The 230,686-nt window shown below is 54.5% G+C and carries 198 protein-coding genes and 4 tRNA genes (2 of these 202 cut by a window edge); 136 read left to right on the top strand and 66 right to left on the bottom strand.

Features of this window, described 5'->3' with window-relative positions; translation table 11 throughout:
- The 4 genes from B4A77_RS05185 to B4A77_RS05170 all read left to right on the top strand — a co-directional run.
- Window positions 1-1,012, top strand: the 3' portion of a protein-coding gene (locus B4A77_RS05185) for a hypothetical protein (RefSeq protein WP_290738891.1). 314 nt of this gene lie to the left of the window's left edge; only the last 1,012 of its 1,326 coding nucleotides appear in the window; the start codon falls outside the window, past its left edge; it ends in the stop codon at window positions 1,010-1,012.
- Between the two features lie 109 nt (window positions 1,013-1,121).
- Complete coding sequence (locus B4A77_RS05180; protein WP_290738888.1) at window positions 1,122-2,804, top strand: glutamine--tRNA ligase/YqeY domain fusion protein; 1,683 nt, start codon at window positions 1,122-1,124, stop codon at window positions 2,802-2,804.
- Between the two features lie 184 nt (window positions 2,805-2,988).
- Window positions 2,989-3,975, top strand: a complete 987-nt coding sequence (locus B4A77_RS05175) for a tetratricopeptide repeat protein (RefSeq protein WP_290738886.1) — start codon at window positions 2,989-2,991, stop codon at window positions 3,973-3,975.
- A 246-nt stretch (window positions 3,976-4,221) separates the two neighbouring features.
- Window positions 4,222-7,827: a fibro-slime domain-containing protein gene (locus B4A77_RS05170; protein ID WP_290738882.1), complete on the top strand. Its 3,606-nt coding sequence runs from the start codon at window positions 4,222-4,224 to the stop codon at window positions 7,825-7,827.
- Here B4A77_RS05170 and B4A77_RS05165 read toward each other — a convergent pair.
- Complete coding sequence (locus B4A77_RS05165; protein WP_290738879.1) at window positions 7,802-9,607, bottom strand: CotH kinase family protein; 1,806 nt, start codon at window positions 9,605-9,607, stop codon at window positions 7,802-7,804. The genes B4A77_RS05170 and B4A77_RS05165 overlap by 26 nt on opposite strands.
- 192 nt (window positions 9,608-9,799) lie before the next feature.
- On the opposite strand from B4A77_RS05165, the gene B4A77_RS05160 reads away from it, so the two are divergent.
- Window positions 9,800-10,915, top strand: coding sequence for a DUF3300 domain-containing protein (locus B4A77_RS05160; protein ID WP_173365811.1), 1,116 nt, complete (start codon window positions 9,800-9,802; stop codon window positions 10,913-10,915).
- On the opposite strand, the gene B4A77_RS05155 is transcribed toward B4A77_RS05160, so the two are convergent.
- Together B4A77_RS05155 and B4A77_RS05150 are read right to left on the bottom strand one after the other, a co-directional pair.
- Complete coding sequence (locus B4A77_RS05155) at window positions 10,912-12,138, bottom strand: TPM domain-containing protein (protein ID WP_290738876.1); 1,227 nt, start codon at window positions 12,136-12,138, stop codon at window positions 10,912-10,914. The genes B4A77_RS05160 and B4A77_RS05155 overlap by 4 nt on opposite strands.
- On the bottom strand, window positions 12,139-13,041 hold the full coding sequence (locus B4A77_RS05150; RefSeq protein WP_290738873.1) for a DUF6175 family protein: 903 nt from the start codon (window positions 13,039-13,041) through the stop codon (window positions 12,139-12,141).
- Between the two features lie 194 nt (window positions 13,042-13,235).
- Here B4A77_RS05150 and B4A77_RS05145 point away from each other — a divergent pair, with 194 nt between their 5' ends.
- The 14 genes from B4A77_RS05145 (at window position 13,236) to B4A77_RS05080 (ending at window position 26,304) form a co-directional block, all read left to right on the top strand.
- Window positions 13,236-13,874, top strand: coding sequence for an alpha/beta fold hydrolase (locus tag B4A77_RS05145; protein WP_290729134.1), 639 nt, complete (start codon window positions 13,236-13,238; stop codon window positions 13,872-13,874).
- Window positions 13,875-13,989: 115 nt separating this feature from the next.
- Complete coding sequence (locus B4A77_RS05140; RefSeq protein ID WP_290738870.1) at window positions 13,990-16,455, top strand: ATP-dependent helicase; 2,466 nt, start codon at window positions 13,990-13,992, stop codon at window positions 16,453-16,455.
- A 76-nt stretch (window positions 16,456-16,531) separates the two neighbouring features.
- Window positions 16,532-16,819, top strand: coding sequence for an Asp-tRNA(Asn)/Glu-tRNA(Gln) amidotransferase subunit GatC (gatC, locus tag B4A77_RS05135; RefSeq protein ID WP_173365816.1), 288 nt, complete (start codon window positions 16,532-16,534; stop codon window positions 16,817-16,819).
- Between the two features lie 19 nt (window positions 16,820-16,838).
- Window positions 16,839-17,543, top strand: a complete 705-nt coding sequence (locus B4A77_RS05130) for a 3-deoxy-manno-octulosonate cytidylyltransferase (RefSeq protein ID WP_290726956.1) — start codon at window positions 16,839-16,841, stop codon at window positions 17,541-17,543.
- Window positions 17,544-17,572: 29 nt separating this feature from the next.
- Window positions 17,573-18,037, top strand: a complete 465-nt coding sequence (locus B4A77_RS05125; protein WP_173381830.1) for a ComEA family DNA-binding protein — start codon at window positions 17,573-17,575, stop codon at window positions 18,035-18,037.
- Between the two features lie 37 nt (window positions 18,038-18,074).
- Window positions 18,075-18,992 (top strand): hypothetical protein, encoded by a 918-nt coding sequence (locus tag B4A77_RS05120; RefSeq protein ID WP_173365819.1) that lies wholly within the window; start codon window positions 18,075-18,077, stop codon window positions 18,990-18,992.
- Window positions 18,989-20,005 carry a hypothetical protein gene (locus B4A77_RS05115; RefSeq protein ID WP_173365820.1) on the top strand — a complete coding sequence of 339 codons (1,017 nt, stop codon included), beginning with the start codon at window positions 18,989-18,991 and terminating at the stop codon, window positions 20,003-20,005. Before B4A77_RS05120 ends, B4A77_RS05115 begins: the two co-directional genes overlap by 4 nt.
- Window position 20,006: 1 nt before the next feature.
- Window positions 20,007-20,555: a 16S rRNA (guanine(966)-N(2))-methyltransferase RsmD gene (gene rsmD, locus B4A77_RS05110; RefSeq protein WP_290738865.1), complete on the top strand. Its 549-nt coding sequence runs from the start codon at window positions 20,007-20,009 to the stop codon at window positions 20,553-20,555.
- A gap of 16 nt (window positions 20,556-20,571) precedes the next feature.
- Window positions 20,572-21,036: a pantetheine-phosphate adenylyltransferase gene (gene coaD / locus B4A77_RS05105; protein WP_290729140.1), complete on the top strand. Its 465-nt coding sequence runs from the start codon at window positions 20,572-20,574 to the stop codon at window positions 21,034-21,036.
- A gap of 48 nt (window positions 21,037-21,084) precedes the next feature.
- Window positions 21,085-21,951 (top strand): rhomboid family intramembrane serine protease, encoded by an 867-nt coding sequence (locus B4A77_RS05100; protein ID WP_290726952.1) that lies wholly within the window; start codon window positions 21,085-21,087, stop codon window positions 21,949-21,951.
- Between the two features lie 26 nt (window positions 21,952-21,977).
- On the top strand, window positions 21,978-22,940 hold the full coding sequence (locus tag B4A77_RS05095; protein WP_290738862.1) for an adenosine kinase: 963 nt from the start codon (window positions 21,978-21,980) through the stop codon (window positions 22,938-22,940).
- Between the two features lie 58 nt (window positions 22,941-22,998).
- Window positions 22,999-24,249, top strand: a complete 1,251-nt coding sequence (locus B4A77_RS05090; protein ID WP_290738859.1) for a hypothetical protein — start codon at window positions 22,999-23,001, stop codon at window positions 24,247-24,249.
- An 18-nt stretch (window positions 24,250-24,267) separates the two neighbouring features.
- A complete protein-coding gene (locus B4A77_RS05085) occupies window positions 24,268-24,699 on the top strand; it encodes a hypothetical protein (protein ID WP_290738856.1) in 432 nt (143 codons plus the stop codon).
- 9 nt (window positions 24,700-24,708) lie between these two features.
- Window positions 24,709-26,304 carry a choice-of-anchor I family protein gene (locus B4A77_RS05080; protein WP_290738853.1) on the top strand — a complete coding sequence of 532 codons (1,596 nt, stop codon included), beginning with the start codon at window positions 24,709-24,711 and terminating at the stop codon, window positions 26,302-26,304.
- A 165-nt stretch (window positions 26,305-26,469) separates the two neighbouring features.
- Here the strand turns inward: B4A77_RS05080 and B4A77_RS05075 are convergent, their stop codons facing one another.
- Both B4A77_RS05075 and B4A77_RS05070 read right to left on the bottom strand, forming a co-directional pair.
- Window positions 26,470-26,895 (bottom strand): ACT domain-containing protein, encoded by a 426-nt coding sequence (locus tag B4A77_RS05075; protein WP_290738850.1) that lies wholly within the window; start codon window positions 26,893-26,895, stop codon window positions 26,470-26,472.
- Between the two features lie 12 nt (window positions 26,896-26,907).
- Window positions 26,908-28,245 (bottom strand): phenylacetate--CoA ligase family protein, encoded by a 1,338-nt coding sequence (locus B4A77_RS05070; RefSeq protein WP_290738847.1) that lies wholly within the window; start codon window positions 28,243-28,245, stop codon window positions 26,908-26,910.
- A 358-nt stretch (window positions 28,246-28,603) separates the two neighbouring features.
- On the opposite strand from B4A77_RS05070, the gene B4A77_RS05065 reads away from it, so the two are divergent.
- Window positions 28,604-31,294 (top strand): BamA/OMP85 family outer membrane protein, encoded by a 2,691-nt coding sequence (locus B4A77_RS05065; protein ID WP_290729155.1) that lies wholly within the window; start codon window positions 28,604-28,606, stop codon window positions 31,292-31,294.
- Window positions 31,295-31,305: 11 nt separating this feature from the next.
- A complete protein-coding gene (locus tag B4A77_RS05060) occupies window positions 31,306-31,821 on the top strand; it encodes an OmpH family outer membrane protein (RefSeq protein ID WP_173365831.1) in 516 nt (171 codons plus the stop codon).
- Window positions 31,822-31,854: 33 nt separating this feature from the next.
- Here B4A77_RS05060 and B4A77_RS05055 read toward each other — a convergent pair whose 3' ends face one another.
- On the bottom strand, window positions 31,855-33,048 hold the full coding sequence (locus tag B4A77_RS05055) for a class I SAM-dependent rRNA methyltransferase (protein ID WP_173382228.1): 1,194 nt from the start codon (window positions 33,046-33,048) through the stop codon (window positions 31,855-31,857).
- Between the two features lie 50 nt (window positions 33,049-33,098).
- On the opposite strand from B4A77_RS05055, the gene B4A77_RS05050 reads away from it, so the two are divergent.
- Window positions 33,099-33,530 (top strand): VanZ family protein, encoded by a 432-nt coding sequence (locus B4A77_RS05050; RefSeq protein WP_173382227.1) that lies wholly within the window; start codon window positions 33,099-33,101, stop codon window positions 33,528-33,530.
- A 2-nt stretch (window positions 33,531-33,532) separates the two neighbouring features.
- On the opposite strand, the gene murB is transcribed toward B4A77_RS05050, so the two are convergent.
- Window positions 33,533-34,441 (bottom strand): UDP-N-acetylmuramate dehydrogenase, encoded by a 909-nt coding sequence (gene murB / locus B4A77_RS05045; protein WP_290738845.1) that lies wholly within the window; start codon window positions 34,439-34,441, stop codon window positions 33,533-33,535.
- 50 nt (window positions 34,442-34,491) lie between these two features.
- On the opposite strand from murB, the gene B4A77_RS05040 reads away from it, so the two are divergent.
- Window positions 34,492-35,616: a CHC2 zinc finger domain-containing protein gene (locus B4A77_RS05040; protein ID WP_173382225.1), complete on the top strand. Its 1,125-nt coding sequence runs from the start codon at window positions 34,492-34,494 to the stop codon at window positions 35,614-35,616.
- Window positions 35,617-35,623: 7 nt separating this feature from the next.
- On the top strand, window positions 35,624-36,343 hold the full coding sequence (gene mtgA / locus B4A77_RS05035) for a monofunctional biosynthetic peptidoglycan transglycosylase (RefSeq protein ID WP_290738843.1): 720 nt from the start codon (window positions 35,624-35,626) through the stop codon (window positions 36,341-36,343).
- On the opposite strand, the gene B4A77_RS05030 is transcribed toward mtgA, so the two are convergent.
- The 6 genes from B4A77_RS05030 to dnaX all read right to left on the bottom strand — a co-directional run bounded on the left by B4A77_RS05030 (window position 36,344) and on the right by dnaX (window position 45,587).
- Complete coding sequence (locus B4A77_RS05030) at window positions 36,344-37,573, bottom strand: GspE/PulE family protein (RefSeq protein WP_290726943.1); 1,230 nt, start codon at window positions 37,571-37,573, stop codon at window positions 36,344-36,346.
- Window positions 37,574-37,662: 89 nt separating this feature from the next.
- Entirely contained in the window at window positions 37,663-40,809 is a 3,147-nt protein-coding gene (locus B4A77_RS05025; protein ID WP_290726942.1) for an efflux RND transporter permease subunit, read from the bottom strand.
- A gap of 18 nt (window positions 40,810-40,827) precedes the next feature.
- Window positions 40,828-41,877, bottom strand: a complete 1,050-nt coding sequence (locus tag B4A77_RS05020; protein ID WP_290735521.1) for an efflux RND transporter periplasmic adaptor subunit — start codon at window positions 41,875-41,877, stop codon at window positions 40,828-40,830.
- 12 nt (window positions 41,878-41,889) lie between these two features.
- Complete coding sequence (locus B4A77_RS05015; protein ID WP_290726940.1) at window positions 41,890-43,308, bottom strand: TolC family protein; 1,419 nt, start codon at window positions 43,306-43,308, stop codon at window positions 41,890-41,892.
- Between the two features lie 206 nt (window positions 43,309-43,514).
- Window positions 43,515-43,817, bottom strand: coding sequence for a YbaB/EbfC family nucleoid-associated protein (locus tag B4A77_RS05010; RefSeq protein WP_290726939.1), 303 nt, complete (start codon window positions 43,815-43,817; stop codon window positions 43,515-43,517).
- A gap of 36 nt (window positions 43,818-43,853) precedes the next feature.
- Window positions 43,854-45,587, bottom strand: a complete 1,734-nt coding sequence (gene dnaX / locus B4A77_RS05005) for a DNA polymerase III subunit gamma/tau (RefSeq protein WP_173382220.1) — start codon at window positions 45,585-45,587, stop codon at window positions 43,854-43,856.
- Window positions 45,588-45,675: 88 nt separating this feature from the next.
- On the opposite strand from dnaX, the gene B4A77_RS05000 reads away from it, so the two are divergent.
- Complete coding sequence (locus B4A77_RS05000; RefSeq protein WP_173366678.1) at window positions 45,676-46,053, top strand: hypothetical protein; 378 nt, start codon at window positions 45,676-45,678, stop codon at window positions 46,051-46,053.
- A gap of 30 nt (window positions 46,054-46,083) precedes the next feature.
- Here the strand turns inward: B4A77_RS05000 and B4A77_RS04995 are convergent, their stop codons facing one another.
- Window positions 46,084-46,980, bottom strand: coding sequence for a hypothetical protein (locus B4A77_RS04995; protein ID WP_290738841.1), 897 nt, complete (start codon window positions 46,978-46,980; stop codon window positions 46,084-46,086).
- Between the two features lie 162 nt (window positions 46,981-47,142).
- Between B4A77_RS04995 and B4A77_RS04990 the strand changes: the two genes are divergently transcribed.
- Complete coding sequence (locus B4A77_RS04990) at window positions 47,143-47,664, top strand: hypothetical protein (protein ID WP_290738839.1); 522 nt, start codon at window positions 47,143-47,145, stop codon at window positions 47,662-47,664.
- Between the two features lie 80 nt (window positions 47,665-47,744).
- Here B4A77_RS04990 and B4A77_RS04985 read toward each other — a convergent pair whose 3' ends face one another.
- The 3 genes from B4A77_RS04985 to B4A77_RS04975 are packed head-to-tail and all read right to left on the bottom strand — an operon-like array spanning window position 47,745 to window position 50,611.
- A complete protein-coding gene (locus B4A77_RS04985; RefSeq protein ID WP_290729174.1) occupies window positions 47,745-48,533 on the bottom strand; it encodes an ion transporter in 789 nt (262 codons plus the stop codon).
- Entirely contained in the window at window positions 48,526-49,320 is a 795-nt protein-coding gene (locus B4A77_RS04980) for a hypothetical protein (RefSeq protein ID WP_290729176.1), read from the bottom strand. The genes B4A77_RS04985 and B4A77_RS04980 overlap by 8 nt, the downstream gene beginning before the upstream one ends.
- A gap of 19 nt (window positions 49,321-49,339) precedes the next feature.
- Entirely contained in the window at window positions 49,340-50,611 is a 1,272-nt protein-coding gene (locus B4A77_RS04975; RefSeq protein ID WP_290729179.1) for a hypothetical protein, read from the bottom strand.
- Between the two features lie 411 nt (window positions 50,612-51,022).
- Between B4A77_RS04975 and B4A77_RS04970 the strand changes: the two genes are divergently transcribed.
- From B4A77_RS04970 to B4A77_RS04960, 3 genes are all read left to right on the top strand, one after another.
- Window positions 51,023-51,286: a type II toxin-antitoxin system RelB/DinJ family antitoxin gene (locus B4A77_RS04970; RefSeq protein ID WP_290729182.1), complete on the top strand. Its 264-nt coding sequence runs from the start codon at window positions 51,023-51,025 to the stop codon at window positions 51,284-51,286.
- A gap of 164 nt (window positions 51,287-51,450) precedes the next feature.
- Window positions 51,451-51,660 carry a hypothetical protein gene (locus tag B4A77_RS04965; RefSeq protein WP_143153091.1) on the top strand — a complete coding sequence of 70 codons (210 nt, stop codon included), beginning with the start codon at window positions 51,451-51,453 and terminating at the stop codon, window positions 51,658-51,660.
- Window positions 51,647-52,024 (top strand): PIN domain-containing protein, encoded by a 378-nt coding sequence (locus tag B4A77_RS04960; RefSeq protein ID WP_173382213.1) that lies wholly within the window; start codon window positions 51,647-51,649, stop codon window positions 52,022-52,024. Before B4A77_RS04965 ends, B4A77_RS04960 begins: the two co-directional genes overlap by 14 nt.
- 181 nt (window positions 52,025-52,205) lie before the next feature.
- Here the strand turns inward: B4A77_RS04960 and B4A77_RS04955 are convergent, their stop codons facing one another.
- Window positions 52,206-54,953 carry a valine--tRNA ligase gene (locus tag B4A77_RS04955; protein WP_290738837.1) on the bottom strand — a complete coding sequence of 916 codons (2,748 nt, stop codon included), beginning with the start codon at window positions 54,951-54,953 and terminating at the stop codon, window positions 52,206-52,208.
- 395 nt (window positions 54,954-55,348) lie between these two features.
- Here B4A77_RS04955 and B4A77_RS04950 point away from each other — a divergent pair, with 395 nt between their 5' ends.
- Genes B4A77_RS04950 through B4A77_RS04935 form a run of 4 tightly spaced genes read left to right on the top strand, consistent with a single transcriptional unit; the run spans window position 55,349 to window position 59,521 of the window.
- Window positions 55,349-56,182, top strand: coding sequence for a TIGR02147 family protein (locus tag B4A77_RS04950; RefSeq protein ID WP_290726928.1), 834 nt, complete (start codon window positions 55,349-55,351; stop codon window positions 56,180-56,182).
- Complete coding sequence (locus B4A77_RS04945; protein WP_290738834.1) at window positions 56,175-56,963, top strand: hypothetical protein; 789 nt, start codon at window positions 56,175-56,177, stop codon at window positions 56,961-56,963. The genes B4A77_RS04950 and B4A77_RS04945 overlap by 8 nt, the downstream gene beginning before the upstream one ends.
- Before the next feature lie 15 nt (window positions 56,964-56,978).
- Window positions 56,979-58,091 carry a hypothetical protein gene (locus B4A77_RS04940; RefSeq protein WP_290729194.1) on the top strand — a complete coding sequence of 371 codons (1,113 nt, stop codon included), beginning with the start codon at window positions 56,979-56,981 and terminating at the stop codon, window positions 58,089-58,091.
- 32 nt (window positions 58,092-58,123) lie between these two features.
- Complete coding sequence (locus tag B4A77_RS04935) at window positions 58,124-59,521, top strand: hypothetical protein (RefSeq protein ID WP_290738833.1); 1,398 nt, start codon at window positions 58,124-58,126, stop codon at window positions 59,519-59,521.
- 15 nt (window positions 59,522-59,536) lie between these two features.
- Here the strand turns inward: B4A77_RS04935 and B4A77_RS04930 are convergent, their stop codons facing one another.
- Window positions 59,537-60,505 (bottom strand): nickel/cobalt transporter, encoded by a 969-nt coding sequence (locus B4A77_RS04930; protein WP_173366580.1) that lies wholly within the window; start codon window positions 60,503-60,505, stop codon window positions 59,537-59,539.
- 97 nt (window positions 60,506-60,602) lie between these two features.
- On the opposite strand from B4A77_RS04930, the gene B4A77_RS04925 reads away from it, so the two are divergent.
- Window positions 60,603-60,676 (top strand) — tRNA-Arg (locus B4A77_RS04925).
- A gap of 33 nt (window positions 60,677-60,709) precedes the next feature.
- Here B4A77_RS04925 and B4A77_RS04920 read toward each other — a convergent pair.
- Entirely contained in the window at window positions 60,710-61,255 is a 546-nt protein-coding gene (locus tag B4A77_RS04920; protein ID WP_173366579.1) for a TlpA family protein disulfide reductase, read from the bottom strand.
- A 242-nt stretch (window positions 61,256-61,497) separates the two neighbouring features.
- On the opposite strand from B4A77_RS04920, the gene nirJ2 reads away from it, so the two are divergent.
- From nirJ2 to B4A77_RS04875, 9 genes are all read left to right on the top strand, one after another.
- Window positions 61,498-62,487 (top strand): putative heme d1 biosynthesis radical SAM protein NirJ2, encoded by a 990-nt coding sequence (gene nirJ2 / locus B4A77_RS04915; RefSeq protein ID WP_290738830.1) that lies wholly within the window; start codon window positions 61,498-61,500, stop codon window positions 62,485-62,487.
- Complete coding sequence (gene tadA, locus B4A77_RS04910; RefSeq protein ID WP_290738828.1) at window positions 62,484-62,975, top strand: tRNA adenosine(34) deaminase TadA; 492 nt, start codon at window positions 62,484-62,486, stop codon at window positions 62,973-62,975. Before nirJ2 ends, tadA begins: the two co-directional genes overlap by 4 nt.
- A gap of 155 nt (window positions 62,976-63,130) precedes the next feature.
- On the top strand, window positions 63,131-63,832 hold the full coding sequence (locus B4A77_RS04905; RefSeq protein WP_290738826.1) for a hypothetical protein: 702 nt from the start codon (window positions 63,131-63,133) through the stop codon (window positions 63,830-63,832).
- Window positions 63,832-64,554 (top strand): hypothetical protein, encoded by a 723-nt coding sequence (locus B4A77_RS04900; RefSeq protein ID WP_173382571.1) that lies wholly within the window; start codon window positions 63,832-63,834, stop codon window positions 64,552-64,554. Before B4A77_RS04905 ends, B4A77_RS04900 begins: the two co-directional genes overlap by 1 nt.
- 114 nt (window positions 64,555-64,668) lie before the next feature.
- Window positions 64,669-65,472 carry a hypothetical protein gene (locus B4A77_RS04895; RefSeq protein WP_290738823.1) on the top strand — a complete coding sequence of 268 codons (804 nt, stop codon included), beginning with the start codon at window positions 64,669-64,671 and terminating at the stop codon, window positions 65,470-65,472.
- A gap of 14 nt (window positions 65,473-65,486) precedes the next feature.
- A complete protein-coding gene (locus tag B4A77_RS04890; RefSeq protein WP_290726909.1) occupies window positions 65,487-67,148 on the top strand; it encodes a fimbrial protein in 1,662 nt (553 codons plus the stop codon).
- 3 nt (window positions 67,149-67,151) lie between these two features.
- Window positions 67,152-67,790: an OmpA/MotB family protein gene (locus tag B4A77_RS04885; RefSeq protein ID WP_173365417.1), complete on the top strand. Its 639-nt coding sequence runs from the start codon at window positions 67,152-67,154 to the stop codon at window positions 67,788-67,790.
- Window positions 67,790-68,449 (top strand): hypothetical protein, encoded by a 660-nt coding sequence (locus tag B4A77_RS04880; RefSeq protein WP_290738821.1) that lies wholly within the window; start codon window positions 67,790-67,792, stop codon window positions 68,447-68,449. Before B4A77_RS04885 ends, B4A77_RS04880 begins: the two co-directional genes overlap by 1 nt.
- A 45-nt stretch (window positions 68,450-68,494) precedes the next feature.
- Window positions 68,495-68,908 (top strand): hypothetical protein, encoded by a 414-nt coding sequence (locus B4A77_RS04875; RefSeq protein WP_173382568.1) that lies wholly within the window; start codon window positions 68,495-68,497, stop codon window positions 68,906-68,908.
- A gap of 145 nt (window positions 68,909-69,053) precedes the next feature.
- Here the strand turns inward: B4A77_RS04875 and ilvN are convergent, their stop codons facing one another.
- Together ilvN and ilvB are read right to left on the bottom strand one after the other, a co-directional pair.
- Window positions 69,054-69,548, bottom strand: a complete 495-nt coding sequence (ilvN, locus tag B4A77_RS04870) for an acetolactate synthase small subunit (RefSeq protein ID WP_173365414.1) — start codon at window positions 69,546-69,548, stop codon at window positions 69,054-69,056.
- Between the two features lie 15 nt (window positions 69,549-69,563).
- Complete coding sequence (ilvB, locus tag B4A77_RS04865; protein WP_290726904.1) at window positions 69,564-71,282, bottom strand: biosynthetic-type acetolactate synthase large subunit; 1,719 nt, start codon at window positions 71,280-71,282, stop codon at window positions 69,564-69,566.
- A gap of 397 nt (window positions 71,283-71,679) precedes the next feature.
- On the opposite strand from ilvB, the gene radC reads away from it, so the two are divergent.
- From radC to B4A77_RS04835, 6 genes are all read left to right on the top strand, one after another.
- Window positions 71,680-72,345 carry a RadC family protein gene (gene radC / locus B4A77_RS04860; RefSeq protein ID WP_290738818.1) on the top strand — a complete coding sequence of 222 codons (666 nt, stop codon included), beginning with the start codon at window positions 71,680-71,682 and terminating at the stop codon, window positions 72,343-72,345.
- A gap of 159 nt (window positions 72,346-72,504) precedes the next feature.
- Window positions 72,505-75,585, top strand: coding sequence for an OmpA family protein (locus B4A77_RS04855; RefSeq protein ID WP_290738814.1), 3,081 nt, complete (start codon window positions 72,505-72,507; stop codon window positions 75,583-75,585).
- A gap of 64 nt (window positions 75,586-75,649) precedes the next feature.
- Window positions 75,650-75,901: a hypothetical protein gene (locus B4A77_RS04850; protein ID WP_173381982.1), complete on the top strand. Its 252-nt coding sequence runs from the start codon at window positions 75,650-75,652 to the stop codon at window positions 75,899-75,901.
- Window positions 75,902-75,936: 35 nt separating this feature from the next.
- Window positions 75,937-76,749 carry a thymidylate synthase gene (locus B4A77_RS04845; protein WP_173381981.1) on the top strand — a complete coding sequence of 271 codons (813 nt, stop codon included), beginning with the start codon at window positions 75,937-75,939 and terminating at the stop codon, window positions 76,747-76,749.
- Between the two features lie 15 nt (window positions 76,750-76,764).
- Window positions 76,765-77,250, top strand: a complete 486-nt coding sequence (locus B4A77_RS04840; RefSeq protein ID WP_173381980.1) for a dihydrofolate reductase — start codon at window positions 76,765-76,767, stop codon at window positions 77,248-77,250.
- Between the two features lies 1 nt (window position 77,251).
- Complete coding sequence (locus B4A77_RS04835) at window positions 77,252-78,958, top strand: histidine kinase N-terminal 7TM domain-containing diguanylate cyclase (protein WP_290738812.1); 1,707 nt, start codon at window positions 77,252-77,254, stop codon at window positions 78,956-78,958.
- Window positions 78,959-78,971: 13 nt separating this feature from the next.
- Here the strand turns inward: B4A77_RS04835 and B4A77_RS04830 are convergent, their stop codons facing one another.
- A complete protein-coding gene (locus B4A77_RS04830) occupies window positions 78,972-80,438 on the bottom strand; it encodes a leucyl aminopeptidase family protein (RefSeq protein WP_290726895.1) in 1,467 nt (488 codons plus the stop codon).
- Window positions 80,439-80,532: 94 nt separating this feature from the next.
- On the opposite strand from B4A77_RS04830, the gene B4A77_RS04825 reads away from it, so the two are divergent.
- From B4A77_RS04825 to B4A77_RS04810, 4 genes are read left to right on the top strand one after another with little or no spacing between them, the layout of a single operon-like run.
- Complete coding sequence (locus B4A77_RS04825; protein ID WP_290726893.1) at window positions 80,533-81,537, top strand: porin family protein; 1,005 nt, start codon at window positions 80,533-80,535, stop codon at window positions 81,535-81,537.
- A gap of 19 nt (window positions 81,538-81,556) precedes the next feature.
- Complete coding sequence (locus B4A77_RS04820) at window positions 81,557-82,570, top strand: calcium/sodium antiporter (protein ID WP_290738809.1); 1,014 nt, start codon at window positions 81,557-81,559, stop codon at window positions 82,568-82,570.
- 1 nt (window position 82,571) lies between these two features.
- Window positions 82,572-84,152, top strand: a complete 1,581-nt coding sequence (locus tag B4A77_RS04815) for an MBOAT family O-acyltransferase (protein WP_290738806.1) — start codon at window positions 82,572-82,574, stop codon at window positions 84,150-84,152.
- 8 nt (window positions 84,153-84,160) lie between these two features.
- The gene (locus B4A77_RS04810) at window positions 84,161-85,330 is read left to right on the top strand and encodes an alginate O-acetyltransferase AlgX-related protein (protein ID WP_290738803.1); all 1,170 of its coding nucleotides are present in this window, start codon (window positions 84,161-84,163) and stop codon (window positions 85,328-85,330) included.
- Here B4A77_RS04810 and B4A77_RS04805 read toward each other — a convergent pair.
- From B4A77_RS04805 to B4A77_RS04795, 3 genes are all read right to left on the bottom strand, one after another.
- Window positions 85,327-86,571, bottom strand: a complete 1,245-nt coding sequence (locus tag B4A77_RS04805; RefSeq protein ID WP_290738801.1) for a nucleoside recognition domain-containing protein — start codon at window positions 86,569-86,571, stop codon at window positions 85,327-85,329. The two genes, B4A77_RS04810 and B4A77_RS04805, sit on opposite strands and share 4 nt — an antisense overlap.
- Before the next feature lie 79 nt (window positions 86,572-86,650).
- A complete protein-coding gene (gene yfcE, locus B4A77_RS04800; RefSeq protein WP_290729235.1) occupies window positions 86,651-87,286 on the bottom strand; it encodes a phosphodiesterase in 636 nt (211 codons plus the stop codon).
- A gap of 18 nt (window positions 87,287-87,304) precedes the next feature.
- The gene (locus tag B4A77_RS04795; protein ID WP_290738797.1) at window positions 87,305-88,381 is read right to left on the bottom strand and encodes an RluA family pseudouridine synthase; all 1,077 of its coding nucleotides are present in this window, start codon (window positions 88,379-88,381) and stop codon (window positions 87,305-87,307) included.
- A gap of 33 nt (window positions 88,382-88,414) precedes the next feature.
- Between B4A77_RS04795 and B4A77_RS04790 the strand changes: the two genes are divergently transcribed.
- The 8 genes from B4A77_RS04790 to hisB all read left to right on the top strand — a co-directional run bounded on the left by B4A77_RS04790 (window position 88,415) and on the right by hisB (window position 97,383).
- The gene (locus tag B4A77_RS04790; RefSeq protein ID WP_290738794.1) at window positions 88,415-89,722 is read left to right on the top strand and encodes a deoxyguanosinetriphosphate triphosphohydrolase; all 1,308 of its coding nucleotides are present in this window, start codon (window positions 88,415-88,417) and stop codon (window positions 89,720-89,722) included.
- An 11-nt stretch (window positions 89,723-89,733) separates the two neighbouring features.
- Window positions 89,734-90,420: a pyrimidine 5'-nucleotidase gene (locus tag B4A77_RS04785; RefSeq protein ID WP_290738791.1), complete on the top strand. Its 687-nt coding sequence runs from the start codon at window positions 89,734-89,736 to the stop codon at window positions 90,418-90,420.
- A 21-nt stretch (window positions 90,421-90,441) separates the two neighbouring features.
- Window positions 90,442-91,560 (top strand): hypothetical protein, encoded by a 1,119-nt coding sequence (locus tag B4A77_RS04780; RefSeq protein ID WP_290738788.1) that lies wholly within the window; start codon window positions 90,442-90,444, stop codon window positions 91,558-91,560.
- Window positions 91,561-91,669: 109 nt separating this feature from the next.
- The gene (locus B4A77_RS04775; RefSeq protein ID WP_173365396.1) at window positions 91,670-92,485 is read left to right on the top strand and encodes a S41 family peptidase; all 816 of its coding nucleotides are present in this window, start codon (window positions 91,670-91,672) and stop codon (window positions 92,483-92,485) included.
- A 305-nt stretch (window positions 92,486-92,790) separates the two neighbouring features.
- The gene (locus tag B4A77_RS04770; RefSeq protein ID WP_290738785.1) at window positions 92,791-95,220 is read left to right on the top strand and encodes a putative LPS assembly protein LptD; all 2,430 of its coding nucleotides are present in this window, start codon (window positions 92,791-92,793) and stop codon (window positions 95,218-95,220) included.
- A 23-nt stretch (window positions 95,221-95,243) separates the two neighbouring features.
- The gene (locus B4A77_RS04765; RefSeq protein WP_173365395.1) at window positions 95,244-95,816 is read left to right on the top strand and encodes a Maf family protein; all 573 of its coding nucleotides are present in this window, start codon (window positions 95,244-95,246) and stop codon (window positions 95,814-95,816) included.
- Window positions 95,813-96,799, top strand: coding sequence for a helix-turn-helix domain-containing protein (locus B4A77_RS04760; protein ID WP_290738780.1), 987 nt, complete (start codon window positions 95,813-95,815; stop codon window positions 96,797-96,799). Before B4A77_RS04765 ends, B4A77_RS04760 begins: the two co-directional genes overlap by 4 nt.
- Window positions 96,799-97,383 carry an imidazoleglycerol-phosphate dehydratase HisB gene (gene hisB / locus B4A77_RS04755; RefSeq protein WP_290738776.1) on the top strand — a complete coding sequence of 195 codons (585 nt, stop codon included), beginning with the start codon at window positions 96,799-96,801 and terminating at the stop codon, window positions 97,381-97,383. Before B4A77_RS04760 ends, hisB begins: the two co-directional genes overlap by 1 nt.
- Before the next feature lie 50 nt (window positions 97,384-97,433).
- Here the strand turns inward: hisB and B4A77_RS04750 are convergent, their stop codons facing one another.
- Window positions 97,434-98,084 (bottom strand): hypothetical protein, encoded by a 651-nt coding sequence (locus B4A77_RS04750; protein ID WP_290726864.1) that lies wholly within the window; start codon window positions 98,082-98,084, stop codon window positions 97,434-97,436.
- A gap of 90 nt (window positions 98,085-98,174) precedes the next feature.
- On the opposite strand from B4A77_RS04750, the gene B4A77_RS04745 reads away from it, so the two are divergent.
- From B4A77_RS04745 to B4A77_RS04725, 5 genes are all read left to right on the top strand, one after another.
- Window positions 98,175-98,477, top strand: a complete 303-nt coding sequence (locus B4A77_RS04745) for a type B 50S ribosomal protein L31 (RefSeq protein WP_290726862.1) — start codon at window positions 98,175-98,177, stop codon at window positions 98,475-98,477.
- Between the two features lie 84 nt (window positions 98,478-98,561).
- The gene (locus tag B4A77_RS04740; protein WP_290729262.1) at window positions 98,562-99,461 is read left to right on the top strand and encodes a hypothetical protein; all 900 of its coding nucleotides are present in this window, start codon (window positions 98,562-98,564) and stop codon (window positions 99,459-99,461) included.
- A 536-nt stretch (window positions 99,462-99,997) separates the two neighbouring features.
- Window positions 99,998-100,963 carry an AgmX/PglI C-terminal domain-containing protein gene (locus B4A77_RS04735; protein WP_290735579.1) on the top strand — a complete coding sequence of 322 codons (966 nt, stop codon included), beginning with the start codon at window positions 99,998-100,000 and terminating at the stop codon, window positions 100,961-100,963.
- Window positions 100,964-101,110: 147 nt separating this feature from the next.
- Window positions 101,111-101,869, top strand: a complete 759-nt coding sequence (locus tag B4A77_RS04730) for a fibrobacter succinogenes major paralogous domain-containing protein (RefSeq protein ID WP_290735582.1) — start codon at window positions 101,111-101,113, stop codon at window positions 101,867-101,869.
- Window positions 101,870-101,982: 113 nt separating this feature from the next.
- Window positions 101,983-103,101: an aminopeptidase gene (locus B4A77_RS04725; RefSeq protein ID WP_290729271.1), complete on the top strand. Its 1,119-nt coding sequence runs from the start codon at window positions 101,983-101,985 to the stop codon at window positions 103,099-103,101.
- 142 nt (window positions 103,102-103,243) lie between these two features.
- On the opposite strand, the gene B4A77_RS04720 is transcribed toward B4A77_RS04725, so the two are convergent.
- The 3 genes from B4A77_RS04720 to B4A77_RS04710 are packed head-to-tail and all read right to left on the bottom strand — an operon-like array spanning window position 103,244 to window position 105,709.
- Window positions 103,244-104,266 carry an aspartate-semialdehyde dehydrogenase gene (locus B4A77_RS04720; protein WP_290738773.1) on the bottom strand — a complete coding sequence of 341 codons (1,023 nt, stop codon included), beginning with the start codon at window positions 104,264-104,266 and terminating at the stop codon, window positions 103,244-103,246.
- Between the two features lie 9 nt (window positions 104,267-104,275).
- Window positions 104,276-105,208 (bottom strand): hypothetical protein, encoded by a 933-nt coding sequence (locus tag B4A77_RS04715; protein ID WP_290738771.1) that lies wholly within the window; start codon window positions 105,206-105,208, stop codon window positions 104,276-104,278.
- Window positions 105,209-105,247: 39 nt separating this feature from the next.
- Entirely contained in the window at window positions 105,248-105,709 is a 462-nt protein-coding gene (locus B4A77_RS04710) for a single-stranded DNA-binding protein (protein WP_173365385.1), read from the bottom strand.
- 120 nt (window positions 105,710-105,829) lie between these two features.
- Here B4A77_RS04710 and B4A77_RS04705 point away from each other — a divergent pair, with 120 nt between their 5' ends.
- The 5 genes from B4A77_RS04705 to B4A77_RS04685 are packed head-to-tail and all read left to right on the top strand — an operon-like array spanning window position 105,830 to window position 111,448.
- Window positions 105,830-106,927: an exo-beta-N-acetylmuramidase NamZ family protein gene (locus tag B4A77_RS04705; protein WP_290738768.1), complete on the top strand. Its 1,098-nt coding sequence runs from the start codon at window positions 105,830-105,832 to the stop codon at window positions 106,925-106,927.
- 31 nt (window positions 106,928-106,958) lie between these two features.
- On the top strand, window positions 106,959-107,555 hold the full coding sequence (locus tag B4A77_RS04700) for a superoxide dismutase (protein WP_290731260.1): 597 nt from the start codon (window positions 106,959-106,961) through the stop codon (window positions 107,553-107,555).
- A 30-nt stretch (window positions 107,556-107,585) separates the two neighbouring features.
- Entirely contained in the window at window positions 107,586-109,304 is a 1,719-nt protein-coding gene (cimA, locus tag B4A77_RS04695; RefSeq protein ID WP_290738765.1) for a citramalate synthase, read from the top strand.
- 18 nt (window positions 109,305-109,322) lie between these two features.
- Complete coding sequence (gene nirJ1 / locus B4A77_RS04690) at window positions 109,323-110,492, top strand: putative heme d1 biosynthesis radical SAM protein NirJ1 (RefSeq protein WP_290738760.1); 1,170 nt, start codon at window positions 109,323-109,325, stop codon at window positions 110,490-110,492.
- A complete protein-coding gene (locus tag B4A77_RS04685; protein WP_290738757.1) occupies window positions 110,462-111,448 on the top strand; it encodes an Lrp/AsnC family transcriptional regulator in 987 nt (328 codons plus the stop codon). Before nirJ1 ends, B4A77_RS04685 begins: the two co-directional genes overlap by 31 nt.
- A gap of 21 nt (window positions 111,449-111,469) precedes the next feature.
- On the opposite strand, the gene B4A77_RS04680 is transcribed toward B4A77_RS04685, so the two are convergent.
- Entirely contained in the window at window positions 111,470-112,282 is an 813-nt protein-coding gene (locus tag B4A77_RS04680; RefSeq protein ID WP_290726838.1) for a hypothetical protein, read from the bottom strand.
- Window positions 112,283-112,318: 36 nt separating this feature from the next.
- Here B4A77_RS04680 and B4A77_RS04675 point away from each other — a divergent pair, with 36 nt between their 5' ends.
- From B4A77_RS04675 to cobA, 5 genes are all read left to right on the top strand, one after another.
- The gene (locus B4A77_RS04675) at window positions 112,319-113,590 is read left to right on the top strand and encodes a CotH kinase family protein (RefSeq protein WP_290738754.1); all 1,272 of its coding nucleotides are present in this window, start codon (window positions 112,319-112,321) and stop codon (window positions 113,588-113,590) included.
- Window positions 113,591-113,670: 80 nt separating this feature from the next.
- A complete protein-coding gene (locus B4A77_RS04670; protein WP_290738751.1) occupies window positions 113,671-114,330 on the top strand; it encodes a hypothetical protein in 660 nt (219 codons plus the stop codon).
- A gap of 93 nt (window positions 114,331-114,423) precedes the next feature.
- Entirely contained in the window at window positions 114,424-115,689 is a 1,266-nt protein-coding gene (gene hemA / locus B4A77_RS04665; protein WP_290738749.1) for a glutamyl-tRNA reductase, read from the top strand.
- Entirely contained in the window at window positions 115,682-116,746 is a 1,065-nt protein-coding gene (hemC, locus tag B4A77_RS04660; RefSeq protein ID WP_290738746.1) for a hydroxymethylbilane synthase, read from the top strand. Before hemA ends, hemC begins: the two co-directional genes overlap by 8 nt.
- Before the next feature lie 29 nt (window positions 116,747-116,775).
- On the top strand, window positions 116,776-118,329 hold the full coding sequence (gene cobA, locus B4A77_RS04655) for a uroporphyrinogen-III C-methyltransferase (protein WP_290738744.1): 1,554 nt from the start codon (window positions 116,776-116,778) through the stop codon (window positions 118,327-118,329).
- Window positions 118,330-118,407: 78 nt separating this feature from the next.
- On the opposite strand, the gene cysK is transcribed toward cobA, so the two are convergent.
- Both cysK and B4A77_RS04645 read right to left on the bottom strand, forming a co-directional pair.
- Entirely contained in the window at window positions 118,408-119,340 is a 933-nt protein-coding gene (cysK, locus tag B4A77_RS04650) for a cysteine synthase A (protein WP_072808735.1), read from the bottom strand.
- A 173-nt stretch (window positions 119,341-119,513) separates the two neighbouring features.
- Window positions 119,514-120,800 (bottom strand): O-acetylhomoserine aminocarboxypropyltransferase/cysteine synthase family protein, encoded by a 1,287-nt coding sequence (locus tag B4A77_RS04645; protein ID WP_290738741.1) that lies wholly within the window; start codon window positions 120,798-120,800, stop codon window positions 119,514-119,516.
- A gap of 459 nt (window positions 120,801-121,259) precedes the next feature.
- Between B4A77_RS04645 and B4A77_RS04640 the strand changes: the two genes are divergently transcribed.
- Both B4A77_RS04640 and B4A77_RS04635 read left to right on the top strand, forming a co-directional pair.
- Window positions 121,260-122,615 carry a putative DNA modification/repair radical SAM protein gene (locus B4A77_RS04640; protein ID WP_290738738.1) on the top strand — a complete coding sequence of 452 codons (1,356 nt, stop codon included), beginning with the start codon at window positions 121,260-121,262 and terminating at the stop codon, window positions 122,613-122,615.
- 4 nt (window positions 122,616-122,619) lie between these two features.
- Complete coding sequence (locus tag B4A77_RS04635; protein ID WP_290738735.1) at window positions 122,620-123,393, top strand: TIGR03915 family putative DNA repair protein; 774 nt, start codon at window positions 122,620-122,622, stop codon at window positions 123,391-123,393.
- Between the two features lie 77 nt (window positions 123,394-123,470).
- On the opposite strand, the gene B4A77_RS04630 is transcribed toward B4A77_RS04635, so the two are convergent.
- On the bottom strand, window positions 123,471-124,838 hold the full coding sequence (locus tag B4A77_RS04630; protein ID WP_290738732.1) for a hypothetical protein: 1,368 nt from the start codon (window positions 124,836-124,838) through the stop codon (window positions 123,471-123,473).
- A 170-nt stretch (window positions 124,839-125,008) separates the two neighbouring features.
- On the opposite strand from B4A77_RS04630, the gene B4A77_RS04625 reads away from it, so the two are divergent.
- The 4 genes from B4A77_RS04625 to B4A77_RS04610 are packed head-to-tail and all read left to right on the top strand — an operon-like array spanning window position 125,009 to window position 128,319.
- Window positions 125,009-126,055 carry a hypothetical protein gene (locus tag B4A77_RS04625; protein ID WP_290731285.1) on the top strand — a complete coding sequence of 349 codons (1,047 nt, stop codon included), beginning with the start codon at window positions 125,009-125,011 and terminating at the stop codon, window positions 126,053-126,055.
- Window positions 126,052-126,501: a type II toxin-antitoxin system VapC family toxin gene (locus B4A77_RS04620; RefSeq protein ID WP_173366640.1), complete on the top strand. Its 450-nt coding sequence runs from the start codon at window positions 126,052-126,054 to the stop codon at window positions 126,499-126,501. The genes B4A77_RS04625 and B4A77_RS04620 overlap by 4 nt, the downstream gene beginning before the upstream one ends.
- A 44-nt stretch (window positions 126,502-126,545) precedes the next feature.
- A complete protein-coding gene (gene gatB / locus B4A77_RS04615) occupies window positions 126,546-128,000 on the top strand; it encodes an Asp-tRNA(Asn)/Glu-tRNA(Gln) amidotransferase subunit GatB (RefSeq protein WP_290738729.1) in 1,455 nt (484 codons plus the stop codon).
- A 7-nt stretch (window positions 128,001-128,007) separates the two neighbouring features.
- A complete protein-coding gene (locus B4A77_RS04610; protein ID WP_290738726.1) occupies window positions 128,008-128,319 on the top strand; it encodes a hypothetical protein in 312 nt (103 codons plus the stop codon).
- Between the two features lie 2 nt (window positions 128,320-128,321).
- On the opposite strand, the gene B4A77_RS04605 is transcribed toward B4A77_RS04610, so the two are convergent.
- A complete protein-coding gene (locus B4A77_RS04605) occupies window positions 128,322-129,884 on the bottom strand; it encodes a hypothetical protein (protein WP_290738723.1) in 1,563 nt (520 codons plus the stop codon).
- A gap of 85 nt (window positions 129,885-129,969) precedes the next feature.
- On the bottom strand, window positions 129,970-131,169 hold the full coding sequence (locus tag B4A77_RS04600) for a glycoside hydrolase family 18 protein (RefSeq protein WP_290738720.1): 1,200 nt from the start codon (window positions 131,167-131,169) through the stop codon (window positions 129,970-129,972).
- A gap of 141 nt (window positions 131,170-131,310) precedes the next feature.
- Here B4A77_RS04600 and B4A77_RS04595 point away from each other — a divergent pair, with 141 nt between their 5' ends.
- The 8 genes from B4A77_RS04595 to B4A77_RS04560 all read left to right on the top strand — a co-directional run bounded on the left by B4A77_RS04595 (window position 131,311) and on the right by B4A77_RS04560 (window position 145,049).
- Window positions 131,311-134,319 carry a CotH kinase family protein gene (locus B4A77_RS04595; RefSeq protein ID WP_290738717.1) on the top strand — a complete coding sequence of 1,003 codons (3,009 nt, stop codon included), beginning with the start codon at window positions 131,311-131,313 and terminating at the stop codon, window positions 134,317-134,319.
- Between the two features lie 96 nt (window positions 134,320-134,415).
- Window positions 134,416-135,474 carry a hypothetical protein gene (locus B4A77_RS04590; protein ID WP_290735603.1) on the top strand — a complete coding sequence of 353 codons (1,059 nt, stop codon included), beginning with the start codon at window positions 134,416-134,418 and terminating at the stop codon, window positions 135,472-135,474.
- A 1-nt stretch (window position 135,475) separates the two neighbouring features.
- Window positions 135,476-136,024, top strand: a complete 549-nt coding sequence (locus tag B4A77_RS04585; protein WP_173365439.1) for a TlpA disulfide reductase family protein — start codon at window positions 135,476-135,478, stop codon at window positions 136,022-136,024.
- Window positions 136,025-136,058: 34 nt separating this feature from the next.
- Window positions 136,059-139,472 (top strand): MFS transporter, encoded by a 3,414-nt coding sequence (locus tag B4A77_RS04580; protein ID WP_290738714.1) that lies wholly within the window; start codon window positions 136,059-136,061, stop codon window positions 139,470-139,472.
- Between the two features lie 21 nt (window positions 139,473-139,493).
- Entirely contained in the window at window positions 139,494-142,073 is a 2,580-nt protein-coding gene (locus tag B4A77_RS04575; protein WP_290738711.1) for an NPCBM/NEW2 domain-containing protein, read from the top strand.
- Entirely contained in the window at window positions 142,070-143,164 is a 1,095-nt protein-coding gene (locus B4A77_RS04570) for a glycosyltransferase (protein ID WP_290738708.1), read from the top strand. Before B4A77_RS04575 ends, B4A77_RS04570 begins: the two co-directional genes overlap by 4 nt.
- 3 nt (window positions 143,165-143,167) lie before the next feature.
- Window positions 143,168-143,863, top strand: coding sequence for a hypothetical protein (locus tag B4A77_RS04565; protein WP_290738705.1), 696 nt, complete (start codon window positions 143,168-143,170; stop codon window positions 143,861-143,863).
- A gap of 4 nt (window positions 143,864-143,867) precedes the next feature.
- On the top strand, window positions 143,868-145,049 hold the full coding sequence (locus B4A77_RS04560; protein ID WP_173382138.1) for a mechanosensitive ion channel family protein: 1,182 nt from the start codon (window positions 143,868-143,870) through the stop codon (window positions 145,047-145,049).
- 15 nt (window positions 145,050-145,064) lie between these two features.
- Here B4A77_RS04560 and B4A77_RS04555 read toward each other — a convergent pair whose 3' ends face one another.
- Both B4A77_RS04555 and B4A77_RS04550 read right to left on the bottom strand, forming a co-directional pair.
- Entirely contained in the window at window positions 145,065-146,438 is a 1,374-nt protein-coding gene (locus B4A77_RS04555; protein WP_173365433.1) for a winged helix-turn-helix domain-containing protein, read from the bottom strand.
- Window positions 146,439-146,514: 76 nt separating this feature from the next.
- Window positions 146,515-147,519, bottom strand: coding sequence for a glycoside hydrolase family 16 protein (locus B4A77_RS04550; RefSeq protein WP_290731324.1), 1,005 nt, complete (start codon window positions 147,517-147,519; stop codon window positions 146,515-146,517).
- A gap of 458 nt (window positions 147,520-147,977) precedes the next feature.
- Here B4A77_RS04550 and B4A77_RS04545 point away from each other — a divergent pair, with 458 nt between their 5' ends.
- From B4A77_RS04545 to B4A77_RS04520, 6 genes are all read left to right on the top strand, one after another.
- Window positions 147,978-148,253 (top strand): chorismate mutase, encoded by a 276-nt coding sequence (locus B4A77_RS04545; RefSeq protein WP_255252354.1) that lies wholly within the window; start codon window positions 147,978-147,980, stop codon window positions 148,251-148,253.
- Window positions 148,250-149,446 (top strand): prephenate dehydrogenase/arogenate dehydrogenase family protein, encoded by a 1,197-nt coding sequence (locus B4A77_RS04540; RefSeq protein WP_290738699.1) that lies wholly within the window; start codon window positions 148,250-148,252, stop codon window positions 149,444-149,446. The genes B4A77_RS04545 and B4A77_RS04540 overlap by 4 nt, the downstream gene beginning before the upstream one ends.
- Window positions 149,446-150,819 (top strand): 3-phosphoshikimate 1-carboxyvinyltransferase, encoded by a 1,374-nt coding sequence (locus tag B4A77_RS04535; protein WP_290738696.1) that lies wholly within the window; start codon window positions 149,446-149,448, stop codon window positions 150,817-150,819. The genes B4A77_RS04540 and B4A77_RS04535 overlap by 1 nt, the downstream gene beginning before the upstream one ends.
- 10 nt (window positions 150,820-150,829) lie before the next feature.
- A complete protein-coding gene (locus tag B4A77_RS04530) occupies window positions 150,830-151,711 on the top strand; it encodes an NAD(+)/NADH kinase (protein WP_290738693.1) in 882 nt (293 codons plus the stop codon).
- Window positions 151,712-151,772: 61 nt separating this feature from the next.
- Entirely contained in the window at window positions 151,773-152,165 is a 393-nt protein-coding gene (locus tag B4A77_RS04525) for a hypothetical protein (RefSeq protein ID WP_290738690.1), read from the top strand.
- Window positions 152,166-152,175: 10 nt separating this feature from the next.
- On the top strand, window positions 152,176-152,601 hold the full coding sequence (locus tag B4A77_RS04520) for a hypothetical protein (RefSeq protein ID WP_173365427.1): 426 nt from the start codon (window positions 152,176-152,178) through the stop codon (window positions 152,599-152,601).
- Between the two features lie 120 nt (window positions 152,602-152,721).
- Here the strand turns inward: B4A77_RS04520 and B4A77_RS04515 are convergent, their stop codons facing one another.
- Both B4A77_RS04515 and B4A77_RS04510 read right to left on the bottom strand, forming a co-directional pair.
- Window positions 152,722-155,256 (bottom strand): DNA gyrase/topoisomerase IV subunit A, encoded by a 2,535-nt coding sequence (locus B4A77_RS04515; protein WP_290738688.1) that lies wholly within the window; start codon window positions 155,254-155,256, stop codon window positions 152,722-152,724.
- A gap of 21 nt (window positions 155,257-155,277) precedes the next feature.
- Entirely contained in the window at window positions 155,278-157,128 is a 1,851-nt protein-coding gene (locus B4A77_RS04510) for a DNA topoisomerase IV subunit B (protein ID WP_072811200.1), read from the bottom strand.
- A 183-nt stretch (window positions 157,129-157,311) separates the two neighbouring features.
- On the opposite strand from B4A77_RS04510, the gene B4A77_RS04505 reads away from it, so the two are divergent.
- Both B4A77_RS04505 and B4A77_RS04500 read left to right on the top strand, forming a co-directional pair.
- Window positions 157,312-158,718, top strand: a complete 1,407-nt coding sequence (locus B4A77_RS04505) for an FISUMP domain-containing protein (protein ID WP_290738685.1) — start codon at window positions 157,312-157,314, stop codon at window positions 158,716-158,718.
- A gap of 73 nt (window positions 158,719-158,791) precedes the next feature.
- On the top strand, window positions 158,792-159,631 hold the full coding sequence (locus B4A77_RS04500; RefSeq protein WP_290735633.1) for a fibrobacter succinogenes major paralogous domain-containing protein: 840 nt from the start codon (window positions 158,792-158,794) through the stop codon (window positions 159,629-159,631).
- Between the two features lie 53 nt (window positions 159,632-159,684).
- On the opposite strand, the gene pheT is transcribed toward B4A77_RS04500, so the two are convergent.
- The 3 genes from pheT to B4A77_RS04485 form a co-directional block, all read right to left on the bottom strand.
- On the bottom strand, window positions 159,685-162,120 hold the full coding sequence (pheT, locus tag B4A77_RS04495) for a phenylalanine--tRNA ligase subunit beta (RefSeq protein ID WP_290738682.1): 2,436 nt from the start codon (window positions 162,118-162,120) through the stop codon (window positions 159,685-159,687).
- 107 nt (window positions 162,121-162,227) lie between these two features.
- Entirely contained in the window at window positions 162,228-163,157 is a 930-nt protein-coding gene (locus B4A77_RS04490; RefSeq protein WP_290726720.1) for a LysR family transcriptional regulator, read from the bottom strand.
- A 71-nt stretch (window positions 163,158-163,228) separates the two neighbouring features.
- Complete coding sequence (locus B4A77_RS04485) at window positions 163,229-163,687, bottom strand: RrF2 family transcriptional regulator (RefSeq protein ID WP_173380736.1); 459 nt, start codon at window positions 163,685-163,687, stop codon at window positions 163,229-163,231.
- Between the two features lie 80 nt (window positions 163,688-163,767).
- On the opposite strand from B4A77_RS04485, the gene B4A77_RS04480 reads away from it, so the two are divergent.
- Window positions 163,768-164,502 carry an IMP cyclohydrolase gene (locus tag B4A77_RS04480; protein ID WP_290738679.1) on the top strand — a complete coding sequence of 245 codons (735 nt, stop codon included), beginning with the start codon at window positions 163,768-163,770 and terminating at the stop codon, window positions 164,500-164,502.
- Between the two features lies 1 nt (window position 164,503).
- On the opposite strand, the gene B4A77_RS04475 is transcribed toward B4A77_RS04480, so the two are convergent.
- The gene (locus B4A77_RS04475; protein ID WP_173380738.1) at window positions 164,504-165,061 is read right to left on the bottom strand and encodes a methylated-DNA--[protein]-cysteine S-methyltransferase; all 558 of its coding nucleotides are present in this window, start codon (window positions 165,059-165,061) and stop codon (window positions 164,504-164,506) included.
- 83 nt (window positions 165,062-165,144) lie between these two features.
- Here B4A77_RS04475 and B4A77_RS04470 point away from each other — a divergent pair, with 83 nt between their 5' ends.
- From B4A77_RS04470 to B4A77_RS04455, 4 genes are all read left to right on the top strand, one after another.
- Complete coding sequence (locus B4A77_RS04470) at window positions 165,145-167,754, top strand: FISUMP domain-containing protein (protein WP_290738676.1); 2,610 nt, start codon at window positions 165,145-165,147, stop codon at window positions 167,752-167,754.
- 84 nt (window positions 167,755-167,838) lie between these two features.
- Complete coding sequence (smc, locus tag B4A77_RS04465) at window positions 167,839-171,393, top strand: chromosome segregation protein SMC (RefSeq protein ID WP_173380740.1); 3,555 nt, start codon at window positions 167,839-167,841, stop codon at window positions 171,391-171,393.
- A gap of 1 nt (window position 171,394) precedes the next feature.
- The gene (locus B4A77_RS04460; protein WP_290738671.1) at window positions 171,395-172,306 is read left to right on the top strand and encodes a DMT family transporter; all 912 of its coding nucleotides are present in this window, start codon (window positions 171,395-171,397) and stop codon (window positions 172,304-172,306) included.
- Window positions 172,307-172,351: 45 nt separating this feature from the next.
- Entirely contained in the window at window positions 172,352-172,618 is a 267-nt protein-coding gene (locus tag B4A77_RS04455; protein ID WP_173380742.1) for a hypothetical protein, read from the top strand.
- A 71-nt stretch (window positions 172,619-172,689) separates the two neighbouring features.
- On the opposite strand, the gene B4A77_RS04450 is transcribed toward B4A77_RS04455, so the two are convergent.
- The 7 genes from B4A77_RS04450 to B4A77_RS04420 form a co-directional block, all read right to left on the bottom strand.
- A tRNA-Asp gene (locus B4A77_RS04450) sits at window positions 172,690-172,765 on the bottom strand.
- 23 nt (window positions 172,766-172,788) lie between these two features.
- Window positions 172,789-172,863 (bottom strand) — tRNA-Val (locus tag B4A77_RS04445).
- 6 nt (window positions 172,864-172,869) lie between these two features.
- Window positions 172,870-173,067 (bottom strand): hypothetical protein, encoded by a 198-nt coding sequence (locus B4A77_RS04440; protein WP_173380743.1) that lies wholly within the window; start codon window positions 173,065-173,067, stop codon window positions 172,870-172,872.
- Between the two features lie 111 nt (window positions 173,068-173,178).
- Window positions 173,179-173,715 carry a hypothetical protein gene (locus B4A77_RS04435; protein ID WP_290738668.1) on the bottom strand — a complete coding sequence of 179 codons (537 nt, stop codon included), beginning with the start codon at window positions 173,713-173,715 and terminating at the stop codon, window positions 173,179-173,181.
- A complete protein-coding gene (locus B4A77_RS04430; protein WP_290738665.1) occupies window positions 173,715-174,815 on the bottom strand; it encodes an outer membrane protein in 1,101 nt (366 codons plus the stop codon). The genes B4A77_RS04435 and B4A77_RS04430 overlap by 1 nt, the downstream gene beginning before the upstream one ends.
- 134 nt (window positions 174,816-174,949) lie before the next feature.
- The gene (locus B4A77_RS04425) at window positions 174,950-176,545 is read right to left on the bottom strand and encodes an ABC-F family ATP-binding cassette domain-containing protein (RefSeq protein WP_290738662.1); all 1,596 of its coding nucleotides are present in this window, start codon (window positions 176,543-176,545) and stop codon (window positions 174,950-174,952) included.
- A gap of 26 nt (window positions 176,546-176,571) precedes the next feature.
- A complete protein-coding gene (locus B4A77_RS04420) occupies window positions 176,572-181,005 on the bottom strand; it encodes an acyl-CoA dehydratase activase (protein WP_290738659.1) in 4,434 nt (1,477 codons plus the stop codon).
- 165 nt (window positions 181,006-181,170) lie between these two features.
- On the opposite strand from B4A77_RS04420, the gene B4A77_RS04415 reads away from it, so the two are divergent.
- A complete protein-coding gene (locus B4A77_RS04415; protein WP_290731379.1) occupies window positions 181,171-181,962 on the top strand; it encodes an outer membrane beta-barrel protein in 792 nt (263 codons plus the stop codon).
- Between the two features lie 87 nt (window positions 181,963-182,049).
- Complete coding sequence (ruvX, locus tag B4A77_RS04410; protein ID WP_173305466.1) at window positions 182,050-182,463, top strand: Holliday junction resolvase RuvX; 414 nt, start codon at window positions 182,050-182,052, stop codon at window positions 182,461-182,463.
- 14 nt (window positions 182,464-182,477) lie between these two features.
- Here the strand turns inward: ruvX and B4A77_RS04405 are convergent, their stop codons facing one another.
- A complete protein-coding gene (locus B4A77_RS04405) occupies window positions 182,478-182,804 on the bottom strand; it encodes a helix-turn-helix domain-containing protein (protein WP_173380749.1) in 327 nt (108 codons plus the stop codon).
- A 216-nt stretch (window positions 182,805-183,020) separates the two neighbouring features.
- On the opposite strand from B4A77_RS04405, the gene dapB reads away from it, so the two are divergent.
- From dapB to B4A77_RS04385, 4 genes are read left to right on the top strand one after another with little or no spacing between them, the layout of a single operon-like run.
- Window positions 183,021-183,851 carry a dihydrodipicolinate reductase gene (gene dapB / locus B4A77_RS04400; RefSeq protein WP_290738656.1) on the top strand — a complete coding sequence of 277 codons (831 nt, stop codon included), beginning with the start codon at window positions 183,021-183,023 and terminating at the stop codon, window positions 183,849-183,851.
- Entirely contained in the window at window positions 183,852-184,868 is a 1,017-nt protein-coding gene (locus tag B4A77_RS04395; RefSeq protein ID WP_290738653.1) for an ABC transporter permease subunit, read from the top strand.
- A 54-nt stretch (window positions 184,869-184,922) separates the two neighbouring features.
- The gene (locus tag B4A77_RS04390; RefSeq protein WP_290738651.1) at window positions 184,923-185,948 is read left to right on the top strand and encodes an aminoglycoside phosphotransferase family protein; all 1,026 of its coding nucleotides are present in this window, start codon (window positions 184,923-184,925) and stop codon (window positions 185,946-185,948) included.
- 19 nt (window positions 185,949-185,967) lie between these two features.
- Window positions 185,968-186,390, top strand: a complete 423-nt coding sequence (locus B4A77_RS04385) for a PTS sugar transporter subunit IIA (RefSeq protein WP_173380753.1) — start codon at window positions 185,968-185,970, stop codon at window positions 186,388-186,390.
- A gap of 13 nt (window positions 186,391-186,403) precedes the next feature.
- Here the strand turns inward: B4A77_RS04385 and B4A77_RS04380 are convergent, their stop codons facing one another.
- Genes B4A77_RS04380 through B4A77_RS04365 form a run of 4 tightly spaced genes read right to left on the bottom strand, consistent with a single transcriptional unit; the run spans window position 186,404 to window position 190,834 of the window.
- Window positions 186,404-187,828, bottom strand: coding sequence for a hypothetical protein (locus B4A77_RS04380; RefSeq protein WP_290738648.1), 1,425 nt, complete (start codon window positions 187,826-187,828; stop codon window positions 186,404-186,406).
- Window positions 187,822-188,775, bottom strand: a complete 954-nt coding sequence (locus B4A77_RS04375; protein WP_290738645.1) for a glycosyltransferase family 2 protein — start codon at window positions 188,773-188,775, stop codon at window positions 187,822-187,824. The genes B4A77_RS04380 and B4A77_RS04375 overlap by 7 nt, the downstream gene beginning before the upstream one ends.
- Entirely contained in the window at window positions 188,772-189,887 is a 1,116-nt protein-coding gene (locus tag B4A77_RS04370) for a glycosyltransferase family 4 protein (RefSeq protein WP_290738642.1), read from the bottom strand. The genes B4A77_RS04375 and B4A77_RS04370 overlap by 4 nt, the downstream gene beginning before the upstream one ends.
- Window positions 189,887-190,834 (bottom strand): glycosyltransferase, encoded by a 948-nt coding sequence (locus B4A77_RS04365; protein WP_290731395.1) that lies wholly within the window; start codon window positions 190,832-190,834, stop codon window positions 189,887-189,889. Before B4A77_RS04365 ends, B4A77_RS04370 begins: the two co-directional genes overlap by 1 nt.
- Window positions 190,835-190,913: 79 nt before the next feature.
- On the opposite strand from B4A77_RS04365, the gene B4A77_RS04360 reads away from it, so the two are divergent.
- Window positions 190,914-192,068 carry a glycosyltransferase gene (locus B4A77_RS04360; protein WP_290731398.1) on the top strand — a complete coding sequence of 385 codons (1,155 nt, stop codon included), beginning with the start codon at window positions 190,914-190,916 and terminating at the stop codon, window positions 192,066-192,068.
- On the opposite strand, the gene B4A77_RS04355 is transcribed toward B4A77_RS04360, so the two are convergent.
- Together B4A77_RS04355 and B4A77_RS04350 are read right to left on the bottom strand one after the other, a co-directional pair.
- Window positions 192,051-192,749, bottom strand: coding sequence for a hypothetical protein (locus B4A77_RS04355; protein WP_290731401.1), 699 nt, complete (start codon window positions 192,747-192,749; stop codon window positions 192,051-192,053). The two genes, B4A77_RS04360 and B4A77_RS04355, sit on opposite strands and share 18 nt — an antisense overlap.
- Window positions 192,750-192,760: 11 nt before the next feature.
- The gene (locus tag B4A77_RS04350) at window positions 192,761-193,774 is read right to left on the bottom strand and encodes a hypothetical protein (protein ID WP_290731404.1); all 1,014 of its coding nucleotides are present in this window, start codon (window positions 193,772-193,774) and stop codon (window positions 192,761-192,763) included.
- 80 nt (window positions 193,775-193,854) lie between these two features.
- On the opposite strand from B4A77_RS04350, the gene B4A77_RS04345 reads away from it, so the two are divergent.
- Window positions 193,855-193,927, top strand: a tRNA-Lys gene (locus tag B4A77_RS04345).
- Between the two features lie 138 nt (window positions 193,928-194,065).
- Here the strand turns inward: B4A77_RS04345 and guaA are convergent.
- Window positions 194,066-195,901, bottom strand: coding sequence for a glutamine-hydrolyzing GMP synthase (gene guaA, locus B4A77_RS04340; RefSeq protein ID WP_290738639.1), 1,836 nt, complete (start codon window positions 195,899-195,901; stop codon window positions 194,066-194,068).
- 39 nt (window positions 195,902-195,940) lie between these two features.
- Here guaA and purN point away from each other — a divergent pair, with 39 nt between their 5' ends.
- From purN to B4A77_RS04300, 8 genes are all read left to right on the top strand, one after another.
- Window positions 195,941-196,534, top strand: a complete 594-nt coding sequence (gene purN / locus B4A77_RS04335) for a phosphoribosylglycinamide formyltransferase (RefSeq protein WP_173366837.1) — start codon at window positions 195,941-195,943, stop codon at window positions 196,532-196,534.
- 17 nt (window positions 196,535-196,551) lie between these two features.
- Window positions 196,552-197,343, top strand: a complete 792-nt coding sequence (locus B4A77_RS04330; protein WP_290738635.1) for a ribonuclease HII — start codon at window positions 196,552-196,554, stop codon at window positions 197,341-197,343.
- A 108-nt stretch (window positions 197,344-197,451) separates the two neighbouring features.
- Window positions 197,452-198,144 (top strand): MotA/TolQ/ExbB proton channel family protein, encoded by a 693-nt coding sequence (locus B4A77_RS04325; RefSeq protein ID WP_144063796.1) that lies wholly within the window; start codon window positions 197,452-197,454, stop codon window positions 198,142-198,144.
- A gap of 9 nt (window positions 198,145-198,153) precedes the next feature.
- Window positions 198,154-198,561 carry an ExbD/TolR family protein gene (locus B4A77_RS04320; RefSeq protein WP_290738632.1) on the top strand — a complete coding sequence of 136 codons (408 nt, stop codon included), beginning with the start codon at window positions 198,154-198,156 and terminating at the stop codon, window positions 198,559-198,561.
- On the top strand, window positions 198,558-199,292 hold the full coding sequence (locus tag B4A77_RS04315) for an energy transducer TonB (RefSeq protein WP_290738627.1): 735 nt from the start codon (window positions 198,558-198,560) through the stop codon (window positions 199,290-199,292). Before B4A77_RS04320 ends, B4A77_RS04315 begins: the two co-directional genes overlap by 4 nt.
- A gap of 4 nt (window positions 199,293-199,296) precedes the next feature.
- Window positions 199,297-200,586: a translocation protein TolB gene (locus B4A77_RS04310; RefSeq protein ID WP_290728345.1), complete on the top strand. Its 1,290-nt coding sequence runs from the start codon at window positions 199,297-199,299 to the stop codon at window positions 200,584-200,586.
- Complete coding sequence (locus tag B4A77_RS04305) at window positions 200,583-201,179, top strand: OmpA family protein (RefSeq protein ID WP_173380764.1); 597 nt, start codon at window positions 200,583-200,585, stop codon at window positions 201,177-201,179. Before B4A77_RS04310 ends, B4A77_RS04305 begins: the two co-directional genes overlap by 4 nt.
- A 41-nt stretch (window positions 201,180-201,220) precedes the next feature.
- Complete coding sequence (locus B4A77_RS04300; protein WP_290738624.1) at window positions 201,221-202,177, top strand: tetratricopeptide repeat protein; 957 nt, start codon at window positions 201,221-201,223, stop codon at window positions 202,175-202,177.
- A 116-nt stretch (window positions 202,178-202,293) separates the two neighbouring features.
- On the opposite strand, the gene murA is transcribed toward B4A77_RS04300, so the two are convergent.
- Window positions 202,294-203,577, bottom strand: a complete 1,284-nt coding sequence (murA, locus tag B4A77_RS04295) for a UDP-N-acetylglucosamine 1-carboxyvinyltransferase (protein WP_173380766.1) — start codon at window positions 203,575-203,577, stop codon at window positions 202,294-202,296.
- Between the two features lie 2 nt (window positions 203,578-203,579).
- Window positions 203,580-204,395 (bottom strand): RDD family protein, encoded by an 816-nt coding sequence (locus B4A77_RS04290; RefSeq protein ID WP_173380767.1) that lies wholly within the window; start codon window positions 204,393-204,395, stop codon window positions 203,580-203,582.
- 61 nt (window positions 204,396-204,456) lie between these two features.
- Here B4A77_RS04290 and rapA point away from each other — a divergent pair, with 61 nt between their 5' ends.
- The 4 genes from rapA to B4A77_RS04270 are packed head-to-tail and all read left to right on the top strand — an operon-like array spanning window position 204,457 to window position 210,260.
- Complete coding sequence (rapA, locus tag B4A77_RS04285; protein WP_290738620.1) at window positions 204,457-207,417, top strand: RNA polymerase-associated protein RapA; 2,961 nt, start codon at window positions 204,457-204,459, stop codon at window positions 207,415-207,417.
- A gap of 18 nt (window positions 207,418-207,435) precedes the next feature.
- A complete protein-coding gene (gene proB, locus B4A77_RS04280) occupies window positions 207,436-208,575 on the top strand; it encodes a glutamate 5-kinase (RefSeq protein WP_290728337.1) in 1,140 nt (379 codons plus the stop codon).
- A 51-nt stretch (window positions 208,576-208,626) separates the two neighbouring features.
- The gene (locus B4A77_RS04275; RefSeq protein ID WP_290738617.1) at window positions 208,627-209,835 is read left to right on the top strand and encodes a hypothetical protein; all 1,209 of its coding nucleotides are present in this window, start codon (window positions 208,627-208,629) and stop codon (window positions 209,833-209,835) included.
- The gene (locus tag B4A77_RS04270) at window positions 209,835-210,260 is read left to right on the top strand and encodes a hypothetical protein (protein WP_173366370.1); all 426 of its coding nucleotides are present in this window, start codon (window positions 209,835-209,837) and stop codon (window positions 210,258-210,260) included. The genes B4A77_RS04275 and B4A77_RS04270 overlap by 1 nt, the downstream gene beginning before the upstream one ends.
- Before the next feature lie 161 nt (window positions 210,261-210,421).
- Here the strand turns inward: B4A77_RS04270 and gatA are convergent, their stop codons facing one another.
- Genes gatA through B4A77_RS04250 form a run of 4 tightly spaced genes read right to left on the bottom strand, consistent with a single transcriptional unit; the run spans window position 210,422 to window position 214,224 of the window.
- On the bottom strand, window positions 210,422-211,840 hold the full coding sequence (gatA, locus tag B4A77_RS04265; RefSeq protein WP_290738615.1) for an Asp-tRNA(Asn)/Glu-tRNA(Gln) amidotransferase subunit GatA: 1,419 nt from the start codon (window positions 211,838-211,840) through the stop codon (window positions 210,422-210,424).
- On the bottom strand, window positions 211,840-212,169 hold the full coding sequence (locus tag B4A77_RS04260) for a DUF4321 domain-containing protein (protein ID WP_173380772.1): 330 nt from the start codon (window positions 212,167-212,169) through the stop codon (window positions 211,840-211,842). Before B4A77_RS04260 ends, gatA begins: the two co-directional genes overlap by 1 nt.
- 35 nt (window positions 212,170-212,204) lie before the next feature.
- Window positions 212,205-212,882: a uracil-DNA glycosylase gene (ung, locus tag B4A77_RS04255; protein WP_290738613.1), complete on the bottom strand. Its 678-nt coding sequence runs from the start codon at window positions 212,880-212,882 to the stop codon at window positions 212,205-212,207.
- A gap of 4 nt (window positions 212,883-212,886) precedes the next feature.
- Window positions 212,887-214,224, bottom strand: a complete 1,338-nt coding sequence (locus tag B4A77_RS04250) for a class I SAM-dependent methyltransferase (protein ID WP_290738611.1) — start codon at window positions 214,222-214,224, stop codon at window positions 212,887-212,889.
- Window positions 214,225-214,302: 78 nt separating this feature from the next.
- Between B4A77_RS04250 and B4A77_RS04245 the strand changes: the two genes are divergently transcribed.
- The 5 genes from B4A77_RS04245 (at window position 214,303) to B4A77_RS04225 (ending at window position 220,489) form a co-directional block, all read left to right on the top strand.
- Window positions 214,303-215,784, top strand: a complete 1,482-nt coding sequence (locus B4A77_RS04245) for a glycosyl hydrolase 53 family protein (protein ID WP_290736276.1) — start codon at window positions 214,303-214,305, stop codon at window positions 215,782-215,784.
- A 130-nt stretch (window positions 215,785-215,914) separates the two neighbouring features.
- Window positions 215,915-217,357, top strand: a complete 1,443-nt coding sequence (gene purB / locus B4A77_RS04240; RefSeq protein ID WP_290736270.1) for an adenylosuccinate lyase — start codon at window positions 215,915-215,917, stop codon at window positions 217,355-217,357.
- Window positions 217,358-217,549: 192 nt separating this feature from the next.
- The gene (locus tag B4A77_RS04235) at window positions 217,550-218,140 is read left to right on the top strand and encodes a hypothetical protein (protein WP_290738608.1); all 591 of its coding nucleotides are present in this window, start codon (window positions 217,550-217,552) and stop codon (window positions 218,138-218,140) included.
- A gap of 9 nt (window positions 218,141-218,149) precedes the next feature.
- Window positions 218,150-219,301 (top strand): radical SAM/SPASM domain-containing protein, encoded by a 1,152-nt coding sequence (locus B4A77_RS04230; protein WP_290738605.1) that lies wholly within the window; start codon window positions 218,150-218,152, stop codon window positions 219,299-219,301.
- Window positions 219,302-219,373: 72 nt separating this feature from the next.
- Window positions 219,374-220,489 carry a CapA family protein gene (locus tag B4A77_RS04225; protein ID WP_290738602.1) on the top strand — a complete coding sequence of 372 codons (1,116 nt, stop codon included), beginning with the start codon at window positions 219,374-219,376 and terminating at the stop codon, window positions 220,487-220,489.
- Window positions 220,490-220,510: 21 nt separating this feature from the next.
- Here the strand turns inward: B4A77_RS04225 and B4A77_RS04220 are convergent, their stop codons facing one another.
- Window positions 220,511-221,359, bottom strand: a complete 849-nt coding sequence (locus B4A77_RS04220) for a M23 family metallopeptidase (protein WP_290738599.1) — start codon at window positions 221,357-221,359, stop codon at window positions 220,511-220,513.
- Between the two features lie 203 nt (window positions 221,360-221,562).
- Here B4A77_RS04220 and B4A77_RS04215 point away from each other — a divergent pair, with 203 nt between their 5' ends.
- From B4A77_RS04215 to B4A77_RS04180, 8 genes are all read left to right on the top strand, one after another.
- Window positions 221,563-223,866 carry an RHS repeat-associated core domain-containing protein gene (locus tag B4A77_RS04215; RefSeq protein ID WP_290738596.1) on the top strand — a complete coding sequence of 768 codons (2,304 nt, stop codon included), beginning with the start codon at window positions 221,563-221,565 and terminating at the stop codon, window positions 223,864-223,866.
- 37 nt (window positions 223,867-223,903) lie between these two features.
- Window positions 223,904-224,440: a hypothetical protein gene (locus tag B4A77_RS04210; RefSeq protein ID WP_290728312.1), complete on the top strand. Its 537-nt coding sequence runs from the start codon at window positions 223,904-223,906 to the stop codon at window positions 224,438-224,440.
- A gap of 104 nt (window positions 224,441-224,544) precedes the next feature.
- Entirely contained in the window at window positions 224,545-225,891 is a 1,347-nt protein-coding gene (locus tag B4A77_RS04205; RefSeq protein WP_290738592.1) for an RHS repeat-associated core domain-containing protein, read from the top strand.
- The gene (locus B4A77_RS04200; protein WP_290736256.1) at window positions 225,891-226,385 is read left to right on the top strand and encodes a hypothetical protein; all 495 of its coding nucleotides are present in this window, start codon (window positions 225,891-225,893) and stop codon (window positions 226,383-226,385) included. Before B4A77_RS04205 ends, B4A77_RS04200 begins: the two co-directional genes overlap by 1 nt.
- Before the next feature lie 110 nt (window positions 226,386-226,495).
- Entirely contained in the window at window positions 226,496-226,945 is a 450-nt protein-coding gene (locus B4A77_RS04195; protein ID WP_290736253.1) for a hypothetical protein, read from the top strand.
- A 230-nt stretch (window positions 226,946-227,175) separates the two neighbouring features.
- A complete protein-coding gene (locus tag B4A77_RS04190; protein ID WP_290738589.1) occupies window positions 227,176-228,519 on the top strand; it encodes a M23 family metallopeptidase in 1,344 nt (447 codons plus the stop codon).
- Between the two features lie 8 nt (window positions 228,520-228,527).
- Window positions 228,528-229,100 carry an FISUMP domain-containing protein gene (locus B4A77_RS04185; RefSeq protein ID WP_290738586.1) on the top strand — a complete coding sequence of 191 codons (573 nt, stop codon included), beginning with the start codon at window positions 228,528-228,530 and terminating at the stop codon, window positions 229,098-229,100.
- Window positions 229,101-229,103: 3 nt separating this feature from the next.
- Window positions 229,104-230,686, top strand: partial view of a hypothetical protein gene (locus tag B4A77_RS04180; protein ID WP_290738582.1) — the 5' portion only. It continues 37 nt past the right edge of the window; only the first 1,583 of its 1,620 coding nucleotides appear in the window; the start codon lies at window positions 229,104-229,106; its stop codon lies beyond the right edge, outside the window.

The raw sequence follows: 230,686 nt of genomic DNA, 5'->3' as shown, positions 1-230,686 counted from the left end.
ACCCACTGCTGAGTCCAACGGAACGGCAAAGGGCAATGGCACCATGCAGATCAAGCTGGACGGAGGCAAGGTCGTCATTGACGGTCTCCTGTTCAACCGCGGTAATTCCATCGCCTATAACGGTGACAAGGATCCGAACCGTGCAGGCAAGCCTGAAGGCGTGGAAAGCGGCATGATGCAGCCGATCGGGGCTGCCGGTGTCGGTGGTCCGGACCTGACCGGCCGCGTCCTCACGACCGAGACTTCCGAAATCTACCTCGACAACCCGACCGTCGACCTAGTCATCAAGAACTGCGCCTTCGTGAACGCTCCCAACTACGCTATCCGTGGCATGTTCAAGGGAACGGCTGAAATTTCGAACAACATATTCGTTGCGCTCCGTATGGCTGGCCTCGAACTCCGTGGCTCCAGCGCCAAGGAAAATGCCGTTGTCAAGTTCCATCACAACACCCTGCTCTTTGCATGGTCTCGTCTCAAGGACCAGGGCGACATGGGCTACGGATACCGCTACATGCCGGGTCTCAACGCCTACATCGACCACAACATTATCGGTTGCACCATCATGGCCGCCCTTGACCGTGGCCATGTCGATAGCGACAAGAAGAAGGAAGCTGCCCGTGTGACGACCGCGACCAACAACATCTTCTTCCTGAACAAGCAGGCCGACCTCATGATTCCGGGCGGCGGACAGTTCATGCGTATCTGGGCCAAGGACTTCGAGGATGTGGAACAGCTCGCCGAGGTCGAAGGCAACGTGACGCTCAAGGATCCGTCCGTGTTCAAGGGCAAGCTTGACGAAGCCTACCTGAACGGCTTCCTCAACGCAAGCTACAAGGAAAAGACCGATTACGATCCGAATTCTCCGGCGAACACCTTCCGTGCCGCGATGGGCATGAACATGGTCGGCAAGATGGAATCTTCCGCCACGATGTTCATGAACCGCTATCCGTTCGCCAAGGCGCTCGAACTGTTCGGTGCCGTGGAAGGCACTGGCGCCCAGATGCCGAAATAAGCCGTTTCTCAAAAAGCAGTTTGTTCAAGGCATTCCCGACCGCGGGAGTGCCTTTTTGTATTGCGTTTTTTTACTAAATTTTCCCCGTAATTTTTTAAAGGATACCACAATGGATATTCCCGAATCTTCGAATTTTGTACAGGACATCATCGTCAACGACCTCAAGACGGGCAAGCGCACCAAGGTGCACACCCGTTTCCCCCCTGAACCGAACGGCTACATCCACATCGGGCACGCCAAGTCCATCTGCCTGAACTTCGGTACGGCAAACAAGTACAAGGACTTCGGCGGCGTCACGAACCTCCGCTTCGACGACACGAACCCCACTAAAGAAGACGTGGAATACGTGGACTCCATCCGCGAAGACGTGAAGTGGCTCGGCTTTGAATGGAAGGGTGGCGAATACTTCGCAAGCGACTACTACGACCAGATTTACGCTTTTGCCGAAAAGCTCATTGAGATGGGCAAGGCTTATGTGGAAGACCTAACCCGCGACGAAATGCAGGAATACCGTGGCAACGATGCCGGTAAGCCGAGCCGTCCGAGCCCCTACCGCGACCGCAGCGTCGAAGAAAACATGAAGCTCTTCCGCGAAATGCGCGACGGCAAGTATGCCGACGGCGAAAAGTGCCTCCGTGCGAAGGTGGACCTCTCCAGCCCGAACATGAACATGCGTGACCCGGTCATCTACCGCATCAAGCATTGCACGCACCACCGCACTGGCGACAAGTGGTGCATCTACCCGATGTACGACTTTGCCCACCCGCTCAGCGACTGGATCGAGGGCATCACGCACTCCATCTGTACGCTGGAATTCGAGGCGCACCGCCCGCTGTACGACTGGTTCCTGATTGAGCTTGGCCTGGATAACCGCCCGCAGCAGATTGAATTTGCCCGCCTGAACCTGACCTACACCATGATGAGTAAGCGCAAGCTTTTGGAACTGGTGGAGACGAAGGCCGTGATGGGCTGGAACGACCCGCGTATGCCGACGGTCTGCGGTTACCGCCGCCGTGGCTTTACCCCGAGTTCCATCCGCGAGTTCTGCGACCGTATCGGCGTGTCGAAGGCCGATTCCATGGTCGACGTGAACCTGCTCTACTTCTGCATCCGCGAAGAACTGAACAAGACGGCGAACCGCGTGATGGCGGTCATCGACCCGGTGAAGCTCGTGATTGACAACTGGGAAGACGGCAAGGTGGAAATGATCAAGGTGGAAAACAACCCCAACGACCCCGCTGCCGGTACCCGCGAAGTCCCCTTCGGTAAGGAACTCTACATCGAGGCCGACGACTTCATGGAAGAACCGCCGAAGAAGTACTTCCGCCTCAAGCCGGATGGCGAAGTCCGCCTGAAGGGCGCTTACTTCGTGACCTGCAAGAGCGTCGAGAAGGATGCGAACGGCAGGGTGACGGTGATTCACTGCGAATACGACCCGCAGAGCCAGGGCGGCGAGACTCCAGATGGCCGCAAGGTCAAGGGCACCATCCATTGGGTTTCTGCGGCACACGCCGTGGATGCCGAAGTGCGCCTCATCAATAACCTGTTTACGCTGGAAGACCCGGCGCAGGTTCCCGAAGGCGAAGACTGGCACGACTACCTGAATCCGGATTCCATGGTCATCAAGCAGGCCAAGGTGGAACCGAGCCTCGTCGACGCCAAGCTGGAAGACCGCTTCCAGTTCATGCGTCAGGGCTATTTCTGCCTCGATAGCGAAGATTCCAAGCCGGGCCACCTGGTGTTCAACCGCACGGTGGATCTTAAGGATTCCTTTGCGAAGCAAGTGAAGTAATTCGCCGATAAACTTCGCAATACTGTGTCACGCGAACTCTCGCTGTATGTCAATACAGCTTCGATTCGCGTTCCTTGTCTTGCTCGTTTCTAGGCGAATTACAGTTTGATTGATTACAATGTTTTTAATAAATTAAAGGGTGGCTTTTGTGTCACCTTTATCATTTTTTATATATACTTACAGTATGAAATTCAAGACACTTCTCATTTTCTGCATGTCTGCCGCAGTCGCCTTTGCGGAAGACGACAACCCCCTGAAGCGCGCGATGGAGACGCTGAACTCCTCCAAGATTGCCTATTCCGTGAAGGAACTCAAGAAACCTTTCCCGGAACCGGATCGCAGCAACTTGCTGAACATGCCCGCCTACCGCAGGTTTGTGGATGGAGGTTACAAGGTGACCGCCTTCGAGTTCAAGGGTGACGTGAAGAAGGCTTTAGACAAGGCGGAGGATCTCTTTTCCAAGAAGGAATACGCGAAAGCCCGCGATGCTTACAAGCGCGTGCTGCTGCTTGACCCGAATGCGACCATCGTGATGGCCTACATCGCGCAGACCTTCGGTATAGAGCAGAACTGGGACATGGCTGAGTCCTGGTACAAGAAGGCGATTGAGGCGAACTACATCGATTACCTTGCGCATTGGCTACTTGCCGACGTTTACCGTAACAAGGGCGACCAGAAAAAGGCCCTCGAGGAGATTTCTATCGCGAAGGTGTTGAACCGCAACAACCCGCGGCTCGAATCCCTGCGTCAGAAAATCTATGCGGCCAACGGGCTCGATTCAAGCCACTGGGCGTTCAACCCGCAGGCACGTGTCCTCCAGACACCCGATGGTTCCGTGGTGGTGGAGGCCGATACCCTCTGGATGTATTACGCGTTTATCGAGGCCGCGTGGAAGTTCGAACCCGAGTACAAGAAGCGTGCCGAGGCTAACAAGGACATGGGCGAGGCGATGATCAAGGAATGCCTTGCCGGCCTGTTGCCGAAGATTGATGAACGGAAGGCGAATTCAAAGACGCTTGCACGTCTGGACAAGGCTCTTTCGGCAGGGAAGATCAATTCCTTCATCATGTACGAAATCATTCTCCCGGATAGGCCCTCGCTGGCTTACTACCTGGATAAAAAGCAGATAGAATCCCTCAAGGATTACGTCATCTGGTCGAATCAGAAGTAACAAATAAGGGGCGTCCATCGGACGTCCCTTTTGCTTTTAGCAAGATGTGGAGAATAAGGTGGCCTTGCGCCGCCTTTTTTTATTTGGTCGTTTCTGAAGGAAAATGAGAACATTTTGTAAAAAGTGAGAACATTCTTTATTAAATAATGGTAAAATTTTATTTAAAAACAATATATTTTATTGTAAAGGTATTATATTTGTTTCTAAAAATTGAGAACATTGTAGATGATCTCAGGGATGGATGTTATGGTGAATTGGGTTGAAGGGGCCAGGATGCTGGCCGTGGCTGCCGTCTTGGCGCTCGGAACGGCTCATGCCGAAAAGACGGTCGTTTTCTTTACGCCGTGGTCGAACACAAACGCGGTGCTGTTCGTGGGGGGCGATTCCGTAGCCACGATGACGCCTCTCGACAATTACTGCGGCTGGTTCAAGGCTACAGTGGATGCGCCCGCCGAGGGCTTCGGGGTCTACTTCAAGCAGACTGTCGGCCTCAACTACGTGGGTGCCGAGGGCATGGTCGCCGAGGAACCTACGGAATCAAGCGAGATATTGCTGGATTCCGTTGCCGCCCTCTCCGATACGGTCTGGGTGCAGGGGTACAAGGCCGATGTTCCCGCGCTGTTTTCCGGTTACCCCGGCGTGCTTGGCGACTGCCCGCTCAAGAAGATTCCCGTGACCGTCTACGACTGGCTGCACGGTACCGATGGCGATGGCGACGGAAGCGGAAAAAACGGTGACCCCGCAAACGGCGTCAGCGCGGACTTCGGTTCGGGCGGGTGCTCCGGCAAGGACAAGGCTGTTACGGGTATGGTCGAATACAGGCTCGGTGCGAACGGGGTCCCCGTGCGAGCGGACCCCTTCCCGGAAAAGTGCAAGATTACGGAGCATCTCGACAGCTGGTTCCTGCCCGAGGTTGTCGCCAAGGACAGTGCGGGCAACGAATACACGAACATGACCTGCCGCGACCTGTATGTATCTATGGACGACGAGGGTTTCTGGCTTGCGGAAGTTTCGAAGGACCAGATATCGAAAGGCAACGAGGCCAATTCGGACGGAATGTTCCTGCTGGACGATTTCGAGTTTCTCGACGATGCGAAGACGGTTCCGAACCCTTACTACGACCAGCTGAAGGGAACGAAAATAGGGAAGCACAACTTCGGGTATGCTGCAAAGATCCAGGCGACGTTCGAGTATGTCCCGGGCCAGTACTTCGACTTTTACGGCGACGACGATGTTTGGGTGTTTATCGACAATCGCCTTGCGGTGGATATCGGCGGGCAGCATGGCCAGGTGGCGGGTGCTGTAGATCTCGATACCATCGGGCAGAATACCGGCGACATGCTTGTTCCGGGAAAGACGTACGACTTCCATATCTTTTACGTGGAGCGCCATACCGGTTCGTCTAATTTCCGCATGCGCACTTCTATTGACCTGCAGGTCGAGGCGTCGCTGTTCCTGACTTCGGACAGGCGCGGCTCCGGAATGAGTTACGAGGTATGGCAGATCAACAAGAAGAGCAAACTTTCCTGCAATTTCGACGCGAATTCTGCCGAGCGCGATACGACCGGTGGCGCGTCGACCTTCAAGCTTACCGGCGGTAACCTCGCGGGGCCCGAGATACTCGGGGTCGGTACCCATTACGAGGGAATCAAGATTACGAGCGATTCCACGTTCTCGATAGATTCTGCAGCGATTGTTTCGAACTACGCGCTTGCTCCCGGGCACTACTTCCTGGAAATTACCCTGAAGGCTGACCCGAGCCAGGTGACGAAGGTGGAAATTACCGTGCCGTCCTATTCCGTGCCGAGCGTCGCGTTCGCGAAGGAAGACTGGACTGTCCTCGGTACGCAGGTCTCTGGCGATACGGCGCAGATCGGCCCCTGGGCGTATGCGACTTACCAGGTGAATATCACGTTCTTCGAGGAATGGGCCGTCGTCAACAATTACAACCGCAAGATAAACCTCTCGTTCTCGAATGCGGCGATAGATATCCTGGATGCGCCGGGCGGAAAGAAAATCAGTGCGGTGAACCTGGACGAGGATGGGCGTGCGACATTCTACGTGCATGCGAATGCTCCCGTGTCCGGTGCCGTGCTCACGGCGAAAGGCGCCGCGGCGGGCGTTTCGGTATGGACCGACCTGAAGTTTGCCGAACCTCCCGCACTGCGCGTGGAGAAGGCTATTGCGATGGACCGGAACGGGGACGGGCGTGCCGACAGCCTGTACGTTCACTTTGAGCGCGCAGTCAATGGCAAGAGCCGTCTGGATTCTATCCAGCTGACCTTCGGTGAAACGTTCGTGGCGACATCGAACTTCAAGATTGTGAACGAGACCGATATCGTGCTTACTGCCGAAGACCTTGGCGCGGAATGTACCGGGAAGGTTTGCGGTTTTGGTAGTAGGCAGTTTACCGGAGATGCGTCGGGAATCTATTCTGGAAGCCTGAACAACTGGTTTACCTACGAAAATGAGGGCGAGGTCAGCAACTTCTTTATCGAGAACGAGCAGGTTGCCGACGGAGTCGGGCCCATCGTGCTTTCGGCCTCGAAAAAGATAAGCAAGGACGGGAGCAGGCTTATAGACATTACCTTCAGCGAGGCGATTTCTGAAGAGTCCCGGCACCTGTTTACTGAGATTTTTGAATACACCTGCATGCGCTCGGGGATAAACGAGAAGCCCGAAAGGCCTCTGCAGCAGGGCGGAACGGGAGCGCGCATGACGCTCATCTATACCTCGGGCGGGAACGGGGCTGTACTGCCGACGGATGGTGACCTGGTGAGGTTTGCACCCAAGGGCGGTGCGCAGGACCTTGCCGGGAACGTACCGCACGGGGACAATCCGTGGGTGGTCATTACGGGCGACCAGGAACTCGGTGTAGAGAACCCGGGCGTAGTCTCGCTGGGAGAAGACCCTTATGGCATTGTCAGGAACGACACGGTTACGCAGGTGAAGCTTATTACGGATATAAGCCAGAGCGCCCAGCAGATAGCGGATTCGCTCGGCGTGCAGGGCTCGCTTGTCGATTTCGATATCGCGAAGATTATGGTTGAACAGACGAAGGATGCCGTCGAGAAGTTCGACGCCTTCGTGAAGTCGCGTGTCGGGAGCGAAACTGATTACGACACGACGATAGTCGGCATCAGCGAGCAGGAAGCCTTGACGCAGTTGTTCAACGACATTCGCGTGAACCTGGTGGATACCTCGTACGGTTTTAGCGAGCAGGCCATCAACGGGATTTTGGACGGTTCCATTACCGAGGACAACTACAGGTCCGTTGTCGGCGAGGGCGACCTGGAGCTCTTCGCGAAAATGGCGGAGGCGAATATCGAGGCGAGCCGCGATACGGTAATCACCATAGGGAATGTCCAGACCGTGACGCAGGCCGACCTCTTCGATGCCATCCGTAGCGGCAGGCTGGATGCGGAACTTGCAGAAGCAGGCGTTGCGCGTGAACTTGTCGATGCCGTAAAGGCGGGCGAGGTGACCGAATTCAATCTCGAGGAATACCGTAGCGGCGAAAGGACGATTGTATCTGACGATGCCGTGGAACTGCACTACCGCACGTTCTATTACAGTCAGTTCGGCGAGTACGTGGGCGGAACGTCCAATACGATAAGGTGCTCCGACAAGGGAGTGTACGGCGAAGAAGGCTGCCTCAAGAACAAGGGAAATATCTTCCTTGCATGGAACATGCGTTCCAATAGCGGCCGCCTGGTCGGGACTGGCGTCTACATCTCGCGCCTAGAAATAAAAATCGTCGTGAACGGTAAAAATACACTTCACCAAGTTCACGACAATTTCTGGGGCGTGCGCCGCGGTAAAAACTTTAGCGGCTTAGCATCTTCCCGTTGAGCGTTGCAATCCAGTGCTTGTCCTGAGCGCTTTCCGGAACCTTGAGGGTCGTGACACCCTTCTTGATTCTGGTCTTGAACAGCGTGACGCCGTTCAGGTCGACTAGCGCGAAGGTTCCGCCCAGGTCTGTCATGATTTCGATCTTGTCGCCGTTCACGTTGAAGAAGTTTGTCGGCGAGAGCCTGCTGAAATCGTCCAGGGCAACGGGCGGGGGCTCGACTTTGGATACGGTATCCTTCGCCCAGTCGGGAACGTGGATTACGGGCTCGGTGACGATGGGCTGCGCAGGTTCGGTAAATCCGAGCTGCTGGTCCATCCAGGCCATGCGTTCCTTCATCTTCTTGCGGAGGTGCTCGAACTCGCCGTCCCAGGTATCGGCATTGTAGCCGCCCATGGGCATGTTCATGCCCCACATGCCTTGCTGACCACCGCCCTGGTTGCAGTATTTCATCGGCTGCGGGTCACTGTCGCCCTGTCCACTGGATTGCCCGAGGTTCGGCCAGCGCTTGAAGTTCCTGTCGGCGGCCTTCGTCAGGTACGTCTTCATGGAGTCGAGATACACGTCCATGGTCTTGGTGTGCCATACGCCACTGCGGAGTTCCGCCCAGCGTTTTTTCAGTTCGCTCTGGTAATGGCTGTCTTTCCACATGCCCGTGAGCCAGTTGGGAATCTTGAGCCCGCTCATGCCGGTTTTCATGCTGCTCTCGATTTGCCAGCCGGTGGTGCCGGAACTTCCCATTCCGCCACCGCCCATGCCGCCACCGCCCCACATGTTCCAGTTGAAGCCGTTGTTGCCGCCGTTGTTGTTGCCGCCGTTTTCGGGCTGGCTTCCGTTGCTCATGGCGAGGTTAAAGTCCCAAGCCGGGCCAAGCGTCACCTTGCCGCCCTTGCTATCCTTGGGTTTGTGCAAGAAGAAGCTGCACCAGTAGGAGTCGGAGTTGTTGGTCACTTCTTCGTGCAGCACGTAGTCGAGTGCCGAAGTCATGTCCACGTAGTTTTCGTACCCGCTACCGTTCTTGCCGTTCTTGAACAGGTTCTCGAGATCTTCCAGGTACTTTTTCAGGTAGGCCTGTTGCTGTTGCTGGAGGTTCTCCTTTTTGGGATAGTGCATGATGACGTTCAGGCCGTCGGCGGTCTTGAAACCTTCCTTGTTGATGTCTTCGTTGCCCATGCCGCCGGTATTGGTGCCGGTCTTGTCGAATGCCCAGATGTAGCCGCCGGTCACGTCGTCGCCGCTGATGTCGGTTTCTTTGAGCTTGCTTACATTCACGCGATATTTGCCGCGCTTGATTTTTTCGATGAGCACGTACACACCGCGGTACACGCCGTTGATGTAGAGGTCAAAGTGCTTGGTACGGGGGCTGTAGTGGCCAGCCTGCCTAAACAGCCAGTGGGCGAGTGCGTTGCGCATCAGGCTTTTGTCCACGTAGGGGCCGTGGAAAACCCAGTCGTCGGCAGGGGGCAGCCCGAACATGCTCACGTCCATGCCTTCGCCCTTGTCGTCGCGGATTTCTACGCTGTAGCCGGGTTTGGGGAACTTGGCCGAGGATTGCCCGCGGACCTTGATGCCGATATTGTAGTGCGTGCCCTTGGCGCTGTCGGCTACGTTGTTCGTTGCCGCGTCCAGCACGCTCATCGTGGCGGGTATTTTTTCGGTGACGTTCTGGTCTAGACACTTGTTCTTGGTGTCGATGAATACGATGGGTAGATCGTAAGTCTGCGCGAAAGCGGCTGTCGCTATGCAGAAGAACAGTGCGGATGTGATTTTTTTTCTGGACATGGGTGACTCCTTAACCATACCACTAAAAAATAAATGTCGGAGATGTTTATATAATGTTAAATGTGTTTTACGTGTTGTTTTCGCTTACAACTTAATTTTTTGCTAAAAAACGATAATTTCATGTTTTTTTGCAACGCCACGATGGTTTCGAACATCAAAAAGTTGTAATTTGAAAAACAGAGGAGGTACTTTATGTTCCGTTTTTTGCGAAAGCAGCCGAAAACAATCCGAGGAATCCTGATCCTAGCATCGGCGCTGCTATTCCTGCCGTCCCAGGGACTGGCGCAGGAGTTTACGCCGTCGGAGCTGGATACGCTAGTTGCAAACATCGCTTTATACCCGGACCCGCTTCTGGTGCAGGTTCTTGCTGCATCCACATACGGAGACCAGATTGCCCCTGCGAATTCGTGGGCACAATCGCATCGTCACCTCTCGGGGAAGGATCTTTCAAACGCGATGGCATGGGCAAAACTGCCCTACGATGCTAGCGTGCAGGCCCTGATTCCCTTCCCGTCTGTTCTTGCCATGATGGCGAAGTATCCGGCCTGGACCGACCAGCTCGGTGATGCGGTCTTCATGCAAAAAGACGACGTGATGTCCGCTATCCAGCGTTTGCGCCGTTCGGCCGCGAAGTACGGACACTTGAAGAGTGATGACCGAGTAAAGGTCTCGAAAGGAGACAACATAACGATTCTGCCGGTCCGTACGGAGTATGTTTACGTGCCTGTGTATAATCCGCATTACGTATACTACCGCTATTATGATGGCTACACGCGCATCACGTATGCACCGGGCATCTGGATAGGTGGTTTTACCTACTGGGGATGGGGTTCTTGCTGGTTCGATTGGGGGCCGCGCGTCATCTACGTGCGCGATACCCGTTGGCACGCGCCCAGGCGTCATTACCATCACCATCGCCATTACGCGCCTCCTCCGCGCAAGCCGCACCATGTTGGCCCGAACCTTGGCGATGGCCACCGCAACCCGCCTCCGCCGCCTAGGCATTCGCAGCCGAAGCAGTTGCGCAAGGACCCGCCTCCTCCGCCTCCTTCTAGGACAAAGGCGGAACCCGCATCGGGCAATGTTCGCGTATACCCGCACAGGAGCCAGGAGGAAGAAGAACCTCGCAGGCTAGAAGACAGGCCCCGCTCCAGGGATGAACGCCGGGATGACCGCTCGTCGTTCGGAAGGGATGTGCCGTCTCAGTCGGGAACTTCTTATCCGCCTCCGCGTAGGTCCGATGACGACGACCGCCGCGGAGGAAGTGTTGGCCATGGTTCTGGCATCAAGCCGTTCAATCGTCGCTAGATTGCCTTCAGGATGGTCTTGATTGCATCGGCTGGGTCTTTTCCGCTTAGGCTAGGGAACAGGTCGAGAACCTGCTGATGCGTTTCGGGGTAAGTTCCTGTTTGTATAAAGAACATCCCATAGAGGATGAAGAGAATTTCTTCGAAGGTTTCCTTTTGGGAAACCTTTTTTGCAGGTCCTTTTTGCAACTGTTCAAGGATGTTGCGGAGCTTGTGTTCGCATTCAGACTTGAGCGCATCCTTGCGGGGTTCAAATCCGTCGAGAGGCTTGATTCCGCAGAGGGGGGCGTTCCTGTTTGCGATGTGCAGGTATTCAAGCGCATTGGTATCGAGCGTGCGAACGATTTCAGCGGGGCTGTAGAAGTGTCCGAACTCAATGTTGTCCCTGCGGGCGCGTTTGTCATGGACGTGAATTTTGGCAACTTCCTCGGAAGAGTTGTCCTTGAGGATAAAGTTCACCGTCCAGGGCTTTGCGAGCGCGTCGAAGCCTTCCGTAAGGCACTTGCCGGAGATGAAGGCCGAAATGAGGTTGTCTCCAAACGTGTCCTCGAAAATTTTTGGCCACTGTGAATTCTCGACCTCGCGGACGCTGAGCAGTTTTTTCATGTTGTCGAAGAATCCGAATCTACGCCCCTTGCTCCCGAATGCGATAAGCAGGCCGAAAACGGCCGCGATGAATATCCATCCGCGTATGGTTAAGCCTTCTTCGGAGGGTTGTTCCTGCATGTCGATGTCGAACTTTTTTCCGGTGCTGTCGCTGATGGCGAAAGTGAGCCACCCGGCAAGTGAAAGGATGCCGTCGCCGTAGTGTTCCATGCGAAAGGAGGGGACAAGGAGATCCTGTTCTGCCTTCCGGATGGAGACTCTGTCAAGAATTTCGCTTGCGGTTCCCTTGGTCACGACCAGTTTTCGTCTTTGCTTCTGGACGACAAAAATAAGGACCTCGCCCTTGACGCCTGTATCTGCTTGCCATTTGTCTGCAATATCTGAAGCGTATTGAGCGACATCCCTCTCTCCGGTGTCGTCTAGAAGGACCGCATCGATGCTGATGCCGGTTTCTTTTGCAACTTCATCCGAGAGACGGTCGAAAAATTCAAGCTGCTGGGCGGAAACCAGGCGGTTCTCGTCGTAAACGTGGCTCTTTTCGGGACGGGTGGGAAGCCCGAACGTAGCGGAATAAAAAACGAGAAAAAACGCAGAGAGTATTTTGGCGTGCGGAATCACCTATTCGACATCCATCAGGATGAATTTCCGGGTGACGTTCACTTTCTTGGTGTCCGCCTTTCCCTTGAGCATGTTGCGGATAAAACTATAGACGCTCTGCGAGTCGGGGAATTCTGCAGGATCGGCGTAGACGATCATGTCGATGGTCTTTGCCGTCATCACGTTCACGTTCACCCGCTTGAAGGTCTTTTTGAGCCCGGAGGCGATGTCGTCATGGAGGTCTTCGATCTGTTCTTCGTCGAAATCCCCTTTGAGGTTCATGACAATCTTGTATTGTGTCCCCTGGTTGATGTCCTGCTGCCAGTAGGCGAGAATCTTCTTTTCGAGCAGGGGCATGCCGCGTTTAGCCGCGTCATGGAGACAGGTCTTGATCGTCGTCTGGTCGGAAGCGCCGCAGTCGGGATCCTGAATGGTTTCGCTGCCGAGAAGCCTTGCCGTGGAGGATTCGTAGGCGTTCAGTTCCACGGTGATGGATTTCATTTTTGCATTTCCGGCGAACTTGATGTAGACATCGGCACCGAGGGAGAGGCTGGCGAGATACGACAGGTCTTCGTCCGTTTCTGCAATGTCGTTTTGCATCTGGACTAGGTTGTCGAGATCGGCTTGGCCCTCAAGGGATTTTACGTCGTATTTCTTCTTGGTGAGGTATTCGTTGATGGATTCCATCAAGGCACGGGCGAAGGGGTTGTTCTGCACGACCTGGAATTCGGGAATCCCGTTTCCGTTGTGGGCGGGAGTGACGAGGATGGTCGGTTGCGGCAGCTCTGCTGTTGCGTCTTGCTCGGGGGCCGCCTGTTCGACAATCTCGACCGATTGTACCTGGGGCTCGGTTTCGGGGGCGTCTCCTCCGGCGCAGGCCACGAGGATGAACGGAATTGAGAGCAGGATAGAGGTATATCGCATAAAAACCGCCTATTTAGATTTTTTTCTGTTATTTTTACAAAAAAAATCAGAGATTACTATTCCAAAATATAGTATCTCGAAAAAATGTTTGTTTTTTTCTTTAAAAATGTTTCCTTTTTTTGATTTGCATATATACATTTAGATTTGAAGATGTAAAGAGGTGTGCTTTTTGAATTTGTGTTTGGAGTATTGTTATGAAGGAAAAATGGATTTGGTTGCCGGACTGGGCTTCGGAACTGTCCCTCTGGGAAGATGATTTGACGGATGCCTGCGCATCTGCCTCCCATACCTTTGTGCCTTACGAGAAAATGTCTCAATCCCTCGAAGACGTCTATGAGATAGACGGGCTCTCGAAGGCCGACACGGTGGTTGGCTGGGGAATGGCTTGCCTCCTGCTCATGCTGGGTGCGTCGAAGCGCCCGAAAGGACAAAACTGGATTTTCCTTTCGCCCTACGCGGACTTTTGTGATGACGATGGCCCCTGGAATTCGGAAAACCTGCTGTTCAAGTCCCGCGAAATTTTCCAGACCCCGGATGTGGTTCTCGATGCCTTCAAGGAACAGTTTGGCGAGGAGTATAGCGAATGGCCCGACGAATGGGCCGATGCTGCGCGGAAAATGGACGCGGCAAGCCTCTCGGAGGGGTTAAAGTTCCTTGCTTCCCATCGGATTGAATGTCCGATTGCAAGTGGTGAAGGTATCCAGGTCCTCTATGGTCGCATGGACCAGGACGTGACGCCCTCCATGACGCTCAAGCTAAGGGAACTTTTGCCGGGCGCGACATTCAAGGAGCGGCCCAAGTCGGGCCATTGGCCTCCGATGATGCTATTCTAGTTTTCTGTTCGACCCCGGTCTTTTTTTTGCTTCGCTAAATACTATATTAGCGGAGCGTTTTTAGTGTTTTTAGCGGAGCTTTTTGCGGAGCTTCCTTAATTGTCTGGAGATTTTGATGGCGCGCATTGTTGACGAAGAAGTTTTGGACAGGGAGCTGAATCCGGAGCAGGCGGCTGCCGCAAAGAAGATCGATGGCCCGATGCTTATTCTGGCTGGTGCAGGTTCGGGAAAGACCCGCGCTATAACCTACAAGATTGCGCATCTTGTGTCACGCCACCATGTTGAGCCGGGTCGCGTTCTTGCGGTGACGTTCACGAACAAGGCTGCCCGCGAGATGACCGGGCGTATCCAGAAGCTGCTCGATTGCGATATGCGGTTCCCTTGGATGGGGACGTTCCATTCGGTTTGCCTTCGATTGCTGAAACGTTGCCTGAACATGGAAGCGGTGCTCAGGGCTTTTGGTGGAAAGTGGTATGATGCAAATTTTTCTATCTACGATGACGACGACCAGAAGCGCATCCTGAAGCAGATTCTCAAGGAAGACCTGGGGGACGAATGTGATGCCGCCGAAATCAAGCGTGTGCATGGTGCGATTTCGCGCTACAAGAATACGGTGCTCTATGTGGGCGGCTGTGCAGAACTGCAAACTCCGGATGTGGCGCTCTCACGGGCCGAATTCGCAGATGAGGAACGCTACGCCCGCTATTATGCCGAATACCAGAAACGTCTCCTGGAATCGAATGCGATGGATTTCGACGACCTGCTGTTCAATACGGTTCTCATGCTCCAGAGAGTTTCGAACCTGGCAGAACAGCTCCAGTCGCATTTTGATTTTGTGGTGGTGGACGAATACCAGGATACGAACGATGTGCAGTATGAACTCTTGAAGTTGCTGATTAATGACCAGCGTAACGTGACCGTGGTCGGCGATGACGACCAGAGCATTTACGGTTGGCGTGGCGCGAATATCAAGATTATCCGCAACTTCCACCGCGACTTTGCGCCGGTGACGATTGTGAAACTCGAACGCAACTACCGTTCCACGTCTAATATCGTGAAGGGAGCGGGTTCCGTAATTGCACATAACATTCGACCCGCCGAAATGGAGAAGAACGTGTTCTCGAAAGAAGAAGCGGGCGACCCTATCCGCGTGCGGCATTTGGTGGATGACCGTTCGGAAGCGCAGCAGATTGCGGAAAATATCAGTGTAGCGGGCGAGGCGAACTTTTCGAAGACGGCAATTTTCTACCGCACTAATGCTCAATCCCGCGTGATAGAAAAGGCTTTGAATGACTTGCGTATTCCCTCGGTTATTTTCGGGGGAACGCGCTTCTGGGATAGAAAGGAAATCAAGGATATACTGGCCTACTTGCGTCTCCTTGCAAACGAGAAGGACGATGCAGCCCACTTGCGCGTTATCAATACGCCGCCACGCGCCATTGGTAAGACCACGGTGGAAACGGTGCTGGAACGAGTCCGTAATGGCGATGGTACATTCTGGCAGGTGCTTGTTTCCGAGGCGAACGGAACGGGTCGTTCTGCTCCGAAACTCAAGGGCTTTACGGATCTGGTCCAGGGCTGGAAGAATCTTGTTGCGGCGGGAGAGACTCCGCTTCCGATTCTTGCGGAACACATCATCGCCGATACGGGATACAAGGAATTTTTACGCAAGGAAGATGAGCTTACGGCGGACGAACGCATTGCGAACATCGACGAAATGGTGAACGCCATCCGCGAATTTGACGAGGAACATCCCGATGCGACCCTGGATGCGTTCTTGCAGGACATCTCGCTATTGACGGATGCCGACAAGAAGGTGGATGATTCGAAGGGCGCCGTGACGCTCATGACCATCCACATGGCGAAGGGACTTGAATTCAATACGGTTCACATTGCCGGTTGTGACGAAGAAATCTTCCCGCTGGTGCGAGGTTCATCGTTTGCGACGGACAAGGAAATGCGCGAGCAGATGGAAGAGGAACGCCGCCTGTTCTACGTGGGCTGCACCCGCGCCGAAAAGAAACTTTATCTGTACCACGCCGAAAGACGCTTCTACCAGGGAACCGTCAGGCCGTTTTTGCCGTCGAGGTTCCTCAAGGAGCTTGATTCGTCGGTGGTCGAGTTTACGCCGTGTGTTGATACGCGCCCGGCATTCGGCTCTGAATTTGGCTATTCGCCAGCCGCACCACGCTACAACAAGGCGCCCGATTTTGCCCTGAAGGGAGGGCGTCCTTCGCCATCGGGCTCTTTCGGTTCCGGATCCCGAGGTGGGTTCAGTCGTCCGGGCTCGGTTCCTGCTTCTGTCCGTAAGAATGACCAGCGTATTGTCTACCGCAATCCAATCAAGGTGACTCCTGTTGCAAAACCGGCAGCTCCGAGCGGTCCGCGCGTTGTCTACGATGAGTATAGCGAGAATCCGTATCATCCGGGAGTCCGCGTGCGTCATTCCAAGTACGGGGTGGGCACGATAACCAAATGCTATGGCACGGGAGATAGCGCTCGTGTGGATGTCCGCTTCAACAGCGACAACGTGGTTCGGACCATCATTCTTAAGTATGCCGCACTCGAAATTATGGGTTAGGGCGTATTTTGCAAACGATTGTTGCTCTCCTCGGAAAAATAAATTGCTATTTTAGGAATGAAAATAAAGAGGTCCTATGCTTGAACGTGAAGAAGTTCTGAAATTGGCGAAGCTTTCGAGGCTCGAAGTCGCGGAAGGCGACATCGATTCTGTGAAGGCGCATCTGGATGGAATGCTCGACCACATGGAAGCCCTCAAGGCGCTCGACTTGTCCAATGTGGAACCGATGACTGCCGTCGAAAACGGCGCTACGATTCTCCGCGAGGATGTCCCTGTGCAGGGATTCTCCCTGGATCAGGCTTTTGCGAACGCTCCGGCGGTGGAGAACGACCATTTCGCCATTCCGAAGGTTATCGGCGGCTAGACTCTCGAATTAGACTTCCATGACCCCAGTCCATTGCATCGTGCCGGCGCGCATGGGTTCTTCCCGTTTTCCTGGAAAACCGCTTTTTAAGCTCTGTGGAACGGAAATGATCGTGAGGACGCTCAAACGGGCTGCCCTTGCGGAATGTTTTGACCGTATCGTCTGCGCTACGGATTCCGAACAGATTGCCGAGGTCGTGTCTGGGGCGGGGTTCGAGTTCGTCTTGACGGGGAAGGCCGCTACCGGTTCCGACCGCGTTGCCGAGGCCGCGAGCGCCTTGGACCTTGACCTGGTCGTGAATCTCCAGGGGGACGAACCCCTTGTAGAGCCTTCCGTACTTGAAGATGTGGCCTGTGAATTGGCGGCCCATCCGGATTTCTGGGTGACTGTTGCGTGTCCGCTGTCGCCTTCGGATGCCGAGGTCGCGACTGTCGTCAAGGTCAAGGTCGAAAACGGTTTCGCTGTAGATTTTACCCGCCACGTGGAGCCTTCCGAGGCGCCCCGATGGTTCCAGCACCAGGGGATATATGCGTATTCCCGTGCTTCGCGGGATGAGTTTTCCAGGCTTCCCCAAAGCGGGGTCGAGCTGGAGCGCTCGCTGGAACAGATGCGGATATTGGGGAAACGCCCGATCCGCATCGTGCAGAGTCCTTTCCCGTCCGTTTCGGTGGATGTGCCCGCCGATGCGGCTGCGGTGGAGGCTCTCATAAGAAGACATATGTAAATACGCTTTCAACAAGGTGAGGGGACCGGATGAACGCTGCAGAAAAGAAAATTCTGTATATAGCAATGGCATTTTTCGTGGTTGGGGTTGCTGTTAGGGTCTTGCCCTGGGAGCCGCCGTCTATCGAGACTGTGGAGATTTCGGAGCGGGTCCGCCCTGAAGAAACTCCTGTCCCATATTCCAAGGTGGAATATGGGGCGCCGCGTCCGTCCGAAGAGTCGGTGACTTTGGATAAAGTAACAAAAAAGGAGCCGTCGGAAGGTGCCCGTAAGGGGCGCCCGAAGAAGCAAACGGTGCATTTGCCCCTAAAAATCAACGCAGCGACGGAGGAGGAGCTTTGTGCCCTGAAAGGGGTGGGGCCCAAGCTTGCACAGCGGATTGTCGCCTTCCGGGAGGCCCACGGCCCCTTCAAAACCCCCGCAAGTCTCGAAAAAGTGCCCGGAATCGGGAAGAAAAAGTTGGAAGGTATACTCCAGGGGGTGATTTTTGATTAGTTTTAGGGTATTAAAATCTTCATAAGTCGTTGAGTATATGAGTGATACGAAACTGTACCTAGGTATTGAGGTTGGCGATGTTTCCTTGAAAGTCGCCCTCTTGGACTCCGCCGAAAAGCGGGTGCTCAAGACTGCGGTCCTCCAGACGGAGACGAGTCCGATTGATGACATCTTCACCTTCGAGACCGTCCTGCAGGGGTGGATGGAAGAAAACGAACTCGATGGCATCGAGTCGATTTCGGTGACCGTCCCGGCATTCCGGTCCATTGTCCGGCAGGTGTTTGTGCCGGCGGAGGCGGTTCCCAACTTGGATGACTACCTCCAGTGGTATCTCGGCCTCATTACCAATGCCGACAAGGGCGCCTATATCGTAGACTACAAGATCTTGAGCGGCGACGAGAACCTCGGAAAGACCGTTCTGCTGATTGCGGTCCGCCGTGAATGGGTGGATGCCCTGCGCAAGGGCTTCCGTAGCAAGAGCCTCGTGCCGAAGTCCATGGAAGTGGATGTGCTTTCGCTCATGAACCTTATGGACGTGGGGGATGGAATCAAGGACCTTGAATGCGTCATCAAGGCGGATTATGCCGGTGTCACCATGCTCTGGCTCAACAAGGACAACCTGCAGGCGCTCCGCTGCGTCTCGACTCTGTCTCTCGTGAATACTTCGACGGAACAGGCCTACGAGCTCCTTGCCAATGCCATCTGCGACCAGATGAAGGAAGCTCGCGAACAGAACACCATGCCCGAAATGAAGCAGGTGCATATTTGTGGCGAAATGGCTATGGATCCGCTTTTCGTGCAGAAACTGCGTGCTAAACTCACCGACGATTGCCAGCTTATTTTGATGGATTCGTTCTCGAAACTCAGGCTTCCTGTGGACGAGGTCGATTCTGCTGCCGTGCTCAACTGCGCGGGCGCCATCGGTACGGCGCTTAGCGTGATGGAGGGTGTATGATTCGTTTGAACCTTATTGAAGCTGCCGAACGTGCTTCGGTCGCGGACGAAACCGTAACTCCGGTCCACGTGACCGACGTTGCCGCCCAGGTAAAGACATCCAAGAAGAAAACTTTGGTTGGCCTGCTCGCCGCACTATTCGTGTTTGTGGCGTTCAGCTGCTTCTTGAGCGTATTTGGCGTTCCCAAGCCGTTGCAGGGGGTTCTGCCTGGACCGTATCTTTCGCTGATAGGCGCCGAGGACCCGAGCCGCACCGCGTTGACGCTCGCTTCCGGGCAGACGACCTCCGCCGGTGGTTCGCTCCAGGCCCAGGCCGCCGCTGCCGATGCCGCCATCAAGAAACGCGAATCACTGACGGTTCGCCAGGTGGTGGGCGAAATCAATCCGAAGGTGCTGTTCAACAACAAGCGTGATGACTACGCCTCGCTCCTCCCGATGGAAAAGGTGTCGTACCAGAGGTCGGCCATCAACCAGTTCTTCACTTTCCTTACTACGGCGACTCCCGATGATGTCGGTTTCTCCGACTGCGTGTTCCAGTCCCCGAACTACTTCTACGTTCGCGGTGTTTCGGTCAAGCCGACTTCGCAGCGCAGCTTCTTGGAAAGGGTCAAGTCCGTGAGCTCTGATTTCAGGACTCCGCCTCTGCCGGAAAACGCTCCCGCGACCGACATTACCGCGTTTGGTCAGTTCAACGTGAACAACGTGAACAAGGCGGCGGTGTCGAGGTTCGTGCCCATATCCGAGATGTCCGAAGAAATCAAGGCGCTCAAGTCCCTTGCTTCTTCGAACAAGGTGAACCTTTCCGGGCTCGACAAGCCTGTGGTCGAGGAATTCGGTGTCTACAAACGCTTCACTTACCAGGTGACGACTTCTGCAGACTTCCCGGAACTTCAGTCCCTGATGGCAGCCCTGGATGCGTCTCCGGTGCGCATTGGCGTGACCAAGGCAGAACTTAAGTTCGCGAAGAAATCCCTTGCTGCGGCATTCACGCTTGTGATGTTCGTGGCTCCGTAATATGCCCATCCGCATTACTGGTGGTCTGTTGCGGGGGAGGAATGTCCCCTCTCCCGATTCATCGAAAACAAGGCCCACGGGCTCCCGCACGAGGGAAGCCCTCTTCAATATATTGCAGGACGTTGAAGGTTTTCGGGTGCTCGACCTCTTTGCAGGAACGGGAATCATGGGAATCGAAGCTATTAGTCGTGGAGCCTCTAGCGTCGTCGCCGTTGAAATGGCTCATTCCCAGGCGAGGCTCGTGTATCAGGCCTACAAGGCTCTCTCGTTGGAATTGAAACTTACTTTGTTAGAAAAGAACGCGCTGACTCTTGAAAAAGAATTACTTTGTTCTGAATCTGGATTCGATTTGATTTATGCGGACCCGCCGTTCAAGAGCATGGACTATCCGGACCTGCGTCCTTTTTGGCAGTGGCTGAATCCGGGGGGAACGGCTGTGTTCGAAGCGCCGAGCCGGGACTTGCCGGCATGGGCCAAGGCCGCCGAAGAAGCGGGAACTGTGCAAATCCGCCGCTACGGCGAATCCTCCTTGGTGGTCTACAGGGGATAATTTCTATATTTGCGGCATGAAAAAAATCGCCGTATTCGCAGGGTCCTTCGATCCTTTCACTGTGGGGCACCTAGATGTTGTGAAGCGCGCCTCGGCGCTCTTTGATGAATTGTGGGTGCTCCTGGCGGTAAATGTTTCCAAGAAATACTTGTTGCCGGAATCGACTAGGGTCGAAATCGTCAAGACGGCGGTCAAGGACATTCCGAACGTGAAGGTGGATTGTTTTGACGGCTTGACTGTCGATTTCGCGAAACGCGTTGGCGCTAGGTTTCTGGTGCGCGGCATTCGCGGTGCAGGCGATATTGAATACGAGCAGACGGTTGCCTGGAATAACAAGATGCTTTATCCTGAATGCGAGACGGTTTTCTTGTCGAGCGCTCCCGAGCACCTGATGGTTTCCAGTACCGTGGTGCGCGAGCTCCTGAAGTGCGGAATCGTTCGCCACGTCCCCGAAGAAATTATCCCTCTGTTGAAGAAGTAAGTAGGAAAAACTATGCGTCCTTTTGCCTTTCTCCCTAAAGTTATAAGAGTGCTGCTGATTTCGAATGCGGTTGTCTTTTTGCTTGCTTTCGTGGTCGGTAGGCTGCTTGGCCTGCATCTGAACTTGCCGGGCCTTGGATATGGGAGCCTTGCCGAATACATTTCGTACTTCGGCGCTTTTTGGCCTTTTGCCCCGGAGCAGGCATGGCGTTTCGTGACGTACATGTTCGTGCATGTCGACTTCTGGCATTTCCTTTTTAACATGCTTATGCTCTGGATGTTCGGTTGCGACGTTGCCGATATGATGGGTTCTAAGCATTTCATGGGAATGTATTTCTTTTGCGGTATTTTTGCTGCCGTGTTCAGCATGGTCATGTACTGGTTCGGCATGACGAACGCCCCGATAATCGGTGCTTCGGGAGCTCTGATGGGGATTTTTGTTGCCTACTACAAGTTCTTCCCGAATCGCATGCTGTTGCTGTTCATGTTTTTCCCGATGCGCATAAAGTATGCCATGTGGTTCATGGTGGCAATCGATGTTTTTATGGCGGGATCGGGAGACCATGTAGCTCACCTTGCTCACTTGGGTGGCGTCGTGGGCGGATTCCTTTACATGCACTTGTTTGAACGGGGTTTTGGTGGTTTCGGCCATGCTTTTGAAAAAATGCGAGGCCCGAAATTCAAGGTGTATCCGGGAGGCCGTTCTGAGAGGGAATCTCGCGACGAGTCGGATAGGGATGCCGAAGATGCAAAGGCCCCTCTCGAAGGCGAAGTTTTCTATGTAGATGAACAAAAGCGCGTAGATGAAATCCTGAAAAAGGTAAATAGCGAAGGCATAGATTCGCTGACGGATTCTGAACGCAGATTTTTACTGCAGGCTAGCGACAAGTTGCGTCGCCGCAGGGGCGGCCTGTAGTTTTGGACAATTTTAGAGGAAGCATTATGAAGAAAGTTTTAGGCATGGGCGCTGCCCTCGTTGATATTCTCGCGAACGTGGATGACGCATGGATTGAATCTCAGGGCGTGCAGAAGGGCGGCATGAACATGGTGGACTGGCCGCAGATGGAAAAGTTCCTCGCGGCGCTCAAGAACCCGCTGCGCGTGCCGGGCGGTTCCACCTGCAATACGATGGTCGGGCTCTCGCGCCTGGGCGGAAAGGCTGCTTTCATCTCGAAGGTCGGTGACGACGAACTTGGCAAGATTTTCTGCGAGCACCTGGAACGCAACGGCGTGGAATCGAAGCTCGGGATGAGCGATGCGGCTACGGGTTGCGTGTTCTCTGCGGTAACGCCCGATGCCCAGCGCTCCATGTGGACGTACCTCGGCGCTTCTGACTTCCTTGTGAGTGAGGACTTTGTGCCGGCGCTCTACGACGGCGTGGGCCTGCTCTATGCGGAAGGCTACCGCGCGTTCAATGCGGATTGCTTCAAGAAATCATTTACGCTGGCGCGTAGCCTGGGCGTGGAAACCGCGCTTGACTTCAGTAGCTTTGGCGTGGTGGAAGCCTGTCGCAAGCTGTTCGATGAACTCTTTGCCGAAAAGATGATTGATATCATCATCGCGAACGAGGACGAGGCGTATGCGTATGCGGGCGTGAAGGAAGAGGCTGCACTTGATGTTCTTGCACAGAAGGCGAAGGTTGCCGTGGTGAAGATTGGCAAGCGTGGCGCCCTCATTGCGAAGGACGGCAAGGTGACCCGCGTGCAGGCAGGCCCCGCGAAGGCCATCGATACGACTGGTGCCGGTGACCTGTGGGCATCGGGATTCCTGTACGGTTACATGAACGGCTGGGATATGGAACGCAGCGGCAACCTCGGGAGCGTCGTCTCCAACGAGGTGGTGCAGGTAATGGGCGCGCAGATTCCCGAAGACGGCTGGAAGCGCATTTTGGCGGCCCGCGGGTAGTATGCCCGGTAACGATTCGCCCCAAAACGATATATATTTAGGAGAAAAGGGAGGCTTTATGAAATTATCCACTCTGAAGAACAGCCTGATGGCTCTCGCGGTTTTCGCAATGGCTTCGGTTGCCTATGCTCAGGATACGGCTTCTGTATTCATTCGCAATGCATGCGACTCGCTTCATTCCGAGATTGAACTCGTCCCTGCTTATATCGAAGAGACTAACTGGTACGGCAATCCGCATACAATGGCGAAGGATTCCTCGAACGTTACGCGGCACGAAACCTACGAGACGCTGAGCATGAATTATTCCACGAGTCAAACCATGCAGATTCCCGTGTCCATCAAGGCTTCTTGCCGCGAGATGCAGGGGACGACTGTGGGTTATGCCAAGTGGACAACAAGCCAGAAGTGGCAAAATGTTACGGAAGACGATTACTCGACGTATATTTACGACATTCACGCTTTGAAGATGAATGGTCATGATTCCTCGAATACTTATAACATTTTGGCGTATGTCTCGGGGTTGATTCCCGATGACTATTCGTTTACGGCCTCGAACCTGTTGTTCTCTACGACCTTTGAATTTGCTTTTGAGTGGTGGTTTGCTTCCGTAAAATACCAGTACAATAAAGATGCAACGCATATAGGTATTAGGTTTGGATCCGCGGCCAGCAATGATTCCCTGAAGGCAGTGAATGCCGCTGTTAAAGCGTTGTCTGTTCCCGATACGATAAAGAGCGTCCGCCTTCAGGTGATCAAGGTCGTGCTTGGCGATTCCCGCAAGCCGCTGTCGAGTTCTTCGTCTGAGGCGTCTTCTTCAAGCGAAAATAGCTCTTCGAGCTTCTCTCCTGTATCCTGCTCGTCCGAAGAGGCTAGTTCCAGCTCGAGCGCCACGACAAGTTCCTCGTCGCAGAAGGTCAGCAGTTCTTCTGCGGATCCCGTTTCTTGTTCTAGCGTAGAATCCAGCAGCTCTGCCGAACAGTCGTCTTCGAGCAAGGAAGCCGAGTCTTCATCGAGCGGAATATCGTCTTCGAGTGAGGCATCCTCGTCCGCTTCCGCCGAGTCGAGTTCCGGCACGGAGGCAAGTTCTTCTTCTGATGCAGAAAGCAGCTCCTCCGATGTTGTAAGTTCTTCGTCCGAAGGCCCGACGCGTCTAGCTACGATGTCTGCTCCTGAAGCCGCAGTTCATGTGGTGCAGGTGCGTAGCCTTGATGGATCTGTCGTTAAGAATGCTGGCAAGCTTGCTCCGGGCGTGTACTATATGAAGTATTCGAACGGAGTTTGGCGTAAAACGGCTGTCATGCCCAGGTAGGTTGTTTTTATAATGCGAGTGTTAAAGTCTTTTCTTGCCATTCTTTTTTGTTCAGTCGCGATTGCATTTGCGGCCGAGGACGCTCAGCCTGCGGATCCCGTCAGTACGGAAGCCGTAGGCCAGATCGCCGTTTCCGAAGTCCAGGCTGAACTTGCCATGCGCGATAGCGTGATGCAGGAACATGATAGCCTTTGTGCTGTGGAAAAGGACTCGCTTCGCAAGGCTGTTGTCGTTGAAGAGGCGAAGTGTGCCAACTGGGAACAGAGCTACCAGACAATGAAGCAAAACAACGAAGTCTGCGCTCAGGCTCTGGGTATCGCACTTGAAGTGAACGAAAAAACCAAGGATAAGGCCGAAGAAGAACGTAAGAAGATGACCATGATGGGAGGCTCTTCTTTTTTGGGTGGAATTGGAATTGGCCTGCTGATAATGTGGCTGATAATGAAGTAGGAATTCGGTATGAAGTTTTTTGCCCCCGTTGCTCTTAGCCTGCTTTTGACGACAGGCTTTTGTTTTGCAAAGCAGAACGCCCAGTTGGCGGGCCCGTTCCAGTTGGGGAATGTGCTCACTCCGCTTGCGACCTTGCCGATGAAGACTGCCGAGATTTCGGACTTTATGCCAGGCAAGAACATGCTGTTCGTGGTGGGTGGAGAAAAGATTATCGAGGTGGTGGACATGAACAATCCTGGCCTCCCCAAGAAGGTTGCTGAAGTGCAGGTTCTCGGGAATGCGTCTAGCGTGACGGTGCATGGCGACTTGGTGGCGGTATCCCTGCTCGAAGACGAGGAATGGCGCGACGGCCAGGTGCAGGTGATGCGCTATACGGATAGCCTCGAGGTCGTGGGGCTTTACAAGGTGTGTAGTCAGCCCGACATGATTAAGTTTACACCCGATGGCAAGAACCTGCTGGTGGCCTGCGAGGGTTCACCGAGCGCGGATTTTTCGGAAGACCCGGAAGGCGGCGTTGCTATTTTGTCCGTAGCGCAGGCGGGCGAGGCGGACTTGTGGAAGAATGCGGAATATACGGTGGCGCGCTTCGACCATCTTGATTCAAATACTCTCAGGAAGGCGGGTGTACGCGCTCCGGGAACGCAGGGCTTCTTGAAGTCTCTGGAGCCGGAATACATCACCGTGTCTGCCGATTCCAGGTGGGCTTGGGTCTCGCTGCAAGAGAACAATGCCATCGCGAAGGTAGATGTAAAGGCCCGCAAGGTGAAGGATGTTTTCGCTCTCGGGCACGTCGACTACGTGAAATCCGGTGCCACGATTGATGCGGTGAGCGACGGCGTAATCGAAATGAAGAAATACCCGCTGCGCGGCCTGCGCCAGCCCGACGGTATCGCTTCCTTTTCTATCGGCGACAAGTATTACGTGCTGACGGCAAACGAGGGCGCTCCGGTCAATGATTACAAGGCGTGGACGGACGTGACGACCCCGATGATGCTTGCTGATCAGGAACGGCTCGACCGTCGCGTGTTCACGGATTCGCTCCTGAACGAACTGAAGGACTTGAGCGTGAGTGGGCTCGAACGCACGTGCGACGGGGAACGCGACAAGAGGGCTGCCTGCCCCTACATGTACACGTTCGGCACGCGTTCCATGAGCATTTTCAACGGCGAGACAGGAAGGCTTGTGTGGGATTCTTTCGATGCGTTCGAACGCATTCTCGCAAAAAGCGCCCCGGACTACTTTAACTGGAATTCCAAGAAGAACAAGCTCAAGATGGATAAACGCAGTAGCGACAAGGGCTGCGAACCCGAGAACGTGACTGTGGGCGAGGTCGGCTACAGGCGCTATGCGTTTGTCGGCCTGGAACGCACCAGCGGGATAATGGTTGTCGACGTGACGGAAGCCGAAACACCCCGCTACATCAAGGCTCCGAAACACGGAGAGTACAAGGGCCCCAAGGTGGTCGGTTTTTACCTGGACCCGCTGGATCGTGGCCCGGAAGGAGTGCTGTTTATTCCGGCGGACAAGAGCCCGCTCGAAGGCCAGGCCTTGCTTGTTGTCGGTTACGAATACAGCAAGACGCTCACGATTTACACGGTGAAATAAGACTGCTGTTGGTTTTCACGTAAAAAACGCCGGGCTTTTCGCTCGGCGTTTGAAATTTTTGGATCCCCACCTTGGTGGCCATGCGCACTAAGCACTAAAGTGCTAAGTGCTGTCCGCCCGCCTTCGCGGGGATGACAACTAAGGTCGCGGGGATGACAATCCGGGTTACCCCAGCAGTTCTTCCTTGCTGATGGCCTTGAAGTTCGTCGCCTTCAGGGCCTCGATGGCCTTGTCCGTGTCCTGGAAACGGAGAATCATGATGTTAGAGCCGTTCAGGGTGGAGGGGTAGGCGTACATGTAGTCGATCTGCTGGCTCCCAACCGCGGTGGAGAGCAGTTCGGCGAGGCCACCGATGGCGGCGTTCACGGGGCAGGCGACCACGTCGGTGATGGTGGCGCTGAGGCCCGCCTTGGCGAGCACGTCTACGGCCTTTTCCGGGTCACTCACGATAAGGCGGATAAGCCCGAATTCGCCGGAGTCGGCAAGCGTGAGCGAAAGGAGGTTCACGCCGGCGTCGGCAAGGGACTTGCACACCGCCTGGAGACGGCCCGGGCGGTTGGAAACGAAAACTGAAACCTGTGGAATTTTCATAGTGCTTTCTCCTTACATCTTTTTCCTGTTGTCGACAACTCTCTTGGCTTTGCCTTCGCTACGCGGCAGCGAATCGGGTTCGCACAGCGTGACGATGACGGAAATGCCGAGAATCTGTTCGATGGAGTGCTTGAACTTCTTGTTCAGCTGTTCCATGGCGCTCATGGAGTCGCTCACCATGTCGCGGGAGACTTCCACCTTGACCTCGAGCGTGTCCATGTTGTTCTTGGTGTCGAGCACAATCTGGTAGTGCGGCAGTGCCTTCTCTGCACGGAGGAGGGCCGTCTCGATCTGGCTCGGGAACACGTTCACGCCGCGCATGATAATCATGTCGTCGCTGCGGCGGCCAATGCGGCGGATGCGGCGGATGGTACGGCCGCACTTGCACTTGGTCTTCTCGATGGCGGTGATGTCGCGGGTGCGGTAGCGGATGATGGGCATTGCCTTCTTGCTGAGCGTAGAAAGCACGAGTTCGCCCTCTTCGCCGTCCGGGAGCGGTTCAAGCGTTTCGGGGTCGACGATTTCGGGGTAGAAGTGGTCTTCGAAGATGTGGATGCCGTCGCGGCACTCGCATTCGCAGCCCACGCCCGGGCCTACGATTTCGGAAAGGCCGTAGATGTCGTACGCCTTGATGCCCGTCTTTTCTTCGATGTAGTCGCGCATGCCGTCGCTCCACGGTTCAGCACCGAAGATACCGCGCTTCACCTTGAGGTCGCGCAGGTCGACGCCCATCTTTTCGGCGACGTCGATGATGCGGACAAAGTAACTGGGGGTTCCGCCCACCGCGGTGACCCCGAAATCCTTCATGAGCATCACCTGGCGTTCGGTATTGCCGCCGCTGATGGGGATGACGGTCGCACCGAGGGCTTCAAAGCCGCCGTGGATGCCGAGACCGCCGGTAAACAGACCGTAGCCGAAGAAGTTTTGCACGATGTCTGTGCTCCTGAACCCGCAGGCGAGGAGGCCGCGCTTCACGACCTGGGCCCACACTTCCATGTCTTCCTTGGTGTAGCCGACCACGATGGGCTTGCCGGTGGTGCCCGAACTTGCGTGCAGGCGCACGACTTCGCTCAGGTCTACGGCGAACAGGCCATACGGGTAGGTGTCGCGCAGGTCCTTCTTCATGGTGAAGGGGAGTTTCGCCACGTCCTTGAGTGTCTTGATGTCTTCGGGCTTTAATCCCTTCTCGTCCATGCGGCTGCGGAACAGCGGGACCTTCTCGTAGGCAAGTTTCACAGTGGCGCGCATACGCTGCAGCTGCAGGTCGCGGAGTTTTTCTTCGGGCATGAAGTCGAGTGCCATTTCGGGCAGGACCTTGTTTTCTTCGTCATTCCAGGCGGTTGAACGCATATAATCCTCAGTTGCCGGTCTTTGGGACCGCGGTTAAAAAATTACAGCCTAGAATTTATCTTTTTTTCCGATGAAAAATCAGGGAAAAGACGAAAATTCTTTTCGAAAAAACACGTTTGCGAGTTTAACAAAAAGTGTAAAACCGTTGATTTGTTTTTCTAATTGCTTTTGGATGCGTTTTTGACTTTCTTTTGTGGGCTAATTGCCGTTTTTTTTTGTATTTTTGGGCATGAATTTTGTTTTAAATGCAATTATAGGTAGGTTTATTCTGCGTCCTCGTTTGCTCTTTATCGTTTTAGCTTTGGTTGGACTTGTTCAGGCTCAGTTGTTGGACATGTCCCAGATGCCCACGGATTATATGGCTGAAAATAAGGTCCGCAAGGTTCTTGTGGAAGGAAACGTTCACATGGACCAGCGATCCGTGCTGGGTCGAATTGGTATTCGGGATGGCCAGACCTATTCTCCGGCTGCCCTTTCCGACAAGGTCCAGGAGGCCGTGACTGCTCTTTACAAGTCGGGACTTTTTGACGACGTGTCCGCCTGGGTGGATTATGTGGATAACTCGACCGAGGTTGACCTTATCTTCAAGATCAAGGAACTGCCCGCTCTTGATACGGCGATTATCGACGGCTGCGACGAAATCTCCGAAGATGACTTGCGCCTCAAGCTTCGCTTGATTCCGGGTCAGGTCTACAGCAAGAGCCAGCTTGAACGCGACCGCCAGGCTTTAATCGACTATTACCATTCGGAAGGTTTCCTGCTTGCCGAAGTGGGCTACCGTGAGACCGCCATCGACGAAAACAAGAACCAGGTGACGTTCATTATCCGAGAAGGCGAAAAAGTCAAGGTTCGCCGCATTGAAATCGAAGGCAACGACAATGTGCCCGCGATTGACATTACCGACCATATGCTCACGAAGGTGGATCAGTGGTATGGTGGCGGCGAGTTCAAGGAAAACGTTTTTGAGGCCGACCGCGATTCCGTGCTCAATGCCATCCGCCATTTTGGCTTCCTGGATGCGGAACTCACAGATTACCGTGCTGAATACTTGCCGGATTCCAGCTGCCTGTTCTACCTTGGACGTATGGTGCCGGTTGGGGAGAGCCTCCAGCCCCTTTACGACCAGTTGAACCGCGCCATGGGCGATTCTGCGACTGCAATCTACAAGATGGCAGGAAAGCCTACGATGCAGGTTTCCCATTATTTCCGCCAAAACCACAATGCGGCAAGCCATAACTACGTGACCCGTCCTAAACCGAAGGTCATGGACGAAGAAGAAGCGCTCAAACTTTTGAACGACATCATCCGCTACGAGAATTCTCGCCGTGAATGGCTCAAGATTGTGGATGGTCGCAAGTTCAACAATCCTAAGATCGATTCGCTCAAGGCGCTCCCGAAACTTTCTGCCTACGACGAGAAACTCTTGGTCCGTTACATGCTCGAAGACATGTTCCCCGTGCTGAACAAGTACGATAATATCAAGACTTCTAGCGCCATTTGCATTCATATCGGCATGGTCGAGGGCCGTCGTTACTACATGGGTAGTGTCCACTTCTCCGGCAACGAGGTCCTGAACGATAAGATTCTGGGCTACGCATTCCGCCTCGACAGTGGCAAGGTCTTTGACCAGTACCTCTACGACGCATCCCGGAAGGCCCTGATCGAAGTGTACCGCGAAGACGGTTACCTGTTTGCCCAGTTTGACGAGGAACGCACGTTCGAAAACGATTCCGTGGTGAACCTCACGTACCGCATGCGCGAAGGCCTCCCGGCGTCCATTCACAAGGTCTATATCCATGGCAACACGAAGACCAACGAGAAGGTCATTCGCCGCGAGGTGCGCCTGTATCCGGGTGATACATACCGCCAGTCCGCCCTGGAACGTAGCTTCCGCGATATCATGCAGCTCAACTACTTCGACATGGTCCTTCCGGATATCAAGGTTTACGGAGAACAGGAAGTCGACCTCGACTTTACGGTTCAGGAGAAGGAAGCGGGCACGGGGCAGTTCAGCCTGGGCGTCTCCTATAGCGAAAGCGACGGTCTCGTCGGAACGGCTAGCATTTCTATCCCGAACTGCTGTATGGGTGATGGCCAGGCGGCTAGCTTGAGTGTTGAGTACGGTGCCGACAAGAAGAGCGCCTCGATCAGTTTCCAGGAACCGTGGCTGCTGGACAAGCCGATTACCCTTGGTGCAAGCCTCAGCTACACCTGGTGGAACATGGAAGATTACGGAGATCCGGACATTACCCGTTACGGTGGCTCCGTCTACGTGGGTAAGCGTCTCAAGTGGCCCGACGACTACTTCTACGGTCAGGTGGGCTATAGCTGGCTCATGAACAAGCAGGGCCCGAACATCGATGGCAGCTACGTGGTTTATACCGGTAAGGAATCGGCAATCAACTTCCGCTTGCTGCGTGATGATAAGAACCTTCCGCAGTTCCCCACCGACGGTTCCCGCTATGTGCTTGACGTCCAGGTCGCAAACGACCTCCTGTTCAGTGACTTCAGCTTTGTGAAGACGGAACTGACCATCAAGTGGTGGTTCCCGCTGTTCCGCGATCGTCTGGCGATTGCCCTTACGAATGAATACGGCGTTATTTTCGGCGACCAGCTGCAATACCGCACGCTCTACACGATGGGTGGCGTGATGGGTTACGAAGGCACCATGCGCGGTTACAGCGCAGGTTCCATCGGCTACCGTCGCCTGGGGCGCAGTTTCCAGTATATTGGTGCTGAACTCCAGCTTGGTATTGTGCCGCAGACATTCTACCTGCTTCCGTTCTTCTTCGACGCAGGTAACGTGTTCGGCGAACGCTACGACCCCAAGACGAAGGTCGCGAAGCCGAGCAGGAACCCGCTTAGCGAATGGGATCCGACCAGTCTCAAGAAGGACATCGGTTTCGGATTCCGCGTAGTGGTGCCGATGCTCGGTATTATCGGATTCGACTTCGCTTGGCCGCTGGACGTGGGCGAAACCTACTCCGGCTTGAAGCGTAGCGAAGTGGGCGACATGGAATTCAACTTTGTCATTGGCCAGGGATTCTAACAGGAGGCTCTATGATGCGCAGACTTATACTTCTAGTGGTGATGGCTCTTGCTTGTGCCGGATTTGCCGAGGACGGCCTGCGCATTGCCCATGTGGATTCCAAGCTCATCTTTGACGGTTACAAGGGCACGAAGAAGGCCCAGGAAGAGTATGACCGCCAGGTGGCCAAGTGGGAACAGCAGGCGAACCTGTTGCAGAAGGAACTTTCCGCTATCAAGGAAAAACTTGACAAGCAGGTGCTGATGCTCAGCGATGAAAAGAAACGTGAGCTTGAAGCCGAATACAACAAGAAGGATACTGAACTCAAGACCTTCATCGACCGTGTCTACGGGCGCAAGGGAGAACTCATCAGCGAAAACGAAAAAGTGAGTGCCCCGATTATTCAGCTCATCCGCAAGGCGATTAACGAAATTGCCTTGCAGGAAGGTTACGACATGGTTGTGGACCGTGCCACGGGTGCCGTTCTCTTCTGGAAGAAAGAAAACGACCTCACGAACAAAGTTCTGGACTACCTGAATAGCCGCTAGTGAATCGGGATTTCTCTCGGTCTAACTTACACCTTACACAACCTGAACGAGCAATCCCTTGAGGTACTGCCCTTCGGGGAATGCTGTATTCACGGGATGGTCGGCAGGTTGGCCGAAGCGTTCAATGATTTGAACGTGGCGCTTGGCATCGGCGGCGGCATCCGCGATAATCTTCTGGAACAGGTCCATTTCCATGAGCCCGGAGCAACTGAAGGTCGCAAGCATTCCGCCCTCGGCTAAAAGCTTCATGGCGAGCAGGTTGATGTCCTTGTAGCCGCGGGCTCCCTTTTGCAGGTTGTCCTTGCTTTCCACGAACTTGGGCGGGTCGAGCACGATGAGGTCAAAAGTTTCGGCCTTGTCGCGGCACTTGCGCAAGTACTGGAACACGTCCGCTTCTACATGGGTGGCGTGTGCGGTGCTGAGCTTGTTACGTATGATGCCTTCCTTGGCGAGCTTGAGCGCGTCCTTGGAAACATCCACCTGATAAACTTTTTCGCAACCGCCGCGGAGAGCGTAGAGCCCGAATCCGCCGGTATAGCAGAAGCAGTTTAGCACCTTCCTGCCCTTGGAAAGTTCTCCGATGCGGCGGCGGGCGTCGCGCTGGTCCAAATAGTAGCCGGTCTTGTGACCGTTCTTCACGTCGATGGGGAAGAGGATTCCGTTCTCGTTGATGATGACGGGCTCGTCGCCCACTTCGCCATAGACGACACCCGTGCGCAGTTGCAGGCCTTCCTTGCGGCGCACTTCGGAATCGCAGCGTTCGTAGATTCCCTTGCAGTGCGTCTTTTCGGCGAGCAGCTCGTAAATCGTTTTGCGGTGGACTTCCGCACCGGCTGCAAGGATTTCGACAGAATAGATGTCGGCGTACTTGTCGATGATGCAGCCCGGAATGCCGTCGTTCTCGGCGTTAATCAGGCGGAAAGCGGATTCCTTGTCTTCGATGTCAAAACCGCGGCTTTTGCGGGCCGCAATCGCGCGGTCAAGAATATCGCTGAAGAATTCGCGGTCGATGTTTGCCTTCTCGCCGAACGTCCAGAAACGCCCGCGGATCTGGGACTTGGGCGAGTACGCCGCAAGACCCAGAAAATCGCTCTTGTAGCTGTAAACTTCAACGGTGTCGCCAAGTTCCGGGTCGCCGATAACTTCGTCAACGGCTCCGCTAAAAATCCAAGGGTGGTAACGCAATGCGGACTTCTCGCGTCCGGCTTTCAGAGTAATCGCTTTCATGGGTGTAAATGTAGAAAAAGGGAATGCATTTTTCTACATTTGGCGTCGATATGTTCGAAAGCATTTTTGAAAAGTATCCGTTTTTCAGGTCTGTTCCTTGCATTCTCTGCATGGCCATTATTTTTAAACTGTCGTCGATGACGATGGAGCAGTTGGAGGGCTTGCCCCACGTTTGGGACAAGCTTGCCCATTTTTGCGAGTACGCGACCCTTGCTGGCTGCTATGCCATGCTCTGGAGCCGAAACGAATGGTCTAAGCGCCAGTGGTTGCGTGTGCTGGTAGTTGGCGGCCTTGCTCTTGCTTACGGATGTACCGATGAATATCACCAGAGTTTTACCGAGGGCCGTGACAGTAGCGTGTTGGATCTTGTGGCCGATTTGACCGGAGGTCTTTTTGGCGGTGTTGTATATGCGGTGATTACCTGCATCCTGAACCGATTTGATCCGGTACCCGAGAAGGTGGAATCCAAGGCTGAAGAATAAAACTAGAATTCTCCGAGCAGAATAATCTCGCGCTTTAGTTGAATACCGAATTTTTCGGCAACTTTTTTTTGCACGAGTTCGCTTAAATTCATGATGTCTGCGGCCGTTGCGCCACCCGCGTTCACGATGAAATTCGCATGCAACGTACTCACTTCGGCGCCACCGATGCGGAGACCCTTGAGCCCGGCCTGCTCGATGTAGTAGCCGGGGGCGACTTGCGTGGGCGTGTCTTTGGCCCCGGTTTGTAACCGCTTGAAGGTGGAACCCGCATTGGGCATGTTGAGCGGCTGGCTTGCTTTGCGCTTGGCCATGCATTCGGCAAGTTCTGCTTCGAGGTCGGCAACGGATTTACCTTGTGCATTGGCTGTGGGTAGCTGGAATGTTGCAGAAAGGATTGTGGCCTTGTCCTTCTGGAAGATACTTTGTCTGTACCCAAAGGCGCAGTCGGTGGACGAAACCGTGCGGATGTTGCCGTCGCAATCAAGGATGGTCACTTGTGTGCAGCAGGTTCCGATTTCTTGCCCGTAGGCGCCTGCATTCATGTAAATCGCGCCGCCCATGGTACCTGGTATTCCTGCGAGTTTGTGGATGCCCGCGAAGCCAAGTTTCATTGCTGTCCGCGCGAACCTGCCGAGCGGGGTAGCCGCTCCGACTTTGAACGAACCATTTCCTGAATCCTCGATGGCCGAAAATACACCTGCAAGCGTAATGACAACACCGTCGTAGCCCTTGTCAGAAACAAGCAGGTTCGTCCCGTTTCCGAGAATGAAGTGGGGCAGCCTCTTTTCGCGGGCTTGAGCGATGGCCGTCTTTAGTTCTTCGTTGTCTTCGACTTTTATAAAATAACGTGCTGCACCGCCAACCTTGAAGGAGGTGTGCTTGCTCATAGGCTCGTTTTCATTGATAATCATAGTCAAAATATAGCTTAGCTTCAAACATTTTTCCTATTATTTCATTCGAAATGACCGACGACGAACTGAAACAATTCAAGGCTTCGCTTTCCATCACCGCGGTGGCCCAGGCTCTGGGAATCAAGGTCGAACGTGGAAAGTTCAAGTGCTTCTATCCGCAGCGCCATGTCCATGGCGACCGCACGCCGTCGGTCTCTATATCGGAAGAACGCGGAATGTTTCGCTGCTGGGTCTGCGACGATGTCCGTGGCGATGTGTTTTCGCTGGTGCAGCAGTATCGCGGATGCTCGTTTCCGGAGGCCTTGAACCTGCTCAAGGATATGTTCCCGTTCCTGGTTGCGGGAGGCAAGCGTGCCGTACCGACTTCGCCCGCCGTTTCGTCGTCGACGCTTCAACCGGTGATTTCGCGTGATGAACACCGCGAGGTCGTTGCTCCCCCCGAACGTGAAATTTTGTCGGAAGAACCTAAGGCGCTCATTCCTGACGAAGAACGAAAGAAAGTCGTGCTTTCTTTCTTGAAGATGCTTTCGCCCATAGACGGAACTCCTGCTGCAGCCTACCTTTCAAAACGAAGAATCTACAAGCCTGTTTGGGATCGGATGCTGCTTCGCTGCATTACGGATTACGATAGCCTGAACCGGCATTTGAGGGAATCCTTCAGCATGGACGTCCTTCGCTACGTTGGACTCTTCAATGACCGGGGAAACTTGCGTTATTACAAGCATCCGCTGATATTCCCGTATCTCGATACGCAGAATCGCGCGTTCCATTTTCAGGCGCGAGCCATCGATAGAACCGTCGAACCCAAGGAACTCCACCTGAAGGGGTCGGTTCCGTTCCCGTATAATTTATCTGCATTGAACCAAAAGACGGGATGGATTTACCTGTGCGAGGGGGTTGTCGATACGCTCACATTCTTGCAACAGAATATCGAGGCGGTTGGAATCCCGGGCGTTCGCAGTTTCAAGATTGAATGGCTCCCGCTTTTCAAGAACAAGAATATCGTGCTTTGCCTTGACCACGATGAGGCTGGGCGCAAGGGAATGGAATACCTTCAGGGCGTTTTTGGTAATGCTGGCATCCGAACCATTATTTTAGGAGACGGTTTGGAGGGGCTTTCCTCAAATATCAAGGAAGGCGAAGATGTCAATGATTGGTTTGGAGGCAAAAAGTAATACTACTATGAAAAAAGTTGCGATTGTAGGCCAGATTCTCCTGGTTGCCTTGCTGATTTATTCAGTACTGTTCTCGATTGTGGGAACAATCTTTATCATTAAGGCTCACTCGATTATCTTTGATCCTATTAACGATATCGGCTCGATGAAAGAGGAACCTCCGGCCATGAGCCGCTTTATGCAGGATCTGCTGGATTCCAATCCGAAGGTGCAGATGAAACATCGTTACGTGCCGCTGGATTCCATTAGTCGTAACCTCCAGAGGGCGGCGATTGCTGCCGAGGATCCGGGATTCTATTATCATCCAGGTTTTGATGTGAAAAGCATCGCGTGGGCGATGGATGCGAACGTGTCTGCCGGTAAAATCCTTTATGGCGGTTCGACAATCACGCAGCAGCTGGCGAAAAACCTTTTCTTGACGGGCGAACGCACTTGGGAACGCAAGGCGAAGGAATTGGGCTATGCGGTGGTGATGGAATGGAAATTGGGTAAAGACCGAATCCTCGAATTATACTTGAACTATGCCCAGTGGGGCAAGACCATTTTTGGATGCGAGGCGGCGAGCGAAGTCTATTATGGAATCCATTGCTCTGAACTCGACATGCAGCAGGCAATAAACCTGGCCGCGATGCTAGCGAGTCCGGGGAACCACATGCCGGACGAAGATTCTGAATTTATGCGTAACCGCCGGCGCAATATCAAGTTCCATCTGGAAAAACCACAGTAATCATGCCAGTACGCGGTTGACTTCGTCTAGGTCCGTGATTCCAGAATGAACGAGTGATTCTGCGTATTCGCGGATGTTTCCTTCGACGTAGCTGCCGTCTGGTTTCAGGATTTCGGTGGCGGCGATTCGCCCTCGGTAACCGCCTGAACCTGTTTTCTTCCGCAACAATCTTTGAGCGGCAACACCGAGGAGCACGTCTTCGAGAACGTTTGCCGAAATTCCCAAATCCAAAAGCCTGTCCCTTGCCGCTTTTGCGCTGTTCGTATGGAGTGTGGAAAGTACGAGGTGGCCCGTTTCTGCCGCCCTTACGGCTATGCGGGCGGTTTCCTCGTCGCGGATTTCGCCCACGAGGATTACGTCAGGGTCCTGGCGTAGAATCGAACGCAATGCAGCCGCGAAGGTGAGCCCACATTTTTCGTTCACCTGGACCTGGTTCGCTCCGTCGAGCGGATATTCCACCGGATCCTCGATGGTTGTCACGTTTACCTTTCGCTTGATGATCTCGCGAAGCCCGGCATAGAGCGTTGTCGTCTTTCCGCTGCCCGTGGGCCCCGTAACGAGGAAAAGTCCCTGTGGCTTGGCGAAGATGTTTCTCAGTTGCCTCAGGGTGGCTTCATGGAATCCGAGGGCGACGAGCCCGGTTCCGCCATCATGCGCAGGAAGCAGCCTCAGGACGCATTTCTCGCCCCGGTGTGTCGGAAGCGTACTCAACCGCACGTTCGATTCGTGGCATCCCTGAAAATGGAACGAACCGTCGTGGGGCAGGCGTTTTTCGGTAATGTCTACGTCGGCGAGCAGCTTGAAACGGATCAGTAGCGGGTCGCAAATCCACTCGGGCAGGGTGCGGTAGATTTCGAGCATCCCGTCGCGTCGAAATCTGATTCTCATGCCTTCTTTGCAGGGTTCTAGATGGATGTCCGTGGCGCCTCGTTCAAGGGCTGCTTCCAGAAGCGAGTCTGCGAGGTTGATGATGGGCTCTGATTCCCAGGAATGAGCCTTGCCGCTTGGCGGAGGTGCTGCTTCTAGCCCTGCAAGGGTGTCGCCGACATCCTTAACCGCGGCAGCTCGGATCATCTGCTGGATTTCTGTTTCGGTGTGCTGCTCGGGTTCTAGCCTGCAACCTGATTCCACCCGAATGCGTTCGAGCGAGAACTCATTGTAAATGTCGGGAACGGCTACGCGCAAGATATGGCCTTCGCGTGCCTCTCCCCAGTAAATATTTTCGGTCATGCCCCGCAATATACAAAAAAGGCGGGTTTGCAGACCATAAAAAAATCCCGCCGGTTTGGCGGGATTCCTGAAACATTGCTTGTGCGGGCTTATGCCTTCGCGTGCCTGTTCATCTTGTTCTTAACCTTCTTCACGCCCTTCTTGACCTTGTGGAACAAGGCGTTCGGGAGCCAGAATGCTGTCGGAATGAGGTACATCGTGAGGAACGCGGACACGGCGAGGCCGCCCACGCATGCGATACCCATGGGCTGGTTCATCTTCGCGACGTCACCACCGATGGCGAGAGCAAGCGGCATCTGGGCCACTATGGATGCGAATGTCGCAAGTACGATGGCCTGGAATTTTTCTTTTGCGGCCGTCAGCATGGCGCTGCGCCTGCCCATGGCTCCGCTTCGGAGCAGTCGGTTCGCTTCGTCGAGTAGCAAGATGGCGTTGTTCACCACCACACCGATAAGCATCACGATTGCCATGAGGGAAACCATCGAGAGCGAGGTGTTCGTAAACACGAGCGCGAGGATAACGCCAATGGCGCCCATCGGGATAGTGAACATGATGATGAAGGGCTGCAAGAAGCTTTCGAGCAGGGCCACCAGCAAGATGTAGGTGAGGAGAATGGCCATGAGGATAGCCGCGATGAATTCTTCCACCATGTCGTTCTGCATGTCGGCGTTTCCACCGAAACTGAACGTGATGCCGTCGGGCACCTCATCCTTCATGGAGTCAGTGATAACCTTAATCGAGTCCATGATTTCGCCGGTCGTGTGGCCGGGGAGAAGGTTCATGTAGACGTCTACATGGTTGTGTTTGCGCTTGCGCTCGATCTTGGTCGGGCCTGCGCCGTCGACAATGTCGAACAGCGTGCTTGCCGGGACAAAACCCTTGGGCGTGAGCATCGGCAGGTCTTCAATATCGGCGTGATCCTTGCGGTCTTTCTCTTCCATGCGGACAAACACCTTGTATTCTTCACCGTCTTCGGTGTAGGTGCTGGTTTCAAGGCCGCTTACAGCGATGTAGTTCATGACAGCCACGGACTGCAGGGCGACTCCGTAGTCGGCGAGCGCCTGGCGGTTGGGAACAAGCTTGATTTCGGGCTTGCCGGCTTCGTAGCTCAGCTTTACGTCGACGACGCCGGGAATGTCCTGAATCTTGTCCATGAGGATTTCTGCAGCCTTGAGGGCGGAATCGACAACGAGACTGTTCACTTCGAGCACGACGTCTCCACCCTGGCCGTTGCTCATTTCGGTGACAGAGGCCATCTTGATAGAGATGTATGCGTCGGGAATGTCGGCGAGGTAGGGGCGCAACGAGTCGACAATGTCTTCGGAACTGCGGTCACGGCCTTCGCCGCGCTTGAACAGTTTCAGACGAATTTTGGAGGTGTTCGTGCCCGTAAAGCCGTTTTCACCACCGACGGTAGCGTTGTAGCGCTCCATATCGGGAATGTCCTTGATGCGGCTTTCGATAATCTTCGTTACGCTATCCGTAGTTTCGATGTTCGTACCGATAGGCATTTCGACGGAAATGAGGATTTGACCCTGATCCTGCTTGGGCATGAGTTCGACGGAGAGGAAGTTGAATCCCATGAAGGCGACGAATGCAAGCAGTGCGCCCATGCCGAGCAGCTGCGCGAAAAACCCTGGCACGGAAAGGCAAAAGCCGAGAGTCTTTAGGTAGACAAAGCGGATGCCGTTGAGGACCCACGGGAAGAAGCTCGTGAGGCGTTCCACTATTCCGGGCTTTTCGTCGATAATGTTGCCGTTCTCGTCTTTCTTTTTGCCCTTGAACAGGTAGGCCGCCATGAGCGGGGTGAGCGTGAACGTCACCAACAGCGACACGACTGTCGCAAACACCATGGTCATACCGTAGGTCTTGAAGAAAATGCCTACGATGGACTTCATGAACGCGATAGGCACGAACACGCACACGTTGGTGAGGGTCGATGCCATGATGGCGACCATGATTTCGCTTGTGCCCTTGTAGGCCGCTTCCTTGGGATCGAGGCCATCCTGCAACTTGGAGTTGATATTCTCGAGCACCACGATGGAGTTAGTGACCAACAAGCCCACCGCCGAAGATAGCGCCATGAGAGACATCATGTTGATGCCGAAGTCGGCGAAGTACATGAACGTGAACGCACCGATGACGGAAATCGGCATCGTGAGAGCTGCGATAAGCGTGGTGGAAAGCTTGCCCAGGAAGAGGAGCAGGAGCACCGACGTAAGCACGATGGCAAGGAGGATGTTCTGGATAACGTTGTCTACGGATTCCTGAATTGCTTCGGACTTGTCGTAAATCAGGTGAATTTTGAAACCTTCGGGAAGCGTACTGTTGATCTGTTCCACGCGGGCGAGTGTACCCTTGGCGACGTCGACCACGTTAGCATCAGAACGCTTCTTGATGTCGAGCGAGACGGAGTTGATGCCGTTGTAGCGCGATGCGGAGGTGACTGTCTTGACGGTGTCCTTGACCTTCGCGATTTCGCCGAGCTTGATGACGCCTGTTGCAGTCGGGATATCCATGTCGCGCATCTGGTCCAGGTTCTCGAATTTGCCTGCGGTACGCACGGAGGTGTTCTTGCGGCTGCCGCGAACTTCACCGACGGGGTAGTTGATGTTCGACGCCTGGAAGACACCCATGATGGTCGATATGTCTACGCCGCGAGACTTGAGCATTTCCTTGTCGAGTTCGATGGAGATTTCGCGGGTTGTGCCACCGAAAATATCCACGCTTGCAACACCGGAAACAGAAGTAAGCAGGGGCTCGATCTCGTCTTCGGCCTTCTTACGCAGTTCGGTCGAACTGACCGGGCCGGTGAAGGAGAAGCTCATGATTGCCTGGGCGTTGATGTCTAGTTTCGAAATAATCGGCGCTTCGACGGCATCGGGGAAGGTTGCCGCCGTCTGCTCGATTTTCGCGCGCACGTCGTTTGCTGCCACGTCCACGTTCGTTCCCATGTTGAACATGGCAATGAGGATGCCGTAGTTCTCCATGCATATTGCCTGCACGTAGTCGATACCGTCAACGAGTTCGACGGCGTCTTCGACAGGCTTGATGACGGTTGTCTCGATTTCTTCGGGGTTTGCGCCCGAATAGACGATGACCGCCGTTACCACGGGCACTTCGAATTTCGGCAACAGGTCTACCACCATCATGCGGTAGGTGTAGATACCGAAAACCACCACGGTCAAGATGACCATGAGCATGGTAATCGGTTTATAGATACTCGCCTTAATCATTCAAAAATCTCCGTAGCCTTATTCGATGATGAGCACCTTGTCGCCATCGTTCATGCGGAACTGACCTTCAACCATGACCTGGTCGCCATCTTCAAGGCCCTCGAGAATCTGGACATCGCCCTTGGTCTGCACACCGAGTTTCACGACCTTGCGCTTTGCCTTGCCTTCGGCGGTAACGGTCCAGACGGTGTTTACGCCGTTGCGGTAGACGATTGCCTCGATGGGGACGATGATTCCCTTCACGTTGCGGGCGTCAAGTTCGGCAGTCACATACATGCCGGGCAACAGCTGCTTCTTCTTGTTCGGGAATGTCACTTCGACAGGGAAGAAACGCGTCATGGAATTGGCGGCGAGCGGGATGAGTGTCACCTTGCCCTTGACCTTTTCTCCGCCCACGTCGATGGTCGCGGTCGCACCCTTCTTGAAGAATCCGATATCCTTGCTCGTGACGTTCAGCTTGAGGATGACCTGGTCGAGTTTTGCGATGGTGCAGAAGACCCCGAGTCCGGGAGTCTGTCCTTCCTTGAAGTTCAGTTCCGTGACAACGCCTGCTGCCGGGGCAAGAATCTTCGATGCGCGGCGGACGGTTTCAAGGTTCATCTTCGCAACCTTGAGCTGCGTTTCCTGGGTGTCCATGTCCTGCTGGCTGATGCCGCCCTTGGCGTGCAGTTCGCGCATGCGTTCGGTCGCCTTTTCGAGGAGGGCGATTTGTTCTTGCGCCTGTTGGTACTGCGTGTTGTCGCCGGTGAAAAGGTACTCGGCAAGAACCTGGTCCTTCTTTACGCTAGAACCGACCTGCACGTGGATCTTGGCAAGCGGATCGCTCATCTTCGAAAGTGCGTATGTCTGCTGCATGCCTTCGATGGTGCCGCTGAACTTTCGCACGTCGGTGATTTCTGCCGTGGTGGCCTTTACGACCTTGGCGGGCTTGCCCTTTTCGGCCTGGATTTGTTCGATGGTGGCGGCCTTCTGTTCGGCGCCTTCATCTTTCTTCTTGAACATGTCGCAACCCGTGAGAAGAAGCGAGAATGCGGTTGCAGTGATGATTGCTTTGGTAATCTGGTTCATATCTTCTTCCTATTAATATTCTCCGGTGGCCTGCAGGAGCGCGTTGTAGGCCTTGTTCCATTCGACGATGGCCTTCATGTAGTCTATTTTTGCGGTGCGCAGGCTGTTTTCGGCGCTGAGCACGTGCAATTGCGTTTCGCGCCCGAGCTTGTAGGCTTCGTTCGTGAGGTCGTAGTTCTTTTGCGCGAGGTCGATCTGGCGCTTTGCGATTTCAATCTGGCTGTTCGCATCCTCGAGCGTATTCACGCACGACTCGATCTGCACGCGGAACCCGCGCTCGGCGGTTTCCTTCTGGATTTGCGTGCTGCGGAGGCTCGACCTGGCCTGGGCCACGCCTTCGCGGGTCTTCATGCCGTTGAAGAGGTTCATCGAGACGTTCAGCGCGATGTACTTGTTCAGCTTGTCCCACGTGGGGGCGTCCCAGTCGAAAAATTCGTTCTTGTTGTTTGCATACTTGATGCCGCCGAGGAGCACCACGGTCGGCTTGTAGCCGCCCTGCTCGATTTCGATGTTCAGGTTTTTCATGTTCTCGGTTTCCTCGAGCATCACGAGTTCCTTGCGGCGCTTCTTCACGTTCGCCATGGAGGTGTCGGGGAAGCTGTAGCCTGCGGCGGGGTCGCGGAGTTCGCCCTGGAACTGCACGTCGGTTTCCCATTCGAGGCCCATCGTGTTGAGGAGCGAGTTGCGGGCGAGGACGCGCATCTTTTCGGCGCTCGCAATGGTGGAGTTCAGCTGGTCCATCGAGAGCTGCACGCGGATAAGGTCAAGTTCGGTGGCCATTCCGCTCTTGAGCGACTGTTCGACGAAATTCAGGTTCTCCTGGAGCAGTTCCTTGGAGGCGTACATGATCTTGATGGCGGAATCGAGGTAGATGAGCTGGTCGAAGGCGTTTTCCACGTCGTAGCGGACCTGGGCCTTCGTGTTTTCGAGCTTCACTTCGTTGATGCGCTTGTAGGCCTTCGCGATTTCAATCCCGACGCCAACCTTGCCTTCGGCGTAAAGAATCTGGGTGGCGGTGATGCCTACGCTGGACTGCCAGCGGTAACCCTGGGATTTCATGCCGTAGATGAGCCCGTCGAGCGCGGGGCCGAGGACCTGCTGGTCGTAGGCGTTTGCCATGGGGTGGCCTTCCGCATCCTTTCCCATGGCCATCTGCGTGGCGGCATCGGTCAGGTCGGTGCTCTTTTCGACATCGTCGAGGCCGAAAATACGGGTCACGGTGGCGTTCAGGTCGATGGAGGGGTAGGCGTTGCCGTAGCCTGCCGTCACCTGGGAAGTAGCGCTTTTGAGGTCTTCTTCGGCGGATTTCACGTCGGAGGAGTTTTCGAGGGCTGTATTGACGGCTTCTTCGCGGGTATAGGTCTTCCCGGCCCAGCTAGGGGCTACAAGGAGCGTGGCGATAATCGTAGGGATTGCAAATTGCCTGAGCATCTGTTCTCCATAAAATTTAACGCGCCAAATGTAAAAATATATTATATGATGTTAAAGGTTCCCCGTGAAAAAAAGTGATGGAATGCACGAATCTATGGATGAGAGGAATCCTGGATTTTAGGTTGCTCCTTTTGGGGTGCAAAAAACACCCTTCCGCCGGGGGGCGGAAGGGTGTCAAAACAGGGGTCGGATTCTCATATCCGGGGCTACATCAGACCGGGGATTTTCATGCCGCCGGTGATGTTGGAAAGGCTTGATTGTGCCGCCTCGTCTTTTTTCTTGATGGCTGAATTGACGGCTGCCATGACGAGGTCTTCGAGGGCTTCAACGTCGTCCTTGTCCACGGCGTCCGGATTGATCTTGATCATCGTCAGCACACCCTGACCGTTGATGGCGACCTTGACCATGCCGCCGCCGGCTTCGGCGTCGAAACTTTGGGTTTTGAGGTCGTTCTGGGCCTTCAGCATCTTGCTCTGCATCTTCTGGAGGTCCTTAAGCATTTTACTCATGTCCATAGCGGTTTTTCCTTTTAGCGGTTTTCTTTATTAGTTGTCGTTCATTTCTTCGGGCTGTTCGCCAGCCGGGGCTTCGGTAACCTTTTCTAGCGACCTAGAATATACCAATTCTCCCATGAATTTTTCTACGAGTTCCTTCAATCCGCCTATGCTTTCGCAGTCCTTTTCGAAGGGGCTCTTGAGGGCGTTTTCCCTGGAAACTCGTTCTTCTTGCGTGTAGGCGCGGGTCTTTATCGAGAGGGAAACCTTCGTCTGCAACTTGTCTTCCAGGATAGTCTGTACGCGCTTCGCGAATTCCGGGTTCTCGCAAATCTGCTGGTAGCCCCAGGAGGTGTTGTTCTCCGTTTCGCCGATATAGGTGAGAAATAGCGGGAAGGGGTTCGCCTTGATGTCGCCCGCTTCCAGGATGGTCCCTGTGATGGCAGCGGAAAACTTGTAGTCTCCGCAGTCGGCGAGGCCAGCCACGATGGAGGGCCAGGCGGCGGTGATTTCGTAGCGCGAGAATGCGACCGGGCTGTCAAAGTCGGAGCTGCCGACGAAATCCATGCTTGCCCCCTGGGAAGATTCCTGGGTGTCGAGCATCTGCTGGACGTCAGCTACTTTTTTTTTTGTCGCCTCGTCTGAGGCGCTTTTCGGGTCGTTTATAGCGGCAAGTGCTCGCCGGAGGTCGGTGAGCCTGTCGAGCCAAGCCATGCGGGCGAATGTCGTCTCGACAAGGAGCCGCGGGTTGGAACTGTAGCGGATTTGCGCCTGCAGGTCGATGAGCATCTTGGATATGCGCAGCAGGTCCCCGTTGGAAAGGCCTGTCGCGGTTTCCTTGAGCTTTGAGTAGAGTTCCGTAGAGATGTTCAAAGCGTCAGGCGAAAAAGCGTCGAGGCGGCCGTAAAGGAGGTTGCGGAGGAACTTGCCGAATCCGTCCAGGAGTGGCGCGAACTCGATGCCGCGGCTTACAGCCTTGTCGACCATCAGGAAGCAACCCTTGAGATTATGGCTTTCGATGGCGTTGATGAGGTCGAAGAAAAGCTCGACGGGCGGGATTCCCAGAACGGACCGGACAGATTCGTCCGTCATCTCGTTTCCCGTGAAGGCGTAGGCCTGGTCGAAGTAGGTGAGGCCGTCGCGCATGGAGCCGTCCGCCTTCTCGGCAAAGATGTTCAGGGCCTCGTCGCTTGCGTTGATGCCTTCCTGTTCGCAGATGTAGCGCAGGCGGCTGCGGATCTGGTCCATGGTCAGGCGTTTGAAGTCGAAACGCTGCACACGGCTGAGGATGGTCTGCGGGACCTTGTTGACCTCGGTGGTTGCGAAGATGAAAATCACGTGCGGAGGCGGTTCTTCGAGCGTCTTCAGGAGGGCGTTGAAGGCCCCGGTCGAAAGCATGTGGACTTCGTCGATGATGAAAATCTTGTACTTGCCGATGACGGGAGGGTACTGTACGCGGTCAATGACATCGCGAATGTTCTCGACTCCGGTGTTGGAGGCCGCGTCTATTTCGTACACGTCCATCGGGTTTCCGCCCGAAATGTCCTTGCAGCTTTCGCATTTGCCGCAGGGGTGCAGCGGGTCGCCGCCAGAACAGTTGAGCGTGCGGGCGAGGATTCTGGCACTGGTGGTCTTGCCTACACCGCGGGTGCCGGTAAAGAGGAATGCGTGATGGAGTCTGCCCCCCTCGATTGCGTTCTGGAGGGTTTTCGCGATATGTTCCTGCCCGACCATGTCGTCAAAGGACTGCGGGCGCCACTTGCGGGCCATTGCTACGTATGCCATGTCTTGGAATATAGCAAAAAAGTGTCGAATTCGGGCCAGTCCGGAAGTCGCTTTTGATTATATTTTGAAAAAAATTACGAGGTTCACGATGAATTCGAATATGGCGCTCTTGATTCTTTCTTGGCAGGTGGCATGCCTGTATCACGAAACCGAAACCGAGAAACTTCTGCCCGGTTCAGCCTCGGCGACCGAGGCCGAGAGCGACACGCTCGACGCGATTCACGACGAACTTGTACCGGATGTCTCGTGGGACGACTTCAATGACCTCTATGCGAAGTTCAAGTCGGCGAAGGAACGTGCGGGCGCCTGCATCGAAGCGCTGAAGGAATCTACGCCCGAATTCAAGAGCAAGGTGCTCGAATCCATGCTCCGCGTGGCGAACGCCTCCCGCGAAGATGACAACGAAAGCAACGTCTCGCCCGAGGAGATGAACTTTATACAGCAAATCCGCGAAGCACTCGAGTAGTTTTCTGTCGCATTCGCGCTTAACTTGTTTTTAATCCTTCAGGTAAAGGTTCTGGCTGTTGTCCAGCATCAGGATGACGGGCAAATTTTTTGCCGTAAACACGCCGTCATTCAAGATGCCGCTTTCGATCAGTTGGCCGTTCAGGCTGAATGCCTTGTACGCGGAACCGGGCTTCACGTTCGTGATACGGTAGCGCATCTGGCCGAGCCTTACGAAGCTGGCCTTCGCCTGCGGTAGTCCCGCGGCGGTGCGCGGATTGACTGTCGGGGATTCGGCAGGGAACTTGTGATCCGGACACGTATTCAGCGTATCGAGAAGGATGGTGAACTCGCCGGCAACGGCTGCAAGTGCAAGCGGCATGTCGACCATGTCGACGTCCTTCCCGCCGTTTCTTCCTCTCTGCTCGGGCGGGTTGAATACACAGCCGCCGTAACCGTAATCTTTGCTGTAGAATCGCTGGCACAATTCAAATACGTGTGTCACGAGGGAATCTGCCTGTTCCGCCGTCCCCTTGAAGACTCCCGCCTTCTGCAGGCGCGGAAACTCGTCCTTGTACACGTCTTTGTGCTTCACGGTAAAAAGTGAATCCATCCGTGAATTTTCGTCATCGGAATAGGTGACTCGTGCGACCTTGACCACCTTCTCGGTGACGATTACGATCATGGTGGAATCCAGTTCGGACCTGTAGACCCATGCCGTATCGGTGCCGGAGGCGTTCTTGACCGCCGGTTCGCGCTGGCTCATCTTGGAGAGGTCCAGGTAGTCGCCTTCGAACAGGTAGAGCGCTGTTGCTGGATACCCCATGTAGATGTCGGTGCTGCCGCCCCCGCCTTGATGGTGGGTGACGTTGCATTCCGCCGCATGTAGGCTTGTGGTGAAAAGGCTTGCGGAAAATACGCCCGCAAATAGAAATTTGGTGAATTTCATAATTTGTTCTCCTAACTTGATGATTTAATAATAATAAAAAAAGGAGGGATTGTTGAAATTTTCTGACGGAATGTGATTTTGGGGTGATTAGGGGCGTCTTTTTTTGAAAATAAATAGTTATTTTGTTGTAAAAACGTTCTAGTATAAAATAGGAGGTTATACATGAAGAAGGTTCTCTTAATACTTTGTCTTTTTGTCGGGGCTAGTTTTGCCCAGATAGGTGTTTCTCTCGGTTTCGGGCCGTCTCAGGGGATGGTCGGTGTCGGGTACACCATGCTGGACGGACATCTCTCCGCTAACGTTCATTTGGCAACCTACAACTCCGACTACGATTTCATGGGAGGTATCGGGGTTGCCTACCGATTCACGGGCTTGACGGGCCCGTATGCGTTCCATTCTTCGGAATGGATAACCGGTGAAATGAACGGTTTTACGATAACGAATGTGGGCTCGGAAAATTCAGAACTCATCGAGCATACGAGGGACATCAATTACTGGCGACTGGTTTTTGGCTTGGGGTACCAGCACATGTTCCTGAACCATTTTGGAGCCTACTTTGAAATGGGCTTTGAATTCTATGCCGGCAATGGCGGCTATTATACTCATTTCGACGTTGACTACGGAACGCTTGATAACGACAAGCCGTTTTTCCCTGTCGGTCTCGGTATCGTAGCCGAGTTCTAAAAGGTGGATAAATCAAAAAAGAGGTGCTCCGTTAGGAACACCTCTTTAAAATGGATTCTCGTTCGTGTAGATTATCCCGACTACAATTGTTGTTCTTTTTTCTCAATCAAGGTCTCCAAATTGTTAAGGTGTTGCTTGATTGCTTCTACTTCATTTAGAAAATCTTTTTCTTTTGTTGTACTTTGCGGTTCTGATGATGTCGTTTCCCCAAAGGAATTGACGACAATTCCCACGAGAACATTCAGAACAACGAATGATGTTATGAGTATAAATGGGATGAAAAATGCCCAAGCATAAGGATATACTTCCATGACGGGTCGGCTGATCCCCATAGACCATGATTCCAATGTCATTATTTGGAATAAGGAATACATTGATTTTCCAATGGAACCAAACCATGCGGGAAAATTTTCTCCAAAGAGAGTTGTTCCTATTATTGCGAAGACATAGTAAATGATTAACAATAACAAAATTGTCCATGATATACTGGGAATAGACTTTCCTATAACAGAAACGATTGTTTGAAGAGGCTTCATCCCACTAATAAGTTTAAAAGCTCTGAATACACGGATGATTCTTAGAACGCGAAGTGAAGATAAGGCAGGGAAATCAGCTAAGAGTGAAAATACTACAATTAAGAAATCAAACCAATTCCATCCATCCTTGAAATAATTTAGCCGAAATGATGAAATTTTTAGTATGGCTTCTAAAACAAAGATGTATAAACAAACTTTGTCCAGGATGTTTAAAAGATAGCCAAAGTGTTCTGTAATAGAAGGAGATGTTTGTAGCCCTAGAACAGCCGAATTGACTAGGACTACAATAATTATGAAATTAGAAAACTTAGAGGATTGAAGGAAATTATTCAACGTCGTCCTCATCGTCTTCCTCTTCATCATCTGCTTCGTTATTGTTGCCAGGGATGTCGACGTAAACCGTATTTTCGTAAATTGTCACGATAACATTAATTTCATTCTCGTTGTCTAGGTAGGCTTTGGCGTTGTTGAAAATTGTACTGTCGCCATAATGAATAGCATTCCCTAATTCTATTTTTTCGCATTTGCCTCCATCTCCATTTTCTTGCAAAATTTCTGTCACAAGTTTGCAGGATAACTGCTCGTTTTCTTCCGTGTCGCTGCGCATAAAATAATATATGCATCCAGAAGCGATTAAAATAGCGCATAAACCGGCGATAATCTTCTTTTTTATGGATCCACTCTTTGAAAAAATGTCTGTTGTTATATCAATGACGGTTCCTAATGGGTCGTCTATGGCATTTTTTACATGTTCGAGTACAGAAAGAACTTTAGCTGAGGTGAGCTCGTTTGCGTCGCAATCCTCTATGATGAATGAGCGAATGTTCTCCCAAGCGTCATCATCCAAAGTTCCTGGAATTTCTGTAAAATGGATTTTTTTATCTTGCGTCGTTACGTATACTTCTATTCTGTCCGCTTTGTCTATTCCATATTTGAAAGAACATTCCTTGATAGGAGCGCATAGTTCCTGTCCGGACATGACAGAAATGAAGATTTTTTCATCTTCAAATTTTATTTCTTTCAATCGTCTTGATTTGGGAGTGAGCCAATACAAGCCTTTTAGTTTAGAAAAGAATGATGGCTCGGTTGTTTTGTATGAGAAATTTTCGATGTCAGTCATATTTTTCTCCTATGATTGGTTAGAAATCATCGTATTCAATGTCGCAGATTGATTTTAAATTTGGTGTGATGTTTTTGCAATCATCAGAAATGTTGCATTCACATTTTTCTGTATTGAGACATCTTATTGTCCAATGGCAGGTGATGCCAAGAATGTCTTCTTTTGCCTCTAATCCAAGTTGCCAATCAAAGCCTCCCATTTCAGTGCCATCTCGGAATACGAAGTATTCAGATTTTGGAGGCTTGAAATCAATGACCGCCCAATAAGGATATTCATCACATCCGTTGGGGCAGTTTGCTTTGTACGCATCCATTTTTTGTTTGTATATTTTCATTGCTGGAAGGATTTCTTTCATGGCATTTTGCCTTCGTTTTTCTTCCTCGGCTAAGCGCAATGTTTCTTCTTCTTCGGCTTTGCACTTTGCTTCTTCCTCCTCAAGACGTTTTTGCTCTGCAGCGGCTTTTGCAATTTCGTCTTTTCTTTTTAGAACTCTAGGGTCGCTGTTTACCGTATTGGCTATTAAAACCCCTTTTGTTTTTGAGTAGCTTGAAATTTTTTCTTTAAGCAGAGTGTCCGGCAGTTGATTTGCGGATTCCGCTTGATCAACGATTTCTTTGGCTATTTTTTTGAAATCAAAGACTTTGTATGTGTGATTTGAATAAACAAAATCGAGAAAGTCCTCTGTATCTACGAGTTCTTGAATATTGCAATTTGACCATTCTTCGCCTTCGAATCCATAATAACCCAATTCAAAATCGGAATTGTCGCTATCCGTAAAAACAAATTGGACCGTTAGTCGATTGGATTTATTTGCCAATGCAGAAACGAAGTCCGCTATAGTTCCTGCCTTAATCTTGTTTCCTATATCTCCGTCGAGAGCTATCAGCCCAAAAGATCCAATTGTCGCAGATATGAGAGCTTTCCATATCTCTTTTCTATATTGTTGAGCGTATGATTTCCCAAAACAAGCATCCATCGCATTTGTGGCTGCCATTGGATTTGCTAGATCATTGCCGACATCATCAACGATAGCGGTGGCTAACAATTCAAGGAAATCAATATCAACATCGCCTTTAAATTCGACAAAATCTTGTCCCTTAGATGTTGTGTTTTCCGTCCATTTGACATTGCCAAAAGACGCGTCGAATGCTTTACCTATAGTGGTCGTCGAATATGCATGGAATTTGCCTTCTTTTACCTGATCAACTTTGGAACAACCGCTAATGAGAATGCCGCACAATCCTGTAGCGATAACGGTCTTTAGGAAAAGAAATGTACTGTTTTTTTTCATCGGTTGCTCCGTTGTTAAAAACTCGGAGCTCGTCTTACCTCATGTGCCGACGATTTGCATTTCCAAAAAAGAAAAAGTGCGGAATCGTAAGCACTTATTGACCTGAGGTAACGACCAAGAAACCGTCCATCCGATAAGCACAAACGACCCACACCATTGGGGTGTGAGTGTCTGCCTTATTCTCGGATGGTTGAAATTTTGGTCGTTTTTCAGGTCCAGAATAAGAGCGAACTCTAAAACTATGTCATCATAAAAATAACTAAAAAAGTGAAAGAAGGCTGCGTAAGGGCTGAAAAATGGCTAAAAAACGTGATTTGACTGAATGTGTAGTGATTTGTCAATACATTTTCTTTGTGTTTTATTGACTTGTAGTTGAAAATAGTGTATATTTAGGGGGAAAGGAGTCTAATTATGGCTACGTTGCAGATGAGAGTTGATGATGACCTGAAAAAGAAGTCGGACGACTTGTTCCAGTCTCTCGGTATGGATACCTCTACGGCTATCCGTATTTTCTTGACTTTTGCCATCGAACATAACGGTATTCCTTTTGATGTTCGCCATGCCCCCGAAGACTTGTCTCTAGAAAAGGCTATTAGCGATAGCCGTACTCGCAAAAATCTCCATGGCCCTTATGCAACGGCGGCAGATGCCGTTGCCTCCATGCTGGAGGAATAGCCTTTGTAACCACTTCCGCCTAACAATCGAGATTATCAGCTAGTTCGTTTTTTTCAAAAAGTAGATTTATGCTATTTTGTAAAGACAAATCTGCACTCCAACTTGGAATGGTATTGGCAAATTTGGGGCAAATAATGTATATTAAACCCAAGAGAGGTCCAAACATGTCGGAAACAGCCTTTGCAGAACTTGAATCGCAGGTGGAAGGATTGCCCTATACCCAACTGGAAGAACTCCAGTGGAAAATAGGTCTTCTTCTCATGGAAAAAAAGTCACAGAAAGCGCACGACATTTCTGGTTTGAAGAAGTATCTTGGCAACACCGACCTGGATATCGATCTCGACGCCCTGCGAGGTAGAAATGACCCTCGTTGATACTTCCGTATGGATCGACGGTTTTCGCGGTGGCGAAAGCAAGGAAGTTCTCAAAAAACTGATTGACAACGGCAGTATCTGCATTAACGACATCATTCTTGCCGAATTGCTCCCATCTATAAGGAAACGGGGCGAGACAGAGCTTGAAAATCTGCTAAACCTCCTACCGAAGGTTCCAATACAGATTGATTGGAACGGCCTTATCTACATGCAGACGGAAAACCTGAAGCATGGTATAAATAAGGTCGGCTTGCCTGATTTGATGATTGCTCAAAATGTCTTGCAGAATGGATTGACACTGTTCTCGCTGGATAGGCATTTCGAACTTATTGGGAATCTACTTCCCCTGCAACTGTATAAATAAAAACGAATGTCAATAGCGTTGAATGTTTGAAAAAAGAGATGTTCTTTGAACATCTCTTTTAAAATAGATTGCCACGGCTCCTTGCGGAGCCTCGCAATGACATGCTAGGTTATCCAGCGCAGGAGCTTGCTTATGCATTGGATAACCGACGCTGTCATGGCTCACAGAGCAATGACGTGAGTTAGCGCAGTTCCTTCAGCGCCGCCTCATTTTTGGATATAATATCCATCTGCGTTGCGAGCTTGGTGCGTTCGGCGTTCACGACTGCTTCGGGAGCGCCGCTCACGAACTTTTCGTTTGAGAGCTTGCGTTCAATTGAAGCGGCGAATGCCTTGGCCTTCTCAATTTCCTTTTCGAGGCGGGCGATTTCTGCAGCCGGGTCGAGGATACCTTCTAGCGGGATGTAGAGTTCGCCACCGGGAACCACGGCGCTGGCGCTGAACTTCGGCTTCACAGCCTTCACGGCGACACTCAGGTCAGAGAGACCCGAAAGTTCGGTGATGATAGCCATGCAGTCCTTCACGCTGGCTTCCGTTGCGGCGTCGTCCACGCTCACCACGGCGCTGAGCTTGGTGGCGGGGCTCACGTTGTAGCGGCCACGCACGCCACGCACGCTTTCCACCACGGCGAATGCCTGGTCGAATGCGGCTTCGATCTTTGCGTCAATGAGGGATTCGTCGGCCTTGGGCCATGCGCGGCTGATCACCATTTCGCTGCCCTGGAACAGGATGCTGTTGAGCTCTTCGGTAATGAACGGCATCACCGGGTGCAACAGGTCAAGCACGTTCTTCAGCACGTAGCTGAGGATGGCCATGGCGTTCTTCTTTTCGGCGGTGAGCGTTTCGCTGTTGATCACGGCCTTCTTGATTTCCAAGTAGCTGGAGCAGACATCGTCCCACACGAAGCGGTACAGGAACCCGGCGAGTTCGGCGAAGTGGTATTCTTCGAGCATGCGGGTGGCGTCCTTGATGGTCGTCTGCAGGCGGCTCAAAATCCACTTGTCTTCGAGCGCGAACAAACTCTTGTCCATCGGGAGTTCGGCGGCAAGCGCACCGGCCTGTTCCAGCTGCGGGTAAAGGAAGCGGCAGGCGTTCCACAGCTTGTTGCTGAAGTTACGGCCGATTTCGAACTTTTCGCTGGTATTGATTTCGCGGCCATCCGGCTGCTTTTCCTTCTTCACCGGCAGGCGCACGTCCTGGTTGTCGGTGCAAAGGCTTGCCATCACAAAGCGCAGAGCGTCGGTACCGTACTTCTCTTCGATATCCATCGGGTCTACGCCGTTGCCCTTGGACTTGCTCATGGTCTGGCCATTGCCGTCCAGAATCTTCGGGTGGATGTACACCGTGTGGAACGGGACCGTGCCCATGTTCTCCTGGCTGAAGAGCACCATGCGGGCGACCCACAGCGTAATGATGTCGCGGCTCGTCACGAGCACGCTGGTGGGGTAGTAGCGCTTGAGCGTGTCGGTGTTTTCCGGCCAGCCCATGGTAGAATGCGGCCAGAGTCCACTGGAGAACCACGTGTCGAGCACGTCCTCTTCCTGCTTGAGTTCGTGACCCGGTACCGCGTCGGGCTTCAGGTCTTCTTCCTGGCTGCACACGAGGTATCCGCCATTTTCGGCCTTGTAGAAGTAGATGTCGTCGCGGCCGGCAAATGCGGCCTTCAGTTCGTCTTCGCTAGCATCGGTGTGCCAGATAGGAATGCGGTGGCCCCACCAGAGCTGACGGCTGATGCACCAGTCGCGCTTTTCGGCGAGCCAGTCGAGGTACTTGTTGGCGTAGCGTTCCGGGATAATCTTGATCTCGCCCGATTTCACGGCGTTCATCGCGTTTTCGGCGAGCACGTCCATCTTCACGAACCACTGGTCGCTGAGGTACGGCTCAATCACAGTCTTGGAACGGTCGGAGTGGCCCACGTCCATTTCGTGGTCTTCCACCTTGATCAAAAGTCCGAGTTCTTCGAGACCAGCCACCACGGCGTCGCGGGCGGCCTGGCCCTTGAGACCCTGGAACTTGCCGGCGTTCTCGTTCAGGCTGCCGTCGTCGTTCATGATGTTGATCATCGGGAGCTTGTGACGCAGGCCCGTCGCATAGTCGTTCGGGTCGTGAGCCGGAGTCACCTTCACGGAACCCGTACCGAAGTCCTTGTCCACCAAGATAGCGTCGGCAATCACCGGGATTTCGCGGTCAACGAACGGCACCTTGAGCATCTTGCCGATGAACTGCGCGTAGCGTTCGTCGTTGGGGTGCACGGCGAGGGCCGTATCGCCCATGATGGTTTCCGGACGGGTGGTCGAAACGGGGATAAATCCCGAACCGTCGGCCAGGGGGTACTTGAACGTCCAGAAATGGCCCTTCACGTGTTCGTAGTAGATTTCGTCGTCGGCGACGGCGGTCTGGAGCTTGGTATCCCAGTTCACCAGGCGCTTGCCGCGGTAAATGAGGCCCTTCTTGAACAGGTTGAAGAAGGCGTGGCGCACGGCCTTCGCGCAGACCGGGTCCAGCGTGAAGCGCTGACGGCTCCAGTCGCAGCTGACGCCGAGGCTCTTGAGCTGCTTGGTGATACGGGCTTCGTATTCGTCCTTCCACTTCCAGATGCGTTCCACCAGCGCGTCGCGGCCAATGTCGTGGCGGGTCTTGTGCTCGTCCTGGAAAAGGCGCTTTTCGACCACGGCCTGCGTGGCAATGCCCGCATGGTCCGTACCCGGAATCCACAGCGTGTCGCGGCCGGTCTTACGGCGGTAGCGTACCAAAATATCCTGGAGCGTATCGTTGAGCGCGTGTCCCAGATGGAGCGCGCCGGTAACGTTCGGGGGCGGAATCACGACCGAGAACGGTTCGCCCTTTCCGCTGGGTGCAAAACTGTTATTCTCAGCCCAGGTCTTATGCCATCGGGCTTCCACATCTTTAGAATTGTAACGAGTTTCCATAGTGGGCACAAATTTAGTAAAAGGCGAGTGCCGCGGCAAAAGTGTGCAAGGCGAGAAAGCGCGAAAAACTTGTTTTTTGCATTTTCGAGCCGTAGCCACGGACGTCGCAGACGTCAAAGCAATTCATTGCTTTGACATGGCCGAGCCGTACTAAATGCGCCCCAAAGGGGCGCCAAGATAGAATTTTTTATGTCGCCTGATATGGGGTTGCTTGGGGTATGACGTGGGAAAACTTTTTAATGATGCTTTTTTGCGGTGCTGTATTATACGGTGTGTATAATATAGTGAAAAATTTTCTTTAATTCTTGAAAATATTGTGAAAATTTACTAAAAAAGAACATTTTTGTATAATAAAACTATTGACTTGCCTGAGGAAAAAAGATATATTGGAAAGTATGAAATCGGTGCTCGAATATAAGGATTACCACCTGTATATACAGGATTACTACGACGAACGCAAGCGTCTAGGCGCGTTCTCGTGGCGTGAATTTTGTCGGAGCGCTGGTTTCTCGTCTCCGAATTTTCTAAAGCTCGTGGGCATGGGCCAGAGCAAGCTCAGCAAGGTCAAGGTCGATGCGGTGGCACGAGCCATGGGACTCGTCGGATTCGAAATAGAGTATTTCCGGCTGTTGGTGGTGTTCTGCAATGCGGAAAAGGATTCCGTCAAGAGGACTGCCCTGCTTGAGATGCAGAAAATCGCGCTCGAACACAGGGTGCGTATCGTGGACGGAGACGCTTTTCAATATTATGAATCGTGGAAATATCCGGTATTGAGGGAGCTTATCCCGATGATGCCGGGTGCCTGCCCGCGCGATATTGCCGAGGAGTGCAAGGAACACGTGTCGGCGGAGGAAGTCCGCGACGTTTTGGAATTCTTGCTCAAGGCCGGATTCCTGAAGAAGGACGGGGAGAAGGTCTATTCGCAGACGGAGCAGACCGTGATAGGCTCGAAGGAGGCGCTGCCTATCGCAATTCGTTCCATGCACAAGGAGATGGCGAACATGGCCGTGCGCGCCGTGGACCGCTATTCTCCGAACGAACGTTATTTTACCGGAGTTACGCTTAGCGTGAACGAGGAGGCAAACCGGAGAATTATTGCAGAAATAGATGCCTGCTGCAAGAAGGTGCTTTCCATTGCAAACGAGTACAAGGACCAGAATCAGGTTTGTCGAATCAATTTCCAGTTTTTTCCGGTCACCGACAAGGTCAAGGAGGCTCGCCATGCTTAAGAAATTTTTCATTGCCGTAGGGTCTCTTTTGGCGGTGCTCGTGATTGCGTGTTCCAATGGCGGTGTTGAAGATGTCGCAGGAGGCACCATCGATCCCAGTACAATTGCGTTGAATAGTTGTTCGTCGGGGGATGCAGGCGCGCTTAGCAGCAGTCTCTCTGAAACTGAGAACGGGGTGAGTGTGTCGGAGCCGAGTTCTTCGAGTAGTGAGTCGGATTCGAAAATGGTGCAGGACGAAAGCAGCAGTTCCGGTAATGAGAATAATATCAAGCCGATTTTCAGGAGCAGCTCGAGCGAACGTCCTGTTATAGAAAGCAGCTCGGATGAAGGCGAGAATAAAGTTGTCGACCCGATTCCGGTTTCGTCTTCTTCTGAATTACGCGATGGCGATATTGCGCATGCGAGCGATTTCTCCATCCAGTGCGTGGAAAACGTCATTTATGTGAAATTGGATACCCCCGCCGCAGCATCGGATGTCAGTGGCCCTAAGGCGTTCAAGCATGTCGAGGGTGACTCCGTGAAATTTGTCTTGCAGAATGTCTATTTCGCTATCCCTTGCGAGGAAGATGCCCAGAAGCAGTTCCTGCAGGGTGTAAACGAAGGCCACCCGGTTGTCAGTAGTGAAGGCGATACGCTGTACGTGGCTTTTAGCCGGAGCAAGGGCTGGGATTACGGTTGTGGATGTGCGGCGAAGGCCACGTTCACGCTCGGCAAGGCCTATTCCGGTATCAACTACATGGCTTTTGACCAGAAGGAAACTCTTCCGGTAAAGGATAATTAAAAGAAGGAGGCTAACATGAAAAAGATACTTGCAACAGCTGCGGCCCTGTCGCTCATGCTCATTGCCTGCGGGGACGATTCGTCTTCGACGGCACCTGACCCGTCGGCCGGTAACGAGAGCTCGTCTTCTGCCGAGGTTGCCGAATCGTCTTCGACTGAAAAACTCTCGTCGACTGGAGCGCCTGAATCTTCATCGTCGGTTGCGTTTCCGGTCGAATCGTCTTCGTCTGTGTCGGCAAAAAGTTCGTCGTCTGAGGCGAAAGTCGCGGACAAGCACCAGGTCGTAACGGACGCCAATGCCCAGTGCCTTGCGAAGGGCATGGGGGACGATCCTATGCTGGATGGCGGTTCGGATACTGGTGTGAGCCGATCTGTCGACGGCGATGAAAAATTACCTCCGGTTGTCTACCGCTATGTCGGTACCGAACGGACCGGCTTTACCATAGAAAACCTTTCACTTACCTGCGGCATCGTAGTCGATACGCTCGATGTCGATGTGTCCGGCGATACGGTTTACGTGAAGGCTAAATTCGACAACACGAATGCGCAGCGGTGCATTTGTAATTCCAAGGTGGACTTTGCCGTGGAAAACAATGAAGCCTACTGGCGTGCGACAGTTCTCGTTTTCGACAATGTTGCCGGTTCAAATCCGAACATCATGGAAATTGTCGAAATGAGCGTGGTTACGGTTGAAGAAATAACGGGGCACAAGCTGGCGAAGGATATTAAGCTGGAATGCAAGAACGATAGGCAGACAGCTAATGCGCCGGCGCTGGCAAGCAATTCATTTGTCATGGACCCGATTGATACGACGTCGACCAAAGTGGCCGTTGCGGGCCGTAGAGTGGGCGACGATGGCTTCGATACCATCGTCATTCTTGAAGTGATGATGCCTTGCGCGATTGTTTTTGAAAGCTTTGATGTCTATGCGGACAATGGAACGCTGTATGTCAAACCGAAAGTCGATCCGGACAGCCCGATAACCAACTGCATCTGCCCGACGCGAGTGTCCTTCAAGGTGGAACAGAACGAGGCGTTCTCCAATACGAATTATCTCGTGTTCGATGGGGGAGAGCCGATGCCCTTGGCGAAAGCTATTCTCGTGGATGCTTCCGATTTGGATGGTTGATGTTCGACTTTAATTGAAGAAGGAAAATAGATATGAAAAAGTATTTTGCATGTGCTGTGCTTCCGCTTATGATTGTTGCCTGCGGGGACGATTCGTCTTCGAATGCCAAGACCGGAGATTCTGGAAAGCCGTCTGAAAGGGCTGAAATTGCCCACGCCGGGGAGTGTGGTGCCTTTACGCCTTGGGACGGGGAAGGCGAGGCATTCGTTGTAGGCTCGAAAGGTGGCGGCTTCCAGGTTCTTCTCCCGAAGGTGCGTTACGATGTTGAATTATGCAGTGAATGCCTGTACGAACGTTCCGGCGATACCCTGCATATCTGGAATTCGGATTCGACGAGAGAAGCTTTGAACTGGTTCTGCACTACGGACTTTACGTTCGATATCTCCGATGCGGATGCCGATATCAAGTATTTCAAGTATGAGAATGCGGTCTTCAAGGTTGTGGATGGCCCTGTTCCGGAAAGGATTTCTTCGGGCATGGCCGTCTCTTCTTCCAGCGAGAATCCGTCTTCTAGCGAACCGGCCGAATCCTCCAGTTCGCAGGGTGGGTCGTCTGCAGGGCTGCCGGACTTGTCGTCCTCGAGTATTGCGTCGGGCTCTTCTTCGAGTGCGCAACCTGCTGGGAGGGTGACCCAGATGGCGACTCATGTTGGCGGCAAGTGCCTCGATAAGGAAGGTCCCGATGATCCGATGGTCGATGGCGGTGCCGATATGGCGCTTCCCCCGGTGGCCACTATGGTCTTGGAAGACGGTTCCAGCTTTGCAACTGTTGTTGTGGAAAGGGTGAAAATACCTTGCTCTGAAATCGGCGGATTCGCGGGTATGCTCAAGCAGGTCCCTCTCGACAGCATCGAGGTGACGGCGGCCGGCGATACGCTCTACGTGAAGCCGCTGATGCACGAAGATGATGTTTCCGACGGCTGTGCTTGCCAGGCGCAGGTCTACTTCACTATGAGGGCCGAAGGTGCCTTTACGCAAACCTCCCTCCTGGTCATGGACGACAATCTGAATCTGGGCAACAGGATGCGTATCGCAAAGGAAACTGTCGAATCGGAAGACATGAAGCAGCTGAAGATGACCGGCTACTACAAGGGCCAGTGCCTGAATGGTTTTTCGGAGAACAACCCGAAGGTGATGGCTGCCCCTGCCGCGAAGGATCTCCCGACTGCGACCTTGCTCTACAATCCCGATGGACTTTCCATCGTGGAACTGAACAATGTCGAGGATTACTGCGATATCGAGGCGAAGGTTTCCCAGAAGGTGAAGGACGACACGCTGTTCGTGGACTACTACGACATGGGTGCCGTATCCAAGTGCGTTTGCACCTTCGATAAGATCAAGTTTGCGGTTGACGAGGAAAATACCCATGTGGCGTTTTTCTCGTTCAAGTCGGTGCTGTACCGCCTGCAGGGTATGGAAGTTGTCGACTAGAAAGGCTGGGAGCGATTACACTCTCCCGGCAAACTGGTTGCTGAACAACAGTAGCCCTGATACAAAAATCACAAGTCCTCCAGCAAGAGTCGCTGCGGTGTAAATGTTGGCTGCCAGACGGGTGTGCGCACTTCCTTTGTCGATTCCTTTGCGAAGGGCTACGGCTGCGATACCGAAAGTGATGTTGGTGATGGTCATGCCAATGCAGATGACAAGGGCGCCCAGGAGTGAAAGTGCGACCATAGAGTTGAGAAGGCAGAAGAGGACTATTAGTGCGACTGCCGGGCAAGGGACAATGCCCGTGATGGCTGCGACTCCGATAATTTCGCGCCAGCGGGCTGTGGGGGGTAATGCGGCCTCTGAAGGTGTTTCTTCATGCTCCTTTTTTTGTTGCTTGAAAAAGTCGCGGATGCCGAGAACGACAAGCAATATCCCGGTTAGCATGATAAGGGCGTAGCTTGCCTTCTCGATGCCGATGCGGCCCGTTTCAAATGCGGTAAATACGGTTGCCTTGAATATTGCATATAAAATGAATAGAAGCAAGACGGCGCTCATTGTGTGGGTTACGGTAATCCCTGCTCCGAGTGCAACTCCTTGCCGCCAGCGTCCGCGCCTTGCGATAAAGTAACCGACGACGATGGATTTCCCATGTCCAGGGCCGAGTGCGTGCAACATCCCATAAATAAAGCAGATGGCGAGAAATTTCCAGATGGCGTTCCAATCGCCCTGCTTCATTGCCGTGATGGCGGATGTCATCTTTTCGCGCAGGACTTTTTGCGCTTGAGCGATTGTGGAAAGAAACGACGAGCCGGAAGCCTGCTTGTCTGTGACTGCGACGGGCGCTGAACTAGCGGTGTCTGCTTTTATAATCTCCGTAGTGGGTGCGGATTCTGTTCCGTTGATGTCAAAACGTTTTTTTTTGACCGCGGCGGATGCGGCCATGGCCAGCAGGCAAATCAGTAGAATAACGAGAGACTTCTTCAATGGGATCGTCCTTTTCCTATATCGAAATACAATTTAGGTTTTGGGAGAACCTTGCATTTGACGCCAAGTCCGTTTTTGGCTATATTTGCGCCACAACGCTCGCGTAGCTCAGTTGGATAGAGCAGCTGCCTTCTAAGCAGCGGGTCGTGGGTTCGACTCCCGCCGTGAGTATGAAACTCTGGATGCCGATGGTGTCCAGAGTTTTTATTTGTTCAGAGCCTTGTTGAGGGTGGCACGGAGGTGGTTTATGTTCGCTTCGTCGAGGGTCTCATAGCGGTAGATGGTCCCGTCCTCGAGTACCAGATAGAGCACGGGAACGTACCCGTTGCCGTAGATGGGCCCGAATTTCTGGTTGGTGTCCTGGAAAACAGGAACGACGACCTTGAACTGGTCGATGAACATGCGGATGTCGTTTTTCTTGATGCTTCCGCTAATCGCGATGGCGATACCGGTTGCTCCCGATTTTTCATACTCCTTCATGATTCCCTGGACTTCGGGGAAGTGCTTTTGGCAGTGGGGGCACTTGGGGCTGAAGTAGTAGATGAGCAGCGGGCGCTTGGAAAAGTGGCTAAAGAGGATTCCCGGGTCGCTGACCCCGCTTAAGGGGATGCTGAAGTCCATTTTCATGGTTGCACCGGTGGAATCGGTCATTGGAGTGATATTGGCTTGCTGGGGCTGGGGCGCGAGCTGGGCGAATGCGATGCCCGAGGCTACTGCCGCAATGCTCAAAATTCGTGCAAAAAAACGCATAGGAACTCCTAAAATTCGTAGAAGGAACGCTATCGTTCCTGTTTGGCTTGTAAAATATCAAAAAAAAGGCGGTAAAGTGTCACGAAATTGCAAAATATCTTCATTAGACCTGCCGATTAGGGCGATTTTTCGCGTTTTTCTGCTTTATATCACACTTTCGGGCGGTTTTTGAATACATTTGGCTGGATTTTGATGATGGCGCAGATTGCTATCTTTGTATCGTTATTGACTGAGGTTTTAGAATGATTGTATCTTGGATGACCACCAACAAGTGTAACCTGACCTGCAAGCACTGCTATCAGGATGCGGGCGAGAACAAGGCTGCGGAACTCACGACCGCAGAAGCTTTGAAACTGATTGATGAAATCGCGAAGGCGGGGTTCAAGATCATGATCTTTAGCGGTGGCGAACCCATGACCCGCCCGGACATTGTGGATCTTGTCGCGCATGCCTCGAGCAAGGGACTTCGCCCGGTATTCGGTACCAACGGCACGCTCATCACGCACGACCTTGCCTTTGAACTCAAAAAGGCCGGCGCGATGGCCATGGGCATCAGCATCGACAGTATTGACCCCAAGCGCCACAACGACTTCCGTGGCCTCCCGGACGCATTTGAACTCACGATGATGGGCATCGAGAACTGCAAGGCGGCGGGCCTCCCGTTCCAGATTCACACGACCATTATGGACTGGAACCAGAACGAGATTTTCGACATCATGGACTGGGTCAAGGAAATTGGCGCGGTGAACCACCAGATTTTCTTCCTGATTCCCGTGGGACGCGGCAAGGAAATTGAAGGTCACGCCCTGCGCGTCGCCGAATACGAGGGCCTCCTCCGCAAGATTATGGAAAAGAGCCGCACGCTCGGAATCCCCGTGAAGCCGACCTGTGCCCCGCAGTTCCTGCGCATCGCGGACCAATTGGACATCAAGACCCGCTACAGCCGAGGCTGCCTCGCCGGCATTGACTACTGCATCGTGAGTCCCATCGGTAAGGTGCGTCCCTGCGCCTACATGATGGAAGAGGCGGGCGATGTGCACGATACTCCATTCGACGAAATCTGGGCGAACGCCGATGTGTTCAAGAAACTCCGCACCAAGGCATACTCCGGTTCTTGCGGCAAGTGCAAGTTCAATGACCGCTGCGGCGGTTGCCGCGCCCGTGCCGCTTACTACCACGACGGCGACTACATGCAAGAAGACTCCTACTGCGCCTACGGGAGAGGGCTGTGATTTCTGCAGACGACGAAAAGTTCATGCGCATGGCGCTTCGCGAGGCGCAAAAGGCTTTCGACGAGAAGGAAATTCCCATCGGTTGCGTCATCGTGAAGGACGGCGTGGTGATAGGGAAGGGCCACAACCAGATCGAGATGCTGAGGGACGCCACCGCCCATGCAGAAATCCTTTCGATTGGAACGGCGGCGAGTCATCTTGAAAACTGGCGTCTAGACGGATGTACTTTGTATGTAACGCTCGAGCCCTGCCCGATGTGCGCGGGGGCCATCCTCAATAGCCGTGTTTCCCGCGTGGTCTACGGCTCCCCGGATACCCGTTTTGGTGGCTGCGGAACGACTATCGACGTGATTGCGGGTAACGCTCTCAAGCGCGAGGTCGAGGTGGTGGGGGGAGTGCTTGCCGATGAGTGCCTGGGCCTGCTGAAGGCGTTTTTTCAGCGCATGCGGCTCGAAAAGGGCGATTCCGGCAACAAGGGCCCCACGTAAGCCGGTCTAATATCTATATTCAGAACATGAATTTTATCAAGTCTTTTTCATGCTCTGTAGCACTCGCTTTTCTTTGTTCTTGTGACAGCAATGATGTTTCCTTGGCGTTCAATACCCAGAATCCGCCTGTCCAAAAATATTTCATAGAGTCCTCTTTGGACGCCCTGTTGCCGGTTGATTCCGCAAATCCGAACCCGGAATCGATGCAGACCCGCCTGAACGTCCAGGCGACGCTCTCCGAACTGGTTGCGTACGATAACGGTTCCGGTCGGTTCGAGATGAAAATCGATTCCATTCAATATAAGAGCGATAAGCGGACCGTAGAGGATTACCTCTATATAGAGAAATATCTCCTAACGCAGCATTTCCAGTACAAGATGGCCTCGGATGGAGCCGTGAGCGAACCGGCCGTTGAAGATGTTGCCTTGCAACCGGGAACCGAGGAATTGAATCTGCTCAAGCTGTTCATGAAGGTGCAGCCGATTCTTCCGGGAGGTCCCGTGAAGGTGGGCGAGACCTGGAAGCGTCCGGTGGAAATTCCGGAGAAGGGCAAGACGACAGTCGTTTATAAGTCTTTTACCCTCGAGGAAGTGTTTTTGCATGATGGCGTCCAGATGGCAAAAATCGGGATGAACGTACAGTACAAGGAAGTCGCGGATTCTACGTCGAATGTCCGGATGGAAAGCGACGACTTTATTGTCGGGACGGGCTCTATCCTCTTCGATATCACGCACGGGATTGTGTCCTCGGTAAATCTTGAACTTTCGGGGCATTTGAACGTGAACGATATTGTCGCGGGCTACGAGGTTCCCAACATGCGCGTCATTCAGAGAATCAAGCTGAGGAGTGAAATCTGATGTTTGTCCGGCGTATAGGATATGCTGTGGTTTGGTGCGTGGCCGTTCTTGTGGTGGCGGGTTTTGCCGGTGAAATGCCGTTCCCGCATCCGACCGAAGGCGTTGTCCGCTTGACGGAAAAGGATAGCCCCTATATTCTAGAACAGAGTGTCGTCGTTTCGGTCTCGGACACCTTGGTTGTCGAGCCTGGAGTGACGGTCCTCATGGGCGAGTATGCGAAACTTACTCTTCGCGGGCCGGTCCGCATCCTCGGGACGGAGACGAAACCCGTCACGTTCAAGAATGCGGATTCTAGCGGCAACTGGAATGGAATCCATTTTGTCTCGTCTAATAGGCCGTTCGAAGTCAAGAACCTGGTGGTGCAAAACGCCTTTCGCAATACGGTGTTCCGTTCCCGCGGTATTTTTGAAAATGTGCATTTTGTGAACAATTACTACGGCCTGTGGATTGACGATGTTACAGAAGTATTCCTTTCACGCTGTGATTTTGTCCGCAATCGCTTTGCTCTTTCTGTAAGGGCGGGCAAGGTGCTCGCTGCCGATACCAAGATTTCCGGCAATGTCTATGGCCTCTATCTTGAAGCGGGCGGCGACTACAATGGAGATCTTGCTCTCATCAAGGGAAATCTTGAGGCGGATGTCCGCAAGGAAGCCGACGAACTTTCTCGTTCCGGCAAACACGTGAACCGTAGCATCTGGCATGCGATCGAGACTGGGTTCTAGGGGGAGCGCGTGGAAGAGTCTTTTCGTCGAGCTATAAGGAAGATGACAGGGGTGAGCGTTCGCTTGAACGATAGCCCTAACCGCTCCTCCATGGTTGCGGATCTTTCTCAATCGATGATGGTCACTTGGTCTATAGCTCTTTTTGAGCATATGGATGCGCTCCTGAACAACCTGGAAGAATCTGTCGGCGGTTCGGAACAGATTTCGTATAGCGAGACCGCGTGGAAACTCTGTGATGCGGGGTTCCCGCAGATCATGGCCGATGCGAACAAACTTTATGATGAATTCCGCGCCAAGTGGATCCAGCGATTCTCGACGGAAGAGGTGATGCGTCTGCTTTTGGAAGGGGGCGATTTCTTGCATCATGACGAGGAAAAGGGCTGGGCGCTCACGGTCAAGAACAACAAGCAGGATATAAGCGCTTTCTACTCGGCGACGATCCATTTGCTGGTGAGCGATGCCGAACCCTTGTTTGTCCGCATGCATGGCCGCGTGATGCAGCTGCAGGAAAAGCTGTGCAAGTATTGGCATGCCGAGAGTGCCGTGGATGCGGTCTCGAAACTGCTCCCCTGCCTAGAATCCTCGCTCCGCGAAAAAGAAAATACGATCGTGGTGTCCTTGCGCAGTTCGCTCAATGCCCTTGCCAAGAAGCGCTTTGCTGCGGCTTTCAACACCAAGGGGGCTCCGCGCTATTATAGTTCTGCGGCCTCCTGCGCTCGAAATGTGGGACGCTTCTGGAACCCGCATTATGCTTACGAGAATGGTTTTCTCGCTTTTACGGATGATTTTTGCGACTACGCCCGCGGACTTACTATGCATGTCATTGAATGGTACCGCGACAAGTGGTTGCTTTTTCTCCGCGGATTCTCCCGCGGTCAGTTGAACCTTTTTGAAACAACGGCCTCGATGGAGGCCTAAACTCAAGGAATAAGATGAAGAACGCTTTCAACTCGATTCTCATTCTCACGGTTGTCGGACTTGCGGTCTTGGTTGCCGGCGCTGTTTTCTTTGGAGCCCCGCTCTTCGGCTGGATTATCATGATGGCGATTTTCGCCGTGTTCGTTATCGACCAGTTCAGGTTGCTTTCGGCTTTGAAAACCATGAGCTCGGATGAGGATGGGTTTGTTTCCCGCCGCCTGAGTCAGGCCCGCGAATTGCTCGGCAGGGGGGTGCGCCTGGATTCTGCGATTGCTTTCGAGGTGCTTTCGAACAATTCCTCTGTTCCGGCTCCGAGAAGTTCGGGGGGTACGGTGATTCTCCTTGGCCTTATGGGAACTTTCTTTGGTCTCATGTATTCTGTTGCGACCGCGGGCGTTGCCATTGACAATTCTACGACCCAGGGGACTCTCGATACGATCCAGGTTCTCTTTGGCAACATGAAGGGTATTTTCGGTACGAGCCTTTGCGGCCTCTTCGCGGCTCTCGTGCTTGGTATTTCGCGCGGGCTTTTCCTCGGTTCCCGCGAGGCCTTTATTGCGCGCTTGGATTCGCTTACGTTGGATTTGCAGGGAGAATCTGCTGGTGAAAATGAAAAGAGCAAGGATGAGCTCGGCCGCCTCTTCGATGCGGTCGAAAAGAATCTTGCCCGCGTGGCGGAGTCTGTGCAGCAGGGCCTGAACGGTGTTGTTTCGAAGGTGGGCGAGGAACTTTCTTCGACAACGTCCAAGTTGAATTCTGACCTCGGCTCCATGGTCTCGAAACTGGAGGGTTCTCTTGGAAATCTGGGTAGCAGCGTCGGCAATGATGTCGCGAATGCGCTGGGTCCGATAAACGACTACATGAAAAACCTGCAGACCTCGGTGGAAGCATTGCCGTCCAGGCTTGACGACAAGTTGAACGGAATCTCTTCGAGTCTGAATTCCAACTTGAATGCTATTTCCTCCAGCGTGAAGGAAGGTCTTTCGGGTGTTGCTGCATCGACCGAAAAGTCGATGGATGGCGCTGTAAAGAACATTGCGGATTGCGTCTCGGCTCAAGTCAAACAGTCTGACGAACAGTGGAAAGCCTTTATGGATAAACTTGCGTCTGAAAGTTCTGCGAGTACGGAATCCCAGAAGCAGGGCCTCGAGACACTCAAAAATGTCGCCCTTCAGGTGGCCGAGAAGGCGCAGGCGGGTTCTGCTGAACTCAGCAATTCCGTTGCCGAAAAGCTTTCGGCGCTCTCGAACGATATCCTTACCGCATTCCAGAAACTTTCTGAAACGTCGGCGACACTCCTCGAAGCCCAGAAGGCTCTCACCGAAAGTATCGACAATCGCGTGGTGAAGGAGAAGGAAGCGACCGACGCGCTTGGCGGAAACATCGTCGAGACGGCCGAACTCATGCGTGTGAACCAGAGCGAACTTAGCGCGAATCTCGAAATGCTTCGTGCGGGCCTCGAGACGATTCTCGAGAAGCTCAGTGGCGATACGGCGGAACACGAGGAAGAAGAAAACTTCGTGGAACACCTCAACCAGTCCCTGGAAGCCTTCCACGAACGCGCAAGCGAAGTGCTCGTGGAAAATGCCGTCAAGACGCAGGAAATTCTACTCGAGGTGCTGGAACAGGCTCAGCGTGCTTCCATTGCACACAACGCTCCGAAGGCCGAGGGCTAACCTATGCGTCTGCGTCGCGACGAGAATACCAATCCCTGGATGGCCTATACCGACCTCGGCATAGCTTTGGTTTCTCTGTTCATTCTTGCGTTTGTCGCCATGGCGACATTGAAGGAACAGAAGGCCGAAGACCTTACGCGAACCGAGGAAGAAGTTCTCAGCTGTCAGGAAGAAATGCGTAAGATAGCGAGCGAACGAAATGCGCTCCTGTCGAAAAGTTTGCAGACATCCATCGAGGCGGGACTCATTGCTCTTGACGACGGAAAGATTCAGATCCAGGCGTCGTTCCTTTTCCCGACGAGCGGTGCCAACCTGACCGAAGAAGGCGTTTCCGTCATCAAGGGAATCAGCAAGGGGCTCCTGGATGCGCTCGACACGGGCGATGTCGTGATGGTGAGCGGTTTTACCGACGATACTCCGTTCAGTTCCAAGGTCAATTACACGAACTGGCACTTGTCTTCGGAACGTGCAGTGAACGTCGTGAAGGCGCTGGTTGCACAGGGGTTCCCGCCCGATCGCATCTTTGCGGCGGGATTTGGCGAATTCCAGCCCAAGTATCCGAACGATACCGAGGAACACCGCCGCTTGAATCGCCGTGTGGAAATCGGTGTCACGCCACTTAGACGAGAGAATTTCCACTGATGAATGAAAGGGTAGAATCCATACGTCGATCCGTCGATGCCATCCGCAAGTCCGGGACGCTCCCGCACTGGCGCTTGGTCTATGCCGACAAACTCCTCGAGCGAGCTTGCGACTATATCGCGATTGACAGGGAACCCGAAGCGAAGATGATGCTGGGCAAGCTTGCTCGCTGGGTGGGGTCGCATACGCCTATGGCGAGCGGCAAGACGTCGGATTCGCGGATCCCGATGGTCTTCTGGAAACCCGACATGTTGCGCGGAACTGTCCAGCAGATAAGAGATACCCTTGTCCGTAGGAAGATGCTTATTCCGCCTACGGAGCGTTCGTCCATTCAACGTCGCCTCGACATGGTGGAAGATTGGATTTCGAAGGGCAAGTGCCTGGAAGCGCATCGCGAACTCGTATCGCTTCGCGGTACACTTATCGCCCGCTTGCGCCGTTCGTTCCGCGCGCGCCTTGTTGCGTCGACTGATTACCGTGGCGGAGTGCTGGTCCAGCCTGCGGGTAGTTTGGTCGGCCCTTACAACTCGCGTCATACGCTCGAGGAAATGTTCCAGATCGTGGGCGAGAGGGATCCTATCTGGATAGAAGATTTTCTTGATGTCTACAATGATCTTTTCCGTATTGCGGAACGCCTTGTGCCGCAAGAAAAGAAGTAATGCGCTAGGCGATGTTGCCTATAACCAATGATTGGGAGGGATGCTGTGGAATGTAGAATCTTGATGCGTTTTATCGGCAGCCACGCCGATTTGGAATCGGTTTGGAACGAAATTCTGGAGCGTTTTCCGGAGGCTGACTTGCCGAATGCTGATTCGGGCGACTGGTATTACGTGAATGACGTGATGGTGGACGAATACGAATGCCGCTTCGAGGAACTTCCTGAGGAAGAGCTTCTTGCGATGGATGGAAGCCTCTTCGTGGAAGAAGACTTTCCCGAGGAATTCCTGACGGAGTTGATGGAACGCAATGAACGCGTTTATGGCGTGTTCAAGTGGTCCTCGATGGAAGTTGGAGTTGGTTGCGGAGCAAGCGAAGCCTGGGGCGAATTTACGGCCGATTTTGTTGATGATTACTCCGACGAGGCGAACGAAATCTCCGAGGCGGTCCTCGGTTTTTAAGTCTGCTTCGTTAATATAGTTTGCTTCGAACGGCATTTCGCACGCTCACACATAGCAAAAACCGCCTGGACTTGCATCCAGACGGTTTAATTTTTGCATTTTCTAGTAACTAATAACTAGTGACTAGTAACTGCGGCGGAGCCGCTTACGTTTTATCTTCGCCGCGGAGCATGATGACCTTGCCCGTGCGGATGTATTCGACAATCTCGAACTTCTGCAAGAGGCTCTTGAGCGTGTCGACCTTCTGGCTGTTGCCCGTAATCTGGATAATCATGGACGTGGCGGTCATGTCCACGGTATTGGCGTGGAAATGGTCGCACAGCTGCAGGATTTCGGTACGCTGGTCCGGAGTGCAACGCACCTTGATGAGTGCGAGTTCTTTCTCGACGGCGTCCGTGCCGGTATGGTCCTTTGCCTGCACAACGTCCACGAGCTTTTCGAGCTGCTTGATAATCTGCATCAGGATCTCGGGATTGCCGTGCGCGATGATATTCATGCGGCTGAAGTTCGGGTCAAGCGTGGGGGAGACAACGAGTGAATCGATGTTGTAGCCACGGCGGGAGAACACGAGGGCGATACGCACGAGCACGCCCGGGCGGTTCGCCACCAACAAACTAATGGAATGTCCTTTATCGATCATGGTAATGTCCTCCTGTTAGGTCGATCCCGTGGGTTTTTCAAGTTTGGCCTTGGGTGCTTCCGTAAGCATGGCGGTAAGCGGTGCGCCTGCCGGAATCATCGGGAACACGTTGTCTTCCTTCTCGCATTCGCAGTGGATGAGGATCGGACCGTCCTTGTATTCGAGCGCCTTCTGGATTACGCGTTCGGCATCAGCGGCGCGCTTGATGCGGAGCCCCGGAATTCCGTAGGCTTCGGCGAGCTTCACGAAGTCGGGGTTGCCCATCATGTCGACGCTAGAGTAGCGGTGGTCATAGAAGAGTTCCTGCCACTGGCGCACCATGCCGAGGTATTTGTTGTCCATCACGAAAATCTTGATGGGGAGCTTGTGGATGGCAGCGGTCGCGAGTTCCGCTTCGGTCATCTGGAAACCACCGTCACCGCTGAAGCTGAGCACTGGCCAGCCGGTCTCGTTGCCGAATGCGGCGCCGATAGCGGCGGGGAAGCCAAAGCCCATCGTGCCTGCGCCACCGCTGGAGTGCAGCTGGCGCGGATAGTTGATGTGGAAGAACTGTGCCACCCACATCTGGTGCTGGCCCACGTCGGTCGTGACGATGGCCTTGCCCTGCGTGAGTTCGCTTGCGGTCGCAATCACGTGCTGCATGCGGAGTCCGCCCTGCTTGGGGTAGGTGAGCGGGAAGCGCTTCTTCCAGGTCTGGCAAGTCTTGATCCAGTCGGCTGTATCGAGCTTGTGCACCATCGGCAAAAGCTGTTCCAAAACGAGCTTCGCGTCGCCGCACATGAACACGTCGGGCTGCAGAACCTTGCCTTCTTCGGCGGGGTCGATGTCGATGTGCATCTTGATGGCGTCCTTGCAGAACACTTCAAGCTTGCCGGTAATGCGGTCGTCCCAGCGGCTGCCGATAGAGAGAATCAGGTCGCAGTCGAGTACGGCCTTGTTGGCGTACACGGTGCCGTGCATGCCGAGCATGCCGAGCGAAAGCTCGTGATCAACGGGGAAGGCGCCGAGGCCGAGCATGGTGCAGCACACCGGGGCGCCGATCTTTTCGGCGAGTTCCTTCACCTGGCGGCTGGCCCCGCTGATCATGGCGCCGTGGCCCACGAGCAAAAGCGGTTTCTTGGAATTCTTGAGGTATTCGGCGGCCTTCTCGACGCTCTCGGTAGAGGCGTACGTCGGAATCTTGTAGCCGGGCAAGTCCATCTGGTCGGTGAAGGGTGCTGTGCAGGGGCCTGCGGTCACGTCCTTGGGCAGGTCGATGAGCACAGGGCCCGGGCGGCCAGTGCGCGCGATGTGGAAGGCTTCCTTCATCACGCGCGGGAGGTCGTTGGTATCCTTCACCAGGTAGGAATGCTTGACGGCAGCGAACGTCATGCCGCTGGTGTCGCATTCCTGGAAGGCGTCCTTGCCGAGGTTCGGGGTCGTCGTCTGTGCGGCGAGCACCACGATGGGGCTAGAATCCATGAGGGCTGTATAAATACCGGTGAACGTGTTGGTTGCACCCGGGCCGCTCGTCACGAGAGCGACGCCGACCTTGCCGGTCTGGCGTGCGTAGCCGTCGGCCATGTGGGTCGCGCCCTGTTCGTGGCGGGAGAGGACTACCTTAATATTGGAATCGAGAATCGCATCGAACATCGGGATGGCGGATCCACCGGGATAGCCGAAAATGGTGTCGATGCCTTCGCGTTTGAGGCATTCGATAATCACTTCGGCGCCGCTCAAAGTCTTGTTTGCCATAATTTTTCCTGTTTAAGCGTTTGGATTTTTAAAATTTGTGCTGAAAATATAGAATGTAGGCTTGTCTATGGCAACGGATAATTGGTAATTTAATGAAAATTTTTTGTTTTTATGGTGAAATTTTGATTTTTTGTGATTTTGCTTTCGTCTAAATCGAATGAAAAAGTTTGAAATTTGTCGGTTTTAGAATTTTGTGACTTTGAAAATTGGCTGTTTTTGAATGAAATATTATAATTGAATGGAAATAATTATAGAAAAATTCGATGATTTTTGAAAAAATAACCCGTGAGGCGTAGCGGCCCCCCCTCTTTAGGTGCTCTTGAATAAAAAAATGGCAAAAAAGGAACAATTTCTGGTTTCGGCCGTTTTTATAGGTAGATAGTACTTGGAGGTACAAATGGATATGAATCTTCTACCGCGCGAAAAACTCGCGGCGCATGGTGCTGCTGCGCTTTCGAACGAGGAACTCCTGGCCCTCATATTGGGGAGCGGGACTCAAAAGTGCGATGTATTCGAGCTCTCGCGCCATATTTCGGATTACCTGTCTGCGGCGACCCAGGTCCCGACGATTGAATCCCTGTGTCGCATCCGGGGGCTTGGGAGGGCTAAGGCAACGCAAATCCTTGCCTGTCTCGAGCTTTCCGGACGTTATATTTTGAGCGCGAAAGCCGTATCGGTAATGAGCCCCGAGGATTTGCTTTCGAGGCTAGCCTACATGAAATACGAAGAGCAGGAGCACCTGGTTGCGGTGACGCTCAATTCTGCAAACAATGTCATCAATGTTCACGAGTTGACGACTGGGCTTGTGAATCAGACTCCGGTGCACCCGCGGGAGGCCTTTGTAAAGGCGATTGAGGACCGTGCGGTGGCAGTCATCTTTGCGCATAACCATCCGTCAGGTTCGATAGCGCCCAGTGAGGAGGATTTCGCCATTACGAGGGTTCTTTGTGCGGCGGGGAAGATTGTCCAGATTCCCGTGATAGACCACATCATTATTGCAAAGGGCGGTTTTACCAGCTTGTGTCGCGAGATGCCGGAGCTGTTTGAGGGATGTTTGCGTTGATTGTGCAACCATTTTTGTAAAAAGATATAAACAATGGCAAAAAAAGCCGTAAAAGTGTGTTTTTTATCGCTTTTTGAGGGGACTCGTGAAAAAAAAGCTTTATTAAAAGTTATATTATGTGCAGTTTAGTTTAGGGATCACCCTTTTTAAGGAGACTCTATGAAGAGAGTAGTTACTGGGTTGGCTTTGGCCTTGGCAGTACAGGCCTTTGCTGACCATCCACAAACGATTAACAAGACCGGTTTTGTCGGTGTAAATAAAACTCAATCTGCTCAATCTCTCGGGCATGCCAAGCTGTCTTTCTATGCCTTGATGGATGCGACTACGGACGTGGAGAATATTGCTCCGACGGGCGTCTCGGAATATTACATTGGCCAAGAACCCACTCTTTCGTATAACACGCTTATGCGTCAGGGTATGGTCGAAGATTACATTGCCTTGGGAGCCCAAATCGGCTTCGGCATCGGTCTTTGGAATATCGTTGACTTGGGCGTGGGTATCCCCGTTTATTACGATAAGTTCACTGTGAATAATACGGGATGCACTCCTGGCTTCTACGGGGTTGATTCCACTTCTGGAATGAGCTATGGCTGCCAGGCGGGACAGATTCCCAGTACCGATATCGGCTATATTGGCAATATCAAGGGAAACGTCAAGTTGAGGATTCCTCTTCCGGACGAACAGCCCATCGACATCGCCATTTTCGGCGAGGGTGATTTCGGCACGTCGAACCCGGCCAAGGATGGTCTCTGGATTCGTGAGGCTGAATTCATCCACAAGACGGGTGGAACTGCCGAAGCTTACGGAACCCGCGCAACCGTTATCAAGGGCGGCTTGGCATTGACGCTCGACTTTGACAAGATCGACGCGATTCCGCTTCTCATCCACGGAAACGGTGGTTATGTCTATTCCATGAACGAAGACTACCTCTCGTATCCGTATGCGACGGGCGCCTTGGAAATTTACTTTGCGTCCTTCCTCTCGATCTTTGGCGAATACTACATGATTTTGCCTTTCATGCAGGACGCGTTCAAGGATGGCGTCAAGCTCGATGTCAAGGACATTACGGGCGCAATCGTGTTCCACTTGCCAATCGGCCTCGATATCCATCTGGGCGGATCTTATTCTCTGGGCAAGGGCTATGCGGACGACTCCACGAAGTACACTACTGTCCGCGCGATGGAAAACGATGTCCGTATCCTCGAATACAAGACGACGATCAATCCGAAGTATAAAGTCTACGGCGGCATTACCTGGAGCGGATTCCTCGTTCCGCAGGACCGCGACGGCGATGGCGTGAAGGACAACGAAGACAAGTGCCCGGATGACTTTGGTCACCGTCTGAACCAGGGTTGCCCGTTGGGCAATCCGGATGCCGACGAGGATGGCGTTTGCGATTCCTGGGTGGCCGAGAAGGGCTTTGAAGCTGAATTCCAGGATGTGTGTGAAGGTATCGACGCCTGCCCGAACGAACAGGGTGAAGGCGAAGATGGTTGCCCGCTCGATGAACCGGATCCGGATAAGGACGGCGTTTGCGATGCTTGGGTCTCCAAGAAGAAGATGCTGAAGAAGTTCAAGGATGTGTGCGAAGGCATCGATAGCTGCCCGGCCGAAAAGGGTACTGTCGCCAACAAGGGCTGCCCCGAAGATAATCCGGACCCGGATTCCGATGGCATGTGCTCTCCGTGGGTGACCGACAAGAGCAAACTCGCTGAATTCGCGGGCGTCTGCAAGGGATACGATATGTGTCCGGGTGAAGCCGGTCCTAAGGCGAACAAGGGTTGCCCGTGGGATGATCCGGATAGCGACGGTGACGGCCTCTGCGACGAGTGGGTGACCCAGAAGAAGATGGGCTTCTACTTCGAGAAGGCTGCCGAAGACGACAAGATCAAGAACGAATGGTTCATCGAGAAGACCTGTAAGGGTATCGACAAGTGCCCGACCGAATTCGGTCCGGCCAACAACGAAGGTTGCCCGCTTGGCGAACCCGATACCGACAAGGACGGCATCTGTGACGAATGGGTGACGCAGAAGAACATGCTCGACCAGTACGATGGCATCTGCTCCGGTATCGACAAGTGCCCGACTGAACCTGGTGAAGCTTGGGCCAACGGCTGCCCGATGGATAATCCGGATATTGACGGTGACTCCCTCTGCGCCGGCTGGGTGACCGAGAAGAATATGCAGAAGCAGTTCAAGGACATCTGCCATGGCATTGACAACTGCCCGACCGAAAACGGACCGGAATGGAACAAGGGTTGCCCGGCTGAGAATCCGGACTCCGACGGTGACGGCCTCTGCGATTCCTGGGTCTCCAAGCAGAAGATGCAGGATCAGTTCAAGGATGTCTGTAAGGGTATTGACCGCTGCCCGGATGAAGCAGGTCCGGAATGGGCTAAGGGTTGTCCGTCTGATGACAATCCGGATACCGACGGAGATGGCATCTGTGACGCCTGGGTGACCAAGAAGAAACTGCAGGATCAGTTCAAGGATATCTGTAAGGGCATTGACAAGTGCGAAGAGGAACCGGGACCGGAATGGAGCAAGGGCTGCCCTGCCGACAATCCGGACTCCGACGGCGACGGTCTCTGCGATGCTTGGGTTTCCAAGAAGAAGATGCAGGATCAGTTCAAGGATGTCTGTAAGGGTATCGACAAGTGCCCGGATGAAGCTGGTCCGGAATGGAACAAGGGTTGTGCCCTGGACGACGATCCGGATGCCGATAAGGATGGCGTCTGCTCTGAATGGGTGTCTACCAAGAAGCTCCTCAACCAGTTCAAGGATGTCTGTACTGGTCTCGACCGTTGCCCGGATGTTGCGGGTGACGATGGCCACGGATGCCCGAAGAAGGCTGTCGAGAAGCTCACCGGTGTGACCTTCAAGCCCGGTAAGGCAACTCTCGAATCCAACGCCAAGAACATCCTCAAGGCTGTTGCGAAGAAGCTGAACGAAGACGATAGCTACAAGGAACTGAAGATTGTTATCCAGGGCCACACCGATAACAAGGGTAAGGACAAGACGAACCAGAAGCTCTCTGAAAAGCGTGCTAAGGAAGTCATGAAGACCCTTATCAAGTTCGGCGTGAAGAAGAACCGCATCAAGGCCGTGGGGCTCGGTGCAAGTTGCCCGGTGGATGACAACGAAACAGCCGATGGCCGTGAGATGAACCGCCGTATTGAAATGCACTTCGCTACGCCGGAAAACGACGGCACCAAGTGCGAATCCGAATTCGCTCAGTAAGATTGAACGGCAAATAGATTTAAATCCCTGGCCCCTGCGGGTCGGGGATTTTTATATTTGAGGCATGACAAGACTTGACGAAATTCTGCAGTCCCTCGGGGCGTCGAACCACGACCTGGTGGAAAAGCTTCCGGCCAACCTGAACCACAAGATGGTGCAGAAAGCGCGTTTGGGTAAGAAACCCGTGCCGAAACACACTCAGGATTTGATATTGCAGGCGCTGAACATGCTGATGCGTGAAAAGGCTGTCGCCGAGGACAAGGCGGTTTGCCAATATAAACGTGTGGAAATATTCCCGGCGGAGCCGGAAACGTGAGCTTTCTGATTCCACTTTTTTTATAATTTGGTTATATGCGACAGTACCTAGACCTACTTCAAGATATTATCGATAACGGCGTGGACCGTTCCGACCGTACCGGCACCGGCACCCGTAGCGTTTTTGGTCGCCAGACCCGCTTCGACCTTTCGAAGGGATTCCCGTGCCTCACGACAAAAAAGTTGCATTTACGCTCCATCATTCACGAACTGCTGTGGTTCTTGAAGGGTGATACGAATATCAAGTACCTGCACGACAACAAGGTGACCATCTGGGACGAATGGGCCGACGAGAACGGCGACCTTGGCCCGGTATACGGCCACCAGTGGCGCAGCTGGCCGACTCCCGATGGCGGCCACATCGACCAGATCCAGAACTTGATCAACAGCCTCAAGAACAATCCCGATTCACGCCGCCACCTGGTGTGCGCCTGGAACGTGGCCGAAGTCGACAAGATGGCGCTTCCGCCGTGTCATTGCCTGTTCCAGTTCTACGTGGGCGGAGTGGGTGCATCTGGCAAGCGCAAGCTCAGTTGCCAGCTTTACCAGCGCAGCGCCGACATGTTCCTCGGGGTGCCGTTCAACATTGCTTCGTACTCGCTTTTGACGTTGATGCTTGCGCAGGTGTGCGATTATGAGCCGGGTGAGTTCGTCCATACCTTCGGTGACCTTCACCTGTACAGCAACCACTTTGACCAGGCTCGCGAGCAGTTGTCGCGCGAGCCGCGCAAGCTTCCGACCATGAAGGTGAATCCCGACGTGAAGGATCTCTTCGAATTCAAGTTCGAGGACTTTGAACTCGTCGATTATGACCCGTGGCCGACCATCAAGGCTCCCATCGCGGTATAGGCTGGGTGATTCGGTATGCTCGTTTCTGCTATCGTTGCTGTTTCTAGGAATAATGTCATCGGTCGCGATGGACACCTCCCGTGGCACCTGTCTGCCGATCTCAAGCGTTTCAAGGCAATTACAACTGGTCATTCGATTATCCTCGGCCGCAAGAACTACGACGACATCGGACGTCCGCTCCCGAACCGCACGAACTACGTGCTTTCGCGGAATACGGCGTTCGAGGCTCCGGGGTGCACGGTGTGCCGGAGCCTCGGGGAGGCCTTGGAAAAGGCCTCTGCCGCCGGAGAAACGGAATGTTTCATCATCGGCGGCGCCGCCGTATACCGCGAGGCGATGCCGCTTGTGAAAAAGTTGTACCTGACGCGTGTGCTTTCCGATGTCGAAGGCGACGTGTACTTCCCGGATTGGGGTGATGGATGGCACAAGGTGAGCGAAGAGGCTTTTGCTGCCGACGAAAAGAATGATTTTGAAACTTTGTTCGAGGTCTGGGAACGATAAGATGCAGAAGGGAATGGACGTCTCCAGAGTAATCAAGAAGATTTTGGCGAGGCTCCTGACGCTAGCCCTGTTGCTGTTCTTTATTGCTGTGCTCTTGATTGTCCGCGATAACGGTATTTCGCCTTCTATCACGCATCTCAAGTGTGCTGGGAGCATTTTGTACAAAGGGGAAACGTTCGAAGTCCCTTCAATTTCGAACTATGTGCTTCCTGAAAATATGGCGAAGGGTGATGCAGTCACTTTAAAGTTCGCGCTCCCTTCGGAATTGAAACCGAAAACGGTTCTTCGGTTCAAGACTTACCATATGATGGTCGAGGTTGTCGAGGACGGACGTGTCGTCTATTCATACGGCAAGGAAAAACAGATGAAGGGACGCATGGTGGGAAGCGGATTCCATTATGTTGTCTTGAACCAACAGGCTTCGAAACATCCCCTGGAAATCCGTTTTGTCCATGCTATCGAAGGAAATCTTTCCGCATTTTCCGAATTTGATTTGCTCCCGGCCCAATATGCCAATAGCGATTATTCGTCGCGCCATGTAGTTGCACTTGCGGTTGGCGTATTCCTTCTGCTGTTTGGCTTTTTGTCCGTGCTGATAGGGATTGGGATCAGCTTCCATGGAATCCGGGGGTTCCGTGTCACCATGATTGGATTCCTTTCGTGTTCGCTTGGAATATGGACATTGTGTTATCAGAAACTGCTCCAGATTGTCTCGTACAACTTTGCTTTCAATACGACTCTGGAATACTTCAGCCTCTATTTTGCGCCGATTCCGTTTTTCTTGTTGCTGCTTGACATGCGGAAAGGTAAAATCGCCAGTTGGAAATGGTGGGGAACTTTTGCATTTGTGGCCGTTGAAGTTGCGTTCCTCCTGGTAACGACGTTTCTCCATGCGCTTAATGTGGTATGGTATCCCTTCTCGCTACCGTTCTTCCATGTGTTTGTTGCGATCGCCTTCTCGTATCTCCTGTTCTTTGGTGTGCTCTACAACCGCAAAATCGATTTGTCGGGTAAGTTCCTTACCATGGGCGTCGTGGTGTTCGGTTGTGTCGCGCTCCTCGACTTGATGCGCTACCATTTCTGCAAGTATTTCTTGATAGATAACCCGATTCTTGATATGACGTGGATTCCCTTTGGGACCCTGCTGTTTGTCCTTTGCCTTGTGCTGAGTTACATCATTTATCTCTTCCAGTTGCTAGAGTCCAAGGCCGAAAAGGATGTGCTTTCGACGATGGCGTATGTGGATTCCTTGACGGGACTTTTCAACCGTGCCAAGTGCCAGCAGATTTTTGGATTCCTGGACAAGTCTCCTGCCGACTATGCAATCGTGAGCATTGACATGAACGGCCTCAAGCTCGTGAACGACAAGTACGGCCACATGGCGGGCGATACCTTGATCAAGGCGTTCGCGAACGTGTTCAAGCAGTCGCTCGCCGGCATAGGGACTGCAATTCGCATGGGTGGCGACGAGTTCCTTGCGATTGTCCGTAGCGAACATATTGCGGAAGTAGAATCGTCGCTCGCAAAGCTTTTGCAGTTGCAGAAGGATTGCAAGGAAGAACTGCCTATTCCGCTGGAAGCCGCCTATGGAGTGGCCTACCGTAGGGAATGTGGTGAGAACGCTACGGCGGAAATGGTTTACCAGGAAGCCGACAAACGCATGTACGACATGAAGTCGCACATGAAGTCTAATCTGGTCCGCAAGTAAATAGTTCGATTGCTTAGTTTGTCTGCGACATTTCGCGGGCAAGCTCGATTAGAGTCTGCACGCCGAAACCGGTGGCGCCGTATTCGGTGTACTTCCACTTCTTGGTCGAAAATGCGGTGCCTGCGATGTCCCAGTGCGCCCAGGCGGTATTCTCGGGGACGAATTCCTGCAGGAATAGTGCTGCGGAGATGGCTCCCGCGTCGCTTCCCGTATTCTTGAGGTCGGCGAACTTGTCCTTGAGCGCATCGGCGTATTCTTCTTCGAGCGGCATGCTCCAGAATTTTTCGCAGCAGGCTTCGCCGCAGTTGATGACCTTGAGGGCGAGATCGTCGTCGTTGCTGAAGAATCCGGCGACGGCATAACCAAGTGCGCGGACCATGGCTCCGGTAAGTGTGGCGAGGTCCACGATGTGCGTCGCTCCGATTTCGCCCGCTTCGGCAAGTCCGTCGCTGAGTACGAGCCTGCCTTCGGCGTCCGTATTGTCGACCATGACGGTCTTGCCGTTCTTGGCCTTGAAAATGTCGCCCGGGAGGACGGACTTGTTGCCGATTGCATTTTCGGCGAGGCAGCAGACGGCGCTTACGTGAATCGGAAACTTGAGGGTGGCGATTGCCTGGATGGCGGCGAGCGCGGTTGCGGCGCCACTCATGTCGCTGATCATTTCGGGCATGGATTTGGGCGGCTTGAGGCAGAGTCCGCCGGTATCGAAGGTGAGGCCCTTGCCGACAATCACGAGGTGGTCCTTGGACGTGCGCTTGGCGGGCTTGTAATCGAGCGTAATCATGTACGGCTCGTGCGAGCTGCCCTTTCCGACAGTCACGTGGCCCATGAAGCCTTCCTTTTCGAGCTGCTTCATGTCGCGCACCTTCACGGTAAGGCCCGGAGTGTATTTCGCGATGGTCTTTGCGTTTTGAACAAACTCGGCGGGGTAGAGGTCGGCGGCGCAGGTGTTGATGAGGTTCTTCGCGAGCACGATCGCCTTGTTTTCGATGGCGACTTCTTCGGCAATCTTCTTGAAGGCGCCTGTGCGGTCACCCGCGACAATCTCGTAGATCACCTGGAAGTTGGGCTTCTGCTTGCTCTTGTAGGCGTCGAACTTGTATTCGGCGTAGTGGAGCCCGTGGAGGATGGCCTTGAACTGTTCGTCGGCGGCATCGGCAAGGAAAAGGCTGACGCAGGCAATCTGTTTTTTCATGGCGCGGCCGGCAAGGCGGTAGGCGGCCATGCGCAGGTGATCGAGGGCGGAAAGGCCGCGCTCTTTTGCGGCATCTACGAAAAATGTGGGCTTGGCGTCGATTTCGAGGTATTCCAGGTCTTCGAACGGACCATCCTTCATGCCATTGAGGACGGTTTCGGCCTGGGCGTTGCCGGTTTCGGTCAGCACGCTGGAAAACTGGATGGACTGCTTGACAAAAAACAGCGCATAGGCCTTGCTTTCGGAGGCCTTGGCGGATTCGGTGGTGACAATGTTCAATTTCATGTCCATAAAGATAGCAATGTGCTGTTCTGCGAAATGAAAAAAATGCTATAATGTTGAATGTTAGAACTAGTTGAACTTAAAAATGGAGTGCAAGATGAACCTCAAATTTTGCGTTACCGCTATCTTTGCGCTTTCTGCAGCCGTATTTGCTGCAGATGCGGCAGTTCCTGCTGAAGTGGCTCCTGCTGCGGAAGAGGCTGTTGCTGAAAATCCGGCTCCGGCAGCACCCGAACCGGGCGCTGCCGAAGTTGCCGCTCCTGGAACGGCCGAATCTGTCGAATCAGCTCCGCAGCCGGCAGAACCGGTTGTTGAGCCAGCCGCCGAACCTGTTGCAGATGCGGTTGCGGAACCGGCGCCCACCGAGGCCGAGCCTGTGATGGATGGGGAAGTCCCTGCACCAAGGGCAGTGCGTGGCGTCCCGGCAGATGCTCCTGCGGGTTATCCCTATGCAGAAGAAGCGAAGCCCGCGCCCGAGGCTCCGGCATTCCGTCGTCCTGATCCTGTCCCGATGACGTTCTCTGCCGGTGTCCAGGCCTTTATCGGGATGAGTAACCTGTATGACAATAATTGGGACCTTAACGAGTCCTATGACGGTGTCGAATGGAAGGCGGGTGCCTTTGTCCTGATTCCGCTGAACGAATATACCATGGGATTCAGGATCGGCGCTTTCTACAGTCGCAGCGAGACGAGCGCCTCGTATGCCTATACGAGCGACCTTTCCAAGGAAGCCCATGTGAAGTTTAAACAGGACAAGGTCGATGTTCCGCTCCTGTTTGTCTTGAAGCCGACATATTCCCGCTTTACTATCGACATGGGTGCGCAGGTATCTATCCCGGTGCGCGATGAGTTCAAGTATTCCTATGAGAAGTCGAACGGGGACCAGGTAAATCGCAAAGCCGACATGATTGATTTGGATTACCGTGCGTCTATGGATTTTGCTCTTGTCTTTGGCTTTAGCATCCGCGCGAACAAGTACTTGTCCTTCGATCTACGGACGGATTGCGGATTCTCGAACAATTACGAGGGTGTACCCGGCTGGCGCATCAACGATTTGACTCGCACCTCCCTGATGCTTGGCCTTTCCATTTACGCTTTTTAAGCAGGTTTAATTCTTGTTTATGATTCTTCCGATTTTCGCTGTAGTCCTGGGATTGGGTGTCCTGGTATGGAGTGCGGACAAGTTTGTTGATGGTGCGGTAGGTGTCGCCAAGTTTTGCGGCATGTCTACGCTCCTTATCGGTATGGTTATTGTCGGGTTCGGCACCTCCGCTCCGGAGATGGTCGTCTCGGCGATTTCTGCCATGCAGGATGCTCCTGAACTTGCACTGGGTAACGCATACGGGAGCAACATCGCAAACATCGCCCTCATTCTCGGCGTGACAGCGATTATTTCGCCCGTCATCGTGGTGCGGAAGGCTCTCGTGCGTGACCTGCCCGTGTTGATTGCCGTTACGGCTGTTGCCATATTCCAGGCGATGGACGGCTCCATCAGCAGGCTCGACGGTATTGTCGTGCTGCTCGTTTTTGCGGGCGTGATGACCTTCAATGTCGTGAGCGAACTTCGCCAGAAAAAGGGTGCCGCTGCGGAAGAAACGGTTGCATCGGAATCGGGCGAGAGCGAAAAGCTTTCTCTCGGAAAGTCTATCCTGTGGCTTGTGCTCGGGCTTGCTCTGTTGGTGGCAAGTTCCCGTGCGCTCGTGTGGGGGGCGGTAGAAATCGCGCGTGCTCTCGGCGTGAGCGACTTGCTGATTGGCCTAACCATCGTTGCCGTGGGTACCTCGCTCCCGGAGCTTGCGAGTTCCATTGCGGCTGCCCGCAAAGGCGAAAACGACCTTGCCATTGGCAACATTATCGGGTCGAACCTGTTCAATACGCTCATGGTGGTAGGTATCGCAGCGATGATTGCGCCGATGCATTCCTTCAGCGCTTCTATCCTGAGTCGTGATCTGCCGGTTATGGCCGTGCTGACTGTTCTCCTGCTGTTGTTCGGGCTCCCTGTCCGCAAGAGCAGAGTCGGTGCGGATGGCAAGCGCATTGGCCGCATCAACCGCCTTGAAGGTACCGTGTTTCTCGTTGCCTACGTGGGCTATATCGGCGTGCTTATTGCGCAGGCGACCGGAGTCTTGAAGTAGCGTGCTTTTCCATTCCTGGTATTTCATTCTGTTTGCGGTCGCTGTCGTAGGGCTATACTACGCGGTTCCCGTGGGCAGGGAAAATGCCTGGGGCGGCAAGTTCCGTCGCATACTGATTCTTGTTGCGAGCCTCTACTTTTATGCGGTGTGGCGACCCGAGTACCTTGCGCTTATCCTTGCGACAATCGGCGTGGATTACACGATGGCGCGCTTTATCGAAAGGTTTGGCCGGAGTGCGGATGGCCCTTTTGAAGGTTTGCCCGGCGCGGATGCTAAGGCGAATATTAAACGGCGCATCGCGCTTGCAGTTTCGCTGTGCTTTGACCTCGGGCTTCTTTTTGCATTCAAGTACCTGGGATTCTTCGAGGAAACGTGGAATGCGGTTGTTGCCCCGTGGATGGGGAAGCCTTTGGACTTGCCCAAACTGTTGCTCCCGATGGGGATATCGTTCTATACGTTCCAGAGCCTGAGCTACGTGATTGACGTTTATCGCGGGAAGATTCCCGCATGCAGGAACATCGCGCAGTATGCGTTGTACGTGACGTTCTTCCCGCAGCTGGTGGCCGGCCCTATCGAGCGTGCTCCGCACTTGATGCCGCAACTTGCGCTCGAGCACCGCTTCGATTTGGGCGACTTGCAGGCGGGCATGTTCCGCATATTGCAGGGGTTCTTCAAGAAGGCCGTGCTGGCAGACCACCTGGGCGTATTCGTGGATGCGGTGTTCAACGGTGTTGCTGCGGGCCAGGTGTCGGACTTGTCTCCGGTTGAACTGATTCTTGCGGGCATATTCTTTACCTTCCAGATATACTTTGACTTCTCGGGCTACTCGGATATCGCTATCGGCATCGCGCGGATTTTTGGCGTGCGGCTGATGGAAAATTTCAACGCGCCCCTGCTTGCGACAAGCATTTACGACTTCTGGAAGCGCTGGCATATTTCGCTTACGAGCTGGTTCCGCGAATACGTGTACTTTAGCCTCGGCGGTTCGCACAAGGGACGCCCGCGCGCTATCGTGAACGTGCTTGTCGTATTTTTCTTGAGCGGGCTCTGGCATGGTGCGGCATGGACTTTCGTGGCGTGGGGCGTGTGTCACGGTGTCGCGTATGTGCTGGAACGTCCGTGGCGCAAGCTCCCGGTAAGGCACCCGTGGCTTGGCCGCATAAAGACGTTTATTTTGGTCGTACTGTTCTTTACGGTGTTCCGTGCGCCGGATTTCGCATCGTGGGTCAACTACATTGTCGGCATATTTAATTTCGGACCGTTTGAAAACCTGGCGCAAGCGTACATTGTTCCTCACGAGGATGCTTACCTGAAAGGTCCTCTTATGTTGTGCGGTGGAAATTGTGCGCATTCGCTTTTCTGTGTCGATAACGATGCTGTGCATATTCCTGCAGCCCTTGCTGTGCTTGCGGGCCTTTTGATATGGGGTATCCGCTCGCTTGTGACTCGCGGTGGAACTCGCGGCTGCGTCGTGGGCGATGAGCCCGGTGTATGGCGCTGGACATGGTGCCTTGTCTATCTGTTGGCAATCATTTTCCTCGGCCGCTTTAGCGGGCAGGGATTCATTTACTTCCAGTTCTAGGAGCGACGATGGATACAAAGACTAAAATCGCTCTCTGGTGTGTTCGCGGGTTCGGGCTTGTTTCAATCGCGATGCTCGTGCTGTTCTTTAGCGGGGCGTTCCCGCAGTGGTTTACCGGCAGGGGAGACCTCTTCAGGCTCACTTCCGTAAAGAAGTTCAAGGAAGATGTCGACAAGCCGTACCATCCCGATGAAAGCGTGCATATTGCACCACTTGATTCGGGAATCGTGTGGTGGCTGGGGGATAGCTTCAGCCGTGTGCAGTTCGGCCACAAGCCGTTGCCCGAAGAAGTTTCGGATAAGCTTTCTGCGGCGGGAATCGGGAAGGTTTCTGCGGTGGATTACATTGACCTGCAGGGCTCCCCGAAATCGCTCTTTGCGCTTGCCGCTGCCCGCGCGAAGGAAGGGAAGCCCGTTCCGAAAGTCATCGTGGTGGAATGTGTCGAACGCAACGTGTATGTGAACTTCGGTGCGAATGCGGTATTCGATTATGGCGACGTGGCGCCCTGGAACGAGGGCAAGGGCCTAGGCTCGAAAGTCAAGCGCATCCGGCGTCGCGCCTTCCTCGAGGCTCCGGGAACGGTCGATTTTAAACTGCGTCGCTTCCCGCCGACGGCCGCCGTGCGTGAATTGACGGATACGTGGCGCTACTCGCTCTACAAGGATACGCATCCGGGTGCGGACGAAGGCTGGGCTGGGGTTGGCGTTTATCACGAAGAAAAACCATTCCTTGCTTTTGCGGAAGATACTGCCGGAGTGCTCCTTTACAACAAGAATTCTGAAGAATACAAGGCTGTGGTGGAACACCTGAAGGACCTAGATTCCTTGGCAAAAACCTTCGGTGCGCGCCTCCTGTTTGTGATGGCTCCGAACAGGAATCTTTTCTGGCGCAACGATGTGAATGACTGGTTCTTGACTATGGGATTGCCGACGGTGTCTCCCGATGCAAAGCATTACTTTGACTTTTACGACATGCTTGATTCTGCTGGCATCGAGAACGTTGACCTGACGGTTCCGTTCTTCAAGGCGCGTAAGGCCGGCAAGGATATATTCTGGAGGACAGATTCCCACTGGAACGGAAACGCGCACGAAATTGCGAGCGATTCGATTGCCGCAAAACTTTCAATAATGCTGTTCCCGAATAAGAGGCTGGTGACGCCTCATGTCGTTAGTTATTAGACTGGCGGGAAGAACAGGTACGCGATTGCGATTGCCGAGATGATGCCCACGGCATCGGAAATGAGGGCGCAGGTGAGAGCGTGGCGCGTCTTCTTGATGCCCACGGAACCGAAATAAACTGCGATGATGTAGAACGTGGTGTCGGTTGCGCCTTGGAACATGCAGCTGAGGCGCCCTGCAAAGCTGTCTGCACCGAAGGTCTTCATGGCGTCAATCATCATGCCGCGTGCACCGCCTCCGCTCAGGGGCTTCATGAATGCTGTGGGGAGAGCGGGAACTACGTCGTTGCCGATTCCGAAGCAGGCGAGAACCCACGAGATTCCGTTCATGACCAGGTCCATCGCCCCGCTTGCGCGGAACACGGCGACACCCACGAGGATGGCGACCAGGTAGGGGATGACCATGACTGCCGTATGGAAACCATCCTTAGCGCCTTCGATAAACGCCTCGTAGGCCTGAACCTTCTTGTACACGGCGAGGGCCATGAACGCAACAATCAGGCCGAGCAATACGATGCCGCTGATGAAGAGGCTCGTGGTTCCGATGGCTTCGGCAGTGAGGTGGCTGAAGTAGACCATGATGGCGATGACGCAGGCAGAAAGCCCGCCGAGCCAGGCAACCGTCACCGGGTCCTTGAGTTTTACTTTCTGGAAAAAGCTGATGGCGATGATGCCCGCGATGGTGCTGAAGAACGTAGAGAGGAGGATAGGGAGGAACACGTCGCTCGGGTTTGCCGCTCCCATCTGGGCGCGGTACGTCATGATGCTCACCGGGATGAGCGTAAGGCCGCTTGCATTCAAGACGAGGAACATGATTTGCGAGTTGCTCGCGACGGTCTTGTCTTCGTTGGGGTTGAGTTCCTGCAGTTGCTTCATCGCCTGTAGGCCCATCGGGGTGGCCGCATTATCGAGCCCGAGCATGTTCGCGCTTATGTTCATGAGCATCGTGCCCACGACCGGGTGGTCTTTCGGAACTTCGGGGAAGAGCCTGCTGAACAGCGGGGAGACGATTTTTGCGAGAATCTGTACGGCTCCCGCCTTTTCGCCAATCTTCATGATGCCGAGCCAGAGGCTGAGTATGCCTGTTAGGCCGAGGGCGATTTCGAACGCGGTTTTCGACATGTCGAACGCGCCCATGATAGTCTTGTTGAAGATTTGGGTGTCGCCGAAGGCGATCCACTGCACCATGCACGCGATAAACGCGCCAAAGAAGAAGATGAGCCAGATGATGTTTAAGACCATGGCTTAAATGTTAGTAAAAAAAGTAGGATGGGAGTGTGAGATATGAAGTGTGTAATGTGTAATTGAAAACCATTTCACATTACACATCACACATTACACATTTTAATTCGCTGCCGTCGTCGAGCCTGTGGATGCTGAATTTGGCGGGGGAGGCTGCGGTCGCGCTTTCGTAGAGGGCGAAGGTCGGCGGGTTTCCGCCCTTGGGGAGGCTCGTGGAACCCGGATTCACGAGCAGGACTCCCTTGAAGTTCTTTTCGCATTTCCAGATGTGCGTGTGCCCGTAGACGTACGCATCGACGCTTCTGCCGTTCAGTTCCAGGTCGTTCGGGGCGAGCGTGTGGAGCGCATCTGCGGGGAAGCATTCCGGCATAAAGATGTGCCCGTGGCTCAGAAACAGCGTCGTTTCTGCGGGCGTAGCGCCTGCGCGGTCATCTTTCACGACAGCAAATTCATCCTCGATGGGCATGTCGAGCATCATCAGGTCGACATCTGCATCGCAGTTCCCGCGGACCGCGACGATGCGCTCCTTGTAGGGAGCAAGCGCATCGACGACTCCCATGGGGCCGTGACCCGCCGGGAGCGGGTTGCGCGGTCCGTGATAGAGCGTGTCGCCCAGCAAAAAAATTTTGTCGCAGTTGAATTTCTCGAAAAAAGCAAGCGCCTGCCTTGCGGCGATGGCGGAACCGTGAATATCGGAGAGGATAAGTGCGCGCATCTTGTTTCCTGAGCTATCTTATTTCCTTGCCCCGCGTGGGTCGGCAATATCGTGCCTAAAACGCATGGGCTTTAGGTTGTCTATAACGCTTTGCAATTCCTTCGGGAGCGGACAATCGAATACCTTGCGTTCGCCCTGCCATACGAATTCGAGCCTGCAACTGTGCAGGAATAGCCTGTGGAGCCCGAGCGTCTTTTTCACTTCGCGGTTGAGTGCGAAATCGCCGTAGCGGGTATCGCCCAGGAGCGGGTGTCCGATGCTTGCAAAGTGCGCGCGAATCTGGTGCATGCGCCCGGTCTCGAGCTTGATTTTCACGAGGTCGTAACCTTCGTAGTGCTGCTTTACGCGGTAGTGCGTTACGGCCTCTTTCGCGTCCTTGCCGCTCTCGCCGACCTTCATCTTGCTGCCCTTTGCGGCATCGGTGCGGGTAAGCGATTCCGAAATCGTGCCCTTTTCCTTTTTCAGGTTGCCCTTCACGAGCGCGAAGTAGAACTTTTCCACCTCGTGTTCGCGAATCATACGGGTAAAGTCGCGCAGCGTGTCGCCGTGGAGGGCCGCAATCAGCATGCCCGATGTCTCTTGGTCCAGACGGTGCGCGATGGTGGGCTTGAAGTCGAGGCCTTCGCGGCGGCCCCATTCCCACAGGTATTCCACGAGGCTTTCGCCCGGGCGCGTACCGGAACCCGGCTGGCTCGCAAGTCCCGAGGGCTTGTTCACGATGACGTAGTCTTCTGTCTGGATGACGATATCTAGGTCCTTCGCGCCCCAGCCCGCCTGCTTTTCTGCAGGGGAGAGGACCTTGCCCCATGTGGACTTGTTCTTCGCGAAACCGGAACTTGGGGCTGGTACCGGCGACTGTTCCGTTTCGGTGGTTTGCACTGCGGATTCATCCACGCTCTTGAAATTCTCGTAGATGCAGACGGTATCGCCTTCGGCAAGCATCTGGTTCGCCTTGCCGACGACTCCGTTCACGCGCACCTTTTTTTTTCGGATGACTGCGAAGAAAACCGACAGGGATTCGTCGGGGAATGCCTTGCGTAAAAAACGGTCCAGTCGCATGTTGGCGAAGTTGCGGTCGATGATGCGCGTAATCATGTAATGAAAGATAGAAATATTTATATTTGCGCCATGCTCAGATGGGAAACACTTTTATCCGCTACGCGTTACGGACATCCGGCCAATCAGGACCCGAACCGTTCCGATTATCACAGGGATTACGACCGCATTGTCTTTTCGACGGCTTTCCGCAGGCTTGGCCGCAAGACGCAGGTTCACCCGTTCTCGGTGAACGACCACGTGCATAGCCGACTCACGCACAGTATCGAGGTCTCGAGCGTGGGGCGTAGCCTTGCGATTACGGTTTTCCACCTCATCAAGAAGTACTTGCCCAAGTATATCAACGAATACCAGTTCGGGACCATCGTGCAATCGGCCTGCCTCGCTCACGATATCGGTAACCCGCCGTTTGGGCATGCTGGTGAGGCTGCTATCCGCGAGTGGTTCCGCAAGAACCGCCAGAGTGCCCCGCTGAAGGATTTGAACGACAAGGAAATGGCGGATTTCGAGAACTTCGACGGCAACGCGCAGGGACATCGCATATTGAGCAAGCTGGAATACCACTTTCTCGATGGCGGAATGCGCCTTACTTATGCGACTATCGGCGCCATGATAAAGTACCCGCAACTGGCCAAGTACGGTTGCCCCACCAGCCTCTTCTCGACGGAAGCGGACCTGTACGGAATCACTGCCGAAACGCTCGGGCTCCCGCAGATAGATAACGGCAAGTGGGTGCGCCACCCGCTCGTTTACCTGATGGAAGCCGCTGACGACATCTGCTATTCCATCCTCGATGTGGAAGATGCCATCGAACTTGGAATCCTTGCTTTTAGCGATGTGCGCGACATGTTCAGCTACCTCTGCGGCCCCGAAATAAATATCGACAAGGAATACGAGGAAAACGGACGCAACTTCCGCGACTTCCTCAGCAGCATCCGCGGGAAGGCCTTCCAGAACATTATCGACGATGTGGCGGTGACGTTCGTGAAGCACTACGAAGAAATCATGGAAGGCAAGCTCAACAGCCACCTGATCGATATCACGAAATCCGATGCCATGTGGGGAATCCGCATTGCGAAGCGCCTGGGCGTGGAACGTATCTATCCGGATCGCCGCAAGACGGAACTTGAAGTCGGCAGCTACACCACGCTAGCTACCGTGCTCGACGCCTTTATTAACGGCGTTTACGATTACAGGCAGAATGGCAGGAATTCTTACCGTGCCGACCGCATCGTGCGGCTTATCGGGCAGGCGAAAATCGGGCAGAGCGTGACCGCCGCCGAGGCCTACCACCAGGTGCTCGATTTTGTGACGGGCATGACGGACAACTACGCCACGTATCTCGCGCGCCAGATTGGCGGCCTTGCGATGGGCGTGTAGGCGGGGGTCCCTTGAAGGTCTGGCTTTTCGATTACGACCTTACTTTGTATGGCGACGAAGAGCGCTATGTCATCAATTCGCTCGACCACCGCATTTCGCTTTTTGTGCAGAAAACTGTCGGCGGCGATTTTGAATCGGCGCACAGGATTCGCACGGATTACCTGGAAAAGTTCGGCACGACGCTTGCGGGCCTCATGGCGATGAACGGTACCGACCCGGACGAATTCTTCGACTTCATTCACGAACCGGAATATCTGACGTACCCGAAGCGTGCTCCCGAGAAACTCGCGCTGTTGCAAGGCCTGCAGGGCCCCCGCTATGTGTTTACCAACGGGCGGCACGACTGGAGCGAGGCGGGCTTGGCGCACATGGGAATTGCGCCCGCGATAGATGGCGTTTTTGACCTAAAGATGATGGACTGGGTGGGAAAACCGCACGAGAGCGCGTACGAGAAGATGGAGCGGTGGCTTGCGCGTGTTTGGCCGGAGAGATGTGGCGCGATGCCCGGATGGGAATGCTCGATGCCCGCGGACAAGCGCGATATTGTGCTCCTGGAAGATTCTTTGCGGAACCTGAAACCCGCGCATAGGCGGGGCTGGACCACTGTGCTCGTGAACCCGAACGTGGAAGCGCCGGCCTGGGTGGACTACCATATCCCGCATCTGATGAACCTGCGCGACTTGGATGTTTCTGTTTAACTTTTTGTATTTTATACTCGTATGAAACGAACTGTTTATTCTGCACTTTTTGTAACGCTCGCTCTCCTTTTTGCCTCCCTGGCGTGGTCGTTCCCCGCTCCGCAGGCGCGCAACGGCTTCAGCAACATGAACGTGACGACGGAGTATTCCGAACTTTTGAAAGAGAAGAATGCCCGTAACGATTCGCTTTTGCCCGCGCTCGACGGCGACAAGGCCTTTGCCGAGGTGCTCCGCCTGAACCCGAACTTCTGGAGTCTCGGGAGCGCGATGGACAAGGAAGGCTCGCTCGTTACCAAGCTCAATGCGCAAATCGTGTTTATCGACGGTATCCGCGAGGATCCTTTCTGCGAACTGGTGAAGGGCTCCAAGAGCGACGCTTCCACATGGAACGTTCGTATAGGCGTGGACTTCGTTTCGGGCGGTTCCAACACGGTGCATATCCACGTGCAACAGTGCCTTGACTACGTGCGTGACCAGCTGGGTTATGCCATCAAGCAGGGCGACAAGATTGTGGTTATCCCGCCGAAGAAGGTGCTGGACAAGCTCCGCGAAAGCGAGATTCCCGATGCCATCGACCTCGACATGCAGCAGACGCTTTTGAAGGCACATGAGGAGGTGGAACTTGACGGCAAGTGCCCGAAGAACATCGAGGCCTACATCATATTAATGAACGTGTACAACCAGGTCAAGGACAAGAAGATGGATTACGTTGTCATCAATGACCAGTTGAACAAGAACCGCAACGGCGCGGGCCGCGTGCAGAGCTGCGCCTTTAGCCGCGAGTGGAATAAGCGCTACCAGGAAAGTGCAAGTTTCGAGTGCGATATCGACAACGACCGCTGCCTCTACCGCCAGGAGAAAGACGGCAACTCCGAGTGGAGCATCAATTACGAAAAGGACCGTTTCGAGTACATCAACAAGAAGTTCCTGTTCTTCAACCGCAATCCCAAGAGCATCCACAAGGGCGGTTCCATGCTTGACCTGCGCCTTATCCGCCTTTCGACCAAACTCTACCTGGAAGCCTACATCGACTTGAAGGGCGAGCCCGTGACGCTCGGCCTCATCATCGTCCCTGGCGACAAGACTATCGAGGATTACGACGATGGGGAAGACGAGGAAGACGGCGTGATGATGGAATAGCGGAAATTTGCCTGTAAAATGGCGTATTTCTTGTAAAAAAGTCCGTTGATTGGTCCGTTCGTTGTTTTTTATAGTATATTTAGAACAGAATAGTTTACAAGGAGAATCAATGAAAAAGTTTGTCAAGGCGTCTCTTGTTGCTGGCATGCTTGCCGCTCCGATTATGGCCGACGAACAGTTCGGCGGTATCGGCGTTACGATTTACCAGGTGCCCGCTGGCGTGTACGTAGCTGAGGTTATTCCCGGTGGTCCCGCTGCCGACACAAAAATCAAGAAGGGCGACGTGATTGTCGCTGTTGACGGTGTAAGCCTCAAGGGCCAGAACATCGAGTTTTCCAAGGACCAGATTCGTGGCCAGGTGGATAAGCCGGTCGAACTCACCTACGTGAGCGAAGGCGATACGCTTTCCGCTGTCGTGCGTCGTACTTCCATGCTCGTGAAGGACTTCAATGCCGACGACGTTACGGCCTGGTATGGTGACAAGGACGAATTCAACGCCCAGGAACTTGAAACGTTTGCTAGCGGTAGCGAAACGGACAAGCAGCTGCTCGCCGTATTGAGCCGCGGAACGATCGTCGCGGGCGATGCCGAGAAGGTTTCTGCAAGGAACCTGAACGGCGTGTTCGTGAAGAAGGCCGAAAAGGTTGAACCCAAGACCAACCCGAACAAGGGTGTGAAGTCCAACGGGGCTGTGCTGAAGGGCTTTAGCCGTAATGCGATTTCCTTCACGCTCAAGACCGCAGGAACGACTGTTGTCAAGGTTTCTGGTCCGAACGGCGAAGAAGTGGCTTCGGTGCGCGTGGATAACGCTCCGGCCGGATTCAACAGCGTTGCCTGGAATTCCGAGAACGTCCCGAGCGGCCGCTACATGGTAAGCATCGAGCAGTCCTTCGGTGTTGCCGGCAAGTTTGCGGTTCTCAAGTAAAAACGGTTTAGCGGCCGCTCGTTTTAACGAGAGCCGTTCGCGGTAATACCGCTCACTTTTCGCAAATGCCCCTGGTCCAAAGACCAGGGGCGTTTTGCTCACGGGCCGCTACATGGTAAGCATCGAGCAGTCCTTCGGTGTTGCCGACAAGTTCGCCGTCCTGAAGTAAGTACAAATTAACTTTTGTCTGGAAAGTCTCGCGCTCGCGGGACTTTTTTTGTTGCGGTTCCCAAACAGTAATCTCTAATTCCTATATTTGCCGCAACGTGATTTTGTCTAGAACCCATAGTCTTCTATGGGCCGTTTTGCTGTTTGCAATCGGTGCCCTGGATACTCCCGCCGTGTTTGGCGCGGAGATGACGCGTTTTGAACTTGAGGAGCGCGAGCAGCCGGTCGAGGACACTACCGAGGTGGACTGGATGAACGACACCACGGGGACGGATACCGTCGAATACCGCGCCGTGGACCTCATCTACGACGTGGAAAAGGAAACGTTTAATCTGAACAATTCGGCGCAGCTCAAGTACCGTACGGCGACGCTCGATGCGGATACCATCTGGTTCGACCAGAAGAACAGCGTGCTTGTGGCAGGCGGCCAACCGATACTCCGCGAAACGAAGAACCCGTCGCTGTCGGGGATGCGTCTCAAATACAACATGAACAGCCGCATTGGCGAAATCTACTATGCGACGACCTTCCAGGATAACCAGCAGCTCAACGGCATGGAGGTGCGCAGGCTTCCTGACCAGCGAATCCAGATTGCCCGCGGCGACTTTAGCACCTGTAACGATTCGACGCACCAGCACTTTTACTTTTACGGTCGCCGCATGGTGGTGAAACCGAAGGAAACCATCACGGCGCGTCCAGTGGTCTTGAACATTGCCGATGTGCCGGTCGCTGTGCTCCCGATGATTGTTGCACCTTTGAAGAGCGGCCGCAAGTCGGGGCTCCTCACGCCCAAGTTCGGTGGCGACCAGGTGCAGGGCTACTACATGCGCAACATCGGTTTCTACTATGCTCCGAACGACTACTGGGATGCGACCATCAGCGGCGACATCATCGAAGGAGAGGAAGCCCGATTCGAGAAGTCTTCGCTCAAGGGAGAAGTCCGATACAAGAAGCGCGATTTGCTCGATGGAAACCTTTCCTATACGGCATACCTGGACGAATTCGATTTTGGCAAAAGCGACTACGACATCCGGTATTCCCATAACCAAAACCTGACTCCGGATGCGAAGCACAAGCTGACGGGTACGGGCTCTTTCGTAAGCAACACGAAGGTCCGAAGGGAAAACGCCCTCGACGCGGAAACGATTCTTGACCAGCAGGCAAACGCCTGGCTTACCTATTCGGGCAAGTTCGGGACGAACAAGAGCCTTACCGTGAAGGCGGGGCAGAACCATAACTTGCAGACGGGCTATATGGAGCGCCAGCTTCCCGATGTGCAGTTCAACATGAGCGGTCCGCTGTTCTCTTTTGAAACCGATGAGGATGAGACGGCCGTCGAAGATAATTCTTTCCGTTCTTACCTTCAGAAGTTGAACTACAACTTTACGAACCGGTTCAACTACAAGATGGTGACCGCTCTCGACAGCGTCAATGACATGGACACGACTGCCAAGTATGTCGGCTATTCGGGAACGTACTCCCTCGATTATTCGGGGTCGCTTTTCAATGTCATCAACTTGACTCCGAGGGCGACCTGGAGCGGCTACTGGACGGGTCAGTCGTGGATAAACCCGGACGATTCGAGCAAGTACTGGAAACGCCGCACGAGCCTCGATCCCGAACACGATACCTTCGGCGAGTTCGCCTATAATCACAACTACAGCCTTACCGCCGATACGAAACTTTACGGCATCTGGGTCCCCGAAATTGGCCGATTTACGGGACTTCGCCACATTCTTTCTCCGAGCATTTCTTACACCTACGCGCCTGAAATCGATACGGTCAAGTATTTTGCGCCGCATCCGGATTTGGGGCAGTCGCCTTATCAGAAGGAGCAGCAGACGATTGGGTTCTCGCTTGGAAACGACCTTGATCTCAAGTACCTGAAGGTGGTGGGGCACAAGGCGGATACTACGAAGGGAGATACGGCAAAGGCTGTCGAAGACCAGTATGGCAACCGCAGGCTTCTTACGACGCGCCACAGCGTTTCGTACAACTTTGCGGCAGACTCGCTCAATTTTTCCGATATCAATTCATCCTTCGGATTCCAGATTTTGCCGGATTACCTGTTCACCATCACGACGCGCCACAGCTTCTACCACAAGTATTCCATGGAACCGACGAAGGTGCAGGTGCCGGAGCTTACCTACTGGGGCTACGAGCTGAGCCGCAGCTTCAACTGGAGCGGAACGCTCAATGCGGGGCTCCCGTCCCAGATGGGCAAGTACGAGATGCGCAAGTGGTCGCTGGGCCTCACGTATCGCTATTCGTTCTCCAGTACGCGCGTGGGCAAGGACCTCTTTCAAGACAACGTAAACCACTCGACAACGATTACCGCATCGTTCCAGCCGACGATAAATTGGGAAGTCTCCTACAGCACGCAATACGATTACAACGAGGGCAAGTTCGTGACGCACCGCTTCACGTTCAACAGGGCCCTCCATTGCTGGCAGCTGGATTTCACATGGACTCCGACGGGGCCTGCTGCGGGCTGGAGTTTCGCCATCTACGTGAGAGACCTGCCCGATATCAAACTCAATGCGGGAAGCACGGAATCGAGCAAGTAGGGGTTCACGACAAGGATATGGAAATGGAAAAGACAAGAATTGTTCTCGCAAGCGGTTCTCCCAGGCGGCGCGAAATCCTGACCCAGATAGGGGTGGATTTCCGGGTGGTCGTCTCCAACGAGGAAGAAAAGCCGACATCGAGCAATCCGCTGGACTTCCCGCGCGAAAACGCGGCGGCGAAGGCGCTTTCGGTCTCTAAAAAGGAGCCCGGACAATACGTGCTCGGTTTCGACACCCTCGTTTTTCTGGACGGACGCCCCCTCGGGAAGCCGAAAAGCCCCGAAAACGCACTCGAAATGCTACAGGAACTGAACGGAAAATCTCACAAAGTTATTACGGGAGTCGCAATCGCAAAAGATTCGCAAGTCCTTGATACTCAACAAGAAGAAACAGAGGTCGTTTTCAGGAACTGCTCCTTACAGGAGCTAAAAGATTATGTAAATTCTAAAGACCCGATGGACAAGGCGGGGGCCTACGGTATCCAAACGCGAGGCGCCCGGCTTATCAGATCGATTTCTGGATGTTATTACAACGTGGTGGGCTTGCCTGTCGCCCTCACACTGGAAATGCTTACAAGGCAGAAGGTAAACGTATGAGTATGAGCCCTATAGAAGACAAACGCCCTGATGAACGCCTGGGATCCTACCTTGCGCGTGCGCGTGAAGCGAAGGGCCTTTCCGTAGAGGAACTCGCCACTGTGACGAAGCTCACAGTGAAGAACATTACCCTCATCGAAAGCGGCGACTGGAAGGCATTCCCGGTCGAGGCCTACCTGAGGGGCTACCTGCATTCGATTTGCGTAAAGCTGAATCTGGATTCCAAGAGGGTCCTGGATTACTACTCCGGCGAAACTGGCGCCAAGTTTTCGAGCCTCCTTTCTCCGTCCCCGGCTAAGCCCGCGAAACCCGCAGCCCCGGTCGACGAAGAGCACAAGCCTCACAGCAAGGCCGTTCCGGTGGTGGTGGTCCTGCTCGGACTGGCATTTGTGGTCGGCACTCATTTCATGAAGAATATGGACGAAGGGACGACTCCTCCCGAGATGAACGAATCCGCTGCGGAAATGGTGGTGGAACCTCCTGCACCGTCGGAAATGCCCTCGGAAATGCCTGAAGGCGCCGAGGCTATCGCCCCGGATTCTTCCTCGGTGGATTCTGCGGCCGTCGATTCCTCCAGCCTGAAGGTGACGCAGGAAGTCGTGGACGAGGCTGTCAAGAAATCGGACCTTCCCGCATCTGCGACAATCTTTATCTCTTCGACGTCTGGCAAGGATGCTCCCGCCGAGAAGACGAACAAGACTCGCATCGAGCTTGTCGCTTCGGGCGAAATGCGTTCTTGGATTGGCCTCAAGCGTCACGAGGAAGACAACGCTTTCCTGAAAGAAGCGAACCTTGCGGAAAAGGGAACGCGACTGATTTACGAATCGGAAGACACGCTGTTTGTCGTCGTGGGCGAACCCCGTGCTATTTCGAAGATGCTTTTGAACGGGAAGGAATCTCCACTTCCCGAAATGAAGTTTGGCCGCGTGGCGCGCTTCCGCGTGTTCGGCGGCGAAATTGTTAAGACGAAGGGAGGCCGCTAATGCGTACTGCGAACATCAAGAGAAAGACCGGCGAAACCGATATCGAACTCTCGCTGAACCTGGACGAGGCTTCCCGCGGGGTCGTCAATTCCGGCAACGCGTTTCTCGACCACATGCTCGACCTGTTCCAGGTGCATGGCGGCTTTACGCTCAACCTCACCTGCAAGGGCGATACCGCTGTCGATATGCATCACAGCATGGAAGACATCGCGATTGTGCTCGGTCAGGCGATTGTGGAATGCCTTGGAGACAAGAAGGGAATCGAACGCTACGGCTTTTACTTTGTCCCGATGGACGAGGCGCTGAGCCGCGTTTGCCTCGATTTCAGCAACCGCATAGGCTTCGTGTGGAAAGTGAACCTGCCTGCCGCCATGGCAGGTGGCATCGAGGCCAGCATGTTCGAACACTTCTTCAAGAGCCTGTGCGAAAATGCCCGCATGAACCTGCACGTGGAGCTCTTCTACGGAAACGACAACCACCACTGCCTCGAAAGCATCTTCAAGGCTTTCGCGCGTGCAGTTGCGATGGCCGTTGCTCCGAGCCGCAATGTGAAGGGAATCCCCAGCAGCAAGGGCGTGCTGTAGAATTTGAGATTGCCGGGAGGGTCTTAGGGAGGGGGTTACCCTCCCTAGTCTTATATCCTAGGGACCTTGACTTTATCCCCGGCGTTCAGCTTTTCGAGGTTGAGGCCGGGGTTTATTGTTTGCAGCGCGGACTGCACAAAAAAGCGGGGGAGCGTGAGCGAACCTGCACCGTAGGTCCGCTTGAGGAATGTGGTCAAATCCTCGTCGTTTGCGACTACGATCTTGTAGAGCTTCGCGTTGTTGGGGTCGGACTGTAGCGCGTTCATCGCCTTCACGAACCTGTCGCCGAAAGCCTCCGCCTTTTTGCCGGAAATATCTTCGCTTCGGCCCTGCGGGGCTGCCCTGCCCGATTCGTGCGCCTGCTTTTCGGCGGCGATTCTTTTGAGCATTTCTGCGGTGCCGGGCTGCTTTGGCCCGTCTTTTTTCCCGGTTACGGAACTCGGCAGTTTAAATACGGGCGCGCTCTTGGAATTGAGCGAGAGGTTCACGTCCTTTTTCTCGTTTGCGGATTTCTTGACAGGTTCAAGTGCGAGGATGGAGTCTAGCGAGTTTACGTAGATGCTGTCGGGCCACTCGATGAGGGGCATCTTTTGGTCTATCTTGATGACGGTGGCCTTGGGGGGCTCGCTTTTGCATGCGGAGAGGGAGAGGGCGATAATGGAGGCAGGAATCGCTAAAAGCAGTCTGTAGCGGGTGTTCATGTCCACAAAGATACTATTTCCCTTGCCAAAAGGCCGAAAATCTTCTAAATTTAGGCTCTCAAAATCAACTACTTCAATAGGAAGTTTAAAATGAAAGAAGGTATCCACCCTAACTATCAACCGGTCGTGTTCGTCGATGCGAATACGGGTAAAGAATACATCACCCGCTCCACGAAGTCTTCCGCCGAAAAGAAGACTATCGATGGTGTTGAATATAGCGTAATTTCTCTGGAAATTACGGCTGATACCCATCCGTTCTGGACGGGCAAGCAGCATCGCGTGGATACGGCTGGCCGTATCGACCGCTTCAACAAGCGTTTCGCTGGCAACATCACGGGCGCAAAGCGCAAGACCCGCAAGGCTGTGCCCGCCAAGGCCGAAGAAGAAGCTTAATTTTAGGCGATTCTCGATGCCCTCCACGCTGCGGGGGGCATTTTTTTTTAAATTCAAATCGGTTTTTAACACAAGGAAAAAAAGATGAAGAAACAACTTATCTCTGCATGTGCCTTCGCTCTCGTTGCCATGGCAATGACTGGTTGCGAAAAGACCGGCACGATCGAAGGTGTCGTTCTCGATCCGTTCACCGAACAGCCTGTTCCGATGCCGACGGTGTGGATGGACTCCACCATCTATACGACGACCAAGGAAAAGTACCCGTTCAAGGAAGACCTCCAGAAGGGTGAATTCAAGTTCCAGAAGGTTCCTGTTGGCAGCTACCGCATTCTCGCCGGCCGTTCCAAGTATATCAAGAGCCGTAACCCGATTGAAACATCCGAAGCCAATCCCAACCTGCAGCTCAAGCTCTACATCTACAGCGACCAGGTGAACCCGGGCCTCTACAAGACGGGTGAAAAGGCTCCGACCAAGATCAACAACGAATGGGTGCTCTTCTCTACCCAGTGCACCGAATCCATCGCCGGCTACCGCCTCGAAATGCCGCAGGCTACCGATGGCGCCAAGATGCCGCCTGCCCCGAAGAAGGAAGACAAGAAGGGTAAGAAGGGCAAGAAGGCCAAGAAGGCTGCCGCTCCCGCTGCAGCTGCGGCTTCCAAGATGCTCGCTCTTCCGGCTCCGCTCGTTGTCGGAAACCAGATCAACGTCCTCTTCGTGAACGCGAACTCCGTTTCTTCTCCGCTCGTCGCGAAGACCTTCGCTGCGGTTGAAGAAAATGTCTCTGCCCACAAGGACTGCAAGGGCTTCGACGCAAATGACAAGAAGGGCATCTTCGTAGACAAGAGCAAGTCCACGGACCTCCAGGTGACCTACGTTGCCGAAAACCTCTTCCGCATCACGGGCACGCTCCCGCAGGGCAAGCAGATCATCCAGCTTTCCCAGGACGGCAAGACGGTCCAGACCTACTACTTCGAGGTGAAGTAATCGGTTAACGTTTTTACAAAGCCTTAAACGTTAAAAGACGGCGCCTGCAAAGGTGCCGTCTTTTTTTGTGCGCGAATTGTCTTCGCCACTCTAAGTTGGAATAAATTCACTTGATATATGTTTTTGTAAAAACAGGAACGAGAATTTTGTTGTAGGATGCCTGTGGAAAGCCTTATTTTTCGGGATTCCCGCGATGGGACCTGAGTTTACATTTCTTATGTTGAAAATTTGTTTACCCGTTCGGGTGAATCCGTTCCGATTTTTCTTTATAGTTTAAAATCAGAGAAGAACAATTTGTCTTGAATCTGAGTGAAGGAACGGATTCGGGAATGGTGTTTTGGATAAAGTAATTCCTTCGGTGTATGTAGTCTAAACATCCTGACATTGTTAGTTTGTGCGAAAGGCTTGGCAGACGAGCCCTTTCCCCGGTATTGCTTTTTGCAAAGAAAAAAGCCTTGACCACAAGGCGATAGCCCACTTTTTACCCCCATAAACATCAACCATCAATTCCCTCGAAAGAGGGGGAGGATAAAATCATGAAACCGATCAAAAAACCACCAAAAGAAAAAGAAACTGATGAACTCGTGGTAGCGCTCATGCCCGATTCCGACGAGAAACTGAGGAACATTACAGGAGTTTCTCTGCTCGTCGCTCTCGCGCTGAGTTTCTGGGCCACGACATATGAGGTTGTTATCAACGATATGATGTTCGAGAAAACCTCCAGTTTGGAAATCGAAACAAAAATCGAAATCGCAGATAAGAAAGAAGAGAAAAAGCAGGAAAAGAAACAGGAGAAGAAGCCAGACAGGATGACAAAACGCGATACAAAATCCACGGGCGGGGGCAAGCCCAAGGGTGCCGGGAAACCGAACGTTCCCGAATCCAGGGGTGTGCTCAGGGAACTTGCTTCGATGACGAAGACCGCCACGGCATCGGCGTATACCCTGATGAACGACCAGAAGTTCGCGAAGGATATCGACAAGATTATCCGGAATGCGAACGTGTTGCGCAATTCGGGCAAGACGCAGATAGGCGAGAGGCGCGGCAAGGTGGACGGCGGCTTCAACGAAGGTGTCGCTTCGGGCAATGGCGGCGGGATTGATGGCGATCTCAGGAACCTCTTCGGGGCACCTGGGGGCGGCTTCAATAACAAGGCGATGAAGGGCAACATGAAGACGCCTTCCGTGCGCGATATCGACATGGGTTCCGGCGGCGGGTCGCGTTCCGCAGCCGACATCATGAAGGTAGTGCGCCAGAGGACTCCGGGGCTTCGCCACATATACAATAAGCACCTGAAGAAGGTTCCGGGCTTGGAAGGCAAGGTGACGCTCAAGTTCACGATTGCCCCGGGCGGCGAGGTTATCGCCATCTCGATTGCCTCTTCCACCACGGGTCACGGCGAATTCGACAACGACATCAAGAATGCAGTCGGTCGCTGGACTTTCAACAAGGTCAAGTCGGGAAACACCACCGTGACGATCCCCTTCACGTTCACCGAATAAGACTCTAAAATCCTGTAAATGATACCATTCCGGTGGTCACACGGCTGCCGGAATTCCTTTTTTTGCCTTGTGGAATAGGCCTCCGCATTTGTGGATGCCGAAAAAATATATAGATTATCTGAAAAATTTTCTGGTAGAGGTTAGGTTATGCTAAAAGCGAAACATGGACTTTCTTTTGTTGTTGCTGCAGTTTCCGTTCTGCTGCTTGTTGCCTGCAGCGATGGCGTCACACCGCTGTCGAGCGATAGCGAGACAAGTGTGTCCACCGGAACTATGACAGATTCCCGCGACGGCCAGACTTACAAGACGGTTACCATCGGCACTCAGACTTGGATGGCCCAGAACCTCAACTACGCCTATACTGATGTTCCTTATAAACGTCTAGACTATACCTCTGATTCCACCAGTTGGTGCTACAAAGACAGTGCAAGCTACTGCACCAAGTACGGTCGCCTTTACACGTGGGCTGCAGCGATGGATAGCGTGGGCACATGGAGCACAAACGGCAAGGGTTGCGGTTATGGCACAACCTGTTCTCCGACTTATCCTGTGCGAGGAATATGCCCTGAGGGCTGGCATCTGCCAACAAAAGCGGAATTCAAAACTTTGTTCACTGCAGTCGGCGGTCATTCAACCGCAGGCAAGATGCTCAAGTCCGCGACTGGCTGGACGGCGTATAGCGGCATCACCAACGAGGATGCCTTCGCCTTCTCCGCTCTCCCTGCCGGCAACAGGAGCTACAACGGGTATTATTACTACGAGGGCAGCAACGCGGCCTTCTGGAGTTCTACAGAGAGCAATAGCCTCAACACGTACAGCATGTACTTGGACTACAGCAGCGACGATGTGGACCTGGACGACGACATCAAGAACTACGGGTTTTCTGTTCGTTGCCTCAAGGACTAGTAGTGAGGCGAGTGAAGCGGCCCCTTTTCAATTTTTTTTGAGCGGGTCCCTGTTCTTGCGTTTGTTTCTCCTTTTTGCTATATTCTCACGCGGAACAAAATGGAGAAATTGAAATGACCGATCCGCGTATTACGAAACTTGCAGAAAATCTGATTAACAACGCGCTTGCCCTGAAGGCGGGCGAGAACATCCTTATCGAAACGACCGACACGCCCGACGAAGTTTCTACCGAGCTCATCAAGGCTGTCGAGAAGGTGGGGGGCAACGCCTTCGTGCGCAACTCCAAGAGCCGCGTGCGCCGCCAGATGCTCCTTTCTGCAAGCGAAGCCCAGATGAAGGTCGAGGCCGAACTTGCCCTTGCCGAGATGAAGAAGATGCAGGCCTACATCGCCATCCGCGGGGCCGACAACTTCATGGAAAACTGCGACGTGAGCGACGAGAAAATGCTCATGTACCGCAAGATGACTAAGGAAACGCTCGACTACCGCGTGAACAAGACGCGTTGGTGCGTACTCCGCTGGCCGAACGCCTCCATGGCGCAGGGCGCGAAGATGAGTACCGAGGCGTTCGAGGACTTCTACTTCCAGGCGTGCCTCGCGGACTACCCGCGCATGGGCCGCGCCGCGCAGAATCTCGTGAACCTCATGAACAAGACGGACAAGGTGCGCCTCGTGGCAAACGGCACCGATATCACGTTCAGCATCAGGGATATCCCTGCGATTCCGTGCTGCGGCAACATGAACATCCCGGACGGCGAAGTTTATACCGCGCCCGTGCGCAACAGCATCAACGGCGTGATTCACTACAATACGCCCACGCTCTACGAGGGCAAGCAGTTCAGCAACATCCGCCTGGAATTCAAGGACGGGAAGATTGTGGACGCCACCTGCGAAACGGGCGATAATGCGCAGCTCAACGCCATTCTCGATACCGACGAGGGTGCACGCTATGTGGGCGAGTTCGCCATCGGTTTCAACCCGTTCGTGAACGCGCCGATGTGCGACATCCTCTTCGACGAGAAGATTGCTGGCAGCATCCACTTTACGCCGGGCATGTGCTACGAGGAAGCTCCGAACGGCAACAATTCCGCCATCCACTGGGACCTGGTGCTCATCATGCGCCCGGAATACGGTGGCGGTGAAATCTGGTTCGACGACAAGCTCATCCGCAAGGACGGCCTGTTCGTGATTGACGAACTCAAGTGCCTGAACCCGGACCAACTGGGAAAGTGACGCTTGGCGTCATCCTATGAAAAAAGCCGTCCTTTTGCGGGACGGTTTTTTGATGCTTGTAATAGAAGATCCCCGTTATGGTTGGTGCGCTTCGACAAGCTCAGCGACCTTGTGCCGAATCACGCGGGGATGACACTCGGGATTACACGCCCTTGGCCAAGATCTCCCCAATCTGCACGGCGTTGAGGGCAGCGCCCTTGCGGATCTGGTCACCGGTGAGCCACAGTGTGTTGCTGTTGTCGTCGGCGAGGTCCTTGCGGATACGGCCAACGAACACGTTGTCCTTGCCTGCGCTTTCGAGCGGCATGGGGTAAACGTAGTTCTGCGGGTCGTCCTTGAGGGTCACGCCCGGGGCGTTCTTCAAAGCGTTGCGGATTTCTTCGACAGAAACCGGACGCTCGGTCTCGAACCACACGGATTCGGAGTGGGAACGCAGCGAGCTCACGCGCACGCAGGTAGCGCTCGTACGCACGTCGGAGTGCATAATCTTACGCGTTTCGTTGAACATCTTCATTTCTTCCTTCGTGTAGTCGTTTTCCGTCATCTTGTCGATCTGCGGAATCACGTTGTACGCGAGCTGGAACGGGAACTTGTTGATGTGCGTGGTGGTGCCCGTCTCGATGATGTCCTTGTACTGCTGCTTGAGTTCTTCCATGGCGATGGCACCTGCGCCGCTTGCGCTCTGGTAAGAAGAAATGTGAATCTTCTTGATGTGAGAAATCTTCTCGATCGGGTTCAAGACCACAACCATCATGATGGTCGTGCAGTTCGGGTTGGCGATAATGCCCTTGCCGCCGTTTTCAGCCTTGTAGAGCTTGATGTCTTCGGGGTTCACTTCGGGCACGACCAGCGGGACCTTCGGGTCCATGCGGAAGAAGCTCGTGTTGTCGACGACCACGGCGCCGTTCTCGACGGCGATGGGGGCGAATTCCTGGGAAATCGCGGCACCGGCGGAGCTGAGCACCAGGTCGATACCCTTGAAGGAATCCTTGTTCAGGACTTCGCACTTGAGCGATTCGCCCTTGAACTTGAATTCCTTGCCCGCGCTGCGCTCGGAAGCGAGGAGCTTGAGGCTCTGCAGCGGGAAGTTGCGTTCCTCGAGGATGGAGAGGATTTCCTGGCCGACGGCGCCGGTTGCGCCCATGATGGCAACGTTGCGAATCATAATTAACCTTTAATTATCTTCTTGTTGAGGTTGGTAGTTTGATTTTAAGTTCTCGATGTCCTTCCAGAAGCGGTCCAGTGATACCCTTGCCTGCGTAATCTGGTTTCTGCACTGACTGTACTGGTTGGCCTGCTCCTGTGCGTTTTCTTGCAGGGTGTAGGTGTACAGCGAGTACGCGGCAAGGCGGACGCTTTCGCTCGCCTGGATGATTTCGGAGTGTGCCTCGCTCGATTCGTGCGGATGGAACAGCCCGAGAGTCTTCTTGTTGAGTGCGGTCGCGTTGTTGTTGATGGCGAGCGCCTGCTGGCTTTTTTGCTCGCGTTCGGATTCGGACGCGTTTGCGGGAATGGTCCCGAAGCTCTCGATGCTCGCCATGATGGAGTTCATGCGGTCGATGACTTTGGTGCACTCGTCGACATACTTGTCGAGTCTGCTCCTGGCGGCATCACTCAGACGCGGCTGCGCGCCTGGGGTGGCCGTCCCGGCATTCGGCGCTGCGGAGCGGCCTTTCGGGGCCTCTTGCCACTTGCCTCCTTCACCGTTCTGGAACGAGGCGATGTAGTCCTGGTATTTCGCGTTCTGGGCGGCTAGCTCGGCGGGCGTGTAGTCGGCCGTAACGAGGAGGGTCGGGCGCTCCCAGTAGGCGATTCCCACGAAAGCCGAAAGCATGAATACGCAAAAAAGGATGTTCGCGACTTTCGCCGGGACATCCTCGCTGCGGATAACGTTCAGAATTCCGAACAAGAGAAGACTTGCAAATGCTAGAAGCAGTCCGCCGTCGGCGTTGTAGCTGATGAAGGAGTTCTTCGTGAAGTAGAAGAGACTGTCCATTACGACGACGAGGAACGAAAGCCCCGCGCCGATAATCTTGTGCATGCGCTCGGGAGCAGCTGCCGTCTGGAGAATAGTGATGAACGTGATCCCGAGCGGGAGCACGAACATCAATGAAATATTGGCTACGTCCTGGTTCATAGTCGAACGCTAGAACGGGAGGTCGTCGTCGCCCTCGGGCATGGCGCTTTCGAAGGCGGGGGCGCTGTTCTGTGAAGAATAGCTGTTGCCCTGGTTGGCGCTTTGGTAGTTGCCGCCCTGGCCGGCACCCGGGGTGCGGGGGCCGAGGAGCTGGAAGGTGTCCATGTTCACTTCGGTTGCGTAGCGCTTCTGGCCGTTCTGGTCGGTCCAGCTGCGGTTGGTGAGGGTGCCTTCCACGTAGAGGCTCATGCCCTTGCGGATGCCGAGCTGTTCGACGATGTCGGCAATCTTGCCCCAGCCGACGATGTTGTGCCAGTCGGTCTGTTCTTTTTGTTCGCCATTGTTGTCGCGGTAACGGCGGCTAGTGGCGAGGGAGAAGGCGACGCGCTTGCGGCCGCCGGTTTGGCTCATGCGAATTTCAGGGTCCTTTCCGATGTTACCAATGAGCATCACTTTGTTTAGATATGCCATATTTTTACCTGTCTGTTGTTTTTTGTTTCTATTCCAAAAATAAAAAAAACATTTTGACACTTTGTGCCATTTTGGGGATTTTTTTTGACTTTGACTACATTATTTTATATTTTGGGACATATGACTACTTTGGCTCTTTCACGTTTTGAAAAGGTTTTTCCCGTAAATCTCCGCGGCAAGCGCCTCGGCGCCGTCCTCCACCCGGCATCGGTCCTCCCGGACCTGCACTACACCCTTGACCTCCTCAAGGAATACGACGGCAAGCTGTTCAAGCTTTCGGCCCTCTTTGGCCCGCAGCACGGCATCAAGGGCCACACACAGGACAATATGATCGAGTGGGAGGGCTACACCGACCCCGAACTGGGCATACCCGTCTATAGCCTGTACGGCGAACACCGCGAACCCACGCCCGAGATGCTTAGCCACGTGGACATGATGCTCGTGGACTTGCAGGACGTTGGCGCCCGCTACTACACGTTCATCTGGACGTTGTTCCTTTGTATGAAAGCCTGCGAGAAGGCCGGCATCCCTGTCATCGTTGTGGACCGTCCGAACCCCATCAACTGTGTGGACGAGGAAGGCCCGGTGCTGGATCTAGACTACACGAGTTTCGTGGGACTCCACAGCATCCGCACGCGTCACGCGAAGACCATTGGCGAACTTGCGGTGCAGTTCAAGGAAGAACGCTTCCCCAAGTGCGAACTCTATGTGCTCGGCATGGAAGGCTACGACAAAAAGATGTGGTACGACCAGACGGGGCTCCCGTGGATTTTACCGAGCCCGAACATGCCTACGCTCGATACCGCCATCGTTTATCCGGGCATGTGCCTTTTCGAGGCCACCAACGTGAGCGAAGGCCGCGGTACTACGCGCCCGTTCGAGATTTTCGGTGCGCCGTTTATCGATGCCGTAAAGCTCTGCAAGTACATGAACGGGCTCAAGCTTCCCGGCGTGTACTTCCGTGAGAACTACTTCCAGCCCACGTTCCACAAGGGCGCGGGGCAGATTTGCGGAGGCGCGCAGATACACGTGCTCGACCGTGACAAGTTCCGCAGTTTCGACATGGCGGTAAAGCTGTTGCAGTACATCTTCAACGAGTACCCGAAGGATTTCGCCTGGAAGCAACCGCCCTACGAATATGAGTTCAAGAAGTTGCCCATCGACATCCTGCTCGGCAACGGCACGTTCCGCAAGGAATTTATCGAAAGTAGCATTTAACCGCGGCACGACCGCAAATAAAGAGGCTTACATGATTCAACCGGTCAATGGAAAATTTGAAATGCCCGCCCTTCCGTATGCGGCGGGGGACTTGGCTCCGGCACTGAGTGCTGAAACCATTGAATTTCACTATGCGAAACACCTGCAGACTTACCTCAACAACCTGAATGCGGCCCTCCCGGGGAGTGCCTTCGAGGGCAAGTCTATCGAAGACATCGTGAAAAGCGCCGAAGGGGGCGTGTTCAACAATGCGGGGCAGTTCCTGAACCACTACATGTATTTTATGCAGTTCAGGTCTCCGTCTGCTAGCAATACGCCGTTCGGTAAAATTGCCGAGGCTATTGTCCGCGACTTTGGTTCCTTCGAAAAGTTCCAGGAAGAATTCCAGGCGAAGGGAGCCTCCCTCTTCGGTTCCGGCTGGGTCTGGCTATCCGCCGACGCATCGGGCAAACTCGTGATTACGCAGGAAGGCAACGCCCAGAACCCGCTCGCCAGGGGCCTCAAGCCGCTTCTCACGTTCGACGTGTGGGAACATGCCTACTACATCGACTACCGCAACCGCCGCCCGGACTACCTCAAGGCGCTGTGGAGCATCATCGATTGGGACGTGGTGAACAATAGGCTCTAGTCGCGGGGATATTTTTCTATCTTTGCGCTCATGAAAGTCCTTTTATACGATACAACCCTCCGTGACGGTAACCAAGACCGCAAGATAAGCCTTTCTCTCGCCGACAAGCTGCAGATTGCGCGAATTCTTGACCATTTCGGTTTTGACTACATCGAAGGGGGCTGGCCCAATCCGAGCAACCCGACCGACGAGGAATTCTTCCGCAAAATCAAGGAAGTGAAGCTGAAACATGCGAAGATCGCCGCGTTCGGCTCTACGCGCCGTCCGAAGGTGTTGCCCGAGAATGACCCGCTGCTGCAGGCGCTCGTGAAGTCGGAAGCCCCGGTCAAGACGATTTTCGGCAAGAGCTGGGACCTGCACGTGACCGACGTCATCCGCACCACGCTAGAAGAGAACCTCGACATGATCGAGTCTTCCGTCGACTACCTCAAGGACCATTCCGAGGAGGTGATTTACGATGCGGAACATTTCTTTGACGGCTACAAGGCGAACCCGCAATACGCTATCGAGACGCTGAAGGCTGCGGAACGCGGCCGTGCGGACTGCATCGTGCTTTGCGATACGAACGGCGGGACGATGCCGTGGGAACTTGAACAGATTGTGAAGGACGTTAAGAAACAGATTTCGACGCCCATCGGCATCCACGTGCATAATGACGCGGGCCTTGCCGTATGCAACAGTATTTATGCCGTCAAGTGCGGTGCGACTATGGTGCAGGGCGTTGTGAATGGCTATGGCGAGCGTTGCGGAAACGCAAACCTCACGACCATTGCCGCCGATCTTCATTTCAAGATGGGCGCAAAGTTCTTTGCCGCCAAAAAAATGGCTCGCCTCCGCCAGCTGAGCAGCAACGTGGACCAGATTGTGAACCTCCCGAGCGACGTGCATGCCCCGTACGTGGGCGATGCGGCGTTTGCGCACAAGGGCGGTGCCCATATCGACGGCGTGATGAAGGTGAGCCGCAGCTTCGAGCATATCGACCCGCACGAGGTGGGTAACGACCGCGTGTTCGTCACGAGCGACCAAGCGGGAGGCTCTCTCGTTGTGGAAAAGCTCAAGGCTATCAAGCCGGGTATTGACAAGAAAGACCCTGTAGTGGGCAAGCTGCTCACGCTCATCAAGGAGCGTGAAAACGCGGGCTGGCATTTCGATTCTGCCGAGGCCAGTTTCAAGCTTTTGGTGTACCGCCACTTGGGCATGGTGCAGGAACCGTTCAAGGTGCTGGGCTACCGCGTCATCGAAGACAAGACTCCGCAGGGTGTGTCCGTTTCGCAGGCGACCGTCAAACTCCAGATTGGCGACAAGATTAGCCATCAGGTGAGCGAAGGCGACGGCCCGGTGAACGCTCTCGACGCGGCGCTGCGCAAGGCTTTGCTCCCGTTCTTCCCGAACATGGCGAAAGTCAAGCTCGATGACTACAAGGTGCGCGTGCTGGGGTCCAACGTGGCTTCTGACGCGACGGTGCGCGTGTGGACGACCTTTGGCGACGAGAAGGGCTACTGGAATGTGGTCGGAGTCTCGAGCAACATCATCGAGGCGAGCTGGATGGCGTTTGTCGATGGGCTTACCTACAAGATTCTTGTGGACAACAAGGTCATCGAGGGTGCCTATAAGCATATCGACGTGAAGCCGGTTGCTTCGAAAGCTGCTGTGAAGGACGAGGAACCCGCTCCTGCGAAGCCGAAGAAACTCTCTGCCCGCAAGGTGAAGAATCTCGCTGACATCACGAGGAACAAGAAGAGGAAGTAGCCTCTTCTGGAAATCTTTATGATAAGCATTACCAAGCTTTTGATGGATACTCCGAACTTCGGGGACCAGCTCCGCTATGAACCGCGGGCCCATGAGTGCAAGAATGGCGTGGCGCCGGGACGCGGCCCCGTGGTGGTATGGAACTGCACCAAGACGTGCAACTTGAGCTGCGTGCACTGTTACGCCCGCTCCGAAGCCATCAAGTACCAGAACGAATTGACCCACGAAGAAGGCTTGGCGCTTATTGACCAACTTGCCGATTTCAAGGTGCCGGTAATCCTCTTTAGCGGTGGTGAACCGCTCTTGCGCCCGGACTTTTTTGAACTTGCGAACTATGCGGCAAGCAAGGGAATCCGCCCGACCATCAGCACGAACGGCACCTGCATTACGCCCGACGTTGCAAAGAAGTTGAAGGACATGGGCGTGGGTTACGTGGGCATTAGCCTGGATGGTTGCGAGGCGACGCATGACAAGTTCCGCGGCAAGGAGGGGGCCTACAGGCTTGCTCTTCGCGGTATCCGCAACTGCGTGGCGACCGGCCAGAAGGTGGGGCTGCGCTTTACGATTACGCGCTACAACGTGCAGGACTTGAATGCGATTTTTGACCTGCTCGAAAGCGAGAATATCGACCGCGTGTGTTTCTATCACCTGGTGTATAGCGGGCGCGGTTCCGCGATGGTCGCAAACGACTTGAATCACGAAGAAAGCCGCAAGGCGATGGACCTGATTATTGACCGCACGCTCGACTTCAAGAAGCGCGGGATAAACAAGGAAATTCTGACCGTCGATAACCACGCCGATGCAGTCTACCTTTACTTGCGCATGAAACGCGAGGACCCTGCCCGAGCAGAGAAGGTGCTGGAACTTATCCAGCGTAATGGCGGTAACCGCAGCGGTATGGCCTTCGGTAACATCGACAGCATTGGGAACGTTCATCCCGACCAGTTCACGCAGTATATTACCCTCGGGAACGTTCGTGAAAGGAACTTCGGCGAAATCTGGAGCGACGAATCGAACCCGATTATGGCGGGGCTCAAGAACAGGAAGCCGATTTTGAAGGGACGCTGCCCCAAGTGCGCCTACCTGAACCTGTGCAATGGCAACTTCCGCACCCGCGCCGAGGCCGTGACCGGAGATTTCTGGGAACAGGATCCGGCATGTTATTTGACGGACGAGGAAATATCCTGACCCCGCTCGAACAAACGCTTCTGGATACCATTCAGGACGCCTTCCCGCTGGAAGAGCGGCCTTACCGGGCGCTTGCGGATGTCCTGAATGGGCGAGGCGAGGGTGAAACCGTCACCGAACAGGCTGTCTTCGAAGCGGTCGAGAACCTCCGCAATTCTGGGATTGTCCGTCGCATCGGTGGCATCTACGATTCGCATAGGCTCGGGTTTATTTCGCGGCTCTGTGCGGGCAAGGTTTCCGATGTGGATAAATTCGCAGCTGTAGTCAACGGGATTTCTGCGATTACGCACAATTACGTACGCAGTCACGAATACAATGTGTGGTTTACCGTCATCGCGGAGTCCGAAGGTGAAATTCGTGCGGTTGTCGAGGGGCTTTGCTCCACTACGGATTTGCACGATGTGCATATCCTTGCCGCAACGAAAAAGTTTAAGATAAACACGGTGATGGGGAAGGGCGCAGACGAAAGAAATGAAGATTCCCGCCTACGCGGGAATGACGATCGAGGTGGGCATTTCATTGCTGCGTTATCGTCGTCCGACAGGGCTCGCATCCGCATAGCCTGTGGCGATATTCCGCATACGCTCACGCCGTTTGCGGACTGGGGTGTTCCTATCGAGGCCCTCCGCGACGACCTTGCGCAAAAGAGGATGCGCCGTTTCGGGGCTATCCTTCGGCACCAGGATGCGGGTTTCGCGTTCAATGCGATGGTGTGCTTTGATGCCCCGGGCTCTGCCGGCGATGTCCTCGCGCAAAAGCCCTATGTATCCCATTGTTACGAGCGCCCTTCCTTCGAAGGCTTCCCTTACACGCTCTATGCGATGATGCATGCCCAGTCTGCCGCGGAACTCGAAACATTCATAAAGGGTGCCGCGGAATCTATCGGGAGTCCCGATTATGTCGTGCTCCATTCCCTCCGCGAACTCAAGAAAACAAGCTTTGATTTTTTCGCCTAGCGGCGCTGTCAGAAATATAGCCTAAGGGGTGGCCTGCAGGTATATTCCCACGCGGTGTCCCGTCTCGAATCCGAAGAGGGTCCCGTCGTGGATTTCGTAGTTGAAACCGATGCCGACCGGTAGCCCGTAGATTCTGAAGAAGCGGGTGGCATCGAATTTCATTTTATAACCCCGGTATTTGTCGTCCATCTTGCGGAAGCGCTTGTCGAGGTTTCTGTTCTCGGAATCCGTGATGCGCGCCTGGTAGAGGAATACCTCGCTAAATTTCCAACCTGTATGGAGAGAGTCGTTCCAGCCGAGTTTCCACACGAAGGACGCCTTGATGCCGATTTCATCGCCCGGCATGTAGTTCTTGTCTTCGAGGAACATGTTGTAGCGCAGGGAGGTGCCTAAAACGAGGTGCCTTGAAAATTGCAGGTAAGTGAACGGTTCGACGTTGAGGCGGTGGAACCGGTTCTTTTGCGATCCTTCGCCGGGCGGGAATCTCCAGCCTAGATCGAGCCCGATGTTTTTATACAGGATCCCGCGGATTCCCGCATACGTCTCGTTGAATCCGTTCACGTGCAGGTTGCAGTAGTTGTGGAGATACCCTTCGGTCGAATACTCGTAGCTGTAGCTCATGAAACGGAAGGAGCCGTCGACATAAAGGCTGATACGCGAAAGCGGGGCGTATTCCAGCGAGACTGCCATGTCTGTGCTGTAGACGTCTTCGTCCAGTTCCTCGGTTCCCTGGATGCTGAGGCTGCTTGCGGGCGGCAGAATCGGATGCAGGACTTCGGTGGCGTGTGCCGCCACGGCGAACAAAAACAAGGTGCATGCGATTGCCGGTTTCATGGGGAGAAAGATAAAAATTGTTATTTTAGATGCAGGATGCGTGAACATTTTCGACAGTGCATATTGCCGGTTGCAGTTGCGGTGCTTCTGTGCTTTGGCTGTTGTGTGGTCGGATGCCAGAACGAGACGACCGACCCGTCTCCCGACTATTTGCCGCTCGACGATTCCGAATATCCCTATGCGGACTTGCCACGTATTGTCATCGAAACCGAGAATTTTTCGGGCATCCGCGACCGGGAAACAATCCATCCTTCGTTCCTTCAAATTTATGGGGACTCGGGCCCCGAAAGCGAAGTCCTGGAGCTGACAGTCCATGGTCGTGGCAATTCGAGTTTCAAGATGCCCAAGTACGGCCTGAAACTGGAATTTAAGGATAAACTCGCCTTTCTTGGAATGCCCGCAAGTCGTGACTGGGTGCTTGTGGCCAACTATGGCGACAAGGCGCACCTGCGAAACTATATGGCAACGCGTCTTTCGGAATGGTTGGGCATGCCGTACACGCCGCGCTGCCGCTTTGTGGAACTTTACTTGAACCGCAGGTATATGGGGCTCTACCTCCTCATGGAATCGGTCAAGGTCGCGAAGGAACGCGTGAACATCGCGGAAAATGACACCTCGTTCCTTTTCGAGAAGGAAGGCGAAAAGAAGATAGATTCACCGTTCTTTCGTTCGTGCACGGGAGAACCGTTCCACGTGAGGTCTCCCAAGAATGTGTCGCAGGAGTCGATGGAGCTTTTGCGAACGCACCTGTGTGACTTTGAACGCTGCCTGCAGCGGGCCTGCACCATAGATAGCGGTGCTGTCGCGGAATGGGTGGATATGGACGATTTTATGCCCTATTACTGGGTCCAGGAATTCTCGAAGAACGAGGATGCCAATTTTGGCAGAAGCATTTTCATGACATGGCAGAAGGGCGGCAAGATTCATTTTGGCCCGATTTGGGATTTCGATATATCTTTCGGCAACGAATCCTACGAGCGGAACCGCGGTTTCGACGGTTGGTACATCCGGAAATACAGGTGGTTCGGTTCCATGTTCCGGAGCCCGGAAGTGAAAGAGGAGGCGAGGCTGTATTGGATGGAACACCGCGAGACAATCCACGCCCTGGCCGACAGCGTCCCCCTGTATAGGGCCATCATCGAAAAGGCCGTCAAGAACGAATACCGGCGTTGGCCGATAATGAGCAATACCGAGAACTGGGCGCTCAAGGAGCCCTACGAGGACTATGCAGAGGCCATTTCGGTCATGCTGGACTGGATGGAACGGCGTTTTCAGTGGATCGATGCCGAATTGAACGATGGATCCTAAGCAAAATTTATTGGAAGGTTGACGGCTGTAATGATGGTTATATAATCAGTCCAAGATTGGATTCGTCCTTTCCGGGGAACATGGATGCTGGGCTTTATTTAGATGAGACTCCAGACATGTCAATGCGGTTTTCTCACGAGTTTAGTGGAAAAATTACGGTTGGTGGACCCTATTCCAGCGTAATTGTGGGAGTAGAAGTTGGTTTGTCGAATCCGATTTTTGGGGGAACGATTTCGTGTCCGACTGTAGAAGTACGTGGTGTGGACTATAGTTCGTCTTCTTCCTCTTCTGGGTCTATCGCTTGTGGCGACATGTGGTGCGGGCTTAAACAAGAGATTAAGGGGGCTTGGACATATAGTTGGGTAAATACAGGACATAATAAGTCTCTAAATGATGGGTATTATATCGTGGGAGCCCGAAAGGGCGCTGATGTTACAGATTGGGATGGTCTCTGTATTGTTTACAAGTCTACGGTAGACTTTTATTTAGAGATTCCTGTCGAGAATGAGGCAGTCGTAGTTGATTATGATAATTTCAACTACAAGTTGCCCAAGACGTCTGAAATGTCTGTTGTAAATATTCCATGGGACAATTTCAAACAGGGCGGTTGGGGCAAAAAAATTGATCGCGCAGAAGCATTAAAAAAGGTAGCAGCCGTCACGTTGGAATTTAATGATGAAGTTGGTTCCCCGCAAGATTTCTTCATACAGTTCGTCGGCCGCTATAATTCGTGCCAGTAATTCCTAGTGCTTGACGCCGTATAGTTTTGCGGCAACTGCAGTAATTTGTTGTCCCTGCCTTTGTGCAGGGATTTCTTTTTCTATCTTTGTACCATGCGCAAAATCTACATGGCAGGCATGAGCCACAAGGTGGCTGAAATCGCAGTCCGCGAGAAGTTCTACATCCCGATGGATGTGAAGACGGAAGCGCTCGGCCATTCTCCGTTTGACGAACTCCTGATTCTTGCGACGTGCAACCGTACCGAAGTCTACGTGGCATCGGACAGGGATATTGCCGAGGCGGAACTCGTGCAGTACGTGTGCAAGCTTGCGGGGCAAAGGTTCGAGGATTTTGCGAAGTTTTTTTACTTTAAGACGGGTGACGACGTTGCGCATCATGTGATGAACGTGTCTGCTGGGCTCGATTCCGTGGCCGTGGGCGAGGACCAGATTCTGCACCAGATTGGCCGTGCCTACGAGACGGCGCACAACCTGCATGCGACGGGGAACAGCCTCAACAAGTTATTCCAGGGGGCAATCCACACCACCAAACGCATCAAGACGGAGACAAACCTGAGCAAGCTCAGTTGCAACATCCCGTTTTTGGCGATGAAGCAGGTGCAGCGCACGTTCGATGACCTCGAAAACCGCTCCGTGTATATCGTGGGCCTAGGCGAGATGGGTTCCCTGATGCTCAAGTACGTGCAGGAATACACCACGAATATCTTTGCGAGCAGCAGAACTTTCGCAAATGCCGAAAAGTTTGCAGACGTGCTCACCCCCGTGAAGCTCGAGGACCGCTACAAGGTGCTGGGCAAGTGCGATGTTGTCGTACTGTGCAGCATCTGCCAGGAACCCCTTATCACGAAGGATGAATTCGAGAAGGTCACTGAGTTGGTTGGTGAGCCTGCCGAACCAGCCGAAGTGACCGACCGACGGAAACGCTTGATTATTGACCTCGGTAGCCCGCGCAATGCGGTAGCCTCCATTGGCGAAATTCCCGGCGTGCAGTACGTGTGCGTCGATGACCTCGAAAAGATTGTTTCGGAGAACCGCCGCCTGCGCATGGTGGAACTCGAGGCCGCGCAGAAGATCTTGAAGGAAGGCCTGGACGAGTTCTTGCAGTGGTACCGCATGGACGAGGTTTCGAAGGATATCCGCGTGCATGCCGACAGGATGGTTGCAACCGCGAACGAGGAATCCGAAAAGCTGTTGCGCTCGATGCCCGACTTGCCGGAAAATGAACGCGAACGCATCCGCATGATGTACGAACGCTTTGCGAAGAAGATGGCGAACGATTACCTGTACAAGGTAAAGGCGGGCAATTCGCCCGAAGACGTGAAGGTGTTCCTCAAGTGCCTGGAGGCAAGCGATGAATAATGCCGTTTTTTCGCAGGGCGGAAATGTGCGCCCGCTGCGGATTGCAACGCGCAAGAGCGCCCTTGCCGTGGCGCAGACTACGCTTGCCGCCAACGCCCTCGTGTCGGCGAACCCGGGCCTCACGTACGAACTCGTGACGATGACGACCGAGGGCGACCGAAGGCTCGACAAGTCCCTTGCGAGCTTCGGTGGCAAGGGCGTGTTCATCAAGGAACTTGAAGTCGCCCTGCTTGAAGGTCGCGCCGATATTGCGGTCCACAGCCTCAAGGATATGCCGGCAGAAGTCTTGCCGGAATTCAGGCTGGCCGCAGTCCTCAAGCGCGAGGACCCGCGCGATGCGTTTATTGCCCGCGGGGGTGCAGGCGGCGTGCATTTTATGGACTTGCCCTCGGGTGCCCGCGTCGGTACGGGCAGCATCCGCAGGGTGGTGCAGCTCAAGGCGCTCCGTCCGGACTTGGAATACGTGCCCATCCGCGGGAACATACAGACGCGCCTCTCGAAACTTGATGAACTTGACGGAGTCGTGCTGGCGGCTGCAGGCCTCAAGCGCATGGGCCTTGCAGACCAGGTGACCGAATACTTCGATACCGACAAGGTCCTGCCTGCATCTGGCCAAGGAATTCTCGCGATTGAAACTTTGGCCGATTGTCATTCTGGAGGGAGCCTTGCGACCGATAGAATCCAGGGCATTCTTTCCCGCGTGAACGACGCTCCCACTTATTGCATTGCCGTTGCCGAGATGGCCTTCCTCAAGGCGCTCAATGCGGGCTGCCAGTTCCCGGTGGCGAGTTTCGCCGAATTCATTTCTCTTGCAGGGAAGGGTGAATTTGCAAATGATTCGCAAATTCATGGCGGGGAGAAAGGCTGCCAGCAGATTATGAAAATCCGCGGCATCTACTGGGACGAATCTTCACAGCGGTTGCTCCGTGCGGAACATGGCGTGCAGTTTGGCGCGCTTGAATCCGGTATGGGCGAATCGTTTGAAAATGCTGTGACGCAGGCCCGCGACGCGGGAATTGCTCTTGCGGGTAAAATCCGCGAACAGCTTGCGCGCTGATTCCCTGTAACTTTCTATTTTTACACTCGATGAAAGGAACCGTTTATTTAATCGGTGCAGGTCCCGGCGATCCCGGGCTATTGACGCTCCGTGGCAAGGAAATTCTGGAAAAGGCCGACGTGGTGGTCTATGACCGCTTGGTTTCGCCTGCAATTCTTGGCATGTGCAATCCGAAGGCCAAGATGGTGGACGTGGGCAAGATGCCGACGCACCACAAGGTCAAACAGTCCGAAATCAACAGGCTTCTGGTGCAATTTGCTTGCGAATTTCCCGGCGGTGTGATAGCGCGCCTCAAGGGCGGCGACCCGTTCGTGTTCGGGCGTGGCGGCGAGGAGGCTTTGGAACTTGTTGCTGCCGGTGTCGAATTCGAGGTGGTTCCGGGCATTACGTCTGCAATCTCCGTGCCTGCGTACGCGGGCATACCTGTAAGCCATCGCGGGATTGCGACGAGCTTTCACATTATCACCGGGCATGAAAAGGCGGATGGAAGAACGTGTCATCCTGAGCGGAGCGAAGCGGAGTCGAAGGATCCAGGCCAGAATCTCTCTCTTGACTTCGAGACTCTCGCGCATTGCCCCGGCACGCTCATATTCCTGATGGGCGTCGCCAACATGGATTTTATTGCCCGCCGGCTTATGGAATGCGGGAAGGACCCGAAAACTCCGCTCGCCTTTATCGAGAAGGGCACGACTCCGTACCAGCGCACCGTCATGGCGACGCTCGAGACTGCGGGGGAGACGATTGCCCGCGAAAACGTGACTGCCCCCGCGATTACGATTATGGGTGGCGTCGTGGAACTCGGGCAAACGCTCGCGTGGAAAAAGAACTTGCCTCTTGCCGGCAAGCGCCTCGTGGTGACCCGTGCCGCAAAGCAGGCCAGCGGGATTACCGCACGCCTCACGGCCCTCGGCGCCGAAGTCATCGAAACCCCGATGATCGAAACCAGGGATGTCATCCCCGCGAAGGCGCGGATCTCCTCAGCCGATTTCAAAGCCCTCGCGAATTTCGACATCCTCGCCTTCACGAGCACGAACGGCGTGGAAAGTTTCTTCAGGCCGCTGTTCGCCGCAGGTTGTGATGTGCGCGTCCTTGCCGGAAAGAAGATTGCGAGCGTCGGCAAAATTACCGAAAAGAAGTTGCTCGAATACGGCATCCGCTGCGACTACGTGCCCGAAGACCATACCGGCGAAGGCCTTGGAAAGTTGCTTGCGGCAAAGGTGACCGCGGGGGAAATCGATGAATCCCGCATTCTCCTCCTGCAAGGCAATCTCGCGGACGATACGCTGTTGGAACTCCTGCCGAAATCGACCCGCTGGGTCGTTTACGAGACACTCCCTGTGACAGAACTTCCCGAATGGAAGCGCGAAGCCGTTGCCGGCGCCGACGCCGTCGTATTCGCGAGCACCAGCGCCGTCGAGAACTTTGTCAAGATGGCGGAAGCACGCCCGTCCCTTTCGTTCTGCATCGGTCGCATGACGGAAACCGCCGCCCGCAAGCACGGCTTTGAAACGGTCACATCCGACGAAACGACGATGGATTCCCTCGTGAAGAAGATTGCGGAATATTATTCCGCGGCTCGTTAACCATCGACTGAAAATTTCGAATAAAGAAAAGACGCAAGGACAGAAATCCTTGCGCCCTATCCGAGATGGCTTCTAGATTTATTCCGCGAAGAGTGCCGTAGACAGGTAGCGGTCGCCGGTATCCGGGAGGAGAGCGACAATCGTCTTGCCCTTGTTTTCGGGACGCTTCGCGAGTTCCTTTGCAGCCCAGAGAGCAGCACCGGAAGAGATACCCACGAGCACGCCTTCTTTTTTGCCGATTTCGCGGCCGGCTTCGAAAGCAGCCTCGTTCTCGACAGCAATAATCTCGTCGTAGACCTTGGTGTTGAGCGTGTCAGGCACGAACCCGGCACCGATACCCTGGATCTTGTGGGAGCCCGCGACGCCCTTGCTGAGCACCGGAGAGCTGGCCGGTTCCACAGCCACGACCTTCACGTTCGGGTTCTTGCTCTTGAGGAATTCGCCCACGCCGGTCACGGTACCGCCAGTACCCACGCCCGCCACGAAGATATCGACCTTACCGTCGGTGTCTTCCCAGATTTCGGGACCGGTAGTGGCCCTGTGGGCGGCCGGGTTGGCGGGGTTCACGAACTGGCCCGGAATGAAGCTGTTCGGGATTTCCTTCGCGAGTTCGTCGGCCTTGGCGATAGCGCCCTTCATGCCCTTTGCGCCTTCGGTCAGCACGAGTTCGGCACCGTAGGCCTTCATCAGCTGGCGACGTTCCACGCTCATGGTCTCGGGCATCACGATGATGATGCGGTAACCGCGGGCGGCAGCGACGGAAGCAAGACCGATACCGGTGTTACCCGAAGTCGGCTCGATGATGACGGAGCCGGCCTTGAGCTTGCCGCTCTTCTCGGCATCGTCGAGCATCGCCTTCGCGATACGGTCCTTCACGGAACCTGCGGGGTTGAAGTACTCGAGCTTCGCGAGAATCTTGGCTTCGAGGTTGTTGGAAGCTTCGACGTGAGTGAGTTCGAGGAGGGGGGTGTGACCAACAAGCTGGTCGGCAGAAGTGTAAATCTTAGACATTTTGAAATTCCTTTTTTTTTTGTGATCCCCGCTAGTGCGCGTAGCCATCAGAGCGGGGATCTTGTTTAAAATTTTGTTGATGTTAAGCCGCGGTCGACGGCCCGAATGAAAAGCCTACTATCAGGGCCAACATCGAACAGAATTAAGGTAAAGTCCGTACATACTATAATTCCTTAGATTGCGTTCAAGGCCTGGTCGAGGTCGTTGATGATATCCTCGTAGTGTTCCGTACCGATGGAGAGGCGGACCGTTGCAGGAGAGATTCCCGCTTCGGCAAGTTCCTTCGGAGTGAGTTCGGAGTGCGTCGTGGTGTAGGGGTGCACCACCAGGCTCTTCACGTCGGCAACGTTAGCGAGCAGGCTGAAAATCTTGAGGGAGTCAATGAACTTGAAGGCTTCTGCCTGGCCACCCTTCACGTCGAACGTGAAGATGGAACCACCGCCGTTCGGGAAGTAACGTTCGTAGAGCTTGTGGTCCGGATGGTCGGCGAAACTCGGGTGATTGACCTTTGCCACCTTCGGGTGCTTCGAGAGGAATTCCAGAACCTTCTTGGTGTTTTCCACGTGGCGGTCAAGGCGGAGCGAAAGCGTTTCCGTACCCTGGAGCAGGAGGAAGGCGTTGAACGGGGAAATCGCGGCACCTTCGTCACGGAGGAGAATGGCGCGGATGTACACGATGTAGGCAGCAGCGCCTGCAGCGGCCGTGAAGGGCACGCCGTAGCTCGGGTTCGTCTCGGTGAACTGCGGGAACTTGCCACTTGCAGCCCAGTCGAACTTGCCGCCGTCGACGATGATGCCGCCGAGGGTAGTACCGTGACCGCCGATGAACTTGGTAGCAGAATGCACCACGATGTCGGCGCCGTGTTCGAGCGGGCGGATCAGGTAAGGAGTACCGAAGGTATTGTCGATCACGACCGGGATCTTGTGCTTGTGGGCGATTTCAGAAATGGCTTCGATATCCGGGATATCGGAATGCGGGTTGCCGAGCGTCTCGATGAGCACGAGCTTCGTGTTTTCCTTGATGGAAGATTCGACTTCCTTCAGGTCGCGGGTATTCACGAAGGTCGTGTCGATGCCGAACGGGCGGAGCGTGTGTTCCAGGAGGTTGTAGGTACCGCCGTAGATGGTGCGCTGGGCAACCACATGGTCACCCTTGCGGGCGAGAGCCGTGATGGCGTAGGTGAGGGCAGCCGCACCGGATGCAACCGCGAGGGCAGCGACACCGCCTTCGAGAGCGGCGATGCGTTTTTCAAAGACATCCTGCGTCGTGTTGGTGAGGCGGCCGTAGATGTTGCCTGCATCCTTCAGATGGAAACGGTCGGACGCGTGCTGAGCGCTGTGGAAAACATAGGAGGTGGTCTGGTAAATAGGAACCGCGCGGGAATCGGTTGCGGGGTCTGCCTGTTCCTGGCCAACATGGAGCTGAAGAGTTTCGAAGTGGAGCTTGTTCTGAGTAGTCATGTGTGAAATTCCTTTTTTCTGTTTTGCCATCCCCGTGCGGGATGCCTGTTAAATAGTGCCCCTTTATTTCAAGCCGGGGCCCAGCCTGGCGGATTTAAGCTCCGCGAGCCTCACTTAGGGTACACATTCGAACTTTCATAAGCTATCCTGCCTTTGCGGCACCCTGCCGCGCTGGTCCGGTTACCCGGTTTTGAACTTGTCTGACGGCTTGTCCGCCCGACGGGGAATAAATTAGAACTTAATTCCTACCTTTTCAATAGGAAAATAACGGAGTGTACAAGAATTTTGCTTATATTTTTCTTACTAATAGTTTCTGTCTATAACTAGATTGTAGGGAAAAGCTATAGGAGGGGGCTTTTGCTAAAAAATTTCCGTATTATCGATGAAATACTTGCTTTTTTGTTCACTAAGTATTATATTTATACTGCACATAAGTTCAAGTGAATGAATGAGTAATATATGGATGTCCGCGAAAAATTGAATATTCTCTCTGCCGCTGCCAAGTACGATGTCTCCTGTTCGTCTAGCGGTTCTCGGCGTTCCGCACCTCCGAGGGGGCTTGGCGATGCTTGTCCGGCGGGAATTTGCCATACGTGGGCGGCTGACGGGCGCTGCATTTCGCTCTTGAAGATTCTGCTTTCGAATGCGTGCAAATACGACTGCGCTTACTGTGCGAATCGTCGCAGCAACGATATTCCGCGTGCGACATTTACGCCAAAGGAAGTGATTGACCTGACTCTCGAATTTTACCGTCGCAATTACATCGAGGGGCTCTTCCTGAGTTCTGCGGTGGTGGGGTCGCCCGATGCCACGATGGAACGTCTTGTGAAAGTCGCGAAGGAATTGCGGACGATGCACAGGTTCGGCGGCTACATTCATTTGAAGAGTATTCCTGGAGCGTCCGAAAAGCTGCTTCACGAAGCGGGCCTTTACGCTGATCGCACTAGCGTGAATATCGAGGTCCCGTCGGAGCGTTCGCTTACCTATCTTGCTCCTGAAAAAAATTACGCTTCGGTTTATGCCCCTATGAACTACTTTGCCGAACGCAAGATTGAGTACGGGGGTTCGCGGGGGAGGTATACACCGAACTTCTTGCCTGCGGGGCAAAGCACGCAGATGATTGTAGGGGCCTCCGGCGAAACGGATTTTCAAATTCTCACGCTGTCAGCAGGGTTCTACAGGCAGCAGCGGCTCAAGCGCGTCTACTTTTCGGGCTATGTGCCGGTAAATGCGGACAAGCGCCTCCCCGCGCTTACGACGAAGCCGCCGCTCTTGCGGGAACATCGGCTTTATCAGGCGGATTGGCTCATGCGATTCTACAAGTTCGATTACGACGAAATTTTGGATGCGAAGCATCCGAACCTGGACTTGAATCTTGACCCGAAGGCGGGGTGGGCGTTGCGTCATCCGGAATTCTTTCCGGTCGACTTGCAGACGGCGGATTACGAAATGATCCTGCGTGTTCCCGGAATCGGGGTGAAATCCGCCCAGCTGATTGTTTCGAGCCGCAGGTATTGCAAGATACGCCTCGAAACGCTAAAGAAAATGGGAGTGGTGCTGAAGCGTGCGAAGTATTTCATCTACCATCCCGACATTCCCGCGGGAGTGCGACAGTTCTATCCCGAGATAATCCGGCCCTTGTTGCTTGCGCCCTCGAAGACCCAGCAGCTCGACCTCTTCGATAGCACGCCTCTGCTGTTGCCTTCCGCGCCCGCAACAACAAACTCGTTGCCATCTGTATTCCCCAGCACGAATGTCATCCCCGCGAAGGCGGGAATCTCCTTGCCAAAGCCACACCTTCTAGCAGCAGGATAACACCATGTCTCTCTGCATTTCCTACGATTCTTCTTTCGACGGCTTCTTGAGCGCCGTTTTTGAAATCTATTCCCAGCATCTGGATGTGGAAAGCTTTGTCCCTGACCGCGACACGGGAGCGACAGGGAACCTGTTTCAGCAGAACTTCCGTGTGGAGACGAACGACGAATCTGCTTCGCGCCTCCGTCGCGCCGTCGTGAATTATGCGGGCGATGACGTGCTTAACCTGTTGTATGCGGCGTTCCTTTCGGAAGAACCGGGGGTCGAGATGAAGATTCTCGCATACCTTCGCAAGTTGTTTGCGGGTGACGATCCGAATTTTGCAAAGAACGTGGCTTCGACGGAAATGCTCCCGCTATACAAGCTTGCGTATTCGGTGCGTCACGAGGCCGGGGGGCTTCTCGGCATGGTCCGTTTTTCGAAAGCTCCCGGGAACTTCTACGTCTCGAAAATCGACCCGAAATATGATGTCCTCCTCCTCATCGAACCTCATTTCCGCAACAGGTTTTCCAATGAGAACTGGGTCATCTACGACGAGAGACGGAAGTATGCTCTTCTGCATGACCGAACGGGAGAAAGTCGCGTTGTGACCCTGCCCGATGCGACCGCCTTGACGGATGCCATCCGAAGCGACTCCTTTACTCAGTTGTGGCAGGATTACTACAAATCCATCGCCATCAAGGAACGCGAGAACCCGAAACTGTTGCGCCGTTGCCTTCCTGTACGCTATTGGAAGAACCTTACCGAGCGGCAGACCGCCTGCGTCCCCGCGCTGTAACTCCGGCCCTCGCCAAACCTCTTAAATGAAAGGACCCGCCGGTTGGCGGGCCCTTTTCGAATTCTAGGCGCTTGGACTTAGTTGATGCGGCCGACGAGGTTGCCGGAGAGCATGAAGTCCCTCGTGCTGCCGTAGCTGTGGAAGCCGGCAGAGAGGCTGAAGCGATCCGTGAATGCCTTCTCGAGGTAGATGGCTCCGAGAACGTCCTTCACGTGCTTGGCTGCGAACTTGCTCTGGAAGTCCTTGTGCTCGTGGCGGTCGCCCACGTATTCGGCTTCAACGATGATGCGGTCGACAATCGGAGTGTAGATGGCTATACCGCCGGTCAGCGGGATAACCAGATCGTCATCGGCACTGATGTTCATGAGGGCCGCTTCACCGAAGAGCGAGATGAAGTTCTCGGAGAGCGGGACGTTGAACTTGAGAGACACGTTGTGCTTTACGGTAGCGTCGGCGTCGTAGACCATGTCGAAGATGTTGCTACGGTAGCCGAGCTGGATCTTCAGGTCCTTGAGGCTTTCGAGGTTGTGGAAGTTGAATACGGCACGGAGGTCACCCTTGTCGAGGTTTGCCGACTGGCTGATGAAGGACACGTTCAGGTCCATCGTTTCGGACGGGGTGATGCCGAGCTGCAGCTGGTTTTCGGAGGGCTGCGTGGACATGAAACCGTTCAGGTAGCCGTCGATGTAGCCACCGAAGTAGTCGCCGTTCTTGTCGGTGTTATCCCAGCGACCGACCTTGAAGTTAATCAGGTCGTTTTCCTGGAAAGCCCAGGCTTCGTCGAGGGAGTAGTAGTCGTCGAGCTTGCCGTTCTCGTCGTTACGGAAGGCTTTCTTCTTGGCGTCCTTGTCGGCGAATCCTTCGTCCTTCAGGTCACCGGGGTAGAACGCTACGGCGATCTTGCCCTTGAAGTTTTCACCTTCGGCGAGGACTGCGAAGTTGGCTTCGCCGTTCCACGTTTCGAGGTTGTCCCTCATTTCGTCTTCTTCGCTTGCCCAGAAGACCTTGCCAGCTTCCAATTCAAAGTCGGCATTGATATCGAACGCGAGCTTCGGGGTTTCGAGCACGGCGTTCTTGATCATTTTCTTTTTCTTGCGGCGTTTTTTCTTCTTGGCGGGCTTCTGCTCGTCGGCGGCTGCGACCTGTTCTTCGGCAGGGGCTGCTTCGGCGACGGCTTCGGTTGCCGGTGCTTCAGCGGCGGGAGCTTCTGCTACGGGAGCGGCTTCAGCGGCAGGTGCTTCTGCTACGGGAGCGACTTCGGCGGCGGGGGCCTCGGCAGCGGGAGCTTCGGCTGCAGGAGCGGCTTCAGCAGCGGGGGCTGCGGTTTCGGCTGCAGGAGCTTCGGCTACGGGAGCTTCGGCAGCGGGTGCTGCTTCGGGGGCTGCTTCCGGGGCAGCAAAGACTGCTGCTGCCAGAACGCAAGAAGCGAGGATCATCTTTTTCATCTTCGGAATTCTCCTTTGTAAATTAATATGCCGAAAGTTTAGAAAAAACAATGGACAAATGGACGAATTGCTTCCGAAAATGGGAGATTTTACCTCAACTTTTACAAAAAAAGTTAATTTTTCGTGCCATGAAGATTAGTCTTAAACGAATTATTTGTTTTGCCACCGCTTTGTTCGTAACATTTGCGCTTGCGCAGGAAACGCTTCCTGTTTATAAGAAAGTAAGAAACGAGGTCAACGAGGCCGCTCCTGTTGGTGAACTTTCCAAGTCCGACTGGATCAAGGAACTCCCGATTCCCAAGGATAAAGTAAAGAAGGTCACCTGGGTCAAGGAAACGGTCGAGGTGACCGACAAGAAGGGCCGCCCTGTCAAGGACAAGAAGGGACGCGTCAAGACGAAGGTCAAGAAGAAAAAGGTGGAAACCTGGGTCGAGGTGGAATCGAGCGAACCGCCGAAGTACGTCCCGATCGAGTGCAAGTACGGAAGCGCCTGGGTGCGCCGCGCGGAACTTGCCCGGTTCCAGCAGGAATCCCTCGACCTGAGTGGCGAGTACGCCTCCGCGACGGGTAGCGTTTATCTGAAAAAGTCCCCGAACAACCCCAAGCGGTTCGACGTGGTTATCCAGAACGGTCCGGAAGGCAACCGTGCTGAAATCGAGATGGGAAACCTCGAAATTCGCGAGGCGGGCCGCAACGCTCGCTTCGCATATCAGGAAGATGGCTGCACCGTGGATGTCGCCGTTACGGGCCGCAAGGTGAAGGTCGCGCAGCGCGGCTGCAACGAGTATAATGCGGGGCAGTACAAGCTTGAAGGCGATTACGACAACTACAAGGGCAATACCCGCAAGGTTGCGAAGTTCAACATGCCTGAGGTCCAGTTCAAGTACAAGAAGTTCTTCTGGTGCGGCAGCGGTTTCGATAGCTGCGAAGAGATGAAGGATGAAAATGGCGCCGTCTACATCACCTGGAGCAAGGGCGGGAACGGCTTCATCGAACGCAAGGCGGGGGAGACCGTGCATACCTACCGCCCGTTCGAACACGTGATTCCTCACAAGCGCGAATTCTACAAGGGTGAAAAGCCTATCGCTATCAAGACCAAACGCACCGACATGGCGGGCGAGTGGATGATCTGGTATTACTACCCGAAGGCCGAACGCTTCAAGATGGTTCGTGCCGGCATGCGCGAAGACATCGCTTACATGGAAATCTACGAGTGATAAGGGATATCGGACAGAGCCGCGTTCTTTTCCTGGATTCCGGCCCGCTGGTCCGGCTGTTGCAGATGCATCCCGATTACTACCCGGCGGTGTCGGGCGTGCTCGACATGGTGTACGAGAAGAACGTTCAGGTTCTTGTTTCTTCCATTACTTTGTTTGAGATTAGCCGCAAGGCGTTCGGTGCGAACGAGGGCGTGCTTGCCCGCCAGTACCGCGAGTTCTTTGAACATTCCGCGAACGTGAAGGTGTGCCCGGTAGATGCCGAAGTTTCCGTAAAGGCCGCTGAACTCTATGCGGCCTCGCAGAAGACGAACCACAAGATTACCGAAGCGGAATCCCTGCGCCTTGCGACGGCTTTTGTGAACGGCGCCGACTGCATCCTTACTGAATGTGCGAATTTCCGCACCCTTACCGACGCCCTCGTCGTGACTTTGGACGAAGTCTAGCAAAAAAAATGCTATCTTTCCCTCCGTAAAATTACGGAGTTTTTATGCCTAACTATTGTCCTGTTATCGGTCTTGAAATCCATTGCCAGCTCGCGACGAAGACGAAGATGTTCTGCGGCTGCGAAATCGAAGTGAATACGACGCCGAACAAGCACGTTTGCCCTGTCTGCCTCGGTATGCCGGGTGCCATGCCCGTGCCGAACAAGAAGGCGGTGGAATACGCGATTCGCCTTGGGCTTGCGCTCAACTGCGAAATCGACCTGAACGCGATGTGGACCCGCAAGAACTACTTCTACCCGGACCTGCCGAAGGGCTACCAGATTACCCAGACGGGCGGACTTCCGGTGTACGACCACCCGATCTGCAAGAACGGCTGGCTCGAAATCGTCAAGGATGACGGCACCAAGAAGCGCGTGGGCATTACCCGTATCCACATGGAAGAAGACGCCGGCAAGCTTATCCACGACATGAGCCCGACCGATTCACACTTCGACGCGAACCGCTGCGGCACCCCGCTCTGCGAAATCGTGACCGAACCGGATATCCGTAGCCCCGAAGAAGCCGTGCTCGTTTTGAAGAAGATCAAGCAGACGCTGGAATACACCCGTGTTTCCAACGCCAACATGGAAAACGGCAACATGCGCTGCGACGGCAACATCTCTCTGCGCAAGAGCGAAGACGCCCCGTTCGGTATCCGCGCCGAAATCAAGAACCTGAACAGCTTTACGAACCTCGAAAAGGCCCTGTATTGCGAAATGAACCTGCAGGCCTCGACCCTCGATGCCGGGAAGGTTGTGGAACAGTGCACCAAGCGTTACGACCCCAATGCGGACAAGACCATCGTCATCCGCTCCAAGGAAGACGCCCACGACTATAAGTACTTCCCGGAACCGGACATGGTCCGCCTCGTGACCGACCCGGCCTTCGTTGAAGAAATCCGCCGCACGCTTCCGGAACTGCCGGATGCCCGCCGCAAGCGCTTCATGGACGACTTCGGTGTCTCCGAATACGACGCCATGGTGCTGACCGAAGACCGCGACGTGAGCGAATGGTACGACACTGCCGCCAAGAACTGCAAGAACGGCAAGGTGCTCGCTAACTGGGTGATTACCGAACTCCTCGCCAAGATGAAGGAACTGGAAGGCGGCCTCAGCGCCCTCAAGATCAAGCCCGAAGACCTCTGCAAGCTCGTGAACCTCATCGCCGACAACACCATCAACGGTAAGATTGCAAAGACGGTCTTCGCCGAGATGTTCGAGACCGGCAAGGACCCCGAAGCCATCGTGAAGGAAAAGGGCCTGGTTCAGGTGACCGACACCGGCGCCATCGAAGAAGTGGTCCGCGCTGTGTGTGCCGAAAACGCCGCCCAGTTCGCCGAATTCAAGGCCGGCAAGGTGGCGCTCAAGGGCTTCCTCGTGGGTATGACCATGCGCAAGTCCGGCGGCAAGGCCAACCCGGGCCTCGTGAACCAGATTCTCGACAAGCTCGCGAAGGAATAGTGCCTTAATGCGTCTTGCGTTCGCTGTCTTGTTTGTTCTGTTTTTCGCGCTTCCTGCCCTTGCGGAAGACGTTCCGAACAAGTGCGACAGCCTCGGCGTGAGCACGTTGAACATGACCGAGGAAGAGATTGCAGAAATCTGCGGAATTGACTCGACGAAACTTGCCCAGGGGCCTACGCTTCAGGAGTTGAACGAAGAAGACCCGAAATACATCAAACGTGATTATGACCACCGGCAGCAGGTCGTTGTCGGTAGCGTTATTATGTTGTGTGTAGCGCTGGCGATGGTCTTGATGAACAACTACAACCCGAAGCGGTAGCTCTATTTTCCCGTAATTTTGTAATACGCTTTGTTCGGCGACTCTTTTGAGTTGCCTTGCGTACGGCCCTTGAGGTCGGTCATGCGGACTTTGTCGCAGCCGTATTTGTTAGAAGCTTCGGTGGCGCTGTTTACGCGGATGCCGCGCCCGATGACGGTGGTGCCTTCCTCGATAAGCCCCGCGATGACTTCGGCGTTTGCGCTGAGATTTGCCTTGTAAGGAATGGTCGCGTCTTTCAAGAGCTTGTCGCCGGTGATGGTGAGTTCGGGCGATTCGCTGTCACCGATTGTGAGGCCCGCGACGGTGAAGGTCGCTTCTTCGCCGGGGAGGAGGCCCTTCAGCGATTTCTCGCTGCGCACGCCGTTTACGGTCACGTAGGCGTTGTGGTACAGCGGTGCGATGCCGATGTTCTTTACGCGCACGGCTGCAGAAATTCCGTTGACCGCATAGCCCGTGATTTCGAACTTGTAGCCCGCATAGGAACTGGCCTCGTATACGCGTTCCTTGGTGGCGTAGCTGCCTTCGGGCGCGTCGTTGCCTATCACGTAGGTCATGTGGTATTTCGCGGCGGCATCTTCCCAGGTGACGCCGTAGAGACCGGCGGGGTTCAGGAATTCGTGCTGGTCCTTTTCAGTGTAGTAGCTGACTTCGCCGCCTCCGGGAGCCGTTTTCCAGCGGTCCGTACCCAGGTCGCGCCAGTTCCGCTCGTTGTCGCCGTTGCCCTGCGAAATATCGTGTTCCGCGTGCATAAATGAGTCGTCGAAGAGCCCAAAATTCAGTGCGAGTAATGTCTTGTTGCCCGCGACAGGCGTGTAGTTGTTGTCTGCCGCATCGATGGAAATGCTCCACGGGGTCTCTTTGAACAAACTATCGAGATGCGTCAGAAATTCGGCCTGGTAATCCTTGGTGGCGAAGTTGACTCCGAAATTGAGTTTGGTGCCGTAGATATGGTATTCGCCCCAGTGCCCGAACCCTGCCTGCACGAATGCGATGCGCGGGTCGTTGTCGTATTTCGCGGCAAAGTCGGTGTAGAACTGCTTGTAGAACCACAGGAGTTCCTTGTTGCTCCAGTCGGCATAGTAGGTGGGGCCGTCGCCGCCCGGGTCTTCGGAATACGTCTCGGTGTAGGACTTGTTCGCCTTGATGTAGTTGGGCACTGCGGTGGCGCCCTTCACCTTCTCGGTGCAGCCCGATGCGTTCGTGATGGTTGCGCTCGGATACTCGATGCGGAACCGCACGATGGCCTGGTGTCCGCGGCTCGCAATGTCGTCGAGCATTTTTTCAAAGCTGCTCCAGTCGTAGTCGATCTTGTCGTCGGTCTTGCCCTTCACCACGGCGCAGGGGAGGCAATACGAGAATTCGAGCGAGATGGATTTTTGAAGGTCCTTCTGGTCTTTTGCCTGGTCGGGCCAGAACACGATGCCCTTCATGGGCTCGAGCGTTTCGATGCTCTTTTCAAGTGCGACGGAACGGTCCGCCGCGAATGACATTGCGGCAAGCATGCCTGTTGCCAATGCCGCAGTTGTGATAACGGGGGCGGCGCCCGCGAGATATTTTTTCACCATATAATCCACACACCTTTCGGGAAAAGACCCGATGTTATTAATCTAATACAGAATATGCGTAAAGTCAAGTAAAAAAACGGGTCCTTTACGGTTCGAAAATACGGATAAACTTCGGTTTGCCTTTCACGCTCTTGCCGAGGGCGTCTACCTGCTTGCCCGTGGCGTTTTGCTGGCGCAGTTGCGGTGTGGCGCGAACCTTGCGGGCGTATGGAATTGCGTCAGTTGAACCGTCGCGCAAAACTACCGCGATACTGTCGAGGATTGGGTTCCCGGTGTCTTCGATGTAGTCGTGCGAGACTTCCCACACCATGATGCCCGCGTAGCCGTTGTCCTTGACCCAGCGGCTCTTGACGGCGGAAGAATGCGGGTCTTCGAAGGTCACGTATCCGGTACTCGATACGCCGTAGGGTTCTACGGAAACGCTGTCGAAAAAGAATTCCCATTCGGGGTTTGTTACGATATCCTTGTACGGGACTTGCTTTGCGGTTCCCTTGGTGAAGTCGGTGCCGGGGCCCGTCGCTCCCTTGAATTCAAACCCGAAGGAGGGTATGCCGAAGACCATCTTTTCGGTGGGGACGCCGCGCTTTTTCCAGTAGTCGCGGGTCTGTTCCCACGACCAGGTGGTGTAGCCGCTGTGCGGGTAGAGCGGCGAATCGAACATGGCTTTTTCGTCCCAGTCGCCGGTGATGTCGTAGGTCATGAACCCGAGCCAGTCCAGGTTTTTCACGAGGACTTCGGGCGTGAAGAATTTGCCGTAGTATTGCGAGCAGGGGAGCGCTGCCGAGAGCGTTTTGCCTTCGGGGAGTGCCGCGCGGAGTTCCGTGAGTAGCTTGTTGTAGGCGATGGTGTCGGCGTCGGGCACGGGATTGTATTCCCATTCCCAGTCCATGTCGAGGCCGTCCAGGTTGTGGTCGGCGACGAACTTCACGAGGTTCGCGATGAACTTTTGACGGAGCGCGTCGTCCGATGCGACGGGCACGAAGTTTTCGCTCTGTCCGCCACCGCCGAGCGATACGATGACCTTTGTTCCTGCGGCATGCCCGAGTGTAACCATTTTGTCGAGAGCGCTCGGGTCGTCTGCGGCATCGCCCTTGAGCGAACCGTCCGTATCCGGCGTGATAAAGCTCCACAGCACGTGAGTCAGCTTTTCGTACGGGACCTTGTCTACGGTGTATGCGGGCTTGTGCCACTTTCCCCAGTCGGGATAGTAGCCGATAAACAGCGGTTCTGCCCACGAAGAGCAAGCTCCCGCGAGTGTCAAAAAGAGGAGAAAAAATACCTTCATATTCCTAATATATCCTTTTTTGGGGCGAATAGTCCCGTGATGTGCTGAAAGGGGTGAAATGTTCCGTTTTTGCGATGGAGAAATCGCGTGTAAGCCGCGTTTTTTCTTGAAAAACGACATTTTGGGGGGTATAATTAGGGTATGCATATCAGGAAGTCATTTTTCTGGTGCATGGTGTGTTTTGGCTTGGCATGCGTGGTGGCATGCTCCGACGACTCCGGAACGGACCCGGTTTCTCCCGATTTGGGTGCCGAAGGCCTTTCTAGCGGCGGTGAGGTAATTATTGGCGAGGACGGCCAGCCCGTCTTGACGAGTTCTGCGGGCGAACTGCCGCTTTCGCAGGGTGGCGACGGGACTCTTGTTCCCTCTTCTTCTTCGAAGAAGGACGATGGCTCGCACGATGGCCCTCTACCCGGTGAAGACCAGCAGATGGTCGCGGTCGATACACCGCTTACCTACGTGGGCAATTTCCCGGTGATTTTCTCCGAAGTTTCGCCCGAGAACGCGAATTTCAAGGATAACGACGGCAACGACCCGGGCTGGGTCGAACTCTACAACACGAGTGACGCTCCGGTGAGCCTCAAGGGCGTTGCGCTCAGTAATGACGCGAAATACCCGCGCCGCTGGGTGTTCGGCAATGCGACGGTCCCCGCGAAGAGCCACATGGTCGTGTTCCTTTCGGGAAAGAACTATGCAGATTACATCGCTCCTTCCGATTCCGTGAACATGATTGGGACTAACTGCAGTTCTGAATCGTCTTCGGGTGGGTTCGGCGCATTCCCCGGCATGGGTGACTGGGGCGGCGGTATGAATCCCGGTGGCGGTGCCGGAGCTGGAGCAACGACTACGAATGCGGAAAATTTGCCGGGCAAGTCTGCCCTGTGCTATAACGAGGGCGGCGTGAACCAGATTGGTGCCGTGGTGAAGGTTTCCCCGAACAAGGGCTCGTACACGCGCGTGGTTGTCAATGCGGCTTCTAAACCGGGCAATGCCGACCAGCTCGTGGTGCGCGGGTTCATTACCAAGACCCACAAAATTCGCCTGAACTTCAAGGAAGGCGATGCGATGAGCGACTGGAGCGGCAAGAACCTTCGCGGTACGGGCGACTCCTCTGCGGTGTACTACGTGAGGCTCAGCGACAATGCGAGCGAGATCAACCGCAACAACATTACCGCAACGACGTTTGCGACCGAGACTGCGGGCAGCGAATCCACGACGATCAAGATTACCTCGTATATCGCGCGCAAACGCGGTCACGAACCGCACACAACCTTCAAGGCCGAAAATTCGGGCTCGCTTTTCCTTGTCAATGAGGATAACGGCATCCTTGATTCCGTGAGCTATTCTGCGGTCCCGACGGGGGCTTCCTGGTCGCGTGATGCTGCGGGCAAGTGGGGTTTTGCGTCTCCTTCGCCTTACGGTAGCACGACAGGCGAGGTGTTTGCCGCACAGGCAGAATCTGGCGAGGTGAACATTCCGCCTTCGGGCTTCTATTCTTCTCCGGTTGCGGTGTCGTTCCCGGCGGGCACGCGCTGCGAGCAGGGCGGTGCCGAAGCTACGGCAAGTTCCCCCGTGGTGCAGTCCCTGAACGTCTCTTCCACGACGGTGTTCCGTTGCCGTACCTATGCCGACGGCAGCTACCCGAGCGACGAGATTATCCGTACCTACGTGTTCGAACAGCAGCCGTCCCTCGCCGCGATTTTTGTGACGACCGACCCGCTTTCGATGTTCAGCGCCGATTCCGGCCTCTACATGACGGGCAATAGCGCAAGCATGATGGACCCGAAGTACGGTGCGAATTTCTGGAGCAACCGCGAACTCCCCGTGTACGTGGAACTCTTTGAACCCGGCTCCCCGAAGACACCTGCGTTCGGCGTGATGGGCGACTACAAGATTTCGGGCCAGTACAGCCGCGCGAAGGAGAAGAAGTCCTTCTCCGTGACGCTCCGCGAGGAATATGGCAATAAGCGCCTCAAATACCCGCTGTTCCCGGATTATCCGGAACTCAAGAAGTTCAAGGCTTTCTCGCTCAGGAACTTCGGCAACAACAGCGGTGACGACTACGTGCGCGACCGCATCGGAACCCAGATGACGGAAGGCCTGGGTGTCGATTACCAGCACGGGCGCTATGTGATAGTGTACTACAATGGCAAGTACTACGGCATCCACGACCTGCGTGAACGCAACAGCGAATACTACTACGAAACGCGCTACGGGCTCGACCCGAACGATATTGACCTTCTTGATGCTAGCAACGAGGCTGGTGCGGGTTCCTCTACCGATTACAAGGCGATGGTTGATTGGTTGCAGGGCAACGAGCTTACAAGCGAAGCGAACTACAACAAGATTGCCGAACAGGTTGACGTAGAAAACTACATGAACTACATGGCGGCAGAAATGTTCGTGAACAATGGCGACTGGCCGCATAACAACTTGAAGAAGTGGCGTGTGGCAAGCCAGAAGAGCAAGTGGAAATGGTTCCTGTACGATGTGGACTTCGGATTCGGCGCCGGCTACAATACGCAGAACAGTAACGTGTTCAGCTACGTGACCAACGCAAGCGGCACGAACGGCATGGGTATGATGATGCCGGGCATGGGCCAGCAGGGTGGTCAGCAGTCGGGCGGTTCCATCTCGGAACACACGATTCTCATGATTCGCCTGCTCGGAAACGAAGGCTTCAAGAAGGCGTTCATCAACCGATTCTGCGTGCTCCTTTCGATGAACTTCGCCGCGGATCGTCTCGTGAAGCAGATTGACGCGCTCCAGAGCCAGGTGCAGTCCGAGATGTCGCGCGATGCTGAGTTCTGGGGCTACAACGCGAGTTCCTTCAGCTCCAACCTCGAGAAGATAAAGAGTTTCGCGCAGACCCGCCAGCAGACGATTATGAGCGAGATGCAGCAGTATTTTGGCCTAGGAGAAAAAGCTCAGGTTACGTTGTCTGTACAAGGGACCGGCGAAGTGCGCGTGCATAACCTCCCGCTCGACCAGTCGACTATTGCGGTAAGTTTCTTCAGGGATGTTCCCGTGACGGTGACTGCGGTTCCGAAGTCGGGCTCGGTATTCGCAGGCTGGAGCGATGGCAGCCAGGAGGCTACACGCACGTTCAATCCGGGCGAAGTGACGACTCTTACGGCGAATTTCCGCTAAACAACTCTCATCTACTCCCCAAAGGGTGCCGGCTCAGGCCTGCACCCTTCTTTTTGGATTGACTGAGGGTTGATAAATATTTATTTTCGTAGCACGATGAAATGTAAAACTTGTATCCCCAGTCTTGTACTCGTGGCGTTTTCGTCCATGATGTTTTTCGGGTGCGCATCCCAGGATCCGCAACCCGCGACGAATCCGTCTTATGGTACGCAGCCTCCACCCAAGGTCTCTCTCATGCAGGAACTGAAGATGCATTCGTGCCCTGAAGGCAGCTTGCAGGGTGTGGGGACTGCAGAAGACTACGACCAGGCGCTCAATATCGCCGTCATGAAAATCGCACAGCAAATCCAGAGCTCCGTAAAGGCGGCCAACACGTCTATCCGAAAGGAGGACATGTCCAGCGACGGCTCGGAAGCTATACAGTCTTCATTTGAAATGAAATCGCAGGTCTCGGCCCAGCTGCGGAATATGCAGGACGTCCATCCCATGACGACGCTTGCGCGCGACGGCATGACGGGTGTCGTGGCCTGTATGTCCCGTGAAGATGCGGCGAAGCCTTATAGGCAGGATTACCAGAGCGCCCGCGACGCGCTGGTCTCGTCGATGGCGGTTCTCGACATGACGACGCATCCTCTTGAAAAGTTCAGCAACTACGACATCATGGTTGATGCCTACAGAAAGTACAAGGCTGCAGTACTCGTCTTGGAATCGATAGGCTTCAAGGACGGCTACGGCGATATTGAGGAAAACTACAAGAAGTCGCTCGAAGGCTACAACGACTTCAAGAGCCGCTACAAGGTCTACTATGATGGCTCGTTGGAAGCGGAGGAGGCGACGAAGATTTTTCAGGAACTTTCGAAGAAGGTCTTCTTGCAGACGATGCTGGATTCGGCATGTGAGGTGGGGCTCGTGCTCAGCCTCGAACTTTCGGATCCGAAATGCAAGGAAGGCGGCCTGGGAATCACTTGCACCGAGGTCGTCGCCCTGAACGGCAGTTCCTGCTCCGGAGAAACTTACTTTACTCTAGGCGCGACCCTCAAGGGGGTTGGCCGTTTTGACGAAAACGAAGCCAGGGGTAAGATTGTGAATAGCATCGACAAGGGCGACTTGATTGCTGAGTGGATGAAAGAACTCGGTCGATGGATTGCGAGGTAATATGAAAAAGCTGTTTGTGGTGTTCTTGGTTCTTGCTGCATTCTTTGCTCCGGCGTCTTTTGCTGCCGATTCCCAGAAATTGCCTCTCCCGGCTGAGATAAAGGATTCGGTCCCGTGGTTTGCTGTGCGTGAACTCAAGAATGATAATACGCCTTTCACGAGGACTCACCTTCAACGTCTGGTGCAAAAGTATGACCGTGTCGCGCTGGTGTATTTCGCTACGTGGTGTGTCCCGTGCCGTGCGGGACTGAAGCAGATTGTTGCTCATCAGGCTGAACTTGCGCAGGCGAAAACGGGAATCGTATTGGTGAATGTGGGCGAAAAGGAACCTTCCAAGGTGCAGTCGTTCCTTCAAAAGATTTCTGCCGACAAGCTTCCCGCCATTACCGATCCATTTGGACGGATGACGGAAGGTTTTGGACTCATCAAAGCGGGCCAGAACATCACTCTTCCAAAGACGATAGTTGTCGACAAGAACCTCAAGGTGAAAATCCTGGTGGGTGAGGAAGGGGATGACTATGTCGAACTGCTCAAGGGGAACGGCCTTTAGCGCACAATATTTTTAACTTCGGGGGATTGCCGAAATGAAAAAAATCAAGGGCTCCTTTTCGTTTTTTGGACTTGCGTTTACCCAGGTGGCGGTGTCGACTGCGCTGGTTGCTTACACGGAACTTGTGCTTTCGCGTATGGGATTTACGGCGACGGGCTCGTGGCAGTTCTATGTGCTCCATTTGCTTTTCCTGTTGCCCTGCGTGCTCTTGCTGACTCCTGCGGGCTTTGTTTCGGACAAGTATCCCAAGGAACGCATCCTCCTGTGGACGTCCTTGCTCTCGCTCCCTGTGGTGGGCCTGTTCTGTGCTGGCGCCTACCTTGATGACCTCCGCATGATGTTCGGGGGAATCGCCCTGTTCTTTGTCCTGCAGGCGTTCCAGAGCCCGGCCAAGAATGGCTACCTGAAGGAACTGGTCGGCGTGCGGTTCCTTGCGGGCGGCAGCGGCACCTTGATGATTGTCACCTTCCTCGGGCTCATTTTTACGGGCGTGGCTCTTGCGTTCGCTGTCCGCGAAAATATGATTCTGCAGGTTCTTTACACGCTTGGTGCTCTGCAGCTGTTCGCTATTTTCTTTGCCGTTAGGCTCCCGTCAATCGGAGCTTACGACAAGGACCTCAAATTCCCCTGGAAGTATTACCTGTCATCCAAGTATGCGCGACGCAAGATGGCGAAGGCGTGGAAGAACAGGTCGCTCCGTCAGGCGATTATCGGTCAGGCGATGTTCTGGGTCATGATATTCCTCATGGTGTTCGTCATCCAGGACCAGTTCAGCTCGGGGTCGCTGTTTAATCAAGATATCCTTGCGAATTACGCCATTTTCGGTGCTGCGATTGGCTTGATTGCGGGGTTCTTCTTCGCAATGCGTATGTCGAAGGACTTTATCGAGATGGGCCTGATTCCGATGGGGACGGCCGGGGCGTCGATCCTGCTGTTCCTTATCCCGCTCATTCCGAGACCTTACAATGCAATCGCGTTCGCGCTTCTCGGGTTCAGCGGCGGCATTTTCGCCCTCCCGATGTTTGCGACGATGCTCTACAACACGAAGCCGCGCTCTGCCGGACACGTGCTTTCGCTTTCGAACGTGGTGCAGAACCTTTGCATTATCGTTATCGACGTGCTTGCGATTGTGGCGATCCGCTATTTCGCATTCGACCGGATGAACCTCTTCTTCATCCTCGGGGTCGTCTGCCTTGCGGGGACAATCTGGGCGCTTTGGGCCATGCCGCAGACTTTGCTTCGCCAGCTGTTGCGCTCCGTGCTCTCGATACACTACAAGTTCCTGGTGACGGGCGTGCAGAATATACCGTGGGAAGGTCCGGTGCTCCTGGTAGGTAACCACATCTCTTATATCGACTGGGCCATGATCCAGATGGCGAGCCCGCGTCCGATGCGTTTCGTCATAACGCGCCGCCCCTTCGAAAAGTGGTATGTCAAGTTGCTGCTTTCGCAGATGGAAACGATTGACCTCGATATCTCGAATCCGGGGCCAGCGATGGAGGAAGCGAGGAAGGCCCTCCTGCGCGGGGAGGCTGTGGTGATGTTCCCCGAAAATGCGATGACTTCGACCGGCAACATGAACCGCTTCCGTTTGGATTATTCTACGGCTATCAAGGATGTTCCGCGCGTGAAACTTTTGCCGTTCTATGTGCAGGGCCTGTGGGGTAGCAGCTATTCCATGGCCGATGCCGGCTTCAAGGACATGGTGCATAGCGGCGGACGAATCGTGACGGTTGCCTTTGGTGATGAACTTCCGCTCGACTCGAGCCCGATGATGGTGAAGCGCGCCGTGCAGGAACTTTCGATTACCGCGTGGACCACCTACATCCGCAAGCTGCGTCCGGTGGCCTCTGCCTGGATTCGCACTGCCAAACGTGTCGGTAGCGGTCCTGCCGTGTTCAGCCCGGATGGAAACCACCTCTCGGCATATGCGCTCGCCGCTGCTGCTCTTTCGTTTGCTGGGATGATTGAAAAACTCACGAAGGGCGAAAAACAGGTGGGCGTGCTTATTCCGCCGTCCGGTCCGGGCATCATCGTGAACATGGCGTGCCTCCTCAAGGGCAAAACCGTCTACAACCTGAACTACACGAATACGCCCGACACGATGGATTATTGCTGTGGCGTGGCCGAAGTGAAGACGATTATCACGGCCCGCGTGTTTGTCGAGAAGTTGAAGCAGAAGGGACTCCCGATGGAAGTGTTGCTCGACAAGTACAAGGTCTACTACATGGAAGACCTGAAGGGGCAACTGCACAAGTCGACGCTCGTGAAGAACTTCCTGCGCGTGATGCTCTTGCCCGCATGGTACCTGGAGCTTCGCTTCTTCAAGAAGGTCTCGCTTGATGACGTGGCGACTATCATTTTCAGTTCGGGTTCCGAAGGCCGCCCCAAGGGTGTGGAACTCACGCATCTTAATTTGATGGGCAATATCAAACAGTGCGAAAGCGTGCTTCTGCCGACCGCGGAAGACGTGTTCCTCGGTTCGCTCCCGCTGTTCCATGCGTTCGGGTTCTCCATCACGACGATGCTTTGCCTTGTGGAAGGCGTGCCGGTGGCGACTTGCCCCGACCCGACGGATGCAAGGCTCGTGTCGCGCATGTGCGCCCAGTTCAAGGTGTCTATCATGGTGGCCACGGGCACGTTCTTGCGCATGTGGGGCCTGAACAGAGCTGTGCATCCGCTGATGTTCTCGCATGTGCGTAGCATTTACGCCGGCGCCGAGAAGATTCGTGAGGACGTGCGCCAGCTGTACCGTACCAAGTTCAAACTCGAGATTTTCGAGGGTTTCGGTTGTACGGAGACGACTCCGGTGGCGGCGGTGAACACGAAGGACGTGCTCATGGATGACTACAAGACGGTTATCGAGGGCAACAAGCCAGGTACCGTCGGCGCTCCGCTTCCGGGAACGCAGTTCCGCATTGTGGATCCGGATACCATGGAAGAACTCGGCGTGGGCGAGGACGGCCTTATCCTTATCGGTGGAGCCCAAATCATGAAGGGCTATCTGAAGAATCCGGAAAAGACTGCGCAGGCGATTGCGGTCATCAATGGCAAGCGCTGGTACAAGACGGGAGACAAGGGCCATGTTGATGAGGACGGCTACCTGACAATCGTGGACCGCTACAGCCGATTCGCGAAACTCGGTGGCGAGATGGTGAGCCTCGGGTCGGTGGACTTCAAGATTTCGGAATGCTCGCTGTTCGACGAGATTGACCACTTCGCGGTAGCTGTCCCCGATGGCTCCAAGGGCGAAAAAATCGTACTCGTGTATGCGGGCGAAAAATCCGAAGACGAAGTCAAGGACATGCTCAAGCAGGTGGGACTCCCGCCGCTGATGCTCCCCGGTGCCGTGGTGAAGGTTGACGTGCTTCCGAAACTCGGTAGCGGCAAGAGCGACGTGCAGACCGGCAAGAAAATTGCGATGGAACGGTTGGGAATACAAAATTAGGAGTGAAACATTAGGATTTGTATGAGTGCAAAGAGTAGTGAAAATACTGTTGTAAAAGAAGAAAAGAATAATCGGAAATCGGTGGCGGAGTCCCTGCGCGAATGGGTGAAATCCCTTTGCCTGGGCAAACCGCAGGCGGTAATGCTTGCGACGACGCTTGTCGTGATGCTTGCCGCGTTCCTCATATTCAATAACCTTTCCGTTTCGTTTGCAAGGCGCTGGGATATCGACTGGGGCTACTACGCCATCCTCTCGACATTTATTCTGCTGGTTGCGGGTGTCGTGGTGAACATGCCCTTCGTTGCAAAGAACATAAAGGGCTTTTTGCCCGAGGGCAAGAGCTTATGCGGTTTGCTAGTGCTGCTGATCCTCTTTTCGGTGTTCATGTTCGGCAACATCAGCAACACGCACCGCGTGCTGAGCGACGAGACGAGCTGGGAATCGATGGGACTCCAGATGTATTTCCGGCATACGGGCGGCATCTGTAACGAAGGCGTATGGACCGACGGTGTTCTTGACTGCAAGACGGAAGTGAACAACTTCAAGGGCAAGGCGCTCGGGTTCGTGTATTCGCTCGTGTTTAACTTCATGGAACCGAATCGCGATACGGCGCTGCTTGTGAACTACCCGTTCTATATCCTGAGCCTCATCGCGTTCTTCCTCGCGCTCTCCAAGTGGTTCAGGAGCGGCAGGCTCGCGCTGGCGGCGACTGCGTTCTTGGGCGGCATGCCCATTTACCTGCTGCAGGCCCGCTCGGCATCTACCGAAGTGCTCTACATTTGCCTGCTCGCTTTCCTCATGGCGTGGTATGCGTTCGTACCTACGAATAAGGTAACGTGGAAACACTTCTTGCTGACGGTCCCGCTGCTCGGATTCTTTGCGCAGACCCGCCAGGAGACGGTGTTTGCGTTTATTCCGTTCGCGCTCTACTACTACCGCTACTTCCTCGAAAAGCCATACCGCCTGCCGGCCTTTGTTGCCGCCGTGATTGCGGTGAGCTGGCCCAGCGTCAACAACATGGCTGCCTATCGCGGCTACGACTTCCAGGGCGGTGAACATGCGGCGCACTCGTTTGAGAACCTGTGGTTCAACCTGAAAACCAATTTGGAAGTCATGCTGAACATGAACCTGTTCGAGGGTCCTGTAAAGATGATGCAAGACCCGAACTTTGGTGGAATCCTCCCGAACCCGTTCTATACGACGTTCACCGTGATTCTTCTGTTGGCGACGATTTGGCTCCTTGTCCGCATGGTTGTATTCCGCCGCTATGTGCGCGGATTTATCCTGGGCATATTCTTCTGCCTCCAGATTTTTGTCATCATGTTCAATGTGTCGGGAACGTTCACGATTGATATCAACCAGCGTTACGTGCTGGTGGCGCTTCCGATGTTTGCACTCTTGATGGCGCTCGGTCTCTATGATGCGCTCGAGTTTTCGACCAAGATGCGCAAGGACGCCGCCGCGACGATTGTCATGGGGCTTGCTTGCCTCCTTACGCTTGGGCTTATGGTGTACCATGCCCCGAGTTACCGCAACAACATGCTCTATTACAAGAACAGGTTGCTTGGGGAAGAGGAATTCCTGAATACGGAACTATCCAAGTTTCCCAAGAATTCGGTGTATATCTATGCGCGCCCGTGGCAGATGCTTGCGCAAGGGCATAGCGCTTTCAGCGAGCGCACCTTTGAAGGCTGGAGTACCGAAGTCTTTGCGGAATGGATGCAGAAGTCCGGTGGTAACATCTACCTGGTGCGTGGTCAGGACGGCTACGGCAAGGTGAACCGGGACAGCCGTGTGGTTGGCTTCAAGACGACCGACCAGATTGACCAGATTCTGGAAGGCTACAAGCACGAGCGTGTGTTGGTGAATTCCAAAGATTTCGGCTATCCGCTGGTCATCTACAAGATTATTTCGAAGAAGGGCGTCTCGCACTACACGCAGAACTTCATCGTGTCGGAACAATCCGGTGGCCGGATTGTCCTGAACAAGCATTTCCCGGAATCTATCGCCTGTGACTACACGCTCAATGGCGAACACTACGGAGAATTGCTCTTGACCGTCGATTCGGATTCGCTGCTGCTTGATTCGACGAAGGTGCGTGCAGGCATGAACAGGGCTTTCTTCTCGTGCTCCATGCCCGATGGGGATACCCTTCCCGTTTATCGCGATTTCTTTGTCGAATCGGAATCGGTGGCGTTGCTTTCGTCTATCAAGATGGGTAGATTCTCCCAGGATTGGGGCGCGCCGCAGCTCAACGAGTCCGTGGAACATCACAAGCTGACACTTGACGGAGAACCCTTCCGCTACGGAATCGGTAGCCATGCGAATTCTGTCCTGGAGTTCACGCTTCCGCGTCATTTCGATGTATTGCATGCGGTTGTCGGGCTGGATGACGAAAGTGCCTGTGGCGACGGTGCATCCTTCGTTGTCGAGGCTGGGGGTCGAGAGGTCTTCCGTTCCAAGAGGCTGTATTCGACAGAAAAGCAGAAGATTGACGTGGAAATCAGTGGTGCGACTTCCCTGGTGCTCCGTATTGATATGGGCGAAAACAAGGACTGTGACCACGGCGACTGGGCGGACGCCTGGCTGGAGGCCCGGTGAAAATCCTGGTAGCCCCTTTGGATTGGGGGCTGGGGCATGCGACGCGTTGCGTGCCCGTCATACGGGAGTTCATGGCGCAGGGAGCCGAGGTGGAAATTGCCGTAGTCAAGGCGAATGCGGCTTTCTTTCGCGAAGTTTTTCCCGGATTGCGGCAGCGCCTTGCTCCCGGATACAACGTGGTCTATCCGAAATACGGTGCCAACATGGGGCTGTGGCTCCTGAAAAACACGGCGCACTTGAATGCGGTCATGCGCTACGAGCACCGCTATGCCGAAGAAATGGTCGATCGCCATGGCTACGATATCCTGTTTTCGGATAACCGTTTCGCGTTCTATTCGAAGAAAGCCTACAATGTCTACATGACGCATCAGAGGCGAATCGCGTTCCCGCCTGCACTTTCGGCGTTCGAAGGTGTGGGAATCCGTTGGCACGAGGCCCGCATGCGGCATTTCGATGAAGTGTGGGTTCCCGATGTGGCGGAATTTCCCGGTTATGCGGGGGCGCTGTCGCATTTGCAGTCCCGTAGTGAGCCTAACGTCAAGTTTGTGGGCCCGCTTTCCCGTTTTGGTGTGGATATGGCCAAAGCCTCGGTGAGTCCGTCTGGTATGGCCCAGTACAGTTCCGTCGCTGTGGTTTCGGGAGTGGAACCCGCTCGTTCCCGGTTCGAGGCGAACTTGCACGAAATACTGCGTGCGCTTCCGGGGCGACACCTGATGATTCTCGGTAAACCTCAGGTTCCGCGCAACTCCTGGACCGAAGGCAATGTCGATTTTTGCACGCACCTGCCAACGGAGGCTTTTGCGGAAGCCGTTCGCAATGCCGACTGGGTCATAAGCCGTGGCGGTTACAGCACCGTGATGGACATGGCATTTTTGGGGGCTCGCTGCATCTTTGTCCCGACTCCAGGCCAGTATGAACAGCTTGTTCTTGCTCGTGAACTCGCTTCGGCGGGTTATGCCGTCCATATTCCGGAACACGGGTTGTCGGTCAAGTCGTTCGAAGAATCTTTCAAGAAAAAAGTCAAGCTCCCGAAGCCCGGAGAAAGGGGTCTGTTGCAGGGAGCTGTTGAAGGGCTGCTTGCCCGAGGATAAAGTATGAATCAGTTCGTTCTCGCATTCCCGATTCCGGTTCCCGCTTCCGAGATTTTCAAGTTGACGGATACAGTATCCGTATTGCCCGAAGCGAAGTCGCTGCTTGTCCCCGGCTGCAGCGTAAGTTTCAAGGTTGCCCGAAATGGCGCTGCCGCGGGACTCTCGGATATATTTAAGGAACACAGGGACATTTCTGGAGAAGAGGCGTCGGCTATCGATTCCCACAAGTCGCTCCTGTTCTTGCTTGGCACCTTGAAAAATACCGATGACCTCCGCATGGTGAATACGGCTATCTTGAAGTTGCTTTCTGCCGGCGCGGCCGGTGTCTACATGCAGCATTCCGGTACTGCCTGGACTGCGGATGCTTTCCGCGAGGAACTGGGCGATGGCGAATTCCCGATGGATCCCTGGATTAACTTTGTCGAAAACGCTGATACGCTCTATACGCTTGGACTTGAAGTGTTCAACTCTCCGGACCTTTGTATTGCGAAGGGGGCCTTGTCCGAGAATGCGCTCCGTGATGTCCTTGCGGTCGCGGCCGATTCCATATTCTCGGGCGAGGTTTCCTCGAAGTCGGGAACCGAGATCGATGCGGGAGAATCCGTCGCTTTCGTCCTCCGTAGCGAAATAAAGAATCCATTTCCGAAGGATTCCCCAGAATACAACCGTCAAGGAATCATGCGTCTGATAAGGAAGTAGAACAATGCCTATCGATAACGAATACGTCAACCTCGCTTTCCTTCTTTCGGCAATCGCGTTTCTCTACCTTGCGATCTATGCGGTCATTATGCCGCTCCTGAAGCATTGGGCAAAGAAAAACCCGAGCGCATTCAACAAACTCCTGGTCGAGCGGCATGTGGCCTCCCGCCTTTTGCAGGTGATTCCCGCGACGGCGTTTTCGACGACTGTCACGCGGATTTTCGATGCGGAGGGATGGATTTACGATTTGTGTTCCAGGGTGGCGAACATCTGGTATACGCTTCTCTCGTTTGCAATCGCCTGTTCGGTTCTCGATGTGGTGGAACATTTCAACGGCATCAACGAACGGACAATGAAGAGGCCGCTCCATGGAATTTTCCAGGCGATAAAAGTCGCTCTATTCTGTATCGCGGCAATCTTCATCGTGAGCCAGGTGACGGACAAGAGCCCTGTCATCATCTTCTCCGCGCTCGGTGCGATGGCGACGGTACTCATGCTCATTTTCAAGGATTCGATCCTGGGGGTCGTCTCGGGCGTGCAAATCAATATTTCTGATTTGCTCCGCAAGGGAGACTGGATCGAAATCGAGCGTCACCATGCCGACGGTACGGTCATGGACATCACGCTCACCTCGGTAAAGGTGCGCAACTGGGACAATACGATTTCGGTCATCCCAGCCTACGACCTCATCACGAATTCGTTCCGTAACTGGCGTGGAATGCAGGATTCCGGTGCTCGACGCATCAAGAGGTCTCTGTTTATTGACCAGAAGAGCATCCGTTTCCTTACTCCCGCCGAAATTGAAAGCTTATCCAAAATACAGATTCTGGCTCCGTATCTGGAAAAGAAGACCCGAGAAATTGCTGGAGAGCCTTCCAAGGCAAACCTGCTCGGCGTGGACCAGGGAACTCTCAAACCCGAGATGCTCAACAGTCGTCATCTCACGAACATTGGCACATTCCGCGCCTACTGCACGGCTTACCTGCGTTCTTGCGGGACGATAGCCCAGAATTTGACGCTCATGACGCGCCAGCTGGAGCCGACGCCGCAGGGGCTTCCTCTTGAAATCTACGCTTTTACCAATACGGTCGTGTGGGAAGATTACGAAGGAATCCAGTCGGATATCTTCGACCATATCCTTGCCGCCATGCCTGAATTCGGGCTGGAGCTATACCAGCGGCATTAGCACTAGGCTTTCTTTTTACTTTTCTACGACGTTCCCGAGAATCTGCTGGATTTTCCGCTGCATGCGGAAAGCGTCGGAATTGGCGATGGTGTAGAACATGTGGTCGACGAGCGCCTGCGTGTTGAAATCGTAGGAGGGAAGGCGCAACAGGTAGCTTTCGGCGGAATTGTCGAATGCAAAAATCTCGCCCAGGTTGTTAAGCGTCCCTTCTTCCTGCATTTCGAGAAGCATGCTTGCGGTGTCGTCGTTCACGCATACGATCGGAATGTTCCTGTAATCGCGGTCGTGCATCATCGAAGATATTTTTTGCTTGAGCAAATCGCGTGCGTAGGATTCTACGGCATGTTTTTCGACCTTGCCTCGCGCAATCTGCTTGAAGTCCCAGGGACTCGCGAATTCGCTGTCGGTGTATTCGATGACGTTGAGGCCTGCAATTCGCAACCCCTCCAGTCGGTCGATGGACCATGAACTGTTGTGATATGGCGAAAAGAACGCAGCCTGGTTGATTCCGTGGGATATCAGGAACTTGCCCATTTCGACACCCGGGGATGTTCCGAATGTGGAATTGAAGAAGGTCCAGTTTTCCTTTTGCAGGTAGCGTGGAGGGAGGCCTCCCAGGGGGTGCTCCCACCAGACGGCGACGGGGTACTTGACGCCGGCGAACATTTGAAGCAACTTGAGCGGTTCCATCACGAGCAGGGTTGATAGCACTGCTCCCACGGCATTCTGGAAGTCGGTGAGTTTTCGGGGCTTGCCGCTTCGGTCAATGAGCGTGTCGCTGTTTTCGTTGATGCCGAGCAAAATAAGCTTGTAATTTTCGGCGCCCGCCTTCTTGTAGACCATCCGCAAGAAATCCATTTCTCGTTCACTCTCGGCGGTGAATCCGCCCCAGCTGTTGCAGCGGGTGACGAATACGATTTCGCTGAGGGAAGGCTTGCCTGCAGTTTCCCTTTTGCGGATAAAGTTGTATAGCCGGCCGGTCCGGTTTAGGATGCCCTGCTGGACTTTATCGTTCAGGAACTTGCGAAGGACCGCCTGCGAAGTATTGTAGCGTAGCACGAGTTCCTTCATCAGGGGGAGGGGCTTGTCAAGGCGGAAGGTGCCGCGGTCCCAGTCTTCGTTGAAAAGCCGCTCCAGTTTTTCGGAGGCGGATTCCCGGACTGTGGGGACGACGTTTCTGTCATAAAATTTTGCGATGCCGCCCTGGGTCCAGAAGCAGCCTTTTCCCTGGATGCGGCAGATGAGTTTTTCCTTTTCGAGGTTCCGAAGGGCGGCTTGGACGGTTCCCGATGAAATTCCGTAGGCTTTCATCAGAGCGCGGACGCTAGGGAGCCTGTCTCCGTCCTTGTGGGGGAGTTCAGTGATGATTTTCTCCAGTTCCTCTCGCATACTTTTCGAATATAGAAAAAAACAGACCTACGCAACAATTGCTGCGTAGGTCCTGTTGTTTGGGGGGTGTTGTTATTTAAAAGCTGAAGTTGACGCGGTAGCGTTTGCGGGGGTCATTGGCGCGGGTCTCGTTGACGCGGGCGCCCTTCGCATTCACGGTTCCGCGGATTTGCTTGTTCTGCACCTGCATGCGGACCGGCTGGATTGCTTCTGTCGCGCTGGAGGAGCTGGTCGGTACCGTGATTTCGCTGCTACTGGAGAATGTCGGCGTCGGACCTGGTTCAGTGTCTTGGGGAACCTGGCCGGTGAAACTTTCCTGACCCTTGCGGGTGAGGGCGAGAATCAGCATGCCGTCTACGGAGTAGATATTGTTCGGAGTCAGGTCAACGCGGTTACCGTCGAAGCTCCAGTTGCCCTTGGCCCAGCGATTGGCATCAAAAGTATCGAAGTTGTCTATCCAGTCGAGGGTGAAGTCGCTGCCGTTTTCTCCCTGGCCCGGGGTGTATTTGTAGACCTTGACCCAGTTGATGAACTGGAAAATCGGGAGCTTGGATTCGTCGAACTGGCCAACCCAATCGGCGCTTTCGGAAGACCAGAGGTTGAAGCGGAGGCCCTGGGTGCCGATGAGGTTCTCGACCTGGTTCTTGTTTTCGCCCTTGACAGTCTTGCGGACTTCTTCACCGTCGAGAGTCCAGCGGACATAATCAGGAGTCCATTCGATACCGTAGGTGTGGAAGGCCTGGTCTGCGGCGGGGTTGACAGCGTGATGCTTTTCGGAGGTCTTCTGGGCGCCAGCCTTGCCGGTAATGATGTTGGACTGGAAGCTGCTGGGGTTCTTGCCGAGCACTTCGATGTCGACTTCGACCCAGCGTTCTGCGGAGGCCTGCTCGGAGCCGTTTTGGTAGAGGAACATGGAACTGACGGTCCCCGAAATGGCGGCCATTTTCATACGGGCTTCAAACTTGCCGTAGGTAAACTCGTTCTTGGTGTAGAGTTCTGCACCGCTAAAGTCTTTTGCGTTGACGGATGCTGCCATGGCTAGTACCGCTAGAATTCCGATTGTTTTCTTCAGGTGTTTCATAGTTGGTCTCCGATCCATACACAAGTAGAAAATAGAATCGAAGCCTGCGTTTCGCAATGCTTCGAAAGCTCTAAATGAACAAAGTGTGTCAAGTGTGTTTGTTGCGGGCCGGTTTTGGCTGTGTTTTGGCCGTGTTTTGGCTGGGAAAAATGCAAAAATGCCGAAATTGGGGACTAAATGGGGTGAATTTGGGGCGTTTGGTCCCCATTTTGTTAGTTTGTGTGTTAAAAATATTAGTTTGTTGTAAAAGAACGGTGCGAAAAACGCCTGTTTTTGGCCTGGAAATAACCTGAAATCATCCTTTCGCGGGTTTTTTCGGTGGAATTATGCTACTTTGTTCTAGAAATTGGGTACTAAAAGTGCGAAAAAGGGGGCGTTTAATCCCCAATTTTTGTGAAATTGCCCCTGTGTGGCGTGCGCGGACATAAAATTACCCTCTTTTTTCTATCTTTCGGCACATGGATTCCCATATGGAAATAGACGATTGGCGCAAACGCATCGATGAACTCACCGATACGATTATCTCGCTTTTGAACAGGCGGGCGGAATTCGCGACGGAGATTGGCAAGCTCAAGAAAGAGAAGGGCCTGCCGGTGTTCGACGCGGCCCGCGAAGAGGCGGTGCTAGCCGCTGTCGCCGAGAAGGCGGTTAAGGCGGGTGGCCCGCTTCCGCCGGAATCTATCGTGAATATTTTCCGCACGATTATGGAAGAGACCCGCAAGGTGGAGGAATGATGAAGCGTATTGCCCTGGTGGGTTTTGGACTCCTGGCGGGTTCTATTGCTTCTGCGCTTAAGCAGGCGAAGCGCCCGACGGTCATCCGTGCGGTGAGTTCGCCCACGACTCTCAAACGTGCCCGCGAGTTGGAACTTGCCGATGAATTTTTTGAATACGCGCAGGTAGAAGAATGGTCCCGCGACTGCGACCTCATTTTGCTGTGTGGCCCGATTCTGCATATTTTGAAGACGATTGATGCGCTTTCGCATGTTTCTTGGGTCAATGAGAAATTAAACGGCGCCGCGTGCCTCGTAAGCGATATCGGGAGCACGAAGGTCGAAATCTGCAGGGCGGGTTCCAAACTGCCGGTCCCGTTCAAGTTTGTGGGCAGCCATCCGATGGCGGGTTCCGAGAAGCGCACCTGCGAATACAACGACCCCGCTATTTTCGAGAACGCCTACTGGTTCGTGTGCCCGCCCGAGGGTACTGCCGAGAACGTTTACGCGCCGCTCCTGGACCTGGTGAAGTTCCTCGGGGCCTCTGCCGTAGTGTTCCCGCCGGAGCACCACGACCGCACTATGGCGTGGGTTTCGCACATGCCCCAGATGCTCAGTTCTACTCTGGCGGCAAGCATCCCTGACCGCCTGCTGAGTCACAACTACCAGCACTATGCGGGGCGCGCATTCCGCGACATGACGCGCATTGCGGCAAGCGGGTGGGCGATGTGGCACGATATTGCCGTCACCAACCGCGACGAGACGGTGCGAGCCTTGACCGAGGTTCGCGATGGCGTGAACACGACAATCGAGGCGATGCAGAAACTCGACGTGGTAAAGGACGGCAGGCCTGCGGGTGGTTCGTTCGATGCGACCCGCGGTTCGGTAGCCGGTGGAAAATGCGCCGACCGTTCCGATTCGCTGGAAGAAATTTTCAAGGCGGGCAACGAGGGGCGTGCGAGCCTGTTCGCTCCTGGCCGGAACGCCGCTGCCGCATTCTTCGAGATTACGGTGCCGCTCAAGGACAAGCCGGGCGCACTCCTGAGCGTGTTGCAGCCGCTCGCCGAAGAGGGACTCAACATCCGCGACATTGAACTCATGAAGGTCCGCGAGAACGTGGCGGGCACATTGCTGATTGCCTTCAAGACCGAGGACGAGGCCGCCCGCGCGGTCAAGCTGCTCCGTTACCTGGGTTACGAAGTTAAGGAACGATAATGGAATTTGCGTTGAATCCCGACAGGGAACGGATGGACCTTACGCTTTTGATGGGCCTGTTGGTAAACGGGCGCACCGTGCTCGACGATTTTGCCTGGGCCAGCGGTTCAGAACGTTTTGCGCAGGCCCTCGCCGAATTCGGGCTCTGCTATGAACTGCACGGGCATCAGCTGGTGCTTGACGGCAGGGGCTTCCAGTATGCGCTCCCGTCGATGCTCCCGTATGATTTTCCGGAGCAGGAGAACGTCCTTTTGTGGACGCTCGCGAGCAAGGATTCCGAACAGGTCTATACCTTTGCGGCTGAAAATGACGGAACGGGTGCCGCTGCGGTTGCCGCAGCAAAGGTGACCCTCCAGAAATATTTCAAGGTGGAACTCGAATCCGATGAACCTGCAAGGCTCGTGTTCCGCTTTGCGCCCGAAGAACCCGCGCTCAAGAAGGATTCGCTCGGGAACGTGCCGTTTATTATGCGCAACAGGGTGCTGCTCCGCACGCTGGTGCGTGGCGAGTACGTGAGTTTCGAGGAACGCTCGCTCGTTCATGACCAGTGGACGAAGATGCTTATGTACTTTGGCGTGCCCCTCCGTTACGAGGGGCGCGGCATGGAGCAGCTGAGCGAGTTCGAACGCCGCCTGATGATGGCGCAGGGCAAGAAGATTGAACGCACCCAGATGACGGAGCTTGCGGAAACCCGCGTGATTACCGGGCGCGATTACTACGTGCCGGGCGATACGACCGAGGCTACAGCCTTTGCCCTGCTCACGACCATCGGCAAGGTACCCAAGGGTAATGTGGTAAAGCTTTTGAACGTGGACCTGAACAGCACCCGTGCGGGGGCGCTCACTTGCCTCAAGCGTATGGGCGCAAACATCGAGACCGTGACCCGCAGGGAAAAGTTCGGCGACGTGTACGGCGATGTGGAAATCTACCCGATGGAAGCGGGCAAACGGCTACAGGGCAGGCGCTTTGGCGAAGACGCCATCGCGACGTCGCTTTCAGATTATGCGTTCCTCGCGGTGGCGGCGTGCTTTGCCGAGGGCGAGACCATCCTCCGTATTCCGAAGGAAATTCGCTCCGAGATGCGCGTGTCAAACGACTTCTTGGCAGAAAACCTGCGGAAGACCGGCGTGGAAGTCGGCGTGTACGATGACGGGCTCGTTATTCGCGGGATGGAAACCATCGTGAACGGGAGCGACTTTGACGGCGGAAATTCACCCGAGGCGGGGCTTGCGCTTAGTGTGCTTTCTATTGCCCTCGAGAACGATGAACCCGTCAAGAATGTTGACACCGTGGAGGCGATGTTCCCGGGCGTTGTCGAGAAGCTGAAGCAGGTGCTTGTCTCCGAGGCTCCCGCGAACGAGGGCAAGGAATAGGGGGAGGAACATGAAGAAGTTTTCGAAAATCGGAATCGTCGGTTTCAAGGACAAGAGTGCCGACCTCGCGAACGCTCTCGACCAGATTGCGGATTGGGCCGTGACGCACCCGAAGGTGGAATTCTTTGCGCTTGATTCCCTGAAGGGGCTTGCTAAGAAGCCGATTCACGTGATCAAGGAATCCGGGCTTTCGCGCATGGACCTGCTTCTTGCTATCGGCGGGGACGGTACGGTGCTTTCTGCCGCGCATATCGCGCTCGGGCACAATATTCCCATACTCGGAGTGAATGCGGGCCGCGTGGGGTTCCTTGCCGAAAGTCGCGTGGAAGGCCTTGCAAAGACGCTCGATGACTTACTTGCGGGTGACTTTTCTACCCGCGAACGCATGATGATTGATGCTGTCGTTTATCGCGGTCGCAAGGTGGTCGCAAGACAGACGGTCTTGAACGAGGTCCATGTCCGCGCGCACATGCCCGACCGCATGGTGAACGTGAACGTGGCCTACAACGGCACGTGCCTTACCGAATACTGGGCTGATTCCCTGTTGGTTTCTACACCGACGGGTTCTACTGCCTATAACCTCGCGGCGGGTGGCCCTATCATCCACCCGAGCACTCCTGCCGTCGTGCTCACGCCCGTCGCTCCTAGCAGTCTCTCCGTGCGCCCGCTCGTGCTTTCGCTTACCGACAAGAAGCTTGAAATCGTTTCTGCGGTGGAGCGCCCGCTCGACCTCGTGTTCGATGGCCGTACCGCCTACGAGATGAAGGTGGGCGAGAAGGTCGTGCTGAGCGAATGCAAGGCCGTGACGACGTTTATCCGCATGCGCCATACCGGATTCGTGGGCGCACTCCGCGAAAAACTTGGTTGGACGGGGAAACCGCGCCTCGCTTAATTTTTGAAATACTATATTAGGTTATATGAAAATCCTGCGCTCTTTATTATATGTTTTTTTGATGGCCGCGATGTGCCATGCCGGTGCTGTTGCCGACAAGCAGATGGATAAGGTCGAAAAATTCCTTAAAAAGTCCAAGTACAAGGATGCCGCCTCGTCTTTGTTGGATTATGGCATGGATATGAGTAAAGAACAAAAGGCGGTGGGAGTTTCGCAGTACGCCGGTTATTTCGAGAAATTTGTCAAGCAGCATGGCAAGGTGCTGAACCATACGAAACTGCGTACCCGCCGCCTGTCCAAGTCCTATGACGAGACTGTTTACCAGATTAACTGTGAAAAGTCTGCGTGGCTGATTGTGATAACGGAATACGAATCGCTAAACGGTAAAAGCGCGTTCAGCGCATTGCGCGTGGTGACCGAGGAAGACGTATTCAAGTATTATGAAAAAAAATAAAGGAGAAACTATGAAAATCAAGTCCTTAATTCTTTGCCTTTTGCTTTGCTCGTTCGCATTTGCAGGCCCGCACTCCAGCGAATGCGTCAAGGCGATGGTCGATCACCTGAAAGCAGATAAGTACGACAAGGCTTTCGATGCCGTGCTCGACGATAGCCCCTTCCTCAAGGGGAACGTGAATGTATCGAACCTCAAGATGCAATACGCTACGATATTCCAGAATATCGCGGCGCAGTACGGCAAGCCCGTGGGTTTCGAAATTCTTGGCACGAAGACTGTCGGAACGCTCGAACGCACCGGATTCCTCATCCAGTGCGAAAAGAACGCCTGGGTTATCGAGGTCTTTGAATACAACAATCCCGTTTCGAAGAAACAGTACATAGTCGATTTCAAAATCATCGGCGAAGAAGACGCCTTCGCTCGTTACGGCCTGTAATTTCCCGGGACGAGACCCGAACCGTTATATTTGAAACGAAAACCCGCGGTTTGAACCGCGGGCTTTTTGTATTTGAATTGGCGACGGCGCTGTTTAACGTCAGCGCTGTTTATCGCCGGCCTAGAACAGCGTCGGGTCTTCGGGCTCGGCGCCTGCGTCGTCGCTCGTGCCGTCGTCGAACGGGTCGGGAGGCGTGATGCGGCTCGTGCGTTTCACCTTCTTCGCGGTGAACTTGCTGCCGAGCGCCTTGTAGCTCTTGATGTCGGCGACTTCTGTGAGGTCGAGTTCTTCCTTCTGGACTTCGCGGCCCACCTGGTATTCCATGAGCTGGCGTGCGTCCTCGGTGGCGAAGAATTCAATCATCTGCGAATCCTTGTGGTCGCTGATGAGGCTGAATTCCGTCGTCATGGGGCAGCCTTCTAGGTTGAAGCGCTTCACCATGTAGTTGAAGTTCCCGCCCTCGAAGTAGAGCACGGTAAATACCTGCGCGGGGTCGAACTTGTGGACGTATTTCACGCCGGTTCCCACGAGAATCGGGTCGGCCATGTCGTGCACGCGGGCCGTACCGTTCTCCTTCACGATAAGGATCTTGTCCTTCTCGCCGAATTCGCCGATGCGGTCGCCCTTCTTCTGCGTGCTGATGAGGCCGCTGGGGGCATCGAAGTAGAGCACGCGCGCCCCGAGGGTACTTACGCCCTTGCGGATGCGCTTGACGCTCTTGACCGGGTACTTGGTGACGATGTTGCCCATCGCGCCGCGGCCCTTCACCTCGATGGTGCTGAAATCCACCTCGAAGTTGAGCTTGGTGCGCGGGCGCGGCTTGAGCGTCACTTCCACGACTTCGGCCTCGCCGTTCATGTTGCTAGAAAGGTAAAGCAGGCGGCTACCGGGCTTGTTCTTGCCCATGAAGTAGTCCTTGTCGCGGGTCACGCCGCCCACGTTGAAGCGCTTGATGTAGGCAGTGCCTTCCTTGCCGTCCTGGTGGATGACGTTGTAGATGTGGCGTTCGTCGTCCTTGTTGAACTTTTCCACGAGCACGATGTTCTTGCCCACGAAGTCCTTGTCGGAGACCTTCACCACCTTGAAGCTGCCGTCGGCCTTGAACACGATGAGGTCGTCGTATTCGGACACGTCGAAGAGGTATTCTTCCTTCTTCATGCCTGTGCCGAGGAAGCCTTCCTTGCGGTTCACGTAGAGCTTCTGGTTCGCAAGAGCCACGTGCACGGCGCTCACCTGGCCAAATTCGCCGATTTCTGTCTTGCGGTCGCGACCTTCGCCGTACTTCTTGAGGATATTCTTGAAGTAGTTCACGGCGTAGTCGGTGAGGTGTTCCTTGTTGTAGTTTACCTCTTCAATCTTCTTGTCGAGTTCTTCCAGGAACTCGTCGGCTTTTTTGCGGTCAAAGCGGCTGATGCGGCGGACCGGAATTTCGGCCAGCTTCAGGATTTCTTCGCGGGTCACTTCCCGGCGGAGTTTTTTCACGAAGGGTTTCAGGCCTTCGTCGATGAGCTCCACCATCTCGTCGTGGGTCTTTGCCTTCTTGATGACCTCGTAGACTTCTTTCTCGATGAAAATCTTCTCGAGGCTCGTCATGTGCCACTGGTCTTGCAGGTGCTTGAGCTCGTTGTCCAGTTCCCAGTCCAGCAGGTGCACCGTGTGGTCGGTGCTGAGCTTCAAAAGTTCGGTGGTGCTGCTGAAACGCGGCTTCTTGTCGATAATCACGCAGCTGTTGGCGGCTAATGTCGTCTGGCAGTCGGTAAAGGCGTAGAGTGCGTCGATGACGACCTGCGGGTCGGAACCTGCCTGCAGGTGGATCTGGATTTCCACGTTTTCGGTGGTGTGGTCCACAATCTGCTTAATCTTGATTTTTCCCTTGTCGTTGGCCGCCACGATGGAGTCGATGAGGCTATCGGTGGTGGTGCCGAAGGGAATTTCCCGGATGACCAGCGTCTTGTTGTCGAGTTTCTCGATTTTCGCACGGACCTTGAGGCGTCCGCCGCGCTGGCCGTCGTTGTATTCGCTCACGTCGATGATGCCGCCCGTGTAGAAGTCCGGGTAAAGCGTGAACTTGCGGCCGCGCAGGTAGTCGATGCTCGCCTGGCACAGTTCCTTGAAGTTGTGGGGGAGAATTGTAGTGGAAAGGCCCACCGCGATGCCGTCCACGCCCTGGGCCAGGAGAATCGGGAACTTCGCGGGGAGCGTCACCGGTTCCTTGGAACGCCCGTCGTAGTTCGGGATCCATTCCGTAGTCTCGGGGTTGAACATCACGTCGAGCGCAAAGTCGCTGAGCTTGCCTTCGATGTAACGCGGGGCGGCAGCCTCGTCGCCCGTAAGCGGGTTGCCCCAGTTACCCTGCGGCTCGATAAGCAGGTTTTTCTGGCCCATGTTCACGAGGGCCGTGTAGATGGAGGCGTCGCCGTGCGGGTGGTAGTGCATGGTGTCGCCCACGATGCCCGCCACCTTGTGGAAGCTGCCGTCGTTCATCTCGTACATGGTGTGGAGAATGCGGCGCTGCACCGGCTTGAGGCCGTCTTCGAAGTAGGGCACGGCGCGGTCGAGAATCGTATAGCTCGCGTAGTCCAGGAACCAGCCGTTGTAAAGCTTTTCCAGGTGGTTTACGTTCGAAAGTCCTAAAGTTTTCTGTTCTTCGTCCATGATATAGCCTTGTCGCGCCTATTAAAGTTCTTCCACAGCTTCGGTGCGCAGGTTTTCTACGATGTAGTCCTGGCGCGCCTGCGTGTTCTTGCCCATGTAGTATTCCAGCAACTTGCCGAGTGATGCGTCGCTTGGCATGGTGACGGTCTCCAGGTGCATGTTTTCGCCGATAAGCAGCTTGAAGTCCTCGGAATCCATTTCACCGAGACCTTTGAAGCGCGTGATTTCCAAATCCTTCTTGTTGATTTCCTTCGCGGCCTTGTCGCGTTCCTCTTCGTCGTAGCAGTAGAAGGTCTTCTTCTTGTCCTTGCGGTTGCGCACGCGGAAGAGCGGCGCCTGCAATATGTAGAGGTGTTTTTCCTGCACGAGTTCCGGGAAGTACTGCAAGAAGAACGTCATCACCAGGAGGCGGATGTGCATGCCGTCCACGTCGGCATCGGTCGCGATAATCACCTTGTCGTAGCGCAGGTCCTCGAGCCCGTTTTCGATGTTGAGTGCGGCCTGGAGCAGGTTCCATTCCTCGTTCTCGTACACGATTTTCTTGGAGAGGCCGTAGCTGTTCTTCGGCTTGCCGCGCAGGCTAAACACCGCCTGGGTCTTGGGGTTGCGGGCCGTGGTGATGGTACCGGAGGCGGAATTACCCTCGGTAATGAATATCATGGTCTCGCTCTTGAGCGGGTTCTTGGCGTCGGTGAGGTGCACGCTGCAGTCACGGAGCTTCTTGTTGTTGAGGTTTGCCTTCTTGGCGCGCTCGTTGGCGAGTTTCTTGACGCCGGCCAGTTCCTTGCGCAGCTTTTCGTTCTGGTTGATGCGTTCCAGGAGCTTCTTGGCCGTATCCTCGTTCTTGTGGAGGTAATTGTCCAGCTCGCGGGCCACAAAGTCCACAATCCAGGTACGGAGTGCGGGGCCGTTGGGGGCCGTGGTGGTGGAACCGAGCTTCGTCTTGGTTTGGGATTCGAAAACCGGTTCCTGGATGCGCACGGAAACGGCACCCACGATGCAGTTGCGCACGTCGGATGCGTCGTATTCCTTCTTGAAGTGGTCGCGCACGCCCTTCACCAAGCCCTCGCGGAATGCCGCCTGGTGGGTTCCGCCCTGGGTGGTGTGCTGGCCGTTCACGAAACTGAAGTAGTGTTCGCCTTCCTGGTTCGAGTGCGTGATGGCGAACTCGATGTCCTTGCCCTTGCAGTGGATGACCGGGTAGCGGATGGTGTCGTCGGTACGGCTGTGGAGCAGGTCCAAGAGCCCGTTCGGGCTGTTGTAATCCTTCCCGTTCATCACGAGCGTAAGCCCGTTGTTCAGGTAGGCGTAGTTCCAGATCTTCTCTTCCATGTAGGCGGGGAGGAACCGGAAGTTCTTGAACAGGTCGTTATCAGGCTCGAAGTAGATTTCGGTGCCGTTTTTCTCGGTGGTGGAGGTAATCTTGAAGTCCTTCACCAGGATGCCCTTGCTGAATTCGGCGCGCTTGACCTTGCCGTCGCGGAAACTTTGTACGATAAACTTTGTAGAGAGCGCGTTCACCGCCTTGGTACCCACGCCGTTCATGCCCACAGACTTCTGGAAGGCTTCGGAATCGTACTTGCCGCCCGTATTCATCTTCGACACGCAGTCGATGACCTTCTCGAGAGGGATGCCGCGGCCGTAGTCGCGCACGCGGCAGCTGTGGTCTTCCATGTCGATTTCAATCTTCTTGCCCGCGCCCATGGCGAACTCGTCGATGGAGTTGTCGATAACTTCCTTCGCGAGCACGTAGATGCCGTCGTCGGGGCTCTGTCCGTCGCCCAGCTTGCCGATGTACATACCGGGGCGGAGCCTAATGTGTTCGTACCAATCTAGAGTCTTGATGCTGTCCTTGTCGTACTTTACAGCCATTATCTACCTTTCAAAACTAAAAAAATGCCTTTTTTCGCCAATTTTAAGAAATTTCGCGAGATTTCTTGCGGAAGGAGCCCGAACTCGCGGCTCCGGTCCGCCCTTTGCCACCAATATAGCAAAAATTTTTGTCAAAGAGTGACAATTTGTGCAGTAGGCGACCTTTTTTATATTTGTCCATATATGCGCAAGTTCGTTCCTGTATTTCTCCTGTGGCTTTCCCCGTTTTTGCTCCTTTTGTCCATTGTCTTGGCCTGTTCCGAAAACGACAAGTTTCTTGCGCATGGCACGACCGAAGAAGAGAATGCCCAGATTATCAAGGATACCGTCGCTTATCTCAAACTCCTGAAAACCTGGGAGCCGGAACAATCCGCCGATTCGGAAAAGGTCGTGCTCGAAGGGGATTCGTCCGTTTCGTGGTACAATGTTGTTTTCTTGAGAGCTCCGAAGCCATACTTTAACTATACCGATATGGGGGCCGACTCTGCCGTCTGCACTGTGAATGTCTATGAAGATGAAAACGGCGTCCGGCTTGTGGTGGACCTTGATTCTGCCAGGGAACTCTTTACGCAGCTTTTGCGGCGCGATTCCATGATGGCTATTGTCGTAGACCGTCTTGACAAGACCTATGATATGGACAATCCGGTAGCCGGTTGCAAGGCGGATTCCCTTTCCTTCGTGGAACGCTGTGAAAATGCAAAGGGATCGGTCGAGGATCAGCTCGGGCTTGCATGCAATGAACTCCACTTGATCTGTACCCAGGAAATCATGCCGAACAAAACGGCGGAAGAGTTTATGGACAGTACGGCTACGGAGCTGAAGAGCCGTTGTGCGGATGCCCTGGGACTTTCCCTCAACGAAATGGGTAACGGGCGCCTCGACGGAAAGTTCTCGTGGCGCTACCTGAACCCTGAACTTTCTTATGGCGAGGTCGTGGACGAACGCGACGGGCAGGTGTATAAGACGATAGCCATCGATTCCCTTGTTTGGATGGCGGAAAACCTGGGCTATGCGGATAGCGATTTGACTCCGAGCCTGCTCGGGAAGAACTGGTGCTACGACAATGAACCGGATAGCTGTATAAAGTATGGTAGGCTCTATACGTGGGGCGCGGCCATCGACTCGGTCGCCCTGGCGAACGATCCCGAAAATCCGCGGGAATGCGGCAACGGGACTGACTGCCGTGACTTGACCCATATCCAGGGGCTTTGCATGGACGGTTGGCATTTGCCGTCATCTTCGGAAATACATATCCTTGAAGATGTGGCGGCAACGGGAACGCCTCATGTAGCTGTCGTTGGGTCGGACGATGAGTGGCCTTATGGTTCCATTACGCTCAGAAGCGCTTACCTTTGGGAATATGGTATCGATGCTTACGGTTTTTCGCTGCTGCCGGGCGGCTATTACCTTTTCGATACGGATGAATTCAAAAAAGTTGGCGAGGAGGGCTATTTCTGGTCGCTTGACTATGCCGAAGAATATGCCTGGATGTTTATTATGTACGATGGGAAGGCTGCTACCGGGTCGACGAACCTGGGAATCAACGAAAAGTACAAGTTCGCCATTCCGATCCGTTGCGTGAAGGATTAATCACAGGCTAGCGGAATTTGCTGAAAGAATCTGTCAAAAAAATTATTTTTACGAGAAAAGCATAGGAGGAATTATGAAACGATATTTTGGTGTTCTGTTGGCTTGTGCCGCGATTCTTGTTGCTTGCGGTGACGACGACAGCGACTTTGCGACCCGTCCCGATGGGAGAATGTCTTCATCCAGTGCCACGCCGAATTCGAACGGCAGCACAGAGGATTTCGATGCTCCCGTGAAACCCTGCAAGATGGGAAATGTGGATAATTGCGAGTACGGCACGGTGAAGGACGAACGCGATGGTCAGGTTTACAAGACCGTAAAAATCGGTGACCAGGAATGGATGGCCGAGAACCTCAATTTCGTAACAGACTCCAGTTTTTGCTATACAAACTCTGCGGACTCCTGCGCCAAGTATGGTCGCCTGTACTCGTGGAGTATTGCAATGGATAGTGCGGGAACGTGGTCTACGAATGGCGTGGGATGTGGGAGTAATCCTCCTTGTTCGCCAATATATCCGGTACAAGGAATATGCCCGCAAGGTTGGCATTTGCCGGATACCACGGAATGGGCTGCCCTTTTCACGGCTGTGGGTGGAAGTAGAAATTCTGAACGCGAATGGATATGGGATGGGGTGTGCAAGAAACTCAGGTCCGAGACCGATTGGCTAACCGAAGATTTATTCAGTTATGCACTCGATAGTGGCACTGATGCCTACGGGTTTTGTGCTTTACCGGCAGGTTTCAGGTATTCCAGTGGAGATTACACAAAAGAGGGTGGAGCTGCGTCCTTTTGGACTTCTAATCCGGACGATTACAAAAATGCGTACAATGTGGAGCTGAGCTACGGCTTTGACTATGCACGTATGACCAACCCCTATGGTGCGCCTTGGCAATCAGTCCGTTGCGTCAAGGACTAAAAAGAAAACCGCCGAGGAGGCCTCAGCGGTTTTAATCTTTATATAGGCGCAGTTTAGCGGAGTACGATGTCGCCGTTCGCGACGAGCTTGTCACGCAGTTTGTTGTGCGCCTTGTTGACTTCGTCGTCGGTAAGTGTGCGGTCCATGGCCTGGTAGGTGAGGCTGTAGACCATATTCTTCTTGCCGGCTTCGATCTTGTCGCCTTCGTAGATGCTCTTGAGGGTAATCTTCGCGAGGTTCTTGGGGTTGAGCCCCTTGATGCGGGCGACGATTTCTTCGTGGGTCATGGACTTCGCCACTTCGAGCGAGATGTCGCGGCTAGACGGCACCTGGCGGCTGAAGGCTTCGAACACGATTTTCTTGTGGGTGGCGTGTTCCATCTTGTCCATGTCCAGCTCCATCACGTAGGTGGTGTAGCTGATGTCGTTAGCGGCCATCACGGAGGGGTGGAGTTCGCCCATGGTGCCGAGCACCACGCCGTCGGCGAGGATTTCGGTCTGCTTGCCCGGGTGCAGGAAGATTTCAGGCTTGGCGGGCACGCGGAATTCCACCACGAGGCCCACGCGCTTGAGGAAGCTCTGCACGAATCCCTTGAACGCGGCAAAGTCAATCTGGGCGGGCTTGTCGTTGAGCGGGTTCACGTCGAAGTTCCCTGCAATCGTGAGGGCGACGAGGTTCGATTCGTCGAAGCCCGGGTCGCGCACGTCCTTGCGGTCGCGCTTGAACTGGCCCTTGGCCACTTCGAACAGGCGCACGGAACCGGGGCGGTTCTTCTCGTTCTCGGCAACGCTCTTGAGGAGGTTGGGGAGGAGGCTCGTGGGCACGGCACCCAGCTCTTCGGAAAGCGGGTTCAGGAGCAGTGCGGGCTTGCTGCGGCGGTCGTCGCTTTCGGGGCCGAACAGGGCCTCGGTGCGGGCCTTGCTCGTGAAGCGCAGGCTCAAGCATTCATGCAGACCCATCGCAGAGAGGGTCTTGCGAATCTTGCGGTTCAGAACTTCAATCGGCGGGAGCTCGTTCGGCTGCATCTTGAAGGAGGGCAGCGTGTACGGGATGTTGTCGAACCCGACGAGGCGGGCGACTTCTTCGATGAGGTCCACTTCGCGTTCGAGGTCGGGGCGGAAGCTCGGAATCTTGAAGGTGATGGAGTCTGCCGTCTTGGAAACGACTTCGAGGGCGATGCCCGTGAGGAACTTTTCCACCTGGGCCATGTCAAGCTTCATGCCGATAACGCGTTCGGCCTGCGCGATGCGGAGCGTGACCACGTTGTTCTCTTTCTTGTGGTCGTCGCCGGTGTATTCGACGGTGCCCTTGAGAATACGGCCACCCGCGACTTCCTGGATGAGGGCGCAGGCGTACTTGCTGTATTCGTCCTGGGTCGCGAAGTCGATTTCGCGTTCAAAGCGGTAGCTGGAGTCGGTCGAGATGCAGAGGCGCTTCGCCTGCTTGCGGACCACCGTCGGGTTGAACCAGGCGCTCTCGAGGAACACGTTCTTGGTGGCATCGACGATTTCGGATTCGACGCCGCCCATCACGCCGGCAACGCAGGCCGGACGGTCGCCGTCGCAAATCACGAGGTCGTTTTCGACGAGTTCGTGAGCGGTGTGGTCAATCGTTTCAATCTTTTCGCCCTTGGTAGCACGGCGGACCTTGATCTTGTTGCCGTGCAGCTGGTCCATGTCAAAGCTGTGGAGCGGCTGGCCCACGTCCATCAAGATGAAGTTCGTGATGTCGACGACGTTGTTGATGCTGTTCATGCCCACGGCGTGCAGGAGCTTTGCGAGCCATGCCGGGGACTTTTCGACTTTCACGTCCTTGATGACGCGGCCCACGTAGCGGGAGCAGCCGCAACCGGGAACCACTTCGAGGCTGATGGCGGAACTTGCCGCCTCGGCATCTTCCTTAAGTTCGTAGGCGAGGGGCTTCAGCGGGCGGTTGAACTTCGCGGCCAGTTCGCGGGCCACACCGCGGTGGCTCAAAGCGTCCGGGCGGTTCGGGGTCACGTTCAGTTCATAGCACACGTCGTACATGCCGAGGCTCACGAACGGGGTACCTGCCGGAATGCTGTCATCGAGAACCATGATGCCCGCGTGGTCGTCGCTGAGGCCGATTTCGTCTTCGGCGCAAATCATGCCGAAACTTTCCACGCCGCGGATCTTGGACTTCTTCATCTTGAGCGTGCCGCCATCGGGGAGCGGAAGTTCCGCGCCAATCGGGGCGAGAACCACGGTCTGGCCTGCAGCCACGTTCGGGGCGCCGCAGACGACCTGGAGCGTTTCCTTGCCGTCGTTCACGGTGGTGATGTGCAGGTGGTCGCTGTCCGGGTGGGGTTCGCAGGTGAGCACCTTTGCTACAACGAGCTTCTCGTAGACCTTGCCCGGTTCTTCCATGCCTTCGACTTCGAGGCCGATGGAGGTGAGGGCCTTTGCAACTTCTTCCGCAGATTCCGGAAGATCAACGTGACGTCTGAGCCAATTCAAAGAAACTTTCATCTTTCAATCCTTTATAGCATGGAACTTGCGACGAGCGCAACCCCCGTGCCTGCTTAAATTTTCGCGGGAAAATGTAGAAAAAATGGAAAAGAAAAGGAGAAAATATCTTAAACGGAGGCGCAGTTTGAGAGGTATTTCTGCAGTTCCTCGACGTAGCGCTCGCCCACAAGCCCGAGCAGCATGTTGCGCTTTGCAATGTAGCCGATTTCCATGACACGGTGGGCTTCCTCGCTCTTGTCCTTGAACGGGACGGCTAGGTAGTCTGAGCCGTTCAGTTCTTCGCAGATGATTCCGGAGCAGAGCGTGTAGCCGTTGAGGCCAATCATCAGGTTGAGCATGGTGGCGCGGTCGTTTGCCTTGATAGTGCGCTTGTATTCGTTTGTACTTAAAATTTCTTCGGCAAAGTAGAACGAGCTGTTGTCGCCCTGCTCGAAGGAGAGGCACGGATATTCCGCAAGTTCATCAAGCGTAATGAACTTGTTTTTTGCAAGCGGGTGGCCCTTCCACAGGTAAACATACGCCTTGCAGTCGATAAGCTTGTGGAACGCGAGGTCGCGGGCGTTCAGCAGGTTCGTAATGATCTTGCGGTTGAAATCGCTCAGGTAGAGGATTCCGATATCGCTTTTGAACGAGGCCACGTCCTCGATGACTTCCTTGGTGCGCGTTTCGCGGATGGCGAACTCGTATTTCTCGGTATCAAACAACTTAACAGTCTCGACAAAGCTCTTGACAGCGAAGGAGTAATGCTGCGTAGACACGCCGAACTTCTTCTTGCGCTTGCCAATCTTGCCGTACTTCTCGAGCACGGTTTCATAATGGTGGTAGAGTTCCCGCGCATACGAGATGAAGTCCTCGCCCTCGCTCGTGAGCTTGACACCGCGGCTCGTGCGGTTGAATATGAGGATATTCAGTTCGTCTTCCAGGTCGCGGATGGCGGCAGTGAGTGACGGCTGCGAGATATAGAGTTTTTCGGCGGCCTTGTTGAAGGAGCCTGTTTCTGCGATGGCGATGGCGTAACGGAGCTGTTGTAAAGTCATAAATTCCTACTAATTTGATAGGAAATATAGAAAATTTTCGAACGATGGAAAGGGGTAATTATAAATTTTCCCTATAATCCGCAGTTCCAGTTCTTGTCTTCGGGAATCTTGCCTTCGGAATTGGGCGTGTTGCGAGTGAACTGGTCGAGCTTTACGCCGTCCAGGTAGTCGCGGATCATTGTATCGAGCTCCGTCCAGACCGGGAGGGTGACGCATGTCTTGGCGCGAGGGCAGAGGTTTATCTTGGTGTCGAGGCAAGAAACAGGCGCAACGGAATTCTCCATGAGCGAAAGGATGCGCCAGACGCTGCATTCTCTGGGATCCACCTTCAATCGGTATCCACCGCCTTTGCCACGGGCGCCTTCGAGGAGTTTCCCGCGCACAAGCGTCCCGAGTATGCCTTCGAGGTATTTTTCCGAAATTTGCTCTCGTGCAGAAAGTTCCTGTAGTTTGGTGTATGTATCCTTGCCATTACGGGCCAGGTCTATCATCACGCGGAGTGCGTAGCGTCCTTTGGTCGAAATCCTCATGCCTTGAAAAATAGAACTTCTGAAACCGAACCGATGGTGGAGGCCTGTTCGAAATCCCCTTTTTTGCTAAATTTTGCACCATGAAATACACAGACGAAGCAAAACAGAATTTCAAGGCCCTCTCCAACAACCCTTATCCCGGACGCGGAATTATCCTCGGCGAAAGCGCCGATGGTAAGTCCTACGTGCAGGTGTACTGGATCATGGGCCGTAGCGTCAATAGCCGTAACCGCGTGTTCGAAATTGAACCCAAGACCGGCTTCATGAAGACGAAGGCCTTCGACGAATCCAAGCTCACGGACCCGCACCTGATTATCTACTACCCGGCACGCCACACGGCCGACGTCCAGATTATCACCAACGGCGACCAGACCGACACGATTTACGACGCCATCAAGCTCGGCGGCACCTTCGAAAGCGCTCTCCGCACGCGCCAGTACGAAGATGATGCCCCGAACTTCACGCCGCGCATCTCCGGCATCCATTACAAGAACGCAAGCCCCGCCGTGTACAAGCTCTCCATCCTCAAGAGCAGGGGCAACAGCGAAGAAGCCGGTTGCGAGCGCATGACGTTCGAATACGAGAAGGCCCTGCCGGGTCTCGGCCACTTCATCAGCACCTACGAAACCGACGGTAGCCCGATTCCTAGCTTCAACGGTTTCCCGAAACTGATGCCGATTTTCGACAACGCCGAAGATACGCTCAAAAAATACTGGGCCACCCTGAACAAGGACAACAAGGTTTCCTTGATGGTCAAGTGGATCGACAAGAAGACTTTCAGGGCCAAGACCCTGATCGTCAATAAGAATAAATAATTTATTCTAGTTCTAACTCGTTCTGAATGGCGCCTTCCATGCACAGGAGGCGCCTTTTCAAATCGGTGCCGAGCGCGTAACCGCCGATTTTTCCCTTGCTCGTCACTACGCGGTGGCAGGGGATGATGACCTGGAGCGGGTTGTTGTGCAGCGTGTTCCCGACAGCGCGTTCTGCGTTCGGGTGCCCGATGGCTTCGGCGACCTGCTTGTACGTCCACGTCTTGCCGTAGGGAATCTTGCGGGTGGCCTCGAGGACGCTTACCTGGAATTCGGTACCGTGGATGGCGATGGGGACGGTGAATTCGGTAATCTTCCCGGCGAGGTATTGGTTCAGTTCCTTGACGACATTGTTGTAGGCTTTCGCAGTGGAACGCTTCAGCGGGATGTCGGTATCGGCTGTCGCGTAGGCGCAGGCCTTGACCGAACTCGGGACAATCGACGATTCGCCCGAGCCCGAAAAGCGCAGCCCGCAGAGGGTGTTCCCTTCGAACGTGAAGGTCCATTCGCCCCACATGTTGCGGTGCTGGATGGTCTGGATGTTTTTTTGCGCTTTTCCCATGCCTGAAATATACACAATTTGGAGGTGTAGCTGCGTTTTTTTATATTTATGACAGGTGGTGTCGTGGGAAAATAGGAGGAATTATGGAAAAAAGATGTGCCCGGCGCGGTATCCAGGCGCTTTTGGTGGCGAGCCTGGCTTCTGCAGCACTTATTGCCGGATGCGGTGACGACGAGAGTTTCTCTCCGGTCGCCAAAAACCGAGGCTATGACTACGCATTCGTAAAAACAAATGATTTTGCGGAATACCCCTGCAACGAGATGCGCGAAGGTCGCGAGGCCGTTGTCGGACGCGACAAGGACCGCTACGAGTGTATTTTCGACGAACGGGATTCCGTCTACCTGTGGGCGGGCGAGTCGGACACTCTTACGGCGAAGGGTCATGAATTTGTCCGAGCCGAATCGTCCAACAGCGAGGAAGAATCTTCCGATAGCGACGGTTTCTCGTCGAGCCGGTATTCATCCAGCAGTTCGCTGTACAGTTCCTCTAGCTACTCCAGCAGTTCTCGCTACAGCTCTTCCAGTTATTATTTTGATACCACCTGGACTTTTAGTGAAGACCATATCGGCCTGGCGTCTATCCCCTTTACCCTGACCACCAAGGACGAGCTGCTCAACCCGGACGTCGAATACGGAACAATGTTGGATGAACGCGACGGCCAGGTCTATAGGACCGTAATCGTTGGGAACAGGGTCTGGATGGCCGAAAACCTCAATTTTGCAGGCAACGACGATTATCCGCTTGTGCTTGAACGTTCGACGTGCCTTAATTTCGATGATGACAACTGCGCCTTGCTGGGCCGATTGTATTCACGTGAAGCTGCCATGGACAATGTCTCCTGCATGTTTGGAGTCTCCTGCGATATAGGGGATACCTTGGTTCGCGGTGTATGCCCCAAGGGATGGCACATTCCATCTAACGCCGAGGCCTTGGCTCTAGTAAACGCTTTTGGCGATGAACTTGGTGACGTCCGCTCTGCAAAGGGTTGGTCCTCTTATAAAGAAGGGGTTAATACCTCGGGCTTTTCGATGCCGGCATCGGGGTGTCTTGATTTCGGGGATGATAGATTTGAAAGCCCCGGAAAGACAGGATACGTTTGGGCCTATATAAAAGGGTCGGATATGAGATACCTGATTTTCCGCGGGCCGTCGGATAATGATGTTATTATACATTCCGGTTATTCGAGCAATATTTTCGTCTCGGTTCGCTGTATATCGGATGACACGTTGAAAGTAGCCTTGTCTTCTTCTTCAAGAGTATCATCTTCGAGCGTGTCTTCGTCGAGTAGCGTGAAGTCATCTAGCAGTTCTGTGGTTTCTTCTGCGTCCAAGGATAACTTCTTCAACTCGGATGTCACCTACGGATCTCTGAAGGATAGTCGCGATGGGCAGGTGTACAAGACCGTCGAAATAAATGGTACTACCTGGATGGCGGAAAACCTGAACTTTGCAGGAAACAGCGACTGGCCGCTCCCGAAGAGCTATTCCTACTGTTACGGCGGAATCGCCGCCAACTGCGAACTGTATGGAAGGCTGTATGACCGCGCCGCAGCCATGAACAGCACCACTTGCGGTTATGGAAAGTCGTGTAGCTTATATGATGGCTTGAATAGGGGCGTGTGTCCAGACGGGTGGCATATTCCGTCAGAAGAAGAAGTCGACGATTTGATGGACTTCACTTTGGGCAACAGGAAGACCTTGCGATCAGTGGACGGATGGGTTGATAGGGAAGTCGGTGCGAATGAATCAGGTTTTTCTCTGGTGGGCTCCGGAGTCAGGGCCGACAAGAACTATGTAAATCAGGGCAGGTTTGCTGCGCTCTGGTATTATTCCACCGGGGTTGTCCAAAACTATCTGGTATTTTCGGGTGTCGAGGACAAGATGTATTTGACGGAAAATTCGAAAGAGACGGTGTACATTTCGGTGCGTTGCGTGAAGGGTGCTGGTGCCGAACCCGCTTCTTCGGGCAGTACAAAATCGTCAAGTAGCGGGAGTTCGTCGAGCGTCGAAAGTTCCTCGAGCGAAGAATCTTCGAGTTCGTTCGACAAGGCGGTGCTCTTCAATTCGTCGGTAAGTTATGGCGAAATGACGGACTCGCGCGATGGACAGACGTACAGGACGTTGAATATAGCGGGGCGTACCTGGATGGCGGAAAACCTGAACTTCGCGGATTCTTCGAAACTCCCCATCCTGGAGGGGAACAACCGCTGCTATGATGATGACCCGAGCGAATGCGAAGCCTTTGGGCGCCTGTACAGCAGGGAGGCCGCGCTGAACGACAGTCGTTGCACTTGTTATAACGGAACGTGCCCCTCGATGTCTGGCAATGTTCAGGGCATCTGCCCCAGCGGGTGGCATATCCCTTCGAAAAGCGAGGCGGAACAACTGGCGAACTTGAACGGGAATCAGGCTAGTAGTCTGAATTCGTCCTATGGGTGGGCTACAGACCGTAGAGGCAACAATTCTACGGGCATGTCCTTTGTGGGAGCCGGTGTGTATCAACGCCAAACTGGCTCTGTCGGATTTAAGGGAAAGGGAAACTATACCAATCTGTGGGTTTACGACGTGTCGACCCCGAATGAAAATTGGTATCTGATGGATGTAGGAAAAAGCGCATCGGGAAACGGGACCATAGCGGTCATGGATGACGCCGGATATGATCCGTTTTATACTGTCCGCTGCGTTAAAAACTGACGGAGCCCAAGGAGGGGATAAGAAGCGCCATTCTAGGAGCATAATTGCCCCAAAAACTGTTTTTTAACTATCTTTCAGCTTGAAGTGCAGATTACAAAGCTAAAGATTTTTGGATTCAAGTCCTTTGCCCAGAGGACGGAAATTAACTTCCCGACGAAGGGGCTTACCGCCGTGGTAGGTCCGAACGGTTGCGGCAAGTCTAACATTACTGACGCCATCCGTTGGGTTCTGGGCGAACAGAAGGCCGCCCTCCTGCGCATGAGCAAGATGCAGGACGTGATTTTCAGCGGTACCGAGGAACGTGCCGCGATGAGCCTTGCCGAGGTCTCCATCGTCATCGACAACAGCGACGGTACCCTCGCTTCGGAATATTCCGAAGTAATCGTCACTCGCCGCGTCCACCGCGACGGGTCGGGCGAATACCTCATCAACAACCAGGAATGCCGCCTGCGCGATGTCCATGCGCTGCTATTCGACTCCGGTCTCGGTTCGAGTACCTATTCGCAGATGAACGCCGACATGATCAAGTCGGTGCTTAGCGATAAGGCGGACGACCGCCGCGTGCTGTTCGAAGAGGCTGCGGGCGTGAGCAAGTACCGCCAGCAGAGGAAGGAGGCCGTGCGCCAGCTCGAACGCGTGCAGATGGACATGGAGCGCGTGGAAGACAACCTGCGCTCTACCCGCCGTTCCGTACGCCAGTACGAGACCCAGGCGGAAAAGGTCGAGGAATACAAGAAACTCAACAAGCGCCTTCGCGAACTGGACCTCTCGGTTAGCCTCGACAAATTCGAAGATTTTAAGGAAGGTCTCGAGACCCTGAATACGTCGGCCCGCCGCATGGAGCACGAGGTCGAGTCATCCAAGACGAAGGCGACCGAACTCCAGACGAAAATCGAGGAAAAGAAGCTCGATATCAGCGAAGACGAGAACGCCTACCGCGAACTGGAACGACAGGTCCAGGCGGCGACCATCGAACTCAATAACCTGAACAACGACATTGTGCGCTTGCGCGATTCCATTTCGGCCATGGAGGCCGCGAACGAGAAGGCGCAGGAAGAAATTACCCGCAGCAACTCGAAGGTCGATGAACTCATCCGCGAACGTGAACGCCTGGAAGAAGAAAACGCGGTGCTCGGAAACGACAGCGAGATGGACGAGATGAATTCCCTCCTGGAACGCGAACGCGAAGCGCTCCAGGTGATGCGCGACCGCCTCGATGACTTGCGCATGCGCTCCAGGGAACTTTCCAACGAGCGCCTGCAGACGGCAAATGCCGTGAACGCGCTGCGCGGCCGTTTTGAACGCGCGGATGCCGAAACCGATATGCTGCGTTCGAACGTCGAAGGCTACAACGCCGAACTCGAAAGTTTATATGCAAAGAAATCCGAAGCCGAGTCGGCTGCCCGCGATATCCAGCAGGGCATGGACGAATCCCGTTCGGCTATAACGTCTCTCGAAGAACAGCGCTCCGTGCGAGAAGAACGCATCGAGTCGCTCAAGGCCGACCTGCAAGGTTTGCAGGCCCGTATCGCCGAACTCAAGAACGACGAGGCGAGACTCCAGTCTCGGATCGACGTGCTCCAGAGCGTGTCGCAGGATGCGTCCGATGCGAACCGCTGGATTGCCGAAAACAAGGCCGATCTTGCGCGTGGGCTCCTTTCGGAGCGCCTGGATGCGCCTCCCGAATATGCGTCCCGTGTCGAAAGTGCCCTTGGCGACATGCTTGATTCCGTCGTGGTCGAAAATTCGGCTGCCGCAAAATCCCTTGTCGAAGCACTGCGCGAACAGAACGTGGGCCAGGCTCTCATGGCTCTCGTTTCCAATCCGCGTCCGCCTTATGCCGGCACGGTGGAAGGGGAGGGCGTTGTCGGTCCCGTCTCGAATTTTGTCAAGACGGATGATACGACCCGCGCATGGCTCGATGGAGTCCTTTCCCGCTACATCCTGGTCGAATCTTTTGATGCTGCCCTGAATCTTTCGCTCAAGTACGGCAGTGAGGACCTTTGCTTTGTCGCTCCCGAGGCGAGCATCCGCACGGCGGGTCTTGTCTCGACTGGTGCCCCCACGTCCGGTTCGCTCAGCCGCAAGAACGAGATTGCCGAGGCCGAGAAGGCGCTCGCCGGGGCCTTGGATGAACTTGGACAAAAGCAGGACGAAGTTGCTCGCCTGCAGGAGACCTTGGACGAGGAACAGCAACTCCTTGTCTCGCTCAACGACGATATCCGCGAAATGCAGAATTCGCTTCTCGGAGGCGATGCCGCCATCTCTATCCAGAAGAATACGGCGGCGACCTGCGAGCTGCGCATCGCACAGCTGGAGCAGGCCCGCGAGCAGGCCACTCGTCGTATCGACGAGGCCCAGGCGACGCGGGAATCGGATGCCGAACTGTCGGCAGCCGAAGTTGCCGCCGAGCGTGCAGAAACTGAATATTCCCGTGTGAACGATGAACTCCAGGAACAGGAGACGATGTTCCGCGAAAAGGATGAGGAAGTCCGCGACCTCGAACGGAGCGCCCTCGACAAGAATGCGAAACTTGCGCAGAATACGAGCCGCCTCGGCAATATCGCCGACCAGATTGAATTCCTCGGAAACGTCATCCAGTCCCGTAATGACGAAATCGCGAAGAACAACGAAGCTTCGGAAAAATTCAAGTCCGATATCGAAGGCTTTGCCGACCAGCTTCAGACGAAGGATTCGGCGCTCCGCGAACTCGAAAGCCAGCGCGACCTGGCCCGTGAAAAGTACGAACTCGTATCGGGAGATCTCGAAGAATGGCGTTCCGAGGTGAACCGCCTCCGCGACGACATGATCGAGAAGATGAAGGACTTGAACGATGTGGGCCGCCGACAGGAAGCCTTGCAGGCGAACGTCGAGAGGCTTTCGGAACGCATCACCAACGAATATTCCGTTGACCTGGCTAATCCCGAAGGCGTCGAACGTGTGGAGTATAGCCAGCCTGAGGCCGATCGCGAAATCCGTGAACTTCGAGGCAAAATCAAGGACCTGGGCCCCATCAATGTGAACGTGATGGAAGACTACGAAGACGAGAAGAAGCGCCTGGAAGAAGTCGAGAAGCAGTTCGACGACCTCGACCGTGCCCGCGCCTCGCTCGACCGCACCATTACCAAACTCGACGATATCGCCCGCACGCGCTACCTCGAGACGTTCGAACGCATCCAGAAGAATTTCCAGTTCGTGTTCAGCAAGCTGTTCCTGAACGGAGAAACCAAGATGAGCCTCGTGGAAAAGCTCGACGAGAACGGCAAGCCGATGGACATTCTCGATGCTGACATCGAAATCAACGTTCGCCCGACCGGCAAGAAGATGCGTGGTATCAAGGCGCTTTCCGGCGGTGAACACGCGCTTACAGCAACGGCGCTCCTGTTCGCAATTTACATGGAAAAGCCGTCTCCGTACTGCGTGCTGGACGAAGTGGATGGTCCGCTTGATGACGCTAACGTCGGTCGCTTTATGGCGCTCCTCCGCGAATTCAGCAAGCAGACTTTGTTCATCGTCGTGACGCATAACAAGCGTACCATGGCCGAAGCCGACATGCTCTACGGTGTGACCCAGGAAATCAAGGGTATTTCCCGCATCGCCAGCGTTCAGCTCGCCGACGCAACTAAGTTCGCGATTTAGTATGCCCCGTATTCCTCATACAGTCATCCCCGCGAAGGCGGGGATTTTCGCTTTCAAAGGTTTCGTCTTCGCCGCTCTTTCTGCGATTTGCTACGGCACGAATCCGTTGGGCGCCCTGCATCTGTACGCCCAGAATTACTCGCCGGAGACGGTCCTCTTTTACCGATTTTTCACGGCGGCGATTCTCCTTTTTGTGGTTATTCTCGCGAAGGGTTCGCATTTTAAAATCTCGTTTCGCGAGTTCCGTGCTCTTGTCGCGTTCGGATTCCTCTTTGCAGTGAGTTCGCTTACATATTATGCTTCGTTCAAGTACATGGATGCGGGGCTTGCTTCATCGCTATTGTTCCTGTACCCGCTCGAAGTCTCGGTGCTTATGGCGATTTTCTTCAAGGAGAAAATCAAGGCGTGGACCGTCATTTCTATCGCGGTTTCGATGTCGGGCGTGGCGCTCCTGTATCGCGGCAGTGACGGTACCGCGCTTAGCTCGGTGGGGCTTGCACTCGTTTTTGCGTCTTCGCTCTCGTATGCGATTTACATGGTGATGGCAAACCGCATCAACCTGCAGATGGGGGCGGTGAAGATGACGTTTTACGCCATCTGTTTCTGCCTTCTCTTCTTGTTGCTTTATTCGGTAACGCTCGGTTCTGGCCTCCCGCCGCTTTTTACGCAGGCAAGTTCGTGGGGCTGGGGCTTTATGCTTGGCCTCGTGCCGACGGTGCTTTCGCTAATCTTCATGGTCAAGGCCGTTAAAATCATCGGCTCCACGCCCACGGCAATTCTTGGCGCTTTGGAACCCGTGACCGCCGTGACGATTGGCGTGACTGTGTTTGCCGAAACGCTGACTACGCGCATCATGGCTGGCATCGCCTTGATTCTTGTGTCTACCGTGCTTATAGCCATCAAGCGAAAATAGCGTCTGTGATTAATTTCGCGACCACTTTTTACTATATTCCTGAACATGCAGACAACCTGTTCAAAATGCAATAAGGAATTCAATGACAAGGTGGGAATGTCCCCCTTGCAGAGCAACATGGCTATCCGCGTGCGCAACAGGGTAGGGAACATCTGCCCCGAGTGTCGCGAGGAAATTTGCAGGACGCGTCGTGGATGGTGGAAGATGTGGTTTTACGACTTGAAGGTCGCCGCACTCTGCTTCTTGATTCTCTTGCCGATGTTCCTGCTGTTTGCTGCGCTGACTGCGTTTCTCGCACTATATGTGCTGTAATCTAGGCTTGGCCTCAATCGGGTAAAAACGTATAAAAACGAAAACGCCTCTCTATTGAGAGACGTTTTTCGCGGGATAGACGAGGCTTGAACTCGCAACCTCCGGCGTGACAGGCCGGTGCTCTAACCAAAATTGAGCTACCACCCCAAATCGTTTCCGATTTTCGGTAGTGGGCGATAACGGATTCGAACCGCTGACATTCTGCTTGTAAGGCAGACGCTCTGAACCAACTGAGCTAATCGCCCGAAATTTTAATCCTGCTTGTCCTGCTTTTTGCCGGTCCAGAGGATTCCGAGAGGAATCACGACTACGTAGGCAACGACCAGGATGAGAGGAGCAACCGTGAGGCTTACCGGATTATCTGCCGGGCCGGTGGCGAGGCAAAGGAATCCGATTGCGAGCAGTAAAACGCCGATTGCAATAAGAACAAAATTCTTTTTATTCAACATTTACTACCATCCTTTGGGTTACGTGCCAAATATAAAAATATTTCGCTTGTTGTCAAGTAAAAACGCGCTTTTCACACGAAAAAGCCCGGTTTTGTCCGGGCTGCGTTTCGTTTAGTATTCGTTTGGTACCAAGGGGGCGGGGGGCTCGGCGGGCGCCGTAGGCCCGGTCGCCGGTTCGGCGTTTACCTCGCTATTGCTTGGCGAAGGACCCTTGTCCCAGACGCTTTCACTTTCGGAGAGTGGCGAAGTGTCCCATGGACTCTTCTGCCCTGACGGAGATTCTGTTTCCGAGTAGTTCCTGTAGTTGATGGGAATGAAAACTTCGTCGGGGTATGCCTGATACAGATACAGCGAAGTGAAGTAGGTGCAGAAGCCCCAGAGCACGCTGGCGGTCGTCATTTCGCGGCGGATGGACTTGCTGCCCACGATTTTGCCGTTCTTGACGAGTTCCAAGTCTAGAGTGTGCGGACTTCCTCGCTGTGAAATCTTGCAGTCCTGGCTACTTTCGCAAAGAAGTGCTCCGTTACCGTACACTTCGTAGTTGCGGCCATCTGCAGCCATGATCTTTGTCTGGCTGAAGAAGCAACCGCAAAGGCTAAGCGATGAGGCCAGGCAGGCTACACATAAGAACCTGCTTGCGTACTTCATTAGAACCCGTAGCCCAGTTTGAGGTTGAACATGAATCCCTGGAAGAGCTTGCGAGACTTGCTGGGCAGATCGCTGTCGCTATCCCAGCTGTCGTATTTGTTCCATTCTTCGTCGGTAATCTCATCCTTGGGTTCTGCCAGCTTGTAGAAGTTGACGAAGTACTTGGCTTCGGCGAAGAGGACGATGTTGCTTGCGCGGTTGAGCATCACGCCGCCGCCGACGAAAGCTCCGATGCCGGATTTCGAATCCGAGTAGCTCTTCTTCGTGTCTTCTTCGGTCGTCTTGTAATCCTTAATGGAAGAATCGTAGCGTGTGACCTTGGAATGGACCGTAACGTCGGTATTGTAGTCGACGGCCGAGTAGTTCATACCGCCACCGATGTAAGGAGCAATAAACTTGCGTCCGAAGGCATAGTAGGCGGAAATGGCGAAGTCTAGGTAGTTGTAGCGGGAATCGTCGCTCATGCCCCAGAAGTTCGCATCAAGGCCGATGAGGAAGCTCTGGGTGTCGTACATGCCGAATACGTTGAGACCGGGAGCCATGTCGACGGAGGGGGAGAGCGGAACCATGCCGCCAAGGCCCAGGCCGAAGTAAGAATACGCTTTCATGCGCTTGGGCTGCTTGGTTTCGTTCTGGGTGACGTTATAGATATCCTGGTCGTTGGTCGCCTTCTGCTTTGTGCCGATGGTGCGGGCCACGCGCTGGATAATCGGGTCGAAGTCATCGGGGTTTGCTGCCTTGAGGCGGTCCTGCCAGATGGGGGCTTCGCTTCCGGTATTGTACAGCTTGAAGGACAGGATTACGTTTTCGCCCAGGCGGGTGAATTCGGCAATGAGGATCTTGGAGCAGCCCTTGGATACGGCCTTGTTGTTGAGGGTTTCCGGCTTGCTGATGTCGACACTGTCTTCGACGGTTCCTTCAATGAGAATGAAGCGGCCGTCGTCTTCAATGTAGGTCTTCATGAGCTTCTGGGCTGCAATGCCGTAGTCGCTGTGGATGTTCGTTGTGCCGACTGGCGGCATGTAGACTTTTTCTGCGGCGGTCGCATAGGCTGCGAAAATAGCGGCAGAAATCAAGATGCTTCGAATGAACTTTTTCATGGTGTTCCTCCTTGTTTATGCATACAAAATATAAAAAAAAACGGTAAAAGCAAAGGCCTTTCCTATGGAACGGCCTTTTTGCTGATTTGTGTGCGAAAAATGACGATAAAATGCGCCATTTAGGGGTTAATCTTTTATTTTTTCCTTGTTTTTTTGCTTTCGAGCCATTCGTCGAAGGTGATGCTGCGGTCGATGACGCCGTTCGGGGTCAGTTCGAGTACGCGGTTCGCGATCGTCTGTACGAATTCGTGGTCCTGGGAGCAGAAGATGATGGGGCCCTGGAATGCGGTGAGGCCGTTGTTGAGGGCGGTAATCGCTTCGAGGTCGAGGTGCGCGGTCGGTTCGTCGAGCAAGAGGCAGTTCGCGTTGCTGAGCATCATGCGGCTGAGCATGCAGCGCACCTTTTCGCCACCGCTGAGCACGTTCGCGCTCTTGAGGGCTTCTTCGCCGGTGAAGAGCATGCGACCGAGGAACCCGCGGATGAACGTTTCGTCCTGTTCCTTGCTGTACTGGCGCAGCCAATCCACCAAGGAGAGGTCCGTGCCGAAGTAGGCGTCGTTGTTCTTGGGGAAGTAGCTGTAGCTGATGGTGTTGCCCCACTTGAGCACGCCTTCGGGCGCCTTGGTCTCTTCGGCGATGAGCTGGAAGAAGGCTGTCTTGAGCGTGTCGTATTCGCCGACGAGCGCTACTTTGTCCCCATTATTGAGACTAAAGTCAAGTCCCTTGCAAATAATTCCGTCACCGCCGTCGATGGTCGCGTTCTTGACTTCGAGCACGATCTTGCCCGGTTCGCGGTCCATCTTGAAGTTGACCCAGGGGAACTTGCGGCTCGATGCCGGCATCTCTTCGACGGTCATCTTGTCAAGGAGTTTCTTGCGGCTGGTGGCCTGCTTGGCCTTGGCGGCGTTACTGGCGAAGCGGCGGATAAACGCCTTCAATTCTTCAATCTTTTCTTCGGCGCGGCGGTTCTGGTCCTTTCTCTGCTTCTGGGCGAGCTGGCTTGCTGCGTACCAGAATTCGTAGTTACCGCCGTAGATGTTGATCTTGCCGTAGTCGATATCGCAGGTGTGCGTGCAGACCGCATTGAGGAAGTGACGGTCGTGGCTCACCACGATCACGATGTTTTCGAAACGTTCGAGGTAGTCTTCGAGCCAGCCGACGGTTTCCAGGTCAAGGTGGTTTGTCGGTTCGTCGAGCAGGAGGATGTCTGGGTTGCCGAACAAAGCCTGCGCGAGGAGGACGCGGATTTTCTGGCCACCGTCGAGGTCTGCCATCAGGTTGTAGTGCAAATCTTCAGGAATGCCGAGGCCCTTCAGAAGCACGGCCGCGTTGGAATCGGCTTCGTAACCGCCGATTTCGCCGAAGCGTGTCTCGATTTCCATGGCCTGCATGCCCTGTTCTTCCGTCATTTCGGGGAGCGCATAGAGTTCGTCGCGCTTCTTGCCCAGCTCGTAGAGTTCGGGGAAGCCCATCATGACGGTTTCGAGGACGGTGTTCTGTTCGTAGGCGAAGTGGTCCTGCTTGAGGACGGCGATGCGTTCTCCTGGGTCCTTGGTGACTTCGCCGGTGTTGGGTTCGAGTTCGCCCGAAAGGATTTTAAGGAACGTGGACTTTCCGGCGCCGTTGGCACCGATGACTCCGTAGCAGTTGCCGCGCTTGAAGGAGAGGTTCACTTCCTTGAAGAGGACGCGGCTACCGTATTGAAGACTGACATTGGAAACGTTGAGCATGTATTATATATAAATGATAAATGGGGTTAGGCTTGATTTGCTTTTTCAAGTTCGCGAGCGTTGATGATGAGCATCTGCAGGCGGTTCTCGATGTTCGCGAAACTGGTGTCCGGGTCGTAGTCGAGCGAAAGAATCTGCACGTGCGGGCAACGCTCCTTCACGGCCTTGGTGAGGCCGCGGCCACTGATGTGGTTTGCAAGGCAGGCGAACGGCTGCAAGATGATGTAGCTGTTCACGCCATGTTGCGCATTGTACAGGATTTCGCCCGGGATAAGCCATCCTTCGCCGGTGTTGTATGTCGGGTCGATGATGTCGGTGACATAGTCCTTGAGCTCGTAGCAGTCTGCGTGGTGTTCGTAGAGCTTGAACTTGTGCATGGACTTGCGGGCGGTTTCTACGGCATGCGTGTAGACCTTCGCCGTCACGCCGCCTTCCACGCGGTCCATGAGCGGGTTCGCCGAGAATCCGCGTTTGATTTTTTCGCTACGTACGACTTCGTCGACGCGGAAGAAGTCCGTCATGCCCGGGAGGTAGACTTCCATCCCGTTGTTCATGAGGTATTCTTCCACGAACCCGTTTGCACTCGGGTGGTAGTTCATGAGGATTTCGCCAAGTACCGCTACGCGGGGCTTACGGATTCCGCGTTTGCGATCTTCGGTAATCTCGACACCATTGAACGCTTCGATGCACTGCTCGAAGACCTCGATGAGCTTGGAGGGGCGCACCAGCTGCGTGGTGGTGAGGTGACCTGCCACGGCGATAACCTTCGGCATCCACTCGTCGTAGACTTTTTGCGTGTCGCCCTTGTTGACTTCGTAGGGTCGCAGGGCTCGGTACATGGTCTCGATGGCATCCATCGTGACAAGGCCCCACAGCATGTGGAGGCGGAAGTCGAGCCCGAGCTGGAAGCCCGGGTGCATGCCTTTGTAGTCCACGCCGGTTGTGATGATGGTGACGTCCTTGAAACCGGCCTCGTCGAGGGCCTTACGGGCGAGTACCGCGTACTGCACGGCACGGCAGTTCTCGCAGTTCTTTGCAAGGCACATGGAGACAGCGTTCTGCGGCACATCCGGGTGATTGACGAGCCACTTCAGGGCTTCGCCGATGTTCACCTGGCAGGGGAAGCAGATATCGTTGTGCACGAATTTTTTGCCGAGCTCGATGGCTTCCTTGTCGGCCACGGGCAGGTATTCGGCGATGTAGCCTTCGCGCTTCATGTACTCGCTCGCAAGCACGGTAAATGCGGGGGAGAGGTTCGGCGTAAGGATACGGCGGCGCTGCTTGTCTTCGGCGACGAACGGAGTGTGGTATAGCGGTTCGTGGCTTTCGGGCTTGTCGGGGAGGTTTGCCGCACGGCGTGCCTTCACCGTCTCGATGAAGCTCTTGATGCGGATGCCCACCGGGCCGCGGGCGTCGCCCTCGTCGAGCTTGAGCATGAGCATTTCCTTGTTGGAATCAAGGTGCAGCATGCGCATCATTTCGTCGGTCAAAATTGAGTCGTGACCGCATCCGAAGCTCACGATTTGCGCGAGTTCGATGTTCGGGTCCTTCGCCGCAATCATGGTGGCTCCAATCATGCGCAAGTGGAAGGTGTTCTTGATTTCGATACGGGTGTGGCTCGGCACATCCTGGTCGTACACGCCCGGGAGCGATTCGGTGGTGAGCACCGGGATGCCCATGGCGGTAAAGTGGCTCGCGATGTTGTGGTTGATGAGCGTATCCGCATGGTAGGGGCGGCCCGCAATCACCACGGCAAAACTGTTCTTCGCGCGTACGTCGTCGAGAATCTTCTGGCCTTCTTCCAAAAGGGTCGTGCGGTAGCTGTTGAGAGCCTTCTCGCCTTCGGTCACGGCCTTGTCCAGGAGCTTCTTGTCGAGTTTCCAGTGTTCGTGGAACCAGTCTACGGTCTGGCTTCTGCGGAGCTTGGTGTTGAACCAGTGGAAAATCGGCTGGTCCATGGGGACGCCGTAATTCTTTTCGGGCTCGTCGGTGTTCTTGCAAACGTTCGGGTAGGCCTGCACCACCGGGCAAACGGATGTTGCCGTGAACTTGGTGTGGTCGCTCGGGATGGCAACCATCATCGGGAAGAAGATGCGGTCGACCTTCTTTTCAATGAGGCTGAGCACGTGACCGTGTACAAGCTTTGCCGGGAAGCACACGGTGTCGGAGGGCACGCTGTGGAGGCCCGCTTCGAACATCTTGTAGTCGCTCTGGCGGCTTACCACGACGGTATAACCGAGGCTCGTGAAGAACGCCTTCCAGAAGGGGAGGCTTGCCCAGAATTCCAGCACGCGCGGGATACCGATGGTCTTGCCCGTATTCTCGACGAGCTTCGCCGGGGCATAGTCCTTGACCAACAGCTGGTTCGTGCGCTTGATCATGTCGGGCACGGAGAGCATCTTCTTGTTGATTTCGGCGATGAGGGCCTTCGTCTTCGGGTCGTTCGGGTCGGCAGTGACTTCGCCACGTTCGCAGCGGTTGCCCGTCACGAAGCTCTGGCCGTCGCTGAAGGTCACAATCGTGCGGGAGCAGTGGTTGGTGCAGTACTGGCAGAGCTGGCCCGGCTGGTTGTGCCAGCTGAAGGTCTTCATGGCCTCGAGGCCGATAAAGCTCGACTTGAGGTCTGGGTTCTGCTTGCGCTTCTCTTCCATGAACTTGCGGGTGAGGAGCGCGATACCGATGGCGCCCATTTCGCCCGGACGTTCGGGACGGATGGGCTTGAGGCCGGTGTATTGCTCGAAGGCGCGGAGGACCGCGTTGTTCTTGAACGTACCGCCCTGCACCACGACCTTCTTGCCGAGGGTGTTGAGGTTACGGATACGGATAACCTTCGTAAACACGTTGTTGATGATGGAGCGGCAGATACCCGCGATGATGTCTTCGGGCTGCTTGCCGTCGCGCTGTTCCGTGATGATGGAACTGTTCATGAACACGGTACAGCGGGAACCGAGCTGCGAGGGGCTCTTTGCGTTGAACGCGAGTTCCGCAATCTTTTCCATCGGGATGCCGAGGCTGCGGGCGTAGGTTTCGATAAAGGAACCGCAACCCGAGGAGCAGGCCTCGTTCAAAATGATGCCGGTGACGACGCCGTCCTGCACGGAGATGGCTTTCATGTCCTGGCCGCCGATGTCGAGGATGAAGCTTACGTCGGGGCACAGGCGCTGGGCGGCGTTCGCGTGCGCGACCGTTTCCACGGTATGGTAGTCGGCATGGACGGCCTTTGCGAAGAGCTGTTCGCCGTAGCCGGTGGTGCCCACGCCCAAAATGTTGAGCTTGCAGCCGTATTCCTCGTAGCGGTCGGCGAGCTCGTTCATGGCGCGCTTCAAGACGGCGAGCGGTTCACCGTCGTTACTGGCGTAGAACCCGTCAATCACGTTGTCCTGCTCGTCCAGGAGCACGAACTTCGTGGTGGTGGAACCTGCGTCGATACCGAGGTAGGCGTTGATGGTCGAACCCGAGGCCGGCTGCGGGTAGTGGTTGTCGGCCATCTTGTGTTCCTCGAGGAACATCTTGTATTCGGCTTCGTTCTTGAAGAAGAGGTCGGCGGCGGCCTTCGCCTTGTTTTCGGCCTGGCGGACTTCGTTGAAGTGCACCAGGGCGTCGAGCGAGCCTTCCATGCGGTAATGGCATTCCTGGCCCGCGAACATGGAGCCGAGCGAGAGGGCTGCACCCATGGCGACGAGCACTTCGGAGTGTTCCGGCACGATTGCCTGCTCGTCGTTAATACCGAGGCGTTCCTTGAACGCGCGTACGAGCGTCGGGTTGAACGTGAGCGGGCCGCCCTCGAAAATCACGGGCGGTTTGATTTCCATGCCCTGGGCAAGGCCACCGATGGTTTGCTTCGCGATGGCGTGGAAGCTCGAAAGGGCGATGTCTTCCTTGGCGATGCCGTTGTTGAGCATCGGCTGGATGTCGGTCTTCGCGAACACGCCGCAACGGCCCGAAATCTCGTAGACCTTCTGGCCGCGCTTGGCGAAACCTTCGAATGCTTCCGTCTTGATGCGGAGGAGTTCGGCCACCTGGTCGATAAATGCGCCGGTACCGCCCGCGCACACGCCGTTCATGCGCATGTCGCTTGCGATGAGCTTGCCGGTTGTCTTGTCCTTTTCGAAGAAAACGACCTTTGCGTCCTGGCCGCCGAGTTCGATGGCAACGCGCGATTCGGGATAGGTGGCGCGCACGGCGAGGGCGTTTGCCACCACTTCTTGCACAAAGAAGGCGTGCGTGGCTTCGGCGAAGGGCTGGCCGCCGCTACCGCAGAAGGCTACCCTGAAATTTTTGTCCGGGAAGAGCCCGTGGGCTTCCCGCAGGACCTCGTAGACCTTTTTCGCCTGCATGGCGTTGTGGCGCTGGTATGTGTAATGCAAAAGCTTGTTGGTCTCGGGATCGACGACCGCAATCTTCACGGTGGTGGAACCTACGTCCACGCCGACCCACAAATCATTCTTCAAATTGCTCATAGTGGTCGTAAAGATAGAAAAAATGGGGTGGGGCTTATAGGCAAACGGGGCCGTTAAATACCCAAATGCGCAAAAAAAGGAAATTGATTTTTTTTGTTGACATCTGCTCGGGCCATTGTTATTTTTAATGAACAAATTCACAAACTTTTCATGAGGAGAATATCTATGAAGAAATTGACAGTACTTGCAATAGCGCTTGGCTTTGCTTTTGTTCCTTCGTTCGCCCAGTACGACGACGAGAATTACGGCGAAACCCCCGCTGAAACCGAAGAAAGCAGCTACTCGACAGAGGAATCCACCCAGGCTGAACCCGCCGAAGAAGCCGAGACCGCCGCTCCTGCCGCGGAAAAGTCTTCTGACGATACCGACTACAAGAAATTCCGTCTTGGCGGTCATATCGGCGTCGGCTTCGGCGGTCTTGGCGATCTTTCTGCCATTGGCGGCTATGTGGGCGGTTCCCTCCGTTACTACATCAACAAGCAGTTGGCTGTCGCTCCCGAAGTGAACTTCATCTTCCGCTATTTCAGTGAAACCACCGACCGCGCTCCCGTTCCCGGGGCCTCGGGTTACGAATACGAATTTGAACAGGGCATCTCGCAAATCCTCATGGACGTGCCCGTGCTCGCCCGTTTCGAACCGCTTTCGTTCCTCTACGTGGAAGGCGGTCTCCGTCTTGCGTTCTGCCTTGCTGACATGTACTCGTCGCAGTACAACTACTATGATTCCTACGGCAACGAGACTGACGCCTACGCAAGCGCTCTTGTCGCCGCCGAAGACATTGAGACCAGCGGCGTTTATGTATCGCTTGTTCTCGGTGCCGGTGCGCAGTTCCACCAGGGTGGCCGCGACATGAACGTCGGTCTCCGCTTCATGTACGACTTCAACGGCGTAAGCGATGCTGTTGAAGACAATCCGAGCGCCTGGAACATCCAGCTTTCGCTGACCTACCTCCTCTAAGATAGGTCTCGCTGAACGGCAAGTCGGCCCGGCTTCTAGCCGGGCTTCTTGTTTTTTAGCGGGCTTCTTTTTTTATATTTCGTCCTGATGAACTACTTGGCTCTAGATTACGGAGAACATCGCGTCGGGGTCGCTTTTGCCGATTCCGAGCTGCGTATGGCATTTTCACGCGAAACCATTGACCAGAAGACGACAAACTTGTTTGTACGGCTCGATGAACTCGTGAAGGTGAACAAGATTGATGCGTTCGTGGTGGGAATGCCGTATCACCCCGATGGCCGTACCGACGGCAAGAACGTGGTTGTGGAAAAGTTCGTCGAGGATTTGAAACTGCGGTTTCCGGGCCTGCCCGTGTACACGCAGGACGAATCTTACTCCAGCGTGCAGGCGCAGGAAAAGACTTCTTACTTTAGCAAGAAGAAAAAGCAAAAAAATAAGGCGGTAATCGACCAGTTGGCCGCCGCCATTATTCTGCAAAGATGGTTGGATGAGAACGGTTGAAAATAACGGTCGGGTTATTTTTTCTTGCGGGTCTGTTCCACGTAGGTTTGGTATTTTTTCTTGTCGGCCGCTTTACGAATCGGGGAGGCGTTGGCTTCGAATTGCTGGTGCAGTGTGGCCCAGAATTCGGACGGGTCCTTGTAGAGAATTTTGAGAACGTTGTAGAGGTCGAAACTGATTGGGGTCTTTTCCCCGCGTTCCCACTTGCCGATGGTGATTCGAGTAACGCCGGAATGTAAGCTTATGTATTCTTGAGTAAGGTTGAGTTCGCTTCTTCTGGCTTTAATAATTTTAGAAAGTTCCAGGTCAAAGGCCTTTTCTTCATCGTTCTTCAGTTTCATGGTAGAACTATTTAAAAAAAAACAACTAGCGGTTGTGAAAACATAAAACAGCATGTTGTGAACACAAGTTTTTGCTAATTGCCTTTTCCTGTAAACACTGAATTACAAAATATGTAAAACCAAGACCACATGTTTACAAAAAAAGGTGATTTTCCGTGAGGAAAGAAGATTTATTCTGCTTTTTTTCTATTTTCCACTCCAAAAACAGGAGTTTTTATGTCTGTACAAGTAATGGTAAATGGAATTCCGGGCAATATGGGCCGTATTGTGGCCGAAACTTGCGTTGCACGCGGCTTGGAACTTGTCCCGTATTCGTTGACGGGTGAGATTATCGTGGAAAACGAGGCTGAGGTGGCGGGGAAGACCATCCAGCTCTTGAAGCCGAGCAACCGCGAAGAACGCATTGGCGAGGTACTGGCCAAGTACCCGAAAATGATTTGCATCGACTACACGCACCCGACGGCTGTAAACGACAACGCCGCATTCTACGTGAAGCACAAGATTCCCTTCGTGATGGGTACTACCGGCGGTGACCGCGAGGCGCTTGCGAAACTCGTAGCCGAAGCGAACCACCCGAGCGTGATTGCCCCGAACATGGCCAAACAGATTGTCGCCTTCCAGATGATGATTGAATTTCTGGCGAAGGAATTCCCGACGGCGTTCAGTGGCTACAAGCTCTCCGTTGTGGAAAGCCACCAGAAGACGAAGGCCGACACGAGCGGTACGGCGAAGGCCGTTGTGGGAGATTTCCAGAAGATGGGATTCGATTTCTCCGTGGACGATATCGAGAAGGTTCGCAACGAAAAAGAACAGATGGAACGCATGCACGTGCCCGAGGAATACCTCGGCGGTCACGCCTTCCACACGTACAGCCTCGATAGCGCCGACGGTACGGTGCATTTCGAGTTCCAGCACAACGTGTGCGGCCGTAAGATTTACGCCGAGGGCACTGTAGATGCCGTGAACTTCCTCGCCGAGCAGATTGCCGCCGGTACCGCCAAACCCTTCAACATGATGGACGTTCTCCGTTCCGGAAAGATGAGGTAAATGCGCTCGTATATCCTCCGACGCTTGCTGCTCATGGTCCCGACGCTCATCGGGATTTCGCTGGTGTGCTTTATTCTCATCCAGCTGTTGCCGGGCGGCCCCGTGGAGGAAATGATTTCGCGTGCGCAGCAGGCCGCCGCCATGAAGGGTGGGGTAGATGCCTCCAAGGCTCTCTCGCCCGACCAGATAGCACAAATCCAGGCGTACTTCGGTTTTGACCAGCCCGCCTGGAAGCGCTACTTGACCTGGCTCTGGAACGTACTGCACCTGGACCTGGGCTCGAGCTACACTTACGGCCTCCCGGTATGGGACGTCATCGTGAGCCGTTTCCCGATATCGCTCTTCTTCGGAATCACGTCGTTCTTCCTGAGTTACCTTGTATGTATTCCCCTCGGCCTCTGGAAGGCGGTGCATCACGGGAGCAAACTTGACTCCCTCAGTTCGGGCGTAATTTTCTCGGGCTACGTGATGCCGGGGTATGCCCTGGGTATCCTCCTGATTATCTTCCTTGCGGGCGGGTCGTATCTCGATATTTTCCCGCTGGGTGGCCTCACGAGCGATGACTTCGAGGACTTCACTTTCTTCGGGAAAGTTGCGGACCTCGGGCACCATTTGGTGCTCCCGATTTTCTGCTACATGATCAGCGAGTTCGCGTTCCTCACCTTCCTCATGAAGAACTCCGCGCTCGAGGAACTGGGCAAGGACTACATGCGCACCGCTCTCGCGAAGGGAATGAGCTTCAACCAAGCGCTCGTTCGCCACGCGCTCCGTAACGCGCTCATTCCGATTGCGACCCGCCTTTCCGAAATCTGCACACTCATGTTCGCGGGTGCGCTCCTTATCGAGAAAGTCTTCGATATCGACGGCATGGGCCTTTTGTACTACAATTCCATGGTGAATCGCGATTACAACGTGGTCATGGGCATTATTTTCTTGAGCAGTCTCATGGCCATGGTGGGGCGCCTTTTCAGCGATATCCTCTACACGCTCGTGGACCCGAGAATCAAGTTCTCGTAAAGCCAATGACCAATGTCCGATGACTAAATTTTCATATTTGCTATATTAAAAATCATGAGTAACGAATCCTTGCAAATTTCTCCTGTTATTAAAGACTATCTGCTTTCTCGCGGCTATTCCGAGAATTTTACCGTCTCCTCGATTGCGGGTGCGGGCTCGGGCCGCCGGTATTTCCGCATTTCCGAAGGTTCCAGGTCGTGCGTGTTGCAGGTCTGTGCCGAAGTGAACGATGACTTTAGGCATTTTGTGGATTATTCCAAGACCTTCCGCGATTTTGGCCTGCCGGTGACGCGCGTCTACTGCGTGGATGAAAGTTCGTGCCAGGTGCTGCAGGAGGACTTGGGCAAGCGTAACCTGTTGGACGAGGTTTCTCCGGTGAGCCCGGGTGTGCGTTCGGGCAACGAGCGCATTATCTACCCGACGGTCATCGATGCCCTCGTGAAGTGGCAGGAGGCGAGCCAGCCGATTTTCAGTAGCCACACGGAACTCTGGATTCGCCGGTTTGACTTTGCCGCCCTCAAGTGGGAAACGGATTATTTTACGGACAATTTCCTCAAGGCCCATTGCGGGATTACCGAGATTCCGCAGAGCGTGATGAACTTCTACTCGCTTCTGGCGGTCTCTGTGGATGCACAGCCCAAGGTGCTCATGCACCGCGACTTCCAGAGCCAGAACATCATGGTGCGTCCGAATTCCGAAATTGCGTTTGTCGATTTCCAGGGTGCGCGCCGCGGTTCGGCATTCTATGATATCGCAAGTCTCCTTTGGGACCCGTATGTGTGTTTGCCTCTTTCGATGATCAAGGACTTTTACGAATACTGGCGCATGCAGAACAAGCGTGTGCAGGCCTATTCCAAGGAAGATGCGTGGGAGAGCTTTATCCATGCGAGTTTGCAGCGCGTGATGCAGGCGCTGGGCGCCTACTGCTTCCTCAGCAAGGTGAAGGGCATCGAGAAGTTTAAACAGTATATCGAACCTGGAAAGGCACAACTTCGGACTTTGTTTGGCGAATTCAAGAAGATTGCGAAGGCGACCGAGCCCGAGGCCATCGAGTTTATCGAGAAGGCTCTGAACGGCTAGATTTTCAGCGTCGAGAACCATGCTCCCGCTCTATTTTAAGCAATATTCTGCTTCCGAGCCTTTTAGTCGAGCGCTTGGTTTTGCCTATGACGCCCTTGTTCACTCGGGAGTCTCGTTCGATGCGCATGCCGTGTGGAATAGCCTGAGCGAACGGGTTGCGCAGGGAATCTACATGGGAGATGGACTCCTGTTGCCGCATACGCGCGTAAAAGGGCTCGCTGAGCCGCTGGCCGCGTTCGCCGTTTGCCCTGATGGCTTTGCCGGTGTGAATACGCGAGGTAACGAAAGGGCTCAGTTCTTGTGCGTGTTGCTTTCGCCCGCGGAGTCGGCCACGGCGCATACGCTCGTGATTGCGCAGTTGGCGAAAATGCTTCTTGATCCTGAATGGAAAGCGCGGGCGATTGCTGCCAAGAGCGACGAAGAACTCAAGTCCTTGTTCTAGGTTTTGTTGTGGCCTACCATTGCAGGGTGCCGGTGGCGTAAGCGCGGTAACCCTTGTAGTCGCCGAAGTAGCGGGCGTATCCGGCTCGGAAATCCATCCATCCCCAAGGAGAAAGCGAAAGCCTTGCGCCAAGCTCGGTGTATTTCTGGGTGGTCTCGTCGTTCAGAAACTTCTTATCTATGGCATCCTGGGGACCATGAATGTCGTCGATGTTTCCGCCGAATGCGGTGTCCTTTGCCACCTGGCTTGCAAATAGAGTCGCCGTTATGAACTTGTATGAAGCGCTCAGCTCGGTGTGGATTTCCTGGCTGTTGGGTCCGAGGTCGCTGCCGAGGTCTTGCGAGTAGCTGGCATAGGTATAGCCTCCGCCCTTGTGGTGCGTGTAAACCCAGGGCTCGATGCGCGTGTATTCGGAGAACATGTCGAGGCGGACGGGGCCGATGTAGAGGCTGTCGCGGGCGACGCCAATTGTCGCAGCCCACTTGTTGCCCCACCAGCTGTCATCGAACATGCTTGTGGGAGTTTTCATGTCATCCCAGAGGAGTTCGCCGTAAAATTCCCAGTGCGGTATCGTGCGGACGCTCAGGTCGAACGCGAGGGAGATGTTGTCCTGGTCTCCCTGTATGTGTTCCTGGAAGTTGTACATGATGAACGGGATGACATAATTCCATTCGAAGTCGCGGTCGGTGCTGTCGGCATCGGCATTGGGATTGGTGTTTGCGGGTTCCGTTGTAGAACCGTAAATGGCGGTTTCGGAAAGCCCCAGCGTGATGCGTGCGGGAAGGCTGATGTCGAGCCTGTGGGCATGCATGTACTTGCCCTTGTTTTTTACTTCGAACAACTTGGCTGCATATTGCGTATAGTCTATAGGGCCAATCGAGAACTTGTAGCCGAAGTAGGGCGTGGGGGCGGGAATCCACAGTCGGCTCGAAGAATCCTGCCATGGGCGGTAGAACGACCTGTCTCCGCGTAGGATGACATGGTTGTGGCGCGCGGGTCCGAATTCGATGTAGTCGAATCCGGCTAGCAGCGTAAACGGTTTGAGCGTGTAATCGACCTTGGCTGCGAACTGGTCCCACGTGCGCCTGTTTTCGCTCTGCTTGTTGTAAGGGAGGCCTTCGTTCGGATTGTAGAAGTTGTCGAAGATTTCCCTGTTGGTGAAGTCGTTGTTTACGTTGACTTGGGCTTCGAAATGAAAAGCGTCCGTGAAGTGTCCGTCCAGGAAAAGGCGGACTGACATCTCGTTGTCGTAGTGCGTTGGCGCATTCTCGAAGTTCGTGATGGCGACGGAATCGACGAGTTGCGCCCGGATGTTCACCTCGTGGTTGCGTGCGGAGTCGACAAACGTGAAGTGAGCAGGCGTAGGGGGCGCACTTGCTGTTGCGCATATTGTTGCAAGAAGGATGAGCAGGGTTAAATATTTCATAAGCGTTACCATAGAGCCTCCTTGAGGAGGGCTAAGTGATGCTTGACGTAGGCGCGATTTCCCGAACCGTTCTTCCCGAGACAGCGGGGAAGGCTTGCCGCGATGCGGACAAGGCTTCGGCAGAAGCGGAACGATTTCGACAGCAGGTATCCGCGGAATCCGAAATGCTTCTTGAATACGTATTGCTGGGCGCGGTCGTGCTGAAGGGCGCGCTTGAGGTTGCCTTCGGATGAGCCGCCTCCGAGGTGGGTTAGTTCGACTTTGTTGCAGATGAAGAATCGTGCGCCCAGTTTGCGTGCGCGTAGGGCAAGGTCTGCATCTTCGTAATACATGAAAATCCGCTCGTCGAAGAATTCGCCCTCTTTCTGGAGCTCGTCGTAGAGGCTTCTGCCGAGCATCCAGCAGACCCCGCTTGCCCAGTGCGTTTCGGCATAGCCGCCTTTGTATGCAGGCTTGCCCTGCAAGATTCTTGCCGCCTGTGCTTCGTTGCGGAAAGCATTTGTGAAGAAGGGAATGCTCCCGATTCCTTCGGGACCGAGACCCGCAAAGTAGTTGGGCTGTTCGCTTCCGTCGGGATTTTGGACACGTGGAACGACGATGGCGTATTTGCAGGTTTTAATTTGCTGGTCGAGTGCGTTTCGCAGTTGCGGAATCATTTGGCTGTCGAATCGCGTGTCGTTGTTCAGGAGGCAAATTGCGTCAAAGTTCTCGCCGTCGCGAATGAGAGAGCGGATGGCAAGGTTGTTGGCCCTGCCGAACCCGAGGTTGCCTTCGCATGGGTATACATGGACCGAAGGAAAATTTTTTCTGATGTTTTCTGGAGTTCCGTCTGTGCTGGCATTGTCGGCTACGGCGACAACATAATTTTTTTTGTCTGCCAACTGTGCGGAAAGGTCGCGCAGGCAGTTCTGCGTCATTTCCCAGCCGTTGTAGGTGACGAGGATGATGGCGGTTTTCATTTTCCTGCCTCGCATGATGGAACTAGCTGGTCGAATGCCTGTAGCAGCAATCGGGCTGAATTTTCCCACTGGTACTGATTCAGAATCTCGATGCGCTCCTTTTCCTTGTCTAAGGGAATTTCAAATTCGCCTTTATTGAGGAAGGACTCGATGACGGCGGCAATGGAATCGGGATCATGTGCGTCAAAATAAATTCCGCACCCTTTTGCGATGCTTTCCATGACGGAATCTTTTGATGTGAGTACGGGGGTGCGGCATTTAAGGGCTTCTAGGACAGGCAGGCCGAATCCTTCATAGAAAGAAGGGAATATGACTGCAGCGCTTGTTGAATAAAGTTCCTGCAGTCTTTCATCGCTGACGAATCCGAGGTGGTGGATGTCGCTTGCGATTTTTGAATTCTGGATGAGTTTGTTTTCGCTGCTGTTGTTCCAGCCTTTGGGGCCCGTGAGGTTCAGGGGGACGTGTATTCCCTTGTCTGCCAATTTTTCCAAAGCGACAACCAGGTTCTTCAGGTTCTTGCGGGGTTCCAGGCTTCCGACAAAAAGGAACTGCTTCTTTCTTTCTGCGGGTGGCGGCGGGAGCGTGTTGCTGATGCCGCATGCGATGACCTTGACTTTTTCCATCGGGAAATCTGGCAGGAAATGATGGAGTTCCTGCCGGGTGAAGTCCGAGTTGACTGCGATGAAATCTGCGTACCGGATAGATTTCTCCCCAATGAGGGTGTTGATCCAGCGTACAGAGCGGCGCATGGTTTCGGGGTAACGCCGATAAACGAAATCATGTACGGTCAGAACTTTCTTGCATCTGGTTTTCCGTAAGGGAATCGTCTGTTCTGGGCCCCAAAAAAGGTCAATGAGGTTTTCGTCCAGCAATTGCGGTAGAACCTTCTGTTGCCATAAGATTCCTGGCAGTTTCTTGTAGAGCCTGTTGCCTGGATTCGGACACGCCTTGAAACGGGGATTCGTAAGGGGGTAGTCTATGGGTTGCTGCGAAAAGAGAAAATAATCGTTCTTTGAGTCGATTTCCTGGAGTGCATTGAGCAACTGAGTAAGATAGCGGCCGATGCCACTATTGTTGTAGCGCAAGCACTTTATGTCGATCCCGATACGCATTAGTCTTTACCAAAGATTTTATGGGCGAGTGGAAGCCCTACTGCAGAAAACAGTTCGCGTTTTAAAGTCTTGATGGGCGAGTCTTTTAGGAACAGCTTTCTATGGTGGCGGATAATCCAGGGAAGTTTCGAGAGAACGAGCGGTTTCTGTAGACGAGTTCTGGAAAGATCTATCAGCTCGTTTGCGAACAGAATCTCTGCTTCGGTCAGTTTGAGTCGTTCCCTGTGGGTGAGCAAAGTCTCTACCCAACGGATGCGTTCTTCCAGTGTCTTTCGCATTGACTTGTCCGGAACACCGCCTACGGCATTTGCTCCATGGATGCGGTATTGGATGACGGAAACGTCGGTTGCCGCTATTCCGCCGTTTTTATCGGCAATCATCGCAATCCAGCGGTCGTGAACCGAGACTCCTTCGGGAATAGGGAGTACCGCATCCAGAAGGGAAACCCTGAAAAGCGACATGCAGCCGGTCACGTTGTTGATGCCGGCGATTTGATGCTCGATAGAAATGTGTTTCTCGATTTTTGCGAATTCACGCCAAGAATCGGCAATCTTGTTTCCGTCTCCGTCGATAACTTCGGCATCGCCAAAGACGAGCGAGGTCTTGGTCGAATCGATTTTCTTCTCTAGAACTTCGAGCTTTTGCGGGAGCCAGACATCGTCCTGGTCGGCAAGAGCGATCAGGTCGTCTTCGGTAATAAACTTCTGGGCGAGGGTGAGCGCATGCGAGAATGCGGCACGATGGCCCGTATTTTGCGGGAGCGCTTCGATTTGTAGGGGGAGTGTATCTCTGTATTTTTCAAGAATTTCACATGTCGAATCTTTTGAACCGTCATCGACCGCGATAATGACATCTGCCGGCCTGCTTTGCGCCACGAGAGAATCAAGCATCTTCGAAAGATACTTTTCGCCGTTGTAGGTTGCAAGGACTACGCAGATTCTGGCCATAATCCGAATATAGCAATCTTTGTTATTTGGGCTTATGCCATGCAGTTAATTTTTTTATTTTTATCGATATATGCCCGGCATGCCCAAGATAGTGTTTATTTGCGACAAGAACGAACGCACGAGTTTTGGCCGTTTGACCATGAACTTGCTCGATGCCGTATGCGGAAAGTTCGATGCGCATGTGCTTTGGCTCAAGACACCGAAGTTTTTTCCGGATGAGGTGAATGCGGAAAAATCGGCAAAGATGTCGGTCGCGGATACTCGCGGGTTTACGGCGCACGAGGTATGGGCGAAGTCGCTCTATACGGGATTTTTTGCATTCCGTTCTCCCCTGAAAAAGGTGTTGCGCGAAATTGCCCCGGATATCGTGTTCTTTATCCGTCCGGAACTCGGATTCCTGGTCCCCATGGCAAAATCGGCATGCCCGTCTGCTAAATCGGTGATGTTCGTGCACGATACGTTTGCCGAGACGCTCTACCCGCACAGTGTCAAGTTCAGGCTGTTGAACATGTTCTTTATTCGTCCGACAGTCTGCGCGGATTCTTTTGTCTATAATTCCGAATGGACCCGGGGCGAGGCTGCCAAGTATTTTGGCAAGAAGATGGCTGATGCGCCGGGGAAGGTAATCGGCTGCCCGATTGATTCCGCATTGTTCAATATGCCGGATTCACCCATGACACAGGAAGAACGTGCCGCGTTCCGCAAAAAACATGGGATGCGCAATTACAAGGGCATGTGCCTGAACGTGAGCCTTGACGAGCCGCGCAAGAATATCGATACATATTTCGAAATGGCTCGCCTTCGTCCCGATGTGGCCTTCGTGCGTGTAGGCAAGTTCTCGGAGCGGCTCAGGAACATCGTGAACGAGAAGAAACTCTACAACGTGTTCCATTTTAACGAGTTCAAAGCTTTGGAATTGCGTGAGTTCTACCGCCATGCCGACTTGATGGTTTATCCGAGTTTTCTGGAGGGCTTCGGGCTTCCGCCTATCGAGGCTATCGCTTGTGGCACGCCTGCGGTCGGGGCCGCGACGTCGGCTGTCAGGGAAAACCTTGCTGGCGTATGCCCTCTTGTTGATCCGCCGACCGATGCCGAGGCTTATGCCGCAGTTCTTGACCGCGTGCTTGCTGGCGAAAATGTCGTTGAAGAAACGGCTGCGAAAGCCTTGCTGGAACGCTGTTCCATGGAAAAATTTGCAAGCCGTGTTTGCGAGTTCCTAGAAAAGTTTGTCTAGACTCTCTTTTCTTAGCTTACTGAGAAGGGTTGCTTTTTCGCGTTTTTCTTGCAGGGCCCTGCGGTTGGCCCATAAATGGTGGATGCAACCGGCATGTCGCAGCAGAAACCGCCGTGATTTCCACAGTCCGAATGATTTGACCATGGCGTAGGCAAGGTCGTTGATGTTGCCGTAGGGGGTTCCTGCGGCTGTTCCCGAAGCGACTAGGTAGGGAACGGAAAACATCGATCCTCCGGCATGGAGCATGCGGAAGGAATAATCTGCAAGCTGTTCTTCCGTCGAGAGTTCGTCATCGAATCTGCCGGTGCGCTGGACGATGCGGCGCGAAAATGCTGCTAAATAGGGGTGCGGCGCGGCCACGTATCGGAGCGGGGCGTTTTCTTCGAGCATAGCAATCCCTGTGCGCTTGTCGAACCTGAATCCCGAAAGGAATTTCCCGGTAGTCGTGTCGTGGATGCGCGGGGCGAATGCGTCGACCATAGGAAACGAGGATATTGTCTCGGCGAGGTCGTTCAGGAATTTGCGGTCGATTTGTATGGAACTGTGGGCGAAAACGATCCATTCGGCATCGCTATCTAAAAGCTGTTCGTTAAATCTGTCTGTGGAAAACCACCCTAGAGCCTTGTCCGTGAAGGGAGGCGCCATCCTGTCGCCCCATACAAAAACATCGAACTGCCGCATGGGTCACTCCGCTACAGCCCTACGCGAAGACCGATGCGGTGCTCGAAACCGAGCCCCTGGGCGAGGTAGGAGAAGGAGTAGTCGAGGGAGAATAGTTGACTCGTGTAGCCGAGGCCCGCACTGAGCATGCGCCCGGACTGGGATTCGTCGGGCCTGCTGCTTGCCGAGATGAGCTGCTTGAAGTCGCGGGTGATGTCGAGCCAGGCGCGGGTGAAACCGGCGCGGACGAAGAAGCTTCCGCCAAGAGCGTATTCCCCGCCAAGTTCTAGGCGGGACTCCGCATAACGCGGGAATTCGCTCGCGGCTGTGACGGTGAGCCTCGGAAGGATGACCGGTCTGTAATACCCGGCAATGGTGAATGTCTGCGACATTGGGTAGTAGTCGTCTTGCGAATCGTCGGTGTAGTCCCGAAGGAGAGAACCGAAGTCGCGCGCCGTGAGAGCGAATCCGAATAATTTACTGGACGATTGCCACGAGATGCCCCAGTCGAAGGCGGCGCCCCAGGCAGTGCGGTCGCCCTTGTCGTCGGCGAGAGTTTCGGTTGCGAACTTGGCTGTAGCACCGACGTGGATGTGGGTCATCGGAAACGCAATGGTTGCTGTCGCGAGCTGGCTGAAGGGGTTGTAGTCCTTCCCGGTTTCGTTTCCGTATTCGTCGTAGCCGTTGATTGTTCCGTAGTCGAGCCAGTTGTATGAAATCTGGTAGATAAACTGCTTGTAGGTGGACGTGTAGGAGATGGACCCCTGGTTGTCTGCCATGTCGCCTGTTTGCCAGTGGATTTCACCGATGCGCTTGATTCCGTCCGGCATGCGCAGTGCTGCCGGGTTGATTTGAACAACGGTTGGGTCGGTGGAGGGAACAGCCGCTGCTGATTTTTCGAGGGCCGCGTTACGGGGACTGTCAAAAGTGCTCATGAAAGAGAACACTTCGTTTCCCTGGTCGTCTTGGGAAAAGTATGCGCTTGCACTTGTCGTTGACAACAATCCACATGCGACAAACGAAATGACTTTACCCTTTAGATTCATGTGCTAAATTTACAAAAAAAGCAAAAAACGAACCGCCGACCTTTACAAAAAAGCGTTTTTTTCGTATATTTGGTCTGCTCGGGCTATTAGCTCAGTTGGTAGAGCAACGCCCTTTTAAGGCGTGGGTCGAAGGTTCGAGCCCTTCATAGCTCAGTGAAAAACCGGTTCCGAATTGTCGGGGCCGGTTTTTTCGTCCTTGCAGACTAAATAAAAAACCGAATGGGTTTGTCTCATTCGGCTTTTGAGTAAGCATTTGTTTGATCTACTCCCATTGCGACTGCGCTTTGCTGTTTACTCCCACTCAATAGTTCCGGGGGGCTTGTGCGTCACGTCGTACCACAGGCTGCCAGCGCCTTCGGCTTCGAACTTGCGCCAGAGTCCAGCCAGCATTCCCTGGTCGATTTCGGCGAAGTTTGCGGTCATGGCTTCGGTGGAGTTCACCGGGCGCATCACAATGCAGGGCTTGCCCGCCGTGCGGAGCGGCACGAGAACGACCGGCATCTGCCAAATCTTTTCGTACAGGTCATTTGCCTGCAGGAATTCGGTGCAAATGTTGTCGAACTTGCGGAGCGTATCGAAGTTTTCGCGGGTGGCGAACTGTTCCACAAGCTTCGGGTCTTCATCGGCCACGCTACCAATCTGGTAGATGACGCGGTTGATTGCCTTGAAGCGGTTCGCAAGTTCGGTGGAGAACTTTTCGCAATCCTTCCAGGAGAGACCCGGAGTGGTGATAAGGAACGGCTGCGCGTAGGTGCGTCCGTCGCCTTGCACGCCCACGCTCTTGATGGGGAGCAGGCGGCCTGCAATCTTGTTCGCCTTCAGGTAGTCGGCGAGGGACTGACCGGCGGTGTCCTTCACGTCTTCGAACTTCACGAGGTCGTCGGTAAGCTTGCCCTCGCTACAGAGCAGGCGCACGCCGAGGCCCGGGCCCGGGAACGGGTGACGCCACACTAAGTTGTGCGGAATGCCGAGTTCTTCGCCGAGGGCGCGGACTTCGTCCTTGTACAGATCGGCGAGAGGTTCCAGCACGAGGCCCTTTTCCATAAGGTCCAAGACTTCCTGCACGCGGTTGTGGTGCGTCTTGATCTTGTCGGCGTTCTTGGTGCCGCCGCTTTCGATGGTGTCGGGGTAGATGGTGCCCTGCGCCATCATCCACTGGTTCGGATCGAGGTTGAGCTTCGCCATTTCCTCGTCCTTCACCGTCAGGAATTCCTTACCGATGATGCCGCGCTTGGTTTCCGGCGCGGTCACGCCCTTGAGCTTAGCGAGGAAGTGTTCGCTGGCGTCGCGGACCTTGAGGTTGTTCATCCCTTCGGCCTTCAAGAATTCCATAATCTTTTGGGATTCGCCGAGGCGCATCATGCCGTTGTCCACGTGCAGGCCGAGGACTTTTTCCGGCCCGAGCACGCGGTTCAAAAGCACGAATGCAACGGTGGAGTCTACACCGCCGGACACAAGCAAGAAGACCTTGCGGTCCTTGACCTGGTCCTTGATTCTCTGCGTGATGAGCGGCAGGTAGCTCTTCATGTTCCAGGTCTTCTTCGCGCCCGTGAAGTCGATGAAGTTTTCGAGCAACTTCATGCCGAACTTGCTGTGGGTGACTTCGGGGTGGAACTGGATACCGAAAATCTGGCGTTCGGGCTTGTCGCTGTCGAAAGCGACTGCGGCGATTTCACAGTCCTTGGTGCTGGCCACAATCTTGTAGCCCTCGGGGAGCTTGGTGACCTGGTCGCCGTGGCTCATCCACATGGGGCTGGCCTTCGGGAGGCCCTTCAGAAGTGGGCACTTTTCGTCGCCCACAATCAGGTCGGCGATGCCGTATTCCTTGACCTTGCCCGGTTCCACATGCCCGCCCAACTGCTGGGCGATAAGTTGGTGACCGTAGCAGATGCCGAGTTTGGGCACCGGGAGGTTCAGAATTTCGGGATTGTATTCCGGGGCGTCGGCCGCGTACACGCTACTCGGGCCGCCACTGTAGATGATTCCCTTCACGCCTTCGAGTTCGCTGACGGGAGCGGCGGGGGAATGGATTTCGGTAAACACGCCCAGGCGGCGCACGCGGTTAGCAATCAGGTGGGCGTACTGCCCGCCAAAGTCCAAAACTGCAATAGTATCGACGTTTTTCATACGGCCCAAAAATAGAAAAAAATTTCTATCTTTGGCCCCATGTTTAAAATTGGAGTGATGGCTTCCGGTGGTGGAAGCAATTTTAAGGCAATTATCGACAAAATTGGCTCTGGCGAACTCGATTGCCAGTGCAAGTTCTTGATTACCAATAACGGGAATTGCGGAGCTGTGGGGCACGCTTCGGAATATGGCATCCCGGTTCACCATATTTCGGGCAAGACGCACCCGGTTGTCGCGGATTACGAGGCCGCGATGATGGATGTCCTGGACAAGTATGACGTTGACCTGCTGATTCTGGCGGGCTACATGAAGGCGCTCCCTTCTTGCATGATAGCCCGTATGCCCGACCGCATCATGAATATCCATCCCTCCCTCCTGCCCAAGTACGGGGGGAAGGGCTACTGGGGAATCCACGTGCACGAGGCGGTGATTGCCGCGCATGAAAAGGAATCCGGCCCGACAGTCCATCTGGTGAGCGAAGAAATTGACCAGGGACGCATCCTCTCGCAGGTGAAGGTTCCCGTTTTCGAGAATGATTCTCCCGAGGTGCTTGCGGGCCGCGTGCTCGAACAGGAACACAATCTATATTGGAAGACCATCCGCGACTATGCGGGCAGCCTTGGACTTCACTAGGGTCTATAGGGAATGGTATGAGATTCAGGCTGCCAGCATTCCTTGAAAATGTCGAAACTCCGGTAGAAGGGGAGAACCTATTGCGGAGGTTTGTCGCCGACCCTGCATCTGTTGGCGGTGAAGAGACGCTTGACCTGTTCTCGCTTGCAGAAACCGGCGCAAGGAAAAACGTTGTCGTTGTCGGCATCGACGAGGTGGGCCGGGGCCCGCTTGCAGGGCCCGTGGTGGCGTGCGCGGCAGTGTTGAAAGCGCCCGATATCATGCCGGAACTGAACGATTCCAAAAAGCTTACGCGCAAGAAGCGCGAGGCGATGTTCGATGCCGTGAAGGACGCGTGCGCCTGCTATGCAATCGCGAGTGCGAGCGTGGAAGAGATTGACCGCCTGAACATCCTGGAGGCCGATTTCCTTGCGATGCGGCGGGCTTTGCAGGCGCTCGGAATGCCGGGACTCGATGCTCCTCTGCCCGAGATTCCTTTGGAAGTGAAAAGTTCGTTTGCGGAAGTCTCGGGCTCGCCGGTTCCTTATGTTTTCGTTGCGGTTGATGGCAACCTGAAAATCCGGGGTGTCCCTGCCGAGATGCAGATGCCCATCGTTAAAGGGGACGGCCGCATTGCAAGTATCTCCGCTGCGTCTATCCTCGCGAAAGTATTCCGTGATCGCGTTATGGACAAATTAGCGGAAGAGTATCCGGGTTATGCGTTCGAGGTGAATGCGGGCTACGGCACGAAGGCGCATCTCGACGGCATCCGTAAATTCGGGTTTACACCCGCGCACCGCAAGAGTTTTCACCCGAAAGGGCTGGAATGACAATTTGGGGGGCTTTTTGCCCGTTTAAGTTGGTCTAAAAAATATCTTTTTGCTACATTGTGCACGGGGCGTATGTTTTCGCCCGGAATTTTTTCTGAGGAGGTTCTTTTGAACAATTCCATCCCTCTTGTGCAAATGGTTTTGCAGTCCGATATCGCGACTATCGTGGTTCTCTGCATCCTTGCCATTATGTCGCTCGGTTCCTGGGGCATCATCATCGTAAAATTCTTTACATACCGCAGGAGCAAGCATGCGAATGCCGAGTTCTTCCGCAAGTTCAGCACGGTCACGCAGTTCGTGCAGCTGCAGGGGCTTTGCGAGACCGCCGAGGACAGTGCGCTCCGCCGCCTTACGGCCGAGGTGCTGAAGGAAGCCTCCAAGTTCAGTAACTTTGTGAGTTACGATTCCATTCAGCACCGCGCATCGCTTTTGGAAGACACCATCCAGCGCTCTATCGAGGGCCTGCGCCTTACCGAAGACCGCTACCTGAGCTTCCTTGCGACAAGTTCAAACCTTGCCCCGTTCTTCGGCCTTTTGGGTACGGTGTGGGGCATCATGATTGCGTTCTTCCAGATTGGCCAGCACGGTTCTGCCGACCTCTCCGTCGTCGCTCCGGGTATCGCCATGGCGCTTATTACCACGGTGGGCGGTCTCGTGGTCGCTATCCCTGCCTCTGCGGGCTACAACTACTTCACGAGCTGCAACGGCCAGAACGAGATTTCGTACTTCAACTTCGGTTCCCAGGTATTGAGCCTGTTCAAGCGCGGCGACCTGCTCGCCCTCGAAGAAGTTGCCGGCTAGGAGGCCTAGGTGAAGCGTAGCCGCGGAAAAGAACTCAAGCAGGAGATGAACCTCACGAACATGATCGACATCGTGTTCTCGATCCTTATCGTGTTCATCATCTCCGCTCCGCTCATGAGCCAGGGCGTGAAGGTCGACCTCCCGAAGGCCGAAGCCCCGACGATGGAGCAGGAAAAACTTTTGAAGGTGTCCATCACCAAGGACGAGAAGATCTACATCGCCGACATGCAGGTGGATTTCAGCAGTTTCAACAACGTGTTCAAGTCCCTCTGGAACGGAGAGATGGCGGTCGTCATCAATTCCGACGAGAACGTCCATTACGGGCTCGTGATGAAGGTCGTTACGCAGGTGCAAAAATTGGGCGTGACAAAACTCGGGTTCCTTACGATGAATCCTAAAGAAAAACCGGGTAAATGAGCAAGGAAGAAGAAAGGATAAAGTACTTCAGCTCGGACGTGGATTCCACGCTCGTGAAGATAATCGTGGTTGCGGTTGTCTTCCATTTTGCCGTTGCCGCGTTCTTCATCGGGCTGCATTACGTGAACCTGAAGCCTGAACCCGAGAAAATTCCCGTGTTCGAGATGGTGCAGGTGGCCCAGCCACCTCCGCCCCCGAAGCCGGTACAGCCGAGGCCTCCCGAGCCACCGAAGCCCAAGGAGCCTCCGAAGCCCAAGGTGAACAAGGAACTCCCGCCAGAGATTAAGCCCGAGCCGGAGCAGAAGCCCGAGGAGGTGCACGAAGAGGTTCCGCCGGAACCAGAACCGGAGCCCGAACCGGAACCGCAGGAGGATTTCCCGGTCGACGATCTCGACCTGCCCGTTGCAGTGGAGGCCCCGAGTCTGAATCCGGTGGGTTCCGTGGACATGGATCCGCTGATGCAGGTCTATCTCGAACAGCTTAAGAAGATTATCATGAGCAACTTTAAGCCGCCCAAGGACTTGAAGGTGGGCCGCGATGCGAAGACAACCGTGCAGTTCCAGGTGGACCGCTTCGGCGGTATTACCGCAGTGATTCTCAAGAAGTCGTCGGGCAACAAGGCGTGGGACCACCTTTCCGTGCGCGCGGTGCAGATTTCGAAGGTGCCCGAACTGCCGCCGAACTACCGCGCCCCGAGCCTCGTGCTGCATTTTAACTTTACTCCGAACTGACGCTATGAAAAGATTGTTTGTCCTGCTTGCTTTTTTGGTATTCTCCGCGCCGTGCGTATTCGCGTCTATCGATACGATTGCCGTCGACGTGGGAATTTCAGTGTTCAAGACGACTCCCATAGGCATTGTGCCTTTCGAGGAAAAACCTGGAATCGAATGGATTGAGGAGCGTCCGCACCAGATTCTTACACGTGATGCGAATCTCTCCGGTCGATTTGACGTTGTCGCTTCTGAAAAGTTCAACCTTGCGCTTTTCAGCCGTAGCCATGCGGATTACTACATGACGGGGAAAGTTTCTCCCCTGGCGGATGGCCTGCTCAAGGTGGAATGCTTTCTCTACGTGTCGAAGTCGAAGACGCTCCGCCTCGGCGAAAGTTACACGGTAAAGCAAAAAAATCTGCGTCGCGCAGTCCACGATTTTTTCGACAAGGCGACTCTTTGCATTACGGGTGAACGCGGCGTTGCGACGACCAGGCTAGCCTTTGTTTCCAAGATCGACGGCGTAAAGCAGGTGGTAATTTCTGATTACGACGGCTTCCACCGCAGCCAGGTGACGCGTGACTCGACTATCAGCATGATGCCCGTGTGGATGCGTGGAAATGCAGGCCTTGTGTACGTAAACTTCAAGACGCGTAGGCCGCGCCTGTATGCGAAAAAGTTCGGCGGTGCGGAATATCCGCTATTCGCCCAGTTTGACCAGACCTACAGTCCCGCCGTGAATCCCAGGACGGGGGAGCTCCTTTTTTCTTCGACCGTGGATGGAAAAACGGATCTCTATCTTGGCAATATGGAAACGGGCAAGGCGAGGAAGTTTGCGTACCTGAAGAGCAACCAGACGAGTCCCGCGTGGAGCCCGACCGCAAGCGAAGTGCTGTTCACGAGTGACCGCGGGGGAAGCCCGCAGATTTTCGTGATGGAGAAGGACGGATCTGACCTGCGCCGCGTGACGTTCATGGGTCGCTACAACGAGCGCGCCAGTTGGTCGCCGAATGGGGACCGCATCGTGTACACCTCGATGGACAACGGCAAGATGAACATTTATACCTGCGCTCTTGACGGGAGCGACATCGTGCAGCTCACGAACAACGCGGGCAACAACGAACACCCGACCTGGTCGCCCGATGGCAAGCTGATTGCTTTTTCGAGCAACCGTAGCGGGACTTACCAGATTTACATTATGCGGTTCGACGGCGCGAACGTGACCCGCATTACCCAGGGCGGCGAGAACACTGCGCCTACGTGGTCCTGGTTCAACGAAGATATTAAACAACAAAAAAAGGAAGGTAATCAATGAAATTCGCATTTAAACTCGCGATGATTTCTTGTGTGGCGAGTCTTGCCCTCGTGGCGTGTTCGAAGAACCCGCCTCCCGAGACTGCTCCGGCTCCCGCACCCGCCCCGGCTGCTGCGGCAGCTCCCGCTGCAGAGCAGCCCGCCGCTCCTGCGGAACCCGCGTTGAATGCGGATTCCCTCGCTGCAGAGCAGGCACGGCTCGAAGCCGAACGCCTTGAAGCCGAACGCGCCCGCCTCGAAGCTCTTATCAACCAGATCATGAGCGAGGATGTCTATTTCGACTTTGACCGCTCCGAGCTTACCGAAAAGGCCAGGGAACTCTTGGCTCAGGTGGGTGAGCTCCTGCTGAAGGAAACCCGTTTCACGATTACCATCGAGGGCCATACCGATGCTCGCGGTACCGAAGACTACAACTTTACTTTGGGTGCAAAGCGCGCCATGAAGGTAAAGGAATTCCTCAATACCTACGGTATCGATGGCAAGCGCATGGAATCCGTGAGCTACGGTAAGGAAGCTCCGAAGGCTCAGGGCGAAACGGAAGAAGCCTATTCCCAGAACCGCCGTGCGAACTTCCGCGTGAACATCCAGCCGTAATAACAATATAGAGTCATAGTTTCTAGCAACACTCGTAGAATATGAAAAAAATCATAGTAGGAATTGCCTTGGCGGCGCTCTCGCTTACGGGCTGCTCGCAGATGACGGTGCTCCGCACCGAAGAAATGCGTAATGTCGGTACGGACGTGCAGGTTGCGGTTCTCAGCAACCTCGATTCCGCCATGCATAAGCTCAGGGCCGACAACAAGAACCTCCGCAAGCGCGTGGATTCGCTCAAGGCTGAACTTCTTGCCCAGCAGGAAGCGTCTGCCTTGCTGCAGAAGCGCATGATGGCGGAACTCTCCATCCTTTCGCGCCGTGTGAGTGATGAATCCGAACGCAACGATTCGCGCCAGGAAGAAATCATCTACCGGCTCGACATGCTGCTTGGAAAGTCCGACAAGATTCTCGCGAAGAAGGTCGTGGTCAGTGGCGCCCCGCAGGCCCCGATTTCTATGGATAGCGTCGAACGCGAGGCCGAACGCCTCGTGGAAGCCGAAGCCATGTTCAATACGGCCCGTTCCGATTACCATCGTGGCGAATACAAGCTTGCCTATACGGGATTCAAGCAGGTCTATGAACAAATGAAATCTGGCGAGCTCGGTGAAAACTCGCTCTACTGGATGGCGCTTTGCCTGGTCGAAGTGAACCAGATTGAAAAGGCGAAGAAGGTTCTCGATGCCTTGACGCAGAGTTTCCCTGACGGGGGCAAAACCTGCACTGCTCTGTTCAAGCTAGCGGGAATCTATGGCGACGAATGCAACATTGAATCGCAGAAGCAGTACTTGCAGAAGATCTTGGCGAACAAACTTTGTGAAAAGTCCGCCGAGTTCGAACAAGCCGCCGAAATGCTGCAGTTTATTTTGGAGCGTGAAGAAAAAAAGGCCTCGGGAGCCCCGGTCGAAGCTTGTGAACCCGTAGTGCGCGATGTGCCGAAACCTTCCACGGCCGCGCCTGCTGAATCACAGCCCGCCGCAGTGCCCGCGTCCGCGCCGTAAGGCGCCCACGAAGAAACTTGTTTCGAGTGACGAGAGGGTTTTAGGGAGGGCGGAGCCCTCCCTTGCCGTACTAAGACGCTTACGAAGAAACTTGTTTCATCGCCGAAGTTTATTTCTCAAAAAGCATCGTCGTCTTCGTCGTCGCTGTGGCGAATCACGACGCCGCCGATCTTAGCCATCTTGTTCTCGAAATCCTCATAACCGCGGTCGAGGTGGTACACGCGGCTCACGGTGCTCTCGCCTTCGGCGATGAACGCGGCGAGTACGAGCGCTGCCGTCGCTCTCAGGTCGCTACCCATGATTTCGGTGCCTTCGAGCTTGGTGCCACCCTTGATGGTCGCCGTGTTGCCGTTGACCTGGATGTCGGCGCCGAGACGCTGCAGTTCGGCCACGTGCTTGAAGCGGTCGTTATAGACGGTATCCTGGATGACGCTGTTGCCCGGTATCGAGACGAGGGTCGCCATGAGGGGGGCCTGCATGTCAGTGGGGTATCCCGGGAAGGGGAGCGTCTGGATGGTGATGGGCTTGAGTTCTACATTGCGGGCGTCGACTTCGGCCCAGTCCGCACCGACACTCACCTTGCAGCCCATGTCACGGAAGGCGTCGAGCGTAGAGGCGATGTGGTCGGGGATAATCTTCGTGACCTTTACGCGGCCTCGCGTGATGGCGGCTGCACAGAGGTATGTGCCCGCCTCGATGCGGTCGGGAATCGTGAAACCTTTGCCCGGGCGGAGGCTTTCGACGCCCTGCACGGTGAGGGTGCGCGTTCCGCGGCCCTGAATCTTGGCGCCCATGCCGATAAGGTAGTCGACGAGGTTGTCGATTTCGGGTTCGAGCGCCGCGTTCTGTAGAACGCTCGTCCCCTTGGCGAGTGTCGCTGCCATCAGCACGTTGACCGTGGCTCCCACGCTCGAAATGGGGAAGTAGAAGGTGCCGCCGGGAAGCCTGCCTTCGCAGGTCGCCTCGACGTAGCCGCGCGTGAGCGTAATCTTTGCTCCGAGCGCTTCGAGTCCCTTGAGGTGGAGGTCGACCGGGCGCGGACCCCATGCGCATCCGCCGGGGAGAGAAACACGGCAGCGTCCGAACCTGGCAACGAGCGGGCCAAGGACGTAGAAACTTGCGCGCATCGTCTTCACAAGTTCGTAGGGGGCTTCGAGATGGTCGGCTCCGCGCGTGTCGATTTTGAGGTTGTGGGCTTCGCCGCTGATGCGGCATCCGATGACGCGCAGCACGTCGCTCATGGTCTTCATGTCCTTGAGGTGCGGCACGTTCGTGATTTCGGAAACACCATCGGCAAGGAGCGCTGCTGCCATCACGGCAAGTACGGCGTTCTTCGCGCCCGAAACGGGGACTTCGCCTTCGAGGGGCTTTTTTGCCTGGTGAACTTCAAAACGGTACATTTTTAATTCTCCTTGGACTCGTCGTTGGATTCGCTACGGGGTGCTTTGGAAATCCTGGCTTCTTCGTTAAAGACAACCGATGTCCTTGCAATCCAGTCGTGAAGCGCCCTGCGCCTTGGGTCGATGCAAACGATTAGGTATCCGAGTCCATAAAAAAACAGGGTCATTTGAGTGAGTATACTGCAAAGGTAGCGCGCGGTGGCTCCGCCCCATCCGATTTTAGCTCCTTCGCGGGTCTCCACGTGGATGTGGACAAGCATCTTGCCCGGGGTCGCAGAATAGATGGCGTGAAAAATGATAAAGTAGAGCGCCTGTATGACGTTCAAGATGCCCATGAACAGGGAAACTCCACGTATGCTTGGCAGCTTGGACACGGCTTCCGTAGTCGATGCGGAATCTGCGAGGCTGTTGAGGGCTTCCTGGAGCGCGGGGAAGTCGACAACTCCAGTGGCAGAGAGAATGAAGAGTATTCCTCCGCAGATAAAGCCGAGAATGAGGTTGTCTACAATATAGGCGGCGGCTCTCGTGAAGAACCCTGCGTAGCGGTACCTGGCGAATTGCTCTTTTTTCATGACCTCTTCGAGGGCCTTTATAGTATTCTCCAAAAGTTCTTCGCGGGCGAGGTCCGCATCGTCGGGGGCGGAAAATTCCTCCTTGTAGGCACTCCAGGGCTTCCAATCTTCTTCGCCGCTATGCCATACGAGCGTTGTTTCCGTTATTTTTCCCTGGTTTACAAATTCGCGGATTTCATCGATAGAATAAGGACCCTGCCTACGTTCTCCATCGGTGATGCTCTCGTCAATAAAATACCATTTCATACAATGTCAAAGTTAGAAAATTCGAAGGCCGTTTTCTATGAAAATTACTAAATTATCCCCTATGAGTATGTTTAAGCCGGGGCAACGTTTCGTTAGCCAGTCAGAGCCGGATCTGGGTCTTGGAATTGTATCCGAGGTGCAGGGCCGCACCGTTCAGTTTTCTTTCCCCCTAGTTGGTCAAATTCGTATATACCGTGTCGATTCTTCTCCGGTTGACCGTTTTATATTGCAGCCGGGCGAAACCGCCAAGAACGAAAAGGGAGTCTCCTTTGTCGTCGAAAGCGTCCGCGAGGTCGACGGCGTGGTCATCTATGTAGGTCGCGGCGGTCGCGAAATGAAGGAATCGGACCTCACGGCGAAGCAGATGGCAAGACCATCCGACTTGTTCCAGAGCCTCATGAAGATTGGCCGGGACAAGGTGGACGAGGTGTCTTCGGGGAATGTTTCCTCGAAGGCTTTTGAACGCAGGCGCCGTGCCATGGAACTTCTGTGCCACTGGAAGTCCTCTCCGGTGCGTGGCATGATCGGTCCCCGCGTGAGCATGATTCCTCACCAGTACTACCTTTGCTATCGTGCCTGCGCAAGCTCGATGCTTCCGCGCCTTATGCTTAGCGACGAGGTTGGCCTTGGGAAGACGATTGAGGCGGGTATGATTTGGCATGCGCTCAACGCCCGTGGCCGCGTCCAGCGTTCCCTCATCATTGTGCCCGAGACTCTCAAGCATCAGTGGATGATCGAGATGAAACGCCGATTCAACCAGCTGTTTACCCTGGTCGACGAAGGCTTTATCCGCGGGTTGTTCCTTTCTGTGGCAAAGGATGAGGTGAAACCCAATCCCTTCATGCAGAGCAACAATATCATCGTCTCTATCGATTTCTTGATGAGCCAGCCTGCGTTGATCGAGGACCTGCTCAAGACGCAGTGGGACATGACCATTATCGACGAGGCCCATCATCTTGTTTGTGAAGATGGCTTTACCAGTCACGAATACATGCTCGCGAACGCTGTGCTCGCCCGCTCGAAGGGCGTTCTCCTCTTGACGGGAACGCCTTTGCAGCTGCATCCCGAATCGCAGTTCAACCGCCTCAAGATGCTCGACCCGGCCCGCTTCTCGGACTATGGCGAGTTCATCAAGGACCAGGAGGCCTACCGCAAGCTGGTGAATGACCTTTCCAAGCTGCCGACCGACCCCAACCATCAGATGAGCTGGGAAGACCTGTACGAATCGGTTCCCAAGAATTCCAAGATTCGTCCCTGGCTTGAACAGGAAAATTCGAAGTCGATGACTGCGGGCGAATGGATTCGCCGCATCGTGGACGGCATGGGTACGGGTTCCGTGGTGTTCCGCAATACGCGAAAGGGCGTGGGCGGATTCCCCAAGCGCAAGCTGGATGCCGTTTGTCTGGAGCCGAACCCGAAATATCGTGAAATGGTTGAAATTGCGGCCGAGAAGGACCTGGACGCCTCGACGGACATTCAGGAGAACGGCCTCCTTTGCACGCGATATTCGGACGCCTGGGACTTGGATGAACGTATCGTATGGCTCAAGGAATTTCTCAAGGAACATGCAAACGACAAGGTCCTACTGATTTGTGAATCGATTGAGGTCGTGCTGGCGCTGGAATCTATCCTGACGGACTACCTCGGCGAGGGCGCATTCTCCATGTTCCACGAGGATATGACCATCATGGCGCGCGACAAGGCTGCCGCGAACTTCAGCAAGGAGAACGGGGCGAATCTTCTCATCGCGTCTGAAATCGGCTCGGAAGGCCGCAACTTCCAGTTCGCGCACCACCTGGTGCTTTTCGACCTTCCGTTGGATGCCGCTCTCGTGGAACAGCGCATCGGCCGTCTCGACCGCATCGGCCAGACGAAGGACATCGTGATGCATGTGCCCTACGTGAAGGGCTCCGGCCAGGAGGTGATGTTCCGCTGGTATAACGACGGCCTGAACGCTTTCGGCGCCCCGCTGATGAGTGGCGGAGAGCTGTTCCTCAAGTATACCGATAGCCTCATCGAAGCCTTGGCGGACCCGCGCCACTCGCTTGAAAACTTTGTTGAAAACGTAATCCCTCAGGTCCGCAAGGACTGCGAACAGATGCGCAAGAATATCGAGAAGGGCCGTGATCGCCTGCTTGAATTCAACAGCCGCAATCCCGAGAAGGCGAAAGAAATTACCGACGAAATCGAACGTATCGATGCGGAACCCGAGCTGCGTGAACTGTTGCTTGATTCGCTCCGTTCCAGGGGGCTGGAAATCGACAAGAGTGCCGTTGCCGGGTGTGAAATCATCACGATGGGTCCGCAGATAGAGGAAGGTTCTATCGCCGGGATGCCGAGTCGTGGCATGGTGGCGGCCCAGAGCGAAGAGGAAGAACAGGGCTCCGATAGCATCTCCTTGACGGTGACGTTCGACCGCAAGGTGGCCATGGTTCATGACGAGGTGGACTTCATGAGCCTAGAACACCCGCTTGCCCAGGGCATGATCGACTTCGAAACGGGGGTCAACCATGGCAATGTCGCGTGCTGTATCTGGCCTGGCTCCGGATTGCATGGACTCATGATGCAATACAACTTTGCGATAGAACTTCCTGTGCCCGAAGAATGGGGCGTCTCGGACATTGTCGGTCCGCGTTATGCGTGCGTGCTTGTTGATGCTGCCGGCGTGGACCAGTCGGCCCACTTGGCGGAACTGCAGAATGCGGAAGTCCGTGATGTGAATGTCCCGCAGGGAAACAAGGCGGTCGATGCGACAATCCGCTATTTTGCACATGGCGGTCTCGCCGTCGCAAAGCAGTGCGTGAACGGACTTGCCAAGGAATACGCGGAGAAGGCTGCTGCAGCTGTCGAGGCGCGTTCGGAACAGGAATACCAGCGCGTGAACCACCTGCTTACCATGCGTGGCAAGGCGGGGAACAATGCTGAACTCCAGCAGTTGCGCAAGAATGTTTTCGACAGGAAGAAAATCGTTGCAAACCCGCAGCTCCGCTTGGATGCCATTCGTCTGGTGGTTTGCAGGTAAAGAATACGGATTACGAAAATGAGTGAACTACGTAAGAATATCCTTGATGAGGCCCGCCGTATCGTCGTGAAAATCGGGTCCCGTATTTTGGTGGATTCCGAAAAGGGCGGCGTGCGCACCCGCTACATCCAGAAACTTGCCGATTCTGTCGCGCGTCTCATGGAAGCGGGCAAGGAAGTCGTGATTGTCACAAGCGGTGCCGTGGGAACCGGCATGAGCCAGCTGGGCTACAAGGAAAAGCCGACCGTGCTTGCCGAAAAGCAGGCCTGCGCCGCCGTGGGCCAGATCGACCTCATGTACGCCTACCGCGAAATGTTCCGCTGGGTGGATCTCTCGGTGGGACAGATTCTTTTGTCTGCCGATGACTTCCGCGACCGCACCCGCTACAAGAACTTGCAGAACACCATCAAGGCGATGCTAGCCCGCAAGATTGTCCCGATTATCAACGAGAACGATTCGCTTGCGGTCGCCGAAATCAAGGTGGGCGACAACGACAAGCTTTCGAGCGACGTGGCGCTGTTCCTCGATGCCGATTTGCTTTTGATATTCACGGACGAGGACGGCCTTTTTGACGACAACCCGAAGAAGAATCCGAACGCTCGACTGCTCCGCTTTGTGCCCGAAATTACGCCTGCAGTGCTCGCCCTTGCGGGGAAACCCGGCGAGGCTGGCTCTGCCGTGAGTACCGGCGGTATGCGTAGCAAGCTTGAAGCGATTCGAAACGTGACGCGTAGCGGTGCAAACGCCTTCCTTGCGAACGGCATGAAGGTGTTGCCGCACCAGGTGATTTTTGAGAATGCACAGGGCACTCTGTTTGCGGGTTCCAAGAAAAAGCTCAACAGCCGCCAGCGCTGGCTCAGTTTCATTACGACTCCGCGCGGGGCCGTGGTGGTGGACGAGGGCGGCGTGAAGGCGCTCCGCGAAAAGCATTCCAGCCTGCTCCCCGTGGGCGTGTGTGCCGTCAAAAAGCATTTCGACAAGGGCGACCTCATCGAGGTGTTGAGCCCGTCGGGCGATGCGGTTGCGCGTGGCGTGGCCGGTTTTGACAGCGAGACGCTCAAGCTCGTGTTGCACAAGAAGACGGCTCAGGTTCACGAGATTCTAGGTAAGGACGTGCCCGACGAGCTCATCCACAAGAACGATTTGGTCGTGTTCTAGCAGGTGACAGGAGGAATGCGGATAATGCGATTTGTGTGTAAACTAAGACGTATGGCGATTGCGCTTTCGCTTGCGGCGACGGCTTCGCTTGCCGATGCGATTTCGGTTGAGTCGCTTGTCGGTGCGGGAACCTGGGTGCGTGACGACCACCTGCGCGAAATGAGCGATATCTTGCTCTTTGGCCAAGGCTCTTTCATTGATGTTGGCATGTATTATACGCCGCTCCCGTCGCAGATTCCCTTGAAGAGCGAATTCGGCGAACACCAGGGCTTTGCCTTCCGCCACCATTTTGCTGGTTTTTCCAGTACCGAAATTTCGAAGGGCTATTTCCTGGGACTTCTCCTCTGGTTCGACCGCTACGGCTGGGACGGCGAGGACTTCTTCTTTTTCCCGCGCTACAGCGATTTCGGTCACGTGAGCTCGGTGACGACATGGGGCATCTCGTTTACGGATGCTAAACACGACTGGACGGTTGCTGCAGGTATGCAACACCAGAATCTGGAATTTGCCGGCGACTTTTTCCCGGCCGAAAACGATTCGCTGCTCTACACATGGGCGGAACTCCGCTACTGGAAATTCAGTGCCCAGGCAAGCCTTCATCGTGCGAACGTGAAATCGATTCGCCTCTCGATGGACCTTGAAGACCGCCCCGTTTATGGCGGCAAGTCCTCGGGCATCAGGACCTACCTTCCGAATATCGACGCCACCATCTACAAGCGTGTCATCGGCGGTTTCGATGAAGACTTTGTCCGAGTGCATTGGGAACAGAACCTTTTCGCCCAGAGGCTCTACGCTGAAGTCTCCTACGATTTCCCGGACGACGGTTTCCATTCCGCGGCAATCAAGTATTATCCCGACCCGTCGCGCCTTGTCGGCATCGAGTTCACATGCCTCCGCCGCCGCGTGTACGATGACGGATGGGATGACCTGATGTTCGGCTGGGCTATCGAACTGCCCGTGCTCCGCATTGGCTACAATTCTGCTACCGACTACGACAGGCTCTTCCATGCGAAGGGAACTTGGATTGCGGAGCTGCAGTTCAACCTGCAGTCCGTGGGTGAATTCCTCTTTGGCCGCGGCGGCCGTACGACGGCGCCCATCGAGACGAATACCGTGAAGCAGAAAAACAAGCAGGCGGCGCCCCAGAACTCCGGCATAACGCTGCCCACGTCGTCGCAGACGCAGGCTCCGCTGACAGCCACGGGCGTCCGCTATGAGAAGGTCGATGCTGGCGCAACCCTGACGCAGGGAGGTAGGTAATGAAACGCTTTTCTATAATCGCTTTGCTTCTTTGTGCGCTTACCCTTACGGGTTGCCTCAGCCACTGGTTTACCGATTCCTCGACGCGTCTCCAGGTGGAGAACAAGACGGAGCGTGTCTTTGTCGGGCTCGATATCGTGTCGGAGGATGGATATACGACGATTCCCTGGATTCGCGAGACGCTCAAGCCCGGCGAACGTAGCCGCGTCTACGAGCAGGATTGGGTGGGAACTTTCAAGATAAGGCTCCTGTTTAAATCCATTCATGAAATCTGCGCGATAAATATCGAAACCAAGGAAAGGGATTGTTCTGCGATGTACGAGATTGTCTCCCATACTCCGCTCGAGTTCGAGTTCGATGGCGGCAGCAACTACATGATCCTTACGGATAACGAAGACGGTGGCGTGCACATTTTGATGCACTAGTGCTGAGTTTGCAATGAACTTAAAAGAAGCCGACCCGTTGGGTCGGCTTTCTCGTATTACTTGCGTTTACCGCAGAGGATTTTATTTGTTCAGCGTTTGCCGCCTTTGGCGTCCGCTGTTGCGTTCGGTCATACCGTCAAGTAAACTTGACGGTGCGACACTCACTTTGCAAGCTTTTCGGTTGCGGCGGCGACGCTGAGCAGGTCCGTTTCCTGGAACGGCTTGCCAATCCACTGCAGGCCCACGGGGAGTCCTCCAGCCATGCCGCACGGAACGCTCACGCCGGGGAGGCCCGAGAGGTTCAGGCTCACGGTGTAGATATCGGAGAGGTAAACGGCCATCGGGTCGGACTCGTTCATGCCGCACTTGAGCGGGAGGCCCGGCATCGTGGGGCTTGCGATTACGTCCACGCTTTCGAACGCCTTGTTGAAGTCGTCCGTGATGAGGCGGCGCACCTTCTGGGCCTGCACGTAGTAGGCGTCGTAGAAGCCGGCGCTGAGCACGTAGCTTCCGAGAAGGATGCGGCGCTGGACTTCCTTGCCGAAGCCTTCGCTGCGGGACTTGGCGTACAGGTCGAACAGCTTGCGGGCTTCCTTGCTGCGGTATCCGTAGCGCACGCCGTCGTAGCGGGAGAGGTTGGAACTGGCTTCTGCAGTTGCGATGATGTAGTAGCTAGAGACTGCGAAACCGATGTGCGGGAGGCTCACTTCCTTGAGCGTGGCGCCTTCGGCTTCCATCTTCTTGAGCATGTTCTCGATAGCGGCCTTGCATTCCGGGTCGAGACCGTCGGCGAAGTATTCCTTCGGGACGCCGATGACCTTGCCCTTCACGCCGGCATCGAGCTTCGCGCCGAAGTCCTCGGGTTCGCGGGTGCTCGTGGTGTTGTCGTGCGGGTCGATGCCGCAGATGGCGTTAAGGAGCGTGGCGCAGTCGGCGACGGTAGTGCCGAAGGGGCCAATCTGGTCCAGGGAGCTTGCGTATGCCAAAAGGCCATAGCGGGACACGCGGCCGTAGGTGGGCTTGAGGCCCACAACGCCTGTGCAGGCGGCGGGCTGACGGATAGAACCACCGGTGTCGGAGCCGAGCGCACAGGCGACCGTGCCACTGGCAACGGCTACGGCCGAACCGCCACTGGAACCGCCCGGCACGCGGGATTCGTCGAGCGGGTTCTTCACCGGCCCGTAGTACGAGGTCTCGCTGCTCGAACCCATCGCGAACTCGTCCATGTTCGTCTTGCCGACGATAACCGCACCTGCCGCTTCGAGCTTTTCGATGGCTGTCGCAGTGTAGGGGGCCACGAAGTTGTCGAGAATCTTGGATGCGGCCGTGGTGCGCGTGCCCTCGAGGCACATGTTGTCCTTCACGGCGACGGGAATGCCGTCCAGCACGCCGAGGCTCTTGCCTTCGGCACGGCGCTTGTCCGATTCCGCGGCCTTCGCGAGGGCGCGCTCGTTCAGCACGCTGATGTAGGCGTTCAAATTCTTGGTAGCTTCAATCTTTGCAAGGGAGTCCTGCGCGAGAGCGACTGCCGAAGTCTCGCCGCTGGCGAGCTTGGCGCTTAAATTCTTGATGGTTTCCATTACCGGTTTCCTCCGGACCATTTCATGATGTAAATGGCCACGATCATACCAACGATGCTGACTACGTTAATCTTTAGACCAAAGCCAAGCGCGAACTTGACCATGTACAGATCCAGGACGACCGGATTTGCCTTGTCCCCGAGGAATCCGAGGTTCAGGTCGAACGAGGCCACGAAGAAGTTGCGCACGATGTTGTCGTAACCGCCCGCGTTCATGAGTTCGCCGAGTTCCCCGAAGAGGAGCCCGAGGCATTCACCGAGCACTCCGCCGATGATGAGGCCGAGCACGATAAAGAGGATGAGTCGTCCGAAGGTGTTTCTGTTAGTCATATGGGCAAATATATAAAAAAGCCGTTCGTTTGTTGTTACTTAATGCTCCAGTCGATGGGTTCTAGACCCTTGCTGACGAGGTATGCGTTTGCTTTGCTGAAATGCTTGCAGCCGAAGAACCCGCGGTAGGCCGAGAGCGGGCTCGGGTGTGGCGCGGTGAGAATCAGGTGGCCGCGGTTCGGGGCCACGAGCGCCTGTTTTTTGATGGCGAAACTGCCCCAGAGCAAGAATACGAGGTTCTCGCGCACTTCGGAGAGGCGCTGGATGACGGTGTCGGTGAACTGCTGCCAGCCGATTCCGGCGTGGCTTGCCGCCATGTGGGCGCGCACCGTCAAGGAGGCGTTCAGGAGAAGGATTCCCTGGTGCGCCCAGCTTTCGAGGTTGCCGTGCGGGGGTGGCGTGATGCCCAGGTCGTCGTGGAGTTCCTGGAAGATGTTCACGAGCGACGGGGGAGGCTCGATACCCATGGGCACCGAGAAGCACAGCCCGTGCGCCTGGCCCGGATTGTGGTAGGGGTCTTGCCCGATGATGACAGCCTTGACCTTGTCTACGGGGCAGTAGTCGAGCGCTGCGAAAATCTTGGAGCCGGGCGGGTAGACGACGTGATGCTCCGCCTTTTCCTGCAGGAGTTTGTCTTTAATTTGTTTAAAATATGGCTGCTCGAATTGGTCGGCGAGCAGGTTCAGCCAGGATTGTTCAAGTTTGACGGTCATGTTATCATGCCCGCGAAGGTGGGCATCTCCTTGTTAAAATTGCGGTTTTCTCGCCGCGGAAGCGGGTGTAGAACAGGATTGCGGAATTCTTGCCTTTGGGCTTGAGTCGCTTGGTTTCGGCGTCGGGGTCGAGCTTTACGCCGCGCAGCTTGAGCGTGATTTTCCCGATGTCGTGTTCCTTGAGCATGCTGCGGACGGCTCCTGTCGCGATTTCGGTATGCGCGAGCACTTCGTAGCAGGAAAATCCCGGTGCAGGGAGCGGCTTGTCGCTCGAAACATACGCGATGCCTTCCGAAATCAGGTGAGCATTCGGGTCGTGGGCGAGGGCCGCCTCGTTGAATATGCGGCTCCGGATAAGTACTGGCGCGGGTTCTGCGATGTACTTGCCAATCTCCCCGAGGGGCAGGTCGCTCCGGCTCGTCGCCGTGCGGTAGGTACGGTCCTTGCCTTCGAGGCTGTCGTTCCGGTCGAGTTTTTCCTGCAGGTCGTCGTCGAGGGTCTCAAGCGAGCGGTCGCGCCTGCGGGTCCATTCTGCAAGCGTTTCGCCCGCCTTCCCGACAATGATTGCGCGGACGGTGTCCGGGTGTTTTGCGAGTTCCCCGAAGAGCACGAGGCATTCGCGGCAGTCGCCGTGCCCGCCCAGGTAGAGGATTTCGGTTCCGTCCGGGATTTCGGCGGGCGGGTAGCCGGGCGGGAGTTTCGCCATGCCGCCCTTGTAATGCTTGCTGATTTCGACGACTTCTTCGAGCGTGGGCGTGAGGTTCTTCAGGTCGCGCTGGTTCTCGCCTTCAATGGCGCGTCTTGCCGGGTCGATTGTGAAGTAGTCCGCGCCTTCAACGGAGCGCACGTCGGCGCAAATCGTTTCGGCGTTTTTCCCGAACGCCTGCATGTTGTGGCTATACATCGCGAGACGGTTTTCGTCCAGGTCGACTCCCGTCACTTTTAGGCCCGCAGGCAGGTAAAAACTGTCTCCGCCCATGCCGCAGCACAGGTCGTGAACTTCCGCGCCTGTGCCAGTTGCATTTTCGGTTGCGTCGCTGGTCGCGTCGTTCCCGCATGGCCAGAGTTTTGCCTTCCAGCGCCCGATATCTTGTGCGGTGCTCTGTTCCAGCGCGAGCTTGTCGCACAAGAGGAACATCCCGCGGGCGGTCTCGTTATTTGCGAACTTTTCGCGGAACTTGGGCACGAGCGCCATGTAGTCCATGATAGCAGCGCGCTCCTCGTTGCTGTATCCCTGCTTGTTCAGTGCGGTCGAAACCTGCAACGCATCCAACTTGCGCGTAAGGGCCTCTTCGATAAAGCCCTGTACAGTGTCGGATGCGAGCAAATTCCACGGTTGCATATTGTAAATTTAAATTATTTGCACGATTTTATGGGTTCCGGCGCACCGCTTGCCAAACTTTTAGTTTAAATTTAAGGCATGGGATACAAACAGGGTTGTTTTAGAGTACGGCACTTGTGCCGTTTTGGGTGTGTCGCGGCGATGGCTGCGGCTGGGGTTCTTTTCGTTGCATGCGGCGGTGATTCCGACAGCGGTGCCGGTTACGACTACGAAATAGTGGGGGAGTCCTCCGCGGGTTTTACGCTTCCCGATTTCAGCAGCTCGTCGGATGCGATTGCCTCGATATCTTCTTCCGATTTTGCGCTGTTGCCGTCGTCGGGTGTATTCGATGCTCAATCCTCTTCCGACTTTGTGTCTCCCGAATCTTCCGGAGACAGGCCTCCGCGCTCTTCGTCTGCGGTTGAACCGCCCCGTTCGTCTGCAGGGTCCGAGCCGCAAACCTCTTCAGCGCATAATCCTCCGCCCTCGTCCTCGTCCGAATCTCCTAAATCTTCCGCGACCCAGCAGCTTCTCAATTTTGACTTCTACATGGGCGCCGACATTTCGACCGTGCAGGAATACGAACGCAACAGGACCAGGTTCTACGACGTGGATGGCACCGAGAAGGATATCTTCACGCTTCTCAAGGACCATGGTTTCAACGCTATCCGCCTCAAGACATTCGTGAGTCCCAAGGCAAAGTACGGCTATGCCGCTTCGGAATGCGGTCACGATGCCGAGGCTTACGGCGACAAGGACCATATCGTCGCCTATGCGCAAAAGATCAAGGCCGCGGGCATGGCTTTCTTGCTCGACATCCACTACAGCGACAACTGGGCCGATCCCGGCAAACAGATTATCCCTGAACGCTGGCGCAAGGTGAACAGCTCCGACGCTCTCGCCGATTCCGTTTACGCCTACACCCTCGATTTGATGAACGCGCTCAAGCAGGTGAATGCGGTTCCCGAGATGGTGCAGATTGGCAACGAGACAACGCCGGGCATTCTCGTCCACGTGCCGAACAGCAAGACGGATTGCTGGGGCAACAATGTAGACAAGGCCTCTACCGCAATCAACGGCGATATGGGGACATCGAGCGGCAAGGCGAACGCGGCCAAGTATTTCAAGGCGGGCATCAGGGCGGTCAAGGAAGTCTCGCCGAATACCAAGACCGTGCTGCATATTGAACGCATACGCCAGGCGAATACGGTCACCTGGTGGATGACGGAAATCTTCAAGAACCAGAAGGTCCCTGCCGATGTGATGGGATTTTCCGCCTACACGGCTTACGGCGACGGCGCTCCCGATAACTGGAAATCGCTCTTCCAGACTGTCACCTCGAGCTATCCGAATCTGGAATTCATCGTCGCGGAATATAACGGCGGTGACCAGGATAACCACTACAATTTCGACGGCTCGCGCAAGCGCACGAACGAGATGGTGAAGGGAATGGACCGCTGGATAGGCTCATTCTTCTGGGAACCGACGCTCAGCGGCGCCTGGGGAACGGCGCTCTTCGACTGGAAGGGAAACGACATGCAGGCGAACAGCAATGCCTTCGAGGAATACCCGATGCGGTAGGGAAATATTGCCTATTGACGGGAGTATCGTTCGGAGCGGGATATTTGACTGCGTCCGCATGCAGAAGTCCCTCCCGGCCAGGTAGTTTTTTCTAAATTTATCCTCGCAAAAATTCAAAAAAGGATAAATCATGCGCGATCAGTTCGAAAGCCCGCTTATCAAGCGTTACGCCAGCAAGGAAATGAGTTTCATCTTCAGCCCGCAGTACAAGTTCCAGACTTGGCGGAGGCTGTGGATTTACCTCGCCGAATCCGAAATGGAACTCGGCCTCCCGATTACGCAGGAGCAGGTGGACGAACTGAAGGCCCACGAGAAGGACATCAACTTCGAAGTCGCCGAAGAAGAAGAAAAGCGCCGCCGTCACGACGTGATGAGCCACGTTTACGCTTACGGCGTCCAGTGCCCGAAGGCGAAGGGCATCATCCACCTCGGTGCAACGTCTGCATTCGTGGGCGACAACACTGACCTTATCCAGATGCAGCAGGCCATGATTCTCGTGCGCAAGCGTCTTTGCCGCGTGATGGACAAGCTTTCCAAGTTTGCGATGGAATACAAGGACATGGCCCAGCTCGGTGCAACGCACTTCCAGGCCGCCCAGCTCACCACCGTCGGTAAGCGTGCTTGCCTCTGGCTTCAGGACATGCTCATCGACCTCGAAGAATTGAACTTCCTCATCGAAGTGCTCCCGTTCCGCGGCGTGAAGGGCACCACCGGTACGCAGGCTAGCTTCATGGACCTGTTCAACGGCGACGAAGAAAAGATTATGGAACTGGACCGCCGCGTGACCGCCAAGGCAGGCTTCAAGCGCGTGCTCACCATCACCGGTCAGACCTACACCCGCAAGTGGGATAACCGCGTGAACCAGGTGCTCAGCTCCATCGCTCAGAGTTTGCACAAGTTCGCTACCGACATGCGCCTCATGCAGGGTGTGAAGGAAGTGGAAGAACCGTTCGAAAAGACCCAGATCGGTTCCAGCGCCATGGCTTACAAGCGTAACCCGATGCGCAGCGAACGCATTTGCTCCCTCGCTCGTTTCGTGATGGCCCTGGTGAACAGCACCGCCTTTACGCAGGCGACGCAGTGGTTCGAACGTACGCTTGATGACAGTGCGAACAAGCGTCTCGCCATTCCGGAAGCGTTCCTCGCCATGGATGCCATGCTCATCATCGCCGAGAACGTCACCAACGGCCTCGTGGTTTACCCGAAGGTCATCGAGAAGCGCATCATGGCCGAACTCCCGTTCATGGCCACCGAAAACATCATCATGGAAGGCGTCAAGAACGGCGGCGACCGTCAGGAACTCCACGAAGAAATCCGCGTGATGTCCATGGAAGCAGGCAAGGTCGTGAAGGAACAGGGCAAGGACAACGACTTGCTCGAACGCGTGCTGAAGAACGAAAAGTTCCAGAAGCTCGGCATCACCGAAGCGAAGCTCAAGGAAATCCTCGACCTCCGCAAGTTCGTGGGCCGCGCTCCGGGCCAGGTTGTCAAATTTGTCTCTGAGGAAGTGCGTCCCGCCATTGAGGCCGTTCCGGATTGGAGCAACATTGATGCTGGAGAATTGAAGGTTTAATTATAAACCTCAATCCTGAATTGTCACCCCCGCCTTGAGCGGGGGTCTTTGTTTTGTATATGAAACAAAGTGTATAATATGCGGTGTTGTGACATGTTTTTGGTGCTTTTCTCACGGATTTTTGCGAATTGAGCCTCTTGACGTTTTTGTGGGCGCTTATTAATTTATATTGTGATAAAATAGGAGGACACAATGGACATTTCGAAAAAGAAGGTGGAAAAGAACCTAGCGTGGTCGCCTTCCACGCAAAAGAAACTCGCCTCGATGCTTGGGGTGTCGGCGGCTACAGTGCTTGCCAGTGCGGCGCTGACGGCATGCGATACGACTTCGGCAACCAGTGGAGATGTTATAGAGCCCACTTCCTCTGAGCAGATGACTTGCGGGGAAATGCCTTGTGATGGCGATATTAGGCCGGAATCCAGCAGTTCCGAGGAAAGTCCGAATTCGTTCGGCATCGAACCTACGAGCGGAATTTCGTCGAGCAGCATGGCGCCGAGGCCGTTATCCAGCAGTTATGAAATAGATTCGCTTGATGTGACTTCGGGCGAGGTAATTCCGCCGGAATATATTGAACCGGAATCGGGCTCCAACATTGATACCGGACATCTGGAATCTTCTAGTTCGTCATCCTCTAGCGATGCAATCCTGCCGTCTTCCTCTTCTACGGAGTCGGGACCGCTTGCGGGCGATCCGGTTGTAACTGAACCGGTTGTAGAACCGGGACCGATTTTAGCGGGGGTCATCGAGGATACGCCGGTGCGCATGGATGAACCGAAGCAGTAATTTTCGCCAATGAACTTGGTTCTTTCTTTAACGGAGCGGTGTAACCTGCGTTGCACCTACTGCTACTACAAGGTGAGCCACGAGGCTCGCAGCCTGGTGATGTCGAGTGACATTATGGAGGCGGCGATTAGGCTTGCTTTTGAACGCACTCTTTCGCTGAACCAGCGTTTTTTGAACATCACTTTCTTTGGCGGGGAGCCGTTACTTTGCATGGACGCCATCCGCAGGGGAGTGGAACTTGCGAAAGGCTTGGTGCATGAACGATTTGGCGAAGAAGTTTTGCTCGGGCCGCCGACTTCGAATACGACGTCGCCGAAGTTTCGCCTGCGTTTTGCTGTCAACACGAACGCCACCTTGCTGAACGAAGACATCATCGAGTACCTGAAGCGCGAAAAGTTCCGTATCTACCTCTCGCTTGACGGCCCCGAGGCGCACCACAACATCTGCCGCAAGCAGGTGGGCGGGGCGGGCTCCTTCAAGCTGATTGAACCGCATATTCCTGTGCTCACCAAGCTCGATACGGTCGTGCTTTCGGTGGTGACCCGCGACAACATGCGCTCGCTTTCCGATGCGGCCCGCTGGATACAGGCGCAGGGGTTCAGGAACATGACTGCCGCCGTGGATTTCGACGGCAAGTGGACGGGCGAGGAATTCGATGTCCTTGCTGCGGAGTATGTGAAACTTGCCGAATTCTGGCTCGAACTCAAGCGCAAGAAAGTCCCCTTCTACCTGGGAACCATCCAGGACAAGTTGAAGTTCAGGCTTACTGGGCAGCGCCACCGCACGTCCAGTTGCCAGGTGGCCGAGGGCATTGTCGCCTGTGCTGCGAACGGGAACCTTTTCCCCTGCACGCGGTTTATCACGAGCAAGCCGGATGCTCCCTACATTTTGGGCAATGTCTTTGACGACCCAGCGCAAATCTGGAACGGAGCGGTGGCCCGCGATATCCTGGACTTCTTCAGTCGCGACAAGGAAGACTGCAAGGGTTGTGCCATACGCTTCCGCTGCCATGCGCACGAATGCGCCTGCACGTCGTTCTATTCTACGGGTAGTATTCACGGGGTTTCGCCCGAGGTCTGCACGCACGAACGCATGCTCGCCGCAATATGCGACGATGCCATTTGCGACGATGCCGTTTGCGATGACGTCATAAGCGGATGATTCCTTTTTTATTATCTTTCGGTAGTCCCTGAATCGAGGAACTGCCCTATGAAAAAATTTGCGTCTATCCTTATGTTTTCCGCGTTGTCGGCCTTTGCCGACCCGCAGGTCTCCAAGGTTTCTTTCTTCGCCATTGGCGATGTGCTGATGCATTCCGCCATCTACGATGCCTGCGAAAAGGATGCGTCCAAGTGCGTGTTCGACAGGTTCTTTGCCAAATGGAAGGCCGATATCGATTCGGCGGATTATGCGTGCGTGAACCAGGAAACGGTCTTTGTTCCGCGCGAGGATAAGTATTCCTCGTATCCGACTTTCGGTTCGCCCGAGGAGGTCGGGCTTGCCGAGGTGAATGCGGGCTTCGATATCGTGACGCATGCGACCAACCATACGATGGACCGCAAGGCGAAGGGGGTCGACTACACGCTAGATTTCTGGAAAGGCAAGCCCATGATGGTACTCGGGATCCACGGGACCGCAGAAGACCAGGCTCAGATCCGCTATGACGAGAAAAACGGAATCAAGTTCGCGTTCCTCAATTTTACCTACGGCCTGAATGCCCAGAAGATGCCGGATGACCGCCAGTACATGGTGGACATGCTCGATTCCGAGGGCAAGTGGCTGAAGCGCATCGCCGAGGCGGACCGCAACGCCGAAGTCGTGGTCGCCTTCCTTCACATGGGAACGGAATATACGGAGCTTCCGGACAAGGAATCGCTCGCGAGGGCGGAGAAGGCTATCGATGCCGGCGCCGACATCCTGGTCTGCGCGCACCCGCACGTGATCGAACCCTTTGGCGTATTCAAGACGAAGAAGGGCAACAAGGCTCTCGTGTTCTGGTCGCTCGGGAACTTCATCTCGAACCAGTTCCGCCTAGGGACGATTCTCGGAGGCGTCGCAAAGTTCGAAGTCCAGAAGACGGTCGATGGAGACAAGTCGAAGATCGAGGTGACCCGTGCGAACATGGAAGGTTCCATCACCTATTTCGACGAGAACGGCCACAGCACGGTTCCCCTGCGCGACTATACGGAAGAACTCCACGCGAAGCACCTGTGGCGTGAGACGGCCAAGGGTTTCACGTTCAAGTCGGTGAACGACCTTTACAAGCGCATTGTCAATAGCTATGCGAAGAGCAATCTGCAACCCGTGTCGAAGGCGCTGCCTATCCGCGTAAAGCAGCTGCAGAAGTAATCCGCCGGATTGCGGATAGAATTAAGAGCACTGGATGTTTTGCCCGATCCTCAGGATGGAGGTTCGGGTAATCTTGTTTAGCTTGCAGAGCTTTTCGACGGTCGTCCCGTACATCTGCGCGATTTTTCCGAGTGTGTCGCCGGGGCGCACCCTGTGGAAGCGGTGCTTCGAGAGTTCGGCCTGGATGGCGTTGTGGCTGTCGATGGCGGGGGCGAGGGCGTAGCGGTCCGTATTCGGGAGGAGTTCGCCCTTTTCAAAATCGAAGACGGTGGCGGGGTCGATGTTGACTTCGCCGTAGCGGATTTCGAAATGCAGGTGTGGCCCGCTGGAGCGGCCGGTGTTTCCGCCCTTTCCGATGAGCTGGCCGCCTTCGACGATAGCGCCCACTTCTACAAGTCGCTTCTGGAGGTGACCGTAGAGGGTTCGCGTCCCGTTGGCATGTTCGATCATCACGTAGTTGCCGTAGCCGCGCCTGTTGTATTTCGAGACGACGACCTTGCCGGGGTAGGCGGCGACAACGGAGTCTCCGATGTGGAGGTGGAGATCGACACCCCGGTGCAGGCGGTGCTTGCGAATTCCGTAGGGGGAATTGAGGAGGGTGCCGTGGAGGGTCGGGAAATGCGCCCCGCTGAAGTCCAGGTATTCCATTTCGGCTTCGGCCGCTTCGACCTCGGAAGGATCCTGCGTGACGGCTTCGCTTACGGCAGAATCGGGTACGACAATTTCGGAATTATTTTCGGGAATGGTTTCGACGACTGTTTCCTGGATGGGGGCCTGTTCGGCGGCGGGTGCCATGGCTATGACTTCGTTGCCGGCAGAAAGCGCTGGCAGCATCGCAATAATCAAGGTGGAAACGCTCGAAACTTTCATGGCCCGCCAAGTTAGAAATTTTTCGGCGGCGATTCAAGATAGGGTGTGATGTGCGTTATGGACGGGATGTCTAAAATGTCGTTTTTTGCTAAAAAAGGCGGATTCTCCGGAATGCGGAAAGTGATAGGTGGAGAATTATACTAGTATTCCTGACAAAGACTTCAAAAAAGCATTGCTTTTCTTACGTAATGAATATATATTACTTGCATGATTCGTTTCTTTGGAGTGTCCGGCATGTCGGCGGGATAACCGTCGCCATCAGGAAAAGCTATTCTTACAGCATGGCGGACGAACTGCTCTCCATGTCCTGGTCGCAATGGGAAAACGTGGCCTTCGTCACGAAGGGGACCGTCTCCTATGCGTACGACTCCTACGGCAGGCCTGTATCCGCCACGGAAACCGGCGGTGCGCGGGTGGACTATACCTACAGTCCCTACGGCAACGTGCTGACTACGCAGCGCAGTGACGGGAACATGGAAATATCGTCCTACGGCTCCGTGCACGATATCCACGGGCGGCCGCTCTCGCGTACCTATACGCGGGGTGGTGCGGCATTGTATTCCGAGGCTATCTCTTACGCGAATCCTGTGTCGGACCGCGTGGACGGCGTGGCGCACGACTACGGGAATCTGCAGGGAGCCGGGAACGTCACGCGAGTGTCGTCGTATACCTACGACTACCGGGGCCGCCTTGCCTCGGCGCAAGGCCCTCTTGCAGGGGCATACAGGTACGACCGCTTCGGACGTTTCTCCACGAAGGCGGAGGGGGAATCCTCTGTCCACTATTTCTACAATGCGGACAGGTTCCGGCCGACGCTCGTCTCCTTCGGCCAAGGTAGGGATGAATACTACAGCTACGACGCCTCGGGACGCATGTGGCTCGACAGGCAGGGCAAGGCTGCCTACGAACTGAACGCGTCAGGGCTCCCGGAAAAGGTCAGGATGTATTCCGAGGTGCCCGACAGCATTTCCATCGAAGACATCGGCGGCGACTTCATCTATGACAGCGAGACGGGTTACGAACGCTACGTCTACGGACTCGGTGGTTCCCGCATATACCGCTCTCGGACCTTGCGCCCGGTCGGCCTGCAGTACGAGGAGTCCGAGGTCCAGGGCATAGGCACGTGGCGCAAGAACCGGTTCGATGCCTACCAGTCCATGCTGCGCGAGGTCCTTCCTGGCGGCGGCTACCGCGACGCGGCTACATCTTCCGCAGTCTACCCGCTGGTGGACCACCAGGGCAGCGTCCGTGCCTATGCCGGGACGGACGGCATCGTGGCTGCCTACGACTACTACCCGTACGGTGCGGTGGCTGAGATCTATCCGGGAGGGATCCTGCCCGACGAGAGGCGTTGGCAGGACAAGGAACTTGACGACGCTACCGGCAACTACTATTTCGGCGCGAGGTTCTACAACCCGCTCCTGGGCATGTGGCTCACGCCCGACCCTGCCGGGCAGTACATGAACCCCTACGGCTACGGCGGCGACCCCGTCAACCTGATTGACCCGTCCGGGCTTTGGGCGATAGGCGCCGGTCTTGTGGTCGGCTACGACAGGGCGCACGGTTTCAGCGTGGGCGTCGGGGCCGCCTACGACATCGGCGTTGGGAGCTCGTTCAACGCGAGCTATTCGTGGAACTCCGATGGCTCGTACACGGCGAATCTCTCGGCTTCCATGAGCGTCCCACTCCCGGGTGCGCCGCTCTGGGCTAATTTCGGCGGAGCCTACTCCTACAACTCGGAGACGGGCCACGCCCTGACCGGGCAGATGGGCACCTGTGCGGGTGTCGGCGACCTGCTCTGTAGCGGGGTTAGTGTCGGCAGGGGCCTGTACTGGTCGAATAGCGAGTTCCTCGGCGGCACTGCGTATGTGGAGGCCTATGCAAGCGTGGGCGGAGTTTACGGGGCGTCGGTCGGCAGGGAATGGGGCTACGGTGACGTGACCGGCCGCGGCTGGTATATGGGAATCAATGCCGCGGGTGCCTATGCGGGCGTGTCCCGCAACGGGGGGCTGGACTGGGGATTCCAGGAAGGTTTGTATTATAAGCTGCAAGATTTGGGAAAAGATCCCAATGGAAGAAAACGTCAATATGCCGGTTTGAGCGTTCCCACCCTTGGTATTTTTGGCGACTACTTCATGTATGATCACGGGAACAGGAATGAAAATCCAATACAAAAAGAGGTGATGGGAGAAAACGGGAAAGGGATAAACAGGAAAGATTTTGAAAAACTTGCTAAAGATAGGGGAATGAAATATGGACATTATTCTTTATTAGGGGCAGCTTTGCATGAACCGAATTCAGGAGATTTTATTTGGGGGCTTGTTAAAGGCTTCTTTACTGGAAATTATCCTAAAGCGACCGTTGACAAAATGTGGATGCAGAAAGGAAATATGCATTGGTGGCAGGTGCCCGCAGTAGAAGGTCTTTTTACTGTAGGAGGAAATATTATCCTGCACCAAGCTATAACTATGGTAATAACTGGATTTCACATTTCTTTTTGGATATAATTCCTTATTGGGTATTTGATGCTTCGGGACTCTGATTATGAAAAAGTTTTTTTTCTTGCCATTAATGCTTCTTTTGACCTCTTGTTTTTACAGTGAAATGCGGGTAGAGTATGCTGTAGAGGGGTGTGATGAAAAAAAATTTTTTTGCATAGCGGACTATCCCTATACCCAAGAAGAAGTGGGTGATACAGTTGTTCCATATCATAGGTATTTTATTATGGAGATAGAAGATAATGATAAATATGGAATATATTTGCCTAAGGAAATAAAAGAGGAAGTATCGGCTGAAAACGTCGCTCTTGTGGATGAATATGGAGAAAATGTAGTAATGACGGTGATGCTGAAAAAAGGGTTAATGAATTCGAAAATTGAATTGAATAAAATAACATTTGAGCCGTCTTCGGTTAGAATAGTACAATTCTTTATTACAGTCCAAACACCATCTATCCAGTCTTACGAGATTGAGTTTCGGTTCGAGAAGAAGGATGGAACGGCTCATGTCTTTAATTTTAGAGTGAATCAAGAACGTAAAAAAAAGTGGTTTTTTATTCCTGTTGAATTGTTCAGAATGTAGAGATTAATTGTAATGTGATAGTAGAAATGCAGCCTATTTTTGGAAAATCATACAGCTAATTATTTTTGAAGATGCGTGAGCGAATAATCCTTGATTTGCATTGAATGAAGAAATCGCAAATACATTCTCTGCCCGGTGGCGGCTACCGCGACGCGGCTACATCTTCCGCTGTCTACCCCCTGGTCGACCACCAGGGCAGCGTCCGCGCATATGCGGGACCCTCCGGCATCGTCGCCGCCTACGACTACTACCCGTACGGTGCGGTGGCTGAGATCTATCCGGGAGGGACCCTGCCCGACGAGAGGCGGTGGCAGGACAAGGAACTTGACGACGCCACCGGCAACTACTATTTCGGCGCGAGGTTCTACAACCCGCTCCTGGGCATGTGGCTAACGCCCGACCCTGCCGGGCAGTACGTGAACCCCTACGGCTACGGCGGCGACCCCGTCAACCTGATTGACCCGTCCGGGCTTTGGGCGATAGGAGCCGGTCTTGTGGTCGGCTACGACAGGGCGCACGGTTTCAGCGTGGGTGTCGGGGCCGCCTACGACATTGGCGTGGGTAGCTCGTTCAACGCGAGCTATTCGTGGAACTCCGACGGCTCGTACACGGCGAACCTCTCGGCTTCCATGAGCGTCCCCCTCCCGGGCGTGCCGCTCTGGGCTAATTTCGGCGGAGGCTACTCCTACAACTCGGAGACGGGTCACGCCCTGACCGGGCAGATGGGCGCCTGTGCGGGTATCGGCGACCTGCTCTGTAGCGGGGAGAGTGTCGGCGGTGGCCTGTACTGGTCGAATAGCGAGTTCCTCGGCAGCACTGCGTATGTGGAGGCCTATGCAAGCGTGGGCGGAGTTTACGGGGCGTCGGTCGGCAGGGAATGGGGCTACGGTGACGTGACCGGCCGCGGCTGGTATATGGGAATCAATGCCGCGGGTGCCTATGCGGGCGTGTCCCGCAACGGGGGGCTCGACTGGGGATTTGAGGAAAAAATGTATTATAAGTTGCAAGATTTGGGTAAAGATCCCAGTGGAAGAAAACGCCAATATGTTGGCCTGAGCATTCCCTCCCTCGGTATTTTTGGCGACTACTTCATGTATGATCACGGGAACAGGAATGAAAATCCAATACAAAAAGAGGTGATGGGAGAAAACGGAAAAGGGATAAATAGAGAACAATTTGAAAAATTGGCAATAAAGAACAATCTTGATTATGGAAAATATCCGTGGATAGCTAGCCTATTCCATCCCGAAAATACAGACAAGATGTGGATGGGACGGAAGAGTGTGCTTAGTTTCCTGTATGGCTGGTTCCTGATTCCGTCGGTTGAAGGGCTTTTCTTTCCGGGTGGTGACTACGCATCTGCTCCGAGTTACAATTATGGGCATAACTGGATTACCCATACCTTCTTGGATGTTATTCCTTATTTGATATTCGACATGGCGGGCCTATAATGAAAAAACATGCATGTCTAATCTTCTGCTTTTTTTTGTGGAACTGTTGCCCGATTTGCGGCAGTGATTGTTTCTACACTATCGAAAAATCGGTGGACATTGCTGCGGTCGGTAAATATTACGATATGCATTATGGCCTAAATGGAAAATGGTATACTTTTGTTGATGATACTCTTCAAGAACACTATTATAAAGTATTTTGTCTGTATATAGATTCTGCGAATGCATATAATCTCAGTATGCCCATTTCTGTGGATGCTTATATTACACATGAAAATATGACAGAAAAGGTTGATCCGTTTCTTGTGGATACATTGACTGCTGTAGAGGGGATGCTGGCGATTATTGTAAAGAGGAGAATTCCTGAACCGTCAAGTCGCCTCAAAATAGTTATCATGAAAGATGGAATAGAAAACGTATTTGAGTTCGATATCGTCCAAAAGGCGTACAAGTCGAGACATTCTCGAAAATGGATGTCGTTTATATCTATTTAATATGTTATTCTTTGAACCAAAAAAAGTTTTAATCCTTTTGGGCTTCTGCTGAGAGGAGATCTCGAGCTCCAAAAAAACAATTCGTTAATCTCCCGCAAAATGTTTGTTTCATGAAAAAATTTTTTGGCGGGACCGCCTACTTGGAGGCATATGCGACAGTTGCAGGCAGACTTGCTGGTGGCTCGATTGGCGAGGAAGCTGGGTTCGGCTCTATGCATGGACGGGGCTGGTATTCGGGGTTTGACGTTGCGGGATTGTACGCGATTTCCTCTGTCAACGGGGGCTTTAGTTGGGGATTCTTGGAAATCTTGTATTTTTCCTATGGCGACAACACTAGCGTTGCTGCTGCAGACGGTAAGACAACAAGCCTTGTTTCAGCTGAGCTTTGGTTGCCTACCCTTGGACGGTTTGGAGATTTTACCTTTGGCAACCAGTACGATGCGAGCAGAGAGGGGATACGTAAAACTCAGTTGTCAGAAATTAAGTCTATATTACAGAATAGTTCAGATCCGGAGGATGTTGCTGTAGTAGGAAGGTTTGGAGGCCCTTTTGAAGGATAACGATGAAAAGATTTTCTGAGAATAGGACGCGCTTTAAGAAGGAATGGTTCCGGACTGGTTGACCGTATGGGGGACCATAATGATAAATCAACAAAGTTTACATTTAGGAGAGCTGGCTCTTCTGAATATGGCAACATTGAATTTATGTTTCAAGTATGGAAAAATGAGGCGTATTCCAGCTACTTTTTTCTAAATTATTGTTGTTGAACTTATTACCGGTGAATGCCTAGATGAAATTTCTGAAATACACGGTTCCCGTATTTTTTGCCCTGTTCCTCGCCCTGTTTTCCGGTTGCCATGAGGAGGAAACTCTGTCGAACCTCCAGAAGGATGTCGCCGTTCTCGAAATGCGGGCGGATTCGCTGTACCAGGAGATTGACCGGCTCAAGAAAACGCCCTCCGATGTGGTGCTTCTCAGCGATACGGTCCAGCCCGGTAATGGTCCCTACGCGGTCCTGGAACGCATGAACATCTCCCGGAAGGAAATGGCTCAGTTGGTGAATACGCTTCTCGACAGTGTTGACATGGGTAAGCTGAAGGTGGGGCAGCGCTTTTACGCGCTGGTGGATTCTGCGGCGCATGCGGCAAAGGCTGAACATTCGGTGAAGGTCTTCCGTTTTCAGGAAAACGCGATTCTTGTCCACCTGGTGCACTGGGTGGATTCCGGATTTGTCTACAAGAAGGTGGAAAAACCCTTTGTCCGCAAGCAATCTGTGTATGAGGGCGTGCTCGAGAAGGGCGGCACCCTCGACGGCATGCTTTTCAAGTCGGGCATTCCGCAGCGCATGCGCGGCGTGGTGAGCGGCGTGTTGCAGTGCAAGATTGCATTCCAGAGCGCACAGCCCGGAGACCGTTTCCGCGTGCTTCTCGAGGACACGTTCGACAAGGATGGCATTTGGGTGAGCGGCAAGGTCATCTACGCCGAGTTCGATGGACGCGTGGTGGGGCATCACGAGGCTTTCCTCTATTTCGATGGCGACCCGAAGAGTTCCTTCAATGCGCACTATACCGAGAATGGCGAGGCGCTGATATTCAACGGGCTCCGCTACCCGCTCGACAAGATCCAGATCGGTAGCCGTTTCGGCAAGAGGCTGCATCCGATTCTTGGCGAATACCGCCTGCATGCGGGCGTGGACTATCGCGCGAGCATGGGTTCCCCGGTGTATGCGGTGGCCGATGGCGTGGTGACGGTTTCGGGCTATGACGATGCGAGCGGAAACAAGATTGCCATCAAGCACAGCGACGGTTTCGTGAGCTACTACATGCACCTTTCACAGAGGAGCGTGAGCGTGGGGACGCATGTGGCCGCCCGCCAGTTCATCGGGAAGGTGGGGTCTACGGGCCGCAGTACGGGGCCGCATCTGCATTTTGGTTTCAAGAACCCGCAGGGGCAATGGATTGACCCGCTCACGAAGACGATGATTGCGACTCCGAAGCTTGCGGGCGAGCGCCTCGCAAAGTTGCAGGGGCAGGTGAAGGATATCCGCAAGGAGATTGAACTCACCTTGCAGACGCCCGCGGTAAAGGCGAACGACACGACGGACGTGATGGTCCACGTGCGCGCGTTGAACTAGGAGAGCCCTTGCATAGAGCCTTGGTGACATTCCTGCTTTTGGCACTTGCTTCTGCGGCTTTTGCCGAAGACGGCGCAAGGTCGGAGTTTACCGACAGCCGGGACGGCCGCGTCTATCGCACGGTGGAAATTGGCGGCCAGGTCTGGTTTGCGGAAAATCTGGCGTATGCGGCCAAGGGAAGCTTTTGCTATGGCGGTGCCGCGAAAGGCTGCTCGGAACGCCTGTACCCGAAGGATGTGGCCGAGAAGGCCTGCCCTGCAGGGTGGCGCCTGCCGTCGAACGACGATTTCCAGAAGCTCTACGGCTATGCCGGAAAGACGGGCGTGAGGAGCGTCGGCAACGCGCTGAAGGCGAAATCCGGATGGGACAGGAACGGCAACGGCTTTGACGATTTTGGTTTTGACGCGAAACCCGCGGGCTATTGCGAAAGCCGCAAGAAGTGCGAATACCGCGACTGCTTCCTCAGCATGTGGAGCTCTACCGAGAATATTTCCTGGAGCCTCTACTGTGTCGACGAGGATTTTAACAAGGGAACATATTCCAGGACGGCTGCCTTGTCGGTTCGCTGTATAAAGGAGTAGAAGATGAGATACGGGATGAAGATTGTGGTTGTCCTTCTTGCGGGAATATGTTCCGCTTGCAATGGCGAATCGGAGCAGAAGCAGGAGGCCGTTCCTGTTGCCGATGTGAAACCGGCGCCCGTAGAGGCAGCCCCTGCGCCTGTAGAGGAGAAGCCAGTTGTCGAGGAGCACTTTCCCGATACGATGATGGCCTCGGCGCGCGCCCTCGAGTATGTCGTCGACGACGCTTCTACCGGGGTTTCCGGGACGATCGATTCGTTCGAGGACGTCTACGAGAAAACTCCCGGAATCTTCACGTTCCGCGGTGGCCTCAAGCGCAACACGCCGCACGAGGGCAAGGTCAAGGGGACTCCTTCCAAGATTACGGTCGCGTGGAAGTTCGAAACGGATTTCGACAGCGAGCCGACCAAGCTCGGCACATGGGGTGGCGGTTCCGGATGGACTGGCCAGCCGGTCTACGTGAACTGGCCGGACAGTATCGCCGACATGTTCAGGAATTCTTCCTTTGGCCTGACCGAGAATTTCAGCAATGAAGAAATCATGGTGGGCTCGCTCAGCAGCCACATCTACTTCATCGACTTCAAGACGGGCAAGGCTTCGCGCAAGGCAATCGACGTGATTAACCCCATCAAGGGGAGCATCTCGCTAGACCCGTCGATGAACGGCAACCTCTACTTTGGGCACGGCGTCCCCAAGAGCGACGAAGTTCCTTTTGGTGCGGGAGTTATCGACCTCAAGAAGCACAAGGTGACGCTCATGTACGACCGCGACCGCGACGCCTGGCGCGGCTGGGGGGCCTACGATTCTTCGCCGGTTGTTGTCGGTCAGTTCCTGATTCGCCCCGGCGAGAACGGCAAGATTTACAAGTTTATCCGCGAACAGGGTGGCCTCAAGCTCCATTCGAGCCTCAAGTACAAGGTCAAGAAGCAGAAGGCGGCTGGTGTGGAATCCTCGATTGCCGTGTACCGCAACTACGGCTACTTCGGAGACAACTACGGAAACATCATCTGCATCAACCTCGACACGATGAAACCCGTATGGCGCTATGACAACCACGACGATACCGACGGTTCCGTGGTGATCGATGTCGAGGACGGCGTTCCGTTTGTCTATACGGCAAGCGAAATGGACAAGCAGGGCGACAGCGGAATTTCTTACTTCGTGAAGTTGAACGGGCTTACGGGCGAAAAGGTCTGGGAACAGAAGTTCAAGTGCAACAAGGCAAAAATCGCGGGCAAGAGTTTCGACGGCGGCATGTACTCGACACCGCTTATCGGGCGCGGCGACTGCGATAGCCTCATCATCGTGCCCATCAGCATCCATAAGCCGGTCTTCAAGGGAGACCTTGTCGCCATGAACCGCTACACGGGTAAGGTTGTCTACCGCGTCCCGCTTGAACATTACGCCTGGTCTTCGCCGGTTGGGTTCTATGACGAAAACGGCAAGCTGTATGTGGTGCAGGGCGACTGCACCGGCAACATGTATATCTTCGAAGGGGCAACGGGCAAGCGCCTGTTCTGTGAAAAAATTGGCGACAACTTCGAATCTTCGCCTGCCGTCGTGGACAATGCGCTCGTGGTCGGTTC

Origin of the sequence: Fibrobacter sp. UBA3718 (assembly GCF_002371935.1) — a bacterium.
Taxonomy (GTDB): Bacteria; Fibrobacterota; Fibrobacteria; order Fibrobacterales; family Fibrobacteraceae; genus Fibrobacter.
Note: the sequence above shows the minus strand (reverse complement) of the source record. Positions and strands in the feature narration are given on the sequence as shown.

Excerpts from the sequence above, each read along its gene's own strand:
- B4A77_RS05180 (WP_290738888.1), top strand. The coding sequence starts at position 1,122 with ATGGATATTCCCGAATCTTCGAATTTTGTACAGGACATCATCGTCAAC.
- B4A77_RS05175 (WP_290738886.1), top strand. The coding sequence starts at position 2,989 with ATGAAATTCAAGACACTTCTCATTTTCTGCATGTCTGCCGCAGTCGCC.
- B4A77_RS05170 (WP_290738882.1), top strand. The coding sequence starts at position 4,222 with ATGGTGAATTGGGTTGAAGGGGCCAGGATGCTGGCCGTGGCTGCCGTC.
- B4A77_RS05165 (WP_290738879.1), bottom strand. The coding sequence starts at position 9,607 with ATGTCCAGAAAAAAAATCACATCCGCACTGTTCTTCTGCATAGCGACA.
- B4A77_RS05160 (WP_173365811.1), top strand. The coding sequence starts at position 9,800 with ATGTTCCGTTTTTTGCGAAAGCAGCCGAAAACAATCCGAGGAATCCTG.
- B4A77_RS05150 (WP_290738873.1), bottom strand. The coding sequence starts at position 13,041 with ATGCGATATACCTCTATCCTGCTCTCAATTCCGTTCATCCTCGTGGCC.
- B4A77_RS05145 (WP_290729134.1), top strand. The coding sequence starts at position 13,236 with ATGAAGGAAAAATGGATTTGGTTGCCGGACTGGGCTTCGGAACTGTCC.
- B4A77_RS05140 (WP_290738870.1), top strand. The coding sequence starts at position 13,990 with ATGGCGCGCATTGTTGACGAAGAAGTTTTGGACAGGGAGCTGAATCCG.
- gatC (WP_173365816.1), top strand. The coding sequence starts at position 16,532 with ATGCTTGAACGTGAAGAAGTTCTGAAATTGGCGAAGCTTTCGAGGCTC.
- B4A77_RS05130 (WP_290726956.1), top strand. The coding sequence starts at position 16,839 with ATGACCCCAGTCCATTGCATCGTGCCGGCGCGCATGGGTTCTTCCCGT.
- B4A77_RS05125 (WP_173381830.1), top strand. The coding sequence starts at position 17,573 with ATGAACGCTGCAGAAAAGAAAATTCTGTATATAGCAATGGCATTTTTC.
- B4A77_RS05120 (WP_173365819.1), top strand. The coding sequence starts at position 18,075 with ATGAGTGATACGAAACTGTACCTAGGTATTGAGGTTGGCGATGTTTCC.
- B4A77_RS05115 (WP_173365820.1), top strand. The coding sequence starts at position 18,989 with ATGATTCGTTTGAACCTTATTGAAGCTGCCGAACGTGCTTCGGTCGCG.
- rsmD (WP_290738865.1), top strand. The coding sequence starts at position 20,007 with ATGCCCATCCGCATTACTGGTGGTCTGTTGCGGGGGAGGAATGTCCCC.
- coaD (WP_290729140.1), top strand. The coding sequence starts at position 20,572 with ATGAAAAAAATCGCCGTATTCGCAGGGTCCTTCGATCCTTTCACTGTG.
- B4A77_RS05095 (WP_290738862.1), top strand. The coding sequence starts at position 21,978 with ATGAAGAAAGTTTTAGGCATGGGCGCTGCCCTCGTTGATATTCTCGCG.
- B4A77_RS05090 (WP_290738859.1), top strand. The coding sequence starts at position 22,999 with ATGAAATTATCCACTCTGAAGAACAGCCTGATGGCTCTCGCGGTTTTC.
- B4A77_RS05080 (WP_290738853.1), top strand. The coding sequence starts at position 24,709 with ATGAAGTTTTTTGCCCCCGTTGCTCTTAGCCTGCTTTTGACGACAGGC.
- B4A77_RS05075 (WP_290738850.1), bottom strand. The coding sequence starts at position 26,895 with ATGAAAATTCCACAGGTTTCAGTTTTCGTTTCCAACCGCCCGGGCCGT.
- B4A77_RS05070 (WP_290738847.1), bottom strand. The coding sequence starts at position 28,245 with ATGCGTTCAACCGCCTGGAATGACGAAGAAAACAAGGTCCTGCCCGAA.
- B4A77_RS05065 (WP_290729155.1), top strand. The coding sequence starts at position 28,604 with ATGGCTGAAAATAAGGTCCGCAAGGTTCTTGTGGAAGGAAACGTTCAC.
- B4A77_RS05060 (WP_173365831.1), top strand. The coding sequence starts at position 31,306 with ATGATGCGCAGACTTATACTTCTAGTGGTGATGGCTCTTGCTTGTGCC.
- B4A77_RS05055 (WP_173382228.1), bottom strand. The coding sequence starts at position 33,048 with ATGAAAGCGATTACTCTGAAAGCCGGACGCGAGAAGTCCGCATTGCGT.
- B4A77_RS05050 (WP_173382227.1), top strand. The coding sequence starts at position 33,099 with ATGTTCGAAAGCATTTTTGAAAAGTATCCGTTTTTCAGGTCTGTTCCT.
- murB (WP_290738845.1), bottom strand. The coding sequence starts at position 34,441 with ATGATTATCAATGAAAACGAGCCTATGAGCAAGCACACCTCCTTCAAG.
- B4A77_RS05040 (WP_173382225.1), top strand. The coding sequence starts at position 34,492 with ATGACCGACGACGAACTGAAACAATTCAAGGCTTCGCTTTCCATCACC.
- mtgA (WP_290738843.1), top strand. The coding sequence starts at position 35,624 with ATGAAAAAAGTTGCGATTGTAGGCCAGATTCTCCTGGTTGCCTTGCTG.
- B4A77_RS05030 (WP_290726943.1), bottom strand. The coding sequence starts at position 37,573 with ATGACCGAAAATATTTACTGGGGAGAGGCACGCGAAGGCCATATCTTG.
- B4A77_RS05025 (WP_290726942.1), bottom strand. The coding sequence starts at position 40,809 with ATGATTAAGGCGAGTATCTATAAACCGATTACCATGCTCATGGTCATC.
- B4A77_RS05020 (WP_290735521.1), bottom strand. The coding sequence starts at position 41,877 with ATGAACCAGATTACCAAAGCAATCATCACTGCAACCGCATTCTCGCTT.
- B4A77_RS05015 (WP_290726940.1), bottom strand. The coding sequence starts at position 43,308 with ATGCTCAGGCAATTTGCAATCCCTACGATTATCGCCACGCTCCTTGTA.
- B4A77_RS05010 (WP_290726939.1), bottom strand. The coding sequence starts at position 43,817 with ATGAGTAAAATGCTTAAGGACCTCCAGAAGATGCAGAGCAAGATGCTG.
- dnaX (WP_173382220.1), bottom strand. The coding sequence starts at position 45,587 with ATGGCATACGTAGCAATGGCCCGCAAGTGGCGCCCGCAGTCCTTTGAC.
- B4A77_RS05000 (WP_173366678.1), top strand. The coding sequence starts at position 45,676 with ATGAATTCGAATATGGCGCTCTTGATTCTTTCTTGGCAGGTGGCATGC.
- B4A77_RS04995 (WP_290738841.1), bottom strand. The coding sequence starts at position 46,980 with ATGAAATTCACCAAATTTCTATTTGCGGGCGTATTTTCCGCAAGCCTT.
- B4A77_RS04990 (WP_290738839.1), top strand. The coding sequence starts at position 47,143 with ATGAAGAAGGTTCTCTTAATACTTTGTCTTTTTGTCGGGGCTAGTTTT.
- B4A77_RS04980 (WP_290729176.1), bottom strand. The coding sequence starts at position 49,320 with ATGACTGACATCGAAAATTTCTCATACAAAACAACCGAGCCATCATTC.
- B4A77_RS04975 (WP_290729179.1), bottom strand. The coding sequence starts at position 50,611 with ATGAAAAAAAACAGTACATTTCTTTTCCTAAAGACCGTTATCGCTACA.
- B4A77_RS04970 (WP_290729182.1), top strand. The coding sequence starts at position 51,023 with ATGGCTACGTTGCAGATGAGAGTTGATGATGACCTGAAAAAGAAGTCG.
- B4A77_RS04965 (WP_143153091.1), top strand. The coding sequence starts at position 51,451 with ATGTCGGAAACAGCCTTTGCAGAACTTGAATCGCAGGTGGAAGGATTG.
- B4A77_RS04960 (WP_173382213.1), top strand. The coding sequence starts at position 51,647 with ATGACCCTCGTTGATACTTCCGTATGGATCGACGGTTTTCGCGGTGGC.
- B4A77_RS04955 (WP_290738837.1), bottom strand. The coding sequence starts at position 54,953 with ATGGAAACTCGTTACAATTCTAAAGATGTGGAAGCCCGATGGCATAAG.
- B4A77_RS04950 (WP_290726928.1), top strand. The coding sequence starts at position 55,349 with ATGAAATCGGTGCTCGAATATAAGGATTACCACCTGTATATACAGGAT.
- B4A77_RS04945 (WP_290738834.1), top strand. The coding sequence starts at position 56,175 with ATGCTTAAGAAATTTTTCATTGCCGTAGGGTCTCTTTTGGCGGTGCTC.
- B4A77_RS04940 (WP_290729194.1), top strand. The coding sequence starts at position 56,979 with ATGAAAAAGATACTTGCAACAGCTGCGGCCCTGTCGCTCATGCTCATT.
- B4A77_RS04935 (WP_290738833.1), top strand. The coding sequence starts at position 58,124 with ATGAAAAAGTATTTTGCATGTGCTGTGCTTCCGCTTATGATTGTTGCC.
- B4A77_RS04920 (WP_173366579.1), bottom strand. The coding sequence starts at position 61,255 with ATGCGTTTTTTTGCACGAATTTTGAGCATTGCGGCAGTAGCCTCGGGC.
- nirJ2 (WP_290738830.1), top strand. The coding sequence starts at position 61,498 with ATGATTGTATCTTGGATGACCACCAACAAGTGTAACCTGACCTGCAAG.
- B4A77_RS04900 (WP_173382571.1), top strand. The coding sequence starts at position 63,832 with ATGTTTGTCCGGCGTATAGGATATGCTGTGGTTTGGTGCGTGGCCGTT.
- B4A77_RS04895 (WP_290738823.1), top strand. The coding sequence starts at position 64,669 with ATGATGGTCACTTGGTCTATAGCTCTTTTTGAGCATATGGATGCGCTC.
- B4A77_RS04890 (WP_290726909.1), top strand. The coding sequence starts at position 65,487 with ATGAAGAACGCTTTCAACTCGATTCTCATTCTCACGGTTGTCGGACTT.
- B4A77_RS04885 (WP_173365417.1), top strand. The coding sequence starts at position 67,152 with ATGCGTCTGCGTCGCGACGAGAATACCAATCCCTGGATGGCCTATACC.
- B4A77_RS04880 (WP_290738821.1), top strand. The coding sequence starts at position 67,790 with ATGAATGAAAGGGTAGAATCCATACGTCGATCCGTCGATGCCATCCGC.
- ilvN (WP_173365414.1), bottom strand. The coding sequence starts at position 69,548 with ATGATCGATAAAGGACATTCCATTAGTTTGTTGGTGGCGAACCGCCCG.
- ilvB (WP_290726904.1), bottom strand. The coding sequence starts at position 71,282 with ATGGCAAACAAGACTTTGAGCGGCGCCGAAGTGATTATCGAATGCCTC.
- radC (WP_290738818.1), top strand. The coding sequence starts at position 71,680 with ATGGATATGAATCTTCTACCGCGCGAAAAACTCGCGGCGCATGGTGCT.
- B4A77_RS04855 (WP_290738814.1), top strand. The coding sequence starts at position 72,505 with ATGAAGAGAGTAGTTACTGGGTTGGCTTTGGCCTTGGCAGTACAGGCC.
- B4A77_RS04850 (WP_173381982.1), top strand. The coding sequence starts at position 75,650 with ATGACAAGACTTGACGAAATTCTGCAGTCCCTCGGGGCGTCGAACCAC.
- B4A77_RS04845 (WP_173381981.1), top strand. The coding sequence starts at position 75,937 with ATGCGACAGTACCTAGACCTACTTCAAGATATTATCGATAACGGCGTG.
- B4A77_RS04840 (WP_173381980.1), top strand. The coding sequence starts at position 76,765 with ATGCTCGTTTCTGCTATCGTTGCTGTTTCTAGGAATAATGTCATCGGT.
- B4A77_RS04835 (WP_290738812.1), top strand. The coding sequence starts at position 77,252 with ATGCAGAAGGGAATGGACGTCTCCAGAGTAATCAAGAAGATTTTGGCG.
- B4A77_RS04830 (WP_290726895.1), bottom strand. The coding sequence starts at position 80,438 with ATGAAATTGAACATTGTCACCACCGAATCCGCCAAGGCCTCCGAAAGC.
- B4A77_RS04825 (WP_290726893.1), top strand. The coding sequence starts at position 80,533 with ATGAACCTCAAATTTTGCGTTACCGCTATCTTTGCGCTTTCTGCAGCC.
- B4A77_RS04820 (WP_290738809.1), top strand. The coding sequence starts at position 81,557 with ATGATTCTTCCGATTTTCGCTGTAGTCCTGGGATTGGGTGTCCTGGTA.
- B4A77_RS04810 (WP_290738803.1), top strand. The coding sequence starts at position 84,161 with ATGGATACAAAGACTAAAATCGCTCTCTGGTGTGTTCGCGGGTTCGGG.
- B4A77_RS04805 (WP_290738801.1), bottom strand. The coding sequence starts at position 86,571 with ATGGTCTTAAACATCATCTGGCTCATCTTCTTCTTTGGCGCGTTTATC.
- yfcE (WP_290729235.1), bottom strand. The coding sequence starts at position 87,286 with ATGCGCGCACTTATCCTCTCCGATATTCACGGTTCCGCCATCGCCGCA.
- B4A77_RS04795 (WP_290738797.1), bottom strand. The coding sequence starts at position 88,381 with ATGATTACGCGCATCATCGACCGCAACTTCGCCAACATGCGACTGGAC.
- B4A77_RS04790 (WP_290738794.1), top strand. The coding sequence starts at position 88,415 with ATGCTCAGATGGGAAACACTTTTATCCGCTACGCGTTACGGACATCCG.
- B4A77_RS04780 (WP_290738788.1), top strand. The coding sequence starts at position 90,442 with ATGAAACGAACTGTTTATTCTGCACTTTTTGTAACGCTCGCTCTCCTT.
- B4A77_RS04775 (WP_173365396.1), top strand. The coding sequence starts at position 91,670 with ATGAAAAAGTTTGTCAAGGCGTCTCTTGTTGCTGGCATGCTTGCCGCT.
- B4A77_RS04765 (WP_173365395.1), top strand. The coding sequence starts at position 95,244 with ATGGAAAAGACAAGAATTGTTCTCGCAAGCGGTTCTCCCAGGCGGCGC.
- B4A77_RS04760 (WP_290738780.1), top strand. The coding sequence starts at position 95,813 with ATGAGTATGAGCCCTATAGAAGACAAACGCCCTGATGAACGCCTGGGA.
- hisB (WP_290738776.1), top strand. The coding sequence starts at position 96,799 with ATGCGTACTGCGAACATCAAGAGAAAGACCGGCGAAACCGATATCGAA.
- B4A77_RS04750 (WP_290726864.1), bottom strand. The coding sequence starts at position 98,084 with ATGAACACCCGCTACAGACTGCTTTTAGCGATTCCTGCCTCCATTATC.
- B4A77_RS04745 (WP_290726862.1), top strand. The coding sequence starts at position 98,175 with ATGAAAGAAGGTATCCACCCTAACTATCAACCGGTCGTGTTCGTCGAT.
- B4A77_RS04740 (WP_290729262.1), top strand. The coding sequence starts at position 98,562 with ATGAAGAAACAACTTATCTCTGCATGTGCCTTCGCTCTCGTTGCCATG.
- B4A77_RS04735 (WP_290735579.1), top strand. The coding sequence starts at position 99,998 with ATGAAACCGATCAAAAAACCACCAAAAGAAAAAGAAACTGATGAACTC.
- B4A77_RS04730 (WP_290735582.1), top strand. The coding sequence starts at position 101,111 with ATGCTAAAAGCGAAACATGGACTTTCTTTTGTTGTTGCTGCAGTTTCC.
- B4A77_RS04725 (WP_290729271.1), top strand. The coding sequence starts at position 101,983 with ATGACCGATCCGCGTATTACGAAACTTGCAGAAAATCTGATTAACAAC.
- B4A77_RS04720 (WP_290738773.1), bottom strand. The coding sequence starts at position 104,266 with ATGATTCGCAACGTTGCCATCATGGGCGCAACCGGCGCCGTCGGCCAG.
- B4A77_RS04715 (WP_290738771.1), bottom strand. The coding sequence starts at position 105,208 with ATGTTCGTGCTCCCGCTCGGGATCACGTTCATCACTATTCTCCAGACG.
- B4A77_RS04710 (WP_173365385.1), bottom strand. The coding sequence starts at position 105,709 with ATGGCATATCTAAACAAAGTGATGCTCATTGGTAACATCGGAAAGGAC.
- B4A77_RS04705 (WP_290738768.1), top strand. The coding sequence starts at position 105,830 with ATGACTACTTTGGCTCTTTCACGTTTTGAAAAGGTTTTTCCCGTAAAT.
- B4A77_RS04700 (WP_290731260.1), top strand. The coding sequence starts at position 106,959 with ATGATTCAACCGGTCAATGGAAAATTTGAAATGCCCGCCCTTCCGTAT.
- cimA (WP_290738765.1), top strand. The coding sequence starts at position 107,586 with ATGAAAGTCCTTTTATACGATACAACCCTCCGTGACGGTAACCAAGAC.
- nirJ1 (WP_290738760.1), top strand. The coding sequence starts at position 109,323 with ATGATAAGCATTACCAAGCTTTTGATGGATACTCCGAACTTCGGGGAC.
- B4A77_RS04685 (WP_290738757.1), top strand. The coding sequence starts at position 110,462 with ATGTTATTTGACGGACGAGGAAATATCCTGACCCCGCTCGAACAAACG.
- B4A77_RS04680 (WP_290726838.1), bottom strand. The coding sequence starts at position 112,282 with ATGAAACCGGCAATCGCATGCACCTTGTTTTTGTTCGCCGTGGCGGCA.
- B4A77_RS04675 (WP_290738754.1), top strand. The coding sequence starts at position 112,319 with ATGCGTGAACATTTTCGACAGTGCATATTGCCGGTTGCAGTTGCGGTG.
- B4A77_RS04670 (WP_290738751.1), top strand. The coding sequence starts at position 113,671 with ATGGATGCTGGGCTTTATTTAGATGAGACTCCAGACATGTCAATGCGG.
- hemA (WP_290738749.1), top strand. The coding sequence starts at position 114,424 with ATGCGCAAAATCTACATGGCAGGCATGAGCCACAAGGTGGCTGAAATC.
- hemC (WP_290738746.1), top strand. The coding sequence starts at position 115,682 with ATGAATAATGCCGTTTTTTCGCAGGGCGGAAATGTGCGCCCGCTGCGG.
- cobA (WP_290738744.1), top strand. The coding sequence starts at position 116,776 with ATGAAAGGAACCGTTTATTTAATCGGTGCAGGTCCCGGCGATCCCGGG.
- cysK (WP_072808735.1), bottom strand. The coding sequence starts at position 119,340 with ATGTCTAAGATTTACACTTCTGCCGACCAGCTTGTTGGTCACACCCCC.
- B4A77_RS04645 (WP_290738741.1), bottom strand. The coding sequence starts at position 120,800 with ATGACTACTCAGAACAAGCTCCACTTCGAAACTCTTCAGCTCCATGTT.
- B4A77_RS04640 (WP_290738738.1), top strand. The coding sequence starts at position 121,260 with ATGGATGTCCGCGAAAAATTGAATATTCTCTCTGCCGCTGCCAAGTAC.
- B4A77_RS04635 (WP_290738735.1), top strand. The coding sequence starts at position 122,620 with ATGTCTCTCTGCATTTCCTACGATTCTTCTTTCGACGGCTTCTTGAGC.
- B4A77_RS04630 (WP_290738732.1), bottom strand. The coding sequence starts at position 124,838 with ATGAAAAAGATGATCCTCGCTTCTTGCGTTCTGGCAGCAGCAGTCTTT.
- gatB (WP_290738729.1), top strand. The coding sequence starts at position 126,546 with ATGCCTAACTATTGTCCTGTTATCGGTCTTGAAATCCATTGCCAGCTC.
- B4A77_RS04610 (WP_290738726.1), top strand. The coding sequence starts at position 128,008 with ATGCGTCTTGCGTTCGCTGTCTTGTTTGTTCTGTTTTTCGCGCTTCCT.
- B4A77_RS04605 (WP_290738723.1), bottom strand. The coding sequence starts at position 129,884 with ATGGTGAAAAAATATCTCGCGGGCGCCGCCCCCGTTATCACAACTGCG.
- B4A77_RS04600 (WP_290738720.1), bottom strand. The coding sequence starts at position 131,169 with ATGAAGGTATTTTTTCTCCTCTTTTTGACACTCGCGGGAGCTTGCTCT.
- B4A77_RS04595 (WP_290738717.1), top strand. The coding sequence starts at position 131,311 with ATGCATATCAGGAAGTCATTTTTCTGGTGCATGGTGTGTTTTGGCTTG.
- B4A77_RS04590 (WP_290735603.1), top strand. The coding sequence starts at position 134,416 with ATGAAATGTAAAACTTGTATCCCCAGTCTTGTACTCGTGGCGTTTTCG.
- B4A77_RS04585 (WP_173365439.1), top strand. The coding sequence starts at position 135,476 with ATGAAAAAGCTGTTTGTGGTGTTCTTGGTTCTTGCTGCATTCTTTGCT.
- B4A77_RS04580 (WP_290738714.1), top strand. The coding sequence starts at position 136,059 with ATGAAAAAAATCAAGGGCTCCTTTTCGTTTTTTGGACTTGCGTTTACC.
- B4A77_RS04575 (WP_290738711.1), top strand. The coding sequence starts at position 139,494 with ATGAGTGCAAAGAGTAGTGAAAATACTGTTGTAAAAGAAGAAAAGAAT.
- B4A77_RS04565 (WP_290738705.1), top strand. The coding sequence starts at position 143,168 with ATGAATCAGTTCGTTCTCGCATTCCCGATTCCGGTTCCCGCTTCCGAG.
- B4A77_RS04560 (WP_173382138.1), top strand. The coding sequence starts at position 143,868 with ATGCCTATCGATAACGAATACGTCAACCTCGCTTTCCTTCTTTCGGCA.
- B4A77_RS04555 (WP_173365433.1), bottom strand. The coding sequence starts at position 146,438 with ATGCGAGAGGAACTGGAGAAAATCATCACTGAACTCCCCCACAAGGAC.
- B4A77_RS04550 (WP_290731324.1), bottom strand. The coding sequence starts at position 147,519 with ATGAAACACCTGAAGAAAACAATCGGAATTCTAGCGGTACTAGCCATG.
- B4A77_RS04545 (WP_255252354.1), top strand. The coding sequence starts at position 147,978 with ATGGATTCCCATATGGAAATAGACGATTGGCGCAAACGCATCGATGAA.
- B4A77_RS04540 (WP_290738699.1), top strand. The coding sequence starts at position 148,250 with ATGATGAAGCGTATTGCCCTGGTGGGTTTTGGACTCCTGGCGGGTTCT.
- B4A77_RS04535 (WP_290738696.1), top strand. The coding sequence starts at position 149,446 with ATGGAATTTGCGTTGAATCCCGACAGGGAACGGATGGACCTTACGCTT.
- B4A77_RS04530 (WP_290738693.1), top strand. The coding sequence starts at position 150,830 with ATGAAGAAGTTTTCGAAAATCGGAATCGTCGGTTTCAAGGACAAGAGT.
- B4A77_RS04525 (WP_290738690.1), top strand. The coding sequence starts at position 151,773 with ATGGCCGCGATGTGCCATGCCGGTGCTGTTGCCGACAAGCAGATGGAT.
- B4A77_RS04520 (WP_173365427.1), top strand. The coding sequence starts at position 152,176 with ATGAAAATCAAGTCCTTAATTCTTTGCCTTTTGCTTTGCTCGTTCGCA.
- B4A77_RS04515 (WP_290738688.1), bottom strand. The coding sequence starts at position 155,256 with ATGGACGAAGAACAGAAAACTTTAGGACTTTCGAACGTAAACCACCTG.
- B4A77_RS04510 (WP_072811200.1), bottom strand. The coding sequence starts at position 157,128 with ATGGCTGTAAAGTACGACAAGGACAGCATCAAGACTCTAGATTGGTAC.
- B4A77_RS04505 (WP_290738685.1), top strand. The coding sequence starts at position 157,312 with ATGCGCAAGTTCGTTCCTGTATTTCTCCTGTGGCTTTCCCCGTTTTTG.
- B4A77_RS04500 (WP_290735633.1), top strand. The coding sequence starts at position 158,792 with ATGAAACGATATTTTGGTGTTCTGTTGGCTTGTGCCGCGATTCTTGTT.
- pheT (WP_290738682.1), bottom strand. The coding sequence starts at position 162,120 with ATGAAAGTTTCTTTGAATTGGCTCAGACGTCACGTTGATCTTCCGGAA.
- B4A77_RS04490 (WP_290726720.1), bottom strand. The coding sequence starts at position 163,157 with ATGACTTTACAACAGCTCCGTTACGCCATCGCCATCGCAGAAACAGGC.
- B4A77_RS04485 (WP_173380736.1), bottom strand. The coding sequence starts at position 163,687 with ATGAGGATTTCGACCAAAGGACGCTACGCACTCCGCGTGATGATAGAC.
- B4A77_RS04480 (WP_290738679.1), top strand. The coding sequence starts at position 163,768 with ATGAAATACACAGACGAAGCAAAACAGAATTTCAAGGCCCTCTCCAAC.
- B4A77_RS04475 (WP_173380738.1), bottom strand. The coding sequence starts at position 165,061 with ATGGGAAAAGCGCAAAAAAACATCCAGACCATCCAGCACCGCAACATG.
- B4A77_RS04470 (WP_290738676.1), top strand. The coding sequence starts at position 165,145 with ATGGAAAAAAGATGTGCCCGGCGCGGTATCCAGGCGCTTTTGGTGGCG.
- B4A77_RS04460 (WP_290738671.1), top strand. The coding sequence starts at position 171,395 with ATGCCCCGTATTCCTCATACAGTCATCCCCGCGAAGGCGGGGATTTTC.
- B4A77_RS04455 (WP_173380742.1), top strand. The coding sequence starts at position 172,352 with ATGCAGACAACCTGTTCAAAATGCAATAAGGAATTCAATGACAAGGTG.
- B4A77_RS04440 (WP_173380743.1), bottom strand. The coding sequence starts at position 173,067 with ATGTTGAATAAAAAGAATTTTGTTCTTATTGCAATCGGCGTTTTACTG.
- B4A77_RS04435 (WP_290738668.1), bottom strand. The coding sequence starts at position 173,715 with ATGAAGTACGCAAGCAGGTTCTTATGTGTAGCCTGCCTGGCCTCATCG.
- B4A77_RS04430 (WP_290738665.1), bottom strand. The coding sequence starts at position 174,815 with ATGAAAAAGTTCATTCGAAGCATCTTGATTTCTGCCGCTATTTTCGCA.
- B4A77_RS04425 (WP_290738662.1), bottom strand. The coding sequence starts at position 176,545 with ATGCTCAACGTTTCCAATGTCAGTCTTCAATACGGTAGCCGCGTCCTC.
- B4A77_RS04420 (WP_290738659.1), bottom strand. The coding sequence starts at position 181,005 with ATGAGCAATTTGAAGAATGATTTGTGGGTCGGCGTGGACGTAGGTTCC.
- B4A77_RS04415 (WP_290731379.1), top strand. The coding sequence starts at position 181,171 with ATGAAGAAATTGACAGTACTTGCAATAGCGCTTGGCTTTGCTTTTGTT.
- ruvX (WP_173305466.1), top strand. The coding sequence starts at position 182,050 with ATGAACTACTTGGCTCTAGATTACGGAGAACATCGCGTCGGGGTCGCT.
- B4A77_RS04405 (WP_173380749.1), bottom strand. The coding sequence starts at position 182,804 with ATGAAACTGAAGAACGATGAAGAAAAGGCCTTTGACCTGGAACTTTCT.
- dapB (WP_290738656.1), top strand. The coding sequence starts at position 183,021 with ATGTCTGTACAAGTAATGGTAAATGGAATTCCGGGCAATATGGGCCGT.
- B4A77_RS04395 (WP_290738653.1), top strand. The coding sequence starts at position 183,852 with ATGCGCTCGTATATCCTCCGACGCTTGCTGCTCATGGTCCCGACGCTC.
- B4A77_RS04390 (WP_290738651.1), top strand. The coding sequence starts at position 184,923 with ATGAGTAACGAATCCTTGCAAATTTCTCCTGTTATTAAAGACTATCTG.
- B4A77_RS04385 (WP_173380753.1), top strand. The coding sequence starts at position 185,968 with ATGCTCCCGCTCTATTTTAAGCAATATTCTGCTTCCGAGCCTTTTAGT.
- B4A77_RS04380 (WP_290738648.1), bottom strand. The coding sequence starts at position 187,828 with ATGGTAACGCTTATGAAATATTTAACCCTGCTCATCCTTCTTGCAACA.
- B4A77_RS04375 (WP_290738645.1), bottom strand. The coding sequence starts at position 188,775 with ATGAAAACCGCCATCATCCTCGTCACCTACAACGGCTGGGAAATGACG.
- B4A77_RS04370 (WP_290738642.1), bottom strand. The coding sequence starts at position 189,887 with ATGCGTATCGGGATCGACATAAAGTGCTTGCGCTACAACAATAGTGGC.
- B4A77_RS04365 (WP_290731395.1), bottom strand. The coding sequence starts at position 190,834 with ATGGCCAGAATCTGCGTAGTCCTTGCAACCTACAACGGCGAAAAGTAT.
- B4A77_RS04360 (WP_290731398.1), top strand. The coding sequence starts at position 190,914 with ATGCCCAAGATAGTGTTTATTTGCGACAAGAACGAACGCACGAGTTTT.
- B4A77_RS04355 (WP_290731401.1), bottom strand. The coding sequence starts at position 192,749 with ATGCGGCAGTTCGATGTTTTTGTATGGGGCGACAGGATGGCGCCTCCC.
- B4A77_RS04350 (WP_290731404.1), bottom strand. The coding sequence starts at position 193,774 with ATGAATCTAAAGGGTAAAGTCATTTCGTTTGTCGCATGTGGATTGTTG.
- guaA (WP_290738639.1), bottom strand. The coding sequence starts at position 195,901 with ATGAAAAACGTCGATACTATTGCAGTTTTGGACTTTGGCGGGCAGTAC.
- purN (WP_173366837.1), top strand. The coding sequence starts at position 195,941 with ATGTTTAAAATTGGAGTGATGGCTTCCGGTGGTGGAAGCAATTTTAAG.
- B4A77_RS04330 (WP_290738635.1), top strand. The coding sequence starts at position 196,552 with ATGAGATTCAGGCTGCCAGCATTCCTTGAAAATGTCGAAACTCCGGTA.
- B4A77_RS04315 (WP_290738627.1), top strand. The coding sequence starts at position 198,558 with ATGAGCAAGGAAGAAGAAAGGATAAAGTACTTCAGCTCGGACGTGGAT.
- B4A77_RS04310 (WP_290728345.1), top strand. The coding sequence starts at position 199,297 with ATGAAAAGATTGTTTGTCCTGCTTGCTTTTTTGGTATTCTCCGCGCCG.
- B4A77_RS04305 (WP_173380764.1), top strand. The coding sequence starts at position 200,583 with ATGAAATTCGCATTTAAACTCGCGATGATTTCTTGTGTGGCGAGTCTT.
- B4A77_RS04300 (WP_290738624.1), top strand. The coding sequence starts at position 201,221 with ATGAAAAAAATCATAGTAGGAATTGCCTTGGCGGCGCTCTCGCTTACG.
- murA (WP_173380766.1), bottom strand. The coding sequence starts at position 203,577 with ATGTACCGTTTTGAAGTTCACCAGGCAAAAAAGCCCCTCGAAGGCGAA.
- B4A77_RS04290 (WP_173380767.1), bottom strand. The coding sequence starts at position 204,395 with ATGAAATGGTATTTTATTGACGAGAGCATCACCGATGGAGAACGTAGG.
- rapA (WP_290738620.1), top strand. The coding sequence starts at position 204,457 with ATGAGTATGTTTAAGCCGGGGCAACGTTTCGTTAGCCAGTCAGAGCCG.
- proB (WP_290728337.1), top strand. The coding sequence starts at position 207,436 with ATGAGTGAACTACGTAAGAATATCCTTGATGAGGCCCGCCGTATCGTC.
- B4A77_RS04275 (WP_290738617.1), top strand. The coding sequence starts at position 208,627 with ATGGCGATTGCGCTTTCGCTTGCGGCGACGGCTTCGCTTGCCGATGCG.
- B4A77_RS04270 (WP_173366370.1), top strand. The coding sequence starts at position 209,835 with ATGAAACGCTTTTCTATAATCGCTTTGCTTCTTTGTGCGCTTACCCTT.
- gatA (WP_290738615.1), bottom strand. The coding sequence starts at position 211,840 with ATGGAAACCATCAAGAATTTAAGCGCCAAGCTCGCCAGCGGCGAGACT.
- B4A77_RS04260 (WP_173380772.1), bottom strand. The coding sequence starts at position 212,169 with ATGACTAACAGAAACACCTTCGGACGACTCATCCTCTTTATCGTGCTC.
- ung (WP_290738613.1), bottom strand. The coding sequence starts at position 212,882 with ATGACCGTCAAACTTGAACAATCCTGGCTGAACCTGCTCGCCGACCAA.
- B4A77_RS04250 (WP_290738611.1), bottom strand. The coding sequence starts at position 214,224 with ATGCAACCGTGGAATTTGCTCGCATCCGACACTGTACAGGGCTTTATC.
- B4A77_RS04245 (WP_290736276.1), top strand. The coding sequence starts at position 214,303 with ATGGGATACAAACAGGGTTGTTTTAGAGTACGGCACTTGTGCCGTTTT.
- purB (WP_290736270.1), top strand. The coding sequence starts at position 215,915 with ATGCGCGATCAGTTCGAAAGCCCGCTTATCAAGCGTTACGCCAGCAAG.
- B4A77_RS04235 (WP_290738608.1), top strand. The coding sequence starts at position 217,550 with ATGGACATTTCGAAAAAGAAGGTGGAAAAGAACCTAGCGTGGTCGCCT.
- B4A77_RS04230 (WP_290738605.1), top strand. The coding sequence starts at position 218,150 with ATGAACTTGGTTCTTTCTTTAACGGAGCGGTGTAACCTGCGTTGCACC.
- B4A77_RS04225 (WP_290738602.1), top strand. The coding sequence starts at position 219,374 with ATGTTTTCCGCGTTGTCGGCCTTTGCCGACCCGCAGGTCTCCAAGGTT.
- B4A77_RS04220 (WP_290738599.1), bottom strand. The coding sequence starts at position 221,359 with ATGAAAGTTTCGAGCGTTTCCACCTTGATTATTGCGATGCTGCCAGCG.
- B4A77_RS04210 (WP_290728312.1), top strand. The coding sequence starts at position 223,904 with ATGAAAAAGTTTTTTTTCTTGCCATTAATGCTTCTTTTGACCTCTTGT.
- B4A77_RS04205 (WP_290738592.1), top strand. The coding sequence starts at position 224,545 with ATGAAGAAATCGCAAATACATTCTCTGCCCGGTGGCGGCTACCGCGAC.
- B4A77_RS04200 (WP_290736256.1), top strand. The coding sequence starts at position 225,891 with ATGAAAAAACATGCATGTCTAATCTTCTGCTTTTTTTTGTGGAACTGT.
- B4A77_RS04195 (WP_290736253.1), top strand. The coding sequence starts at position 226,496 with ATGAAAAAATTTTTTGGCGGGACCGCCTACTTGGAGGCATATGCGACA.
- B4A77_RS04190 (WP_290738589.1), top strand. The coding sequence starts at position 227,176 with ATGAAATTTCTGAAATACACGGTTCCCGTATTTTTTGCCCTGTTCCTC.